At 52.0% G+C, this 229,265-nt stretch carries 216 protein-coding genes, 6 tRNA genes, 3 rRNA genes and 3 pseudogenes (1 of these 228 running past the window's edge); 137 read left to right on the top strand and 91 right to left on the bottom strand.

The features are described 5' to 3' along the window. Nucleotides 1-279 precede the first annotated feature (279 nt). Nucleotides 280-501 carry a (2Fe-2S)-binding protein gene (locus AB8Q18_13865; protein ID XDZ51242.1) on the top strand — a complete coding sequence of 74 codons (222 nt, stop codon included), beginning with the start codon at nt 280-282 and terminating at the stop codon, nt 499-501. 78 nt (nt 502-579) lie between these two features. Here the strand turns inward: AB8Q18_13865 and bfr (AB8Q18_13860) are convergent, their stop codons facing one another. From bfr (AB8Q18_13860) to metG, 7 genes are all read right to left on the bottom strand, one after another. Further along, nucleotides 580-1,053, bottom strand: a complete 474-nt coding sequence (gene bfr / locus AB8Q18_13860) for a bacterioferritin (GenBank protein XDZ51241.1) — start codon at nt 1,051-1,053, stop codon at nt 580-582. Nucleotides 1,054-1,074: 21 nt separating this feature from the next. Next, nucleotides 1,075-1,539 (bottom strand): bacterioferritin, encoded by a 465-nt coding sequence (gene bfr / locus AB8Q18_13855; protein ID XDZ51240.1) that lies wholly within the window; start codon nt 1,537-1,539, stop codon nt 1,075-1,077. 122 nt (nt 1,540-1,661) lie between these two features. Continuing rightward, nucleotides 1,662-2,864, bottom strand: a complete 1,203-nt coding sequence (locus tag AB8Q18_13850) for an aromatic amino acid transport family protein (GenBank protein ID XDZ51239.1) — start codon at nt 2,862-2,864, stop codon at nt 1,662-1,664. Between the two features lie 206 nt (nt 2,865-3,070). Then, entirely contained in the window at nt 3,071-3,832 is a 762-nt protein-coding gene (locus AB8Q18_13845; protein ID XDZ51238.1) for a M48 family metallopeptidase, read from the bottom strand. Nucleotides 3,833-3,967: 135 nt separating this feature from the next. Then, nucleotides 3,968-4,132 carry a rubredoxin gene (locus AB8Q18_13840; protein XDZ51237.1) on the bottom strand — a complete coding sequence of 55 codons (165 nt, stop codon included), beginning with the start codon at nt 4,130-4,132 and terminating at the stop codon, nt 3,968-3,970. 71 nt (nt 4,133-4,203) lie between these two features. Continuing rightward, entirely contained in the window at nt 4,204-6,138 is a 1,935-nt protein-coding gene (locus AB8Q18_13835) for a ribonuclease catalytic domain-containing protein (GenBank protein ID XDZ51236.1), read from the bottom strand. Between the two features lie 92 nt (nt 6,139-6,230). Next, on the bottom strand, nt 6,231-8,291 hold the full coding sequence (metG, locus tag AB8Q18_13830; GenBank protein ID XDZ51235.1) for a methionine--tRNA ligase: 2,061 nt from the start codon (nt 8,289-8,291) through the stop codon (nt 6,231-6,233). 178 nt (nt 8,292-8,469) lie between these two features. Here metG and AB8Q18_13825 point away from each other — a divergent pair, with 178 nt between their 5' ends. Beyond that, a complete protein-coding gene (locus AB8Q18_13825; GenBank protein ID XDZ51234.1) occupies nt 8,470-8,904 on the top strand; it encodes a hypothetical protein in 435 nt (144 codons plus the stop codon). A 69-nt stretch (nt 8,905-8,973) separates the two neighbouring features. Here the strand turns inward: AB8Q18_13825 and AB8Q18_13820 are convergent, their stop codons facing one another. The 12 genes from AB8Q18_13820 to AB8Q18_13765 all read right to left on the bottom strand — a co-directional run bounded on the left by AB8Q18_13820 (nt 8,974) and on the right by AB8Q18_13765 (nt 18,670). Beyond that, a complete protein-coding gene (locus AB8Q18_13820) occupies nt 8,974-9,474 on the bottom strand; it encodes a TlpA family protein disulfide reductase (GenBank protein ID XDZ51233.1) in 501 nt (166 codons plus the stop codon). Nucleotides 9,475-9,476: 2 nt separating this feature from the next. After that, nucleotides 9,477-9,887, bottom strand: coding sequence for an acyl-CoA thioesterase (locus AB8Q18_13815; protein XDZ51232.1), 411 nt, complete (start codon nt 9,885-9,887; stop codon nt 9,477-9,479). A gap of 2 nt (nt 9,888-9,889) precedes the next feature. Then, nucleotides 9,890-10,264 carry a VacJ gene (locus tag AB8Q18_13810; GenBank protein ID XDZ51231.1) on the bottom strand — a complete coding sequence of 125 codons (375 nt, stop codon included), beginning with the start codon at nt 10,262-10,264 and terminating at the stop codon, nt 9,890-9,892. 95 nt (nt 10,265-10,359) lie between these two features. Continuing rightward, nucleotides 10,360-11,256 carry a VacJ family lipoprotein gene (locus tag AB8Q18_13805; GenBank protein XDZ51230.1) on the bottom strand — a complete coding sequence of 299 codons (897 nt, stop codon included), beginning with the start codon at nt 11,254-11,256 and terminating at the stop codon, nt 10,360-10,362. After that, entirely contained in the window at nt 11,253-11,549 is a 297-nt protein-coding gene (locus AB8Q18_13800) for a lipid asymmetry maintenance protein MlaB (protein ID XDZ51229.1), read from the bottom strand. The genes AB8Q18_13805 and AB8Q18_13800 overlap by 4 nt, the downstream gene beginning before the upstream one ends. 2 nt (nt 11,550-11,551) lie before the next feature. Further along, nucleotides 11,552-12,151, bottom strand: a complete 600-nt coding sequence (locus tag AB8Q18_13795; GenBank protein XDZ51228.1) for a phospholipid-binding protein MlaC — start codon at nt 12,149-12,151, stop codon at nt 11,552-11,554. A 26-nt stretch (nt 12,152-12,177) separates the two neighbouring features. Continuing rightward, nucleotides 12,178-12,651, bottom strand: coding sequence for an outer membrane lipid asymmetry maintenance protein MlaD (gene mlaD, locus AB8Q18_13790; protein ID XDZ51227.1), 474 nt, complete (start codon nt 12,649-12,651; stop codon nt 12,178-12,180). Between the two features lie 7 nt (nt 12,652-12,658). Then, complete coding sequence (gene mlaE, locus AB8Q18_13785) at nt 12,659-13,438, bottom strand: lipid asymmetry maintenance ABC transporter permease subunit MlaE (GenBank protein ID XDZ51226.1); 780 nt, start codon at nt 13,436-13,438, stop codon at nt 12,659-12,661. Continuing rightward, nucleotides 13,435-14,244: an ABC transporter ATP-binding protein gene (locus AB8Q18_13780; protein ID XDZ51225.1), complete on the bottom strand. Its 810-nt coding sequence runs from the start codon at nt 14,242-14,244 to the stop codon at nt 13,435-13,437. Before AB8Q18_13780 ends, mlaE begins: the two co-directional genes overlap by 4 nt. Nucleotides 14,245-14,325: 81 nt before the next feature. Continuing rightward, on the bottom strand, nt 14,326-15,309 hold the full coding sequence (pdxA, locus tag AB8Q18_13775; GenBank protein XDZ51224.1) for a 4-hydroxythreonine-4-phosphate dehydrogenase PdxA: 984 nt from the start codon (nt 15,307-15,309) through the stop codon (nt 14,326-14,328). Nucleotides 15,310-15,377: 68 nt separating this feature from the next. Next, the gene (locus AB8Q18_13770) at nt 15,378-16,346 is read right to left on the bottom strand and encodes a peptidylprolyl isomerase (protein ID XDZ51223.1); all 969 of its coding nucleotides are present in this window, start codon (nt 16,344-16,346) and stop codon (nt 15,378-15,380) included. A gap of 2 nt (nt 16,347-16,348) precedes the next feature. Further along, nucleotides 16,349-18,670, bottom strand: coding sequence for an LPS-assembly protein LptD (locus AB8Q18_13765; GenBank protein ID XDZ51222.1), 2,322 nt, complete (start codon nt 18,668-18,670; stop codon nt 16,349-16,351). A gap of 61 nt (nt 18,671-18,731) precedes the next feature. On the opposite strand from AB8Q18_13765, the gene amgK reads away from it, so the two are divergent. The 10 genes from amgK to AB8Q18_13715 all read left to right on the top strand — a co-directional run bounded on the left by amgK (nt 18,732) and on the right by AB8Q18_13715 (nt 27,343). Next, entirely contained in the window at nt 18,732-19,736 is a 1,005-nt protein-coding gene (amgK, locus tag AB8Q18_13760; GenBank protein ID XDZ51221.1) for an N-acetylmuramate/N-acetylglucosamine kinase AmgK, read from the top strand. A 47-nt stretch (nt 19,737-19,783) separates the two neighbouring features. Then, on the top strand, nt 19,784-20,494 hold the full coding sequence (gene murU, locus AB8Q18_13755; protein XDZ52941.1) for an N-acetylmuramate alpha-1-phosphate uridylyltransferase MurU: 711 nt from the start codon (nt 19,784-19,786) through the stop codon (nt 20,492-20,494). Then, entirely contained in the window at nt 20,482-21,003 is a 522-nt protein-coding gene (gene ruvC / locus AB8Q18_13750) for a crossover junction endodeoxyribonuclease RuvC (GenBank protein ID XDZ52940.1), read from the top strand. The genes murU and ruvC overlap by 13 nt, the downstream gene beginning before the upstream one ends. 18 nt (nt 21,004-21,021) lie before the next feature. Then, nucleotides 21,022-21,609 carry a Holliday junction branch migration protein RuvA gene (ruvA, locus tag AB8Q18_13745; protein XDZ51220.1) on the top strand — a complete coding sequence of 196 codons (588 nt, stop codon included), beginning with the start codon at nt 21,022-21,024 and terminating at the stop codon, nt 21,607-21,609. Nucleotides 21,610-21,814: 205 nt separating this feature from the next. Continuing rightward, nucleotides 21,815-22,498 carry a FadR/GntR family transcriptional regulator gene (locus AB8Q18_13740; protein ID XDZ51219.1) on the top strand — a complete coding sequence of 228 codons (684 nt, stop codon included), beginning with the start codon at nt 21,815-21,817 and terminating at the stop codon, nt 22,496-22,498. Next, the gene (locus AB8Q18_13735; GenBank protein ID XDZ51218.1) at nt 22,495-23,727 is read left to right on the top strand and encodes a CynX/NimT family MFS transporter; all 1,233 of its coding nucleotides are present in this window, start codon (nt 22,495-22,497) and stop codon (nt 23,725-23,727) included. The genes AB8Q18_13740 and AB8Q18_13735 overlap by 4 nt, the downstream gene beginning before the upstream one ends. A gap of 153 nt (nt 23,728-23,880) precedes the next feature. Beyond that, nucleotides 23,881-24,555, top strand: coding sequence for a hypothetical protein (locus tag AB8Q18_13730; GenBank protein ID XDZ51217.1), 675 nt, complete (start codon nt 23,881-23,883; stop codon nt 24,553-24,555). A 143-nt stretch (nt 24,556-24,698) separates the two neighbouring features. Then, nucleotides 24,699-25,310: a TetR/AcrR family transcriptional regulator gene (locus AB8Q18_13725; protein XDZ51216.1), complete on the top strand. Its 612-nt coding sequence runs from the start codon at nt 24,699-24,701 to the stop codon at nt 25,308-25,310. A 91-nt stretch (nt 25,311-25,401) separates the two neighbouring features. Next, a complete protein-coding gene (locus tag AB8Q18_13720) occupies nt 25,402-26,553 on the top strand; it encodes an MFS transporter (protein ID XDZ51215.1) in 1,152 nt (383 codons plus the stop codon). 157 nt (nt 26,554-26,710) lie between these two features. Next, nucleotides 26,711-27,343 (top strand): hypothetical protein, encoded by a 633-nt coding sequence (locus tag AB8Q18_13715; GenBank protein XDZ51214.1) that lies wholly within the window; start codon nt 26,711-26,713, stop codon nt 27,341-27,343. Nucleotides 27,344-27,405: 62 nt separating this feature from the next. Here the strand turns inward: AB8Q18_13715 and hisD are convergent, their stop codons facing one another. The 3 genes from hisD to AB8Q18_13700 form a co-directional block, all read right to left on the bottom strand. Beyond that, nucleotides 27,406-28,698 carry a histidinol dehydrogenase gene (gene hisD, locus AB8Q18_13710; protein XDZ51213.1) on the bottom strand — a complete coding sequence of 431 codons (1,293 nt, stop codon included), beginning with the start codon at nt 28,696-28,698 and terminating at the stop codon, nt 27,406-27,408. Then, the gene (hisG, locus tag AB8Q18_13705; protein XDZ51212.1) at nt 28,695-29,363 is read right to left on the bottom strand and encodes an ATP phosphoribosyltransferase; all 669 of its coding nucleotides are present in this window, start codon (nt 29,361-29,363) and stop codon (nt 28,695-28,697) included. Before hisG ends, hisD begins: the two co-directional genes overlap by 4 nt. 72 nt (nt 29,364-29,435) lie before the next feature. Further along, the gene (locus tag AB8Q18_13700; GenBank protein XDZ51211.1) at nt 29,436-30,056 is read right to left on the bottom strand and encodes an SCO family protein; all 621 of its coding nucleotides are present in this window, start codon (nt 30,054-30,056) and stop codon (nt 29,436-29,438) included. Between the two features lie 175 nt (nt 30,057-30,231). On the opposite strand from AB8Q18_13700, the gene AB8Q18_13695 reads away from it, so the two are divergent. The 3 genes from AB8Q18_13695 (at nt 30,232) to AB8Q18_13685 (ending at nt 32,455) form a co-directional block, all read left to right on the top strand. Then, a complete protein-coding gene (locus AB8Q18_13695; protein ID XDZ51210.1) occupies nt 30,232-30,855 on the top strand; it encodes a glutathione S-transferase family protein in 624 nt (207 codons plus the stop codon). Nucleotides 30,856-31,001: 146 nt separating this feature from the next. Further along, nucleotides 31,002-32,147 carry a YbfB/YjiJ family MFS transporter gene (locus AB8Q18_13690; GenBank protein ID XDZ51209.1) on the top strand — a complete coding sequence of 382 codons (1,146 nt, stop codon included), beginning with the start codon at nt 31,002-31,004 and terminating at the stop codon, nt 32,145-32,147. Beyond that, nucleotides 32,144-32,455, top strand: a complete 312-nt coding sequence (locus AB8Q18_13685; GenBank protein XDZ51208.1) for a cupin — start codon at nt 32,144-32,146, stop codon at nt 32,453-32,455. The genes AB8Q18_13690 and AB8Q18_13685 overlap by 4 nt, the downstream gene beginning before the upstream one ends. A 10-nt stretch (nt 32,456-32,465) precedes the next feature. Here the strand turns inward: AB8Q18_13685 and AB8Q18_13680 are convergent, their stop codons facing one another. Both AB8Q18_13680 and AB8Q18_13675 read right to left on the bottom strand, forming a co-directional pair. Beyond that, the gene (locus AB8Q18_13680; GenBank protein ID XDZ51207.1) at nt 32,466-33,071 is read right to left on the bottom strand and encodes a response regulator; all 606 of its coding nucleotides are present in this window, start codon (nt 33,069-33,071) and stop codon (nt 32,466-32,468) included. Between the two features lie 34 nt (nt 33,072-33,105). Next, on the bottom strand, nt 33,106-34,851 hold the full coding sequence (locus tag AB8Q18_13675) for a PhnD/SsuA/transferrin family substrate-binding protein (GenBank protein ID XDZ51206.1): 1,746 nt from the start codon (nt 34,849-34,851) through the stop codon (nt 33,106-33,108). Nucleotides 34,852-34,974: 123 nt separating this feature from the next. Here AB8Q18_13675 and ttrB point away from each other — a divergent pair, with 123 nt between their 5' ends. From ttrB to AB8Q18_13660, 3 genes are read left to right on the top strand one after another with little or no spacing between them, the layout of a single operon-like run. After that, a complete protein-coding gene (ttrB, locus tag AB8Q18_13670) occupies nt 34,975-35,709 on the top strand; it encodes a tetrathionate reductase subunit TtrB (GenBank protein ID XDZ51205.1) in 735 nt (244 codons plus the stop codon). After that, nucleotides 35,706-36,785: a tetrathionate reductase subunit TtrC gene (gene ttrC / locus AB8Q18_13665; GenBank protein ID XDZ51204.1), complete on the top strand. Its 1,080-nt coding sequence runs from the start codon at nt 35,706-35,708 to the stop codon at nt 36,783-36,785. The genes ttrB and ttrC overlap by 4 nt, the downstream gene beginning before the upstream one ends. Then, on the top strand, nt 36,778-39,885 hold the full coding sequence (locus AB8Q18_13660) for a tetrathionate reductase subunit A (GenBank protein XDZ51203.1): 3,108 nt from the start codon (nt 36,778-36,780) through the stop codon (nt 39,883-39,885). Before ttrC ends, AB8Q18_13660 begins: the two co-directional genes overlap by 8 nt. A 53-nt stretch (nt 39,886-39,938) precedes the next feature. Here the strand turns inward: AB8Q18_13660 and AB8Q18_13655 are convergent, their stop codons facing one another. After that, entirely contained in the window at nt 39,939-40,850 is a 912-nt protein-coding gene (locus AB8Q18_13655; protein ID XDZ51202.1) for a LysR family transcriptional regulator, read from the bottom strand. Between the two features lie 106 nt (nt 40,851-40,956). Here AB8Q18_13655 and AB8Q18_13650 point away from each other — a divergent pair, with 106 nt between their 5' ends. Further along, on the top strand, nt 40,957-41,970 hold the full coding sequence (locus AB8Q18_13650; protein XDZ51201.1) for an NAD(P)-dependent alcohol dehydrogenase: 1,014 nt from the start codon (nt 40,957-40,959) through the stop codon (nt 41,968-41,970). 184 nt (nt 41,971-42,154) lie between these two features. On the opposite strand, the gene AB8Q18_13645 is transcribed toward AB8Q18_13650, so the two are convergent. Further along, entirely contained in the window at nt 42,155-43,525 is a 1,371-nt protein-coding gene (locus tag AB8Q18_13645) for a spinster family MFS transporter (protein ID XDZ51200.1), read from the bottom strand. A 616-nt stretch (nt 43,526-44,141) separates the two neighbouring features. Between AB8Q18_13645 and AB8Q18_13640 the strand changes: the two genes are divergently transcribed. The 10 genes from AB8Q18_13640 to AB8Q18_13595 all read left to right on the top strand — a co-directional run bounded on the left by AB8Q18_13640 (nt 44,142) and on the right by AB8Q18_13595 (nt 52,249). Further along, on the top strand, nt 44,142-45,296 hold the full coding sequence (locus AB8Q18_13640) for an amidase (protein ID XDZ51199.1): 1,155 nt from the start codon (nt 44,142-44,144) through the stop codon (nt 45,294-45,296). Further along, complete coding sequence (locus AB8Q18_13635) at nt 45,293-46,456, top strand: acyl-CoA dehydrogenase family protein (GenBank protein XDZ51198.1); 1,164 nt, start codon at nt 45,293-45,295, stop codon at nt 46,454-46,456. Before AB8Q18_13640 ends, AB8Q18_13635 begins: the two co-directional genes overlap by 4 nt. A gap of 17 nt (nt 46,457-46,473) precedes the next feature. Continuing rightward, nucleotides 46,474-46,833: a hypothetical protein gene (locus tag AB8Q18_13630; protein XDZ51197.1), complete on the top strand. Its 360-nt coding sequence runs from the start codon at nt 46,474-46,476 to the stop codon at nt 46,831-46,833. Nucleotides 46,834-46,849: 16 nt separating this feature from the next. Then, the gene (locus AB8Q18_13625; GenBank protein XDZ51196.1) at nt 46,850-47,395 is read left to right on the top strand and encodes a nuclear transport factor 2 family protein; all 546 of its coding nucleotides are present in this window, start codon (nt 46,850-46,852) and stop codon (nt 47,393-47,395) included. A gap of 55 nt (nt 47,396-47,450) precedes the next feature. Continuing rightward, entirely contained in the window at nt 47,451-48,728 is a 1,278-nt protein-coding gene (locus AB8Q18_13620; protein XDZ51195.1) for a Rieske 2Fe-2S domain-containing protein, read from the top strand. Nucleotides 48,729-48,739: 11 nt separating this feature from the next. Next, entirely contained in the window at nt 48,740-49,222 is a 483-nt protein-coding gene (locus AB8Q18_13615; GenBank protein XDZ51194.1) for an aromatic-ring-hydroxylating dioxygenase subunit beta, read from the top strand. 9 nt (nt 49,223-49,231) lie between these two features. Next, nucleotides 49,232-49,984: an SDR family NAD(P)-dependent oxidoreductase gene (locus AB8Q18_13610; GenBank protein ID XDZ51193.1), complete on the top strand. Its 753-nt coding sequence runs from the start codon at nt 49,232-49,234 to the stop codon at nt 49,982-49,984. A gap of 28 nt (nt 49,985-50,012) precedes the next feature. Next, nucleotides 50,013-50,972, top strand: a complete 960-nt coding sequence (locus AB8Q18_13605) for a 2Fe-2S iron-sulfur cluster-binding protein (GenBank protein ID XDZ51192.1) — start codon at nt 50,013-50,015, stop codon at nt 50,970-50,972. Nucleotides 50,973-50,988: 16 nt separating this feature from the next. Continuing rightward, the gene (locus AB8Q18_13600) at nt 50,989-51,492 is read left to right on the top strand and encodes a flavin reductase (GenBank protein XDZ51191.1); all 504 of its coding nucleotides are present in this window, start codon (nt 50,989-50,991) and stop codon (nt 51,490-51,492) included. Nucleotides 51,493-51,787: 295 nt separating this feature from the next. Beyond that, nucleotides 51,788-52,249: a MarR family winged helix-turn-helix transcriptional regulator gene (locus AB8Q18_13595; protein ID XDZ51190.1), complete on the top strand. Its 462-nt coding sequence runs from the start codon at nt 51,788-51,790 to the stop codon at nt 52,247-52,249. A gap of 60 nt (nt 52,250-52,309) precedes the next feature. On the opposite strand, the gene AB8Q18_13590 is transcribed toward AB8Q18_13595, so the two are convergent. The 3 genes from AB8Q18_13590 to AB8Q18_13580 all read right to left on the bottom strand — a co-directional run bounded on the left by AB8Q18_13590 (nt 52,310) and on the right by AB8Q18_13580 (nt 57,242). Next, on the bottom strand, nt 52,310-54,520 hold the full coding sequence (locus AB8Q18_13590) for a UvrD-helicase domain-containing protein (protein XDZ51189.1): 2,211 nt from the start codon (nt 54,518-54,520) through the stop codon (nt 52,310-52,312). A gap of 73 nt (nt 54,521-54,593) precedes the next feature. Then, nucleotides 54,594-55,895 (bottom strand): M16 family metallopeptidase, encoded by a 1,302-nt coding sequence (locus AB8Q18_13585; protein XDZ51188.1) that lies wholly within the window; start codon nt 55,893-55,895, stop codon nt 54,594-54,596. A 15-nt stretch (nt 55,896-55,910) separates the two neighbouring features. Continuing rightward, nucleotides 55,911-57,242: a M16 family metallopeptidase gene (locus tag AB8Q18_13580; GenBank protein XDZ51187.1), complete on the bottom strand. Its 1,332-nt coding sequence runs from the start codon at nt 57,240-57,242 to the stop codon at nt 55,911-55,913. A gap of 71 nt (nt 57,243-57,313) precedes the next feature. On the opposite strand from AB8Q18_13580, the gene ftsY reads away from it, so the two are divergent. Genes ftsY through ftsX form a run of 3 tightly spaced genes read left to right on the top strand, consistent with a single transcriptional unit; the run spans nt 57,314 to nt 60,333 of the window. Further along, nucleotides 57,314-58,735: a signal recognition particle-docking protein FtsY gene (gene ftsY, locus AB8Q18_13575; GenBank protein ID XDZ51186.1), complete on the top strand. Its 1,422-nt coding sequence runs from the start codon at nt 57,314-57,316 to the stop codon at nt 58,733-58,735. A gap of 39 nt (nt 58,736-58,774) precedes the next feature. Next, nucleotides 58,775-59,428: a cell division ATP-binding protein FtsE gene (locus AB8Q18_13570; GenBank protein ID XDZ51185.1), complete on the top strand. Its 654-nt coding sequence runs from the start codon at nt 58,775-58,777 to the stop codon at nt 59,426-59,428. Continuing rightward, nucleotides 59,425-60,333 (top strand): permease-like cell division protein FtsX, encoded by a 909-nt coding sequence (ftsX, locus tag AB8Q18_13565; protein XDZ51184.1) that lies wholly within the window; start codon nt 59,425-59,427, stop codon nt 60,331-60,333. The genes AB8Q18_13570 and ftsX overlap by 4 nt, the downstream gene beginning before the upstream one ends. A 67-nt stretch (nt 60,334-60,400) precedes the next feature. On the opposite strand, the gene AB8Q18_13560 is transcribed toward ftsX, so the two are convergent. Beyond that, nucleotides 60,401-61,591 carry an MFS transporter gene (locus AB8Q18_13560; GenBank protein XDZ51183.1) on the bottom strand — a complete coding sequence of 397 codons (1,191 nt, stop codon included), beginning with the start codon at nt 61,589-61,591 and terminating at the stop codon, nt 60,401-60,403. A 104-nt stretch (nt 61,592-61,695) separates the two neighbouring features. Here AB8Q18_13560 and AB8Q18_13555 point away from each other — a divergent pair, with 104 nt between their 5' ends. Then, complete coding sequence (locus AB8Q18_13555; protein XDZ51182.1) at nt 61,696-62,289, top strand: TetR/AcrR family transcriptional regulator; 594 nt, start codon at nt 61,696-61,698, stop codon at nt 62,287-62,289. Here the strand turns inward: AB8Q18_13555 and phoR are convergent. From phoR to dprA, 6 genes are all read right to left on the bottom strand, one after another. Beyond that, nucleotides 62,286-63,608, bottom strand: coding sequence for a phosphate regulon sensor histidine kinase PhoR (gene phoR, locus AB8Q18_13550; protein XDZ51181.1), 1,323 nt, complete (start codon nt 63,606-63,608; stop codon nt 62,286-62,288). The genes AB8Q18_13555 and phoR overlap by 4 nt on opposite strands. Then, the gene (gene phoB / locus AB8Q18_13545; protein XDZ51180.1) at nt 63,605-64,303 is read right to left on the bottom strand and encodes a phosphate regulon transcriptional regulator PhoB; all 699 of its coding nucleotides are present in this window, start codon (nt 64,301-64,303) and stop codon (nt 63,605-63,607) included. Before phoB ends, phoR begins: the two co-directional genes overlap by 4 nt. A 113-nt stretch (nt 64,304-64,416) precedes the next feature. Beyond that, entirely contained in the window at nt 64,417-65,562 is a 1,146-nt protein-coding gene (gene proB / locus AB8Q18_13540) for a glutamate 5-kinase (GenBank protein XDZ51179.1), read from the bottom strand. Between the two features lie 133 nt (nt 65,563-65,695). Further along, a complete protein-coding gene (topA, locus tag AB8Q18_13535; protein XDZ51178.1) occupies nt 65,696-68,002 on the bottom strand; it encodes a type I DNA topoisomerase in 2,307 nt (768 codons plus the stop codon). A 49-nt stretch (nt 68,003-68,051) separates the two neighbouring features. Then, nucleotides 68,052-68,510 (bottom strand): DUF494 family protein, encoded by a 459-nt coding sequence (locus AB8Q18_13530; protein ID XDZ51177.1) that lies wholly within the window; start codon nt 68,508-68,510, stop codon nt 68,052-68,054. A gap of 27 nt (nt 68,511-68,537) precedes the next feature. Further along, nucleotides 68,538-69,671 (bottom strand): DNA-processing protein DprA, encoded by a 1,134-nt coding sequence (dprA, locus tag AB8Q18_13525; GenBank protein XDZ51176.1) that lies wholly within the window; start codon nt 69,669-69,671, stop codon nt 68,538-68,540. Between the two features lie 186 nt (nt 69,672-69,857). Between dprA and AB8Q18_13520 the strand changes: the two genes are divergently transcribed. The 61 genes and pseudogenes from AB8Q18_13520 to AB8Q18_13220 all read left to right on the top strand — a co-directional run bounded on the left by AB8Q18_13520 (nt 69,858) and on the right by AB8Q18_13220 (nt 116,743). After that, the gene (locus AB8Q18_13520) at nt 69,858-70,610 is read left to right on the top strand and encodes an SDR family NAD(P)-dependent oxidoreductase (protein ID XDZ51175.1); all 753 of its coding nucleotides are present in this window, start codon (nt 69,858-69,860) and stop codon (nt 70,608-70,610) included. A 195-nt stretch (nt 70,611-70,805) separates the two neighbouring features. Beyond that, nucleotides 70,806-71,309 carry a peptide deformylase gene (def, locus tag AB8Q18_13515; protein XDZ51174.1) on the top strand — a complete coding sequence of 168 codons (504 nt, stop codon included), beginning with the start codon at nt 70,806-70,808 and terminating at the stop codon, nt 71,307-71,309. Between the two features lie 31 nt (nt 71,310-71,340). Further along, nucleotides 71,341-72,273: a methionyl-tRNA formyltransferase gene (gene fmt, locus AB8Q18_13510; protein ID XDZ51173.1), complete on the top strand. Its 933-nt coding sequence runs from the start codon at nt 71,341-71,343 to the stop codon at nt 72,271-72,273. After that, nucleotides 72,270-73,526: a 16S rRNA (cytosine(967)-C(5))-methyltransferase RsmB gene (rsmB, locus tag AB8Q18_13505; GenBank protein XDZ51172.1), complete on the top strand. Its 1,257-nt coding sequence runs from the start codon at nt 72,270-72,272 to the stop codon at nt 73,524-73,526. The genes fmt and rsmB overlap by 4 nt, the downstream gene beginning before the upstream one ends. Next, complete coding sequence (locus tag AB8Q18_13500) at nt 73,492-74,091, top strand: DUF4390 domain-containing protein (protein ID XDZ52939.1); 600 nt, start codon at nt 73,492-73,494, stop codon at nt 74,089-74,091. The genes rsmB and AB8Q18_13500 overlap by 35 nt, the downstream gene beginning before the upstream one ends. A 3-nt stretch (nt 74,092-74,094) precedes the next feature. Next, complete coding sequence (locus AB8Q18_13495; GenBank protein ID XDZ51171.1) at nt 74,095-76,227, top strand: ATP-binding protein; 2,133 nt, start codon at nt 74,095-74,097, stop codon at nt 76,225-76,227. Further along, nucleotides 76,227-77,507: a sigma-54-dependent transcriptional regulator gene (locus tag AB8Q18_13490; GenBank protein XDZ51170.1), complete on the top strand. Its 1,281-nt coding sequence runs from the start codon at nt 76,227-76,229 to the stop codon at nt 77,505-77,507. The genes AB8Q18_13495 and AB8Q18_13490 overlap by 1 nt, the downstream gene beginning before the upstream one ends. 68 nt (nt 77,508-77,575) lie before the next feature. Then, entirely contained in the window at nt 77,576-78,169 is a 594-nt protein-coding gene (rsmD, locus tag AB8Q18_13485; GenBank protein XDZ51169.1) for a 16S rRNA (guanine(966)-N(2))-methyltransferase RsmD, read from the top strand. 139 nt (nt 78,170-78,308) lie between these two features. Next, entirely contained in the window at nt 78,309-78,560 is a 252-nt protein-coding gene (locus AB8Q18_13480) for a YfhL family 4Fe-4S dicluster ferredoxin (GenBank protein ID XDZ51168.1), read from the top strand. 113 nt (nt 78,561-78,673) lie between these two features. Further along, nucleotides 78,674-78,757 (top strand) — tRNA-Tyr (locus AB8Q18_13475). 39 nt (nt 78,758-78,796) lie between these two features. After that, nucleotides 78,797-78,870: transfer RNA gene (locus tag AB8Q18_13470), tRNA-Gly, on the top strand. A gap of 9 nt (nt 78,871-78,879) precedes the next feature. Further along, nucleotides 78,880-78,954, top strand: a tRNA-Thr gene (locus AB8Q18_13465). A 60-nt stretch (nt 78,955-79,014) separates the two neighbouring features. Continuing rightward, complete coding sequence (gene tuf / locus AB8Q18_13460) at nt 79,015-80,205, top strand: elongation factor Tu (GenBank protein XDZ51167.1); 1,191 nt, start codon at nt 79,015-79,017, stop codon at nt 80,203-80,205. Nucleotides 80,206-80,215: 10 nt separating this feature from the next. Continuing rightward, nucleotides 80,216-80,291, top strand: a tRNA-Trp gene (locus AB8Q18_13455). A 64-nt stretch (nt 80,292-80,355) separates the two neighbouring features. Continuing rightward, complete coding sequence (gene secE, locus AB8Q18_13450; protein XDZ51166.1) at nt 80,356-80,805, top strand: preprotein translocase subunit SecE; 450 nt, start codon at nt 80,356-80,358, stop codon at nt 80,803-80,805. Between the two features lie 4 nt (nt 80,806-80,809). Then, nucleotides 80,810-81,343 carry a transcription termination/antitermination protein NusG gene (gene nusG, locus AB8Q18_13445; protein ID XDZ51165.1) on the top strand — a complete coding sequence of 178 codons (534 nt, stop codon included), beginning with the start codon at nt 80,810-80,812 and terminating at the stop codon, nt 81,341-81,343. Nucleotides 81,344-81,457: 114 nt separating this feature from the next. Continuing rightward, entirely contained in the window at nt 81,458-81,889 is a 432-nt protein-coding gene (rplK, locus tag AB8Q18_13440; GenBank protein XDZ51164.1) for a 50S ribosomal protein L11, read from the top strand. Then, complete coding sequence (gene rplA / locus AB8Q18_13435) at nt 81,890-82,585, top strand: 50S ribosomal protein L1 (GenBank protein XDZ51163.1); 696 nt, start codon at nt 81,890-81,892, stop codon at nt 82,583-82,585. Between the two features lie 236 nt (nt 82,586-82,821). Continuing rightward, on the top strand, nt 82,822-83,319 hold the full coding sequence (gene rplJ / locus AB8Q18_13430) for a 50S ribosomal protein L10 (GenBank protein ID XDZ51162.1): 498 nt from the start codon (nt 82,822-82,824) through the stop codon (nt 83,317-83,319). A gap of 53 nt (nt 83,320-83,372) precedes the next feature. Continuing rightward, nucleotides 83,373-83,747 carry a 50S ribosomal protein L7/L12 gene (gene rplL, locus AB8Q18_13425; protein ID XDZ51161.1) on the top strand — a complete coding sequence of 125 codons (375 nt, stop codon included), beginning with the start codon at nt 83,373-83,375 and terminating at the stop codon, nt 83,745-83,747. Nucleotides 83,748-83,894: 147 nt separating this feature from the next. Continuing rightward, nucleotides 83,895-88,070, top strand: a complete 4,176-nt coding sequence (gene rpoB, locus AB8Q18_13420; protein ID XDZ51160.1) for a DNA-directed RNA polymerase subunit beta — start codon at nt 83,895-83,897, stop codon at nt 88,068-88,070. Between the two features lie 60 nt (nt 88,071-88,130). Next, nucleotides 88,131-92,243, top strand: a pseudogene (gene rpoC / locus AB8Q18_13415) (DNA-directed RNA polymerase subunit beta'). A 231-nt stretch (nt 92,244-92,474) separates the two neighbouring features. Next, nucleotides 92,475-92,846 (top strand): 30S ribosomal protein S12, encoded by a 372-nt coding sequence (rpsL, locus tag AB8Q18_13410; protein XDZ51159.1) that lies wholly within the window; start codon nt 92,475-92,477, stop codon nt 92,844-92,846. A gap of 101 nt (nt 92,847-92,947) precedes the next feature. Next, the gene (gene rpsG / locus AB8Q18_13405) at nt 92,948-93,418 is read left to right on the top strand and encodes a 30S ribosomal protein S7 (protein ID XDZ51158.1); all 471 of its coding nucleotides are present in this window, start codon (nt 92,948-92,950) and stop codon (nt 93,416-93,418) included. 24 nt (nt 93,419-93,442) lie between these two features. Next, the gene (fusA, locus tag AB8Q18_13400) at nt 93,443-95,542 is read left to right on the top strand and encodes an elongation factor G (protein XDZ51157.1); all 2,100 of its coding nucleotides are present in this window, start codon (nt 93,443-93,445) and stop codon (nt 95,540-95,542) included. 73 nt (nt 95,543-95,615) lie between these two features. Continuing rightward, nucleotides 95,616-96,806: an elongation factor Tu gene (gene tuf, locus AB8Q18_13395; GenBank protein XDZ51156.1), complete on the top strand. Its 1,191-nt coding sequence runs from the start codon at nt 95,616-95,618 to the stop codon at nt 96,804-96,806. Nucleotides 96,807-96,821: 15 nt separating this feature from the next. Continuing rightward, nucleotides 96,822-97,133: a 30S ribosomal protein S10 gene (rpsJ, locus tag AB8Q18_13390; protein XDZ51155.1), complete on the top strand. Its 312-nt coding sequence runs from the start codon at nt 96,822-96,824 to the stop codon at nt 97,131-97,133. 150 nt (nt 97,134-97,283) lie between these two features. Then, nucleotides 97,284-97,928, top strand: a complete 645-nt coding sequence (gene rplC, locus AB8Q18_13385; protein ID XDZ51154.1) for a 50S ribosomal protein L3 — start codon at nt 97,284-97,286, stop codon at nt 97,926-97,928. Then, nucleotides 97,928-98,548 carry a 50S ribosomal protein L4 gene (gene rplD, locus AB8Q18_13380; GenBank protein ID XDZ51153.1) on the top strand — a complete coding sequence of 207 codons (621 nt, stop codon included), beginning with the start codon at nt 97,928-97,930 and terminating at the stop codon, nt 98,546-98,548. Before rplC ends, rplD begins: the two co-directional genes overlap by 1 nt. Beyond that, entirely contained in the window at nt 98,545-98,853 is a 309-nt protein-coding gene (gene rplW / locus AB8Q18_13375) for a 50S ribosomal protein L23 (GenBank protein ID XDZ51152.1), read from the top strand. The genes rplD and rplW overlap by 4 nt, the downstream gene beginning before the upstream one ends. 10 nt (nt 98,854-98,863) lie before the next feature. Beyond that, nucleotides 98,864-99,697 (top strand): 50S ribosomal protein L2, encoded by an 834-nt coding sequence (gene rplB, locus AB8Q18_13370; GenBank protein XDZ51151.1) that lies wholly within the window; start codon nt 98,864-98,866, stop codon nt 99,695-99,697. 5 nt (nt 99,698-99,702) lie between these two features. Next, nucleotides 99,703-99,981, top strand: a complete 279-nt coding sequence (gene rpsS, locus AB8Q18_13365; GenBank protein XDZ51150.1) for a 30S ribosomal protein S19 — start codon at nt 99,703-99,705, stop codon at nt 99,979-99,981. A gap of 9 nt (nt 99,982-99,990) precedes the next feature. Next, nucleotides 99,991-100,320 carry a 50S ribosomal protein L22 gene (gene rplV / locus AB8Q18_13360; protein XDZ51149.1) on the top strand — a complete coding sequence of 110 codons (330 nt, stop codon included), beginning with the start codon at nt 99,991-99,993 and terminating at the stop codon, nt 100,318-100,320. 9 nt (nt 100,321-100,329) lie between these two features. After that, nucleotides 100,330-101,037 carry a 30S ribosomal protein S3 gene (rpsC, locus tag AB8Q18_13355; GenBank protein ID XDZ51148.1) on the top strand — a complete coding sequence of 236 codons (708 nt, stop codon included), beginning with the start codon at nt 100,330-100,332 and terminating at the stop codon, nt 101,035-101,037. Beyond that, nucleotides 101,021-101,437 (top strand): 50S ribosomal protein L16, encoded by a 417-nt coding sequence (rplP, locus tag AB8Q18_13350; protein XDZ51147.1) that lies wholly within the window; start codon nt 101,021-101,023, stop codon nt 101,435-101,437. The genes rpsC and rplP overlap by 17 nt, the downstream gene beginning before the upstream one ends. Beyond that, nucleotides 101,438-101,638 carry a 50S ribosomal protein L29 gene (gene rpmC / locus AB8Q18_13345; GenBank protein ID XDZ51146.1) on the top strand — a complete coding sequence of 67 codons (201 nt, stop codon included), beginning with the start codon at nt 101,438-101,440 and terminating at the stop codon, nt 101,636-101,638. It abuts the gene before it with no gap. Between the two features lies 1 nt (nt 101,639). After that, a complete protein-coding gene (gene rpsQ, locus AB8Q18_13340) occupies nt 101,640-101,903 on the top strand; it encodes a 30S ribosomal protein S17 (protein XDZ51145.1) in 264 nt (87 codons plus the stop codon). A 232-nt stretch (nt 101,904-102,135) separates the two neighbouring features. Beyond that, entirely contained in the window at nt 102,136-102,504 is a 369-nt protein-coding gene (gene rplN, locus AB8Q18_13335; protein XDZ51144.1) for a 50S ribosomal protein L14, read from the top strand. A 14-nt stretch (nt 102,505-102,518) separates the two neighbouring features. After that, nucleotides 102,519-102,848: a 50S ribosomal protein L24 gene (rplX, locus tag AB8Q18_13330; protein ID XDZ51143.1), complete on the top strand. Its 330-nt coding sequence runs from the start codon at nt 102,519-102,521 to the stop codon at nt 102,846-102,848. A gap of 11 nt (nt 102,849-102,859) precedes the next feature. Then, on the top strand, nt 102,860-103,399 hold the full coding sequence (rplE, locus tag AB8Q18_13325; protein ID XDZ51142.1) for a 50S ribosomal protein L5: 540 nt from the start codon (nt 102,860-102,862) through the stop codon (nt 103,397-103,399). Nucleotides 103,400-103,401: 2 nt separating this feature from the next. Continuing rightward, nucleotides 103,402-103,707 carry a 30S ribosomal protein S14 gene (gene rpsN / locus AB8Q18_13320; GenBank protein XDZ51141.1) on the top strand — a complete coding sequence of 102 codons (306 nt, stop codon included), beginning with the start codon at nt 103,402-103,404 and terminating at the stop codon, nt 103,705-103,707. A gap of 14 nt (nt 103,708-103,721) precedes the next feature. Then, nucleotides 103,722-104,114 (top strand): 30S ribosomal protein S8, encoded by a 393-nt coding sequence (gene rpsH / locus AB8Q18_13315; protein ID XDZ51140.1) that lies wholly within the window; start codon nt 103,722-103,724, stop codon nt 104,112-104,114. 10 nt (nt 104,115-104,124) lie between these two features. Next, nucleotides 104,125-104,658: a 50S ribosomal protein L6 gene (rplF, locus tag AB8Q18_13310; GenBank protein XDZ51139.1), complete on the top strand. Its 534-nt coding sequence runs from the start codon at nt 104,125-104,127 to the stop codon at nt 104,656-104,658. A gap of 13 nt (nt 104,659-104,671) precedes the next feature. Then, nucleotides 104,672-105,025 (top strand): 50S ribosomal protein L18, encoded by a 354-nt coding sequence (gene rplR / locus AB8Q18_13305; GenBank protein XDZ51138.1) that lies wholly within the window; start codon nt 104,672-104,674, stop codon nt 105,023-105,025. Between the two features lie 17 nt (nt 105,026-105,042). Then, entirely contained in the window at nt 105,043-105,567 is a 525-nt protein-coding gene (gene rpsE, locus AB8Q18_13300; GenBank protein XDZ51137.1) for a 30S ribosomal protein S5, read from the top strand. Continuing rightward, complete coding sequence (rpmD, locus tag AB8Q18_13295; protein XDZ51136.1) at nt 105,554-105,739, top strand: 50S ribosomal protein L30; 186 nt, start codon at nt 105,554-105,556, stop codon at nt 105,737-105,739. Before rpsE ends, rpmD begins: the two co-directional genes overlap by 14 nt. 1 nt (nt 105,740) lies before the next feature. Further along, nucleotides 105,741-106,175, top strand: a complete 435-nt coding sequence (gene rplO, locus AB8Q18_13290) for a 50S ribosomal protein L15 (protein XDZ51135.1) — start codon at nt 105,741-105,743, stop codon at nt 106,173-106,175. Between the two features lie 11 nt (nt 106,176-106,186). Continuing rightward, on the top strand, nt 106,187-107,494 hold the full coding sequence (secY, locus tag AB8Q18_13285) for a preprotein translocase subunit SecY (GenBank protein ID XDZ51134.1): 1,308 nt from the start codon (nt 106,187-106,189) through the stop codon (nt 107,492-107,494). Between the two features lie 12 nt (nt 107,495-107,506). Then, complete coding sequence (infA, locus tag AB8Q18_13280; GenBank protein ID XDZ51133.1) at nt 107,507-107,725, top strand: translation initiation factor IF-1; 219 nt, start codon at nt 107,507-107,509, stop codon at nt 107,723-107,725. A gap of 19 nt (nt 107,726-107,744) precedes the next feature. After that, nucleotides 107,745-107,858, top strand: a complete 114-nt coding sequence (gene rpmJ, locus AB8Q18_13275) for a 50S ribosomal protein L36 (GenBank protein ID XDZ51132.1) — start codon at nt 107,745-107,747, stop codon at nt 107,856-107,858. 58 nt (nt 107,859-107,916) lie between these two features. Continuing rightward, nucleotides 107,917-108,279 (top strand): 30S ribosomal protein S13, encoded by a 363-nt coding sequence (rpsM, locus tag AB8Q18_13270; protein XDZ51131.1) that lies wholly within the window; start codon nt 107,917-107,919, stop codon nt 108,277-108,279. Nucleotides 108,280-108,298: 19 nt separating this feature from the next. After that, nucleotides 108,299-108,694 carry a 30S ribosomal protein S11 gene (gene rpsK / locus AB8Q18_13265; protein XDZ51130.1) on the top strand — a complete coding sequence of 132 codons (396 nt, stop codon included), beginning with the start codon at nt 108,299-108,301 and terminating at the stop codon, nt 108,692-108,694. Between the two features lie 19 nt (nt 108,695-108,713). After that, entirely contained in the window at nt 108,714-109,334 is a 621-nt protein-coding gene (gene rpsD / locus AB8Q18_13260) for a 30S ribosomal protein S4 (protein XDZ51129.1), read from the top strand. 25 nt (nt 109,335-109,359) lie between these two features. After that, nucleotides 109,360-110,343: a DNA-directed RNA polymerase subunit alpha gene (rpoA, locus tag AB8Q18_13255; GenBank protein XDZ51128.1), complete on the top strand. Its 984-nt coding sequence runs from the start codon at nt 109,360-109,362 to the stop codon at nt 110,341-110,343. A gap of 24 nt (nt 110,344-110,367) precedes the next feature. Continuing rightward, nucleotides 110,368-110,751 carry a 50S ribosomal protein L17 gene (gene rplQ / locus AB8Q18_13250; protein ID XDZ51127.1) on the top strand — a complete coding sequence of 128 codons (384 nt, stop codon included), beginning with the start codon at nt 110,368-110,370 and terminating at the stop codon, nt 110,749-110,751. A gap of 187 nt (nt 110,752-110,938) precedes the next feature. Beyond that, nucleotides 110,939-112,270 carry a tRNA (N6-isopentenyl adenosine(37)-C2)-methylthiotransferase MiaB gene (gene miaB, locus AB8Q18_13245; GenBank protein ID XDZ51126.1) on the top strand — a complete coding sequence of 444 codons (1,332 nt, stop codon included), beginning with the start codon at nt 110,939-110,941 and terminating at the stop codon, nt 112,268-112,270. 163 nt (nt 112,271-112,433) lie between these two features. After that, on the top strand, nt 112,434-113,630 hold the full coding sequence (locus AB8Q18_13240) for an aromatic amino acid transaminase (protein ID XDZ51125.1): 1,197 nt from the start codon (nt 112,434-112,436) through the stop codon (nt 113,628-113,630). Between the two features lie 302 nt (nt 113,631-113,932). Then, a complete protein-coding gene (locus AB8Q18_13235; GenBank protein ID XDZ51124.1) occupies nt 113,933-114,589 on the top strand; it encodes a CDP-alcohol phosphatidyltransferase family protein in 657 nt (218 codons plus the stop codon). Further along, the gene (locus tag AB8Q18_13230) at nt 114,573-115,238 is read left to right on the top strand and encodes a lysophospholipid acyltransferase family protein (protein ID XDZ51123.1); all 666 of its coding nucleotides are present in this window, start codon (nt 114,573-114,575) and stop codon (nt 115,236-115,238) included. Before AB8Q18_13235 ends, AB8Q18_13230 begins: the two co-directional genes overlap by 17 nt. Then, nucleotides 115,235-116,182: a phosphatidate cytidylyltransferase gene (locus AB8Q18_13225; protein XDZ51122.1), complete on the top strand. Its 948-nt coding sequence runs from the start codon at nt 115,235-115,237 to the stop codon at nt 116,180-116,182. The genes AB8Q18_13230 and AB8Q18_13225 overlap by 4 nt, the downstream gene beginning before the upstream one ends. A 3-nt stretch (nt 116,183-116,185) precedes the next feature. Then, entirely contained in the window at nt 116,186-116,743 is a 558-nt protein-coding gene (locus AB8Q18_13220; protein ID XDZ51121.1) for a DNA-3-methyladenine glycosylase I, read from the top strand. Between the two features lie 62 nt (nt 116,744-116,805). Here the strand turns inward: AB8Q18_13220 and AB8Q18_13215 are convergent, their stop codons facing one another. The 3 genes from AB8Q18_13215 to AB8Q18_13205 all read right to left on the bottom strand — a co-directional run bounded on the left by AB8Q18_13215 (nt 116,806) and on the right by AB8Q18_13205 (nt 121,890). Continuing rightward, complete coding sequence (locus AB8Q18_13215; protein XDZ51120.1) at nt 116,806-118,212, bottom strand: hypothetical protein; 1,407 nt, start codon at nt 118,210-118,212, stop codon at nt 116,806-116,808. An 8-nt stretch (nt 118,213-118,220) separates the two neighbouring features. Continuing rightward, nucleotides 118,221-119,384: an ATP-binding cassette domain-containing protein gene (locus AB8Q18_13210; protein ID XDZ51119.1), complete on the bottom strand. Its 1,164-nt coding sequence runs from the start codon at nt 119,382-119,384 to the stop codon at nt 118,221-118,223. A 127-nt stretch (nt 119,385-119,511) separates the two neighbouring features. After that, nucleotides 119,512-121,890 carry a helix-turn-helix domain-containing protein gene (locus AB8Q18_13205; protein XDZ51118.1) on the bottom strand — a complete coding sequence of 793 codons (2,379 nt, stop codon included), beginning with the start codon at nt 121,888-121,890 and terminating at the stop codon, nt 119,512-119,514. Nucleotides 121,891-122,110: 220 nt separating this feature from the next. On the opposite strand from AB8Q18_13205, the gene AB8Q18_13200 reads away from it, so the two are divergent. Then, nucleotides 122,111-123,283, top strand: coding sequence for a M20 aminoacylase family protein (locus AB8Q18_13200; protein ID XDZ51117.1), 1,173 nt, complete (start codon nt 122,111-122,113; stop codon nt 123,281-123,283). A gap of 114 nt (nt 123,284-123,397) precedes the next feature. Then, the gene (locus tag AB8Q18_13195) at nt 123,398-124,774 is read left to right on the top strand and encodes an MFS transporter (GenBank protein XDZ51116.1); all 1,377 of its coding nucleotides are present in this window, start codon (nt 123,398-123,400) and stop codon (nt 124,772-124,774) included. Nucleotides 124,775-124,827: 53 nt separating this feature from the next. On the opposite strand, the gene AB8Q18_13190 is transcribed toward AB8Q18_13195, so the two are convergent. The 6 genes from AB8Q18_13190 to AB8Q18_13165 form a co-directional block, all read right to left on the bottom strand. Continuing rightward, nucleotides 124,828-125,424: a HutD family protein gene (locus AB8Q18_13190; GenBank protein XDZ51115.1), complete on the bottom strand. Its 597-nt coding sequence runs from the start codon at nt 125,422-125,424 to the stop codon at nt 124,828-124,830. A 13-nt stretch (nt 125,425-125,437) separates the two neighbouring features. Then, a complete protein-coding gene (gene cysE, locus AB8Q18_13185; GenBank protein XDZ51114.1) occupies nt 125,438-126,220 on the bottom strand; it encodes a serine O-acetyltransferase in 783 nt (260 codons plus the stop codon). Nucleotides 126,221-126,316: 96 nt separating this feature from the next. Beyond that, the gene (locus tag AB8Q18_13180; GenBank protein XDZ51113.1) at nt 126,317-127,219 is read right to left on the bottom strand and encodes an acetamidase/formamidase family protein; all 903 of its coding nucleotides are present in this window, start codon (nt 127,217-127,219) and stop codon (nt 126,317-126,319) included. Between the two features lie 138 nt (nt 127,220-127,357). After that, complete coding sequence (gene cysE / locus AB8Q18_13175) at nt 127,358-128,167, bottom strand: serine O-acetyltransferase (protein ID XDZ51112.1); 810 nt, start codon at nt 128,165-128,167, stop codon at nt 127,358-127,360. A 35-nt stretch (nt 128,168-128,202) separates the two neighbouring features. Next, nucleotides 128,203-129,699, bottom strand: coding sequence for a ribonuclease G (gene rng / locus AB8Q18_13170; GenBank protein XDZ51111.1), 1,497 nt, complete (start codon nt 129,697-129,699; stop codon nt 128,203-128,205). A gap of 158 nt (nt 129,700-129,857) precedes the next feature. Further along, nucleotides 129,858-130,448, bottom strand: coding sequence for a nucleoside triphosphate pyrophosphatase (locus tag AB8Q18_13165; GenBank protein ID XDZ51110.1), 591 nt, complete (start codon nt 130,446-130,448; stop codon nt 129,858-129,860). Between the two features lie 132 nt (nt 130,449-130,580). On the opposite strand from AB8Q18_13165, the gene AB8Q18_13160 reads away from it, so the two are divergent. The 6 genes from AB8Q18_13160 to AB8Q18_13135 all read left to right on the top strand — a co-directional run bounded on the left by AB8Q18_13160 (nt 130,581) and on the right by AB8Q18_13135 (nt 137,290). Then, nucleotides 130,581-130,997: a YqaA family protein gene (locus AB8Q18_13160; protein ID XDZ51109.1), complete on the top strand. Its 417-nt coding sequence runs from the start codon at nt 130,581-130,583 to the stop codon at nt 130,995-130,997. A 118-nt stretch (nt 130,998-131,115) separates the two neighbouring features. Then, nucleotides 131,116-131,901, top strand: coding sequence for a 16S rRNA (adenine(1518)-N(6)/adenine(1519)-N(6))-dimethyltransferase RsmA (gene rsmA, locus AB8Q18_13155; GenBank protein XDZ51108.1), 786 nt, complete (start codon nt 131,116-131,118; stop codon nt 131,899-131,901). A gap of 32 nt (nt 131,902-131,933) precedes the next feature. Beyond that, nucleotides 131,934-132,662, top strand: coding sequence for an amino acid ABC transporter ATP-binding protein (locus AB8Q18_13150; GenBank protein ID XDZ51107.1), 729 nt, complete (start codon nt 131,934-131,936; stop codon nt 132,660-132,662). 104 nt (nt 132,663-132,766) lie between these two features. Beyond that, on the top strand, nt 132,767-134,137 hold the full coding sequence (gene glmU, locus AB8Q18_13145; protein ID XDZ51106.1) for a bifunctional UDP-N-acetylglucosamine diphosphorylase/glucosamine-1-phosphate N-acetyltransferase GlmU: 1,371 nt from the start codon (nt 132,767-132,769) through the stop codon (nt 134,135-134,137). Between the two features lie 3 nt (nt 134,138-134,140). Then, nucleotides 134,141-135,976, top strand: coding sequence for a glutamine--fructose-6-phosphate transaminase (isomerizing) (gene glmS / locus AB8Q18_13140; GenBank protein XDZ51105.1), 1,836 nt, complete (start codon nt 134,141-134,143; stop codon nt 135,974-135,976). A gap of 351 nt (nt 135,977-136,327) precedes the next feature. After that, a complete protein-coding gene (locus tag AB8Q18_13135; protein ID XDZ51104.1) occupies nt 136,328-137,290 on the top strand; it encodes a helix-turn-helix domain-containing protein in 963 nt (320 codons plus the stop codon). 135 nt (nt 137,291-137,425) lie between these two features. On the opposite strand, the gene AB8Q18_13130 is transcribed toward AB8Q18_13135, so the two are convergent. From AB8Q18_13130 to AB8Q18_13120, 3 genes are all read right to left on the bottom strand, one after another. Then, nucleotides 137,426-139,576 carry a TonB-dependent siderophore receptor gene (locus AB8Q18_13130; protein ID XDZ51103.1) on the bottom strand — a complete coding sequence of 717 codons (2,151 nt, stop codon included), beginning with the start codon at nt 139,574-139,576 and terminating at the stop codon, nt 137,426-137,428. Nucleotides 139,577-139,650: 74 nt separating this feature from the next. Further along, entirely contained in the window at nt 139,651-139,986 is a 336-nt protein-coding gene (locus AB8Q18_13125) for a cupin domain-containing protein (protein XDZ51102.1), read from the bottom strand. Nucleotides 139,987-139,998: 12 nt separating this feature from the next. Continuing rightward, nucleotides 139,999-140,949, bottom strand: coding sequence for a siderophore ABC transporter substrate-binding protein (locus tag AB8Q18_13120; protein XDZ51101.1), 951 nt, complete (start codon nt 140,947-140,949; stop codon nt 139,999-140,001). 423 nt (nt 140,950-141,372) lie between these two features. Here AB8Q18_13120 and AB8Q18_13115 point away from each other — a divergent pair, with 423 nt between their 5' ends. The 4 genes from AB8Q18_13115 (at nt 141,373) to AB8Q18_13100 (ending at nt 145,533) form a co-directional block, all read left to right on the top strand. After that, the gene (locus tag AB8Q18_13115) at nt 141,373-141,750 is read left to right on the top strand and encodes a VOC family protein (protein ID XDZ51100.1); all 378 of its coding nucleotides are present in this window, start codon (nt 141,373-141,375) and stop codon (nt 141,748-141,750) included. A 356-nt stretch (nt 141,751-142,106) separates the two neighbouring features. Next, nucleotides 142,107-143,636 (top strand): Re/Si-specific NAD(P)(+) transhydrogenase subunit alpha, encoded by a 1,530-nt coding sequence (locus tag AB8Q18_13110; GenBank protein ID XDZ51099.1) that lies wholly within the window; start codon nt 142,107-142,109, stop codon nt 143,634-143,636. Between the two features lie 11 nt (nt 143,637-143,647). Next, complete coding sequence (gene pntB, locus AB8Q18_13105; GenBank protein ID XDZ51098.1) at nt 143,648-145,033, top strand: Re/Si-specific NAD(P)(+) transhydrogenase subunit beta; 1,386 nt, start codon at nt 143,648-143,650, stop codon at nt 145,031-145,033. 176 nt (nt 145,034-145,209) lie between these two features. Beyond that, entirely contained in the window at nt 145,210-145,533 is a 324-nt protein-coding gene (locus AB8Q18_13100; GenBank protein ID XDZ51097.1) for an antibiotic biosynthesis monooxygenase, read from the top strand. A gap of 52 nt (nt 145,534-145,585) precedes the next feature. Here the strand turns inward: AB8Q18_13100 and AB8Q18_13095 are convergent, their stop codons facing one another. Further along, entirely contained in the window at nt 145,586-147,388 is a 1,803-nt protein-coding gene (locus AB8Q18_13095; protein ID XDZ51096.1) for a chorismate-binding protein, read from the bottom strand. A gap of 153 nt (nt 147,389-147,541) precedes the next feature. Between AB8Q18_13095 and ppk2 the strand changes: the two genes are divergently transcribed. After that, nucleotides 147,542-148,387: a polyphosphate kinase 2 gene (gene ppk2 / locus AB8Q18_13090; protein ID XDZ51095.1), complete on the top strand. Its 846-nt coding sequence runs from the start codon at nt 147,542-147,544 to the stop codon at nt 148,385-148,387. Between the two features lie 142 nt (nt 148,388-148,529). On the opposite strand, the gene rplS is transcribed toward ppk2, so the two are convergent. The 5 genes from rplS to AB8Q18_13065 all read right to left on the bottom strand — a co-directional run bounded on the left by rplS (nt 148,530) and on the right by AB8Q18_13065 (nt 153,256). Beyond that, nucleotides 148,530-148,907 carry a 50S ribosomal protein L19 gene (rplS, locus tag AB8Q18_13085; GenBank protein ID XDZ51094.1) on the bottom strand — a complete coding sequence of 126 codons (378 nt, stop codon included), beginning with the start codon at nt 148,905-148,907 and terminating at the stop codon, nt 148,530-148,532. 14 nt (nt 148,908-148,921) lie between these two features. Continuing rightward, nucleotides 148,922-149,671 (bottom strand): tRNA (guanosine(37)-N1)-methyltransferase TrmD, encoded by a 750-nt coding sequence (trmD, locus tag AB8Q18_13080; GenBank protein XDZ51093.1) that lies wholly within the window; start codon nt 149,669-149,671, stop codon nt 148,922-148,924. Further along, nucleotides 149,671-150,177, bottom strand: coding sequence for a ribosome maturation factor RimM (gene rimM, locus AB8Q18_13075; GenBank protein XDZ51092.1), 507 nt, complete (start codon nt 150,175-150,177; stop codon nt 149,671-149,673). The genes trmD and rimM overlap by 1 nt, the downstream gene beginning before the upstream one ends. Nucleotides 150,178-150,217: 40 nt before the next feature. Continuing rightward, entirely contained in the window at nt 150,218-150,466 is a 249-nt protein-coding gene (rpsP, locus tag AB8Q18_13070; GenBank protein XDZ51091.1) for a 30S ribosomal protein S16, read from the bottom strand. Nucleotides 150,467-150,547: 81 nt separating this feature from the next. Beyond that, the gene (locus AB8Q18_13065) at nt 150,548-153,256 is read right to left on the bottom strand and encodes a bifunctional acetate--CoA ligase family protein/GNAT family N-acetyltransferase (GenBank protein XDZ51090.1); all 2,709 of its coding nucleotides are present in this window, start codon (nt 153,254-153,256) and stop codon (nt 150,548-150,550) included. 204 nt (nt 153,257-153,460) lie between these two features. Between AB8Q18_13065 and AB8Q18_13060 the strand changes: the two genes are divergently transcribed. Next, nucleotides 153,461-154,447, top strand: a complete 987-nt coding sequence (locus AB8Q18_13060) for a bile acid:sodium symporter family protein (GenBank protein XDZ51089.1) — start codon at nt 153,461-153,463, stop codon at nt 154,445-154,447. 53 nt (nt 154,448-154,500) lie between these two features. Here AB8Q18_13060 and AB8Q18_13055 read toward each other — a convergent pair whose 3' ends face one another. The 8 genes from AB8Q18_13055 to pilM all read right to left on the bottom strand — a co-directional run bounded on the left by AB8Q18_13055 (nt 154,501) and on the right by pilM (nt 160,590). Continuing rightward, nucleotides 154,501-154,935, bottom strand: coding sequence for a DUF805 domain-containing protein (locus AB8Q18_13055; protein XDZ51088.1), 435 nt, complete (start codon nt 154,933-154,935; stop codon nt 154,501-154,503). 66 nt (nt 154,936-155,001) lie between these two features. Then, entirely contained in the window at nt 155,002-156,084 is a 1,083-nt protein-coding gene (gene aroB / locus AB8Q18_13050; protein ID XDZ51087.1) for a 3-dehydroquinate synthase, read from the bottom strand. Further along, nucleotides 156,081-156,632: a shikimate kinase gene (locus tag AB8Q18_13045; protein XDZ51086.1), complete on the bottom strand. Its 552-nt coding sequence runs from the start codon at nt 156,630-156,632 to the stop codon at nt 156,081-156,083. The genes aroB and AB8Q18_13045 overlap by 4 nt, the downstream gene beginning before the upstream one ends. A gap of 40 nt (nt 156,633-156,672) precedes the next feature. Then, nucleotides 156,673-157,992 (bottom strand): type IV pilus secretin PilQ, encoded by a 1,320-nt coding sequence (pilQ, locus tag AB8Q18_13040; protein XDZ51085.1) that lies wholly within the window; start codon nt 157,990-157,992, stop codon nt 156,673-156,675. 25 nt (nt 157,993-158,017) lie between these two features. Then, nucleotides 158,018-158,488, bottom strand: a complete 471-nt coding sequence (locus AB8Q18_13035) for a pilus assembly protein PilP (GenBank protein XDZ51084.1) — start codon at nt 158,486-158,488, stop codon at nt 158,018-158,020. After that, nucleotides 158,475-159,071 (bottom strand): hypothetical protein, encoded by a 597-nt coding sequence (locus AB8Q18_13030; protein XDZ51083.1) that lies wholly within the window; start codon nt 159,069-159,071, stop codon nt 158,475-158,477. The genes AB8Q18_13035 and AB8Q18_13030 overlap by 14 nt, the downstream gene beginning before the upstream one ends. Further along, nucleotides 159,068-159,598 carry a PilN domain-containing protein gene (locus tag AB8Q18_13025; GenBank protein XDZ51082.1) on the bottom strand — a complete coding sequence of 177 codons (531 nt, stop codon included), beginning with the start codon at nt 159,596-159,598 and terminating at the stop codon, nt 159,068-159,070. Before AB8Q18_13025 ends, AB8Q18_13030 begins: the two co-directional genes overlap by 4 nt. Then, on the bottom strand, nt 159,595-160,590 hold the full coding sequence (gene pilM / locus AB8Q18_13020) for a type IV pilus biogenesis protein PilM (GenBank protein XDZ51081.1): 996 nt from the start codon (nt 160,588-160,590) through the stop codon (nt 159,595-159,597). The genes AB8Q18_13025 and pilM overlap by 4 nt, the downstream gene beginning before the upstream one ends. Before the next feature lie 119 nt (nt 160,591-160,709). On the opposite strand from pilM, the pseudogene AB8Q18_13015 reads away from it, so the two are divergent. Then, nucleotides 160,710-162,953, top strand: a pseudogene (locus AB8Q18_13015) (penicillin-binding protein 1A). 202 nt (nt 162,954-163,155) lie between these two features. Here the strand turns inward: AB8Q18_13015 and AB8Q18_13010 are convergent. Together AB8Q18_13010 and AB8Q18_13005 are read right to left on the bottom strand one after the other, a co-directional pair. Beyond that, nucleotides 163,156-163,506, bottom strand: a complete 351-nt coding sequence (locus tag AB8Q18_13010; GenBank protein XDZ51080.1) for a 50S ribosome-binding protein YggL — start codon at nt 163,504-163,506, stop codon at nt 163,156-163,158. A 117-nt stretch (nt 163,507-163,623) separates the two neighbouring features. Next, nucleotides 163,624-165,585 (bottom strand): U32 family peptidase, encoded by a 1,962-nt coding sequence (locus AB8Q18_13005; protein ID XDZ51079.1) that lies wholly within the window; start codon nt 165,583-165,585, stop codon nt 163,624-163,626. Nucleotides 165,586-165,865: 280 nt separating this feature from the next. Between AB8Q18_13005 and AB8Q18_13000 the strand changes: the two genes are divergently transcribed. Then, nucleotides 165,866-167,212 carry a D-serine ammonia-lyase gene (locus AB8Q18_13000; GenBank protein ID XDZ51078.1) on the top strand — a complete coding sequence of 449 codons (1,347 nt, stop codon included), beginning with the start codon at nt 165,866-165,868 and terminating at the stop codon, nt 167,210-167,212. A gap of 55 nt (nt 167,213-167,267) precedes the next feature. Here the strand turns inward: AB8Q18_13000 and AB8Q18_12995 are convergent, their stop codons facing one another. The 3 genes from AB8Q18_12995 to AB8Q18_12985 all read right to left on the bottom strand — a co-directional run bounded on the left by AB8Q18_12995 (nt 167,268) and on the right by AB8Q18_12985 (nt 170,058). Then, nucleotides 167,268-168,302: an FUSC family protein gene (locus AB8Q18_12995; protein XDZ51077.1), complete on the bottom strand. Its 1,035-nt coding sequence runs from the start codon at nt 168,300-168,302 to the stop codon at nt 167,268-167,270. 101 nt (nt 168,303-168,403) lie between these two features. After that, a complete protein-coding gene (locus tag AB8Q18_12990; GenBank protein XDZ51076.1) occupies nt 168,404-169,291 on the bottom strand; it encodes a ZIP family metal transporter in 888 nt (295 codons plus the stop codon). A gap of 101 nt (nt 169,292-169,392) precedes the next feature. Then, nucleotides 169,393-170,058, bottom strand: a complete 666-nt coding sequence (locus tag AB8Q18_12985; GenBank protein ID XDZ51075.1) for a pyrimidine 5'-nucleotidase — start codon at nt 170,056-170,058, stop codon at nt 169,393-169,395. A 296-nt stretch (nt 170,059-170,354) separates the two neighbouring features. Here AB8Q18_12985 and AB8Q18_12980 point away from each other — a divergent pair, with 296 nt between their 5' ends. The 4 genes from AB8Q18_12980 to AB8Q18_12965 all read left to right on the top strand — a co-directional run bounded on the left by AB8Q18_12980 (nt 170,355) and on the right by AB8Q18_12965 (nt 174,018). Continuing rightward, nucleotides 170,355-171,311 carry an ABC transporter permease gene (locus AB8Q18_12980; protein ID XDZ51074.1) on the top strand — a complete coding sequence of 319 codons (957 nt, stop codon included), beginning with the start codon at nt 170,355-170,357 and terminating at the stop codon, nt 171,309-171,311. Next, on the top strand, nt 171,301-172,248 hold the full coding sequence (locus AB8Q18_12975) for an iron chelate uptake ABC transporter family permease subunit (protein XDZ51073.1): 948 nt from the start codon (nt 171,301-171,303) through the stop codon (nt 172,246-172,248). The genes AB8Q18_12980 and AB8Q18_12975 overlap by 11 nt, the downstream gene beginning before the upstream one ends. Next, nucleotides 172,242-173,000 carry an ABC transporter ATP-binding protein gene (locus AB8Q18_12970; GenBank protein XDZ51072.1) on the top strand — a complete coding sequence of 253 codons (759 nt, stop codon included), beginning with the start codon at nt 172,242-172,244 and terminating at the stop codon, nt 172,998-173,000. The genes AB8Q18_12975 and AB8Q18_12970 overlap by 7 nt, the downstream gene beginning before the upstream one ends. A 76-nt stretch (nt 173,001-173,076) precedes the next feature. Continuing rightward, on the top strand, nt 173,077-174,018 hold the full coding sequence (locus AB8Q18_12965) for a siderophore ABC transporter substrate-binding protein (protein ID XDZ51071.1): 942 nt from the start codon (nt 173,077-173,079) through the stop codon (nt 174,016-174,018). Between the two features lie 57 nt (nt 174,019-174,075). On the opposite strand, the gene AB8Q18_12960 is transcribed toward AB8Q18_12965, so the two are convergent. Then, complete coding sequence (locus AB8Q18_12960) at nt 174,076-174,984, bottom strand: LysR substrate-binding domain-containing protein (GenBank protein ID XDZ52938.1); 909 nt, start codon at nt 174,982-174,984, stop codon at nt 174,076-174,078. 136 nt (nt 174,985-175,120) lie between these two features. Here AB8Q18_12960 and AB8Q18_12955 point away from each other — a divergent pair, with 136 nt between their 5' ends. The 11 genes from AB8Q18_12955 (at nt 175,121) to rrf (ending at nt 188,828) form a co-directional block, all read left to right on the top strand. Next, complete coding sequence (locus AB8Q18_12955) at nt 175,121-176,251, top strand: tartrate dehydrogenase (protein XDZ51070.1); 1,131 nt, start codon at nt 175,121-175,123, stop codon at nt 176,249-176,251. 69 nt (nt 176,252-176,320) lie between these two features. Further along, entirely contained in the window at nt 176,321-177,946 is a 1,626-nt protein-coding gene (locus AB8Q18_12950; protein ID XDZ51069.1) for a BCCT family transporter, read from the top strand. A 1-nt stretch (nt 177,947) separates the two neighbouring features. After that, entirely contained in the window at nt 177,948-178,907 is a 960-nt protein-coding gene (locus AB8Q18_12945) for an alpha/beta hydrolase (protein XDZ51068.1), read from the top strand. A gap of 54 nt (nt 178,908-178,961) precedes the next feature. Beyond that, the gene (cntA, locus tag AB8Q18_12940; protein XDZ51067.1) at nt 178,962-180,080 is read left to right on the top strand and encodes a carnitine monooxygenase subunit alpha; all 1,119 of its coding nucleotides are present in this window, start codon (nt 178,962-178,964) and stop codon (nt 180,078-180,080) included. An 83-nt stretch (nt 180,081-180,163) separates the two neighbouring features. Beyond that, the gene (locus AB8Q18_12935) at nt 180,164-181,603 is read left to right on the top strand and encodes an NAD-dependent succinate-semialdehyde dehydrogenase (GenBank protein XDZ51066.1); all 1,440 of its coding nucleotides are present in this window, start codon (nt 180,164-180,166) and stop codon (nt 181,601-181,603) included. A gap of 55 nt (nt 181,604-181,658) precedes the next feature. Next, the gene (locus tag AB8Q18_12930) at nt 181,659-182,627 is read left to right on the top strand and encodes a 2Fe-2S iron-sulfur cluster-binding protein (GenBank protein XDZ51065.1); all 969 of its coding nucleotides are present in this window, start codon (nt 181,659-181,661) and stop codon (nt 182,625-182,627) included. A 795-nt stretch (nt 182,628-183,422) separates the two neighbouring features. Beyond that, nucleotides 183,423-184,966 (top strand): 16S ribosomal RNA (locus AB8Q18_12925). A 96-nt stretch (nt 184,967-185,062) separates the two neighbouring features. Next, nucleotides 185,063-185,139: transfer RNA gene (locus AB8Q18_12920), tRNA-Ile, on the top strand. Between the two features lie 34 nt (nt 185,140-185,173). Further along, nucleotides 185,174-185,249, top strand: a tRNA-Ala gene (locus AB8Q18_12915). Nucleotides 185,250-185,672: 423 nt separating this feature from the next. Next, nucleotides 185,673-188,570: ribosomal RNA gene (locus AB8Q18_12910) — 23S ribosomal RNA — on the top strand. A gap of 145 nt (nt 188,571-188,715) precedes the next feature. Further along, a 5S ribosomal RNA gene (rrf, locus tag AB8Q18_12905) occupies nt 188,716-188,828 on the top strand. Together the 16S, 23S and 5S rRNA genes with 2 tRNA genes alongside form the textbook arrangement of a ribosomal RNA operon. A gap of 455 nt (nt 188,829-189,283) precedes the next feature. On the opposite strand, the gene AB8Q18_12900 is transcribed toward rrf, so the two are convergent. Together AB8Q18_12900 and yiaY are read right to left on the bottom strand one after the other, a co-directional pair. Next, nucleotides 189,284-190,024, bottom strand: coding sequence for a MipA/OmpV family protein (locus tag AB8Q18_12900; protein ID XDZ51064.1), 741 nt, complete (start codon nt 190,022-190,024; stop codon nt 189,284-189,286). Nucleotides 190,025-190,195: 171 nt separating this feature from the next. Continuing rightward, nucleotides 190,196-191,347, bottom strand: a complete 1,152-nt coding sequence (gene yiaY, locus AB8Q18_12895) for an L-threonine dehydrogenase (protein ID XDZ51063.1) — start codon at nt 191,345-191,347, stop codon at nt 190,196-190,198. A gap of 304 nt (nt 191,348-191,651) precedes the next feature. On the opposite strand from yiaY, the gene AB8Q18_12890 reads away from it, so the two are divergent. From AB8Q18_12890 to AB8Q18_12880, 3 genes are all read left to right on the top strand, one after another. Beyond that, a complete protein-coding gene (locus tag AB8Q18_12890; GenBank protein ID XDZ51062.1) occupies nt 191,652-192,134 on the top strand; it encodes an FxsA family protein in 483 nt (160 codons plus the stop codon). Nucleotides 192,135-192,270: 136 nt separating this feature from the next. Next, a complete protein-coding gene (locus AB8Q18_12885; GenBank protein ID XDZ51061.1) occupies nt 192,271-193,653 on the top strand; it encodes a DNA recombination protein RmuC in 1,383 nt (460 codons plus the stop codon). A 36-nt stretch (nt 193,654-193,689) separates the two neighbouring features. Next, the gene (locus AB8Q18_12880; GenBank protein ID XDZ51060.1) at nt 193,690-194,988 is read left to right on the top strand and encodes an AmpG family muropeptide MFS transporter; all 1,299 of its coding nucleotides are present in this window, start codon (nt 193,690-193,692) and stop codon (nt 194,986-194,988) included. Nucleotides 194,989-195,050: 62 nt separating this feature from the next. Here AB8Q18_12880 and AB8Q18_12875 read toward each other — a convergent pair whose 3' ends face one another. From AB8Q18_12875 to ppc, 8 genes are all read right to left on the bottom strand, one after another. After that, a complete protein-coding gene (locus AB8Q18_12875; protein ID XDZ51059.1) occupies nt 195,051-195,257 on the bottom strand; it encodes a glycine zipper 2TM domain-containing protein in 207 nt (68 codons plus the stop codon). Nucleotides 195,258-195,536: 279 nt separating this feature from the next. Then, nucleotides 195,537-197,561, bottom strand: coding sequence for a ligand-gated channel protein (locus tag AB8Q18_12870; GenBank protein XDZ51058.1), 2,025 nt, complete (start codon nt 197,559-197,561; stop codon nt 195,537-195,539). Between the two features lie 249 nt (nt 197,562-197,810). Further along, the gene (locus AB8Q18_12865; GenBank protein ID XDZ51057.1) at nt 197,811-199,823 is read right to left on the bottom strand and encodes a ligand-gated channel protein; all 2,013 of its coding nucleotides are present in this window, start codon (nt 199,821-199,823) and stop codon (nt 197,811-197,813) included. 93 nt (nt 199,824-199,916) lie between these two features. Next, nucleotides 199,917-200,342, bottom strand: coding sequence for an ExbD/TolR family protein (locus AB8Q18_12860; protein ID XDZ51056.1), 426 nt, complete (start codon nt 200,340-200,342; stop codon nt 199,917-199,919). A gap of 2 nt (nt 200,343-200,344) precedes the next feature. Further along, entirely contained in the window at nt 200,345-201,016 is a 672-nt protein-coding gene (locus AB8Q18_12855) for a MotA/TolQ/ExbB proton channel family protein (GenBank protein ID XDZ51055.1), read from the bottom strand. Nucleotides 201,017-201,049: 33 nt separating this feature from the next. After that, nucleotides 201,050-201,811 carry a TonB family protein gene (locus AB8Q18_12850; protein ID XDZ51054.1) on the bottom strand — a complete coding sequence of 254 codons (762 nt, stop codon included), beginning with the start codon at nt 201,809-201,811 and terminating at the stop codon, nt 201,050-201,052. Between the two features lie 186 nt (nt 201,812-201,997). Next, nucleotides 201,998-203,215, bottom strand: coding sequence for a bifunctional glutamate N-acetyltransferase/amino-acid acetyltransferase ArgJ (gene argJ / locus AB8Q18_12845; GenBank protein XDZ51053.1), 1,218 nt, complete (start codon nt 203,213-203,215; stop codon nt 201,998-202,000). A gap of 101 nt (nt 203,216-203,316) precedes the next feature. After that, entirely contained in the window at nt 203,317-206,028 is a 2,712-nt protein-coding gene (gene ppc, locus AB8Q18_12840; protein XDZ51052.1) for a phosphoenolpyruvate carboxylase, read from the bottom strand. Nucleotides 206,029-206,318: 290 nt separating this feature from the next. Here ppc and AB8Q18_12835 point away from each other — a divergent pair, with 290 nt between their 5' ends. From AB8Q18_12835 to rpoH, 5 genes are all read left to right on the top strand, one after another. Further along, the gene (locus AB8Q18_12835; protein ID XDZ51051.1) at nt 206,319-207,281 is read left to right on the top strand and encodes a PhoH family protein; all 963 of its coding nucleotides are present in this window, start codon (nt 206,319-206,321) and stop codon (nt 207,279-207,281) included. A 52-nt stretch (nt 207,282-207,333) separates the two neighbouring features. Continuing rightward, nucleotides 207,334-207,852 carry an rRNA maturation RNase YbeY gene (gene ybeY, locus AB8Q18_12830; GenBank protein XDZ51050.1) on the top strand — a complete coding sequence of 173 codons (519 nt, stop codon included), beginning with the start codon at nt 207,334-207,336 and terminating at the stop codon, nt 207,850-207,852. Between the two features lie 7 nt (nt 207,853-207,859). Then, a complete protein-coding gene (locus AB8Q18_12825) occupies nt 207,860-208,711 on the top strand; it encodes an HlyC/CorC family transporter (GenBank protein XDZ51049.1) in 852 nt (283 codons plus the stop codon). 83 nt (nt 208,712-208,794) lie between these two features. Next, nucleotides 208,795-210,363: an apolipoprotein N-acyltransferase gene (gene lnt / locus AB8Q18_12820; protein ID XDZ51048.1), complete on the top strand. Its 1,569-nt coding sequence runs from the start codon at nt 208,795-208,797 to the stop codon at nt 210,361-210,363. Nucleotides 210,364-210,530: 167 nt separating this feature from the next. Continuing rightward, nucleotides 210,531-211,385 (top strand): RNA polymerase sigma factor RpoH, encoded by an 855-nt coding sequence (gene rpoH / locus AB8Q18_12815; protein ID XDZ51047.1) that lies wholly within the window; start codon nt 210,531-210,533, stop codon nt 211,383-211,385. A gap of 133 nt (nt 211,386-211,518) precedes the next feature. On the opposite strand, the gene AB8Q18_12810 is transcribed toward rpoH, so the two are convergent. Together AB8Q18_12810 and AB8Q18_12805 are read right to left on the bottom strand one after the other, a co-directional pair. After that, complete coding sequence (locus AB8Q18_12810; GenBank protein XDZ52937.1) at nt 211,519-212,016, bottom strand: dihydrofolate reductase; 498 nt, start codon at nt 212,014-212,016, stop codon at nt 211,519-211,521. A 2-nt stretch (nt 212,017-212,018) separates the two neighbouring features. Then, complete coding sequence (locus AB8Q18_12805) at nt 212,019-212,813, bottom strand: thymidylate synthase (protein XDZ51046.1); 795 nt, start codon at nt 212,811-212,813, stop codon at nt 212,019-212,021. A 243-nt stretch (nt 212,814-213,056) separates the two neighbouring features. Here AB8Q18_12805 and AB8Q18_12800 point away from each other — a divergent pair, with 243 nt between their 5' ends. Together AB8Q18_12800 and AB8Q18_12795 are read left to right on the top strand one after the other, a co-directional pair. Further along, nucleotides 213,057-214,028: a GNAT family N-acetyltransferase gene (locus AB8Q18_12800; GenBank protein XDZ51045.1), complete on the top strand. Its 972-nt coding sequence runs from the start codon at nt 213,057-213,059 to the stop codon at nt 214,026-214,028. A 407-nt stretch (nt 214,029-214,435) separates the two neighbouring features. Then, complete coding sequence (locus AB8Q18_12795; GenBank protein ID XDZ51044.1) at nt 214,436-215,863, top strand: aspartate ammonia-lyase; 1,428 nt, start codon at nt 214,436-214,438, stop codon at nt 215,861-215,863. A gap of 69 nt (nt 215,864-215,932) precedes the next feature. Here the strand turns inward: AB8Q18_12795 and AB8Q18_12790 are convergent, their stop codons facing one another. The 7 genes from AB8Q18_12790 to AB8Q18_12760 all read right to left on the bottom strand — a co-directional run bounded on the left by AB8Q18_12790 (nt 215,933) and on the right by AB8Q18_12760 (nt 224,077). Further along, on the bottom strand, nt 215,933-219,055 hold the full coding sequence (locus AB8Q18_12790) for an efflux RND transporter permease subunit (GenBank protein ID XDZ51043.1): 3,123 nt from the start codon (nt 219,053-219,055) through the stop codon (nt 215,933-215,935). 15 nt (nt 219,056-219,070) lie between these two features. Further along, nucleotides 219,071-220,171: an efflux RND transporter periplasmic adaptor subunit gene (locus AB8Q18_12785; GenBank protein ID XDZ51042.1), complete on the bottom strand. Its 1,101-nt coding sequence runs from the start codon at nt 220,169-220,171 to the stop codon at nt 219,071-219,073. A gap of 113 nt (nt 220,172-220,284) precedes the next feature. Continuing rightward, entirely contained in the window at nt 220,285-221,409 is a 1,125-nt protein-coding gene (locus tag AB8Q18_12780) for a phosphotransferase (protein ID XDZ51041.1), read from the bottom strand. 173 nt (nt 221,410-221,582) lie between these two features. Next, nucleotides 221,583-222,782 (bottom strand): gephyrin-like molybdotransferase Glp, encoded by a 1,200-nt coding sequence (gene glp, locus AB8Q18_12775; protein ID XDZ51040.1) that lies wholly within the window; start codon nt 222,780-222,782, stop codon nt 221,583-221,585. Between the two features lie 2 nt (nt 222,783-222,784). Then, on the bottom strand, nt 222,785-223,399 hold the full coding sequence (mobA, locus tag AB8Q18_12770) for a molybdenum cofactor guanylyltransferase MobA (GenBank protein XDZ51039.1): 615 nt from the start codon (nt 223,397-223,399) through the stop codon (nt 222,785-222,787). Then, entirely contained in the window at nt 223,380-223,829 is a 450-nt protein-coding gene (locus tag AB8Q18_12765) for a molybdenum cofactor biosynthesis protein MoaE (GenBank protein XDZ51038.1), read from the bottom strand. Before AB8Q18_12765 ends, mobA begins: the two co-directional genes overlap by 20 nt. 2 nt (nt 223,830-223,831) lie before the next feature. After that, nucleotides 223,832-224,077: a MoaD/ThiS family protein gene (locus tag AB8Q18_12760; protein ID XDZ51037.1), complete on the bottom strand. Its 246-nt coding sequence runs from the start codon at nt 224,075-224,077 to the stop codon at nt 223,832-223,834. Nucleotides 224,078-224,204: 127 nt separating this feature from the next. Between AB8Q18_12760 and moaC the strand changes: the two genes are divergently transcribed. Both moaC and AB8Q18_12750 read left to right on the top strand, forming a co-directional pair. Next, entirely contained in the window at nt 224,205-224,681 is a 477-nt protein-coding gene (moaC, locus tag AB8Q18_12755; GenBank protein ID XDZ51036.1) for a cyclic pyranopterin monophosphate synthase MoaC, read from the top strand. Between the two features lie 433 nt (nt 224,682-225,114). Next, nucleotides 225,115-225,300 (top strand): annotated as a pseudogene (locus AB8Q18_12750) (response regulator transcription factor). Nucleotides 225,301-225,438: 138 nt separating this feature from the next. Here the strand turns inward: AB8Q18_12750 and secB are convergent. From secB to AB8Q18_12730, 4 genes are all read right to left on the bottom strand, one after another. Continuing rightward, complete coding sequence (secB, locus tag AB8Q18_12745) at nt 225,439-225,936, bottom strand: protein-export chaperone SecB (protein XDZ51035.1); 498 nt, start codon at nt 225,934-225,936, stop codon at nt 225,439-225,441. 101 nt (nt 225,937-226,037) lie between these two features. Beyond that, nucleotides 226,038-226,295, bottom strand: coding sequence for a glutaredoxin 3 (gene grxC / locus AB8Q18_12740; GenBank protein XDZ51034.1), 258 nt, complete (start codon nt 226,293-226,295; stop codon nt 226,038-226,040). A 48-nt stretch (nt 226,296-226,343) separates the two neighbouring features. Then, nucleotides 226,344-227,759: a D-alanyl-D-alanine carboxypeptidase/D-alanyl-D-alanine-endopeptidase gene (gene dacB, locus AB8Q18_12735; GenBank protein ID XDZ51033.1), complete on the bottom strand. Its 1,416-nt coding sequence runs from the start codon at nt 227,757-227,759 to the stop codon at nt 226,344-226,346. Beyond that, nucleotides 227,737-229,265 carry the 3' portion of a primosomal protein N' gene (locus AB8Q18_12730; GenBank protein ID XDZ51032.1) on the bottom strand. Its footprint extends 646 nt past the window's final position, so the window shows 1,529 of its 2,175 coding nt (coding positions 647-2,175); its start codon lies beyond the right edge, outside the window; its stop codon occupies nt 227,737-227,739. The genes dacB and AB8Q18_12730 overlap by 23 nt, the downstream gene beginning before the upstream one ends.

Raw genomic sequence — 229,265 nt, 5'->3', positions numbered from 1 at the left:
TTTTGACTCCCCCGGAATCGTTGTCGGTATCCTGCTGTACGCCTTTATTATTAGGGGTCTTGCTCATAAAATAAAGCTTTCTTTAAAGAAAGTCTGATAAAAAGTAAAACTATATTGAAAAATGCGAGTGAGGGCAGTAAATGCTTGATCATATGATGAAATGAGTTAAACTGAATGGTTGTTGCTGGGTTTGTGGCGGCTGGCAAAATAGCCCTTGCCATGATTAATGATAATCAGTATTATTAACGTCATTGATTAGACGAAACAAAGGGCAGCCTCATGTACATTTGCATCTGTAATGGGATCACGGACACACAAATTAAAGCAGAAGTCAGCGCTGGTGCGACCAGCTTAGCCGACCTCCAGGCCAGCTTAGGCGTGGCGACCTGCTGTGGCTGTTGCTCTGATGCGGCCAGCGCCTATCTGCCCGGGACTCAATCAGCTGGCGCCTCTATTCCCGCATTTTCAGCCTGCGCCTGTGCCGCAGCGGCCATTGCCTAGGCCCCGATTAAGCGAATTCTGAATAAAAACAAAGCCCTGTTGCGCGATTGCAACAGGGCTTTGTGGTTAAAACGCCACTCAGTCTTCTTGAGCCGACGTCTGTAGATAGTTCATCAAGCCTACTTCGTTGATCAGCTCTTGTTGGGTTTCTAGCCAATCGAAGTATTCTTCGTTGGTGTCCAGCTGAACCGCTAAGAGGTCACGCGAAACGTAGTCTTGCTTTTCTTCACATAGGGCAATCGCCGTCACCAAGGCTTCGTGCTTATTGGTTTCTAGCTGTAGATCGCAGGCGATGATTTCAGGCACGCTTTCGCCAATCAATAGCTTGCCTAGTTCCTGTAGATTGGGTAGGCCTTCCAACAGCAGCACGCGTTCAATGATTTTGTCGGCGTCCTTCATGTCCTGAATCGATTTTTTATAAATCTGTTCGCCTAGCTCGGTAAAGCCCCAGTTTTTCAAAATGCGCGCATGTAAGAAATATTGGTTAATGGCGATTAACAGCAGGCCCAAATTTTTATTGAGCTGCTGAATCACGATGCGGTCACCTTTCATGGTCACTCCTTTTTGTGTGGATTAGAACTGGCTTTGCAAGTAGTTTTGCAGGCCCACCATGTCGATGAGGCGTAGCTGCTGTTCTAACCAGTGGGCGTGGTCTTCTTCAGTGTCTTGCAACTGGGTTACCAGCATTTCACGGGTGACGTAGTCCTGCTTGCTTTCACACAGGGCAATGCCTTTTTTCAAGGCGCCGCGGACTTCTTCTTCCAGGTTTAAATCCAAGCGCAGCATTTCGGGTACGTCTTTACCGACATTAATCGCGCTGGGCACCATTTTAGGCGTGCCTTCCAGCATTAAAATACGGGTGATGATTTGTTGCGCATGATTGGTTTCATCAGCCATTTCATGGTTGATGCGCGCAAAAAGTTTTTGATAACCCCATTCGGCATACATAGAAGAGTGAATGAAGTATTGGTCACGTGCCGCAAGCTCCCCTGCCAGCAAGACGTTTAAATAGTCAATGACTTCTGGATTACCTTTCATGTCATACCCTTTCATATTAATTTGTTCAATTGTTTCACCATTATAACCGATTTAGATTAAAGAACTCTTTAATAATAACTATAGAAAAACCCGCCAGACGGCGGGTTGCGGGTGATTCCTATTTATCCGACGGCGGGGATGACGCCGATCATCTGCAGCAGCTGTGAGCCGATGATGGCGCAGCCAATGATGAAGACCAGAACCAGGGTGGCCTTACCCCCTTTGACCACGTAGTCGCTGCCGGTGGGCATTTGTTGGCGTTTGGCCCACACCATGGCGACCGGTAAAAAAACGGCTAAAATGGTTAACGCAATGGCGGCATAGCCTAGCGCGGTGATGAAGCCTTGGGGATAGAAAAGAGCAAAGCCTAATGGTGGGACAAAGGTGATCAGGGCAACCTGAAGGCGGTGGCTGCCGCTGCGATTGCGGTTGAGCGAGTCGGCAATAAAGTCGAACAGGCCTAGGCTCACGCCTAAGAATGAGGTGGCCAGAGCCAAATCGGCGAACACGGTGACGGCTTTATTCACCATCGGCGTTTGTAATGATTGGCTGATGGCGCTCATGAACTGGCTCAGGCCAGGGCTGCCAAAGAGCTCTGCTTGGGTGAAAATGCCTTGAATGGCCACCTGCCACAGCAGATACACAATGAGCGGCAAAGCCGAGCCAAAAATCATGATTTTGCGTAAGGCCTTGATGTCTTTACCGACGTATTGCACCACGGAGGGGATGCTGCCGTGAAAGCCAAAAGACGTAAAAATCACCGGCAGCGACGAAATCAACAGGCCTTGCTGCAGCGGCATGGCCATTAGGTTCTCGGCCTGTACGTGCGGTAATAAGAGGCTGAGCATGATCACCAAGGCGATGATTTTTAAGGTGAATAGCACACGGTTGACGATGTCGACCGAGTGCGTGCCGATCGACACCACCAATGCCACCACCACGGTGAAGAATACCGTGCCCCACGTGTGTTGCTGAACGTTAAACCAGGCGTTGATTTTGTCGTTAAACTGGGAGCCGCCGCCGGCAATGTAGGCGGCGCACAGTGCGTAAAAGAGGAACAGCACGGCAAATGTGGCCAGATAGCGGCCTTTTTTACCCAGAAATTGATGCGCCAGCGTGTGTAAGGTGGCGTCAACGGGCGCGTGCTGGTGGACTTCCAGCATCAGCATAGCGGTGTAGGTCATCAATAGCCAAATGCCGCACATAATAAGGGTGGCTGGCCAAAAGCCGATGCCGGCGGAGGCCAGCGGAAGCGCCAGCATCCCTGCACCAATGGTGGTGCCGGCAATGATTAAGGTACTGCCTAATACTCTATTTGTCGTCATGATGGATCTTATTCGGAAAGAGACACGGTTGCCCCAGGGTTAGGAATAGTGAAGGCCCATAATGGGCATGGTGAGTGAGTATAGCATTCGTATAATCGGATTAACAGACGGGGTTTTTTGCGCCCAGGGCAGGGCTTAGATCTTAGACGGCATAAAAAAACCACCCTGAGGTTAGGGTGGTGTGGGCATAGACGTATGGCTTAGCGTTATTTAGGCGCGGGCGCTTTCTTGCCCTTGCTTTGTTCATACAGCGGCATCAGCGTCGGGATGAATTTTTGCAGTTCTTTTTGGCGTGCCTCGCTGGCGGGGTGGGTTGAGAACATACCACCGCTGGCGCCTAGGGCAGCCATTTTTTGCCACAGAGTGACCGCCGCCTCAGGGTTGTAGCCTGCACGCGCCATCATTTCAAGTCCAATGCGGTCGGCTTCGGTTTCCATGGTGCGTGAAAACGGTAGGGTGACGGCCAAGTTACCCACTTGGGCTGCTAGGTCGGTTTGGCTGCTGGACAAGCCTGCGAGCTTACCCACCAGGCTTAAGCCTTGGCTTTTTGCGAAGTCTTGTGACACCTGTTCACGGCTGTGCTCGCGCAAGACGTGGGCCATTTCGTGGCCGACGATGGCGGCCAGTTCGTCATCGCTGAGTTTTAGCTGGTTCACGATGCCGGTGTAGACCACCATCTTGCCGCCGGGCATGGCGAAGGCGTTGACTTCATTGCTTTTGATGACTTCAATTTGCCAATTAAACTGATCGGCGTCTGGGCGGAACACCGTAGTGTGTGGCACCAAGCGGTTGAACACGGTTTTGACGCGTTTGGCCGTAGGCGAAGACGTATCCAGCAGGCCTTTTTGACGGGCTTCGGCAGTCAGCTGCTTGAATTGCTGCGCAGATTCAGCGTTCAGCTCTTCGCTAGGAATCAGCAGCAGCTGTTTGCGATTGCTGCCGGTGAGGTCGGCGCCTGTTGTACTCATGCAGCCGCTTAAGGCGCCCCCGATAACCAGGGCCGCCACTAATGAAGTGAGGTGGTTTTTTTTCATGGTGTACTTTGTCCGTAAACGTGCCAATATCATAATCGAATCATGCCGGCTTAGGCAAATGACTGCATCTTAAATTTCAATCATTTCAAAATCATCTTTGCGTGCATCGCAGTCTGGACAAGTCCAGTTCGGCGGAACGTCTTCCCATTTAGTGCCCGGTGCGATGTTGTCGTCCGGCATGCCTTGGGCTTCGTCATAAATAAACCCACAAATCAAACACATCCACGTTTTCATATTGTTTCCTTTGTTTTCATACTTTAAGGTCGTTCAGTCAGCCGCGAGGCTAGGCGCTCGCGGCGGGTTATTTAGCTGGCGGTTGGGCCGGCGTCGGCGGCTGTTGCGTCAGCCACTTCTGGCGTTTCTGCTGCGGCGCTCACCAGAGGCTCTGGCGTACTCACCACGCTTAAAAACTGCATTTGGGCGGTTTGGTGAACCAGATCAATGTGCTGAACGCTGAGCTTCACCACTGATTTGGGTACGGTGCCTTGCGGCAGGCCAATGATACGCTGAACCATCGGCAGCCCTTGGATGCGTACTAGGTCTTCTTTCAGCACCAAGGCCGTGAGCTCGGTGATGGCTTCCTGTTTCAGATAGCGCAAACACCAATAATGTTCCATGGTTCTTTGGAAATCGTTGTAGGCGCTGTAGGTGGCTTCAAAGTCACGTAACACGGCAAACAGCATGCTGTCGCCGCTTTGGTAGCGCATCGGCTTCTGTCCGATGAGGCCCAAAATTTGGCTTTGGTTGATGTAGTCGACGGCGCGGCGTAGCGGTGAGGTACACCAAGCGTAATGTGACACGCCCATGCCTACGTGGGGCTCAGACTGCGTACTCATGCGCACCTTACCGGTGGGCTGGATACGGAAAATCCCTGGCGTTTCGTTGTCGTCCAACATTTTGGCCCAGTGGCTGTTGGCCAAAATCATGATTTCACTGACCAGCAGGTCGATGGGGGCACCGCGCTGGCGCTTAGTGATGCTGACGTGCTCATCAGCATCAATGTCGATGCCGTAGTCGAACTGTACCGGACGGCTCGGGTCGTGTTTGCCGCGGGCAGTTTCCAGGTGTACGGCCAGCTGATGCAGCCACAGCAATTCGGTTTTATAGGCAAAGTCCGGCAACGTGGCCGGTGTGGCCAGCGTCTCTTGATTAAATACAGGCTCAATTTCGTGCAGGCGAATATTGGCGTCAATCCACACGCTTTCTATTTTGCATTCTGGCGTGCTTAGGGTGTTGTCTGGCATCACGTCGATGTAGAGGCTTAATGCAGGACAATGACGGCCGGCGTCTAAGGTGAAGTGTTGCACCCATTCGTCTGGCAGCATGGTGATTTTGTCGCCAGGATAGTAGACCGTGCTGAGGCGATTAAAAATCAGGCGTTCGATGTCGCTGTCGGCGCTGATGGCTAGGCTGGGCACCGCAATGTGAATGCCTAAGCGGGTGCTGCCGTTGGCCTGTGGCGTCACGGAAATAGCGTCGTCGATTTCGGTGGTGCTGATGTCGTCAATCGAGAAGGCCTTAATGCCTACCGCTTCAGGCAGGTTTGGCAAAGTCGGAATCGGCAACTCTGGGAAGGCGGTGCCTTTGGCAAAGTGCTGGAGTAAAAAGCCTTGCAGTAAATAGTCAGGAATCGACGGTAGGCCACCTACGCTTTGGGCTAAGGCCAGCGGCGATTGTTTGCTGCGATCGGCGGCCAAGGCAAAGGCTTTGTAGGTCAGGCTTTGCTTATTGGGCAGATGCAAGATGGTCATCAAATCGGCTTTGATCGCCTCTGGCAACTCTTGTTGGCACAGGGCGTCGGCCCAGGCTTCGATTTGGGCTTCTTCTTGCTTCTTGCGCTCGATGGCGGCCAGGGCCGCTTTTAAGGTGTCTTCTGGTGCAGCTTTAAAAAAGCCTTTGGCTTTTTTGTAAAAATACATCGGCGCCGCATAGATTTTCATATAGGTGGCGGCCAATTCAATGTTGTTGGGCTTATGTCCAAAGTACTCTTCGGCAATGTCGACGGCGCTGAATTCCTCTTCGCCACACACTTCCCACAGAAAATCGACGTCGACGTCTTCGGCCGTGGCCGTGGCCTGAGCCAAGAAAGGCTCAAGGGCGCCGTCAAACTCTAAGAAGACGTTATTGGCTTTGATTTTGGCGCGTTTGCCGTGTTGGGTGTCGACCTGGTAAGAGGCGTCGTTTTTGGTCACAATGCTGGCGACCTTAAACTGGCCACTTTCTTCATAAAAAATATTCATAGGGTTGTGAAGCTTTGCTTGGTGAAGAGTAAGAAGGGATTATATAACAAAAAAAGGCTGCCTAAATCAGACAGCCTTAATTGATTCATGGGTTAGCTGATGCGCATGCCTGGTTGGGCACCGCTGTCGACGTCGAGCAAGAACAAGCCGTCTTTGCTGTCTGTACCAGAAGCGCACACAATCATGCCTTCAGAGACGCCAAAGCGCATTTTACGCGGGGCCAGATTGGCCACCACGATCACTTGACGGCCGACTAATTCAGCCGGGTCTTGGTAGGCGGCCTTGATGCCTGAGAAAATGGTGCGCTCTTCAAAGCCCAAGTCGACGGTAAACTGCAACAGCTTGTCGCTGCCTTCAACCGCCTGGCAGGCTTTAACGGTGGCCACGCGCAGGTCTACTTTGGCAAAATCATCGATGCTGATGGTGTCGGCCACAGGCTCATGGTTGGCAGCGTTCATCACGTTGGCCGTGGCCTGTAACGCCTGTTTATTGGCTTCAACCAGCTTGGTTACTAGCTCAGGCTCGATGCGCTGCATCAGGTGTTTGTAAGCGTTAATGCCTTGTGCTGGCAAAATGACCTTGCTGTCGGCCCAGGTAAGCGGGGCAATGTTTAAGAAGGCTTCCACCTCTTCGGCGACTTTGGGCAGCACGGGTTTTAAATACACCGTTAAGATTTTAAAGGCGTTGATTAATTCACTGCACACTTCGTGCAGGCGCGTCTCTTGGCCTTCTTGCTTGGCCAGCTCCCACGGTTTATTGGCATCAACGTAGGCGTTGACCTTGTCGGCCAAGGCCATGATGTCGCGCAAAGCCTTACCGTATTCACGGCCTTCGTAGTCGGCGGCGATGCCGTCAGAGGCGGCGGTTAGCTGGGCCAGTAGTGCGCTTTGGCCCATGTCTAAGATCTGGCCGTCGAAGCGCTTGGTGATGAAACCAGCGGCGCGCGCGGCGATGTTCAAGTATTTGCCTACTAGGTTGCTGTTGACGCGCGAAATGAAGTCTTCCAAGTTCAAGTCGATGTCTTCAATGTGGCTGTTGAGTTTGGCGGCGATGTAGTAGCGCATCCATTCTGGGTTCAGCTTGCAGTCTAGGTAAGACTTAGCGGTGATGAAGGTGCCGCGTGATTTAGACATTTTGGCGCCATCTACGGTCAGGAAGCCGTGGGCAAATACTGAGGTTGGCGCCCGTAAGTTGGCGAACTTCAAAGTAGCTGGCCAGAATAAGGCGTGGAAATACAGGATGTCCTTACCGATGAAATGGTACATTTCCGTGGTGGTGTCAGGCTTGAAGTATTCGTCAAAGTCGATGCCCTGCTTGTCGCAGTAGTTTTTAAACGAAGCCATGTAGCCAATCGGGGCGTCTAGCCAAACGTAGAAGTATTTACCGGGTGCATCTGGGATTTCAATGCCAAAATAGGGCGCATCGCGGGAAATGTCCCAGTCTTGCAGGCCGCCTTCTAGCCACTCTTGCATTTTATTGCGGCCTTGAGCCTGTAGGTGATCTTGCTCTTGGCCGTTGATCAAGGTGGTGCTGCCGCTGGTCCATTCTTTTAAATAGGCTTCGCAGTCGCTTAAGCGGAAGAAAATGTGTTCACTTTCTTTCAATACCGGCGCTGCGCCGGTGATGGCCGAATAGGGCTTAATCAGCTCGGTTGGACGGTAGGTGGTGCCACACACTTCGCAGTTGTCGCCATATTGATCTTGACTGTGGCATTTTGGACACTCACCTTTGACGAAGCGATCCGGCAGGAACATGTTCTGCTCAGGGTCGTACAGCTGCTCAATGGTGCGGGTGGTGATTTTGCCGTTGGCCTTTAGGGTTTTGTACACCGATTGCGACAGCGCAAAGTTTTCTTCTGAATGGGTGGTGTAATAATTGTCGTAGCCGATGTGAAAGCCGGTGAAGTCGGCCAAGTGTTCGGCACGCATTTCATCGATCAAGGCTTCTGGCGTGATGCCGCGACGCTGGGCGGCCAGCATCACTGGCGAGCCATGGGTGTCGTCGGCGCAGATATAATGACACTCGTTGCCCCACATTTTATGAAAACGGACCCAAATATCGGTTTGAATGTGCTCAACCATGTGGCCCAAGTGGATGCTGCCATTGGCATAAGGAAGGGCACTGGTGACCAAAATCTTTCGTTTTGTACTCATTTTGAATCCGTTCATCTGTAAAAATAAAAAGCAAGGTTTTCGATTATAGCAGAGGCGGGAATAGATGGGGGACTCTGCCGAGGATAGGGGGTGTTCAAGCTTCTGAGATGCGGTACACTAGGCTGAACCCATCATTTGATAGACAAAAAGGGTTTAAATAATGAGCACAGGAGGCATGATGAACAAAACGTTAGCGATGGTTTTATGCCTAGGGTTATTTGCCTGTAGCGATCAGGCAAGCACCGAGTGGCAAAAAAAGTATGACACGCTGAATGCCGAATACCAGCAGTTGAAAACCGAGCATGAGGCATTGGTGGCCAAGGTCGAACCTAAAACGGCGGCTTCAGGCGATGATTTGATGGTAGAAATTGAAGCTGAGAAACGTGCGCGTTATAGTGCCGTAGCAGCAGCTTTAAAAGCCCAGCCCGAAGCGATTCCACTGAAGGCCGAATTGGGCGGCACCATGTTCTTTACCGACATTAAAACGCTCAACGATGAGTGGGTGTACGGGGCTTATGAGGATGGCCATGTGGCTGGATCAGCCTTGTTTGCCTATCGCGTTGACGATGGCCAAAAAGTGGCCTTTAAAGTAGTCAATGAACTCACTGAGTAAAGGTGAGAAAAAGTAAAGGTGAAAAAAACGCCTGAATCATCGATTCAGGCGTTTTTTTGTGGTCGAGGCTTAGGCCTGATTGGGCAGTTCTTTTTCGATCAGCTGATGCAGGTCGGCAAAGTTAGGTTCGCCTACAATGGTGGTGATGATGTCACCGCTGCTGTTGATCAATACCGACGTGGGCGTGAGTTGGACGTTGCCATAGGCTTTGGCCACGGCACCGGTTTTGTCTTTGGTGACGGTGAACCCAGACATGTCGTATTTGGTTAGGAATTCTTTAATGTGGTCTTCAGGATCATATTCCATGGCGATGGCAATGGTTTGGTAGCCTTGATCACCGTATTTTTTCTGGGTGGCGATCAGCTCGGGCATTTCGGCCACGCAGCCGACGCAAGAGGTGGCCCAGAAGTTCACCAAGGTCACCTTACCAGCAAACTGCTGTTCGCTCACGGCCTGGCCGTTAAAGTCGATGAGGCTAAAGGCAGGAGCCTGTTGCTTGTTGCTGCTGATGGCAAACCACACTAAGGCGGCCACGATCACCAGCAGAAGAGGGAGAAGAATTTTTTTCATGCTTACGCTGCGTCAATTAAAGATTGTAAAAGGTCGGCGATGTCGCCTTGAAGCTGGACGGCTTTATTGGCCTTAGGATCAACCACCACAAAGGTAATGTCGGCATCGGCGACGACGGTGTCGGTGCCTTTTAACACGATGGTTTGGTTGATGATGGCGCTGCGGTTGCCCACGTGCTTGAAGCCGGTTTTGACCGTCAAGGCGTCGTTCATCACGGCACCGCGACGGTAGTTAATGTTGATGTTGACCACGATCAAGCTGAGTCCGCAGGCCAAAAAGCCCTCTAGTACCTTGGCATCTTCAAAATAGGCCCAGCGGGCCTCTTCTAGAAATTCTAGATAGCGCGCATTGTTCACGTGCTGGTACAGGTCTAAATGGTAGCCGCGGACTTTAATGTCGGTTTCATGCGCCATGCTTAATCCTCAGGCTGATCAAGCACGATGGCTTCAAACGGCTCACGTTCTAATTCGGTGCGGCCAAGGTCGGTGACGATGGTGGATAAGTGTAGGTCAAACCATTCCCCAAAAATATCAGGGTGTAGGTCTGGCCAGGTGTCTTGCTCTTCACACCAGTCGGCCAGCTCGGCGCTGAAGATTTCGTCTAGGCGCGCTTCAACTTTGTCCCAAGCGTCGTCAATGTCTTCGCAAGGATCCAGTAAATAAGCGTTAGGATCGGCTTGTAGGTCTTCCAGGCACAGGCCTTCAACGTCAATGCCAGGTAGGTCTTGAAGCCATGCCCAGAAGGGCGCTTGGGGGATCAGTAAAATAATACTGCGGTTAACTTCATACATGGCGTCTACCTTTTTAAAAGAAACAAAAACCTCATCTAAGCGTTAGCTTAAACAGTTGTGGCCGTGGGGGCAAGTTTATGGCCCTTTTTTTAGCCTTAGGGTGCGGTTTGGCGGCGGGCTTCGTCTTCACGCAGCCAGTCGTTGATGTCGATGACGCGCGTCTCGGTGGCGTCTGGATAGGCTGTGACCGTCGAGTGCTCTACTTCTGTGGCCGCGGCAACGGCGTCAGCCGGCAGGGCGTCTAGGCTGTGGCCTTCTTGGTCATGCTCGGGCGTCACTAAATCATCGATGTCGAAATCGTCGTTGGCACCGTAGGGTACGGCACCCACGATGGCGCGGCTACGGTAGGCCATATAGGCGTCGCGAATGTAGGCGTAATGGTCGACGGCAGCCTCTTCGGCGCTGTCGGTGAGGTCAAGCAATGCCTCACGATCACCCACGGCACCCACCACGCGGGTTGAATTGCCTAAGGTGTTGTCGCGCAAAATATAGCCATCAGCTGGCGCCACTAAAAAAACCGTGCTGCCGATAGAATCACGTACGGTAGATGGGCCGATTAATGGGTAGACAAAATAATTGCTGTTTTTCCAGCCCCACGACGCAAACGTGTCGCCCAAGGTACTTTTATGGCTGGGGATTTGTGCTTCAGTGGCGATGTCGAGCAGGCCGCCGAGGCCAAAAGTGGTGTTGATCCCAAAGCGGACGATGTCGGTGCCGGCTTTTTCAATGTCTAAACGCAATAGGTTACTGCCAAAGCTGTACAGATCGCGTAGGTTATTAAAAAAGTTATTCACACCCTTACGCACGGGTGACGGCGTCACGGCACGATAGCCTTTGGCCACGGGCGTCAGCACGGCTTTGTCGATGCTGGTGTTGATGCTGAACATCACCCGGTTATACGACTCATAGGGGTCGTTGGGATTGGTTTCGGCCAAAACAGGCTGGCTGACGAGGAGTAGGCCAAGGGTGAGGGTGCTGAGCAATTTTTTCATGAGGCGGTAATCACTGTGTCTAATTCATAAAGCGTGTTTAACGCCCGAACAGCCTCGGGCAGGTTGCGCACGTTTAAGGGGGTTAAGCCTGCTTGCTGGCGCGCTTTGAGGACGGCCAGTAGCAGGCCTACACAGGCCGAATCGGCTTGGCGCACACCGGCAAGGTTAAGGCTCTGAATGCGGCTTTGCTGACAGCCTTTGACCACTTGGGCCAAAAGGCTGGGGCTTAGAGTTTGCATCGAGACTTCGCCGCTGAGGCTGATTTCTGGGGCTTCGATTTGGACCTGTAACATGGCTATTGACCGTTTTTGCTGCGCAGCTGTTTGATCAAACCATCGATGCCGTTTTGGCGGATTTCATCGTTAAACTGGTTGCGGTAAACGGTGACCAAGCTGGCGCCTTCAACGCTGATGTTGTACACGCGGTAGCGATCGCCGCTCTTGTACATGGTGTAGTCCATTAGGGCTGGTTTACTGTCGTTTTTGGTAGCGAATACTTCGGTGCTGACCACGATTTCACGACCGTTGTTGTTAACCTTAGGATTGTCTTTTACATTCACCACGGCGTTTTTAAATTTCAACATGGTGCCAGAGTAGGTGCGAATCAACAGGGTTTGAAACTCTTTAGACAGCTGCTGCTGCTGAGCCGGGGTGGCGGTGCGCCAAGGGCGGCCAACGGCTAGGGCGGTCATGCGCTGAAAGTCAAAGAAGGGCAGCGCATAGCGCTCGGCTTCGCCGCGCACCTGAAGGTCGTTGCTGCCGTTAGATTTTTTCAAGATGCTCAAAACTTGATCGGCGTTTTGACGCACCTGTTTGACGGCCTCTTGTGGGCTGGCAAAGGCCATGGTGATGCTGAGTAAACCAATGCTGATGGCTTGTAGAAAAGCGTGTTTCATTGTCGTTCCTTTATAAGTAAAGTGTGTTAGTTTTGGTCTGCGTTTTTCTCAGCAAAGCTGGTCATAAACTTGCCAATTAATTGTTCTAATACCAAGGCGGAGCTGGTTAAGGCGATGGTGTCGCCGTTTTGTAAATCGTCTGCTTCAGCGCCCTGCATCAAGCCGATGTATTGCTCGCCCAATAGGCCGGAGGTCAAGATTTCGGCAGAGGCGTCGGTGCTGAATTGATACTGGCCATCCATGTTTAAGGTCACCACGGCCTGATAAGTGTCGTGGTCTAGGCTGATGTCTTGGACACGGCCTACCAGTACGCCAGATGCTTTCACCGGGGCTTTAGGTTTCAGGCCGCCAATGTCGGAGAAGTTGGCCTTGAGGGTATAGCTTTGGCCACTGCTGCTGCCGGGCACCAGATTGGCCACGTTAAAGGATAAGAATACCAAGGCTGCCAAACCGATGGCGACAAATAGACCCACCCATAATTCTAAAGTTTTTTGTTTCATCACAAGGTTACTCTGTAAACATAAATGCGGTTAAAATAAAATCAAGTGCCAAAATGGTCAGGGCACTGGTGACAACGGTTTTAGTGGTGGCGCGTAAGACGCCTTCTGCCGTGGGTTTAGCATGAAACCCTTGATAAACGGCAATGAGGGTCACGGCGGCGCCAAACACAATCGACTTAATCACGCCATTGACAACATCATAGGAAAAAGACACATTACTTTGCATTTGAGACCAAAAAATGCCGCTGTCTAGGCCTAGAAATTCGACCCCAATCAGGTAGGCACCAAAAATCCCCATCACGTTACAAATGCCGGCCAATAGAGGCATGGAAATCACCCCTGCCCAGAAGCGCGGTGCGACCACGCGCGCCATCGGATTAATGGCCATCACGCTCATGGCTTCGAGTTGCTCCGTGGTTTTCATCAGACCAATCTCGCTGGTCATGGCGCTGCCGGCGCTGCTGGCAAACAGCAGTGCCGCTAAAACGGGGCCCAGCTCGCGCAGCAGCGACAGAGCCACCACTGCCCCAAGGGCGTCGGCTGATTTAAACTTGGCTAAGGTGGTGTAGCCCTGTAGCCCCAACACCATGCCCACAAACAGGCCAGACACGGCGACAATGATGATGGACAACACGCCGGCAAAATAAACCTGGCGGATGGTTAGGCGCGCGCGCGTCAGGCTGGTGCCTGAATGGCGCAACAAGGCCAATAAAAATAGAAAGATTGCCCCTAGGCCCTGAATGGCATCAAGGACGTAGCGGCCGATACGGCGAAAAAAGGCATTCATGCATTGGGTCTCATTAAATCTTGCTCTAAACTGCGCTGGGTTTGAAAACGATAGTCTACTGGGCCTTCAGGCGCACCGTGAATAAACTGCTGCACCCACGTATTGTCGGTTTGGTAGGTTTCTTCAGGGGTGCCAGAAAACACCACCGAGCCATTGGCCAAGAAAATCACGTGATCGACAATTTTTAACGATTGGGTAATGTCGTGGGTCACCATGACGCTGGTGGCCTTTAAAGCCTTATTAATTCGGGCAATCAAATGGGCAATCACGCCCAGCGAAATGGGGTCAAGGCCGGTAAACGGTTCGTCGTACAGCATCAGCTCGGGGTCGAGCGCAATGGTGCGGGCCAGGGCCACGCGTCGCGCCATACCGCCTGACAGCTCGGTAGGCATCAAGGCACCGGTGCCGCGTAGGCCAACGGCGTTGAGCTTGAGGGTGACGAGGTCACGAATCAGGTCGGCGGGCAGCTGGGTGTGTTCTTTCAAGGGAAAGGCCACGTTCTCAAAGACAGACAGATCGGTAAATAGGGCGCCAAACTGGAACAGCACCCCCATTTGGCGACGATGTTCGTATAAGGCCTGTTCGCTGAACTGGCTTAAATCTTGGCCATGCACCAAAACCTGGCCGCTGACGGGCTTGATTTGGCCGGTAATGAGGCGTAACAGCGTGGTTTTGCCACTGCCTGAGCCGCCCATGATGGCGGCAAAATGGCCTTGCTCGATGCACAGATTGACGTCGGTTAAGATCGGTCGGCTGGCGTCGTAGGCAAAACAAACCTGCTTGAATTCAATGTAAGGCGTACTCATAAGGGTTTACTTTATAGGTGTGGGCTTTAGCGTTATTAAATGCTAATCATCTGCCATTTAAACAAGGGCTAAGGCCTTATGTCAACTCGGTTTTTTGCTTGCGCACAGGTGCGCTGCTTGGTCAAGGGCTGCCATGAGGCTGCCGGTTTCGGCTTTGCCGCTGGCCGCTAGGTCTAAGGCGGTGCCATGATCGACCGAAGTACGCACAAACGGCAGCCCTAGGGTGATGTTTACCCCTTGGCCAAAACTGGCGTATTTTAGCACGGGCAGGCCTTGGTCATGGTACATGGCCAGCACGGCATCGGCGTCTTGTAGCATAAATGGTTGGAATAGGGTGTCGGCGGGGTAGCTGCCGTGCACATTCATGCCGATTGCCTGACATTGCTGGATCACTGGATCGATGATGGTGACCTCTTCCGTGCCTAAATGGCCTGATTCGCCGGCGTGAGGATTGAGGCCGGCGACCAGAATTTTGGGCTGGGCAATGCCAAATTTAGTTTGTAAGTCGTGGTTCAAAATAAACAGCACTTCATGCAATAAAGTGGCGTTCAACAGGCTGCTGACCTGGTTGAGCGGGCAGTGAGTGGTGGCCAGTGCCACGCGTAGGCCGCCGCCGACTAACATCATCACCACGCGTTCGGTGTGGCTTTTTTCGGCCAAATATTCGGTATGCCCTGTAAAGGGAATGCCGGCTTCGTTGATGACGCCTTTGTGTACCGGGGCCGTCACCATGGCGTCAAACTCGCCATTTTGAATGCCCAAATAGGCTCTGTCCAATAGATTTAATACATATTGACCATTGTTTTTATTCAAGGTTCCGGGGCTGACCGGTTCGGCTACGGGGCAGTGCAAGACTTCTAAGCTGCCAGCTGGGCAGTGTGCCGCAGGATAATCGAGCAGCGTGACCTTGAGGCCTAAGGCCGCCGCACGCTCGGCCAAAACGGTTTTGTCCGCCAACACCACGCAGCGGTAAGGCAGGTTTTGGTTGGCTAGGCTCAGGCAGATGTCTGGGCCAATGCCGGCGGGTTCGCCGCTGGTGAGGGCAAGGGTGAGGGGCTGAGTCATGAGGCTTCCTATCCTGTTTGAACAAAAAAACTGCCTGACAATGCCAGGCAGCCTTTACATGCGGGGTTTTATCGGCCTAGGCGAATGTCGATGTGGGTGCTGTCGCGCATTTGGCTCATCCATGAACGATAAATTTGATCCGCTTTACGATCGCCAATGCGCTGGCGCACGATGTTGCGCAGTTCGGCTTCGGCGGCATTTTCTTGGCGGGTGTTCACCAGCTGTAAGATTTGCCAGCCGTAAGGGGTTTGGATCGGGTCGCTGAATTCGGAAGGCTTCAGTTTTTGCAGCGCTTGTTCGATTTCTGGCGACAGCGTCCCTTGATTCACCCAGCCTAGGTCACCGCCGGAGGCGGCATTGGCGTCTTGAGAATATTGGCGGGCGACGGCTTCAAAACGCTCACCTTGTTGTAGGCGTTTGTGTAAGGCGTCGATCTGTTTTTTGGTGGCTTCAGCCGTGGATTGGCCATCGATTTTTAATAAGATGCTGTTGACCTGATATTGGGTCGTGGTGGCGCCGCTGGGCAAGTTTTGCTTGGCGAAGTTGGCCACTTGAGCGCTCTTCATTTCTTGGTCTACTTCACTTTCGGTGATGTGGACGCGGCTGAAGATTTCCTGTTGAGTGATCTTCTGACGCATGAGGTTGTTGGTCAACATTTCTCTAAACTGACGCTCGTTGATGCCTTCTTTTTTTAGTTGGGCCTGTAGCTGCGGCAGGGTCAGTTTATTGCTTTGGGCCAGGTTCATCATGGCTTCGTTCAGCTCTTCATTGGTGACGCGTACGCCATTGCGCCGCGCGTGCTGCACCAAAATAGACTCGTCAACGAGTTGCTGTAGCGCCTGTTGCTCAATGGCGCCCGGCGGTGGGGTTTGGCCTTTAGGCACGGTTTGGCGAATTTCGCTGCTGATTTTTGCCAGCTCTTGGGCGGTGATGACTTCGCCATCGACGACGGCCACAATGGTGTCGACTTCACGAACGGCGGCATGGGCGCTGGCTAGGCTGGCACCCAATAATAAAGCGGATACAATTTTTTTCATAACTAACGGGCCTCGTTAACATTGCTGTAGCCAGGGATGGCCAGACGTAGGGTTTCTAGTGGGCTCTTGCCTGCTTTGCCTAAGTCTTTCAGTTGTAATTGGAAGAAAATGGCATTTTTGTAGATGTCTTTGCCGGTCTTGGCTTCGACGTTTTTAATGTAGCGTTGACCGACTACGCTGGCACTCCAGCAACCACAATCACTTAGGTATTCTACGCCAAGTAGTGATTCTAACGACTTATTGTCGCTAAGAGAATAGTTTTGTCGTGCGACAACGGCATAGTTTCGGTTGATCGGCCATTGGCCAGCTAGGTCAACCTGCTTCATTTCGCCCCAGTAGCCAGGGTAGATTTCTTCGTTACGGCCATAGCGGTAGCGCAGACTGACCACTTTACCTGGCTCCGGGTTATAGCTCAGGCTGACGTTGTAGCTCTTGGTGCTTCTGAGGCTTTGGTCGTAGTGATAATCGGTGTCAAAGCGAATGTCGCGGGTGATGTCGCCGCCGGCAAACGCCATGAAGTCTGATTTACTGTCGTTGCGCTTGTTCACCGCCCCAGCAAGGTTGACGTCGTCGTTTTTAATGTAAAAACGTTGGCCAATACCGGCACGTAAGTGCTCGATACCGGTTTCATCGGCAATTAAGCGCGTGGTCAATGCCGTTGAGACATGGTTGGCGGCGTTGATGCGGTCTTGGCCGGAATAGCGGTTTTCACGGAACAGCTGTGAGAAGTTAAATTCGTTTTCCGAAGCGTCAAAATTAGGTAAGTCGTTTTGGCTCTTGGTTGGGATGTAGGTGTAGAACAAGCGTGGTTCTAGCGTTTGGGTGTAGGCACCATCAAAGAGCGTGGTTTCGCGGTCAAAGTATAGGCCGCTGTCGACGCTGAAAATCGGCAAGGTACGTGACACGTTGCGTGATTTTTGCTGACGGAAGTCGTCTAGCTGATATTGGGTAGCGTGTAGCGACATTTTGGGTCGTACAAAGCCCCAGCTGTTGTTGAAGTCCCATTTAACTGTGGGCATCACCACCAAGCGTTTACCGGTTTGTTTGGTGTCGCTGTCAAAGCGCGTGGCCTCGGCAAACAACGACACGTTGGCGTCGCCTAGGCTACGCTGCCAGTTGAAAGACAGGCGCGGCAAGATGGCGTAAGGCTCATCGACGCGGCGGGTATCGTTTTGTAAGGTTTGGTGGTCTTGCACCATTAGCTGGGCGCTGCCGCTGCCGCCCCAAGCCTGGAAGTAATGATTTAACCAGGCTTGACGATTTAGGTTGGTGTTTTCGGCAATCGACAGACGGTTGCCGAAGTCGCGGAAGTAGTCGTCGTCAGACACTTGGTTGTAGTCTAGGCCAAATAACCAGTTCGAAGCCAAGCGCTGGTCGTGCTGCATCGACAGCGAATAACGGTTGCTTTCGTCGGCCTTACGGTCGTTATTGAGGTATTCGGCCTGGATGTTGCCCTTATAGTCGGGCTGTAGGTAGCGGAACTCACCGCCCACCATTAGGCCACGATCCTGAATGAAGTGAGGCGAAACGGTTAAGTCATAGTTGGGCGCAAGGTTAAAGTAATAGGGCGTGATCAGCTCAAAGCCGTCGGAGCCAAATTTGACCGACGGGGCCAATAGGCCGCTCTTGCGACTGCCGTCGAGCGGGAAGTCGATCCAAGGCGTGTAGAGCAGCGGCACGCCTTTAAAAATCAGCTTGGCGTTGCGCGCCACGCCAATATTGGTGTTGTAGTTGGCGTCGATGGATTCGGCTTGTAAAAACCAGCTGTGGTCGCCTGGGCGGCAGGTGTTGACCTTGGCGTCGTTGAGCTGATATTGCTTGTCGCCTTTAAAATCTAAGGTGTCGCCCACGCCTTGGAGGCGGGCGTTGCTGTCTTCGGCGTCGCTTTCAAAACGGGCATTCTTGGCCTGACCTTCCGCGCTGTCTAGGTTGTAGTCTAGGTCGTCGCCTTCAATATTGGCCGTGGGCTGTGATAGGGTAAAGCGTTGGCCTGCCTTTACATTGGTGCTGGTCTGATCGTAGTCGATCCAGTCGGCGTTTAAGACTTGATCATTGCGCTCAACGATGACGCTGCCTTTGGCGTGGGTTTTGATTTGCGACTGACCGTCAAGCTCATCTGCCGTAACACGGGTATAATCCAAAGGGAGTTGATCCCCACCGCTGGTTTGCGCGGGGGTCACAAAATGGGTTGCTTGCTCTTGAGTGGGTGAGCAGCCATCTTCGGTGCCAGACACCGAAAATGGATTCGCCAAAACGCCTTGGGCGGCACCAAAGCCTAGTGCAATAAATAGGGCCAGGGGCCTTAATTGAAATGGTTTAAACAAAAACATATCCCTTTGTTCGTTTTGGCGGTTAAAATCATTCTATTTTAACGTGAAAATCATCATGCAACGACAACAAGATTTAAAAAATTGGTTAACCGAGCTTTATCCCGATCAACCTTTCGAGCTGACATTTGCTGCGGCAGATGCAGATTTTCGCCGTTATTTCCGCGCTATTTTTGCCGACGGCCGCACCGTGATTTGTATGGATGCGCCACCGGAAAAGATGAGCATTGCGCCTTATATTAAAGTGCAGGCCATTTTTCAAATGGTGAATGTGCCCACCATTTTAGCGCATGATGAGCGTTTAGGCTTCATGGCATTACAAGACTTAGGCCAGATTACCTATTTGGCCGCTTTAGAGCACGACGGCCGCGAAGAGGTTCACAAAACTTTATTGCTTGAGGCCATTGATACCTTGATTGCTTTGCAAAAAGAAAGCAAGCCTGGGGTGTTGCCAGAGTACGACAATGATTTGTTGCAAAAAGAGCTCAGTTTGTTCCCTGACTGGTATGCGGCCAAAGAATTGGGCACGCCGTTTAACTTTAAACAGCGCCAGCTATGGCAAGAAGGCGTGGCAGCGCTGATGCCGATGTTGACTAGCCAACCGTCGGTGTTTGTGCACCGTGACTTCATCGTGCGCAACCTGATGTTGACCGATGGTGTACCAGGGGTGTTGGATTTTCAAGACGCCGTTTATGGCCCCATCACCTATGACTTAGTGTCGCTTTTGCGCGATGCGTTTATTTCTTGGCCGGAAGATTTTGTGTTGGATTTGGTGGTGCGCTATTGGGAAAAAGCCCGTGCCGCAGGCCTGCCCGTGGCGGCCGACATCGACACGTTCTACCGTCAGTTTGAATACATGGGCGTACAGCGCCATCTGAAAGTGGCGGGGATTTTTGCCCGTCTGTACCACCGTGACGGCAAAGAAAAATACCGCGCCGAAATCCCACGCTTCTTGAATTACTTAAAGCGGGCAACGCGTCGCTATGTGGAATTGGCCCCGCTGTATTTGTTGATTGTGGACCTAGTGGGTGATGATGAACTTCAAACCGGCTATACGTTTTAGGCGCTAGGGTAAGGGATATTTCAGTTGAACAGTGAGACAAAGCCATGATGAAGGCCATGATTTTAGCCGCCGGGCGCGGCGAACGGATGCGTCCTTTAACCGACGTTGACCCTAAGCCCTTGCTGAAGGTGGGTGAACACCCACTGATTGTCTGGCACATTTTGCGCCTGAAGGCCGCTGGTGTTGACCAAATCGTCATCAACCATGCGTGGTTGGGCCATCGGTTGGAAGCCTATTTGGGCAACGGCAGCGCCTTTGGCGTTGACATTGCCTATTCGCCTGAACCAGCCGGCGGTTTAGAAACGGCGGGGGGGATTGCCACAGCGCTGCCGCTACTGGGTGAACAAGCGTTCATGGTGGTGAACGGTGACGTGTTGATGGACCTTGATTTTGCTGCGCTGGCGGCGCAGTCGTGCGATGGCGTTTCGCGCTTGGCCCACGTGCTGTTGGTGGATAATCCTGAGCATCACCCAGAAGGCGATTTTGGCCTTTTGGCCAATGGCCTGGTGGCGCCAAATACAGACCGCGGCGCGGCGCTGACTTTTAGCGGCGCGGGCGTCTATCACCCTCATTTGCTGCAAGGTTTGGCACCGATGGTCAGCGCGAAGCTGGCGCCGTATTTACGTACCGCCATGGCCGCCGACTTAGTCAGTGGCGAGTATCATCAGGGCACGTGGTTTGACGTGGGCACGCCTGAGCGGCTGGAACAGGCTCAGGCTTTGGTCACGGCGCCAGCGTGGGCATCATGCGCATCTTAGGCATTGACCCTGGCAGCCGTTTTACTGGCTTTGGGGTGATCGATGTGATTGGGCGCGAGCATCATTATGTGGCTTCAGGCGTGATTAAAACCGTCCCTAAATCAGCGCTGAGTGACCGCATTCAGGTCATTGTCACCCATTTATGGGAGGTGATCGACACCTATCGGCCCGATCAGGCGGCGTTAGAGCATGTGTTTGTGAACGTGAACCCTGCTGCCACCCTTAAGTTGGGCCAGGCGCGTGGTGCCGCCATTGCGGCGGTGGTGACGCGAGACGTGCCGCTGGCTGAATACACCGCTTTGCAGGTGAAGCAGGCGGTGGTGGGGCAAGGTAAAGCCGCCAAAGAACAGGTGCAAGACATGGTGGTGCGGATGCTGTCGTTAAACGGTACGCCGCAAGAGGACGCGGCCGATGCTTTGGCCGTGGCGCTCACCCATGCCTTGCGTAATCAAGGTCTGGCGGCCAAGCTGCCTGCCGGCCTACAGATTAAGGGCGGGCGCTTTGCTTAGCCGAATAAAGGAAAGAATGTGATTAGTCGTTTAAATGGTCGTTTGATCGAGAAAATGCCGCCGCAAATCGTCATTGACGTGCAAGGCGTGGGCTATGAAGTCGACGTGTCGATGCAAACCTATTATGTATTGCCTGCTCTGAATGAAACCACTAGCTTATACACCCAGCTGGTGGTGCGTGAAGACGCCCATTTGCTGTTTGGCTTTGCCACCCGCGAAGAGCGCGCGACCTTTCGCCAGCTGGTGAAGGTCAGCGGCATCGGCGCGAAGACAGCGATGGGGATTTTGTCGGCGTTGAGCAGCGATGATTTGGCCAATGCGATTGAGCGCGAAGATTTAAAATGTCTCTCTAGCGTTCCGGGCATTGGCAAGAAAACCGCCGAACGGATGGTGTTGGAGCTGCGCGGTAAGCTCAGCAGCCTCAACCCAGTGGGCGGCCTGTTTGGTGCCAGTGGCCAGGCGGCGCAAAGCCACGACGATGTGGTCAGCACTTTGTTGGCTTTAGGGTATACCGAGAAAGAAGCGCGTGCGGCGGTGAAAAACCTCCCGCAAGGTGTGGACGTCAGCGAAGGCGTGCGTTTGGCTTTGAAAAACATCACTAAATAATCCCCGTGTCGGCGCCTAAACCGCCGCGTCAAAGCAGCCCTGAGTCAAATCAGGGCTGCTTTTTTTGTGGGCGTGCAGATGAGGAAGCGGCCATAACGGCGGTGTCGAGGCAGGCGCGACGCAATGCTCCAATTGAGAATCATTCTTGACAACGAGCGGGTATTTGATTATGATTCGAAACATCCTACCTTTGAGTCTAAATGAAATGATGATAAAACAGAAGCCCGTTCGTTCTGCCCAAATCGCGGCACAGATGGAGGCATTGATTGTAGATGGCACCTGGCCGTTGGACAGCCAAATTCCGACTGAGCCTGAGTTGATGGCTCAGTTTGACGTGGGTCGCAACACTTTACGCGAGGCCATTCGAGCCTTAGCCCACGCTGGCTTGGTGTCGATTAAGCAGGGCTGTGGCACCTATGTGAGGGCCACTAATCCTTTGGATACGGTGTTGACTAAGGCCGTGGCTCAAACCTCGTTTGAGCATGCTATGGAAGTGCGGCTGGCCTTAGAGACGAGTGCAGCCCTGTGGGCTGGCCAGCGCCGCACCGACGCTGATGTGGCGATGCTGCGTCAATGTCGTCAAGAAGTGGCTGATGCGGCGGCCGCAGGCGAGCGGCAGGCGTATTTAGCCGCCGACATGCGGCTGCATCACGCCATTGTGGCGGCGGCGCACAATCCCTTATTGAGCCATCTGTATGAATCATTGGCTGGGGTGATCCAGGCCAATGTAGCCCACATTGTGAACGTAGTCGGCGTGGACGAAGGCTATCACACCCATACCGATTTAGTGGAGGCCATCATCGCAGGCGAGGGTGAACGAGCCCAGGCCGAAGTCTTGAGCAGTACCCATCGATTCCAACAATTAATTAAAGAGCAAGCATCGTTATGAGCGTTTCAGAGCATCCACATCAATCTACTCATCCCACCACCTTAAAAAGCACTCTTGGCCTCTTGATTGGCGTGCTGCTGGTGGCTTTGTGCCTACGGGCACCGATTACCGGCGTGGGCCCGTTACTGCAAGAAATTCAGCAGGGCTTGGGCTTAAGCAATACGCTGGCTGGCGCCGTGACCACGGTGCCGTTATTGGCCTTTGGCGTGTTTTCGGTGTTTGCACCGCTGCTGGCGCGCCGCTTCGGCGTTGAGCGAGTCATTTTTGCGGCGACTTTGCTGCTGGTGATCGGCATTCCTTTACGTTCTATGGGCGGTATCACCCTATTGTTTATCGGCACCACGGTGTTAAGTCTAGGCATCGCCTTGGGCAATGTGTTGTTGCCAGGCATCGTCAAACACCATTTTGCTTTAAAAGTGGGTTTGGTGACGGCCATGTATTCTCTGGGCATGAATGTGGTGGGGGCGGTGTCGTCCGGCATCAGCGTGCCGCTGTCGCAAAATCTAGGTTGGGGCTGGCAGGGCGCACTCTTAAGTTGGCTGGTGGTGGCTGTCTTGGCCTTGATTGGTTGGCTACCGCAGCTGAAGCGGGCGCCCAAACCCACACCGACCAAGCTCAGTCCTGAAGCTGTGGCCGCCGCTAAAAATAAGCCGCGGGTGAATTTATGGCGCTCGCGCTTGGCCTGGCAAGTAACGCTGTTAATGGGCTTGCAGTCGCTGGTGTTTTATACCCTCTTGAGCTGGTTGCCGCATATTTTGGCCGAACAGGGCATTGACCCAGTACATGCTGGCCTGATGTTGACCACGATTCAGCTGGCGCTGCTGCCGGTGGCATTTATTGTGCCTTTGATTGCGGCCAAGGTTAGCGAGCAAAAGCATTTGGTTTTGGGCAGTGCCGTGTTTATGGCCTTGAGCGTTTTGGGCTTGTTAAGCGGTTTTTCTAGCCTGAATATCCTGTGGATGGTGTTCATGGGCATTGGTCTTGGCGGTTGCTTCAGCCTCAGCATGATGTTTTTTAGCCTGCGCACCCGTAATATGGATGAGGCATCAGGCCTATCGGGCATGGCGCAGTCGGTGGGTTATTTGTTGGCGGCCTTTGGCCCAGTGCTGTTTGGCTGGGTCCATGACGTCACCGGCGGCTGGGCGGCCTCTTTGTGGCTGGTGATGGTGGTGATTGCCATCATGGGCGTTGCGGGTTGGCGTGCCGGCCACGATGTCAAAGTGTCTTAAACTAATTTTGGGCTTTAACTTAAAGGCGTCTGTTTACAGGCGCTTTTTTTGCGTTTATCGGCCTTGCCGCTGGCGCCGTTCGAAACATTTAATTTAAACTGAGGGCTTGACGTGATGTGATTGGCGCCTATGGCGCCGATTTTTAAGGATGCTATGACAACCCACCCCCATGCTGCTGCATTTGAAGCGGCTTTTTTAGCTAATCTGCGCCAGTTGGCACCGTATTTACATGAAGACCTCACCGAGCAAAATGAATGGTATGAAGTGGCTCTGGCTGCTTGGCAGGCTGAGGATTTAGTCACCGAGCTTTCGACCGTAGGTCAGCCCAGCGACGATTTGATGGCGGCACTGTTATACCTTACACATGAAGCTGGCGCTGGTCTTGGTAGCCTCTGGCACCACATTGACTGGAAAGACACTGAAACGCTGGTGGCGTTTGCCGAGGCGTGCGCCGCGTCGGTTCTGCCTCAGGGTTTGCAATGGTCGGTGGCCGATCCGGCCGCCAGTCTGAATGCCGAAGACGTGTTGCGGGAGGCCAATCAGCAGCTCATCGACAGTGGCCATCAGCTCTATAATATGGACGGCCAAGGAGACGCTTATTTCCCGGTTTGGGTGAAGGATCAAGCGGGTTTTTTGGCTTTGGCTGAGCGATTGAATTTAACCGTAGAGACATTTTTGGCGCCGCCATCGGTGCTTGAGGCGCCCGTGTCGACTGGCGGTAGCCGTGCGGGTCGCATTTTGGCGTGGTTACTGTTGCCGCCAGTTTTATTGGGTTTTGCGCTGTATCGGCTCGTGTGCGGTGTGGTGTATTGGCTGAGGCGCGGTTAGTTGCGCGGCCAGAGCCTGTGCGTACTGCAGGCTAGGCCTCAATAACCGCTGTGGCAGGGGCGATTATTTTAAATTTAAAAAGTATTTGACTGGTCGTTCCAGAATTCATATCATGTGGCTCCGATTGAGTTTAAGTGCCCCTTATGAGTACCGATAAACAAGCCGCGCCAGGTCGTCCCAGACAGTTTGCCGATGAGGACATCATTGATGCCGCCGTGGCCGTGTTTGGCGCTCATGGTTACGCAGGCACGTCAGCACAGGCTTTATGCGAAGGCACGGGCCTAGGCCGGGGCAGTTTGTATAATGCGTTTGGCAGCAAGCAAGCGCTGTACGAGCAGGCACTGCTGCGCAGCCATGAGCAAACCATGGCGGCACAGTTGGCCATTTTAAATCAACCGACCCAGGTTAAAGCGCGGCTAGAAGCGCTGCTACAGTGGGGCATTGCAGAAGACCTGCATCAACCTGACCAACATCATGCGATGGTGCTGTTCGCGGGTTTAGAGCGCGGCAGTAAGGACGAGGCGGTGGCCCGTCTCAATCAAGAGTATCGACAACGTTTAGAGCAAGCCCTGATTGACGCCATCAGCGAAGGTCAAAGCAGTGGCGAGCTCCCTCAACATACGCCTGCCATACAAATGGCAAGGGCTTTTCTGGCTGGCTATTATGGGTTACGCGTGCTGGGTAAGAACAGCACTGATGCCGTTATGCTGGCGGATGTCGTCATGGGCCTTTTGGCGCCTTTATCAATTAAATAAGTAGAAATTGTCCGTCAAAGGAGACGAGGTTTTATCATTGTTGTTTATATTGTAACGTTCGTTCCAATATGGAAAGGAAGTAGGCGGATTAATGCCATTGGTTGTGTATATTTTAGGATTAACCATTTTTTCAGTCGGTACAGCAGAGCTGATGGTGGCGGGCATGATGTCCACACTGTCTGCTGCATTTGGGGTGTCGGTGGGCGAGGTAGGTCATCTGATTTCTTATTATGCTTTTGGTATGATGCTGGGTGGGCCGATCTTGACCTTCATTCTACTGCGATTGAGCATCCCTTATAAGCCAGCTTTGCTGTGGTTACTGGGCCTATATATTGTGGTGCAGGCCTTGGGCGCGCTGGTGTCAGACTACCAAACATTGGTGATGGTGCGCGTGTTGACCGGCATCATTGGATCGGGCTGTTTGAGCCTGTCTTTGGCCACCAGCATGAGCCTCGTGGCGTTGACCGATCGGGCACGCGCCGCATCGATCGTGCTGGGAGGGTTTATGGTGGCCAACGTTTTTGGTGTGCCGCTGGCCACGGTGATCAATCAGCATTGGGGCTGGCGCATCAGTTTTTTCTTAGTGGCTCTGCTGGTTTTGCTGTGTGCCCTAAGCTTGATCCGGCTATTGCCCGCGCTGGGCAGCGGCAGCGTCAGCATGGCGGTTGAGCTCAAAGCATTTAAGCAAAAAGCCTATTGGAAGGCTTGTGCGACCAGCTGTTTGATTTTGGGTGCCAGCTTTGCCGCCTTCAGCTATTTTGTGCCCGTTTTTCAAGCCATTTCTGGTTTCAGCATGACGGCGATTCCCTTTGTGTTAGGTCTGTATGGCTTGGCTAATCTAGTGGGTAATATGGTGACGGGCCGCTTGGCCCACCGCCACAGTTTGGCGATCATGCTGGTGGGCTTGAGTACGTTGAGCGTCTCATTATTGGGCATGGCGCTGTTTGCTGAATCGCAGTGGTTGACCCTTTTGTTTGTGGTGCTGATTGGCCTATCTGGGGTGCCGATGAATCCTGCCATGATGGCCAGAGTGGTGAGCGTGGCGCATCCTGGGCCGTTGGTGAATGCCGTTCATACCTCGGTGATTAATATTGGCCTGGGCGGTGGGTCTTACTTAGGTGGCTTGGCCATTACGTCGGGCTACGGTTTGCGTTCACCGCTGTGGGTGGGCATGGTGCTGGCGGCTTTAGGCCTATGTTCTATCTTGCCGTATGCGCGTCGACGTAGCCAAGGCTGGGCTTAATCTGATCCATCAGCTCAGCGCTGATGGGGCGGCTCGGTGCTGATTTAGGCTACGCAAAAAGGGCTGTCAGTGGTAGGATAACCTTGATGCATCAATTGCTTGCTATTGAATGGTCGGCAGCAGCAAACGTACGTTCTTTGGGGAAAGGCTTGGCTATGTGATGAATAATTTACCGCTGTCCGTATGTGAGCCTCATTTTGCGCCTTTATTAAAATGCTTCAGCAAGCATTTATTTGCCTCTGTCGAGGCGCAGCAATCATGGCATGAAACCTGTCAGCGGCTATGGCCACAGATGCTGGCTCCAGACGTGCAACAGCTGTTGTGGGAAACCAGAGCGTTGGCGAATGCAGACAGTCTATGGCGCGTCATGGATCGCAGTGATGGGCAGGCGGCGCTGACCTTCATTGAAGTCAGTACACGGCGCCTATTGCCTGGCGGGATGCGGTGGTCGGTGGCCAGGCCAGAAGAAGTGTTAGACGTTGAGACCCTGTTTATTGAGGCCAACCGACAGCTGCGCTCAAGCGGCCAGCAGTTTTATCAATGTCCTTTGGCCAATGGCATGCTGGTGTCTATTTTAGTCGTGGATGACGCTGACTTTACGGCGTTGGCGCAGCGCTTAGGCTTAAGCCATGGTCGTTTTGATGCAGGGGTGCCCATTCATGCCGACCATGAGGGCGGCTATGGCATCAAGCAAATTCTGTTTTGGGTGATGTATGTGTTGCTGGTGCTGTGGGGCGTTTATCATTTAGGCCATTGGCTGTTTGTGTGGCTGTGGCATTGGTTTGATTAAGCGGTTCTAAAACATAAAACCCCTCGGGCTTAGGCGCGAGGGGTTTTTATAATGGCGAGGGTTTAGTCTTCTAAACGCAGCTCGGCGGCGCGGGCGTGGGCCACAAGGCTTTCACCGCGGGCCAAAACGCTGGCGATTTTGCCCAGTTTTTGAGCGCCGGCCTGAGACACCTGAATCAGACTAGAGCGCTTTTGAAAGTCGTATACCCCTAAAGGCGAGGCAAAGCGTGCGGTACGGCTGGTGGGCAACACGTGGTTGGGACCAGCGCAGTAGTCGCCGAGGCTTTCGCTGGTGTAAGGGCCCATGAAGATGGCCCCTGCGTGTTTGATCTGGTCGACCAAGGCTTCAGGATGGGCTACCGACAGCTCTAAGTGCTCGGGCGCAATGTAGTTGGCTATGGTGCAGGCTTCGGCCAAGTCTGTGGCCAAAATCATGGCGCCGCGGTTGGCCAAAGACGCTTGGATGATGTCTTGGCGTGGCATTTCGGCCATGAGGCGATCCATGCTGGCCGCGACTTCGGCTAAATAATCTGCGTCGGGGCTGATCAAAATGGCTTGCGCAATTTCATCGTGTTCGGCTTGGCTAAAGAGGTCCATAGCCACCCAGTCGGCCGGCGTACTGCCGTCGGCGATCACCAGAATTTCGCTGGGGCCGGCCACCATGTCGATGCCGACCACGCCAAAGACGCGGCGTTTGGCCGCGGCCACGAAGGCGTTGCCTGGGCCGGTAATCTTGTCGACTTGAGGCACGGTTTCGGTGCCATAGGCTAGAGCGGCCACGGCTTGAGCACCGCCTAGGGTAAAGATTTTGGTGACGCCGGCAATATATGCCGCGCCGAGGACGATGTCGTTGCGCTCGCCTTTAGGCGTGGGCACCACCATGATGATTTCTTCGACGCCCGCTACGTGGGCAGGCATCGCATTCATCAATACCGAGCTTGGGTAGGCGGCTTTACCGCCAGGCACGTAAATGCCCACGCGGTCTAGCGGCGTGACTTTTTGGCCCAATAGGGTGCCGTCTTCATCGGTGTAGGTCCACGTGCTTTGCTTTTGGTGCTCGTGGTAGTCACGCACGCGCTTGGCGGCGGTTTCTAAGGCGTGTTGTACCTCAGGGCTGAGGCGCTGAAACGCCGCTGCCAGCTGGTCTTGCGACAGGGTGAGGTCGGCCATGCTGGTGGCGTTCATGTGGTCGAAGCGGTTGGTGTAGTCGACCAAGGCGGCATCGCCACGGCTTTGTACATCGGCGCAAATGTCGGCCACGATTTGGTCGATTTTTGGGTCTTGTGCGGTTTCAAACGCCAACAGCGCTTTCAATTCGGCGTCGAAGTTGGCGGCAGTGGTGTTCAGCTGTTTCATGCCGCGCCCTCCGCTGCTGCGGTAGCGTTCACTACGCTGGCAAAAGCGTCAATAATTGGCTGGATGGCATGGTGTTTCAGCTTCAGCGCAGCTTTATTCACCACCAAACGACTAGAAATATCGATGATGGGCTCAACGGCGGCCAAGTCATTGGCTTTGAGGGTGCCGCCGGTGGACACCAAGTCGACAATGGCGTCGGACAGACCCACCAGTGGGCCTAATTCCATTGAGCCGTATAGCTTAATGATGTCGACGTGGACGCCTTTGGCGTCAAAGTGATCGCGGGCAATATTGGGGTATTTGGTGGCCACGCTCAGGCGAGAGCCGGGCTGAGAAGCGGCTTCGTAATCAAAGCCGTTGCGCACCGCCACCATCATGCGGCATTTGGCAATGTTCAGATCAAGGGGCTGGTACAGGCCTGCACCACCGTGTTCGATCAATACGTCTTTACCGGCAATGCCTAAATCGGCGGCGCCGTATTGAACATAGGTCGGCACGTCGGAGGCGCGCACAATCACCAAGCGAATATTGTCGTGGTTGGTGTTGATGATTAATTTACGTGAGGCTTCAGGGTTTTCTAGGGGCTCAATGCCCGCAGCGGCCAAAAGCGGTAAGGTTTCTTCAAAAATTCGCCCTTTGGAGAGCGCAATGGTTAGCGGTGTCATGTCCTGATTCTTTTAGTGGATTGAGCCCGTCCGTGTGAGGAGGGCTTCTAGATAAAGAGTAAAGTTAAGCGGTCATTCTAGCAAGGTTTTGAGGTCATGGGTCAAGTCTTCTGCGCTAATGCCGTGTGGTTCATACAGCCGCGCTTGGCCTTTGGTGTCAATCAGGTAGCTGCCGGTGCTGTGGTCCATGACGTAGTCGCCGTCGTCGCGCTCGACCTTGGTGGCGGTGATTTTATAGGCGCGCATGACCTGAGCCAGTGCTTCGGGGTGGGCGCTGCTCAGACCGATAAATTGGGGGTTAAATAAGGTGACGTATTCGCCCAATACCGCTGGCGTGTCGCGCTCTGGATCAACGCTGACCATCACCACCGCAACCTTGGCCTGCTCTTCCGGCGTTAAGGCGCTGAGGCTTTGGGCGTAGGTTAAGAGGTTAGTGGGGCAAATATCGGGGCAGTGGCTGTAGCCGAAGGACAGTAACACCACCTTGCCGGCGAAGTCGCTGAGCGATACGTCTTGGCCGTTTTGGCCGGTTAAGGTAAAGGGGCCGCCAATGTTTTCCGCCCGAATGTCGCTGCCTATGGTTTTAACCACGTTTGGGGCGTTCGTTGTTGGGGTTGGCTCAGAGCCAGAACAGGCGCTGAGTAAGACCAGTGTGGCGACAGCCAAGGGCGTCAAAATTGTGTGAAAAGACATGCCATCCATCCTTAAATCCGAGTAGTATGAGAATATTGTGACACACTCGTGCCTGCTTGTGCGCCTAAATTGGCGCGGTTTTGATCAGGGCCTGTGTGTCTTGGGCTGCCGTCAGGAGGCTTGTGGCGGTATTGTGCCTTAATTGCGTCATGATCTCTTACTGAAAGGACGTTCTATGTTGACTTTGTACACCATGCCCGGCGCCTGTTCTACCGCCGATCACATTGCCTTAATTTGGGCCAATGTCCCTCATCAAATCAAAATCGTCAGCCGCGAAGACATTAAAAGCCCTGCTTATTTGGCTAAAAACAGCAGTGGGGCCGTGCCGCTCTTAGAGGAAGGCGATTGGGTGTTGACCCAAAACCTCGCGATTCTGACCTACATCGCAGCTTTGGCTCCCGCGGCGCGCTTAGGCGCCGAAGGCGACGCCCGCTCACAAGCTGAGTTCTATCGTGCGCTGGGTTATTTGAACAGCGACTTTCACGGCAGCTTCAGTACCGTTTTTGGCGCAGAACGAACCGGTGCCGATGCCGACCAAACCGACAAAATTCGCGCTCAGGGCGGCCAAAAAGTGGCGGCTCATTTAGCCAAGCTAGATGCGCAGCTGGCTGGCCAGCGCTATTTCTTTGGCGGTCGCCGTACCGTGTGCGACGCATACTTATTGGTGATGTTGGGCTGGGTAGCTCACGCTATTGAAGGCCTTTTACCGCAGTATCCCAATGTCCAGGCTTATTATGACTTATGGGCGCAAGATGAGGGCGTGCAGGCTGCGCTAAAAGCTGAGGGATTGCTCGGTTAATGAGAATCAAGGCGTCAAAACCCCTGAGCCGCTCGAACGCTGTGGCTCAGGGGTGGTTTTTGTGGTTTTAAGCATCAAGCAACAGTATAAAAAAGAAACACCATAAAAAAGAAACACCATAAAAAAGAAATCATAGAGGAGAAACCATGCCAATCAAAATAGCCTTCAGTGGCTTTGTGGCGCTGATGGTGGCCATGGGCATTGGCCGCTTTGCCTACACGCCACAGGTGCCTTTGATGATGTTAGAAGGACAGCTCACCTTAACCAGCGCCGGCGTGGTGGCCGCGTTCAATTATTTAGGCTATTTGGTCGGCGCATTTGATGCCATGCGGGCACAGCGGCGTTTGGAGTGGCGGCTGTGGTTGGGCCTATGGGGGGCGGTGTTGCTGACGCTGCTGTCGGCGTTTGCCTCAGGCCCGTGGGGGCATAGTCTATTGCGCTTTCTCATTGGCTGCGCCAGCGGCTGGGCCATGGTGCTGCTGTCGGCCTGGTGTAACGATCAGCTGGCCCAGCTGCACAGGCCGGCCTTGAGTGCGGCGGTCTTTGCCGGGCCGGGTACGGGCATCGCCTTGAGTGGGCTATTGGCCATCGGCATTCATCACTGGGGCTTGAGCGCCAGCCAAGGCTGGTGGGTGTATGGCCTTGCGGCCGTTTTTTTGGCCTTATTGGTGGTGTCGCAGCTGCCGCGGCGCGGCGCGTTTCAACGACCGAATACGCTGGCGGCGCCGCTGCAATTGACGGTGCCGCTGAAGCGCCTAGTGTGGGCGTATGGATTAGCGGGTTTTGGCTATATTTTACCGGCCACTTTTTTGTCACAAATGGCGGTACAGCGGTTTCCTGACAGTCTGTTCACTCAGTTTGTATGGCCTATTTTTGGCGCCATGTCGGTGGGCGGCGTGCTGATGGGCATTCTCACGCGGCGCTGGATGACCACGGCCAAACGTTTGACCTTGGTGCTGTGGCTACAGGCTCTGGGTATTTTAGCGGTGCTACTGATGCCTAGCATTTGGGGCCTGATTTGGGCTGCGGTGCTGGTGGGTGGCGGGTTCTTGAGCATTGTGCAATTGGCCTTGCAGTATGGGCGTGAATTAGCGCCTGACCATGGCCGCTACTTGGCCGGGCTACTAACCACGGCCTATGCCGTAGGCCAGCTGGTGGGGCCGATGCTGTCGGCGGCATCGAGCGCACTGACGGGCAGTCTTACGCCGGCATTGATAGTGGCCTTACTGGGCTTGCTGTGGGCAGGGGCATTGGTATTGCTGCCGATTAAAAACGTTAAGGAGCGAGCATGAGCCATATTAAAACCGCTGAATTTTTGCCCGATCGGGCCTGGGCGGCTTTGCCGATTGCGACCATGGACGGCGTCACCGTACGCCTACACTGGACCGATCAGCCCTATGTGTGGCACCAAAACGATGGTCAAGAAGTGTTTGCCGTACTGCAAGGCGCAGTCGACATGCATTACCGTGAGGCGGGGGAGGTACGCATCGCCCACATGGTGGCCGGCGACGTATTTTATGCCGCCGTCGGCTGTGAACATGTGGCGCATCCACAAGGGGCGGCGCATGTGTTGGTGGTGGAAAAAGAGGGCAGTATTTAAGAGGGCTGAATCAGGCTGGGTTAGGCTTTTCCTGATCCAAAATTTGCAGGCTTTGAATAAAGGCCGCCAACGTATCGGTGCCCATTTTTTCCATGGCGCTGGCGCGTTGCACTTCGACGGTGCGCACCGACACGCACAGCTCATCGGCAATCATGCGGTTGGTTTTACCCGCCGCCACCAGCTGCGCTACGCCTTGCTCTTTCGGGCTGAGTAAGGCATAGCGTTGGCCGATTCGATACGCTTCGTGGCGGTTGTGGGTGTGTTCCGCTGCGTGCTGCATGGCATTCATCAGTTGGCCCATGGCCACGGGCTTTTGTAAAAAGTCTACCGCGCCTGCTTTTAATTCATTCACGGCCATGGTGACTTCACCGTGGCCGGTCAAAATAATCACCGCTAAGGTGCTGTCGAGCGCGCGTAGCTGCTCGTGAACTTGGCTGCCGGTCAGATTGGGCATGCGCATGTCTAAAATGGCCACGCCTTGATCGTGTAAGGGCGCACCGTTTAAAAAACTTTGGCCATCGGCCCAGCAAGTGGGCTCATAGCCTAGGCTTTCTAATAAAAAATGGCAGGCTTCACGAACCGATAGGTCGTCGTCAACGATGTGTACTTTTAACATGTCAGTTCTCTTAAAATCAGCGCTAAGGATACCATTAAGACAGCTCGGGTGGGAGGGTGAGGGTGATCACTGCGCCTTGACCATCGAGGCGGTTGCCTAAAGTGAATGAACCGCCTTGCGATAAGATCAAGCGTTCACAAATGACCAGCCCTAGGCCCAGACCATCGCTTTTGGTGGTGCGAAACGGCACAAATGGAAACGCCAGCTGAGCTTCGGAAAACCCGTCACCGTTGTCGGTGAGGGTGATTTTGACCTGACCTTCCTGCCGAAAGGCGGCAATGGTGATGTGGTTGGCCTGTGCTTGAATGCTGTTGAGTAAGCAATTGCACAATACTTGTTCTAGCACGCTGGGCACCATGTGAACGGTGAGGTCGGGGTCAGCTTGAATTTTGATTTGGCAAGATTTATGCCGATTTTGCATTTGGATGAAGGTCACGGTTTGTCGGCACAGTTGGTCGACCTTGACCGCCACCGCTGGCTGTTGGCCTTCGCGTTTGGCCCAGCTGCGTAAATTGTCCATGATGTCGGTACAGCGCTGTACTTGATCGATGATTTTGTTAAAAATCGGCAGGGTTGTATTGTCTGGATCGCTGGCCTGAAGGCGATAGGCGCTGCCTTCGGCGTAGTGGCGGATGGCCGACAGCGGCTGATTGATCTCGTGGGCAAAGCCTGAGGCCATTTCGCCGAGGATGCTGATGCGGTCTTCATGGGCCAAAACCTGTTCGTATTCGCGCATGCGCTGATAGGCCTGTTCCAGCTGCTTGCTTTTGCGGTGGGCCATATAGCCAATCCAGATGTGGTTTAAGCAGACCAGCACCAAAAAGGCCACAAACAGCGCCAGCTCGGTGGAGTATTGCTGGGCCCAAAACGTCATGTTTTGCCAGAACGTCTGCTGATGGGGGTGGCGGTTGATGCTGCGTAAAATGTCTTCAGCCAGCATGGTCGACACCGGCGGCGTCCACTGGGGCAAATCGGGCGGCGATTGGCTTAAGAGTAAGCTGGTTAGCTTACTGGACAGTTCTAAGGGAAAGTTAGGCATGGCCGCCAGCGCCCAGTTGGGCAGCAGCAGCGTGCTGGAGAGGCAGCCAATGCGGTTGGGCATTGACCCTAATACTCGGAAGTCGGCGAGGTTGAGCTGGCCTTCGGCGGCCATGTTTTCCAATAGGCATACGGGGGCAATCGCCGCATCTGCTTGACGGCTGCCTAGGGCCTCGAGGGTACGATCGACGGGGAACCCAGTAAAGCGCACTTGATAGTCTTTGTGCGCGCGGAGGCCATGATCCAAGAAGACCTTGAAGCCCAATAAAAAGCCGCCAAATGCCTGCTCGTCTACCGCCACCACGCGCTGGCCGCGTAGTGATTCTATGGTGGTGTAGGGGCTGCTTTTGCGTACCAAAATCACGCTGCCGGTGCGCCCTTCGTTGGGCATGCTGCTGTGGATTTGGCGCAGGTCGCGCAGCGTCACCAGCCAATGCACGGGCTGTTCCGACGACAGCTGTAAAAACTGCGCCTGATTGCTCAATACCAAATCGACTTTACCTTCTTCTACCGCGCTTTTTAACCCCTTCAAATCCAGCGGCACCAGCTCGAAGCGCTCCCCCGGGATGGACTGGTTTAGCCAATCTAACCAAGGTTGCCAGTCGGCTTCGGTGCGCGCCAAGCCGCGCTGCGCCAAAATGCCCAGATGCCAGGTTTTGGCTTCGGCCAAGAGCGGCAGTAGGCCGGCGCCTAGGCACAGCAGGAGTTGGGCGTATAAGCCTAATTTTCTGAGAATCTTCAATTGTTTATTTGCCTTTTATCAAGACCCTACTGACTATGTGGAAAACCACAATAGTATAAACCTAGGGATAAGACAAAATAAGGTAGATTGTGACTGAACGCAAGTTTGATTGAGGAGTAAGGCATGGACGTACTGAGACGGGGATTCTTGAAAAACATGGCCACGCTGAGCGCCGGCGCAGCGCTGGTGCCCTTGGCCGAGGCTGGCATGGGCGATCAGCCAGCCCGTCGTGAAGGCGATGCCAGCAAGCGTTATGGCATGCTGGTGGATTTACGTCGCTGCATCGGCTGCCAAGCCTGTACCGTCAGCTGTTCGGTCGAAAACCAAATGCCGCCAGGACAGTTTCGCACCACGGTGCGCCAATACCAAGTGGTGGAAGCAAAAACCGGGCGCGCCACCAACGTGGTGTTGCCGCGCTTGTGTAACCATTGCGACAACCCTCCTTGCATTCCGGTGTGTCCCGTGCAGGCCACGTTTCAACGTCAAGACGGCATCGTAGTGGTGGACAATAAGCGCTGCGTGGGCTGCGCTTATTGCGTGCAAGCCTGCCCCTACGAAGCGCGCTTCATCAATCACGATACAGGGACGGCCGATAAGTGTAACTTCTGCGCCCATCGTCTAGAAGCTGGCCTCCTGCCCGGCTGCGTTGAGTCTTGCGTGGGCGGTGCCCGCATCATTGGGGACTTAAAAGACCCCACCAGCACCATCAGCAAAATGCTCAAGACGCATCAAGCGCAGATTAAGGTACTCAAGCCCGAACAGGGCACGGTGCCGCAGGTCTTTTATTTAGGTTTGGACGATGCTTTTGTGAGCAATGTAAAAGGCCAAGCCATGTTGTGGGAGGAGGTACACGTATGATCCGCGAACTCATCGCTCAACCCCAGGAAATTGCCTGGCTGCCGTGGGCCGTCCAATATTTCTTTTTCATCGGCGTGGCCGCCTGCTGTGCCTTGGTGGCGATTGCTTGCCGCTGGGTTTATCGTGGCCAACGCTTAAAAACCGAATTGATCGCGCTGGCCATTGGCGCCAGTACCGGCATTGTGGGGCCGATCGCCCTGAGCGCCGACGTGCATCAACCAGGGCGGATTTGGCATTTTTATGCCCACGTTACCCCCTGGTCGTGGATGTCGATCGGGGCCTTTTTTGTGCCGCTGTTTGTGACCTTTTTGCTGGTGTATTTTGTGCTGCTTTTACGCCACATGAGCATGGGTAAGGCGCTACCCAAATGGTTGCGTTGGCTCCAGTGGGGGCGTTTCCAAGCGAGTCGTTATTTAGGCGTGGTGTCGCTGGCACTGTTGATTAGCACGGTGTTGGTGCTGCTTTATACCGGTAAGGAGGTCAACGTGCTGAAAGCGCAGCCGCTGTGGCACAGCCCTTGGCTGCCGTGGGTGCTGTTCTTGACCGCGCTGCAAACCGTGCCCATGTTGATTAACACCTGGTTTGCCTGGGCCAAGCAAGACGTCGACACCCGCTGGCTCAGCTGGTTGCAGGTGGGCGCCTTACTGGCGCTGATGGGCTGTATTTTGGCCTGGTTGTTGGGCGATAACCCTGCTGGTGCTGCCTTCCGTAGCCTGCCGGAGCAAGGTTCGGTGTGGTGGACCATAGGCCTAAGCCTCTTCGCCTACTGGGTACTGCTTTTGGGCTATGGCGTGGGCCAGCTCAGCGGCCGCGTGTCCTCACGGCCGTGGTTGAGTAGCGTGATGGCCTTGGCGGCATTGTCGTTGTGCTGGACCGTGCGCTGGGGCATCTTGATGCAGTCGCAAACCCTGCCGAAATATAACGTGTTTATTAATCCCTACGACTTACCTTGGGGCTTTGACGGCCTATTGGGGATTATGTCGACTTTTGGCCTGTGGTTAACCCTGTTAATCATCATCTGGGCCCTAGTCCAAGATTGGTTACCTGTATTGAATCGGAGTGCGCAACATGGCTAATTTAGACAAGAAAAAACGCTTATTGCTGAAGGGCGGCCTAGCCGCCGGCGGCGCTGTAACCTTTGCCGCAGGCTATAGCAAAACCGCTAAAGACATGGTGGTGGGCCTGGTAAAGGGCACATCTGCCGAGCCAACCCTAGACCGCATCACCGGCAACGCCTTAACCCCTGAAGGGCGCATCGGCGCCGCAGGCTGGGACAAAACCCGCGACCAAGTGGTGTCGCACACCCAATGTTTTGGCTGCTGGACGCTGTGTGGCCTGAGGGTGCGCGTGGACAAGCCGAATAATAAAGTGCTGCGGGTCATGGGCAACCCCTACCATCCGCTGTCGCACGACCATCATTTTGGCTATCAAACCCCGATTGCCGACGCCTTTCAACGGCTCGGTGGCGAAACCGGCCTAGAAGAGCGCTCAACCGCCTGTGCGCGTGGCGCCGCTATTTTAGAAAGTCTAGACAGCCCTTACCGCATCACCGAGCCGCTTAAGCGCGTGGGTAAGCGCGGTGAAGGCAAATGGCAGCGCATCAGCTTTGAGCAGCTGGTAGACGAAGTCGTCAACGGCGGTGATTTATTTGGCGAAGGCCACGTCGAGGGATTGAAAGCCATTCGCGACCTAGACACCTTAATCGATCCGGCCAACCCTGAGTTTGGGCCAAAGGCCAACCAGCTCTTGGTGTCTAGCGCTGGTGAAGAAGGCCGCGAGGTGTTTTTAAAACGCTTTGTGCAAAGCGCCTACGGCAGTAAAAACTTCGCCAACCACGGCTCTTACTGTGGTTTGGCCTACCGTTCAGGTTCGGGCGCCTTGATGAACGATCAAGACAGCAATAAGCATGCCAAACCAGACTGGGATCATCTCGAGTTTGGCCTGTTCATGGGCACCTCGCCAGCACAATCGGGCAACCCGTTTAAGCGTCAAGGCCGTCAGTTGACCAATGCGCGCCGCCGCGATGATTTTAGCTATGTGGTGATTGCGCCCAATTTACCGTTGAGCAACACTTTGGCCACCCCGAATAATACGTGGATTCCCATTCAGCCCGGCACCGACGTGTCGTTGGCGATGGCGATGATCCGCTGGATTTTTGACCACAATCGCTTTAACGCTGAATACTTGAGCCTGCCTAGCCAAGCGGCCATGGCAGAGCACAACGACAAAAGCTGGAGCAATGCCACCCATCTGGTGATCAGCGCTGCCGACCACCCTAAAAATGGCCATATGCTGCGCCTACAGGACGTGACCGGCGCCGAGCCAGGTATGGACGAAGAAGGCAAGCCGCTGGACAGCCCTGCGATGGTGAAAGACGCCGTCAGCGGCGCGATCCGCTCGGCCGAAGGCAGCGGCTTAGGCACTTTGTGGGTGGACGAAGCGGTGATCCTGGCCGACGGCAGTAGTGTGGCGGTGAAGTCTAGCCTGACCTTGCTGCGCGAATCGGCTAATCGCTTTAGCCTCGCCGAATACAGCCAACAGTGTGGTGTGTCGGTGGCCACCATCGAAGCTTTGGCTAAAAAGTTTACCAGCCATGGCCGTAAGGCGGCGGTGATCTCTCACGGCGGTATGATGAGCGGCAACGGGTTTTATTCTACCTGGGCCATCTTGATGCTGAACGTCCTCATCGGCAATATGAACTATAAAGGCGGCATGGGCGTCAGCGGCGGTAAGTTTAAAGAGTGCGTTGACGGCGCCCGCTACCACCTAGCCAGCTTTGACGGCATGGTGAAACCCAAAGGCATCTTGCTGTCGCGCGCCAAAAAAGCCTATGAAACCACCAGTGAATTTAAGGCCAAGCAGGCGGCAGGCACCAACCCGTACCCAGCCAAAATGCCTTGGTATCCGTTTGCCGGTGGCCAGCTGTCAGAAATGCTGGTGTCGGCCACCGAAGGCTATCCTTACCCGCTTAAAGCGTGGGTGAGCCACATGACCAATCCGGTATATGGCATGGCTGGCTTGAAAAATGGCGTAGTGGAGAAATTAAAAGACCCTAAAGTGTTGCCGCTGTTCGTGGCCGTCGACGCCTTTATTAACGAAACCACCGCTCTAGCCGACTACATCGTGCCCGACACCCATAACTTTGAAAGCTGGGGCTGGGCGGCCCCATGGGCGGGCGTACCGGCCAAGAGCAGCACCGCTCGCTGGCCCATTGTGACCCCAAAAACCGGCGTGACCGCCAGCGGCGACACCGTGGCTATGGAAAGCTTCATTATTGCCTTGGCCAAAAAAATGAGCCTGCCTGGCTATGGCGACAACGTGATTGCCGACGTTGAGGGCCAGCTGCATCCCTTGAACAACGCCGCCGACTTCTTCTTGCGCGCAGGCGCCAACGTGGCTTTTGATGGCGAACAGCCTGTGCCCGAAACCAATGCTGAAGAGCTATATTTGACCGGTGTCGACAGGTTGCTGCCCGAGATTCAACGCTGTTTGAAACCAGAAGAGCAGCTGCGGGTGGGCTATGTTTTGACTCGCGGCGGTCGCTTTGCGCCGAACGAAAAAGGGTGGAACGGTGACGGCATGGGCCCGCAGTGGTACCGTACCTTGCAGGTGTGGAATGAAAATGTAGGTAAGCAGCGTCACGCCATCAGTGGCGAGCAATACAGCGGCTGCCCCACCTATTACCCCACCCGTTTTGCCGATGGCTCAGACATGCGCAGCCATTATCCACAGCAAGAGTGGCCGCTGAAGCTGACCTCGTTTAAATCGCACCTGATGAGTAGCGGCAGCGGATCCGTCATGCGCTTACGCATGATTAAACCGTCCAATATCGTTGGCATCAGCGCCGTCGATGCGGCTAAGTGGGGCGTCGACAATGGCGACACGGTGAACATTGTGACCCCTAGCGGTAAAAAAGCCGCCGAGGTGAACGTGTTGGATGGGGTGATGCCTGGCGTTTTGGCCATTGAGCATGGCTATGGCCACACCGAAATGGGCGCCCGTACCCATTACGTTGATGGTCAAGCCTTGCCCAGCAATGCCTACATCGGTAGCGGTCTGAACCTGAACGACTTAGGCATCGTCGACCCAACCCGCAATGAACCATCGCCGTGGCTGGATTGGATTACCGGCGCCGTGGTGCGTCAAGGCATCCCCGCCCGATTGGAAAAAGTGTAAGTGAAGTAGCATCTGTGTTCGTGGTTTGATCCCAGCCTTCGGGCTGGGTTTTTTTATGTCCGCAACAGCTGCGTAGGCAGCTGTGTCACCAGGTGATCAACAGCGGCTCTGATTTTGAGGGGCAGATGAGGGTGCGGCTGCCACAGGGCGTGCACTTGAAAGTCGGTTGGCGAGGCCTGCGGCAGGAGTAAGGGGATAGCGTGTAATTGGCCCTTGGCTAAAGCTGTTTTGACCAGCCAGTCGGGCAGATAAGCGATGCCTAAGCCGCTGATGGCGGCGTCGGCAATGGCTTGAATGTCATCAAAATAAAAACGGGCCGGCTGAGGACGGCTCAGGTCATTAAACCATGGGCTGTTTAGGCTGCCGCGGCGATACATCAAGGCTTCGTGCTGATTGAGCTGATCTAGGGTCTTGGGTTCGCCGTGTTGGCTTAAATACTGGGGCGAGGCGCACAGCACCATACTGTAGGTGACTAGGTGACGGGCGACTAAATGGCCACTGTGCTCAAAGCCGCGATGGCGGATGACGAGGTCAAAGCCATCGGCATTGAGGTCAACGAAGCGATCGTTAAACGACAGCGTCAGCGCCAGCTGTGGGTGCTGTTGGGCTAAGTCGAGCAGCAGCGGTGCCACACACAGACGCCCAAACAGGACCGGCATTGACACCCGCAGCTGGCCTTTAACCGTTTGTTGGTCTTCATCGATTAAGGCTTGTGCCGCATTGAGTTCGGCGACGGCCCGTAGACAATGTTCATAAAAGAGGCTGCCTGCCTCGGTCAACCGCAGACTTCGGGTGGTGCGGTGAAACAGGCGCGCATTCAGTTGGGCTTCGAGTCGGCTAATGGTTTTGCCCACCGCCGAGCGCGACAGATGAACGCGTTCAGCCGCTTGGGCAAAGCTGCCGGCCTCAACGGCGGCGATAAAGACGGTAATGCCGCCGAGGTTAGGCGTGATGGGCGTGCTCATTGGTTCGTTTTTGTCCTCAATCTATGGTTTTATTGTCGCCACTGGCGTGTCTAGATCAACGATACACTGTTGTTTCCTTATTGACCATTACAGTAAAGGCATGAATATGAAACAGCAGATGCAACAATGGCGGCTCGCCAACAACGGCCTCGAACATTTAGCTCAGGTCGCCGCGCCGATCCCAGAGCCTGGCCCCGGCGAAGTCAGGGTAAAAGTCACCGCGGTGGCGCTCAACCATCGTGACCTCACCGTGATCAACGACTGGACGTGGCCATCGTTTCCGCTGGTGTTGGGCTCAGACATGGCGGGCGTTGTGGATAAACTGGGCTCAGGCGACAGCCCATATCAGATTGGCGACCGGGTGATTTCTAGCTTTACACCGTCTTGGCTAGACGGCAAGTTGACCGGCCTAGCCAGCGGCGGCATTAATCTCGACCTAGGCGGCGGCCTACAGGGTGTTTTGGCTGAATACATCGTCTTACCCGTCAGTGGCCTTGTGCCTGCGCCCACCACCCTAACCGACGTCGAAGCCAGCACCTTAACCTGCGCCGGCTTAACGGCTTGGTTTGCCCTGATTGAAAAAGGGGGTCTTAAAGCCGGTGATCGGGTTTTGATTCAAGGCACCGGCGGCGTGGCGCTGTTTGCCCTGCAATTGGCCAAGGCGCATGGCGCCGAAGTGTTCATTACCTCGGGTGATGCAGAAAAAGGCGCCCGTGCGCGTGCTCTAGGGGCCGATCATGTCTTAGATCGGCACGGCGATTGGGTGGCCGAAGTGTTGGCTTTAACCCACAATCAGGGGGTCGAACAGGTGTTGAACAATGTGGGCGGCGCCAATCTGGCGCAGGCCCTGAAGGTGGTGGCGGTGGAAGGCTATATCGCCATGATTGGGGCCATGGGCGACGATGACCTACGCGGTTCAGTGAGTCAGCTGTTGATCAAATCACCCACGATTAAAGGCATCCACGTCGGCCATCGTCGCGCCTTAGCCGATTTGGTTCAGGCCGTTGATGCCACCCACCTCAAACCGGTAATTGACAGCACTTATACCTGGGCGCAGCTGCCGGCAGCGCTAGCGCATTTGGCTCGTGGACCCTTTGGCAAAATTGTCATCACGTTATAAAGCTGCGCCTTCGTACAGAGCTTTCCTTTAGGGTGTAGGGTGGGTCGAGACCCACGCGCAGGTATGGTTAGTGTGATAGAAGCTTGGGATGGCTAGGTAGCTGTGTTTGACCCATCCTATGCCATTGTGATTGATTTGAAAAACGACCCTCATAGGGTCGTTTTTTTGTCTGCCGTGGCGGCGATTAAGTCGTACCGTGTTCTTTGGCCATACTGTCGCGAAAATGCCGACAGCCTTGCATCAGTAAGCCAATGGTTAATATGGAGGCCACCAGATTGACGATGGAGATTGAATGACCGACCAGCAGCGGTGAACCAAAGACATTGTCGGTAATCAAGGCTACGACGGTGGTGCCTACGCCAAGCCCGATGAGGTTGGATACCAATAAGAATAGGGCTGACACCTGTGCGCGTAATTGATTGGGTGCCAGTACCTGCATGGATTGAGCCGATGTGGATAAGGGAAAAGAGGCGAAAAACATGGCGATGGCCAAGAGGGTGAGTGAGAGGCCGAGGCTATCGACTTGAGTAAAAAAAATGGCCGGCAGCAGTAAGCCAATGCCACCTAAGTAGCCCGCTTTCAAACCGGCATCGGTGTGGCCTTTTTTGGTAAACCAATCAATCAACCAACCGCTAAAAAATACGCCACTGGTGTTGGCCACTAAGAGGGTGATACCCAAATAATAGCCAGTTTGGCTGGGACTGAGGCCAAAGTGGCGAATGTAAAATGCGGGCGACCAGCCCAAAAGGCTATATAGTGTCATGGCATAAAATGAAAAGCCTATGAAGTGATAAAAAAATGTTTTTCGGTGGCCGTTGATGAAGGCCAATGTACGGCCAAAGCTCGGCTTTATGGCTTGGCCTTGGGCGCCTATTTTCAGCCCTTGGCGTTGTGGGTCACGAATGGTGAAATACATCAAAACAGCTAAAAAGACGCCAGGTAAACCAACCATGATGAAGGTGGCCTGCCACGGCCGCATGCTGCCTAAAAGGGGCACCATGACGTTGTCTAAATCTTTAATTAGGCTGATGACGTAGCCGCCGATGAGAAAGGCGACACCGCCCCCAATAAATGCGCCTGTGGAGTAAATCGCCACCGCCCGTCCTAACTTGGCCTTGGGGAACATATCGGCAGCCATAGAATAAAATGCGGGGGAAAGTGCGGCTTCGCCGACGCCGACGCCCATGCGGGCTAAAAAGAGGTGGAGGAAGTTTTTGCTTAAGCCACAGGCTGCGGTGGCTAGGCTCCAGAACACCACGCCAATGGCCATGATTTTAGACCGAGAATAGCGATCCGCCAAAATGGCGATGGGTGCACCCATAAATGCGTAAAAAAGTGAGAAAGCAAGGCCACTGAGTAGGCTAAATTGAGTGTCACTGAGCTGTAAGTCTTGCTTGATGGGTTCAATCATTAGGGAAATGATTTGGCGATCCACAAAGGACAAAATGTAAGCAATCATACAAATAAACACAACATACCATTCATAGACATAGCGTTGGCGATTAGGGTTTGGCACCGCTGACCTTGGAGGCGTTTGGGAAGATTGGGTATTCATGGTTAATCCTCTATTGATGGGTATAGATTATTGTTTATGGGTGATTCGATGGACGAGCGAGCCCCTGACGCTGATGTGGCGTCATTGAGGTCGTGGTCAGTAAGGGGCTGCCGCAACGCTTGGGCGCACTGCTTTCAAACAACGGCACACGAGCGTTAAAGGGAAAGGGGTATAGCTCTTAGGCTTACGGCTGGGGAAGATGGGGCATGGTGTTCTCCTTGAGTAGGGTCTTCTCTTTTGTATGGCCGCGTCTGAATAAGGTATTCAGACGCGGTTTTTTTATGATCATTTGATGGTTCATCATGGACACAGACTTTAGCACCTGTTTCACAGCACTCTAGTCAAACACACTGTGTGAGTCAATAGAAAAAATAGGCAAATAATAAATAAAAATTACATGAATAATCTAGTAAATAAAAAAAGGGGCCTTGTCTTTGGTTTAAATGTTTAAATAATTTTATCTTGTTATTACATAAAGTTAACTTCATGAAAATAAATCTCAATTATATTGATTGACTTTTATCAAAAATATAATCAAACTAAAAATAGTTGAAAATTCACATAATAAAACGGTGCTTGAAACCCGATAAGCAGGCTAAGAATCAGAGGAGAAATAATGAATATAATGTCAAAGTCATTGGATTTGGGTGGGCCGTTGTGGACGGTCATGCTGAAGGACACCATTGACGTGGCTGGCCATGTCACCATGGCCAGCTCGCCAGCCTTAGCACAGGCGCCCGCTGCCACAGTACATGCCCCCATCGTGGCTCAGCTTTTGCAATCGGGTTGCCACATCATCGGTAAGGTTAATCTGCATGAATTAGCCTTTGGCACCACGGGCGTCAACCATTGGACGGGTACCGTCATTAACCCCCGTTTCCCTAAGCTCATTCCAGGAGGCTCATCAAGCGGCTCTGCCGCCGCGGTTGCAGCGGGCTTGGCCGACATCAGCATCGGTACCGACACCGGTGGCTCTATTCGCATTCCGGCCTGCTGCTGTGGCGTATATGGACTGAAGCCCACTTTTGGCCGCATTGCGCATCAGGGCGTTATGCCTGAGCAAACCAGCCTAGACGCCATTGGGCCATTGGCCGACAGCATGCCGATGTTGGTCAATGCCATGACTGCACTTGACCCTAGTTTTCAGGGTCTGCCCATGATTCACCACTTTACCGTTGCCGTTGTCACGGTGGCGGCCAGCCCTGAAGTGGGCGATGCCGTGGCCCACGCCTTGGCACGGCTAAATGTGCCGCAAACCCCGGTGACGCTGGAACAGTTGGGTGAGGCTTACGATGCTGGTATGACCATCATTAACCATGAAGCGTGGCAGAGCTGCGGTCACCTGGTGGCTTCTGGTTTAGTGGGTATTGACGTGGCGCAACGCTTATTGAAGGCGCAGCACACTACGGTAGCCGCGGTGGCCGCAGCCGAAGCGATCAGGGTGAGCTTTAGTGCCGCCGTCGATGCCTTATTACAGCAATATGATGTCATTGCGTTGCCAACCATGCCTGATGTGCCCGTGGCGGTTGCGGATGCCGATGATTTGGCCGCGCTGTTGGGCATGACCGCTTTGGTACGGCCCTTTAATTTATCAGGACACCCAGCTATTTCACTGCCACTTTTAAGCGCCAATGGTCTACCTGTTGGATTGCAGCTGGTGGGTGTCAAAGGGCAAGACGAGCGCCTGTGCGCCATTGCCAGCAGTATCGCTGAACAACTCAACCTCAAGCCTCATCAAGCCATGGCTCAAACTCAGAGGAGCGCCTCATGAATACCTTATTAGAACAGACTGCGTTGCCAACAAAGGCCAGCCAGTTACCTGACTTATTGATTGATATTCGTCGTCGCGCGCAGAACGATGAATTTGATGCTCAGGCCTGTATTTCACCAGACGTGATTGAGCAGTTTAAGCACATTGGCGTGTACCGTGCTTTGGTGCCGAAATGTTTTGGTGGTGAAGAATGGACGCCGATGCAGTTTTGTACGCTCATCGAACAGCTTTCCTGCGCCGATGGCTCTGCGGGGTGGGTAGCCAGTTTTGGCATGAGCCCCGCCTATTTAGGCGTGTTGCCCGAAGCCACGTTAAGCCAGATTTATGCCCAAGGCCCTGATGTGGTGTTTGCCGGTGGTATTTTTCCCCCTCAGCCAGCGGTGACGGTAGCAGGAGGCTATCGGGTCAGCGGTCGCTGGCAGTATTCCAGTGGCTGTAAGAGCGCCGACATCGTGGGCGTGGGCATTAGCCCCGTTAAAGCCGACAACAGCTTAGGCCTACCGCATATGGCCGTGCTGCCACGGGCGCAAATTGAGATTGAAGAAACCTGGGACACCGTTGGTTTAAAAGGTACGGGCAGCCATGACTTGGTCGTGAACGACGTGTGGGTGGCTGAAGATTGGACCATGGTGCGCGGGTCGGCATCGACGCGCCCAGAGCCTTTTTTCCGTTATCCAGCGCTGTCGTTTGCCACCCAGGTGCTGTCGGTGGTGGCTTTAGGCATCGCCCGAGCGGCCATCGACGAGCTGGTGACGATGTCGGCCAATAGCCGCTCCATCACGGGTGGGCCCAGTATGGGTCAGCGCCCGCTGACCCAGTTTAACGTGGCGCAAGCCGAAGCCGATTGGCGCGCCGCGCGCAGTTGGTTTTATGAAGCGATGAGCCTTGCCTGGGACAGTGTTTTGGCCGGAGACGCCGTGAGCCCAGAGCAGATCAACGCCCTGCGTCTGTCTTCTACCCACGCCACCCGCGTGGCGGCCAAAGTCAGCCGAGACATTCAGCTGCTGTCAGGCATGGCGGGTATTTATCGTAACCACCCCTTAAGCCGCTACGTCAACGATACCAATGTGATTACCCAACATGCCTTTATGGGCGACTTAACCTATCAAAACGCCGGCGCCATGCTGTTTGGGCAAGTGCCTTTAGGCGGCTATTTATAACCTTGAGGAGCATAGAAATGACACCCAAAAATACCTTACGCGTGCTGTTGTGTATGGGCATTAACCAGAATTTTTTTGATGCGCCAACGGCCGAGGCCAAAGACGTGTGGGCCGCTTTTGGCGACATGTGGCAAGGCGTGCATGAGCTGCCAGGGGTCACCGTCTTGGGCAATATGGACGACGACCGTAGCATGGTTGGCCCCAGCACGGGCGCGCCTTGGACCACCTATATCTTGGCAGACTTTCCCGATTTAGACACCGTCCATCAGGCTTGTAATTTATTTCGCACCACGGCCGTAGGCGACGGGACTTATCGGCTTTGGAAATACTGCAAGGTTGAAGCCCGCGTTGGGCGCGAGCTCATCATTCAACGTTAGTGTCAAAGGAGCCATGATGGACAGCGCCTTAGCCCCTATTTTACAGCGCCTGCACCGTTTAGAAGCCGCCGCTGCCAGCCGTGCCTGCTTGACCCGCTATATGCAGCTATGTGACGAGCTCACCGACGCGACGCCCTGGTCAGAGTTGGCTAATTTATTTGCACAAGAAGCCGTTTGGGAAGGGGTGGGCGCTCGCTATTCGGCAACCTTTGGGCGTCATGAAGGCAGAGCCGCCATTATGGCCATGTTGCAAAGCTACGTGGCTGGGTCGACTCATTTTCAGATGAATGCGCATTTTTTAACCTCAGAACACATTGTGTTAAACGAGGCAGGTGATCAGGCTTTTGGCCATTGGCTGATGTTACAAACCTCGCGCTTTCACGATGGGCGCTCACACCTGACCAGCGCGCAGCTGTCGGTGCGGTTTATTCAAGAAAACGAGCGCTGGTGCATGAGCCAGTTTCAAACCAAAAATATTTTTAGTCGTCCCATCAGCGCCTGGGACAGCGACACGGCTTTAACCGTACCGGCTATGGCCGTCAGCCAGCCGTCACGATCATAACAAGCCTTTTATGGCATGAATACCATGTCTGCTAAGGGCAAGAAGGAGAGAAACCATGAGTGAATTAACCCTGAACGCCATGTCTTGTGGCACACGCTATGAATCGTTGGTGCAGTTTGATCGCGTTCATACCTCGCTTTATACCGAAGCCGAGATCTTTAAGGACGAAATGGATAAGGTGTTTGCCAACACCTGGGTGTGGGTGGGCCACGACAGCGAGATTCCCGAGTCCGGCAGCTATAAAACAGCCTTTGTTGGCCAGCAGCCAGTGATTTTGGTGCGTGACCGTAAAAAAAACGTGCACGTGCTGTTAAACCGTTGTCGCCACCGTGCCGCCACCGTGTGTGAGCATAAAAAAGGCAAAACCAACAGTTTTGTGTGTCCTTACCACGGCTGGAGCTATGCCCTAGATGGCTCTTTGCGAGGGGTGCCGCATCCAGAAAGCTATGCCGACCTACTGGACAAAGACCAGCTGCCTTTGGTGAGCCTAAAGGTTGAGTCGTATCAGGGCATGATTTTCGCCACTTTTAAAGACGACATCGAATCGCTGAGTGACTACTTGGGCCCCGCCAAAAAGTGGATGGATTTGTTCATGAAGCAGGGCGCAGGCTATCCGATTAAGGTCAGCGGCGAGCATCGCTTTCGTTTTCCAGGGAACTGGAAGATTCAGTTAGAAAACACCACCGATGCCTATCACTTCCCCCTGGTACACAAATCATTTTTGTCTTCGGTGGATGAAGAAACCATGAAGCTGTTTGATTTTGTTGAAGGGCCCGGCTACGTGGAAGACCTTGGCAATGGCCACAGTGTGATGGTGATGATTCCTGATCTGGTTGATTTAGAGGCCGATTTGGCGCGACCGATTCCCGAGCGCTTTGAAGATTTGGCCAACGAGTTACGCAGCGAAGGGCATGAGGAGGCACAGGTGCGCAGAATCGTTCGTGCCGTCGGCGGTTCAGGCTTTAACCTGAATATTTTCCCAAATATTGCCTGCTCGATGGCTTTTTTCCGAATGTTACAACCGATTAGCGTGGATGAAACCGAAATTCATCACTATGCGCTGACCATGGACGGCGGCCCAGCCGCAGCCAATCGTTATCGCTTGCGCCTGCATGAACATTTCCAAGGGCCCTTGGGCTTCGGTACCCCAGACGACTCAGAGGCCTGGGAAAGGGTGCAAAGAGGGGCATCGGCGGGTAAAGACTTATGGATTATGTTACACCGTGGCCTGCCGGGTGAAGTGAAGACAGAAGATGGGTTAAAGAGTGACGTCAGTGCCGAAACCGGCATGCGTTCAGCCTACCAGCAGTGGAAAAAATTGATGTCGGTGTAAAGGATAAAGACATGAACACACAGTTATTAAATGAAGCCAGCGCATTTATTTGGCAAGAAGCCGATATGTTAGATCATGGTGAATTTCAGCCGTGGTTAGATCTATGGACGAAAGAAGGCGTGTACATCATCCCCATCGACCCGACCGAGACCGACCATGAGAATCATTTGAATTACGCCTACGACGATCACCACATGCGTAGTCTCAGGGTACAGCGGCTCAATAGCGGTGAGTCAATCTCGGTGGCCCCGCGCGCGATTACCGTGCGCCACGTGTCCCGATTTCGGATATTGGCCGACAAAGACGGCGTGGTGACGGTACGCTGCGCGCAAAGCCTGCGCGAATACCGTAAAGAAAGGCTCAAGCATTACACCGCCGACGTGCTGTTTGAGCTGGTGCGGGATCAAGAAGGCTCAGGCTTTAAGATCCAGCGTAAGGTCATTAACCTAATTAACGCAACCGATACCCTAGCGGGCATAGGCTATATTTTATAAGGGGGCGTTATGGCTCAAATTGCATTGGTGACGGGCGCCGCTGCGGGATTGGGCGAGGTGATCGCACAGACCTTATTACAGCAAGGGTTTTATGTGGTTTTTACCGATAAAGACGTTGTGGCGGCACAGGCCAGTGCAGCGCGTGCCGCCGCCCAAGTCGGGGTGGGCCCAGCGGCCGTTTTGGCTTTGGCCTTAGACGTCACTCAAGCCGCTGACTTTGAGCGGGTTCTGGCCGAAGTGTTGGCTCAGTGGGGCGATTTACATGTGGTGGTGAACAATGCGGCCATGACGCAAACCACCAAGGTGATGGCGATTAGTGCGGCGGAATTTGATCAGGTCACTCAGGTGAACCAGCGCGGGACGTTCCTAGCCTGCCAGTGTTTTGGCCAGTATTTAGCCAGCCAAGGCTATGGGCGCATCGTCAACATGGCGTCTTTGGCCGGCCAAAATGGCGGTACCGCCACCGGCGCTCATTATGCCGCCAGTAAGGGCGCCATCATTACCCTGACCAAAGTGTTTGCCAAAGAGTGGGCCGCCAGCGGCGTCACCGTTAATGCCGTGTCGCCAGGGCCCATGGACTCTCCAGCGGTGCATCGTGCCGTACCGACCGAGCAGTTGGCCAATATTGTGCAGCATATTCCCGTACTGCGTTTGGGTGACATGGCTTTTGTTGGCCAAACGGTGGCTCTCTTGGCAAGCCCCGCCGCCGGCTTTACCACCGGCGCCACGTGGGACATTAACGGTGGCCTGTGGATGCGCTAACACCCTAAACAGAGAGAGGAGTAGGTGAGTGAGAGATGACCTATTAACCGTGGTGGTCAAAAAAAGTGAGCTGCAAGGCCATAACGTGCTGGTGTTGGAATTGGCTGATGTGGCAGGGGCGCCTTTGCCGCTGGCCGAAGCGGGTGCCCATATCGACGTTCATTTGGCCCATAATTTGGTGCGTCAATATTCGCTGTGCCACGATCCGCTAGATCAGCAGACCTATCGCTTAGGGGTGTTGAAAGACCCTCAATCACGCGGCGGCTCGGTGGCGGCACATGCCGCACTGCGAGTGGGGCACCAGATTCAAATTAGCCCACCGCGTAATTTGTTTGCGTTACACGCAGAGGCCCAGCATACGGTTTTGATTGGCGGCGGGATTGGGGTCACCCCCATGATCGCGATGGCTTACAGCCTGTGGCATCAAGGCAAATCATTTGAGTTGCACTACTGCGGCAAGGATCAAACACAGTGTGCGTTTATTGATGAGCTGGCGCAAGCACCCTTCAAAAACCATGTACAAGGCCATTTTAAAGCACAAGGAGGTGATCATCGCCAAGCCTTGCGACAGATGTTTTTGACCCCTCAAAAAGAGGCCCATGTTTATGTGTGCGGGCCGGTCGGGCTGATGCAGTGGGTTGAGGCAGAAGCCTTAGCAGCAGGTTATGAACCCGAACGTATTCATCAAGAATATTTTCAAGTAGACGCAGACCTTAGCGGCAGCGCCTTTGAAATAGAGGCCAAGCGTAGCGGCCTCATCATTCAGGTGGGCGCAGATGAAACCATTGTGGCGGCCTTGGCCAAACACCATATTGAGGTTGAAGTGTCGTGTGAGCAGGGGATTTGTGGTACCTGCCTGTGTGACGTGCTTGAGGGCGAACCCGAGCACAGAGACGTGTATTTAACCGACGAAGAAAAGCAAGACAATGATCAAATCATGTTGTGCTGTTCCCGAGCCAAATCAGCCCGATTGGTGCTCGACATTTAAAATGAAAGGAATGTCTATGGACGCGTTAAAATTTCGTGACGCCATGTCTTTTTTAAGTGGGGCGGTCAACATCATCACCACCAATGGGCCTTCTGGCCGTTATGGTTTTACCGCCTCGGCGGTGTGCAGCGTCACCGACCAGCCGCCTACGTTGCTGGTGTGTATGAACAATGGTTCAGCCTCGCATGCCCATTTTAAAAATAATGCCTTTTTAGGCGTGAATGTTTTACGTGCTGGCCATGAAGTCATTTCGCAGGCCTTTGCTAATCGTCACATCAGTATGGAAGAGCGTTTTTCTGTGGGTGACTGGGACGTTTTGCAAAGCGGTGCACCGACCTTAATCGAAGCTTTGGTGAATTTTGACTGCCGCATCGTGGCCTGCCATGAAGTGGGTACCCACACGATTTTTTACGCAGAGGTGCTGGATCTGCGCTGTGGCGGCCAAAGTGATCGTCAGCAAGGTTTGGTGTATTTCAACCGCTGCTATCACCACGTCGGTAAATTGATTCACGCCGGCTAGGCCTTTCGCCAACGGGTGGTTAGCCCAATCCGATCACTTTAAATCTTAATGCTCAATTTTTGAACCGGGAGTAGTGGTTGGGTTGATTTGTGCTGGATCGGGATATCTCAGCGAGCGCTCAATACAACGATTGATGAACGCTGAGCATGACTTTCTCCCCCTCGGTCGGTTGATGCTGGTCGAGGTTTTTTTTCGCCCATGAGGGCGCTGGATTTACGTGAATATTCAAGAAATATTGGTGGCGGTTCGACGCTTTGGCCTATAATAAAGACTATTATTTTTGCGCTAGGTCATCATGAAAAATAAAACGCCCACTTCTTTTAACGACCCTGAATATGATTTAGAAGATTTTCCATTTTATTGGATCTCACGCGTCAACGGTCGCTATGTACAAGCCATAGAAGAGTCTCTCAAGGCTCTGGATTTAGATAATTCTCGCCGCCGCGTTCTGGTGGTTTTGTCTAAGCGCGATAATGTGAGTATTTCTGACATTGTCGATCACACCATCATGAAAATTTCTACGGTCACGAAAATCGTGTACCGTTTAAAGGACGACGGTTTGGTGGATACCTATAGCTGTCCTGATGATGCACGCATCACGCGGGTGCAACTGACAGACAAAGGGGCGGCCATTGTGGCTCAGGTGAATGACGCCTGCGCGCGCGTGTTGAGCCATAGTTTTGAAGGCTTAACCAAGATTCAGCTGGCACGCTTAAATACCATGTTGATTAAGTTATTTGAGAATTTAGCCGATTAGGCCTACGCCACTGCAACGATAAAACCCCAGACTAGGTCTGGGGTTTTATTGGTTTGAAGCTTAAACGGCCTCTAGGTTGGCGTACTGGGTGTCTAGCCACTTCACCCCTTCGCGGCCGAAGTTAATGTGGAGTTTGGCGCTGTCTCCATTAGCCTCGGCATCGATGATGACACCGGTGCCGAACTTGGCGTGGCGCACGTTTTGGCCAATCTCAAAGCCGGCGTAGATTTGGGTTTGTTTGAGGTTTTTGGCCAGTGCCGTCGTTTGGGTGCGCGGTTTTTGATAGGGGTTGGTGTAGGCCACGTCGGCGTGGTCATAAGTGGCCGAGGTTTTGTGTACCAAAACAGGGGGGATCTCATCAATAAAGCGTGATAAGAGGCCGAAGTGGGTCTTGCCGTGCAGCATACGCTGCTGGGCAGCGCTTAAATACAGCCGCTTGCGCGCGCGGGTGATGGCCACATACATCAGCCGGCGCTCTTCGGCGAGGCCGCCGTGTTCGGCTAGGCTGTATTCGCTGGGAAAGAGACCCTCTTCGAGGCCGGTTAAGAACACGGCGTCAAATTCCAAGCCTTTGGCGGCGTGGATGGTCATCATCTGTAAGGCTTCTACGCCTTCAATGGCTTGATGTTCGCCCGACTCTAAGGCGGCATTGCTTAAAAAAGCCAACAGCGGCGACACCGGTTCGGTGCTTTCGGCCTCGGGCGCTTCAAACATGACGTCGTTGGGGTCAAAGGTGGTGGCCGCGCTGATTAATTCGTTTAAGTTGTCTAGGCGATCCTGGCTTTCTTTGGGATTGTTTTCGTAAAAACCGTATAAGCCTGATTGATGAATCACCTCACGCATTAAGTCTGGCAAGATGCTGCTTTGGGCGACTTGTTTGAGGGCGTCGACCAATAAAATAAACGCGCCTATTTTAGAGGCTGGCTTGTTTTGCGCCTGCATGCAGGCGGCCTGCCACAGCGACACGCCGTGGGTTTGGGCCAGCGCCTGTAGGGCCTCGACCGAGCGGGTACCGATGCCGCGTGCGGGCACGTTGATCACCCGCAGTAGGGCGTTGTCGTCGTGTTCGTTGGCCACGAGGCGCAAATAGGCCAGGGCGTGTTTGATCTCTTGGCGCTCGAAGAAGCGTAGGCCGCCATAGATTTTGTACGGAACGCCAGCGCGGAATAGGATTTGCTCAATCACTCGCGATTGGGCGTTGCTGCGGTAGAGGATGGCCATATTGCTTAAGGCCCAGCCTTCGCGCTCGAGGCTCTTGGCTTCGTCACAAACCAGCTGTGCCTCTTCAAAATCATTATTGGCAAAATGCAGGCGGATTTTCTCGCCGTCACCGGCTTCGGTGTGCAGATTTTTACCTAAACGGTCATCATTGTGCTCGATCACCGCATTGGCGGCGGCCAGAATGTTGCCGACGCTACGGTAGTTTTGCTCGAGTTTGATCGGCGCCTCAATATTGAATTCACGCATTAAGTCGTTCATATTGCCGACGTTGGCGCCGCGAAACGCGTAGATGCTTTGGTCATCATCACCCACGGCAAACAAGGCGGTATTCGGGCCAGCCAGCAGCTTCAGCCACTTATATTGTAGTTTATTGGTGTCTTGAAATTCGTCCACCAGAATGTGGCTGAAACGATTTTGGTAATGGGTGCGTAACGGTTCGTTGTTGACCAAAACTTCGTAGCTACGCAGCAGCAGTTCAGAAAAATCCACCACGCCTTCGCGTTGACACTGTTGATCGTAGACGTCAAACAGCTGAATCATCAGCTTCATATGGGCGTCGGGCGCTGACAGCATGCTGGCGCGAAAGCCAGCTTCTTTTTGGCTGCTGATGAAGCCTTGTAGGCTACGCGGCTGGACTTTGTCTTCTGACACTTGATGTTCTTTTAGCAAACGCTTAATCATCGATAGCTGATCTGAGCTGTCTAGAATTTGAAACGTGCTGGGTAGGTTAGCGTCTTTGGCGTGTAGGCGTAAAAACCGATGGCACAGGCCGTGAAACGTGCCCATCCACATGGCCCGTACGTTAAACGGCACCATCGCTCCCAGTCGGGCCTGCATTTCCTTGGCGGCCTTATTGGTAAAGGTTACGGCCAAAATGCTGTGGCTACTGGCGCGGTGGTTGTGCAGCAGCCAGGCAATGCGGGTGGTCAGCACCCGAGTTTTGCCGCTGCCGGCGCCGGCCAACACGAGGCAGGGTTCGTCTGGCCAAGTAATGGCGGCCAGCTGTTGATCATTAAGGTTGGCGAGTAGGGAGGGATTGGGCGTATTCATCAGGCTATTGTAGCGTAAAAATAGCCGTTTGCATTGTGTGCAAACGGCTAGGGTGTGCAAAAGGGTGAGTCGATTAGCCGCCCACCACCACGATGTTTAAAAAGGCAGGGTTAATGCGGCGTTGCCACACTTCTTTAATCTGCTCCGGGGTCACTTTGGCGACGGCTTTGGGGTAGTCGTCTAAGTAGGTCAAGGGCAGATTGTATTGGCCGATGAGGCTTAAATAGCTCAGCAGTTTGGCGTTGGTGTCTATGCGTAGCGGGAAGCCGCCAATCATATTGTCCTGTGCCTGTTTGACTTCAGTAGCGCTGGGGCCCTGTTTTAAATAGTCGGTCAGCACTTTTTGGCTTAAGGCCAAGGCTTCTTCGGTGGTGGCTTTCTTGGTTTTTAAGCCAATGCTGAAGGTGCCTTTTTCTAAGCTGGGGCTGAACGAGCTAGATACGCCGTAGGTCAAGCCACGGTTGTCGCGGAGCTCTTTCATCAAGCGCGACTCAAAGCCACCGCCGCCCAAAATGTAGTTACCGACCATGAAGGCGTAGTAATCAGGGTCGTCGCGGGTGATGACGGGGTAGCCCATCACAATGCTGGCTTGGCTAGAAGGGTGGGCGATGTTGCGGCGTTGTCCTTTTTTATCGGTGTCGACTTTCGGCAAAGTCCGCAGCTCTGAGGCCTTGGCCGGTAGGCCTTGCAATAGGCGTTCGGCTAGGGTGTTGGCTTGGGCTTTGCTGAGGTCGCCGACGATGGACACAATGGCGTTGTCTTGCGCGTAATAGGCTTGATGAAAGCGCACTAAGTCGTCACGGCTGATGGCGCGAATGCTGGCTTCGGTGGTTTTGGCGCCATAGCCATAAGGATGGTCGCCGTAGTTAAGCGTGGCGTAGGCGCGGGCGCTTAAAAATCCGGGGCTGGTTTCGCCTTGCTTCAGGCTTAACACTGCACGGTCTTGCTCGCGTTTTAAAATGGCGGCGTCAAAGCGTGGCTTGGTCAACACCAAATTAGTGAGGGCGACGGTTGGATTAAGGACGTCTTTTTTGCTCAGGCTGCGAAAGCCCACGCCTGCACTTTCAGTACCCGCGGCGCTGCTGATGCTGACGGCTAAATCTGCGGTGCGCTCGTTGAAGGCTTCCTCATCTAAGTCGCCGGCGCCTGCGTCCATTAGGCCACCGGTAAAGCCGGCTACACCTAGTTTGGCGGGATCGTCCTGCATGCCGCCGGCGTTAAACGACACGCTGACGTCAACAATGGGGTTTTGATGGCTCTCAATGAATAAAACTTTGGCGCCATTTTTAAGCTGCCAGCTTTGAATGTCAACGGCGTGTGCTGCCATGGAGGCGGTGGCGAAAAGGGCCACAAGGCCTAAGGTTTGGATGCGCATAGGATGATGGCCTTTCTATGGTTTAGGAGCAGGGTTGATCGGTTCAGGCTTGAGCGTGACCACGGTGAGTCGGTCGTCAATCAGCGATTGCGCTGCGGCCTGAATGTCTTTACTGGTGATTTTTTGCATGTTTTTCTTCATCGTGGCTTCGGCTTCATGCCCAAAGCCCACCATTTCTAAATAGCCCATGCTTAGGGCTTGGCCTTCCATCGAGTCTTTTTTGTACACGTCAGAAGCATCCATTTGGTTACGGATGCGTTTTAATTCCGCATCGGATACGCCTTTTTGGGCGATCTCGCTGACCACTGCTTTTAGAGCGGCTTCAATATCGGCTAGATTTTGGCCTTGAATGGGCATGGCGGTCAGGGTAAACAGGCTCGCGCCGCGGTTGAATAAGTCATAGCCGGCGCTGACGCTGAGGGCGATTTTGTCTTCACGCACCAATTTTTTACTGAGGCGGCTGGCTTCATGGCCGTCTAAAACCGCAGCCAGCATAGCCAGCGCATAGGGTTCTTTGTCGTTTAGCTTGATGAGTTTGGGGACTTTATAGGCCAAGGCCAGAATCGGCAGTTCGGAAGGCGCGCTGACCTCAACCCGTTTAATGCCTTTTTGGGCGGGCTCTAGCTGCGGTTTGCGTAGCGGCAGGGTTTGTGGCTTCAGGCCGCCAAACTCACGTTTGATGACGGCTAAGGTTTCCTCGGCGTTGACGTCACCGACGATGATGACGGTGGCGTTATTGGGGGCATACCACTGTTTGTACCAGTCCCGTAAATCGTTTGCCTGCATGTGGTCAAGGTCGTTCATCCAACCAATAACGGGTAGGCGAGATGGGCTGGCGATAAAGGCGTTGGCCAAGAGGCCTTCCCACAGTACGCCGCCAGGCGTGTCGTCGGTGCGCATGCGGCGTTCTTCTTTGATGACGTCCATCTCGTTGGTAAATGCTTCATCGCTGAAATTCAAATTGGCCATGCGGTCAGCTTCCAGCTTCAGCATTTGCGGCAAGGCACTGGCGGCCGTGGTTTCGTAATACACGGTTTGGTCTTGGCTGGTGAAGGCGTTGAATTGGCCACCGGTGGCGGCCACTAGACGACTGAATTCACCGGCGGGCACGCTGTCGGTGCCTTTAAACATCAGGTGTTCCAGCGCATGGCTGAGGCCTGTGGTGCCGTTGAGCTCGTCTACGCTGCCGACGCGATACCAGATTTGGGACACGGCTACGGGAGCACGATGATCTTCTTTAATGATGACTTTAAGGCCGTTGTCTAGGGACTGCGTTAAGGTTTTTGCCTGTATGGGCAGGGCGGTCATGCCCAATAGTGTGATTAATGTGAAACAAATCTGACGCATTTATTTATCCCCTCATGATTTACCGATACAATGGTAGGTATTTACAGCCTTATTTCAAGACAAGCAGAATTATGTTTAGTTTCTTTAGAAGAAAAAAGTCGAAGCCGGATCAAACCGAAGCGCAAAGCCCAGCCACCGAGGTGGTGGAACCCATTAGCCTGCCTGAAGAGGCCGCGCCTAGTCCAGAGTATGAAGAATCCCATGGGGATACGCAACCTTTGGTTGAAGATGCGGCTGTGGGGGACCCAGTTGATGGCTCCGTGTCACCAGAGCCAGAACCAGAACCAGAGCTAGAACCAGAGCCAGAACCAGAACCAGAACCAGAGCCAGAGCCAGAACCAGAGCCAGAACCAGAGCCAGAACCAGAGCCAGAACCAGAGCCAGAACCAGAACCAGAACCAGAGCCAGAGCCAGAGCCAGAGCCAGAACCAGAGCCAGAACCAGAACCAGAACCAGAACCAGAACCAGAGCCAGAGCCAGAGCCAGAGCCAGAGCCAGAACCAGAACCAGAACCAGAACCAGAACCAGAACCCGTGGCGGTATCGGCAATCGCCGAAGCCAAGACCAAGTTGAGCTGGGCGCAGCGCCTGAAGCAAGGCTTGAGCAAGTCGCGCAATAAGCTGGGCAAATCTTTGGCCAGCGTATTTGGCGGCGGCCAAATAGATGAAGAGCTGTATGAGGATTTGGAATCGGTGCTGTTGACCAGCGACATGGGCATCGAGGCCACCGAGCATTTATTGGCCGAGGTGCGTGACCGCGTGAGCTTACGCGGCCTTAAAAATGCGACCGAGCTACGTACCGCGCTGCAAGAAGCTTTAACTGAGCTTATTTTGCCGCTGGAGCAACCTTTGGTCTTGCCCAAGCAAGAGGGGCCTTATGTGATTATGATGGCGGGGGTGAACGGTGCGGGCAAAACCACGTCTATTGGTAAGCTGGCTAAATACTTCCAGCTACAGGGCAAGAGCGTGTTGTTGGCCGCGGGCGATACCTTCCGGGCGGCTGCGCGTGAACAGCTGATGGAGTGGGGTGAGCGCAACAACGTCACCGTGATCAGCCAAGGCGGTGGTGATTCGGCCGCAGTGTGTTACGACGCGATTCAGGCAGCTAAGGCGCGCAACATCGATGTGGTGTTGGCCGATACGGCTGGTCGATTGCCTACACAGCTGAATTTGATGGAAGAAATTAAAAAAGTAAAACGTGTGGTTCAAAAAGCCATTCCCGAAGCGCCCCATGAAATCATCTTGGTTTTGGACGCCAACATCGGCCAAAATGCCTTAAACCAAGTGGCGGCGTTTGATGATGCTTTGGGTTTAACGGGCTTGATCTTATCCAAGCTAGACGGTACAGCCAAAGGCGGTGTGATTGCGGCCTTGGCCAAAACCCGACCCATTCCGGTGCGCTTCATCGGCGTGGGTGAGGGCATTGATGATCTACGCCCCTTCGTGGCTAAAGACTATGTAGAGGCTCTTTTGGGCCAAGATGAGCAGGCCTAACCAACGGCGGTTCTTAACCCTGACAGAAAGTATGCAAAGATGATTCGTTTTGAACAAGTGAGCAAAACCTATCCGGGTGGCTTTACGGCGTTAAAGAATTTAAGCTTTGAAGTACATCATGGTGAAATGGTGTTCTTGGCCGGCCACTCTGGTGCGGGCAAGTCCACGATTTTAAAATTAATTTCAGGGATTACCAAGCCGTCTTCGGGCAAGGTGATGTTTAATAACCAAGATTTGAGCAAGCTGAATGACAATCAGCTGGGTTATATGCGTCAGCACATCGGCATCGTGTTTCAAGACCACAAAATTTTGTTTGACCGCAACGTCATCGACAATGTGTTGCTGCCTTTGCAAATTGCTGGCTATTCACGCGATCAAGCCATTGAGCGCGCCTTAGTGGCGATTGATAAAGTGGGTTTAAAAGGTAAAGAGCTGGCGCGCCCAGAAAGCCTGTCCGGTGGCGAGCAGCAGCGTTTGTGCATTGCCCGAGCGGTGGTGAATAAGCCCAGTTTGCTGATTGCCGACGAGCCCTCTGCTAACCTGGATCGTGCTTACGCCTTAGACATTATGGAATTGTTTCGCTCCTTCCATCAGGCGGGCGTGACCGTGTTGGTGTCGGCTCATGATGAAACCTTAATGGCCGATTATGGCCACCGAATTTTGCGACTCAAAGAAGGGCAGTTAAGCGCATGAGGCTATTCACTTTACACTTTATGGCGGCGAAGCGTGCCTTGGTGGCGCTGTGGCAGCAGCCGTTTGGCAGCCTGTTTACTTTTGCCATGCTGGCGGTGGCCATGACTCTGCCGCTGGCCCTTTACTTAGGCGTACAAAGCAGCTCACCGTTTATTGGTAAACTGGCCAAAACGCCACAGGTGACGGTATACATGGATCGACAGGTGTCCGAAGATGATTTACGCAACGTGGAGCAATCCCTAGCGGCCCTAAGCACGATTGCCAAGGTAGATTTCGTCAGTAAAGACGAAGCCTTGGATCAGCTTGAATTGGGCATGGGCGAAAATGATTTGGTGTCGTTGATGGATGGCAATCCGCTGCCGCATGCGTTTGTGGTGACCCCAAAGAAAATGGACACCGCCGACCTTTTGACCTTAAAAGATGAGTTGGCCACGTTGCCGATGGTGGATCAGGCCCACGTCGACGCCGAATGGGCGCAGACCATCCAAAAAATCATGCGCCTTCTGAATCAACTGACGCTATTCTTGGCCATTACTTTGAGTTTGGCCTTTGTGCTGGTGGCGCATAACACCATCCGTTTGCAAATTCTGTCGAAAAAAGAAGAGATTGAAGTCACCAAGCTTTTGGGCGCATCGTCTTCGTTTATTCGGCGGCCGTTTTTGTATCAGGCCATTTGGCAGGGCGTGTTTTCTAGTCTGCTGAGTTTGATCCTGTGTTCGTGGATTGTGGGCGGCGCTCAAAAGCTGTTTGATGAAGCGTTTAGCGCCTATGGCGTGGTGTTCCAATGGCGGTTTTTCAGCGTGCCTGAAGTACTGGTGGTATTTGTGGTGGCCAGCCTCTTGGGGGTCATTGGTGCCTATTTGGCCACGCAACAGCATTTGAGTAGTTACAAATCTAAGGCTTAAGGGGTTTATGATTGAAAAAAGCCGCGCTTAACGATGACGTTAAGCGCGGCTTTTTGGTGAGCCAGCATCAGCCGATGTGGATGCCGTCACGCAGTAGGCGTTGGCCAAAGTAGGCCACTAACAGCACCACAAAGCCCGCAAACAGAGTAATGCCAAAGGCACTGGTGGTGCCAAAATAGTCGATGACTGAGCCCGCAATGGCGGCGCCCACGGCCACACCAATGCCTAAACCTGTCACCATCCAGGTCAGGCCTTCGGTTAGCTTGGCTTCGGGCACAATTTTCTGCACCAGGCCCATGGCGATGATCATGGTGGGGGAAAAGAACACACCGGCGATTAGCACCGCGCCAGAGAGGAACCAGATGTCGCTGGCAAAAAAGAACGGAATCGCCGTGATGGCCGTGGCCAAAGAGGCCCATAGGAACAGCGTCGGCAGCGGCGTTTTGATTTTTAAGGTGCCAAAAATCAGGCCGGCGACGCAGGAGCTTAAGGCATAGGCGGACAGCACCAGGCTAGCCGCAGCCGGTATGCCTTGCTCTTTGGCGAAGGCCACGGCAATCACATCGATGGTGCCGACAATGGTGCCCAATGCGATCAGCGCCAACACCAAGATTTTTACTGAATGTAAGGTCAATACCGAACGGCCTCGCGGGCCATCGGCATGCATGACCGGCGGTTCGGTGGCCTTTTGCGACACAAATACATACACCCCAACGGCCAGCAGCACCGCCGCCATCAAAATACCGGCTTCAGGGAAGAGGGCCACGCTCAGGCCCACGGAAATGGGTGGGCCGACGATGAAGCAAATCTCATCCAGCACAGATTCAAATGAAAACGCCGTGTGCAGCTTAGAGCTGCCGCGATACAACTGCGTCCAGCGAGCACGCACCATGGCCGACATGCTGGGCATACAGCCTGCCAGTGCGGCAAACAGATACAGCGTCCATTGCGGTGCATTAAAGCGGGTGGCCCCAAAGAGGGCGACCAGGGCCAAGACGCACACCAAAGTCACCCAGGGCAATACCTTGCTCTGGCCAACGCGGTCGACGGCACGTGAAATTTGTGGCGCTAAAATGGCCATGGAAAACGCAAACGTGGCCGCCACGGCGCCAGCGAGCCAGTAAGAATCATGCGTCTGAGACAGCATGGTGATGATGCCAATGCCGGTCATCGAGAGCGGCATACGAGCAAAAAAGCCGGCGCTGGAAAAAGCTTTCGTGCCCGGCTGCTGAAATAAAATACTGTATGGATTAGCCATACTGGCTCCAGTGAAGAATGAAAACGTGAAATCGTCCGCTACTGTAATTGACATACGTCGTGTATGTCAATTAAAATATGAGTCATTCTAAAAGAGGTAAGTTGATGATTCGTAAAACCCGCGCCGAAACCATGCAAGAGACGCGCAGCAAACTTTTGGCCACTGCAAGGCAGTGGTTTACAGAAAAAGGCTATGCCGAGACGGTGATGGACGAGCTCACGGCTGCCGCCGGCTTGACGCGCGGCGCCCTTTATCATCATTTTGGCAACAAAGAAGGCCTGTTTTTAGCCGTGGCCTTGATGTTGGATGAGGAGTTGAATCAACGCTTAGACACACTGTCGGCGGCTCAGCCCACGGTATGGACTGCGCTATTGGCGCGCTGTGATGAATATTTGGCCATGAGCTTAGAGCCTGAAGTACAGCGGATTTTGCTGCGCGATGCGCCCGCCGTACTCAGCGCCGACGATTTAGAGGCCAGCCGTCGCGGCTGCGTGCTGTCGCTACAGGCGCTGCTGCAGCAGCTTCAGGCTGAAGGTACGATTGTGGCAGCGCCGGCCGAAATGTTGGCGACCATGCTCAATGGGGCGCTGATGGAGGCTTCGTTTCGCATCGGCCGCGTTACGTCGGCCGAAACGGCCTTAGTGGAGTCGCAGGCCCTCTATCGCAGCATGTTGGCCGGCTTTCGCTGCGGTGATTAATCCTGATTCGAGGAGGGCGTGGGGCAACGCTTTAAGCGCGTGCTGAAGGTGCTGCCTTTGCCGACGATGCTGACCACTTTTAATTCGGCCTGATGTAGGGCTAAAACGTGTTTGGTGATGGCCAAGCCAAGGCCAGTGCCGCCTTGTTTACGGGTGCGGCCGGTGTCGACTCGATAAAAGCGTTCCGTTAGCCGCGACAGGTGTTCTTGAGCGATGCCCATACCGGTGTCGCTGACGGCAAAATACGCTTCCTGCCCTTTTTTATTCAACAATACTTCAATGTGGCCTTCGGCCGGCGTATAGCGCACGGCGTTAAAGCTGAGGTTGCTCAGCGCGGCATACAGGTCGCTTTGGCTGCCTTCTACCCATAGATCTGGCTCTATTTTGGCGGTAATCGTGTGTTGATTTTGAGAGAGGTTCTTGGTGTTTTGGACAATTTGCTCAACCAAGGCCGACAGATTGATGATTTCCGTGTCTTGAAACTCTTGTTTGTTCTCCAGGCGCGATAGCGTCAATAAATCGCTCACTAGGCTGTGCATACGGGTCGCTTCGGACTGCATCAGGCCAATAAATTCTTGCTGTTGGGCCTGGTCTAGGTCGGGCAAGTCGGCCAAGGTTTCCAAAAAGCCGTTGATGACGGTGAGCGGGGTGCGCAGCTCGTGTGACACATTGGCGATAAAATCGGTTCGGGTCGCGTGCAGCTGTTCTAAATCGGTTAAGTCTTGGCTGATCAACAGCCGGTAGCTGCCGTCAAACGGGGTCAGGCTCAGCTGTAAGACGCGCTCAAGGTAGGGGCCTTTAGGCAAGGTGAGCTTGAGTTGATTTTCGGCTACTAAGGGCTGTTCTAAAAAGGCCAGAAATTCAGGGGCCCGGATCAAGTTTTTTAAAATGCCTTTGGTGTCGGCGCTGCGGTCTAGGTTGAAGTGGGTCAGCGCCAACTGATTAAACCATTCGATACGGCCGGCTTTGTCTAAAATGATCACGCCATTGGGCATGGCCTCGGCTGCGGCGTTAAAGCGCAATAAGGCCGTGCTGAGCTTTTGCTTGCGGCGTTTACGGCTTTTGGTTTGGCGCAATAGGGTGGCGAAAATGGGTCGCCATGTGCCGATGCCGCGCGGCACGCTGCGTACCTTGGGGCGTTTAAGCCATTTGATCAAGAGGCCAATCTGGTACAGGTGGCCCAAGAGCCAGGTGGCCAACAGGACGATGAACAGCCATAGCGCGGTTTCGCTGTTGCCGGTGTGGGCGCCCACGATGAAGGGGGGGATTAAACACAGGCCAAGGGTCAGTAGATTTTTTAAAAAAAAGCGACTGATCATGATGATTGGGCTTTGGTGGATAGGCGATAGCCCGCCCCGCGCACCGTTTGAATCAGGTGTTCAGCGTCACCTTCGGCCAGTGCTTTACGCAGGCGGCGGATGTGGACGTCGACGGTGCGTTCCTCAACAAAAACATGGTCTCCCCAAACCAAATCCAACAGCTGACGGCGCGAGTAAACGCGTTCGGTGTGGGTCATGAAAAAATGCAGTAGCTTAAATTCAGTGGGGCCAAACGGCAAAGCTTTGCCGTGGGCGGTGACCACGTGTTCGGTTGGGTCTAGGGTGAGGGCACCAATGTGGACGGAAGTGTCGGTTTTTTGTGGGGCACGGCGGCGCAGCAGCGCATTGATGCGTGCCACCAGCTCCCGCGGCGAAAAGGGCTTAGTTAGATAATCGTCGGCGCCGCCGTTTAGGCCTTGCTCCTTATCCAATTCGTCACCGCGTGCCGTCAGTAGGATAATGGGTAAATCTTTGCTGCGCGGATCTTGCCGTAGCTGTTTGGTGAACTGTACGCCGGACATGCCCGGCAGCATCCAGTCTAAGAGCACTACGTCTGGTAGGCTTTGGGCCAATAGCGGTTGGGCTTCTTCTATGCTTTCCGCGGCCAATACGGTAAACCCTGCTTGGCTGAGGGTAAACTTAATCAGCGTCATGATGGCCGCTTCATCTTCCACTACCAGTACGGTGACAGACATGGTGTTTCCTTAAAAGATCTTGGTGGGGTTAGCTTAACCACTTTATGTGACGGTATTGTGACAAACTCGTGCTCGTGTGCTCTGAGGGTGTCACAAATCCGTTTCAGCCTAGCTTAATCAGCGCGATAGGCTAGGCGCATGACTAAGTTGTCGCGGTGAACCAGCTCTTCTTCGGCTCGATACCCAAGCTTGGCTTCGATCTGATGCGACGGCGTGCGGCACAGCTTGCGTACTTCTTGGGCGCTGTAGTTGACTAAGCCTCGGGCAATTTCTTCGCCGCTGGGGTTCAAGATGGCGATGACCTCACCGCGTAAGAAATCACCGCTCACGCTCACGCTGCCGATGGGCAGCAGGCTGGAATGTTTCTGAATTAAGGCTAAGGCCGCGCCCTGATCAATGTTGATTTGGCCTGATACGTGTAGATGGCTCATGAGCCACTGCTGGCGAGCATTCAGGCGGGTTTTACTGGGGCTTAAGAAGGTGCCGATGGCTTCGCCTTGGGCCAGCCGTACCAACACATTGGCCTCGTGGCCAGACGCAATTACGGTGGCGGCGCCGCTGACGGCGGCGCGTTTGGCGGCGATGATTTTGGTATACATGCCGCCAGTGCCCACGCTAGAACCTGCCCCGCCGGCCATTTGTTCTAGTTCTGGCAGGCCCGCTTGGGCGTGGCTGATGAATTTAGCCGCTGGGTTTTTACGCGGATCTGCGTCAAAAAGCCCTACTTGGTCGGTCAAAATCACCAGTGCATCGGCTTCTAATAGATTGGTCACCAAGGCACCTAGAGTGTCGTTGTCGCCCAGCTTGATCTCGGTGGTGGTGACGGTGTCGTTTTCGTTGATGATGGGCAAGATGTTGAGGTCGAGCAGCGTTTTTAAGGTGCTTTTGGCGTTTAAATAACGGGTGCGGTCGGCCAGGTCTTCGTGGGTGAGCAAAATTTGGGCAGTCTGTATGCCCTGTTTGGAAAATACCTGCTCATAGGCCTGGGCCAAGCCCATTTGGCCGACGGCGGCGGCGGCCTGTAGTTCATTAATGGCCTTGGGGCGAACCTGCCAGTTCAGGCGTTTGAGGCCCTCGGCAATGGCACCGCTGGACACCAACACCACTTTTTTACCCATATGCTTAAGGGCGGCGATTTGGGCGGCCCAATTGTTCAGGGCCACGAGGTCTACGCCTTCACCTTCATTGGTGACTAGGCTTGAGCCCACCTTGATGATGATGGTTTGGGCGTCTTGCAAAGAAGAAATATTGTCGATCATGGTAAACGTCTATGGTGGGGGCAATGGTTAACAAAAGGCCGAATAGTGGCCGCCGACTGTATCAAGATTATGGGCCTGAATGCGTAAAAAAACCAGAGGGCTGTGGGCGCTCTGGTTTTGTGTGGAAAAAGCTTTAGGCTTCTTCTTCCTTTTTGCCTTCAGGCGGCTCGATCTGCTCGGCGTAGCCACATTCTTTTTGCGGACAAACTTTCTCAGTGCCGCGGCGCTTAGTGGTTTTGATGGTCAAAATTGGCCAAGCGCACTGTGGACAAGGTTCTTCAATCGGCGGATTCCAGGTGGCGTATTTACACGTCGGATAGGTTTCGCAGCTGTAGAACAGCTTGCCGTAGCGGCTTTTACGCTCGATTAAATGGCCTTTTTTACATTCAGGACAGTCAATGCCGGTGTCTTTGGGCTTCTCTAAAGGCTCAATGTGTTTGCATTTAGGGTAGTTGCTGCAGCCAATAAACTTACCGTAACGGCCTTTTTTGTACACCAGTTCGCTGTCACATTTCGGGCAGGTACGGCCTTCCACCACGGTGGGTTCTTCGGCTTCTTTCGCTGCTTCTTCGGCGGTGGCGTTGACGTCACGAGTGTAGTCACATTCAGGGTAGCCTGAGCAGCCAATGAAGCGGCCGCGCTTACCAAAGCGAATCATCAGTGGGTGTGCATTACATTTAGGGCACACCTCTTCCAACATTTCGGTGGTGATTTCGGCACGTGGAATGTCTTCTTTTTCTTTGACCTGCTTGTGAAAACCGTCCCAGAATTTCGCCATGACGGGGATCCACTGACGCTCACCCTTGGCAATTTCATCCAGCTGGTTTTCCAGTTTAGCGGTAAAATTATAGTCCACGTATTGACCAAAATGTTCGGTCAGGAATTTATTCACGATATCGCCCGTGTCGGTGGGCAAGAAGCGCTTTTGATCAACGGTGACGTATTCACGGTCTTTCAGGGTCGAAATAATGCTGGCGTAGGTCGACGGGCGGCCAATGCCAAATTCTTCTAAGGATTTCACTAGCGAAGCTTCAGAGAAGCGCGGTGGCGGCTGGGTAAAGTGCTGTTCGCCGTAGAGTTTGTCTACCGGTAAAACGTCGCCTTCGTTGAGTACAGGTAGTTTGGCCTGATCTTCTTTGTCCGCACTGTCGTCTACGTCTTCTTCATACACCGCCAAGAAACCGGCAAACGTCATCACTTGGCCGGTTACGCGGAACACGCCGTCGCCCATATTGATGTCGACGCTGGTGGTGTCAAATTTGGCTTTGGCCATTTGGCTGGCCACGGTGCGCTTCCAAATCATTTGATACAGGCGGAACTGGTCGGCGGTTAAGAAGGGCTTCACCGCTTCAGGCGTACGATACACAGAAGTGGGGCGAATCGCCTCGTGGGCCTCTTGTGCATTTTGCGAGCGGGTTTTATAGGTATTCGGGGTTTTGGGTAAATAATCACCGTCCATCTTGTTTTCGATGTAATGGCGAATTTCCGTTAGGGCTTCTGCCGCTAAGGTCACCGAGTCGGTACGCATATAGGTGATCAAACCAGTGGCGCCTTGGCCCACGTCAATCCCTTCGTATAGCTGTTGAGCGGTACGCATGGTGCGGTCGGTGGTCATGCCTAGTTTGCGCACGCCCTCTTGTTGCAGGGTCGAAGTGGTAAACGGTGCGGCTGGATTACGGGTGCGTTTTTTCTTTTCAATGGTGCTGACCACGGCTTCTTTGCCGGTGAGCTGGTCTAGTACGGCTTGCTGCGCGCCTTCATTGCCCATGGCAAACTGATCTAGCTTATCGCCTTTAAAGTGGGTCAGTTTGGCGGTGAATTTTTGGCGGCCTTTGTGACTGTCGAAATGCATCGACCAATATTCTTGGGTTTCAAACGCCTTGATTTCGTTTTCACGCTCGCAGATTAAACGTAGCGCTGGGCTTTGGACCCGACCCGCAGACAGGCCACGGCGTATTTTTTTCCACAGTAGTGGCGATAGGTTAAAGCCCACCAAGTAATCTAAGGCGCGGCGCGCCTGCTGGGCGTCGACTAGGTCTAGCGATAGCTCGCGTGGGTTAGCGATGGCTTCGAGCACTGCGTTTTTGGTCACTTCGTGGAACACCACGCGCAACGGTTTTAAATGCTTGAGATTCTTTTTACTGCCGATGATTTCTTGTAGGTGCCATGAAATGGCCTCACCCTCCCTATCCGGGTCAGTCGCCAGATAGAGGTTTTCAGCTTCTTTGGCGGCGCTGACGATGGCGTCAACGTGTTTGCTGTTGCGGCTGACTAATTGATATTTCATTTTGAAATCGTTGTCAGGATCCACAGCGCCCGTTTTGGGCACCAAGTCGCGGACGTGACCATATGAAGCCAAGACTTCAAAGTCACTGCCCAAGTATTTTTTTAATGTTTTGGCCTTAGAAGGCGACTCGACAATTAATAAGTTTTTAGACATATACTCTGTAACCGATATAAAAAGATTGTCCTAAAAGGACAATCAAACGTTATTGCATGGTAGGTTCGCCCTGAATGGCGGCTAATAGTTCGTCACCAATCAGGACCGGTAGTTCCGATTCTTGCGCCCACAGCACGATGAGCGTGAGCATTTTGGTATTTTTAGGGGTTACTTCATCATGCGGCAGCTGCATCAGCGCGTCGATGATGATTTCGCGCTGTAGGGCGTTGATGGCCTGTTCGGTTTCCAAGAACTGCATTAAGCCCCATACCTCGTCGGGTAGATAGGCATGTTCTTCCACGGTGTACACGCGCATGCCGTGGCTGAGGGCCAGAGCGGGGTAATCAAAGACTTGGGGCTGGCGCAGGCGATCAAGCCAATCTAATGCTTCTGCGATGTCTACTTGATCAAAACCAGCGTGCTCAAGGTAGGCACCCAAATCGTCCCGCGGCGGACAGTCGGCCAAATCCTGGAAGTTTTCGATTAAAAAAGTAAACACTTCAAACATATTATATTCTCTTAATGAGTTGTATTTTCAGGAAAGTCTTTGAAAGCGACCACCTGCTATGGGGTGGACGATACCTGATAACTCTAATTGCAGCAATTGAGCATACACATCTGCGGCAGGAATGCCAAGCTTTTGTGTCAGCGCGTCTGGATGGATGGGATCAAAACCCATGGCGTTTAAAATGAGTAGGGCGTCGCCGGCCAGTTCGGCCATGGCCGCCGTGATTGAGGGAGTGGGCTGAGCTGAGGCTATAGATGGCGATGATGGTGTAAAAAACAAGGGCAGCTCAGCTAAAAGGTCGGCGATGTTTTCAACTAAGGCCGCGCCTTGCTTGAGTAAATAGTGACAGCCGCTGGCTTCAGGGTTGTGGATGGATCCGGGGATGGCCATGACTTCTCGATTGAGTTCGGCGGCGAGCCGTGCGGTGATTAAAGAACCAGAATGGCGCCTGGCTTCAACCACTAAAGTGGCTAGGCTAAGGCTGGCGATTAAACGATTTCGGCGCGGAAAGTTGGCCGGCAGCGGTGCTGTGCCTAGAGGATATTCCGATAGCAGCAGGCCCCGTTCACAGATGGGCGCGACCAAGCGACGGTTGTGGGCGGGGTAGACGCGATCGATGCCCGTCCCCAAAACTGCAATGGTGCGGCCATTGGCTGCGAGCGCGCCTTCATGCGCGGCGGTGTCGATGCCGGCGGCAAAGCCGGACACCACGGTTAAGTCCAATTCGGCTAGGGCCAGGGCAAAGCGATGGGCATTATCGCGGCCTTGAGGCGTGGGGCGACGGCTGCCGACTAAGGCGATGGCGGGTGGCTGTAGGCTGGCTAAATCTCCTTCGGCAAACAGCGTGGGGGAGGGCATTGGGTCATGCGTCAGGGCCGGCGGGTAGCGAGGGTCGATTAAGGTGAGGATGGCGCGGCGTGGGTCGGCCGCCAGCCAGTCGAGGGCGGCCTGAACGGCACCGTCGCTGGCGCCGTGGGCCAAGCCAGCGGCGATCTGGTGCCGATGCTGGGCGCCCAGATAGGGCAGTAATGCCTGTGGCGGTGCGGCCAGAATCGCCGCCATGCTGCCAAACGCGGTTCTGAGGGCATGAAAAGCCACGGGGCCTAAAAAAGGCGTGAGGCTGACGCGCAGCCATAGTGTGAGTTCTGAGTGGGAAGGCATGGCGACACCTTATATATAGGTAAATAATAAATTATGATTATGGCATATTTGATATTGGGTTGATATAGAGGTGGCCTAGCCGGTTGTTTTTTAACTGACTTAAGCGCATTATAAAGCATGAAAAATGAATAAATGACTCGGCCTAATGAATCAGCAGGGCCAACTATTTCAGAAAAGGAGCACAGCATGACGCAGCAACAGTTTCAGGATCAGGTAGTGATTGTGACCGGGGGTTCTAGCGGCATCGGTAAGGCGACAGCCCTAGCGTTTGCCCAAGCGGGCGCTAAAGTGGTGATTGCGGATTTTGCCGCCGCCGGCGCAGCCGTGGTGGCTGATTTGGTGGCTCAAGGGCATGAAGCGCTGTTCATTCAAGTAGACGTCACCAGTGAAGCAGATACGCAAAACATGGTGGCAACGACGGTGGCTCAGTTTGGGCGCATTGATGTTTTGTTTGCCAATGCCGGCATCGGCTCGGGCGGGGCAATTACCGCCATCAGCTATGCCGATTGGCAAAGAGTCATCGACGTGAATCTTAACGGCGTGTTTTTGTCGAATAAATATGTCATTGCACAAATGGTTCAGCAGGCCAACGGCGGCGCCATCGTCAATTGCGGATCCATCCATAGCTTCGTGGGTAAGGCGGGGGTAACGGCTTACAGCGCAGCCAAAGGCGCCGTGAAGCTCTTAACCCAAACCTTGGCCATCGATTATGCCGCTCAGGGCATCCGCATCAACGCCATTTGCCCAGGCTATATTGACACGCCGCTGCTGCAGGCGATTAAGGGTGCGGATCGGCAGGCGCTGATCGACCTACACCCGCAAGGCCGCCTTGGTCGGCCTGAAGAAGTTGCCAGCGCCGTCTTATTTTTGGCCAGCGATGCGGCTTCATTCGTGAACGGCACTACCCTCTTGGTGGATGGTGGTTACACCGCTCAGTAAGCCATGATTGTGTTGGCCACCTTAGTTCATGCCTAGACTGAGGTGGTCGATCGCACGGCCTCTTCACACTAAATAGCCATTGCCTAAGTTTATAATTTATAATGGGACGTCCGTGGCCTCTGAAAACAGCGGCGCCTGAGCGTCGCCTGACCACGTACGCCCCCATAATGACTGCATAAACAGGAAAGTAAGCACATGGCACTATTAGACATTTTGCGCTACCCAGATGAGCGCCTACACACCGTGGCCAAACCCGTGGCCGAGGTAGATGCTCGCATCAAAAAACTGGTAAGTGATATGGCTGAAACCATGTATGACGCCGCCGGCATTGGCCTGGCTGCCACCCAAGTAAACGTGCATGAGCGCGTGGTGGTGATGGACCTGTCGGAAGAAAAAAACCAGCTATTGGTGTTGATTAATCCAGAAATTGTGGCCCAATCAGGCCAAACCACTTATGAAGAAGGCTGCCTCTCGGTGCCGGGCGTTTACGACACCGTGACCCGTGCCGAAGCCGTGACCGTGCGCGCCTTAGATGCTGAAGGCAAGCCGTTTGAGCTGAAGGCCGACGGCCTATTGGCGATTTGCATTCAGCACGAACTGGACCATCTGGCGGGTAAGGTGTTTGTGGAATACCTCTCTGAGATGAAGCAAAACCGTATCAAGACCAAATTGAAAAAACGCACCAAACAAATGGCGTAAGCCAATAGACTCATCAAAAGACCCAAAACACATGAAGATTATTTTTGCAGGAACCCCCGATTTCGCTGCGGCGGCGCTTCAAGCCATTGTGGCTGCTGGCCACACCGTTTCCTTGGTGTTGACTCAGCCTGATCGCCCGAAAGGACGCGGTATGAAGGCTCAAGCCAGTGCCGTCAAACAGGCAGCAGAGGCCTTAGGCCTTCCCGTGTTTCAGCCGTTGAACCTAAAAGAGGCGGCCGACCAGCAGGTGATTGCTGCCGAAGCGGCGGATGTCATGGTGGTTGCAGCCTATGGCTTGATATTGCCCCAGGCGGTGTTGGACATCCCGCGTTTGGGCTGTTTGAATATTCATGCGTCACTCTTGCCGCGCTGGCGTGGTGCAGCGCCGATACAGCGCGCGATTGAAGCGGGCGACGCCGAAACCGGCGTGTGCATCATGCAAATGGCCGCCGGCCTTGATACGGGCGATGTGCTGCACACGGTACGCACCGACATCAGCGCCACCGACACAGGCTTGAGCGTCCACGACCGGCTGACGGCTTTAGGTGCTGAGGCTATTGTGGCGACTTTGACCGATCTTGAGGCCCGCGTGGCGGTGCCGCAGCCGGAAGAAGGCATCACTTATGCGCACAAATTAAGCAAGGCTGAAGCCCAAATTGTGTGGACCGAAAGCGCCGTTATGATCGACCGTAAAATCCGCGCCTTTAATCCTGTGCCAACTGCGTGGACGGTGTTTGACGGCGTCAACGTGAAAGTGTGGGCCGCCAGCCCGCAGCCAACCGATGGCCCTGCTGGCGAGGTGTTGGCCGCTGGTCCTGAGGGACTACTGGTTGGAACGGGTGAGGGCAGTCTATTGATTACCGAATGGCAGGTGGCGGGCAGTAAACGTCTGGCCATGAGTGCCTATTTGGCCGGCAAGCCGATTGCGCTGGGCAGCGTATTGGGTCAGGAGGTGGGCGCATGAGTATGGTGACCGTACAACGCCTCGCCACCGATACCGTGATGGCCGTAGAAGCAGGACAAAACCTCACCGATGTCTTACAACGCATCATGAGCATGCATCCTGATTTGAGCGCCCAAGAGCGCGGTGCACTGCAGGACATCGCCTATGGCTGCCAACGCTATTTAGGCTCATTGAAGTTTTATCTGCGCCAATTGGTGGCCAAGCAGCTGCCGGCGCCAGAAATCGAAGCCCTGCTATTGGTGGCGCTGTATCAGCTGAATTACTCGAAGAACGCCACCCATGCTGTGGTGAATGAAGCCGTTGAAGTGGCCAGCCACTTGGCCAAAGGTAATTTCAAAGGCTTGGTGAATGGCGTATTGCGTAATTTCTTACGCGAACAAAAAAACCTCGACGCCAAAATGCAGCGCAATGAGTTGGCCAAGCACAACCATCCTTTGTGGTGGGTGAGCTATATGAAAACCCATTACCCCAAGCATTGGCACAATATTTTACAGGCCAACCAGTCGCATCCGCCGATGACGCTGCGCGTCAACAAGCATCATGCCGACGCGGCTCAGTATCAGGCCTTATTGGCTGAAGCCGGCATCGAGTCTAAGATTTTGGGCGACCACGGTTTGAAGCTGCTCAAGCCCGTGCGCGTGGATGAGCTGCCGCACTTTTTTGAAGGCTGGGTGTCCGTGCAAGACTTTGGTGCCCAACAAGCGGCCATTTTACTCAATCCACAGCATGGCGAGCGGGTACTCGACGCCTGTGCTGCCCCTGGCGGTAAAACCGGCCATTTATTAGAGTGGGCCGAGTGCGATCTGACGGCGATCGACATCGACGAGCGCCGTCTGGCGCGGGTGGCGCAAAACGTCACGCGCCTAGGCTTTGAGGCCAAACTGGTGTGTGCGGATGCACAAGACTTAGACGCATGGTATGCTGGAGAACCGTTTGATGCGATTCTGGCCGATGTGCCTTGTACCGCGTCCGGTGTCGTGCGTCGTCACCCCGATATTAAATGGTTGCGCCAAGCTAAAGATGCTCATAAAGTAGCCAAACAGCAGATTAATCTGCTGGATCAGCTGTGGTCTGTGCTCAAGCCCAATGGCCGTATGCTGATGGCGACTTGCTCGCTCTTTATCGAAGAGAATGAGCAGCAAATAGAAGCCTTTTTGGCGCGCCACAGTGACGCACGCTTAAGAAAACAGCATGTTTTTTTACCTAATGATCGACATGATGGCTTTTATTACGCACTTTTACAGAAGCATTAAAGCTTGCCTCTTAGGCCTCGTCCTATTGCTGGTTACCTTACCCGCAATGGCCGAGGATATTGGCGTTGTGCGCGCTAAAGGTACGATTGCCAAGAGTGGTCAGATGTTGGTCAGTACCCGGTTTTCTACCCAGTTGCCGCAGCCCTTAATCGAATCGCTGAATCAAGGGGTGGCGCTGAATTTTAGGCTAGAGTATCAGCTTAATGCACCAAGTTATCAGGCTTATAAGCTGAAACTCAGTAATCTATTCAGTTCCCATGCTGGCCTTAACTATAAGCTGAGCTACCACCCCCTGACCAATCGCTATAAGGTCATCATGGGTACCTTGGCAACCGACTATGCCACCTTAGACGAGGCCGTACAAAGCATTGGCGCCATCGCCAACTGGCGCGTCCTTAGTAATGGCACCTTAAATGGCTATCCGGTGCGCGATGTGTCGGCGGCGGTGAGGCTGTCGCTGAGCATTAGCGATTTGCCTAAACCGTTTCAAATCAACGCCATCACGTCATCGACGTGGAAGCTAGACAGTGGTTGGGTGACCCTGAATCTAAGTAAGGAGTCCTAACCTGTGCGTTATATTTTGATCGTGTTGGCGGCCGCTTCGGTGCTGTCGCTGTATATATTAGCGGTAGCCACAGGCAATACCAGTAAACTGTCAGAATATTTTTGGTGGATTCTGATTGCCGATGGCGTTTTGCTGCTGGCTTTAGCGGCCGTGGTGGGTAAGCAGGTGTGGACGCTGCATAAAAACCATCAAAATCGCGTGTTTGGCGCTAAGCTTGCGCGCAAGCTGTCTTTTATGTTTGCCCTAGTGGCGATCATCCCGAGTATTTTATTGTTTGCCGTCTCGGCCCAGTTTATTTCCCACAGTATTGAGTCTTGGTTTGGCGATGAAACCGAAGTGGCTTTAGATCGTAGCTTAAATCTAAGTAAAGCCGCCCTTGAGTTTGCCCTCGATGAAACGGTGAAGGATGCCGTCCATGTGCAGATTCAGCTCATCAGCAACTATGCCTTTCAACATGATTTTCAGGCCGCTTTAGACGGCCTGCCAGAGCCTTTATTAAAAAATCTCGGTCAGGTGGCCGTTTATGACTTAGGCGCTCAGCAGCGCCTCGGTGAGCGCAACGTACAGCCGCGTCAGGCCAAAAACCTTACCTATCCTGCGGTGACGATTGCCGATTTGGCCAAGCTCACCCTTGATCAGCCGCAAACCCGCACCAATAGTTTGGGTAAGCAGCTATACTCAGAAGTGTGGCTGTCCATTCCGAATGCCGAACAGAAGAGCTATGCCTTGTTGGTGAGGGCTTTGGTGCCGGAAAAAGTGGCCCAAGATGCCTTATTGATTGAGGCTGCACGCTCGAAATACGCCGAGATGACGTTTGCTAAAGAAGGCTTACAGACGTTTTACATGATTACGCTGGTGATGGCGACGCTGTTGTCCATCATGCTGGCCTTAGTGGGCGCACTGTTCTTTTCACAGCGCTTTACTGCGCCTTTATTGGCCTTGGCAGCGGCGACTAAGGCCGTGGCCCGCGGTGATTTTACCAAGCGTAGCCCGGTGTTTCGCTCCGATGAATTCGGTACTTTATCCAGCATGTTTAACCGCATGACGGAGCAGCTGCAAAACGCTAATGAAGTGGCTGAAACCAACCGTCGGCGCCAAGAAGCCGCCAAAACCTATTTAGAAACGGTATTGGCCAGCCTCACCGCCGGGGTGCTGGCCTTCAGCACCAATGGCTATCTGCGAGCCTTTAACCGCAGTGCCGAAGAAATTTTAGGCTTGTCGTTTACCCCCTTATTGGATAAACCTTGGCATGAGTGGCCGCAGCAAGACGAGCTGACTTTGCAGTTGACGTCGATGGTGCATGAAATATTAGCCAATGAACAACCCCGAAATGCGGTACAGTTAGACTATGTACAGGGCGATCGCGCCCAAATCGTGTTGGCCAAGCTCACGCCCTTGGCACCAGAAGACGGTGGCGGTATGGTATTGGTGTTCGACGATGTGACTGAGCTGGTTAAAGCCCAAAAAGACGCCGCCTGGGGCGAAGTGGCCAAACGTCTGGCGCACGAGATTCGTAACCCGCTGACGCCGATTCAGCTCTCAGCCGAGCGTTTAGCCATGAAGTTAAGCGATAAGCTAGATGAAAAAGACGCCGGCATGCTGAAGCGTTCGACCGACACCATTGTGAAGCAGGTCAGCGCCCTAAAAAGCATGGTTGAGGCGTTCAGAAACTATGCCAAAGCCCCGTCGATTAAGCTGCATAAGCTTGATATGAATGAAATGATTCGCGAAGTTTTGACGCTTTATGAAGGTGCTGCTTGTACAATTACACCAGAACTGAGTAATATACCCATAATAATTAATGCAGACAGCGGCATGCTGCGGCAGGTTTTACACAACTTACTGAAGAATGCCATCGAAGCTGCAGAGGATGAAGCAGTCCCTGTAATACAAATTAAAAGCAGTATTCAAGAAAAATTTGCTATTCTAGAGATTGAGAACAACGGGAAACGTTTTAGTCAGGATGTGTTAAGGCGAGCATTTGAACCTTACATCACCGATAAGCCCAGCGGAACGGGCTTAGGGCTTTCAGTGGTGAAAAAAATCATCGATGAACACCAAGGAACGATTACTTTGACTAATCAAGAGCCAACAGGTGCGCTCGTTAAAATAACCCTGCCACTAGTGGAGGCATAATGCGTAGTAGTGATATTTTAATTGTGGATGATGAAGTAGGCATTCGTGACCTATTGTCTGAAATATTACAAGACGAAGGGTATACCGTCACACTTGCAGAAAATGCAGAAGTGGCCCGTAATTTGCGCAATCAAACACGACCTGCTTTGGTCTTATTAGACATTTGGATGCCCGACTGTGATGGCGTCACTCTGTTAAAAGAGTGGGGCAAGTCTGGCCAACTTAACATGCCTGTGGTGATGATGAGCGGTCACGCCAGCATCGACACTGCCGTAGAGGCAACGCGCATCGGCGCTTTTGATTTCCTAGAAAAACCCATTGCCCTGCAAAAGCTGTTAAGCACCGTACAACGAGCGCTTAAATATGGCGAAATGCAGGCGGCCACGACCTTGTCTCTGGATAAGTTAGGCAAGAGCGAGCCGATTCAAGAACTGAATCGCCAGCTCGAGCGCGTGGCTAAGGTTAAATCACCGGTATTGATCTCGGGTGAGCCAGGTTCTGGCTTTGAACTGGTGGCGCGCTATTTCCATCAGCCCAATACGCCTTGGGTGACCCCAACCAAACCAGAGCAAATCCTAGATGCACCGCTAGAGCTATTGCAACAGGCCAATAGTGGCGTGCTCTATCTGGGCGACATCGGCCAGTTTAGCCGCCGCATTCAGCAAGGCTTAATGTTCTTGTTGTCTAAGCTGGATCGCTTTAACGTGCGCTTAATCTGCGCCTGTAGCCGCCCCTTGCAAGACCTATTGGTCGACCCAGAGTGCGATAACCGGCTGTTAACGGCCTTGTCGAGCGTGATTGTGCCGGTGCCACCGCTACGGGAGCATTCTGAAGACATCGTCTTTTTGACCGAGCAAATCATCACCGAGCTGGTGGAGAGTAAGCAGATTCCGCAAATTAAATTCACCACGTCGGCAATCAACGCCCTGCGTCAATACGATTGGCCCGGTAACTTAGAGCAGCTCAAAGGCGTGATTAAGAGCCTGGCCTTGACCGCTGAGAGCGATACGGTGGATACGCCAGAAATCAATACGGTGTTGCAGCAGTTCCGTCAGGGCAAGCCCAGTGAAGCCACCGGCTTTGACTTTGACTTGCCGCTACGTGAGCTACGCGAACAGCTAGAGCGCCGTTATTTTGAGTACCATATTGGTCAAGAAAAGGGCAATATGAGTAAGGTTGCGCTGCGAGTAGGCCTAGAGCGCACGCATTTATACCGCAAGCTCAAGCAGCTAGGCATTCAATTCTCCAGACGGCAACTGGATAAAACCGCCAAGCCGTAATCGTTGATACCCCCACAAACCCGCATGCACCCTCCGCAGCGGGTTTCTTCATGCCTCAGTAGGACCTTATGAGTAAACAGAGCCACAAGCAAAGAAACAATCAAGTACGCATCATCGGCGGCAGCCACAAGCGCCGCATCATAGAATTCCCCAGCAGTGAGGGCTTAAGGCCCACGCCAGACAGAGTCAGAGAAACATTGTTTAACTGGTTAGGCCAGACCTTAAACGGGGATGCCGTGTTGGACCTCTACGCCGGCAGCGGCGCACTGGGGCTAGAGGCTAAGTCGCGCGGTGCTGACCCCGTCGTCTTGGTTGAGAAGAGCCGCCAGGTGGCTGGCGTGCTTCGCCAGAACATTGATAAGCTAGGCTGGACCTCGGCTGATGTACAGGTTTACATTGGCGAGGCCTATGGTTTTTTACGCAGTAACCGTCAGCCGTTTAATGTGGTGCTGCTGGATCCGCCGTTTGAATTTGATGATTGGGCTAGTCTGTGGCCGCTGTTGCAAGCTAGCCTCGCCCCTGATGCCTATGTCTATATTGAGGCGGCACGATTGCCAGCGCTGCCAGACTATTTGAGCGAAGTGCGGCAGGCCAGCGCAGGGCAAAGCAAGCAAGTGCTGAGTGTTTACTCTGTTTCAGAAAGCACAGAAGCTGAATGTTGATGGCATGAATGCTTTGATTTTGAACAAAAAAACAAGCCGTTGGCCGCTTGCTGTGGGATATTAATACTTGATTAAGTGCCGATAAGGTGCCAAAATTGCGGGTTATATTAACAACAAGATGTACCGCTAAGGAAACACTATGTCCTTATTCATTACCGACGAATGCATTAACTGCGACGTATGTGAGCCAGAGTGCCCCAACGAAGCCATTTACCAAGGCGATGAGATTTATGAAATCCATCCTCACCTATGTACCCAGTGTGTTGGCCACTATGATGAGCCACAATGTCAGCAAGTTTGCCCAGTAGATTGCATTTTAATCGACCCTGAGCACGATGAAACCGAAGCTGAGCTACAGGCCAAGTACGAGCAGATCACGGCCGACAAGTAAGACGAGTCAAATAAATTAACAGGTGAATCAGTTAATTAGAAAGTATTTGTAAAAAAGTGTAGATTTTTACTTGACGAAATTCAGGATATTGCTTAATATCTCGCACTCTTAACGGAGGGATTCCCGAGCGGCCAAAGGGGGCAGACTGTAAATCTGCTGCGTGAGCTTCGAAGGTTCGAATCCTTCTCCCTCCACCAAATACTGTCTTGGGGCAGTTTTAAGAATAGAATCGAATCGCGGGTGTAGCTCAATGGTAGAGCAGAAGCCTTCCAAGCTTACGACGAGGGTTCGATTCCCTTCACCCGCTCCAAGATACCCCGCCCATGTAGCTCAGGGGTAGAGCACTCCCTTGGTAAGGGAGAGGCCGACAGTTCAATTCTGTCCATGGGCACCATAAATACCTAGTTTCACTTTTGTTTTTAATATTCTCAACAGATAAGCTTAGGAAATTGCCATGGCTAAAGAAAAATTCGAGCGGAATAAACCGCACGTAAACGTTGGCACCATCGGTCACGTTGACCATGGTAAAACCACTCTAACTGCTGCATTGACCACAATTTTGTCTAAAAAATTCGGTGGTGCTGCACGCGCTTACGATCAAATTGACAACGCTCCTGAAGAAAAAGCCCGTGGTATTACCATTAGCACTTCACACGTTGAATACGAAACTGATACTCGCCACTACGCTCACGTAGACTGTCCAGGTCACGCCGACTATGTTAAAAACATGATTACCGGTGCAGCTCAAATGGACGGCGCGATCTTGGTATGTTCAGCAGCTGACGGCCCTATGCCACAAACTCGTGAACACATCTTGTTGGCTCGTCAAGTTGGCGTTCCTTACATCATCGTATTCATGAACAAATGCGACATGGTTGACGACGAAGAGTTGTTGGAATTGGTTGAAATGGAAATCCGTGAGCTATTGTCTAGCTACGACTTCCCTGGCGACGACATTCCTGTTGTTAAAGGTTCTGCACTTAAAGCTTTGGAAGGTGACCAATCTGACATCGGCGAGCCAGCAATTTTTGCTTTGGCTGACCAATTAGATGCTTACATTCCTACTCCAGAACGTGCTGTAGACAAGCCATTCCTATTGCCAATTGAAGACGTGTTCTCAATTTCTGGCCGTGGTACTGTAGTGACTGGTCGTATCGAACGTGGTATTGTAAACGTGGGTGACGAGCTAGAAATCGTTGGCTTGAAAGACACTGCTAAAACCACTTGTACTGGCGTTGAAATGTTCCGTAAGTTGTTGGATCAAGGTCAAGCCGGCGACAACGTAGGTGTATTGCTACGTGGTACCAAACGTGAAGACGTGGATCGCGGTCAAGTTTTGGCCAAGCCAGGTACTATTACGCCTCACACCAAGTTTGCTGCTGAAGTGTACGTGTTGTCTAAAGAAGAGGGCGGTCGTCACACCCCATTCTTTGCTAACTACCGTCCACAGTTCTACTTCCGTACTACTGACGTAACCGGCGCGGTTACTTTAGGTGAAGGCGTTGAAATGGTTATGCCAGGCGAAAACGTTGGCGTGACTGTAGAATTGATTGCCCCTATTGCGATGGAAGACGGTCTACGTTTTGCCATTCGTGAAGGTGGTCGTACCGTTGGTGCAGGTGTTGTTGCCAGCATCATTGCATAATTAAAAGTTTAGGCCAGTAGCTCAATTGGTAGAGTATCGGTCTCCAAAACCGAGGGTTGGGGGTTCGAAGCCCTCCTGGCCTGCCAAAAACAAAGACTAATCGGCCATGTGCTGGTTAGTCTTTTTTCTGTATCATCATAAGGGTGATGTATGTCTAATAAGTCAGCAAATGATTTGGTAGCAAAAAGCAAATCACAATCAAAAGAAGCATTGAAACTGAAAGCCGCTGAAGAAGCGAAAAAAAGCCAACGCGCCGATAAGGTGAAATTGCTGTTGGCCGCGGTTTTGGTGATTTTAGGTGTGGTTGGTTTTTATGCCTTACCGACCTTGCCGATATTCGTTCGCGCCTTGATGCCCGTTGTTGGGGTGGTGTTGGCAGTGGTCATTGTGTTCTTCTGGTGTTCAGTAGGTCGTCGTTTGACGCAGTACGTGCGCGACTCGATTACCGAGGTGAAGAAAGTAGTGTGGCCTGAACGAAATGAAGCCATCAAACTCACGATGTTCGTGATCGCCTTTGTGATGGTCTTAGCCATGTTTATTTGGGTCGCCGACTGGGCCATTTCGTGGTTGTTTTACGATGTTATTTTAGGTAGGAGATAAAGCCATGGCTAAGCGCTGGTATGTTGTGCACGCGTATTCGGGTTTCGAAAAGAACGTGCAAAAAACATTATTGGAACGGATTGCCCGTGAAGAAATGGGTGACTTGTTCGGCAAGATCTTGGTGCCTGTTGAAGAAGTCGTTGACATGAAAAATGGTCGTCGCACCATTAGTGAGCGCAAGTTTTTCCCCGGTTATGTATTGGTTGAGATGGAAATGACTGATGAGTCATGGCATTTGGTGAAGTCTACGCCACGCGTGAGCGGCTTCATTGGCGGTACGGGTAATCGTCCGTTGCCAATCTCTCAACGTGAAGTTGATGCAATTATGCAACAAATTCAAACCGGCGTGGAAAAACCCAAGCCTAAGGTTGAATTTGAAGTGGGTGAAAAAGTTCGCGTGAACGAAGGCCCCTTTGCTGACTTCAATGGCACGGTTGATGAAGTGAATTACGAGCGAAATAAATTGCGCGTATCGGTGCAAATTTTCGGTCGTGAAACGCCGGTTGAATTAGATTTTGTTCAGGTCGAAAAGATCTAAACGCTTGATTTAAGTCATCAGACTATCAACGAAACACTTTTGTTGATATAATGATTGACTTTCTTTTTGGGGAGCAGTGAATACTGCGTTTGACCCGTTTATTGGAGTATTATTGTGGCTAAAAAAATTGTAGGTTACATCAAACTACAGATTCCAGCTGGTAAAGCGAATCCTTCTCCACCCGTAGGCCCTGCTTTGGGTCAACGTGGTTTGAACATTATGGAATTTTGTAAAGCATTTAATGCACAAACTCAAGGCATGGAACCTGGTCTACCAGTACCTGTTGTGATTACTGCATTTGCTGACAAATCATTCACCTTCGTGATGAAAACCCCTCCTGCTGCCGTGTTGCTTAAAAAAGCTGCCGGCGTGGCCAAAGGCAGTGCACGTCCTTTGACCGACAAAGTAGGTAAAGTAAGCCGCGCTCAATTGGAAGAAATTGCAAAAGCAAAACAACCTGATTTGACTGCTGCTGATATGGACGCTGCCGTACGCATTATTGCCGGTACTGCTCGTTCAATGGGTTTGAAAGTGGAGGGCGTGTAAATGGCTAAGATTTCTAAACGTTTAAAAGCGCTTCGCGAAACCGTTGATGCAAACAAATTTTACGCTGTTGACGAAGCTTTGACCTTGGTTAAAGCGGCTGCAACCGCTAAGTTCGACGAATCAATCGACGTGTCTGTTAACTTGGGCGTTGACCCACGTAAATCTGACCAAGTGATTCGTGGTTCTGTTGTATTGCCTAAAGGCACTGGTAAAACCACTCGCGTAGCCGTGTTCACTCAAGGCGCAAACGTTGAGTTGGCTAAAGCTGCTGGTGCTGACGTTGTTGGTTTTGAAGACCTAGCTGCCGACATTAAAGCCGGTAACATGGACTTCGACATCGTGATTGCTTCTCCAGACGCGATGCGTATCGTTGGTCAATTGGGTACCATCTTGGGCCCACGTGGCTTGATGCCTAACCCTAAAGTGGGCACCGTAACGCCTAACGTTGCTGAAGCGGTTAAAAACGCTAAAGCCGGTCAAGTTCAATACCGTACTGATAAAGCCGGTATTATTCACGCCACTTTGGGCCGCGCTTCTTTCTCTGAAGCCGACCTACGTGAAAACTTCAACGCCTTGCTAGACGCGTTGATCAAAGCCAAACCAGCTGCTGCTAAAGGCCAATACTTGAAAAAAGTTGCCGTTTCTAGCACCATGGGTTTAGGCGTGCGTGTTGACACTGGTAGCATCAACAACTAAAGAATATGGGCGGCTTCTTTTATAAGAGGCTGCCTATTGGGCTATCTGGCCAGTCCAGGTAGTTGTCCAAGACCGTAGGGGCCGTCAGGTTTAATTTCGCAAGAGCCCTACGCAGACGGTAGTTCCCGAGAGAATAATGAACAAGCCAAGCTTGTAAGTGTCTTTTCTTAGGTTACCGCTCTGAAGTGAAGTGAAGCTCTGATAGAGTTTCTTTCGATAACAGTAGGAGGTAGACCTTGAGTCTCAATATTGAAGCCAAAAAGGCAGCCGTAGTAGAAATTGGTGAACATTTAACCAATGCTCAAACTATGGTGATTGCCGAGTACCGTGGTATCAGTGTTGGCAGCATGACTGTTCTACGCGCTAAAGCTCGTGAAGAAGGCGTATTTTTACGCGTTCTGAAAAACACTTTGGTACGTCGCGCAGTTGAAGGCACTTCTTTTGCTGCACTAGCAGACCAAATGACCGGTCCGTTGGTATACGCAGTATCAGAAGATCCAGTTGCTGCTGCAAAGGTATTACATCAGTTCTCAAAAACAGACGATAAAATTGTAATTAAAGCCGGTTCTTACAATGGTGATTTGCTAGATCTAGCTCAGGTAACTGAGTTGGCCTCTATCCCAAGCCAAGAAGAATTGTTGTCGAAATTGCTTTGGGTTATGCAAGCGCCTGTATCAGGCTTTGCACGTGGCTTGGCCGCTTTGGCAGCCAAAAACGAAGCAGAAGCTGCTTAAACCAACATCGTTTGAACAAATATTTTATATTAGTATATTAGGAGTTTGATAGCATGGCTATTACTAAAGAAGACATCTTAGAAGCAGTTGGTACCCTAACTGTAATGGAATTGAACGACTTGGTTAAAGCGTTCGAAGAAAAATTTGGCGTTTCTGCTGCCGCTATGGCTGTTGCTGGTGGCGCTGCTGCTGGTGGCGCTGCTGCCGCTGAAGAGCAAACCGAGTTCGACGTGATCTTGGCTGCTGCTGGCGACAACAAAGTAAGCGTGATTAAAGTGGTTCGTGCTATTACCGGTTTGGGTCTAAAAGACGCTAAAGACTTGGTAGACGGCGCACCTAAAGCAGTTAAAGAAGCTGTGTCTAAAGCTGAAGCTGACGACGTTGCAAAACAATTGACTGAAGCTGGTGCTAAAGTTGAAGTAAAATAAGCATAATTAATGCTTGATAGGCTGGCAGTTTTTACTGCCGGCCTTCTTTCGCTTCTGTAATGGTTATTACCTATAAGCATTTAATTTTTAATGAATCAAGTGTTTATTGTTAATTGCTAGCAAAAACATCACCTTAATGGAGACTCTATGAGTTATTCTTTCACCGAGAAAAAGCGTATCCGTAAAAGCTTCGCAAAACGGGCCAATGTTCTAGATGTTCCTTTTCTATTGGCAACCCAGTTAGATTCATACTCTGACTTTTTGCAGCTTGGTACTCCATTCGATCAGCGTGAAGACCGCGGTCTTCAAGCAGCCTTTTCATCGATTTTTCCCATTACCAGCCACAATGGTTACGCTCGTCTAGAGTTTGTCCATTATGTACTGGGTGACGTGGCGTTTGACATCCAAGAATGTCAGATGCGCGGCATCACTTACGCAGCGCCGCTTCGCGCCCGCATTCGTTTGGTGATTCTTGATAAAGATTCATCTAAGCCTGTGGTTAAAGAAGTGCGTGAAAACGAAGTGTACATGGGTGAAATTCCGTTGATGACCCCTAATGGCTCGTTTGTGATTAATGGTACTGAGCGCGTCATCGTGTCTCAGCTACACCGTTCGCCTGGCGTGTTCTTTGAACACGACCGTGGTAAATCACATTCGTCAGGCAAACTATTGTTCTCTGCCCGCGTGATTCCTTACCGTGGTTCATGGTTGGACTTTGAGTTTGACGCCAAAGACTTGTTGTACTTCCGTATTGACCGTCGTCGTAAGATGCCGGTGAGCATTCTGTTGAAAGCGTTGGGCTATACTGCCGAACAAATTTTGACCATGTTCTACGACACTGAAGTTTTCCACTTGTCGAAAAAAGGCGTTCAAGTAGAGTTGGTGGCGGATCGCATTAAAGGTGATGTGGCTAAAGAAGACATCGTCGCCAAAGACGGCACCTTGGTGATTGCCAAAGGCAAACGCATTACCGCCAAGCACGTGCGTGACATTCAAAATGCTGAAATCACGCGTCTAGACGTGGACCCAGAAAACCTATTGGGCAAAATCTTGGCCAAAGACGTGATCTTGAAAGACACTGGCGAAGTACTGGCCAGCGCCAACCAAGAAATCACCGAAGAATTATTGGCGAAGTTAGACATTCATGGCGTGAAACGTATTGATACCCTCTACGTGAACGAATTGGATCACGGTGGCTACATCGCGCACACCTTGCGTACCGATGAAACCTCTGACCAATTAAGTGCACGTGTGGCCATTTACCGCATGATGCGCCCTGGTGAGCCGCCTACTGAAGATGCCGTTGAACAATTGTTTAACCGCCTGTTCTTCAGTGAAGACTCATACGACCTGTCACGCGTAGGCCGCATGAAGTTCAACACCCGCACCTATGAGCAAAAGCTGGATCCTAAAACCGCCGACTGGTTTAAGAATATGCTGAGCATTACCTTTGCTGACTACGAAAGCAAAGCCATTGGCGTGTTGACCGTTGAAGACATCGTGGTGACGATCGCCACCTTGGTTGAATTGCGTAACGGCCGTGGCGACATTGATGACATTGACCACTTAGGTAACCGTCGCGTGCGTTCAGTGGGTGAGTTGGCCGAAAACCAATTCCGTGCCGGTTTGGCTCGCGTGGAACGTGCGGTGAAAGAGCGCTTGAATCAAGCCGACTCTGAAAACCTGATGCCTCACGACTTGATCAACGCCAAGCCTGTGAGCGCTGCGATTAAAGAATTCTTTGGTTCTAGCCAACTGTCACAGTTTATGGACCAAACCAACCCATTGTCTGAAATCACCCACAAACGCCGTGTATCGGCGCTTGGCCCTGGTGGTTTGACGCGTGAGCGTGCAGGCTTTGAGGTACGTGACGTACACCCAACGCATTACGGCCGCGTGTGTCCGATTGAAACGCCAGAGGGTCCAAACATTGGTTTGATCAACTCTTTGTCTGTGTATGCCCGTACCAACGAATACGGTTTCCTAGAAACCCCATACCGTCGCGTGGTGGATCAAAAAGTCACCATGGAAATCGACTATTTGTCTGCGATTGAAGAAGGCCGCTATGTGATTGCACAGGCGAACGCAGGCTTAGACGACAGCGGTAAATTGATCGACGAATTGGTGACCTGTCGCGAAAAAGGCGAGACCATCTTGTCTACCCCTGATCGCGTTCAGTACATGGACGTGGCCACCGGCCAAGTGGTGTCGGTAGCGGCTTCCTTGATTCCGTTCCTAGAACACGACGACGCCAACCGTGCCTTGATGGGCGCCAACATGCAACGTCAAGCCGTGCCTTGCTTGCGTCCTGAAAAACCAATGGTGGGTACCGGTATCGAACGCTCTGTAGCGATTGACTCGGGTACAGCAGTGATCGCAGACCGCGGTGGTGTGGTTGAGCAAGTAGACGCCAGCCGAGTGGTGATTCGCGTTCATGATGATGAAGCGACTGCTGGTGAAGTGGGTGTAGACATCTACAACTTGATCAAATTTACCCGCTCTAACCAAAGCACCAACATTAACCAACGTCCCGTGGTGAAAACCGGTGACATCGTTCAACGCGGCGACGTGTTGGCCGACGGTGCCTCAACCGACCTAGGTGAATTGGCATTGGGTCAAAACATGACCATCGCCTTTATGCCTTGGAACGGTTACAACTTCGAGGACTCGATCTTGATCAACGAGCGCGTGGTGGCAGAAGACCGCTACACCTCGATCCACATCGAAGAATTGAACGTGGTGGCGCGTGACACCAAGCTGGGTGCTGAAGAGATTACCCGCGACATTCCGAACCTGTCTGAGCGCATGCAAGGTCGTTTGGATGAAGCCGGTATTGTTCACATTGGCGCTGAAGTAGAAGCCGGTGACGTTCTGGTGGGTAAAGTAACGCCTAAAGGCGAAACTCAGCTGACGCCTGAAGAAAAGCTATTGCGGGCGATTTTCGGTGAAAAAGCCTCTGACGTGAAAGACACCTCATTGCGCATGCCTACCGGCATGAGCGGTACCGTGATCGACGTTCAGGTCTTCACCCGCGAAGGCATTGATCGTGACGAGCGCGCTCAGTCCATCATCGATGCAGAGCTAAAACGCTACCGCAAAGACTTGAGCGACCAGCTGCGTATTTTCTCTAACGACGCCTTTAGCCGTATCGAGCGCATGATCGTGGGTAAAGTTGCCAACGGTGGGCCTAAACGCTTAGCCAAAGGCACTGAAATCACCAAGGACTACTTGGAAGGTTTGCCAACGCAACACGATTGGTTCGACATTCGCATGGCCGATGAAGACCTAGCCCGTCAATTAGAATTGATGAAGTCTAGCCTGTCATTGAAACATGAAGAATTCGATGCCAAATACGAATTGAAGAAGAAAAAACTGACCCAGGGTGACGAATTGCAGCCTGGCGTTCAGAAAATGGTTAAAGTGTTCATCGCCATTAAACGTCGCTTGCAGTCTGGTGACAAGATGGCCGGTCGACACGGTAACAAAGGTGTGGTTTCTCGCATCTTGCCAGTGGAAGACATGCCGTATATGGCCGATGGCCGCACCGTCGACATCGTCTTGAACCCGCTGGGCGTACCGAGCCGGATGAACATTGGTCAGATTCTAGAAGTGCATTTGGGTTGGGCCGCGAAGGGTATTGGTCGCCGCATTGACGAGATGTTGATTCGTCAAGAGCAGGCCAAAGACATGCGCGCCTTCCTAGAGCAGTTGTACAACAGCACCGGTCATAAAGAGCAGCTAGATGGCTTTACCGACGCTGAAATCATGCACTTGGCCGAAAACCTACGCAAGGGTGCGACGTTTGCGTCTCCTGTGTTTGACGGTGCCGATGAGCCTGAAATCAAGCAAATGCTGAAACTGGCTTACCCTGATGCCGATCCAGAAGTGGAAAAATTGGGCTTTAACCCAACCAACACCCAAGTGACCCTATACGATGGTCGTTCAGGCGAAGCGTTTGACCGTCCTGTGACCGTGGGCGTGATGCATTACTTGAAACTGCATCACTTGGTAGACGAGAAGATGCATGCTCGTTCAACCGGTCCTTACAGCTTGGTGACGCAGCAGCCGTTGGGTGGTAAAGCACAGTTCGGTGGTCAGCGTTTTGGTGAGATGGAGGTGTGGGCACTAGAGGCATACGGTGCGTCTTACACCCTACAAGAAATGTTAACGGTGAAATCGGATGACGTCACTGGTCGTACCAAAATGTACGAAAACATTGTGAAAGGTGAGCACAAAATTGATGCCGGCATGCCTGAATCATTCAACGTGTTGGTGAAAGAGATTCGCTCACTTGGTTTGGACATCGACCTAGAACGTTATTAATAGACAATGACCCCTGCTGGCTGAATCAGCGAGCAGGGGACACGCACCCCGGAGCAAAACATGAAAGCATTGTTAGATTTGTTTAACCCGACGCAACTAGCGGGCGCGGACGACGAATTTGATGCCATCAAGATCGGCATCGCGTCACCAGAGACCATTCGTTCATGGTCTTACGGTGAGGTCAAAAAACCTGAAACCATTAACTACCGTACGTTCAAGCCTGAGCGTGACGGCCTTTTCTGTGCCAAAATTTTCGGCCCAGTAAAAGACTACGAATGTTTGTGCGGTAAGTACAAACGTTTGAAATTTAAAGGCGTGACCTGTGAGAAATGTGGCGTTGAAGTCACCTTGTCTAAGGTTCGCCGTGAGCGCATGGGCCACATCGACCTAGCGTCTCCCGTTGCCCACATTTGGTTCTTGAAATCACTACCGTCTCGTTTGGGCATGGTGTTGGACATGACCTTGCGTGACATCGAGCGCGTTCTGTACTTTGAAGCGTTTGTGGTGACCGAGCCTGGCATGACCACGCTACAGCGTCGTCAGTTGCTGACTGAAGAAGATTACTACAATAAATTAGATGAGTTTGGTGAAGAATTCGAAGCCTTTATGGGCGCCGAAGGCATTCGCGACTTGTTGCGTACCCTAGACATTCCTGGCGAAATCGAAACCTTGCGCCAAGAGTTGGAATCAACCAACTCTGATGCCAAGATCAAAAAAATCGCCAAACGTCTTAAAGTATTGGAAGCCTTCCAACGTTCAGGCATGAAGCCTGATTGGATGATTCTAGACGTGTTGCCAGTATTGCCGCCTGATCTACGCCCATTGGTGCCGCTAGACGGTGGTCGTTTCGCCACGTCTGACTTGAACGATCTATACCGTCGTGTGATCAACCGTAACAACCGTCTAAAACGTTTGTTAGAGTTGCATGCACCAGACATCATCGTGCGTAACGAAAAACGCATGTTGCAAGAAGCTGTGGATTCACTATTGGACAACGGCCGTCGCGGTAAAGCCATGACCGGCGCCAATAAGCGTCCATTGAAATCATTGGCTGACATGATTAAAGGTAAGGGCGGTCGTTTCCGTCAGAACTTGCTGGGTAAACGTGTGGACTACTCTGGTCGTTCCGTGATTACCGTGGGTCCTTACCTGCGTCTGCATCAATGTGGTCTACCTAAAAAAATGGCGCTAGAGCTGTTTAAACCTTTCATTTTCCATAAATTGGAAGTGTTGGGCTTGGCAACGACTATTAAGGCTGCTAAAAAATTAGTTGAACAAGAAGTGCCAGAAGTATGGGACATCTTGGAAGACGTGATTCGCGAACACCCAATCCTATTGAACCGTGCACCAACCTTGCACCGTTTGGGTATTCAGGCGTTTGAACCGATTCTGATTGAAGGTAAAGCGATTCAGCTGCATCCTTTGGTTTGTGCCGCATTTAACGCCGACTTTGACGGTGACCAAATGGCGGTACACGTGCCTCTATCATTAGAAGCGCAAATGGAAGCACGCACCTTGATGTTGGCCTCTAACAACGTATTGTCTCCTGCCAACGGCGAGCCAATCATTGTGCCTTCTCAAGACATCGTGTTGGGCCTGTACTACATGACGCGTGAGCGCATCAACGCGCCAGGCGAAGGCTCTTTATTCGCCGACGTGAAAGAAGTACACCGCGCCTACGAAACCCGCCAAGTAGAATTGGCCACCAAGATCACCGTGCGGATTAAAGAATACCGTAAAGACGATCAAGGCGAATTCGTGCCAGTGGTGAATCGCTACGAAACCACCGTTGGCCGTGCTTTGCTATCAGACATCTTGCCTAAAGGCTTGCCGTTTGAACTGGTGAACCGTGCGCTGAAGAAAAAAGAAATTTCACGCTTGATCAATGCGTCGTTCCGCCTATGTGGCATCCGCGACACCGTGATCTTTGCTGACCACTTGATGTACACCGGTTTTGCCTACTCTACCCGCGGTGGTATCTCTATTTGCGTGGACGACATGCAAGTGCCAGAGAAAAAATACACCTTGTTGGATGAAGCTAAGACCGAAGTTAAAGAAATTGAAGAGCAGTACCGTCAAGGCCTGGTGACTCAGGGTGAGCGCTACAATAAAGTGGTGGACATCTGGGGTCGTACCGGCGACAAGATCGCTAAGGCGATGATGGATGAACTATCGGTGCAAAAAACCATCGACCGCGACGGTAACGAAGTGGATCAAGAGTCATTTAACTCGATTTACATGATGGCCGACTCTGGCGCCCGTGGTTCTGTGGCCCAGATTAAACAGCTAGCCGGTATGCGTGGCTTGATGGCGAAACCAGACGGTTCGATTATTGAAACCCCAATTACCTCGAACTTCCGTGAAGGCCTAACGGTTCTACAATACTTTATTTCCACTCACGGTGCGCGTAAAGGTTTGGCGGATACGGCATTGAAAACGGCTAACTCAGGTTACTTGACGCGTCGTCTAGTAGACGTGACCCAAGACTTGGTGGTAATCGAAGACGATTGCGGTACCTCTGACGGCTTCATCATGAAGGCTGTGGTTCAAGGTGGTGACGTGATTGAGCCGCTGCGTGACCGTATTTTAGGTCGTGTATTGGCCGTTGACGTGGTTGAGCCAAGCACGGGTGAAACCATTGTTGAGGCAGGCACTTTGATGGACGAAGCGTCTGTAGACATCATTGACCGCGCCGGTTTGGACGAAGTGAAAATTCGTACCCCAATTACCTGTAAAACACGCTACGGCTTGTGTGCCCAATGTTACGGTCGTGACTTGGCCCGCGGTAAGCGCGTGAACTCAGGTGAGGCCGTGGGCGTGATTGCCGCCCAGTCAATTGGTGAGCCAGGTACTCAGCTGACCATGCGTACGTTCCATATTGGTGGTGCGGCGTCTCGTTCTGCTGCTGCGAGCCAAGTGGAAGTGAAATCGAACGGTACCGTTCGTTTCTCTAGCCAAATGCGCTATGTAGCCAACAATAAAGGTGGCCTGGTGGTGATTGGTCGTTCTTCAGAAATCGTGATTCACGACGACATTGGTCGTGAGCGTGAGCGTCATAAAGTGCCTTACGGCGCGATGTTGATGGTTCAAGACGGTACTGAAGTGAAAGCGGGCCAAGTATTGGCCACGTGGGATCCACACACCCGTCCAATGATTACCGAGCACGAAGGTAAGATTCGCTTTGAAAACGTCGAAGAAGGCGTGACCGTAGCGAAACAAACCGACGATGTGACTGGTCTGTCTACCCTGGTGGTGATTGACACCAAACGTCGCTCTGCTGCGCAATCTAAGCTATTGCGCCCAACCGTGAAACTGTTGGATGCTGATGGCAACGAAGTGCGTAATGCTGGCTCTGACACCGCCGTGTCTATGGCCTTCCCATTGGGTGCGGTGATTACCGTACGTGATGGCCAAGACATTGGTAAAGGCGACGTATTGGCGCGTATCCCGCAAGAGAGCACCAAGACCCGTGACATTACCGGTGGTCTACCACGCGTGGCTGAATTGTTCGAAGCCCGTGTACCGAAAGACGCCGGTATGTTGGCCGAAGTCACCGGTACCGTATCGTTCGGTAAAGACACCAAAGGCAAGCAGCGTTTGATCATCACTGATCTAGACGGCAGCGCCCATGAATCATTGGTGCCAAAAGAGAAAAACATTTTGGTGCATGATGGCCAAGTGGTGAACCAAGGTGAAATGATCGTTGACGGTGCAGTAGACCCACACGACATTCTGCGTTTGCAAGGCATTGAGTCATTGACTCGTTACATCGTGCAAGAAGTACAAGAAGTGTACCGTTTGCAAGGCGTGAAGATTAGTGACAAGCACATTGAAGTGATCATTCGCCAAATGTTGCGTCGTGTCCATATTGCTGATTCAGGTGACACTGAGTTTATTACCGGTGAACAGGTAGAGCGCGCTGAAGTAGTGATGGCGAACGAGAAGATGGAAGCTGAAGACAAGCAGCCAGCACGTTATGAAAATATCTTATTGGGTATTACCAAAGCGTCATTGTCTACCGACTCCTTCATTTCTGCTGCATCGTTCCAAGAGACCACGCGTGTCTTGACCGAAGCCGCCATCATGGGCAAACGCGATGATTTACGTGGTCTGAAAGAGAACGTAATCGTGGGTCGTTTGATTCCTGCTGGTACTGGCTTAAGCTACCACCGCAAACGCCAAGGTTTGGCAGCGCAAGTGGCCACAGCACAAGAGCAGCCAGAACAGCTAGGGTAATTCGAGACGGGCCCGCAGTACGCAGCGGGCGTTGTCTAAAAGGTGCAGTATCAAGGGTAGTTTCTTGATATTGCACCTTTTTGTATTGACTGTATCTTGAATAGAAACTACAATATCGGGCTTACTGGCATGGTGTCAGTAAGTTATTCTCAATAGGAACGAAAATAAATGCCTACAATTAACCAATTAGTGCGTAAAGGTCGCAAAGTTCCGGTTTACCCGAACAAAGTGCCTGCACTAGAGGCTTGCCCTCAAAAACGTGGCGTGTGCACTCGCGTATACACCACTACCCCTAAAAAACCTAACTCTGCACTACGTAAAGTATGTAAAGTTCGCTTGACCAACGGTTTTGAAGTGATTTCATACATCGGTGGTGAAGGCCATAACCTACAAGAGCACAGCGTGGTATTGATCCGCGGTGGTCGTGTAAAAGACTTACCTGGTGTACGTTACCATACCGTTCGCGGTTCTTTGGACACTGCCGGTGTTAAAGATCGTAAACAATCTCGCTCTAAATACGGTGCTAAGCGTCCTAAGTAAGGATTGGCAGTGTAGGCAGCGCTTCGCTGTCGAGTAAGTGAATGTCTTTTTAGACGTTTTTGAGCAACAGTGCTCAACTGAATAGAATTAAGGAAAATATCATGCCAAGACGCAGAGAAGTCCCCAAACGTGACGTCCTACCAGATCCAAAATTTGGTAGCCAAGAGTTGTCAAAATTCATGAACGTTGTGATGATTGACGGCAAAAAATCTGTTGCTGAACGCATCATCTACGGTGCTTTAGAACAGATCGCTAAAAAAGCTGGCAAAGAGCCAATCGAAGTATTTAACGCTGCTATTGCTAACGCTAAGCCTATCGTTGAAGTTAAAAGCCGTCGTGTCGGTGGTGCCAACTATCAAGTTCCTGTTGAGGTTCGTCCTGCACGTCGTCTTGCTTTGTCTATGCGCTGGTTGCGTGATGCAGCCCGTAAGCGTGGTGAGAAATCAATGGATTTACGTTTAGCTGGTGAGTTGCTAGATGCGGCTGAAGGTCGCGGCGGCGCCATCAAAAAACGTGAAGAAGTGCACCGTATGGCTGAAGCCAACAAAGCCTTCTCTCACTTCCGCTTCTAAACTAACAAAGAAAAGGCAATTATTGTGGCTCGTAAAACCCCCATTAATTTGTACCGTAACATCGGTATTAGTGCCCATATTGACGCTGGTAAAACAACGACTTCAGAACGTATTTTGTTCTACACCGGTATGAACCATAAGCTGGGTGAAACCCACGAAGGTTCTGCAACGACCGACTGGATGGAACAAGAGCAAGAGCGCGGTATTACCATTACTTCTGCTGCTGTGACCACCTTCTGGAGCGGTATGTCGCACCAGTTCCCGTCTCACCGTATGAACATCATTGACACCCCAGGCCACGTTGACTTTACGATTGAAGTAGAGCGTTCTATGCGTGTATTGGACGGCGCCGTGATGGTTTACTGTGCTGTGGGTGGTGTGCAACCTCAGTCTGAAACCGTATGGCGTCAGGCTAACAAATACAAAGTGCCTCGCTTGGCCTTCGTGAACAAGATGGACCGTCAAGGCGCCAACTTCTTCCGTGCCGTTGAGCAAATGAAAACCCGTCTACGCGCAAATCCAGTACCTGTAGTGGTGCCGATTGGTGCTGAAGATGGTTTCCAAGGCGTGGTTGATTTGTTGAACATGAAAGCCATTATTTGGGATGAAGCGTCTCAAGGCATGAAGTTCGAATATGGTGAAATCCCTGCTGACCTAGTAGACACTGCCAACGAATGGCGTGAAAACATGGTTGAAGCTGCGGCTGAAGCCAGCGAAGAGCTGATGGAAAAATATTTGGGCGGCGAAGCCTTGACCGAAGAAGAAATCGTTGACGCATTGCGTAAACGTACTTTGGCTTGCGAAATCCAACCTGTATTGTGCGGTTCTGCATTTAAAAACAAAGGTGTTCAACGTATGTTGGATGCAGTTGTTGAATACTTGCCTAGCCCACTAGACATTCCACCTGTAGCTGGTGAAAACCCTAAAGGTGAAAAAGTTAGCCGTAAAGCCGACGATGCTGAGAAATTCTCTGCATTGGCGTTTAAATTGATGAACGACAAGTTCGTGGGTCAATTGACGTTTATTCGTGTTTACTCAGGCATGGTTAAATCAGGCGACACCGTAACCAACTCTGTAAAAGGTACGCGCGAGCGTATTGGCCGTTTGGTGCAAATGAAAGCCAACGACCGTGAAGAGATTGAAGAAGTGCGCGCTGGTGACATCGCTGCCGTGATCGGTTTGAAAGACGTGACCACTGGTGAGACTTTGTGTGCAGAAGATGCACCGATCATCTTGGAGCGTATGGAATTCCCTGAGCCAGTAATTCACGTGGCCGTTGAACCTAAAACCAAAGCCGACCAAGAAAAAATGGGCGTGGCCTTGAATCGTCTTGCTAAAGAAGACCCTTCATTCCGCGTGCGTTCAGATGAAGAATCTGGCGAAACCATTATTTCAGGCATGGGTGAATTGCACTTAGAGATCTTGATTGATCGTATGCGTCGTGAATTCGGCGTTGAGTGTGGTGTGGGTGCGCCTCAAGTGGCTTACCGCGAAACCATTCGTAAAGAAGTTGAGTCTGAAGCGAAACACGCCAAACAATCTGGTGGTAAAGGTCAGTACGGTCACGTTGTGATCAAACTTGAGCCTATGGAGCCAGGTGGTGCAGGTTACGAGTTTATCGATGAAATTAAAGGTGGTGTGATTCCTCGCGAATTCATCCCTTCTGTTGATAAAGGTATTCGTGACACCTTGTCAAACGGTGTGGTTGCTGGTTACCCAGTAGTAGACGTACGCATTCGCTTGATCTTTGGTTCTTACCATGACGTTGACTCTTCGCAATTGGCGTTTGAGTTGGCCGGTTCTATGGCCTTTAAAGACGGTATGCGTAAAGCCAGCCCAGCCCTTCTAGAGCCTATGATGGCCGTAGAAGTAGAAACCCCTGAAGATTACATGGGTGACGTAATGGGTGACTTGTCTAGCCGTCGCGGTATCATTCAAGGTATGGATGATGACGGTATTGGCGGTAAGATTGTTCGTGCGGAAGTGCTTTTGTCTGAAATGTTTGGCTACGCCACTGCACTTCGTTCATTGACTCAAGGTCGTGCGATCTACACCATGGTATTCAAACGTTATGCTGAAGCACCTTCACATATCGTTGAAAAAGTCATGGAAAAGAAAAAGTAATATCCCTATAGCTGCCTGACTGAGGTCGGGCAGCATCGTTCTTTTATCGATCTTTATTTAAGGAATTAGCATAATGGCTAAAGAAAAATTCGAGCGGAATAAACCGCACGTAAACGTTGGTACAATTGGTCACGTTGACCATGGTAAAACCACTCTAACTGCTGCATTGACCACAATTTTGTCTAAAAAATTCGGTGGTGCTGCACGCGCTTACGATCAAATTGACAACGCTCCTGAAGAAAAAGCCCGTGGTATTACCATTAGCACTTCACACGTTGAATACGAAACTGATACTCGCCACTACGCTCACGTAGACTGTCCAGGTCACGCCGACTATGTTAAAAACATGATTACCGGTGCGGCTCAAATGGACGGCGCGATCTTGGTATGTTCAGCAGCTGATGGCCCTATGCCACAAACTCGTGAACACATCTTGTTGGCTCGTCAAGTTGGCGTTCCTTACATCATCGTATTCATGAACAAATGCGACATGGTTGACGACGAAGAGTTGTTGGAATTGGTTGAAATGGAAATCCGTGAGCTATTGTCTAGCTACGACTTCCCTGGCGACGACATTCCTGTTGTTAAAGGTTCTGCACTTAAAGCTTTGGAAGGTGACCAATCTGACATCGGCGAGCCAGCAATTTTTGCTTTGGCTGACCAATTAGATGCTTACATTCCTACTCCAGAACGTGCTGTAGACAAGCCATTCCTATTGCCAATTGAAGACGTGTTCTCAATTTCTGGCCGTGGTACCGTGGTAACTGGTCGTATCGAACGTGGTATTGTAAACGTGGGTGACGAGCTAGAAATCGTTGGCTTGAAAGACACTGCTAAAACCACTTGTACTGGCGTTGAAATGTTCCGTAAGTTGTTGGATCAAGGTCAAGCCGGCGACAACGTAGGTGTATTGCTACGTGGTACCAAACGTGAAGACGTAGACCGCGGTCAAGTTTTGGCTAAGCCAGGTACTATTACGCCTCACACCAAGTTTGCTGCTGAAGTGTACGTGTTGTCTAAAGAAGAGGGCGGTCGTCACACCCCATTCTTTGCTAACTACCGTCCACAGTTCTACTTCCGTACTACTGACGTAACCGGCGCGGTTACTTTAGGTGAAGGCGTTGAAATGGTTATGCCAGGTGAAAACGTTGGCGTGACTGTAGAATTGATCGCTCCGATCGCTATGGAAGATGGTCTACGTTTCGCGATTCGCGAAGGTGGTCGTACCGTTGGCGCCGGCGTTGTTGCCAGCATTATTGCTTAATTTTAGGACGAATAGATGAAAACCCAAAAAATTCGCATTCGCCTAAAAGCTTATGACTACAACTTGATCGACCGCTCTGCTGAAGAGATCGTTGAAACTGCTAAACGTACCGGTGCTGTGGTTAAGGGCCCAATCCCTTTGCCTACTAAAATCGAACGTTTCGACATTTTGCGTTCACCACACGTGAACAAAAAATCACGCGAACAGTTGGAAATCCGCACTCACTTACGCTTGATGGACATTGTTGATTGGACTGACAAGACCACCGACGCGTTGATGAAATTGGATCTGCCAGCAGGCGTGGATGTTGAAATTAAGGTACAGTAATTGAGAATGTTGGGTTAAGAAGCATTATATTCTTGATTCAACATTTGAAATTGTGTTATCCTCGCGAACTCAGTACATATTTTGTGTGCTGAGTTCGTTTTGTTTTAAAAGCCGATCAATCGTAATTGGCGCCTCACTAAGGAAATAAACATGACATTAGGTCTAGTCGGACGCAAAGTCGGCATGACTCGAATTTTCACTGAGGATGGTGTTTCTATCCCTGTGACTGTTCTAGACATGTCTGCGAATCGCGTTACGCAGTTAAAATCCAAAGATACTGACGGCTATCAAGCCGTACAAGTTACCTTTGGTGCTAAGAAAGCAAATCGTGTGACCAAAGCTGAAGCTGGTCACTTTGCTAAAGCCGGTGTTGAAGCTGGCCGTGGCTCAATCGAATTTGTGATTACTGAAGCTCAATTGGCAGAATTAAAAGTGGGTGACGAATTAACCGTTGCTGCTTTTGCTGAAGGCCAACTAGTAGACATTACCGGCACCACTAAAGGTAAAGGCTTCTCTGGTACCATTAAACGCCATAACTTCCATGGCCAACGCAACTCACACGGTAACTCTTTGTCTCACCGTGTGCCTGGTTCTATTGGTCAAGCCCAAGACCCAGGTCGCGTATTCAAGGGTAAACGCATGGCTGGTCAATATGGTAACACTCAGTCAACCGTACAGTGCCTTGAAGTGGTTCGTGTAGACGCAGAACGTCATTTGCTATTAGTTAAAGGCGCTGTGCCTGGTGCTAAAAACAGTGATGTTGTTGTTCGTCAAAGTGTGAAAGCAGGTGCGTAATGGAATTACAAGTTATTAATGCTCAAGGTCAAGTATCTGGCAGCATGGTTGCTTCTGACGCCCTATTTTCTCGCGATTACAACGAAGCTTTGGTTCACCAACTAGTACAAGCCTTCTTGGCTAATGCTCGTTCTGGTAACCGTGCTCAGTTGACTCGTGCGGAAGTTAAGCATTCAACCAAAAAACCTTGGCGTCAAAAAGGTACCGGCCGTGCGCGTGCTGGTATGACTTCGTCTCCAGTATGGCGTGGCGGTGGTCGTGCATTCCCTAACAAACCAACCGAAAACTTTTCACACAAAGTGAATCGTAAAATGTACCGTGCTGGTATTGCGGCAATCTTGTCTCAATTGGTACGTGACGAACGTTTGTTTGTGATTGATGAATTGACTGCACAAACTCCTAAAACTAAAGAGTTTGCTGCTCAAGTGAAAAATCTAGGTATGGAACAGGTATTGTTTGTGACCAAACAGCTTGATGAGAACCTATATTTGTCTTCACGCAACTTGCCTAACGTAATGGTTTTGGAAGCGCATCAAGCGGATCCTTACAGCCTATTGCGTTACAAAAAAGTCATCTTGACTAAAGAGGCAGTTGCTCAGTTAGAGGAGCAATGGGTATGAATCAAGAACGTTTAATGCAGGTGATTCTGGCTCCTGTAGTCTCTGAAAAGAGCAATTTGTTGGCTGAAAAACGCAATCAAGTGACTTTCAAAGTATTGCCAAACGCGACTAAGCCTGAAATCAAAGCCGCTGTTGAGCTATTGTTCGGTGTTGAAGTGTCTAACGTGACCACAACATTGACCAAAGGTAAAGCAAAACGCTTTGGTAAGTACATGGGTAAGCGTAATGACGTTAAAAAAGCTTATGTAAGCTTAGTTGACGGCCAAGAGCTTGATTTAGAATCAGCTGCAGCTAGCGCGGAATAAGGAGTAGAAAATGGCTATTGTAAAAATGAAGCCCACTTCCGCAGGTCGCCGCGGCATGGTTCGTGTCGTAAACCCCGACTTGCATAAGGGCGCCCCTTACGCACCACTATTGGAAAAACAAAAATCCAATGCTGGTCGTAACAATAAAGGTCGCATCACCGTTCGCCATAAAGGCGGCGGTCACAAGCACCACTATCGTATCGTTGACTTCCGTCGTAACAAAGATGGCATTCCAGCAACCGTAGAACGCATTGAATACGATCCTAACCGTACCGCATTCATCGCTTTGCTTTGCTATGCTGACGGCGAACGTCGCTACATCATTGCTCCTCGTGGCATTAAAGCCGGCGCTAAAGTGATTTCTGGTGCTGAGTCTGCGATTAAAGTAGGTAACACTTTGCCTATCCGTAACATCCCAGTGGGTACCACCATTCACTGTATCGAGATGCGTCCTGGTAAGGGTGCGCAAATTGCTCGTTCAGCCGGTACTTCTGCGATGCTATTGGCTCGCGAAGGTGCTTACGCTCAATTACGTTTGCGTTCTGGTGAGATCCGTAAGATCCACGTTGATTGCCGCGCCACTATTGGTGAAGTAAGCAACGAAGAACAAAGCCTACGTAAAATTGGTAAAGCAGGCGCAAATCGTTGGAAGGGTATTCGTCCAACAGTTCGTGGTGTGGTAATGAACCCTGTCGATCACCCACACGGTGGTGGTGAAGGTAAAACTGGCGAAGGTCGTGAGCCAGTTAGCCCATGGGGTACGCCAGCTAAAGGCTTCCGCACTCGTCGCAACAAACGCACAAACAACATGATTGTTCGTCGTCGCTTTTCTAATAAAGGGTAATTGAGATGGCTCGTTCTCTGAAAAAAGGTCCATACGTGGACTTGCACTTGCTAAAGAAAGTTGATACAGCACGTGCTAACAACGACAAACGCCCAATTAAGACTTGGTCACGTCGTTCTACCATTTTGCCTGACTTTATTGGCTTAACCATCGCTGTACACAATGGCCGTACTCACGTGCCTGTGTTTGTAAGCGACAACATGGTTGGTCATAAATTGGGTGAGTTCTCATTGACACGTACTTTCAAAGGCCACTTGGCTGACAAGAAAGCTAAAAAGAAATAAGGTGAAAAGATGAGAGTTTCTGCTAAACACAATAACGCCCGTATCTCTGCTCAAAAAGCACGATTAGTGGCTGATTTGATTCGTGGTAAAGATGTTGACCAAGCGTTGCAAATTTTGACCTTTAGCCCTAAAAAAGCGGCTCAATTGGTTAAAAAAGTATTGGAATCTGCGATTTCTAATGCTGAGCATAACGAAGGCGCTGACATTGATACCCTTAAAGTTGCTACCATTTTTGTTGACAAAGGCCCGAGCTTAAAACGCTTCCAGGCTCGTGCAAAAGGTCGTGGTAACAAAATTGAAAAACAAACTTGTCACATCAGTGTGACAGTTGGCAATTAAGGAAAAACAATGGGACAAAAAGTAAATCCTACTGGTTTTCGTTTAGCCGTAAATAAAAACTGGACCTCAAAATGGTTTGCAAAGAGCTCTGAATTCCCAGTGATCTTAAAGCAAGACATCGACGTTCGTGATTATTTGAAAAAACGCTTGGCGAATGCTTCTGTTGGTCGTGTGGTCATTGAGCGTCCTGCTAAATCAGCTCGTATTACTATTTTCAGTGCACGCCCTGGTGTCGTTATCGGCAAAAAAGGCGAGGACATTGAAGTATTGAAACGTGATTTGCAAAAATTATTAGGCGTGCCTGTGCACGTAAACATCGAAGAAATTCGTAAGCCTGAAATTGATGCACAAATCATCGCTGACAATATTGCTTCACAACTTGAAAAACGTGTGATGTTCCGTCGCGCCATGAAACGCTCTATGCAAAACGCCATGCGCGTTGGTGCAAAAGGCATTAAAATCATGAGCTCAGGTCGTTTGAACGGCATCGAAATCGCCCGTAGCGAATGGTACCGTGAAGGCCGCGTGCCTTTGCATACCCTACGTGCTGACGTAGATTACGCCACAAGCGAAGCATTGACTACATACGGCATTATCGGCATTAAAGTTTGGGTATACAAAGGCGATTGGAATCCTAATCAAGCCCAAGTAGCTCAACCAGCTGCGCCACAGAAGAGACAAAGAAAGGCAGGTGGTAGAAATGCTGCAGCCAACTAGACTAAAATATCGTAAGCAACATAAGGGTCGCAATACTGGTATTGCTACTCGCGGTAATAAAGTGAGCTTTGGTGACTTTGGCTTGAAATCAACTGGCCGTGGTCGTTTGACCGCTCGCCAAATTGAGGCAGCTCGTCGTGCCATGACTCGTCACATTAAACGTGGTGGTCGTATTTGGATTCGCGTATTCCCAGACAAACCAATTACTGAAAAACCTGCTGAAGTACGTATGGGTGGCGGTAAAGGTTCTCCTGAGTACTACGTGGCTGAAATTCAACCAGGTAAAATGTTGTATGAGATGGATGGCGTGTCTGAAGATTTGGCGCGTGAAGCGTTCAAATTGGCAGCTGCTAAATTGCCATTGCCAACCGTATTTGTAACAAGACAGGTGGGTCAATAAATGAAAACTAAACAGTTTAAAACCGACTTGCGAGCCAAATCTATCGATGAGCTTAACGTTGAGTTAATGAGCTTGTTGAAGGCCCAGTTCGGACTGCGTATGCAAAACGCGACTAATCAGCTTGCTAAAACCAGTGAACTGAAAAAAGTTCGTCGTGACATTGCGCGCGTAAGAACGATCTTAACTGAAAAGGCTGCGTAATATGAGCGATACTAAAACAGTCCGCACTTTAACCGGTAAAGTAGTTAGCGACAAAATGGACAAAACCGTAGTGGTACTAGTTGAACGTACTGTGAAACACCCACTATATGGCAAAATCATCCGTCGTTCTAGCAAACACCATGCACATGACGAAAACAATGAATACGCCGCTGGCGACATCGTTGTTATCGCTGAAACCCGTCCAGTGTCAAAAACCAAAACTTGGGTTGTGACAAACTTGGTGGAAAAAGCACGTCAGGTGTAATAGTTAGAAGCTTGCATTGAAAGAAATTTTACTGTAAACTTCGCGTTTCTATGCCCTCGGTCTCTTTGACGAGGGTATTTTCTCCCATCGGGATCCAAGACTGATTTACTAGAACCGCAAGGTTTCGAATGGCTTGACTGACGTCACGTTTATGTCCTTATTTATAGGGGCTTAAGACGTTAAGCAGCTGATTTGAAAAGGGTAAATTAAGTTGGATGAAAGGTAATCACAAATGATTCAAATGCAGACCATGTTAGATGTGGCTGATAACTCTGGTGCGCGCCGTGTGATGTGCATCAAAGTTCTTGGCGGCTCTAAACGTCGATATGCCTCAGTTGGCGATATCATCAAGGTGACTGTGAAAGATGCAGCTCCTCGAGGCCGTGTTAAAAAAGGTGATGTGCTGAACGCTGTTGTTGTTCGCACCGCTAAGGGCGTACGTCGTCCTGATGGCGCTCTGATCAAGTTTGACAACAATGCTGCGGTAATGTTGAACACCAAACTAGAGCCTATCGGTACCCGTATTTTTGGACCTGTAACTCGCGAGTTGCGTAATGAACGATTCATGAAAATCGTTTCATTAGCACCCGAAGTGCTTTAAGTGAGGAACTAAGAATGCGTAAACTTCTTAAAGGCGATCACGTTATCGTCATCACTGGCAAAGACAAGGGCAAAACCGGCAACGTCACCAAAGTATTGGATGGTAAAGTTGTGGTTGAAGGTGTTAATGTTGTAAAAAAACATCAAAAACCAAACCCTATGAATAATGTTGCTGGTGGTATTGTAAGCAAAACCATGCCAGTAGCCATTTCAAATGTTGCTATTTTTAACCCTGAAACTAAAAAAGCTGACCGTGTAGGCATCGAAGAAATTAGAAATGAAGAAGGTAAAGTCGTAGAACGTGTACGCATCTTCAAATCTAACGGTGCGCGAGTTAGTGCTTAAAGGAGCAAAAAATGGCACGTTTAAATGAATTCTACAAAGCGACTGTCGTTCCTGAAATGATTAAGCAATTTGGCTACAAATCAATCATGGAAGTACCTCGCATTGACAAAATCACCCTAAACATGGGTGTGGGCGAAGCTGTAGCCGATAAAAAAGTAATGGACCACGCTGTTGGCGACTTGCAAGCGATTGCTGGTCAAAAACCTGTTGTGACTGTTGCTCGTAAATCGATCGCTGGCTTTAAAATTCGTGACTTCTACCCAATCGGCTGCAAAGTAACTTTGCGTCGTGAGCGTATGTACGAATTTTTGGACCGCTTGATCACCATCGCTTTGCCACGCGTACGCGACTTCCGCGGCGTGAACGGTAAATCTTTTGATGGCCGTGGCAACTTCAACATGGGTGTGCGTGAGCAAATCATTTTCCCAGAGATCGAATACGATAAAATCGATGCTTTGCGTGGTTTGAACATCACTATTACGACAACTGCTAAAACTGATGCAGAAGCTAAAGCTTTATTGGCTCTGTTCAAGTTTCCATTTAAGGGTTAATCATGGCTAAGCTTGCATTAATTAACCGTGAAAAGAAGCGCGCTACTTTGGCTGTGAAATACGCAGCAAAACGCGAAGCAATTTTTGCTGTCATCAATGACGCATCTGCGACGCCTGAAGAGCACTTCCAAGCACGTTTGAAATTACAATCTATTCCTCGTAACGCTATGCCAGTTCGCCAACGTCGTCGTTGCGCATTGACAGGTCGTCCACGTGGTACGTTCCGTAAATTTGGCCTAGGCCGCACCAAGATCCGCGAAATTTCTATGCGCGGTGAAATTCCTGGTGTGGTTAAAGCTAGCTGGTAATAGGAGAAGAAAATATGAGTATGCATGATCCTATTTCCGATATGTTGACCCGTATTCGTAACGCACAACGTGCGAACAAAGCTACCGTGTCTATGCCTGCTTCTAAATTGAAGAAAGCCATTGCACAAGTTTTGAAAGAAGAAGGCTACATTGAAGATTTTGCTGTAAGCGCTGACGCAAAACCATCTTTGGATTTGCAATTGAAATACTACATGGGTCGCCCAGTGATTGAGCGCATCCAACGTGTATCTCGCCCAGGCTTACGTGTTTATAAAGGTTCTACCCAAATCCCTAACGTGATGAACGGCTTAGGTATTGCGATCGTGACCACCTCTAAAGGTGTGATGACCGACCGTAAAGCACGTGCTAACGGCGTGGGTGGCGAACTTTTGTGTATCGTTGCTTAAGGAGGAATAAATGTCACGCATAGCAAAAAACCCAGTGTCTATTCCTTCTGGTGTTGAAGTTAAATTCACACCTACAGACGTGGTTGTTAAAGGTGCAAAAGGCGAGATGACTCAAACCTTGTGTGCTGATGTCACCATCGCTTTGGAAAACAACGAATTGACCTTTGTACCCGCTAACGACAGCAAGCACGCGCTTGCTATGTCTGGTACTTTACGTGCCTTGTTGCACAACATGGTTACTGGCGTTTCTCAAGGCTTTGAGAAAAAATTACAATTGATTGGTGTGGGTTACCGCGCTAAGGCAGAAGGTCAAAACCTAAACCTGTCTTTGGGCTTCTCTCATCCGCTTGTATACGCCATGCCTGAAGGCGTGACTGCTGAGACTCCGTCTCAAACAGAAATCGTCATCAAAGGTGCTGACAAACAACAAGTTGGTCAAGTTGCAGCCAAGATCCGCGCTTACCGTCCACCAGAGCCTTACAAAGGCAAGGGTGTTCGCTACGCTGGTGAAGTGGTTGTAATGAAAGAAACCAAGAAAAAATAATTGAGGCCTTAAAATGGATAAAAATACTGCTAGGATCCGCCGCGCACGTAAAACCCGTGCCAAGATTGCGGAACTCAATATGGTCCGTTTGTGTGTATTCCGCACTAATGCTCATATTTATGCTCAGATTATCAGTGCTGAGGGTGACAAGGTTTTGGCTCAAGCATCAACTCAAGAAGCTGATGTTAAGGGTGAAATCAAGTCTGGTAGCAACGTTGCTGCTGCTCAGTTTGTGGGCCAACGCATTGCTGAAAAAGCCAAAGCGGTTGGTGTTGAAAAAGTTGCGTTTGATCGCTCTGGTTTCAAATACCATGGTCGTGTAAAAGCACTTGCTGAAGCCGCGCGTGAGCACGGTCTAAGCTTCTAATTCGGAGTGATCATATAATGGCAAAACATGAAATTGATGATCGCGGTGATGGTTTAATTGAGAAGATGGTTGCTGTCAACCGTGTTACCAAAGTAGTTAAAGGTGGCCGGATCATGGCGTTCTCAGCATTGACCGTGGTAGGTGATGGCGATGGCCGCATCGGTATGGGTAAAGGCAAATCTAAAGAAGTGCCTGTAGCCGTACAAAAAGCGATGGACCAAGCTCGTCGCGAAATGGTAAAAGTTCCTTTGAAAAACGGCACGATTCATCACGCAGTTATTGGTCGCCACGGCGCCACTAAAGTGTTGATGCAACCAGCCCGCGAAGGTAGTGGCGTTAAAGCCGGTGGTCCTATGCGTCTAGTATTTGACGCCATGGGCGTGCGTAACATTTCTGCTAAGGTTCATGGTTCTACCAACCCTTACAACATTGTTCGCGCCACCTTAGATGGTTTGAGCCGCTTGTACACTCCTTCTGACATCGCAGCCAAACGTGGTTTGACTGTTGAAGACATTATGGGAGCTGATCATGACGCAAACTAAAACCATTAAAGTAACTTTGGCAAAAAGCGTGATTGGTTGCATTCAATCTCACCGCGCTTGTGCTCGTGGCTTGGGTTTACGTCACCGTGAGCAAACTGTTGAAGTATTGGACACTCCAGAAAATCGTGGCATGATCAACAAGATCAGCTACCTTTTGAAAGTAGAGGACTAATATGTTTTTGAATACCATTCAGCCAGCTGATGGTGCGAAACATGCGGCTCGCCGCGTGGGTCGTGGTATCGGCAGTGGCTTAGGTAAAACCTGTGGTCGTGGCCATAAAGGTCAAAAAAGCCGCTCTGGTGGTTTCCACAAAGTAGGTTTTGAAGGCGGTCAAATGCCTTTGCAACGTCGTTTGCCTAAGCGTGGTTTTAGATCAATGACTGCTCGTTTTAACGCTGAAGTGCGTTTGAGCGAAATCAACTTACTGCCTTTGGATGAAATCGATCTGTTGGCCCTTAAGCAAGCCGGTATCGTGGCTGCTCAAGTGACTTCAGTTAAAGTGATTGCTTCTGGCAGCATTGAAAAAGCAGTTAAATTGGTTGGTTTAAAAGCAACCAAAGGCGCGCTAGCAGCTATCGAAGCAGCTGGTGGCAGCTTGGTTGAGTAAAGGCTTATACTGTGGCTAACAATACTTCTACTTCGGGATTGGCAAAGTTTGCTGATTTAAAGAAACGCATTATTTTCCTTATTGGTGCATTAATCGTTTTTCGCATCGGCGCACATATTCCTGTCCCTGGTGTTGATGCTATTGCGTTAGCCAAGCTTTTTGAAAGCGTTGATAATGGACTGCTTGGCATGTTAAACATGTTCTCAGGCGGTTCGTTGTCACGCTTTACCGTATTTGCAATCGGCATTATGCCTTATATTTCTGCGTCGATTATTATTCAGTTGGCGTCTGAAATCATGCCTTCTTTAAAAGCCTTAAAGAAGGAGGGTGAGGCAGGTCGAAGAAAAATCACCAAGTATACTCGTTTTGCAACCGTCATCTTGGCCACCGTACAAGGCTTCAGCTCTGCTGTGTTCTTGTATCAACAGCCAGGTTTGGTGATTGCGCCACAGTTTGAATTTTATCTTTCAACCGTGGTGTGTTTGGTTACCGGTACCATGTTCTTAATGTGGTTGGGTGAGCAAATTACCGAGCGAGGCATCGGCAATGGTATTTCTTTGATCATTTGTGCTGGTATTGCAGCGGGTGTGCCAGGCGGCATTGCTCAGTTGTTAACCCTAACCAGTAATGGTTCTATGTCACTGATTGTGGCGTTGCTGATCATTGTTGGCGCGTTGTTAATTACTTTTGCGGTCGTGTACATTGAAAGCGGTCAACGAAAAGTTTTAGTGCAATACGCAAAGCGTCAAGTTGGTAATAAAGTGATGCAAGGTCAAAGCACGCACATGCCTTATAAATTAAATATGGCCGGTGTGATCCCAGCGATTTTTGCTTCGAGCATTATTTTGTTCCCTACTACTATTCTGGAATGGTTTGGGTCGTCTGATTCACTTCCATGGCTTCAAACAGCTGCCGGTTATTTACAGCATGGTCAACCGCTGTACATTTTGTTGTTTGCATCGGCCATCATTTTCTTCTGTTTCTTCTACACTGCGTTGGTGTTCAACCCACGTGAAGTAGCGGATAACCTGAAAAAAAGCGGTGCCTTTATTCCTGGGATTCGTCCTGGTGAGCAAACCTCAAAATACATCGAGAAGGTCATTCTGCGTTTGACGGGTGCTGGTGCTTTGTATATCACTATTGTTTGTTTGATTCCTGAGTTCTTAACTCAAGGCTTGAACGTGCCATTCTATTTTGGTGGTACCTCACTCTTGATTATGGTTGTTGTGACCATGGACTTCAGAACGCAAATCGCTTCATACATGATGAGTCATCAGTATGAACATTTGATGAAAAAATCATCATTAAAACGCAAATAATAAGAGAGTAAAATGGCTAAGGAAGATACCATTCAGATGCAAGGCGAAATTTTAGAGATGTTGCCTAACGCAACCTTTAAAGTTCGCTTGGAAAATGGCCACGAGGTTTTGGGTCATATTTCGGGTAAGATGCGCATGCATTACATTAGAATTTCTCCTGGTGACAAAGTTACCGTGGAGATGACCCCTTATGACTTAACTCGTGCACGTATTGTTTTCCGTGCAAAATAAGGAATGAAAGGAATTTATTATGCGAGTTCAACCTTCTGTTAAGAAGATTTGCCGTCACTGTAAAGTGATTCGTCGTAATCGTGTTGTACGCGTGATCTGTACTGATCCACGCCACAAGCAAAGACAAGGTTAATTTGAATTAAACCTTGAATTTATGTTATAGTTCGTATTTTTCGCTCTAAGGAAAAATTATGGCCCGTATTGCAGGGGTAAATATCCCTAATAACGCTCATGCCGTAATTGGTTTACAGGCCATTTATGGTATTGGCAGCACCCGTGCTAAATTGATTTGCCAAAGCGCAGGCATTAACACTGCGACTAAGGTTAAAGATCTAACTGATGCTGAGTTGGAAACGTTACGTAATGAAGTTGCCAAATTCGAAGTTGAAGGTGACTTACGTCGTGAAGTAACCATGAGCATTAAACGTTTGATGGACATGGGTAGTTACCGTGGTCTTCGTCACCGCCGTGGTTTACCATGTCGCGGTCAACGCACTCGCACTAACGCGCGTACCCGTAAAGGTCCTCGTAAAGCGATTGCAGGCAAGAAGTAATCATTAAAGGAAATTAGAAATGGCAAAAGCAAACACAGCTTCTCGTGTGCGCAAGAAAGTACGCAAAACCGTCAGTGAGGGCATTGTTCACGTTCACGCGTCGTTCAATAACACCATCATTACTATCACCGACCGCCAAGGCAATGCATTATCTTGGGCTACCTCAGGCGGCGCTGGTTTTAAAGGTTCTCGTAAAAGCACACCTTTTGCTGCTCAAGTAGCAGCTGAAGCAGCTGGTAAAGTTGCCCAAGAGTATGGCGTTAAGAATTTAGAAGTTCGCATTAAGGGCCCAGGTCCTGGTCGTGAGTCATCTGTTCGTGCGCTAAATGCTCTTGGCTTCAAAATCACCAGCATTTCAGACGTGACGCCCGTTCCTCATAACGGTTGTCGTCCACCGAAAAAACGTCGTATCTAAGATTTGGAGTTAAAGAGTTATGGCACGTTACATAGGCCCCAAGTGTAAACTAGCACGTCGTGAAGGTACTGATCTATTTTTGAAAAGTGCCCGTCGTTCGCTAGAGTCAAAATGTAAGCTGGATACCCCTCCAGGCCAACACGGTGCTCGTCGCACCCGTTTGTCTGACTACGGCGTACAGCTACGCGAAAAACAAAAAATCCGCCGTATCTACGGTGTGTTGGAACGTCAATTCCGTCGTTACTTTGCTGAAGCTGATCGTCGCAAAGGCTCTACCGGCGAATTGTTGTTGCAATTGTTGGAATCTCGTTTAGATAACGTTGTTTATCGTATGGGTTTTGGTTCTACTCGTGCGGAAGCACGTCAAATGGTTAGTCACAAAGCCTTTATGGTGAATGGCCAAGTAGTAAACATTCCATCTTACCAAGTTAAAGCTGGCGATGTGGTTGTTGTGCGTGAGAAATCTCGCAAACAAGTACGTATCCAAGAAGCCTTGGCATTGGCAGGTCAAATTGGCTTCCCAAGCTGGGTGTCTGTGGATCCACAAAAAATGGAAGGTACCTTTAAAAATGTACCTGATCGTTCTGAGCTAACTGGTGATATTAACGAACAACTAGTCGTTGAATTCTACTCTAAATAATCGCTAGTCAGTTGAGGAAATGAATATGCAAAATAGCGCTTCGGAATTTTTGAAACCCCGCGTAATTGATGTGGAGCCAATTTCGGCAACGCGTGCTAAAGTATCTATGGAGCCATTTGAACGTGGTTTCGGCCATACTTTAGGTAATGCCTTGCGTCGGATTTTGTTGTCTTCCATGAATGGTTTTGCGCCTACCGAAGTGACCATCTCTGGCGTATTACATGAGTACTCGACCCTTGAAGGGGTTCAAGAGGACGTTGTTGACATCCTTTTGAACCTCAAAGGTGTGGTGTTCAAACTTGAGGGTCGTGACACGGTTATCCTACGCTTGAAAAAATCAGGTGAAGGTGCTGTGTGCGCTAGCGATATTGAACTGCCTCATGATGTTGAGTTGATTAATCCAGAACACGTTATCTGCCATTTATCTGGTAACGGTAGCGTCGATATGGAAATCAAGGTAGAAAAAGGTCGTGGTTATCAGCCAGTTGCTAGCCGTAAAGGCAAGGACGACAATCGGGAAATCGGCGCCATCTTGATGGATGCCAGCTTCTCTCCTGTTAGCCGTGTAAGCTTTTCTGTTGAATCTGCTCGTGTAGAGCAACGCACAGACTTGGACCGTTTGGTTTTAGATATTGAAACCAACGGTGTGGTAGAGCCAGAAGAAGCAGTACGTGCCTCGGCGCGTATCTTAATTGACCAAATGTCAATTTTTGCTGACTTGCAAGGGACTCCTGTTGAAGAAGTGGTTGAAAAAACACCACCAATCGATCCGATTTTGTTGCGTCCTGTTGACGATCTTGAGCTTACTGTTCGTTCTGCAAACTGCTTGAAAGCCGAAGATATTTATTACATTGGTGATTTGATTCAACGTACCGAAACTGAGTTGTTGAAAACGCCTAATCTTGGCCGTAAATCACTAAATGAAATTAAAGAAGTTTTGGCTTCTAAAGGCTTGACCTTGGGTTCTAAGTTAGAAACTTGGCCACCTGCAGGTTTAGAAAAGCCGTAAGTTAAAGATTAAAGGACTAATGACATGCGTCATCGTAATAGTAATCGTAAATTAAATCGCACGAGCAGCCATCGTATGGCTATGCTTCGTAACATGGCAAACTCTTTGTTGACCCATGAAACCATCGTGACCACTTTGCCTAAAGCCAAAGAGCTTCGCCGTATCGCTGAGCCTTTGATCACTCTAGGTAAAAAACCTTCATTGGCTAACCGCCGCTTGGCTTTCGACCGCACCCGCGATCGTGACGTAGTGGTTAAGTTATTCGGTGATTTGGGTCCTCGCTTTGCTGCACGCAATGGCGGTTATGTTCGTATTCTTAAATACGGCTTCCGTCCTGGCGACAATGCACCTATGGCCTTGGTTGAATTGGTAGACCGCGCAGCAGAAGTTACTTCTGCTGAAGAGTAAGCCAATATGCTTAAAAAGCCAGCCCTTCGGGGTTGGCTTTTCTTATTTGTAAAGGCTCCTTACCATAGGCTTACTGAATAGAGGGTTATGGTAATCGGCTGAGTAAACCTGCTCATCTTTTGAATTTGTAACCGTTGTTTTTGAATTGCGTTCACGCGTTGTTCAGACCATTTGGACACAGCACATCATGAAAAAAGTATACATCCGGACCTTCGGCTGTCAGATGAATGAATATGACTCCGATAAAATGCTCGACGTTCTGGCTCAGGGCGAGGCATTGACGCGTACCGATCTGCCCGAAGAGGCAGACATCATCTTGTTTAACACCTGTAGCATTCGCGAAAAGGCGCAGGAGAAAGTGTTCTCGGATTTGGGCCGTGTGCGTAAATTTAAAGAGAAGAATCCTAACCTAGTAATTGGCGTCGGCGGCTGCGTGGCGTCGCAAGAGGGTGAGACCATCATCAAGCGCGCGCCCTATGTGGACGTGGTATTCGGTCCACAAACCTTACATCGCTTGCCACAGTTGATTGACGACAAAAAAGCCAGCGGCGTGCCGCAAGTCGACATTTCTTTCCCCGAAATTGAAAAATTCGACCATCTGCCGCCCGCACGTGTCGAAGGCGGCTCAGCGTTCGTGTCGATCATGGAAGGCTGTTCTAAGTATTGCAGCTTCTGCGTGGTGCCTTACACCCGTGGTGAAGAAGTGTCGCGCCCGTTTGAAGACGTATTGGTTGAAGTGGCCGGCCTAGCGGCGCAAGGGGTGAAAGAAATTAATCTCTTGGGCCAAAACGTGAATGCCTATTACGGCAAGATGGCCGACGGTGAAATCTGTGACTTTGCCATGCTGCTGGAGTTTGTGCATGAGATTCCTGGCATTGAACGCATTCGCTTCACCACCAGCCATCCGCGTGAGTTTAACGACCGCATCATCGAGTGCTACCGCAAGCTGCCTAAATTGGTGTCTCACCTACACTTGCCGGTTCAAAGCGGCTCAGATCGCGTTTTAGCGGCCATGAAACGCGGCTATACCGCCCTAGAGTATAAATCCATCATTCGTAAGCTGCGCGCCATTCGCCCTGACCTATGCTTAAGCTCAGATTTCATCGTGGGTTTCCCGGGTGAGACCGAAGCCGAGTTCGAGGCAACGCTTAAATTGGTAAAAGATGTCGCCTTTGATTTGAGCTATGTATTTATTTACAGCGCACGCCCCGGCACGCCGGCCGCGAACCTGCCGGACGAAACGCCGCACAGTGAGAAAGTACGCCGTTTAGAAGCCTTGAATGAAGTGATTGAGGCCGAAACCAAGCGCATTAACCTGAGCATGGTCGATTCGGTACAGCCCTGTTTGGTGGTGGGCATTTCTAAGAAAGACCCAAATCAGCTACAGGCGCGGACCGAGAATAATCGGGTGGTGAATTTCGTGGGCAATCCGCGTCTGATCAACCAAATGGTGGATTTAAAGATTACCGCAGCAGGGACGTTCTCGCTTAAGGGTGAGATGGTGATCGCCGAAGATTAAAGCGTCACAGGCCTAATGCGCCACACCCAACGCCATAAAGTGCCCGTTTTTTGACTTTTTTTTCAAAAAACGGGCTTTTCTTTTGGGGCGATTGGGTTAGAATGAAAGGCTGTGCCCGTGTGATGCGGTCACATTAATCGTTGACTTTTATAGGACAGTAACCATGTTTCAGCACGTTGATTTTTACCCTGGTGACCCGATTTTTGGTTTAGTTGATGCGTACAATAAAGATACCCGTTCGCCTAAGGTTAACCTTAGCATTGGCCTGTATCAAGACGGCGCTGGTCTGTTGCCTTTATTAGACACGGTTAAAAAAGCCGAAACCGCTCGTGCTGAGCATCTAAGCCCACGCTCTTATTTGCCGATGGAAGGCTTGGCAGCTTACCGTAGCGCCGTGCAAAACCTATTGTTTGGCACCGACGCGGCAGCAGTCAAAGAAGGCCGTATCGCAACGGTGCAAACCTTGGGAGGCTCAGGTGCCTTGAAAATTGGCGCCGATTTCCTGCACACCTACTTCCCGAACAGCGAATGCTATGTGAGCGACCCAACTTGGGCCAACCACATCGCCATTTTTGAAGGCGCGGGCATTAAAGTTAAAAAATACCCTTACTACGATGCTGAAACCGGCGGCGTGTGTTTCGAAGACATGCTGTCTTTGTTTAAAACCTTGCCAAAACAAACCATCGTCTTGCTTCACCCTTGCTGCCACAACCCAACCGGCGTGGATTTGAGCCCAGAACAGTGGAACCAAGTGATTGCCGTGGTGCAAGAGCGTGAATTGATTCCGTTTATGGACATTGCCTACCAAGGCTTTGGCGATGGCTTAGAAGAAGACGTGTTCGCCATCCGTGCGATGATGAATGCAGGCGTGTCGTTCTTCGTGAGCAATTCGTTCTCCAAAAACCTGTCTTACTACGGCGAGCGCTGTGGTGGCTTATCAGTGGTGAGCCCAAGCAAAGAAGAAGCCGACCTAGTAATGGGCCAGCTAAAGCTGGTGATCCGCCGTACTTATTCTAATCCGCCTGCACACGGTGCCTACATTACTGCTGAAGTGATGAACAATCCTGAGCTACACGCTGAATGGGCTGAGGAAGTGGCGCAAATGCGCGTACGCATTAAAGAAATGCGTCAAAAGCTGTACGACGTATTGAGCGCGAAAGTACCAGGTAAAGATTTTTCTTACTTCTTGAACCAGCGCGGCATGTTCAGCTTTACCGGCTTGACTGAAGCCCAGGTTAACCGTTTAAAAGACGAGTTTGCCATTTATCTAGTGGGTTCTGGCCGTATGTGTGTGGCTGGTTTAAACAACGACAACGTGGATTATGTGGCTTCTGCGTTCGCGACTGTATTGCAAGACTAATCCGAGCTGTACTATCATGCTGATACTAAAAAGGTTGCCTAGGCCTTAGGCAACCTTTTATTTTTCAGTCTAAGAGAGCATTTCATGAATTTAATCACTAAATTATTATTGATCGCCGTGATCGGCATCATCGTCAGCGTGGCCGCCAATCGCTATTTTGGCGGTTAAAAACCATGCGACCGGAACAGCAAGTACTGCCTATGATGCTTTTGAAGATCATGGGCTTTTTTATGTCTAGTAAAGGTTTGCTGGCTTGATGGTCGATAAAGGACGGCAGGGTACTGCCAAGAAAAGAGGTTGAAATGAGCGTAGAAAACAGACGGCCAATTAAGGCGCGCGGCAATCGCGTGGTCGCGGCGACGGCCACGATGCTGACGCAAAAAGGCGTGTTGCCGAATCAGATTTCAGTGGCCAGCATGGGCTTTGCGCTGCTGGCAGGGTTTTGTTTTTGGGTGGGCTTAGGCTATGCCGCCGATGTAGGCCAGCGCGTGCTGCTGGTGCTGGCGGCGCTGTTTATTCAAGGACGGCTATTGTGTAATCTGTTTGATGGCATGGTCGCGGTTGAGGGCGGTCTGAAAACCCCTGGTGGGGAAGTTTATAATGAATTGCCTGATCGCGTGGCAGACAGCTTGATTTTGCTCGGCGTGGGCTATGGCTTGAGCGCTTGGCCGTGGGCGGCGCATTTGGGCTGGGCGGCGGCGCTCTTTGCGATGGCGACGGCCTATGTGCGCGTGTTGGGCGGCAGCTGTGGCCTCACGCAAAAATTCAGCGGGCCCATGGCCAAGCAGCAACGCATGGCGCTGCTGACCGTGGCGGCGCTTGTCGGCGCTTTCGTGCCTGCTGAATGGGCAGCTAAGCTTATGTTGGCAGCGTTGGTGCTGATTGTAATCGGCAGCGCGTGGACGGCTTGGCGTCGTACCGTCGGGGTATTGGAGGACTTACATGAACGAGCAAAATGATGCGTTTTACATGCGTTGGCGCTGGGGACAGGCCTTTACCGGCTATGTTTTGGTGCTGTTGAGTCGTTTGATTACCGGTGTGCAGGTGCGCTGGCAAGGCTGTGCCCCGAAAGCGGGCGCCCGAGTGTATTACGCCAACCACTCTAGCCATTTGGATGGTTTGGTGATTTGGGCAGGTATGCCTAAGGAGCTGCGCCCGACGGTGCACCCCGTGGCGGCACGAGACTATTGGGACGCCACGCCGTTGAAACGGTATATTGCCCAGTATGTGTTTAAGGCTTTATTGATTAATCGTCAGAAACCCAGCGCTGAAGGCGAGGTGGCAGAAAACCCGATTGCCGCCATGGGGACTTTACTGGCACAAAACGAGGCCATCATCATCTTTCCTGAAGGCACGCGCAACAGCGGTGACGGCGTAGGGGCGTTTAAAAGCGGGCTTTATCATTTAATTAAGCAATACCCCGAGGCAGAATTCATTCCCGTTTATTTAGAAAACCTCAATCGCGTCTTGCCTAAGGGCTCGAAGCTGATCGTACCGATCATTTGTTCGGCGACCTTTGGCGCGCCGATTGCGCCCTTAGGTGCCGAAGAAGATCGTCACCAATTTTTGGCCCGTGCCCAACAGGCCCTAGAGGAGCTGGCCCCATGACTCATGTCGATGCCAATTTAAGAGTGTTATTGCAAGGCTTGTTTGCGCTGTTGCTGGTGGCCAGCGTGATCGGCTTTGTGTTGGCCAAGCTGTATGGTCAAGGTTCGGCCAAGGCGACGATTGAAAACCTCAATGCCCGCATTCGGGCGTGGTGGTTGATGTGTATTGTGGTCACCATTGCGCTATTGGTAGGCACCACCGGCTCGGTGATTTTATTTGTGCTGATTTCGTTTTTTGCCCTACGCGAATGCTTGACGCTGACGCCGACTAAGCCCAGCGATCACCACACGCTGTTCGTGTGCTTCTTCGTCATCTTGCCGCTGCAATATGTGCTGGTGGCCACCGGTTGGTATGGCCTGTTTTCGATTTTAATCCCGGTGTATGTCTTCTTGTTTGTGCCCACGCTGATCGCCATGGGCGGCGACACGACCGACTATATGGGGCGGATGGCCAAAATCCAGTGGAGCTTGATGATTGCGATTTACTGCATCAGCCACGTGCCGGCCTTATTGATGTTGGACATCGATGGTTTCAGCGGTGAAAACATCAAGCTGATTTTATTCTTGATGATTGTGGTGCAAGGTTCAGACGTCTTGCAGTATATTTTTGGCAAGCTGTGGGGCAAGCGCCCGATCGCGCCTAATGTTAGCCCGAACAAAACCCGTGAAGGTTTTTTTGGCGGGATTGGGGCGGCCGTGCTGCTAGGGACTTCACTGTGGTGGATTACCCCCTTTGCGCCTTGGCAGGCGGCGTTGATTTCTCTGGCCATTACGCTGGCAGGCTTTGCCGGCGGCCTATGTATGTCGGCGATTAAACGCGACGTGGGCATTAAAGACTTTGGCGCCATGATTCAGGGCCACGGCGGCATGATGGACCGTATTGATTCACTTTGTTTTTCGGCGCCGGTGTTCTTCCACATCATTCGTTTTTTCTTTACGGACTAGCCCATGACGACATCACGTTGCGCTTGGGTGTCGGACGACCCCTTATATCAGGCCTACCATGATGAAGAATGGGGCCGGCCGGTACACGATGCTGAGGCGTTGTTTGGGCTGCTGTGCTTGGAGGGTCAGCAAGCTGGCCTGTCGTGGATTACGGTATTGCGTAAGCGGGCCCATTATATGGCCTGTTTTTATGACTTTATGCCTGAAAAGGTAGCTGCCATGACTGAGGCAGATGTCGAACGGCTGGTGTTGGATGCGGGCTTGATTCGGCATCGCGGCAAGATTCAGGCCATCATCGGTAATGCGCGCGCTTATTTGGCCATGCAGGCCGCGGGTGAAGACTTTGCCGATTTTGTGTGGGGTTTTGCGGCCCCTGAGGGCGCGCCCGTGCGTCGGACCATGGCGGAGGTGCCCGCCAGTACGGAGGCTTCTGATGCGCTGGCTAAGGCGCTTAAAAAGCGTGGCTTTAAATTTGTGGGTTCGACCATTTGCTATGCTTTTATGCAGGCGGCGGGCTTGGTCAACGATCACCACCAGCCGTGCTATTTAGCTGGCAGCTAGCCTATTGTACAGGCATGAAAAAACCGCTGTCGGTCATCCGGCAGCGGTTTTTTGTGGTCTGCTTAGGCTTCGGGTAAGGCTTTCCAGCGTCGCACCAAAGCGATTAAAAGCGGCATCAGCAACAGCATGGCCAGCCAGGTGGTGACCAGATAGGTTAGGCCAAACGGTTCGAACAGCTCGTCGTCACGCATCCGACTGAAGTGATCAAACAGCACCAGCAGCAGCCACGGTGGTAGCCAGAACAGAAAGTGCATGGCGATGGTGGTGCGGCCTTTAGCGTGTCCGTGGCGGCAGCGATACAGCATCAGCGCCAGCGTGCCTGTCCAGATGATGATCCAAAAGAGGCTGAAGACGCCGTTGCCAGCATGAGAAATGCCTAAAAAGCCCGACAGCAGTAATAAAACGCCTGCGCTGAGGGCGGCTTTGAGCCAGGTTTTGCCGCTGCTGAGGCGGAATGAGAACACCGCTAGCGACAGCATTAAGCCCCACATGAGGGCGAAGCTCAACGGCAGCCACAGCCAATTGAAGCGGAAATGGTGTTGATCCAGCACCATCTCTTGTCGTTCGCTTAGGGCTTCCCAATCGCGGTAGTCCGCATAATCCAGAGGGCGAATGGTGGTGAATGGATTGCTCAGGGCCTCATCTTCAAGGCCGTATTCGGGCGCCAGAATGAAAAACGGCGGCTGGTTGAGGCGCGCCCACCACGCGTCGGGGCTGAAGCTCATTTGGCGGCCATGGTGTTGTAATAAGGCTTGATACTCCTGCATTAAGGCCAAGATGGGCTCCGCTTGCCCTGTTTTTAGCCAGCCCAGTACGCGTAGCTGCGATTCGCTTAAGGGTTTGTTGGCGTCTAGGGCGTGAAAGAACAGCAGCGAAGTGCCCTTATAGCCCGTGATGGTTAACCGCTCAGCGGCGTCGGCGCGCACGGCGTAGTCATCCATAGGCAGCTGGTCGGGCTGTAGGGTTAAGTTAGCCGGAATGGGCAGCGGTTGATGCTGGCCGGCGACGTAGCGATATGGCTCGGTGTCGTAGGGCATGAGGATTTGAATGGCTTCGAGCAAGGTGCGGTTCTTCTGCGCCTCGACCACGCTGTTGCTGGCGTAAATTCGGCTCACGGCGCCGGCGGTGAAGGCCAGCGGTAGCGCACAAAGGCTAGAGGTGAGGCACAGAATCAACAGCCATTCGCCCCATAGCTGGGCGACGCTGCGCGGGGCGAAAAAGCGAAAACCGTTGTTGCGGCTGTACACCATTAGCCAGCCGATGAAGACCAGTAGGCTGGCGATGAACGAGAGAAAGTAAATGCCAGCGCTGCCGGCGTCGACGTATTCTAGGCTTTTACCTTGAAACAAGAAGCCTAGGGCGAATAAAAAGGCGTATAGCGCCGCGATGATGAGGCTCATGGGCACCAGACGGATGTTCCACAGCATGGGAAAGCGCTGGCGCAATTGGGTGGTCAAGTGGGCAATCATAGTCGTCTTCAGGCGTTTAAAAAGAAACGGCGGGTTGAATGGGAAATGTCGCGGTAGCTGGTCACGGGAATGCGCTCTTGAATGACGAGCTGCAAAAAGGCGTAGGCTTCGACGTCGGCAGGGAATTGACACACATAGGTGCCGCCATTTTTTTGAATTTGGGTGAGGCCCAAGGGGCCGAGCGCTTGTTGAAGCTGATCTTGCGACCAAGCACTGTCTAATTCGATGATGAAGGGCTGTGGCTCATCTGGATTGGCGTGCTGGGTGTTGTGGTCCATCTGCCCTTGCTTGAGGAACAGCACAAAGTCGGCCGTACGCTCTACTTCATACAGCTGCTGCGAGCTGAGCATTAAGGCCATGGGGCGAAACGGCGAATGGGTCATGTCTTTAAAGTCATCCAGCACGGTTTGCTGGGCCAGGATATCGAGGTTGGCCAAGGGTTCGTCGATGAATAAAAGCTGCGGCTGGGACAATAAGGCCCGCGCCAGCTCGAAGCGCATCTTGTAGCCGGAGGACAGATCGGCCCAACGGTGTTGGCGATAGTGGCGTAAGCCCATGCGGGCGATGACCAGATCGACAAAGAGGGCATTTTTAGGGCCGCGGCAGCCATACAGGCTGGCCATATAGGACAGATTGTCAACGAGGGAGCCCTTCCATGTGGGCGTGCGCTGGGCGATGTAGATTAGCTTGCTGCGGCGCTCATAGGCATTGGTGGGCGCAATGTGGTGGGTGAGCTCGCCAGAGCTTAGCCGCAGTTCGCCGCATAGGACACGCAACAGCGTGGTCTTGCCGTTGCCATTTTCGCCCACTAGGCCAGCTACTTGGCTAGCCTGGAGCTGGAAGCTGATCGGGCCGAGCCGAAAAGGCCTTTGTTGGCTGCCATAAATATGGGTTAAAGCATGGGCGCTGATCAGAACGGGTGCTGTGGCTGGTGTAGGCCGTGCCGACAAGACGTCGATGAGCTGAGTCAGGCGTGCGCTGAGGCGGGTTTTGACGTCGGGATGCTGGGCATCGACGGTGTCTAGCCAATCGAGCAGGGCGACGGTCTGTTGGTATTGAGCGGCGTCATCGGTGTCTAAGGTGAGGTCGATGAGGCGTTTGCTAAGCTTGGGCCAGTCTGCAAATTCAAGCAGGCTGAGAATGGGAGCAAAATAAGCTGGGCGTGGGTCCATAGGGTCTCAAATGGGGCAACAAGGATAAATAACGACAGCATAGCATGCGCTGGCGGTGTGCATGGCGCTTTATGCTGGTGTGTGATCATAGAGGCGCTTAGCGCCAAAATGTTCCGCAGCCGTGGGGTTAAGACACCCGCCTTAATTCATAAAAATGCACGGCGTTGATGTCTAAGGCGCTGATGATGCGCCAATCGGTTTCGATGTGTTCATCATAGACGCTTAGGGAGGGCATGGCTTGGCTAAGGTGGGTCATGATTTCTTCATCTTTACCGTATTGGGTTGGGAAACGCTCAAATTGGCGATACAGGGCACCGTGCTGTTGGTCAAAAATAAACTGTTTGATTTGATAAGTGCCGGGCTGCATGCCTTGGAACACAAAGGTTTTTTCTTTTCTGAAGTTATTCATCAAATGTTCTTTAACCGAAATATAGGGGTTAAAGGCGGTGGCGTTGGTTAAGACAACTTGATAGCCTTGTTGGGTTTGGGTCACAAAATAATCGGGCCCAGCAGCCACCACGTGGCCGTGCAAGCGAGACCGAAAAGAGAGGGCATGAAAGGCGGGGCGCTTAGTATTGTAGATGTGAAACAGGGCCAGACTGCTGATGTTGATGCGTTCGGGCAGTGCCTCTTGTTGATATTCGGTGTTGAGCCAAAAGCCGATGCTGCTGACGTGGCGTGACAGGTCGATCAGGGTTTTGAGAATTAAGGCACCCCTGAAAAAACGGCCGTTGGTGTAACGCGTGTCGCCGGTTAAGGTGTTCCAAGTGAGCAGGCATAAGGGCAGGCTCAAGTCATGATATTTCAAACTGTTTCGTATATTTTGGGTTTTCTCTTGGACGTAGCGTTCGCTATGGGCCAAGGACTGGCTGCCGACCTGGGCCAAATTGATCTGTTCGTTGGGATTGGCACAATAGCCTAAAAAATCGGCGGCCTGGATTAAGGCGCTGGTGAAAAAGGGGTCTTTGCGCGGCGACGATGGTTCTGGGAAATGGCCTAATACCCCTAATTGGGCGTGTGTCAGCCAGGCGTTTAGGCGTTGCTTGAGGTGTAAAAAGCAACGTTCAAACTCAGGGCTATGGGTGGTGTCTTGGTCGGATGCGGTGTAGATGAAACGCCAGCTCTGGAGATAGTCCAAGCCAAAAACGTTGATGTTGTGGGCAATGAATTGGGCTAGCTTGTGTTCATAAGCCTCTGGGTCGGCGCAAAGGGTGTGGTGACTCAAGTGGATGAATAAAGCCATGCGATTGCGTTTTAAAAAGGCAATGGCCTGATCGCTTAGGGTGTAAGGAGACAAGGAGGGGATCGGTTCGTCGGAGGGGTAGTCGGGCAAGATGGTGCTGCCGGAGATTAAATGGTGGATCGCGACGTAGTCGACCCGTGCCGACTGTTGCAGCAGTAAGAGCTGCTGCTGCGTGGTTTGTTTCAACACCTCATGCAGTTCACCAACATTGATGAGGCAGTCTGGCTGAGGCAGCGACGTGTTTTTTTTATCGTGGTTGAGGGCAATGGTTTGTGCGTCTACGGGGTAGTAATGCTCGCTGCGCGTTGTGGGGACGTCATGACGCTGCGGCGTGTCGTGTATCAGCGCCAGCAGGTGTTGCGCATCAATGGGGTCGATGAGCGTGGGCGTCTCGGCGGCATGGGTAGGGGGCTTTAAGGCTGGCAGAAGTGAATGAGCAGATTCCGGCGCATGGTTTTTATAGTGGGCTCGGAATTGATTCGGCGTTTGCTGATAAGTCTGTTTGAAGCGTTGGATGAATGGCTTGGTGCTGTGAAAGCCATGCTCTTGGGCGATTTGATAGAGGGGCTTGGCGGTATCAACCAGATCACGCACGGCGTGTTCAAACTTGAGGTTCAGCACGTATTGCCTAAAGCTCAGCCCGACTTCTTTTTTGAATAATCGCGACAGATAGGCTAGGGAAATGTGTTCGGCCTGGGCAATTTCGGTTAAGGAAAGATTGAGAGGATAGCGACTGTCTAAGATGGCCATGACTTTGTTGATGCGTTTGCTGAAGGCGCTGTTGCGGCGCTGAGCGGAAGGATTTTCGGTTTTAAAGTACAGCACCAGTATCAGCAAAATCTCGGACAGGCATTGATTGGCGGCCAAGAGAGCAAAGTCATCGTGGCCATGGCTATGGGTCAGCAACAGCTTGGTCAGCAGGTTCTTGAGGGTGTGTAGGTGTTTGCTTTGGGGCGAGGTAGCAGAAGGGCTGGGGAGGCAGAAGCTGTGTTGAAAATAGCGTTTGTAATAGCGCGAAAAATAATGGTTGGACACCGTTAAGCGAATCACCACGTTGTCGGTCAAGCTGTTGAGTCGATAGGGGTGGTTCTTATTGATCAAGACAACGTCGCCCGTTTGTAGCGTTGCATTGAGCAGGTCGCTGTTGACGGTGAGCTGACCTTGGCAAACGTAGAGTAAGGTGACGCCAGGATAGCCGCCGTGAGAGAGGGATTTAATGCTGTGGGCGTCCACGCCATATTCGGCGCGATGTGGTTCTGCCATGCTATTTTCCTTGTTTTGACTCTTAAATGGTCTTGAATTCAGTTTAGGGCGTTTAGGGAAGAAATGTCAAAAATAGACCCTTTATTTTTGATGTAAATGTATTTTGTCGAACGGTGATGACGAAAATCGGCCTGTTTTGGGCAAATATAGTCCTTATTTGGTGGGTTTAATTGACCTAGAATGAATTTGTTCTTAAACCAAAAAACGAGGAGAAACCATCATGACACACCCCATTATCGAAGCGATTAAGGCCAACGAACAGCAGTTCATCGACATTCGCCGTGAGATTCACCGCCATCCAGAGCTGGGTTTTGAAGAGGTTAAAACCAGTGATCTAGTGGCTGAAAAACTAGCCTCTTGGGGCTATGAGGTTCATCGAGGCTTAGCCAAAACCGGTGTGGTGGGCACTTTGAAAGTTGGCAACGGCCCTAAGCGTTTGGGCATTCGCGCCGACATGGATGCCCTGCCCATTGTGGAAGACAGCGGCAAACCTTGGCACAGCACCATCCCGAAAAAGTTTCATGGCTGTGGCCACGATGGCCACACCACCATTTTATTAGCCGCCGCCGAATATCTGGCCAAAACACGCCAGTTTGATGGCACGCTGCACGTGATTTTCCAGCCGGCAGAAGAATTGCTGTATGGCGGTAAAGTCATGCTGGAAGACGGCCTGTTTGATTTATTCCCTTGCGACATGATTTATGGCTTACACAATATGCCAGGATTGAAAGCTGGTGAGTTCCATTTTAAAACCGGTGCCCTGATGGCGTCTTCAGACACCATTCACGTTGAGATCAGCGGCGTTGGTGGTCATGGCGCCATTCCGCAGGGAACCGTGGACGCCACGCTGGTGGGGGCCCACATCGTGGTGGCCTTACAAAGCTTGGTGGCGCGTAATGTGAGCCCGTTTGAGCAGGCCGTGGTTACCGTGGGGGCCTTTCACGCAGGCGATGCCCCTAATGTGATCAACGGTAAGGCTCTGTTGAAATTGAGCGTGCGGGCGCTGAATCCTGACGTGAGCGCCCTGCTGACCCAGCGCATCCACGACATCATCACGGCTCAGGCGCAAAGCTTTGGTGCCACGGTAGACATTACCTACATTAATCGCTGCCCGGTGTTGATGAATGGCCCTGAAGCCACCGATTTTGGTATTGCCGTGGCGCAGGCGCTGGTGGGGGAAGACAAGGTTCATGCCAATGCAGCCCCGATCATGGCCAGTGAAGATTTTGCCTTCATGCTGGAGGCCAATCCCAATGGCGGCTATTTATTCCTAGGAAATGGCGATGGGCCTGGCACGTGCATGATTCACAATCCTGGCTATGATTTTAACGATGAGGTCATTGTGCCCGCTGCGGCCTATTGGGCCTCTTTGACCGAGACGTTCTTGAAATAATCATGCCGCCACCCACGGCGTCAGTGTAGCGTCGGCGTGTGGGTGGCTCCCAGTTTAGGCGGTTGGTTTGACCAACCGCCTTTCGTTCACTCAGAGAGTGAAAAAGGATGGATGATGCAAACGAATCATTATCAGGGCGGCGATCGGCTGCTGTTTGGGATGGTGTTGGGGGTGTTGACCTTTTGGTTGTTCGCCCAGTCTTTGGTGAACGTGGCGCCCGATGTACAGCACGACCTCAGTATTCCCATGGGTTCTTTAAATTTGGCGATTAGCTTAACCGCCTTATTTTCAGGGTGTTTCATTGTGATGGCCGGCGGTTTGGCGGATAAGTTTGGTCGGGTTCGGCTCACTTATATTGGCTTTGGTTTAAGCATTACAGGCTCTTTGCTCTTGATCGTGGCGAACGGTGCGGTGCTGTTTACCGTGGGCCGCATCGTGCAGGGCCTGTCTGGCGCCTGCGTGATGCCGGCCACCTTGGCTTTGATCAAAAATTATTATGTCGGCGCGCAGCGGCAGCGGGCGCTGAGCTTTTGGGTCATTGGCTCTTGGGGCGGTTCTGGTATTTGCTCTTTGGCCGGTGGCGTCATTGCGACCTATCTGGGCTGGCGCTGGATTTTTATTTTCTCCATTATGTGTGCCTTACTGGGCATGCTGCTGATTCGTGGGACGCCGGAAAGTAAGGTGAACGAAGAGACGCCGAGCCCGTTCGACTATGCAGGCTTAATGATGTTTGTGCTGTCTTTGGTGTCGTTAAACTTAATCATCACCAAGGGATCGGCTCTAGGCTGGACGAGCATGGCGACGCTGGGACTAGGGCTGGTTTGTGTGCTGGCGTTGATTGCGTTTGTGCGGATTGAGTTAAAGAAAAAGCGTGCGGGCTTCATTGATTTTTCTTTATTTAACAATAAGCCTTATAGCGGAGCCGTTTTTTCTAATTTCATGCTGAATGCCGTATTAGGCACGCTCTTAGTGGCCAATCTGTACATGCAAAATGGCCGCGGTTTGACGCCGTTTCAATCAGGATTGATGTCGATTGGCTATGTGGTGGCGGTGTTGTCCATGATCCGCGTCGGTGAAAAGCTATTGCAGCGCGTGGGGGCGAAGAAGCCCATGCTGTGTGGGCCTTTAATCACGGGCAGCGGGGTGGCCTTGATGACGCTGACGTTCTTGCCAGATCGCGCTTATTTGGCGGCGGTGGTGGTGGGCTTTGTATTATTTGGTTTGGGTCTAGGGTTTTACGCTACGCCCTCGACCGATACCGCCATCGCGAATGCGCCTTTAGACAAAATTGGCGTGGCCTCGGGCATTTATAAAATGGCGAGTTCTTTAGGCGGTGCTTTTGGTGTGGCCATTTCTGCCACGGTGTACACGGCTTTTTTACCTGCGGGCGTGGACGTGGCGGCTACCGCTGGGTTATTGGTGAATGTGGGCTTTAGCCTGCTGGCTTTTTTAGTGATTTGCTTGATGGTGCCCGCGAACGCCGGCAGATAAGTCGACGGCGGTACGGTGACGACCCTTAAGGCCGATAGACGGGCCTTAAGGGTTTATTTTTGGCCGACGGGTTCAAAATGGGCGACGAAGAAGGGTAGGTTGGCCGTTGCTGCGTCACCGTCAAGATGAAAGGGGGCGCTGTGGTCGAAGTAGAAGGCGTCAAAGGGCGCCAAAACCCAGTGTTGCCCGCCACAGTGGAGGGTGAGGGGCTGGTCGTGTAGAGAAAACAGCAGGCTGTGAGCGCCCTGTGCTTGCTGTACTTGGCCAGGCGCATAGTTTTGATAGACAAAGCTATGGCGATAGGCCTCGCTTCGGCTCATCACGCCAATGTCGAGAATGGGTTCTTGATAGGCGCGGGTATGGGGCGGCTGGCCGCCGTCAAAGTCTACCACCGTGTGCTTGGGCGTGAAGCGGGCGGTGTTGCCGTCGGCCATGGTTAAGGTGAGGCCTTGGCCGTTTAAAACGGCGAGGCTGCGGTTGATGCCAGGATAGTGTGAAAATGGGCCTAGGGCATTGATGTCGGCTGCGCTGATGCGAAAGGCAAAGTTGTCTAAGGTGGCGTCAGCAGGGTGGATCAGGATTTGGCGGGTGGTGCCGGCGCCGTTTTTCCACGGCGTCACGGCTAGGTCTTGAAAAGTAATTTTATGCATGGTGTTTTTGGGGTTAAACGCTTTGGTCCATATTTAAGGCGGGCACGCCATTGGGCTCGCTGGTGTGGGTGAGCTTGGCCGGTACGCCCACCACGGTGCTGTGGGCGGGCACGTCTTTGACCACCACGCTGCCGGCACCGACTTTGGCGCATTCACCAATATTGAGGTTGCCCAGAATAGAGGCATTGGCACCGATCATGACGCCATCGCTGACTTTAGGATGGCGATCGCCACTGTCTTTGCCTGAGCCGCCGAGGGTGACGCCTTGGAGGATGGAAATATTGTTGCCCAAAACGGCGGTTTCGCCAATCACAATGCCGGTGCCGTGGTCGAGCATGATGCCGTGGCCCATGCGGGCGGCGGGGTGAATGTCGACGGCAAATACTTCAGACACGCGGTTTTGTAAAAAATAGGCCAGCGGCTTGCGGTCTTGGCGCCAGAGCCAGTGGTTGATGCGGTGGGCCTGAGTGGCGTGGAAGCCTTTAAACGATAAGAGCGGCAGGGTGTATTGCTCGCAGGCTGGGTCGCGCTGGTAATAGGCCTGAATATCGGCCTGCATGTCGAGGCTGATCTGCGGGTCTTTGGCCATGGCCTCTTGAAAGACTTCATACAGTGCGCGCGCATCCATGACCGGGCTGGCCAGTTTGCTGGACAGATGGAACGCCACTACCTGTTCCAGGCTTTGATGGCGCAGCACGGTGAGGTGCAAAAAACTAGCCAATAGTGGCTCGGCCTGGGCGGCGGCTTCGGCTTCTTGGCAAATGGTGTGCCAAAGGTCGGTGGCGTTTAGGTTCATCGTGGGCTTCCTTACTTCTGAATGTACTGCATCCGGCGCAGCGAGGGCTTAGGGTTCATCATAGCACTGCTTGATGCGTGCTGCACAGTGAGGCGCTTAGCCAAAATGCTGGATGCCATAGGCGGCCAGTAAGTATTTGGGCACGCAAAAACGAGCCGTCATTAAGGGGTCGACGATTTGGCTGATTTCGGCATTGCCTGCGGCGCTCATCAACATGGTGGCTTCGGCGAGGCTGAGGCCGGTGGCTTCATGGACGTATTGCACGGCGGTTTCGGTCGCGGTTTTAATGGCTTCGTCGAGGGTGATTTTTGAAGCAATAAAGGCCAGCTGATCGGCAGTCTCTACTACGGGATGAAGGAGGGGGCGTTGCTTGATGACGTCGATGTGGACTACGGTATGCCCCGCGATTTCTACGCCCGAAACGCCGATCTCACCATCGCCCATGGCGGCGTGGAAGTCGCCTAAGGCCAAAAGGGCACCAGGCTGATAAACCGGTAGGTAAACCGTGGCACCGATGCCGATGAGTTTGGTGTCCATATTGCCGCCGTGGGTGTCGGGTACGCCGCAGGCAATGGCGTCGCCTGCGGGGGCGACGCCGATGACGCCGATCATTTTGTTCAAGGGCAGGCGCAGGCGGTCATTGAACACCAGGTGATCGTCTTGGATGGCGACGATTTTTTGGGTCATGCCGTCAAGGCGATGGCCCATGATGCCGAGGCCAGCGCCGACGACCATCACGCCGCTGTCGGCAACCTCAATAGATTCAATGTGTACTTTCAGAACATCGCCCGGCTGGGCGCCGTTAACGTAAATCGGGCCGGTGGCGGGATTGATGCGCGCCCAGTCCACGCCGGTGGCGGGATGGTGGGCATCTATTTGATTTTCGAAACAGTCATAGGTTTCGATGCGTACGCGTTCACCGGCTTCTATGGTCAAGGCGGGCTGAGCGTGTTGATCAAAAGCGTAAATCACAGCATTGTGACGGTGAAGCGTGTGCATGGCAGACCTGCTGGCAAGATTTAAACAGACTAAAAGTATCGCAGCGATGCGCTCGGAAAGCAACCGCCCGCCATCGGCAGGCAAGCGCATGAAAAAAGCACGCCCAGATTTGGCGTGCTTGATGGGCGGGCGATTGGCCTAAATGCTTTGATCCATGCTTAAAGACGGCATGCCTTTGGCGTGGTTTTGACCCACCGGCCGCGCCGGTACGCCGACCACGGTGGTGCAGGGCGCGACGGCCTCGGTGACCACGCTGCCAGCGCCAATTTTGGCACAATGGCCAATGTGAATGTGGCCCAAAATGGCCGCGTTGGCGCCAATCATCACGCCGTTGCCGATATTGGGATGGCGAATGCCGGATTCTTTGCCGGAACCACCGAGGGTGACGCCGTGCAAAATAGAAATGTCGTCGCCCAAAACCGCGGTTTCGCCGATGACGATGCCGGTGCCGTGGTCGAACATCAGACCTTTGCCGATTTGGGCGCCTGGGTGAATGTCGATGCCGAAGACTTCAGAGGCGCGATTCTGTAAGGAATAAGCCAGAGTATGGCGGCCTTGCTGCCACAGCCAGTGGTTGATGCGGTGGGCTTGCGTGGCGTGAAAACCTTTGAAATACAAGAGCGGCAGCGTGTATTGCTCACAGGCAGGGTCGCGGTCGTAATAGGCGTGGATGTCGGTGCGCATGCTCAAGCTGATGTCTGGATCTTGCTCGAAGGCCTCGCAAAACACTTCGTACAGCGCGCGCGCGTCCATGACTGGGCTGGCCAGCTTGCTGGATAGGTGAAACGCCACCACATGCTCGAGGCTGGGGTGGCGTAAGACGGTTAAATGTAAAAAGCTAGCCAATAGGGGTTCATTTTGGGCCGCTTCTTCAGCCTCTTGGCAAATGGTGAGCCAAAGGTCTGGCGTGGCCGCTGAGGCGGCCGCGGTGGGGGCAGAGCAACTCATTGAAACAGACTTTCCGTGCAGTGGTTAGGCGTGGTTTACAGCAGCACCACGTCGAATTGTTCTTGGGTATAGGTTGATTCTACCGCCAATGAGATGGGCTTGCCAATAAAGTCGATCAGCATCGCTAAGGATTGTGATTCTTCGTCGACCAGCATTTCGATGACGGTGGGCGAGGCCAGAATGCGGAAGCTCTTGGCGTCGTAACGGCGCGCTTCGCGCACGATTTCGCGCTGAATTTCGTAGCACACGGTTTGCGCGGTTTTGATGTGGCCGCGGCCAGAGCAGGTGGGGCAGGTCTCACACAAAATATGGTTGAGGTTTTCACGCGTGCGTTTGCGGGTGATTTCAATCAGCCCTAAGCTGGTGAAGCCGTTGAGGGTGACGCGGGTGCGGTCAAAGCTCAGTGCCTTGGCCAATTCATTGAGCACCGAGGCGCGGTGGTTTTCTTGCTCCATGTCGATGAAGTCGACGATGATGATGCCGCCCAAATTGCGTAGGCGCAGCTGGCGCGCAATCGCGTGGGTGGCTTCTAGGTTGGTTTTGTAGATGGTTTCATCAAAGTTGCGGGTGCCGACAAAGCCGCCGGTGTTGACGTCGATAGTGGTCATGGCCTCGGTTTGGTCGATGATTAAATAGCCGCCAAACTTGAGGTTAACGCGACGTTGCAAAGACTTGTCGATTTCGACTTCGACGCCGTGGTATTCAAACAACGGTTTCTCACCGCTGAAACGGCTGATTTTTTCCACTGCATTGTTCACATAGGCTTGGGCAAAGCCGATCATGCGGTGATAGTTTTCGGTCGAGTCGACCAAAATGTGTTGGGTGCTTTCGCCCACCATGTCACGCAAGACGCGTAGGCTCAATGGTAAGTCTTGGTAGAGCAGGCTTTCAGGCGGGCACAGCTTGGCCTGTTGCTGAATGTGGGCCCACACCTTGGTTAAATAATGGATGTCGGCCTGTAGCTCTTGGTCGCTGGCGGTTTCGGCACTGGTACGGATGATGTAGCCGTGGCAATAGTCGGCTGGCAACAGCGCTTCGAGGCGGCCTTTTAAGTGGGCGCGCTCGGTTTCGTTTTCAATGCGTTGCGAGATGCCGATGTGTTCGTCTTGAGGCAGATGTACCAAAAATCGGCCCGCCAGTGAAATTTGCGTCGACAGGCGTGCGCCTTTGGTGCCGATCGGGTCTTTAATCACTTGCACCAACACCGTTTGGCCTTCGAACAGCATGTGTTCGATGCGCTGGGTTTCGGTGGGGTGCTGGCGCTGCTCTAATAAGTCGACGATGTGTAAGAACGCGGCGCGCTCTAAGCCAATGTCGATAAAGGCACTTTGCATACCCGGTAAGACGCGTTTGACCACCCCCAGATAAATATTGCCCACCAGACCGCGGCCAACGGTACGCTCAATGTGTAATTCCTGCACCGAGCCTTCTTCAATCATGGCGACGCGGGTTTCTTGCGGAGTGATGTTGACCAGAATGGTCTCGTCTGGGCGAACTAAGTCTTTCGCCAAAGGAATGCCGGGTTGAAACATAAAGACTCTCTATAAAATTGACTTTGCTAAGCACACGAAACAGAGCGTGCCCATGCATTTAGCAAAGTTCTTTATTGAATTGGTCACCTGGGTGAACGTTGGCTTAGTATAAGCCAAGCCGTTGGAGGCGTCACCCACAAACTCAATCAGGATTAGGCTTAAAGTAGGTCTAAGCCACAGCGCTTAAGGAGTTGCGCGGTTTCAAATAAGGGTAGGCCCATGACGCCGGTAAAGCTGCCGGAAAGATGGCTGACCAGCACGCCGCCAATGCCCTGGATGCCGTAGGCGCCGGCCTTATCCATTGGCTCGCCGGTGGCGATGTAGCGCTCAATCTGGCTGGCGCTTAAGGGCGCAAACGTCACCTCGCTGATTTGGGTGACGTGCTGATACTGACCTTGATGAAACACGCCCACTACGGTGATGACTTGGTGGGTTTGACCGGCTAAGGCGCTGAGCATGGCTGAGGCATGAGCAGCATCGGTGGGCTTACCAAAAATTTGTCCGTTCAAAGCCACCGAAGTGTCGGCGGTGAGAATGGGCGCGCTGGCCAAATTTTGGGCGTTGAGGCAGGCCTGTGCATGCAGCGATTTTTCATACGCCATGCGTTCGGTATAGGCCTGCGCTGCTTCGAGTGGCAGGGGCGTTTCGTCGATGTCAGACGGCAGTTTTTGAGTGGCTAGGCCAAGCTGTTGTATCAGTTCATGCCGTCTGGGGCTGCCAGACGCCAAATAAATAAAGGGGGTGCTCATGGGGCGTGCAGTCAAATAAAAACGAATAGGTGTTTATAAAGCAATTTGCCTGCTTTGCCAATGTGCTGTGCAGCATGTATCGGCACGCGACGAGTGTGTTAAAGTGCGTTTTTATGTTGACGAGAGCCAGCGATGATGTGGGCCTTATGGGGTTTGTTGGCGTCTGGCCTAGTGTCGGCGACGATTTTGCCTGGAAATTCAGAAGTGGCTTTTGTGTGGTTTTTAACCCAATCGCCGCAGGCATGGGGCTGGGCTTGGCTGTTTGTCAGCATCGGCAACGTGCTGGGCAGCATGATTGGCTACGGCATGGGCCGGCTGCTGCCGAAAAAACCACAGCAAGAAAATGCCAAAACCGCCCGCGCCCTTCACTGGCTGTCGCGCTATGGTGCCGTGGTGCTGTGGTTTTCGTGGGTGCCGCTGGTAGGCGATGCTTTGCCGATTGCGGCTGGCTGGCTGCGTCTAAACGTATTGAGCTGCTTATTTTTTATCGCGCTGGGCAAGGTCATGCGCTATGGTTTTTTGCTGCTGGGCTTTTTTGCCTGGTGGTAGGTAAGGTGGATTTAGGGCCTTAGGGCAGTTGATTCGGCCAGAGGGGCAATAAAAACAAGAAAAACAAGGGCAGCTAGGGTAAAATGGCCCAAAACCTAAAGAATAAAGAAAGTAGATTATGAGTCAGCACGTTGCCCGTAAACGTTTTGGGCAAAACTTTTTACAAGACAGTCGGGTGATTTTTGACATCGTCAGCGCCGTTCGCCCGCAGCCAGACGACGTGGTGATTGAGATCGGTCCTGGTTTGGCCGCCATCACCGAGCCTTTGGCCGCCGCTTTAAACCATCTACACGTGGTGGAAATCGACAAAGACATCATTAAGCGTTTGAAAAAGCTGTCGTTTGCCGACAAGCTCACCATTCACGACGGCGACGTTTTGAACTTTGATTTTCGCTTGGTTGTGGGCAAAAAGAAAATTGTGGGCAACCTGCCCTATAATATTTCGACGCCGCTGTTGTTTAAGCTGGCCGAAGTGGCCGATGAAGTGGTCGACATGCACTTTATGCTGCAAAAAGAGGTGGTCGAGCGCATGGTGGCGGAACCGAACAACACCGACTATGGTCGTTTAACCGTGGTGTTGCAGTATTTCTTCTATATGGAGTACTTGTTTACCGTGCCGCCTGAAGCGTTTTCACCCGCACCTAAAGTAGAGTCTGCCGTGGTGAGAATGATCCCGCAGCTGGGCCGCTTTGGCGTGGCGACGGACTTCGCTCACTTTAGCCACTTGGTGCAGCTGGCGTTTTCACAGCGCCGTAAAACCATCCGCAATAACCTTAAAGGTGTGGCCACCGATGAGGATTTATTGGCGGTCGAGATCGAGCCTTCGCTGCGGGCGGAAAACATTTCCGTGGCGCACTATGTGGCTCTGAGTAATTTTTTGCATGCGCGGGTTAATCCCAGTTAAAATGCCCCTAACGAAAAATAGAAAGACGCATTATGATTCGCTTTGAAAACGTGCATAAATGGTTTAAAGATTTACATGTGATTAACGGTGTGAATCTGGAAATCAAACCGGGTGAAGTGGTGGTGATTTGTGGGCCTTCAGGCAGCGGAAAATCCACGCTGATTCGTTCGGTAAACCAGTTGGAAAGCATCCAAGAGGGTGCTATTTGGGTGGATGGCGTGAACGTGGCCGCCAAAGAAACCGATTTAAACCAGGTGCGTACCGAAGTAGGGTTTGTGTTCCAACACTTTAACCTCTACCCACACCTGTCGGTGATTGAAAACATCACTTTGTCACCGATTAAAGTGAAAAAAATGAACAAGGCCGCGGCGGAAAAGCTGGCTTTGGAGTTGCTGGAGCGGGTGGGTCTATCACATAAGAAAGACGCCTTCCCAACTGAGTTGTCGGGTGGTCAACAGCAGCGTGTGGCGATTGCTCGTGGCTTAGCCATGAACCCTCGCGTGATGCTGTTTGATGAGCCTACTAGTGCGCTGGACCCAGAGATGATTGGTGAAGTGTTGAAGGTGATGAAAGACTTGGCGCTCAGTGGGATGACCATGATGGTGGTGACGCATGAAATGGGCTTTGCCCGTGAAGTGGCCGACCGCGTGGTGTTCATCGACCAAGGCCAAATCTTGGAAGAGGCTCCACCAGAAGCGTTCTTCGCCAATCCTAAGCATGAACGCACCAAGCAGTTCTTAAAACAGCTGTTAACCCACTAAGCGCGGTTAACCAGTATGAGTCAAAGCAGCTTTGTGCCCATTCGCGCAGCTGCTTTTTCTCCCTTTAAATAGCCTCATGTAGAAGGCATAAGCAAGGATAAACAATGTTTGCAGATTTAGATGTGGTGATTCTGGCCGCAGGCAAAGGCACCCGTATGTATTCCGCGCTGCCGAAGGTGTTACACACCATCGGCGGTATGACCATGTTGAACCGCATCATCAAAGCCGTACAGGCTTTAAACCCCAAACAGATCACCGTTGTGGTCGGCCATGGTAAAGAAGCCGTCATCGCTAGCTTGCCCGAAGGCGTGCAGTGGGTAGAGCAGGCCGAGCAGCTAGGCACCGGCCACGCATTAAAAATGGCTTTACCTAACTTAGCTGAAAATGGCAAAACGCTGGTGCTCACCGGCGACACGCCGCTGATCGGCACCGAGACGCTAAAAGCTTTAGTTGAAGCGGCGGGTACGGGCGTGGGCTTATTGACCGACGTCATTGACGATGCCACTGGCTACGGCCGCATCATTCGCAGTGCCGATGGTCAAGTGTTGGCGATTGTGGAAGAAAAAGACTGTAACGCTGAGCAAAAAGCCATCACCGAATTCAACACCGGCATGATGGTATTGCCCAATGCCCACGTGGCGAACTGGTTGGGCGCCTTGCAAACCAGCAATGCGCAAGGCGAATATTACTTAACCGACGTCATTGCCCTAGCGGCCACGGCCAAAGTGCCGGTACACGGCGTGGTGGTGGCACACAGCTACGAAACCGCGGGCGTAAACAATAAGGTGCAGCTGGTTGAGCTGGAGCGCATCTTGCAACGCAATCAAGCGCATGAGCTTCTGTTGGCAGGCGTGACCTTAAGAGACCCTGCACGCTTAGACATTCGCGGCAGCTTACAGCACGGCAAAGACGTGGTGATCGACGTGAACGTGGTGTTTGAAGGCCATTGCGTGCTGGGCGACAACGTCGACATCGGCCCAAACTGCGTGCTCAAAGATGTGGTGGTGGCCGATGGCGCTCAGATTCGTGCTTTCAGCCATTTGGCCGACTGCCAGGTAGGGCCAAACAGCGAAGTCGGCCCATATGCTCGATTGCGCCCAGGCGCGAAACTATTGGGTCAAAACAAAGTCGGAAACTTTGTTGAAATTAAAAAAAGCCAGGTCGGCGTGGGCAGTAAGGTGAATCATTTAACCTATATTGGCGACACCACCATTGGCGAGCGCACCAACGTGGGTGCAGGCGCTGTGACCTGCAACTACGACGGCGTAAACAAGTATCAAACTCAGATTGGCGATGACGTGTTTGTGGGCTCAGGCAGCCTTTTAGTAGCCCCTGTGGTGGTGAATAATGGTGCCACCATTGGCGCCGGCAGCGTGATCACCAAGGCCTGCCCAGCCGACCAGTTAACGCTGGCTCGCGTGAAACAGGTGTCTATTCCAAGCTGGGCGCGACCCACTAAACAGAAAAAGGATTAACCGATGTGCGGTATTGTTGGGGCAGTGAGTCAAACACAAAACGTGGTGCCATTTTTAGTTGATGGCCTAAAAAGATTAGAATACCGCGGCTACGATTCATCCGGTATTGCGGTGTTGGACGGCGATAAAATCACCCGTGTGCGCCGCGTTGGCCGCGTGGGCGAAATGGAAGCCGCCGTTCAGGCACAAGGCTTGGTCAGCCATGTCGGCATTGGCCACACCCGTTGGGCCACCCACGGCGGCGTGACCGAGCCCAATGCTCATCCGCACATTTCTAACGCATTGATTTCTGTGGTGCACAACGGCATCATCGAAAACTTTGAAGCCGAGCGTGAGCGTTTGGCGGCCCTAGGCTATGTGTTTGAATCCCAAACCGACACCGAAGTCATTGCCCACGCCGTACACCATGAATATCAAGCCCATCGCGACCTGCTTAAAGCCGTACAGCAGGCCAGCAAACGCTTTCATGGTGCTTACGCCATTGGCGTGATTGCCCAAGATCAGCCCAATAAATTGATTGTGGCGCGCATGGGTTGCCCTTTATTGATCGCTTTTGGCGAAGACGCCACGTTTGTGGCCTCCGACGTGTCTGCCGTGATCGCCCAAACTCGCCGCGTGTTGTTCATGGAAGACGGCGACGTGGCGCAGCTGTCGGCCAGCGGCATTGATGTGTTTGTTAACGCCCAAGGTGAAGCGGTTGAACGCCCGGTGCACGTGTCTGAGCTGTCTTTGGCTTCGCTAGACCTTGGTCCTTACAATCATTACATGCAAAAAGAAATCGCCGAGCAGCCTAAGGCCATCGCCGACACCATTGAGCAGGTTTTGGACGAAGGTTTTGTACCCGAGCTATTCGGCGCCAAAGGTGCTGAAGTGTTAAACGACATCACCAGCGTGAAAATCTTGGCCTGCGGCACGTCTTATTACGCCGGCCTCACCGCTAAATACTGGTTAGAAAGCATTGCCCGCATCGCCACCGACGTGGAAATCGCCAGCGAGTATCGCTACCGCGACGTGTTGGCCGATCCGAAGCAATTGGTGATCACCATCTCTCAGTCGGGCGAAACCCTAGACACCATGGAAGCGCTAAAATACGCCAAGTCTTTGGGCCATGAGCACACCTTGGCGATTTGTAACGTGATGGAAAGCGCCTTGCCGCGTGAGAGTGAGCTGGTGTTTTATACCCGTGCTGGTGCCGAAATTGGCGTGGCCTCAACCAAGGCATTCAGCACCCAGCTGACGGCTTTATTTACCTTGGCGGTGACCGTTGGCCAATTAAAAGGCGTGGTGAATCCAGAGCAGGCCAGCGCCTATTTGGAAGAGTTGCGTCATCTACCGGGCAGCGTCCAACACGCGTTAAACCTCGAACCACAAATTGCCGCTTGGGCCAGCGTGTTCGCCACCCGCAACAACGCCTTATTCTTGGGCCGCGGCATTCATTATCCGATTGCCCTAGAAGGCGCGCTGAAGCTGAAAGAGATCACCTATATTCACGCCGAAGCCTATCCATCTGGCGAGTTAAAACACGGGCCTTTGGCCTTGGTGGACAACACCATGCCGGTGGTGGTGATTGCACCTAACGACAGCCTGTTGGAAAAAGTGAAGGGCAATATGCAAGAAGTGTCGGCGCGCGAAGGCGAGCTGTTTGTGTTTGCCGACCTCGACAGCCACTTCCAAGAATCAGAGCGCGTACACGTGATCCGCACCCCACGCCACGTCGGTGTTTTGTCGCCCATCGTGCACGTGGTGCCGGTACAGCTGCTGTCTTACCACACGGCTTTAGCCCGCGGTACCGATGTAGACAAACCGCGTAACTTGGCGAAGTCGGTGACGGTGGAATAAGCACTGAATGATTTAAGGCTTGTGCATCAAACAGCCCCTATCGGCCGTATCGGTCCATAGGGGCTTTTTATGATCTATACGCTATATGGCCGCCCAAGCAGACGCTATCTGCGCTTATCAGAAACACGCCGAAGGTGTCGGTTTGTTGACGCGCGTTTGTGACGGCGTGTCAGCAGCGCAAGAGCAGGGATGCTTCTGGTGGACTAGGTTTATTGAAATGATGCACAAAAGATGATAATGATAATCTTTATCTTTAGTGGGAATCCGTTTATACTGAAAGAGTTGCAGCTTAGGGGCAAGGACCAAACCACACTGTATCGGCCCCTTCTACTGAGTAAATGATTTGACGCCATGAACATCACCCACATCTATCAGCAGTATCAATCTTATCTAGAAAACAGCCTGTCCGGCTGCGACTTAGTCGCTTCGGACCCGCGACATTGCCTGGCGCATTTTAAACAGCCACAGCTGGAAACCACGCTACAGGTCAATCAGTTTGATTCGGAAATCCTGCTGGCGCGTAACCTCAGCCGAGGGCAGGGGACGTATCACAGCGTCACCGAATCGTTTAGCCATAATTTTTCCCTGTTTTTAATCATGAATGGCCGCACTCAGATCACCTTGTCGAATGGCTCTGAGCTGTTGGCCGATCCTGGCCACGTGTGGCTGGTGTACGGTGATTTGCAAAATGCGCGCGAGATCAAGCAGCCGTTGAATGGCCATATGGCGTCGCTGCATCTGGATTTTTCTTTAGAGCGGCTGCGCCGTTGGCACGATGAAGGGCTGTTGACCGAAAAGCTGTTTGCGCCTGCCACCAGTGGCGCGGCGCAGATGCGGCTGTTGGCCACCCACTCCACTTCGACCATGCCGTTGGCGCGGGCAATGTTGCAGCGCCCGTATGCGGTGGACAGCCTGTCGCAGCTAGATCTTGAGTCGGCGACGCTGGATTTAACCGCCCAGCTTCTGCGGTTTGTGTTGACCGACAAGCAAAGCCGGGCTCAGCGCAGCCAAATTGATGAAGCCGTAGACATCATTCGCGCAGGCTTTCAACAAGACATCACCATTACCTCGCTGGCTCGGCGCGTGGGTTTGAACGAATGCTATTTGAAGCGTTATTTTAAGGAACAAACGGGCGACACGGTGGCGGGCTACATTCGCCGCCTGCGCCTGGACTGCGCCATGGACATGCTGGCACATGAAGGCAAAAGCGTGCAGGAGACCATGCATTTCGTTGGCTATCGCCACGCCGGCCATTTCAATACCGTGTTTAAGCAGCGCTTTGGCTGCTTGCCCAGCGCCGTGCGCAGCGCTTAAATAGTGAACATCAAAATGCCGTCTAAACTGGGTTTAGACGGCGTTTTTTGTGGCTAAAGGAGGGCTGCCGCTGCAAGGCCGCCACGGCTAGCCCTTAGGTTTGGCCTCACTAGGCGGTCAAGCGAGGCCTACTCATTAGAAGCGATAGCGTACCGTGCCGCTGACGCTGCGCAAGGCACCGTAGCTCATGCGGTCGGGCTGGGTACGGTATTTTTCGTTAAACAGATTGTCCACGTTGAGGGTCAGCTCTGCGTGGGGATTGATCTGATAGCGAGCCATTAAATCCACCACGGCATATGATTTTTGGCGGGCGTTGGCCAAGGCGCGTTTACCTGCTTCAGGGCTGTTCACACGGCTCAACAGCGTGGTGCTATAAGTTTCACTTTGCCAACGCACGCCGCCGCCAATGGTCCAGGCCGAAGCGCTGCGGGGCAGCTGATAGCTGGTGAACAGCTTGACGGTGTGGCGCGGGATGGCCTCGGTGTTCAAGCGATTGTCGTTGCCGTCGCGGCTCAGCGTTTGGCTATAGCCGGCCTGAATCTGCCAGTTTGGGGTTAGGTTGCCGCCGATGTCGACTTCCCAGCCGTGGGTCTTGGCTTCGTCTACGGCCTTGTAATAGGTGTCGCCAAAGTCATTGCGCCCGGCGACTACGGCCATGTTTTCCTTGCGGGTTTGGTAGATGGCCGCAGAGGCATTTAGGGCACCGTCAAACAGTTCTGCTTTTAAACCCGCTTCAACGTTGCTGCCAATGATGGGTTTTAAATAATCATCGTTGACGTCTTTTTGGCTTTGCGGCACAAACAGGCTGCTGTATGAGGTATAGGCCGATAGGCTGTCGTTGAAGTCATACACAATGCCAGCGTAAGGCGTGAAGCGGCTCTTTTTGTAGTAGTGAACATTATTGCTTTTGCTGTCTAGGCTACCGTATTCCGTGCTGCTGTAGCGTCCGCCTAAGATCACCGACAGGCCATCAAGCGGGTAAATGCGCGTGGCTGCGTAGCCGCCAAACTGGTTTTGCCTATCGTTGCGTGGGAATTTTTGCATCAGGTCGGCAGGCTGAGGGTAGTGGCCGTCTTTGATGAAGTCGTAGACATTATCCAACATGCCTAAGCTGCGGCCGCCTAAACCTTCGTTGCGGTGGCGATAGCTGTTCATGCCCATGATCACGTCGTGCTTACGGCCGAATAGATCGTATTTACCGGTAAGCGAGAGGTTGAAACTGTGGGTGCGCGGTGAGCGATCCCATTGGCCATTGATGATGTCGGCGGCGCCGGTGTTGTAGTCGATGCTGATGATGCCGGCCACGCCATAGGGCTGGAACCAATGGCTGCGTGAATAGCTGTATTCAACGTTGGCCTTCCAATCGTTGTTGAACTTATGCTTCAAGCCCACAAATACGTTTTGCGACTGGCTGCGGCTGTATGACCAGTCGGCGAATGGATTGTCGCGCGGCCCAAAATGAGTGGCGTAGCCTTCGTTGTCGTAGGCCGAAGCGCTGTGGGAGCCGCTGGGTTTTTCCTTGGCGTACTGCAGGTGTAGGCCAGCGCTTACTTGGGTGTCGGGCGTGACGTCGTATTCAACGATGCCGTATAGAGAGGCGGCCCGTTCGTGCTCGCGATCGCGCCAAGTGTCGCCGTCTTCAATGGCCACCACCGTCCGTCCGCGTAGGGTGCCGCTTTCGTTTAGCTTATTGGATAGGTCGGCGCTGAAGCCATAGCGAGAATGGCTGCCGCCGTTAAAGGCGATTTCGGCTAAAGGCTCGGCGGTTGGGCGTTTACGCACCAGATTCACGGTGGCGCCTGGTTCGCCCGAGCCGTCCATGAGGCCGGAAACGCCGCGGATGACTTCGACGCGGTCATAGATGGACGCCGTGCTGTTGCCTACGTCTTGGAAGGCGCTGCCTAAGGGCAGGCCATCAAGCCAAAAGTTATTGATTTGGCTGCCGCGGGCGAATAAATAGTTGTAACCGCCGCGGCTAGAGCCCCAGATTTGCTGGCTCACGCCAGTTGCCTGCAATAAGGCTCGATCTAGGGTTTTGATGTTTTGGTCTTTCAGCTGCTGCTCGGTGATCACGCTGATGCTTTGGGGAATCTCGCGCAGCGTCATCGGCAGGCCAATCGGAGTGTGGGTGCCGGCCGTGGTGTAGCCACGGGTTAAGGTGTGGTGGCGCTGGCCCTCGACCACAATGGCGTCTAGCTCGGCACTGTCTGCCGCGGTTTCGGCGTGCAGATAGAGCGGTAGGAGCGCCAGCATGAGGGGTAGACGGCGTAAAGAAGTGGGGCGCATAAAAGTCTCGTGTGTGCGTGGTTAAATGAGCGGGCTGAGCCTAAAAAGGCGTGCCCGCCGCAATGGGCTGGGCTTTAGGCCGCAGGCTCAATCAAAATAATGCTGCATTCAGCCGTAGACGATGGTTTTTGTTCACAGCCTTGTGGCACCACATACATTTCGCCGGCGCGAACGATGACGGGGTCACGACCATCGCGAAACTCGAGGGTCATCTCGCCTTCGAGCACGAACATGACTTTGTCGCTGCCTTCGTGGGTGTGCCATTCAAATTCGCCCACAAATTTAACGATGCGAAATTGAAAGCCGTAGTTATTGATGATTTTGGGCTGCCAGTGGGCGGTTAAGGCTTTTAGTTCGGCGTTGATGTCGATGACTTGGCCGTCGGCCTGGGTTTCTGGATATTGAATCATGAGGAGTCCTTTTTATTTGGCTGCGTCAAACGCATCTTTAAGTTGTTTACTGGCCTGTAATAGCTGCTGTACGCCGCCAGCGACGATGTAGTTGGCTGAGGGCATGACAATGACTTGGTTTTTGGTCCAAGCACTGGTTTTGGCCACGATGGGGTTGTCTAACACATTCTTGGCGGGCGGACCTTCTTCGCCAATGGCGGCGGTGCGGTCCAACACGAAGATCCAGTCAGGGTTTTGCTGGCGAATGTATTCAAACGAAACCAGCATGCCGTGACCGCTTTTTTCATCAATGTGGGCATCGGCGATCGGCATGCCTAGGTCTTTATGGATCCAGCTGCCCATGCGTGATTCAGGGCCGAAGGCATAGACTTTGTGGCCGGTGATCGACACCACCATGGCCGTGCCCTTACCTTTGGCCGCGGCGCGGGTTTGATCAAACGAGGCGTTGATTTCTGTTTTGAGGCGAGTGGCCACGTCTTGCTTATCGAAAATGGTGGCCAGCGCGTCAATGCGCTCTAGGGCACTTTCCCGAATGCGATGGTTGTCGATGGTGAGGTCAATCGTGGGCGCGAGCTCGGCCAGCTGCTCGTATTCGGTGGCGCCAGGGCCGCCGGTGATGATGAGCTCAGGCTTGTAGTCGTGCAGGGTTTCGTAGTCGGGCTCGAATAAGGTGCCCACCCGCAGCGTGTCTTGGAACACGGGGGTGAGGTAATCCACCAGAACTTTTTCGGTGGTGGCGCCGACTTTCACGCCCATTTGGTTGAGGGTGTCCAGAGCGGCCCAGTCAAACACGGCCACGCGTTCAGGGTTTTTGGCCACGGTGGCGGGGCCACGAGCAGTGTCGATGGTGACGGTTTGGCTGGCGGCCTGTTCGTTGGCGTCGGTATCAGCGGGTGGCGTTGACTGCGGTGAGCAGGCGGCCAGCGCCGTGGCGCAGAGCAGGCTGAGGAGGTATCGGTTCATACAATAGTCCTTATGGGCGATCATGCTGTGTACTAAAACATGTAAATGGGAATTAATCTTATTTAGTTTAACGGATGGGCGAGGGGGCTGACTATGGCTGGCGGCGCAAAATGAACAGTATTTCCCGATAGCGTAAGAACTTTTCCCGAATGGGTGAGCTGGGGTGAGGCTGGCCTGCGACCCACGCGGTTTTATAGGCATGAGCTGCCGCTTGGTCATGTTGGTCATGGTGGGTAGGCGGCGCTTTACCCACCCTACATGGGGTGGTTCAAATGGCAGGCATGTGCCGCTTATGGGCCTATTACTGGCCGTTAAGCTGTGGTGGGTCGCGGCCCACAGTTTTATTTTTTAGGCACGGCTGTTTACACACAAAGATTACGCTATGCTGTTGTAACGTTTTGATTATTGATTTAAGGACTGCTCATGCACATCACCCGTTTAGACCATCTCGTGCTCACCGTGGCCGACATCGACGCCAGCATTCGTTTTTATACGCAATTAGGCATGGAGGCCATCACCTTTGGCGCTGGCCGTCAGGCGCTGACGTTTGGTCAGCAAAAAATCAATCTGCATCAGGTCGATAAGACGTTTGAGCCTAAGGCGAAATGCCCGACGGCTGGGTCGGCCGATCTGTGTTTGATTGTCGAAGAGGCTTTGAGCGAGGTCATCGCCCAGTTAAGGAATATGGGCATCGCCATCGAAGAAGGGCCGATTGAGCGTACTGGGGCGACGGGGCCTATTTTGTCGGTGTACGTGCGCGACCCGGATTTAAACTTGATTGAGCTGTCGCAGCCGCTGTAGATGCTGAGGGTGGACCAAAGCAGCGGCAGATTTGTGCTTTTTGTTCGCTGCAGCAATGCCGTTGGGTTGATGCTTGTTAGATGGGTTAGGCCCTATAGCACACGGCTGGACGGCTTTCTAGAATAAATCGGCCCATGCTGTTGGCACAATAGAGTATATTACCTAATTGGCATGCTAAAAATATTGGTTTTTTATGGTCAGAAATGCCGTTGGGCCGAGGTTTTGCTGCTTTTTAAATTGGGGCATTGATAAAAACTATTCGAAAAATGTCGGTTTTCGATTAAACTGGAATGACAAAATATTTTTAACCCATCTAGACCAATCTATCAATAAACTTTTTAAGAGGAGCAATACCCATGCAAATAGGGATTCCTAAGGAGCTGCTTGCGGGCGAAGCCCGCGTGGCGGCGACCCCTGCGACCGTCATCCAGCTGATGAAGCTGGGCTTTGACGTCGTGGTTGAAGCCAGCGCCGGCGCTAAGGCTGATTTTAGCGATGCGGCGTTTACCGAGGCGGGCGCGACCATCGTTGCCAGCGACGCAGTGTGGCAGTCGGATCTGATTTATAAAGTCAATGAGCCGACCGATGCCGAGATCGCACAAATTAAAGAAGGTGCCACCTTGGTGAGCTTTATCTGGCCGCGCCAGAATGAAGCCTTGGTGCAAAAGCTGGCCGAACACAAGATCAACGTGTTGGCGATGGACATGGTGCCGCGTATTTCACGCGCCCAGTCTCTAGACGCTTTGTCGTCTATGGCCAATATTGCTGGCTATCGTGCCGTGGTTGAGGCCGCGCATGAGTTTGGCCGTTTCTTTACCGGCCAAATCACCGCTGCGGGTAAAATTCCACCGGCTAAGGTATTGGTGATCGGCGCCGGCGTGGCCGGCTTGGCCGCCATCGGCGCTGCTGGTTCTTTAGGCGCCATTGTGCGTGCGTTTGATACTCGCCTAGAAGTGGCAGAGCAAATCGAATCCATGGGCGGTAGCTTCTTGAAGCTTGAGTTCCCGACCGAAGCCGGCGGCTCTGGCGACGGTTACGCGACCACCATGTCGGATGAATTTATTGCGGCCGAGATGGCGCTGTTTGCCGAGCAGGCTAAAGAGGTCGACATCATCATCACCACGGCTTTGATTCCGGGTAAGCCCGCACCGAAGCTGATCACCAAGGCCATGGTCGACAGTATGAAGCCTGGCTCGGTGATTGTGGATTTGGCCGCGGCTACCGGCGGCAACTGTGAATACACCGTCGCGGATGAGCTGTACGTGACCGACAACGGCGTCAAGGTGATTGGCTATACCGATCTGCCTAGCCGCTTGCCGGCGCAGTCGTCGCAGCTATACGGTACCAACTTGGTGAACTTGACCAAGCTCTTGAGTAAAGAGAAAGACGGCAACATTGCTTTAGACATGGAAGACGTGGTGATTCGCAATATGAGCGTGATCAGCCAAGGTACGGTGACCTTCCCACCTCCGGCTATTCAAGTGTCGGCCGCGCCCAAACAGGCCGCTGCCGCCCCGCAGCCTAAAGTGGTGAAACAGGCCAATCCGCGCAATAAATGGATAGGCGCTGGCATTGCCCTGGTGCTGTTTATTTGGCTAGGTTCGGTGGCGCCGGTTGAGTTCTTGTCGCACCTGATGGTGTTTGCGCTGTCGTGCGTGGTTGGCTATTACGTGGTGTGGAATGTGACCCATTCTTTACACACGCCGCTGATGTCGGTGACCAACGCCATTTCAGGCATCATCGTGGTCGGGGCCTTGCTGCAAATCGGGCAGGGGTATGGGTTTGCGTCTCTGCTGGCGTTTATTGCCATCTTGATCGCAACCATCAACATTGTGGGTGGCTTTACCGTTACTCAACGTATGCTCAAAATGTTCCGTAAAGGTTAAGGAGAACACTCATGTCTTTAGGATTGATTGCTGCAGCTTATATTCTGGCTGCTTTGTTATTCATCATGTCTTTGGCGGGCTTGTCTAAGCAAGAAACCGCTAAGTATGGTAATTATGCGGGTATGGCCGGTATGGCCATTGCCCTGATCGCCACCATTGGCAACGGCAACGTATTGGGCGTGGGATACATCATCGTTGCCATGCTGATTGGCGCCGCCATTGGCCTGTATTTGGCGCGTAAGGTCGAAATGACCCAAATGCCAGAACTGATTGCCATGCTGCACAGCTTTGTGGGCTTGGCCGCGGTATTGGTGGGCTATAACACCTATATTCAGATGGACAGCCATGTGTTCTCTGAGCCTGCCATGCACACCATTTTGTTGGTGGAAGTGTTCTTGGGCGTGTTCATCGGTGCTGTGACCTTAACCGGTTCCATCGTGGCCTTCGGTAAACTCAACGGTAAAATCAGCTCTAAAGCGTTGATGTTGCCTAATCGCCATAAGCTGAATCTGTTGGCTTTAGTGGTGTCGTTTTTGCTGATGATTTACTTTGTGAAAGTGGAAGGTTCAGCCTTTGCTTTGATTCTGATGACGGCCATTGCGCTGGTGTTTGGTTGGCATTTGGTGGCGTCTATCGGCGGCGCCGACATGCCGGTGGTGGTGTCGATGCTGAACTCTTATTCAGGTTGGGCGGCAGCGGCGGCAGGCTTTATGTTGTCAAACGACTTATTGATCGTGACCGGTGCCTTAGTGGGCTCTTCGGGTGCGATTCTGTCTTACATTATGTGTAAAGCCATGAACCGTTCGTTCCTGTCGGTGATTGCCGGTGGGTTTGGTAATGCCGAGGTGGCCTCTAGCGGCTCAGAAGAAGTGGGCGAATACCGTGAAATGTCGGCAGAAGACGTGGCCGACCTATTGAAAAACTCGAGCTCGGTGGTGATTACCCCAGGCTACGGCATGGCGGTGGCGCAGGCGCAATACCCTGTGGCCGACATCACGGAGAAGCTGCGTGCCGCGGGCGTCAACGTGCGCTTTGGTATTCACCCTGTTGCCGGTCGCTTACCTGGCCACATGAACGTGCTGCTGGCTGAGGCCAAGGTGCCTTACGACATCGTGTTGGAAATGGATGAGATCAACGACGATTTGGCCGACACCGAAACCGTGTTGGTGATCGGTGCCAACGACACCGTTAACCCAGCCGCGATGGAAGACCCAAATAGCCCGATTGCCGGCATGCCAGTATTAGAGGTGTGGCACGCTAAAAACGTGGTGGTGTTTAAACGTTCAATGAGCACTGGCTACGCTGGGGTGCAAAATCCGCTGTTCTTTAAAGACAACACGTCGATGTGCTTTGGCGACGCCAAAGAAACCGTGGAAGCGATTTTACGCGCCATGTAAGCATGTGATGGTGTGATCTAAACGGATCCTGCTGCGGCAGGGTCCGTTTTTTTATGGGCGCGTTGATTGAGGCTAGAAAAAGGCGCGCGGGATGCTGTGGTTTTAATGTAAAGTGGAAGAACCATCGTCTGCGGTTCAGCAGAACGAGGAACATCATGAGTTGATTGGAGGGCAATATGATTGCCAAAACACCCCCACCCCCATATTACGCTGTGATCTTTACGTCTTTATTGAGTGAGGATGACGCTGGCTATGGCCAAATGGCTGAGCGCATGGTTGAGCTGGCTTTAGAACAGCCCGGCTTTTTAGGCGTTGAGTCGGCCCGAGACGGCCTCGGTATCACGGTTTCTTATTGGCAAGATGAGGCATCGATTCGGCAGTGGAAACGCCATGCCGAACACCTGGTGGCTCAAGAAAAAGGGCGCACGCAATGGTATCAAGCGTTTCAAACCCGTATTTGCAAGGTTGAGCGGGATTATGGCCTGGATCAATCGGCTTAAAGGTGGCTGATCCAGGCGGCGACGGTTTACCAAAGGCCTAGGGCGCTTGTGCCTAGGCCTTTTTTGTCACCATCACGCCTCTGAGGGCGTTGACCAAGCGCACGTCGCTTGCTTGGGCCAACATGTCGGTGCTGATGTGGCTTTCCTGCACTGGGCCATCTAAGTAGGCCAATGGATTGGCTAAGATGGCGGCGCGCATGGTGCTGGGCAGGATGTCTAAATCTAGGCTGGGCGTGTGCCACTGGCCGTTGTGTTTGATGAAGACGCAGCTGCGTGCGCCCTCGAGCAAATAGCCGTCTTGGTTGAAAAACAGCATGTCGAAAGCGCCTTCTGCTTCGGCGCGGTGCCAAGCGTCGTCAAAGATGGCGCGGGCGGTGATCTTATGGCGGCGCAGGCCATCGCGGTTAGGCAGGCGTTTGCTGGCCACTAAATAGCGTACCGGTTCGGTCAATGGCAAGAGCGGGCTGTGGCCAAAGCTGAGGCTGCCGTTGGTGTTCAACACCACTTTGAGCCTAAAGGCACCGCTGGGCATGCTGTGTAGATGCGCTTGGATGAGTGCGGCAACGTCATCGGGGCAGCTGAGCCCTACTGCTGCGGCAGAGGCGCATAGGCGTGCCGTGTGATGGCTCAATAGGGCGCACTGATGGTCTTCAACGCGCAGGGTTTCAAAGAGGGCAAAGTCTAGCGGCAGCTGGCGTAAGAAGCGGCTTTTCCAGCCGCACTCTTCGTATTCTAAGGCCGCATCGCTATCTTGGACGATGCCGGAGCCGACGCCCATGATGCCTTGGTAGCTGTGAGGAGCGTCGGTGGGGCTCAGCACTAGGGTACGGATGGCCACCGACAATGTGGCTTTATAGCCTAAGGCATTGCTGGCAGGCTCAATAAAGCCGAGTGAACCGGTATAAATGCCACGGGGTCGCTGTTCTAGCGCCTGAATGATTTTCATGCTTTGGTGCTTAGGCGCGCCAGTAATCGAGCCGCAGGGGAAGGTGGCCTGTAAGATTTGGGCAAAAGACGTATGGGCCGGTAGCTGCGCCTCAACTTTTGACGTCATCTGCCACACTTGGCCAAAGCGGCTAACCTTAAACTGTTCTGGCACGCTGACGCCGCCGACGCTGGCGATGCGGCCTAAGTCATTGCGCAATAGGTCGACAATCATGACGTTCTCGGCGCGGTTTTTAGGGTCTTGCTGTAGGGTCAGCGCGCGCGCCTCATCCTGGCCATCGTCCAAAATGGGGGCGGTGCCTTTCATGGGCTCGGTGCTGATCACGCCATCGTCGTCTACTTTAAGGAACAGCTCCGGTGATAGGGACAGCAGCCATTCGCTCTGTTGGGCGGTGGTGGGCAGATGCGCCACCACGCCATAGGGCACGGGCTGCTTTTGGCGCAGCTTATGGTAGAGCGTGAGCGGGCAGCCGTAAGCGTCGAACAACAGGCGGGTGGTGTAGTTGATCTGATAGGTTTCGCCGCGGCGAATGGCGGCGTGAACGGCGTCAATGTCGGCCAAATAGCGTTCACGCGAGGTGTCGTTGCGCAGATTGAGTAAGCCCGAGGGATGGGCCGATTGGTTGGCGCTGAGCCAGTCTTGGATGGCCGCTTCGGTGTTGAAGTGGGTGCATTTGTCGAACCAATGAATGCGCATCGGTACGGGCGTTTGCGCCAGCTGCATGAGGTCTTGGCCAAACTCGTAGGGCAGCGCTAAAAAAGCGTGCCAGCCCTTCGCCCAGCCTTGGCGCAGGTGTGCGTCTAGCGAGGTTAAATCAGCGGCCTCCAGCACGGTCTGGCTTTGCCAGTGGCTGTATAGGCGAGCGCTGGGCTTATGGGCATCATCGAGAAAGGCAAAAAAAGGCGTCATGACGGCTTAACTCTTCATAAAAAAGGGCCAATAATAGGCTGATTGGGTATTTTCGTTGGCCTAGGGGCTAGGCGTGGCATTTTAGCATGTGTATGATTGATTTAATAATAAGTGGGCACATTTAAAATACTGGTTTCAGCAAGGGAGCGACGCATGCAGGTCAAACAAATTTATAAAAAAACAACAGAGCGCCGCCAAGACCCATCTATGGCTCAATATCCCTATCGTACCCGTATTCGTAAAAAAGATTATGAAAAAGAAATGTCTATTTTACAAATGGAGCTATTAAAGCTGCAAAACTGGGTTAAAGATACGGGCCAGCGGGTAGTGGTTTTGTTTGAGGGCCGCGATGCAGCAGGTAAGGGCGGGACGATTAAACGTTTTATGGAGCATTTAAATCCGCGCGGTGCGCGCGTGGTGGCTCTGGAAAAGCCCAGCGAAAAAGAGCGCCAGCAGTGGTATTTTCAGCGCTACATCGCCCAGCTGCCGACGGCGGGCGAAATGGTATTTTTTGACCGTTCTTGGTATAACCGCGCTGGCGTTGAGCGGGTGATGGGTTTTTGTACGGAAGAAGAGCATCGGCTGTTTTTAAAACAGGCGCCGGTGTTTGAAGAGATGCTGGTTGAAAGCGGCATTTACGTATTCAAGTTTTGGTTCTCGGTGAGCCAAGAAGAGCAAAAAAAGCGCTTTCAGGCGCGTAAAGATGATCCGCTCAAGTATTGGAAGCTGTCGGCCATCGACATTCAGTCTTTGGATTTATGGGATGACTATACGTCGGCTAAATACGTGATGTTTGCCCACACCCACACCCATGTGGCGCCGTGGCTGGTGATTAAGTCGGATGACAAGAAACGCGCCCGCCTAAACTGCATCCGCTATTTCCTCAACGCTTTGCCGTATCCAGACAAGCATTGGCTGGTGAGTGCAGGGCTAGAAGAAGAGATTGTGGCGATGCCAGAATTGTTGGATGGCCATGGCTTTTTACGGGCCGTAGGCTAGTGATGATTGATGGCCTCCGTAGGGTGGCGCAAAGCGAAGCGTGCCCACCTAGGCGATGAGCGCATGAGGGCCAGGCTTAAAGCCAAGCGCCCATAGAAAAACCACCGCAAGCGGTGGTTTCTTTTTATCTGTTGTATCGAACTTAAGCTTTTTTAGCCACGCGACGTGCAGGCAATTTTTCTTTAATACGTGCAGCTTTACCAGTACGGCCACGCAAGTAGTACAATTTAGCGCGACGAACGGCACCGCGACGTTTTACTTCAACGTTGGCAACGGTAGGTGCGTATAGTTGGAACGTACGCTCAACGCCTTCGCCGTTAGAAATTTTACGCACGATGAATGAGCTGTTCAAGCCACGGTTACGGCGTGCAATCACAACACCTTCGTAAGCTTGTAGACGTTCACGGGTACCCTCTTTAACTTTAACCTGTACCACTACGGTATCACCAGGGGCAAAGTCAGGGATGTTTTTGTTCAAGCGAGCGATTTCTTCTTGCTCTAATAGTTGGATCAAATCCATGGATACTACTCCTATTATTGGCTATCTTGTTCCTCTAGGCATTGAGCCAAGAGACCAGATTCCTGTTTTGTTAAGTGTCGATCGCTGAGTAGTTCAGGTCGACGGTTTAAAGTGCGCGACAACGACTGCTTGAGTCGCCATTGGGCAATTAGGGCGTGGTTACCAGAACGTAAAACTTCTGGGACAGCTACCCCTTTAAAAACGTTGGGTCTGGTGTAATGTGGGCAATCGAGTAAGCCGTTAGCAAAAGAATCTTGCTGGGCCGATTGCTCATCGCCTAAAACACCCTCTTTTAAGCGCAGCACTGCATCCATCAGCATCATGGCGGGTAATTCGCCGCCAGACACCACGAAGTCGCCTACGGTAATTTCTTCGTCGACGTAGTGTTCAATCACACGTTCGTCTACGCCTTCATACCGACCACACAGTAAAATCAGGCCATCTTCTTGCGCTAGGCTTTCGGCCTTGGCGTGGGTTAATGGCTCGCCCTGTGGGCTTAAATAGATGACTTTCGCTTCTTTTGCACCGTGCTGTTGCGACTTTGCGTGTTCAATGGCTTTGCCTAGTGGCTCTGCCATCATCACCATACCTGGGCCGCCCCCAAAAGGGCGATCGTCAATATAGCCTTGCGCGTTGTCGGCAAACTGCCGCGGGTTAATGGCGTGAAACTGCCATATGCCTTCTTTGAGTGCACGAGAAGTGACGCCGTACTCAGTTACACTGCAAAACATTTCTGGAAAAATGCTGATGGCTTGAATGTGCATCAGTAATCCAGATCCCAATCCACAAGGATGGTTTGTTCTGCCAATTTTACTTCCAGAACATAGGCTGAAACGAATGGAATCAACACTTGGCCCTGTTCACCTTTGAGCACCAATACATCATTGGCACCGGTTTGCATTAGGTTGGTGACCTTGCCTAAGGCAACTTGTTCTTGGTTGACGACGTTCAGGCCGATCAGATCGGTCCAGTAGTATTCGTCTTCTTCCGTCGGGGCAAATTCGCTACGAGGGACATAAATGGTAAAGCCTTTTAGGGCTTCAGCCTGATCTCTGTCCTCAATGCCGACCAATTTAACTTGGAGTTCGGTACCGGCGACTTTGCCTGCTTCAACCGTGACGTTTTTAGTCACACCGTCTTTTTCCAGCTGCCATTCTTCATAGTCTAGCAAGCTGTCTGAATACTCGGTGCTGGTCGAAATTTTTAACCAACCTCGGACACCAAAAACACCGCGGACAAAGCCCATGCTAACGAGTTTTTCGTTTGACATCGTTGTATTTGCCTTTGGTTAATGCATTAACGCAGAAAAATTAAGCAGCAATTTTTTCTGTTTTAACTAGTTTTGCTACGGTGTCGCTCATTTGTGCGCCTTGTTTGATCCAGTGGTTCAAACGGTCAGCAGCCAAACGTACACGTTCTTGTTTTTCATTGGCAACTGGGTTGTAAAAACCTAGGCGTTCAATGAAACGACCATCGCGAGAGCTGCGAGAATCGGTAACGATGATGTTGTAAAATGGACGGTGTTTAGAACCGCCGCGTGATAAACGAATCACAACCATTAGTCATATCCTTATTGTTCGATAACAGAAAACCGTTGATTTTAGGTCGAATAGACCCCTTAGTGCAAGTCTTTCTTGTGTTTACTTTGATTTTTTTGTGCTTTTTGTGTCTATTAGCGATTTCTCTACCAGACAAATGCTGCCGTCCTCCGGGTCTTTGCTGACGCTAAATCCCAGATTGCGCGTGAGTTTTTGCATGCCGGTGTTGGCGGTCAATATTTCGCCGCGCATCACGCTGAGGCCTTGATCTTTAGCGGCATTAAATAAGAGGTTCATCAGCAAGGTGCCAATGCCTTTGTTTTGCCATTCATCAGCCACCGACATGCCAAATTCACACACTTCAAAGTCAGGATCGGTGACGTAGCGGACAATGCCGAGCATTTCTGGACCGTTTTCGGTGTCGCGTAACATCACCAACGCCATCTCACGGTCGTAGTCGAGCTGGGTAAAGCGCACCAGTACGTTTTGCGACAGCTGCTTAATGCTGGACATGAAGCGGTTGTAGCGGCTTTCGTCGGATAGATTGCGTACAAAGGCCTGTAAGGCTTCGGCGTCTTCTGGACGAGAGGGGCGCACCACCACTTCCGTGCCGTCTTTGAGGGTGGCTTGAGTTTCCAGATTGCTCGGGTAGGGCATGATGGCCATGTGGCTATAGCGCTGGATGGTGGGCAAGGTTTTTTGCAGCACCACGCGTGCGTCTAGCGCCACGGCACCTTTGTCGTCGATGAGGACGGGGTCGATCTCTAATTCCAGAATGTCCGGCAGTTCACACACCATTTCCGATACCCGAATCAGCACGTCTTTTAAGGCTTCATAGTGAATGGGCGGCATGTGTTGGAAGGCGCCCAGCATTTTGCCGATGCGGGTACGGCCGATCATGTCGTCAATCAGCACTTCGTTTAAGGGCGGCAGGGCCAAGGCCGTGTCCTGTTGGATTTCGGCGGTGACGCCGCCGGCGCCAAAGGTGATGACGGGGCCAAAAATAGGATCTTGAGTGACGCCAATCATCACTTCGCGGGCGTTGCGTTTATTCAGCATGGGCTGCACGCTGATGCCGTTGATGCGGGCCTTAGGCTTGGCCGCCAAGGCGCGGGCCATGATGGCTTGATAGGCTTCGGTGAGGTTGGCGTCGTTGGTGACGTTCAGCTCCACGCCACCGATGTCCGATTTATGGAAGAAGTCCGACGAGTCGATCTTCAATACCACGGGATAACCCATTTTATTGGCAATTTTCAGCGCCTGCTCGGCTGATTCGGCCAAGAAGGTTTCGTTAGTGGGGATGTGGAAGGCCTGCAACAGCGATTTAGACAAATGCTCGGGCATGACCTTATTCTTGGCTTTTTTGCCTTGGGTGATGATTTTTTGCGCGCCTTTTAAATCGGGCTTGGCGCGGTTTTCGGTGATGGGGCTGGGGGTTTGTTGCAGCAATAATTGGTTTTGATGGAAGGCCACCAGGTTTTTAAATACGGCAATCGCGTGCTCGGGCGCGCCAAAATGCATGCAGCGCGCTTGGGTAAATAGGGCGCGGCTGGCCTGAACCTTGGCGTCTCCTAACCATGACATCAATAGCGGCTTACTGGTTTCTTGCTGTAGGCTCACCATCATTTGGGCGGTGGTTAAGTGGTCGGTGCCCATTTGCGGGGTGAACAGCACCAGCACGCCGTCGACTTGCTCGTCGTCTAAGCACAGCTTGACCGCCGTTCTAAAACGCAAGGGGCTGGCGTCGCCTAAAATGTCGACAGGGTTATTGCGCGACCAGTTGGGCGGCAATAGGGCGTCGAGAGATTGAATCGTTTCGGGGCTGAGTTCGGCCAAGGCCACGCCGGATGCACGAGCGTTGTCGGCGGCCAGAACGCCTAGGCCAATCCCGTTACACACAATGGCCAAGCGGCGGCCTTTAGCCCTATAGTTGGCGGCCAAAACCTTCACGGCAGTGAACATTTGGGAAATGGTGTCGACCCGCAGGGCACCGGCGCGCGCCAATAGGCTGTCGAATACGTCGGCGCTTTTGATGATTTGGCTGGCGTGAGTGAGGCCTTGGACGTCGTCTTCGAAACGACCAGATTTAATCACCACCACCGGCTTGGCGCGGGTAGCGGCCTTGAGCGCGCTCCAGAAACGGCGGCCCACGCGGACGTGGTGGATGTGCAGCAAAATGGCCTGGGTAGAGCGATCATTCACCAAAAAATCGAGGATTTCACCAAAGTCGATGTCAAAGGCCACTTCGCCCATGGGGATGACGGCAGAAAAACCGACTTCTTTACTGTCGGCCCAGTCCAGCATGGCGGTACAGAGGGCGCTGGATTGGCTGACTAAGGCCAAGTTGCCTGGACGCACCTTGCCGCCGTAAGAGCTGGCGTTAAAGCCGAGTACCGGCCGCATCAAGCCTAAAAGGCTGGGGCCGAGGACGCGGATGCCTTTTTCTTTGGCTAAGGCGATGGCGGCATCGAGGTGTTTTTGGTCTTCGGCGGTGGCGTCGCTGAGGTCTTTACCTAAAAGGATAAAAGGTATGCCTTTGTTGGCACAGTCTTGAATGACTTTAACAAATGAGGGCGCTGGCGTGAGCACAATGGCCAGATCAATCTCGACCTTGAGCTTGCTGACGCTGTTGACGGTGGGTAGGCCACCGACAAAACGATGTTTGATGTTGACGGGGTATAGCTTGCCTTTGAAGTCGCTGCTGAGCAGGTTGGCAAAAACGGTTTGCCCCAGCGATTGCGGGCGGTCACTGGCGCCGATAACGGCCACATGATTGGGACAAATTAAAGAGGTTAAGTAATGGGGTTTCATTGCTTATGTTCCTAATCAAGTAAAGACGACGGCCTGCCTATACCGAATAAGCGGCCAGCTCATCGCTCATGATAAACGATTCAGGTGGACGAAGGTAAATAAAATAAGGGGTTGAGTCGGTCTTTCGTTCGTCGTTATACTGTGTTGAGGGTCGTCATGATGGCAGACGTCTGGCGGCGACACACACAAATACAAAGGATGACGATGAAACTGACCCGTTTTTTGCCCGATAAATTCACCATGGCTTTAATTGGCGCGGTGGTGCTGGCATCGGTCTTGCCCAGTCAAGGGCGTTGGGTGCCGATTATGGACGGCATCACCGTATTGGCCATTGGCCTTTTGTTTTTTTTACATGGCGCCAAGCTGTCGCGCCGCGCCGTTATTGAAGGCATGGGCCATTGGCGTTTGCACAGCGTGGTATTTACCTTTACTTATCTGATTTTCCCACTGTTGATCTGGTTGGGTAAACCCCTTTTGCTCAAGTTAGTGTCACAAGACCTTTATTGGGGACTATTGTATATGGCGCTGTTGCCTTCTACCGTCCAGTCGTCGATTGCGTTTGTGGCGGTGGCGCGCGGTAATGTGCCAGCGGCGATTTGTAGCGCCACGGCGTCAAATATCTTGGGTATCTTCTTAACACCATTGCTGGTGGGGTGGATTATTTTGGGCAGCCAAAGTGATGCAGCACACAGTGGGGCTTTAGAAGCGATTTTGGATATTGTGTATCAGCTCTTATTGCCGTTTATTGCGGGTCAGATCGCCCGCCGCTGGATTGGCGTTTGGGTCGACAAACATAAGCCCGTGCTGGCCTATGTAGATCAAAGCTCGATTTTGCTGGTGGTGTACACCGCGTTTAGTGCGGCGGTGGTGAGTGGGTTGTGGCAGGCGACGCCGTGGGTCGCCTTGGTGAATTTAGTGGTGATCAGCTGTGTGCTGTTGGCTCTGGTTTTGGGCTTGACGCGTTGGGTCAGCACGCTGATGGGCTTTAATAAGGCGGACGAAATCACCATCGTGTTTTGCGGGTCGAAAAAAAGCATGGCCACAGGTATTCCAATGGCGCAGGTATTATTTGCGGGTACTGGGGTGTCAATGGGGGCGATGGTGTTGCCGTTGATGCTGTTTCATCAGATCCAGCTGATGGTGTGTGCAGTCATCGCCGCGCGCTATCAAAAGCGGCTTGGGGACGAATAAGGCACAAAAAACCGCCGTCGAGTGACGGCGGTTTTTTTACGTCTGGCGTGTGCTTAAAGGGTGGGCGCTGGGCCGTATCGATTGCCTTTGGGCTGGCTTTTGATGACACATAAGGCACCAATAATCCCAAAGCCTACGCCATTGCTGGCGCTTTTGAGGCCGAGCAAGGCCAAGATCGGGCCAATGAAAATGATTAACAACACAAACCAGCCGCTCAGGCCTACGTCGTGCAGGCGGCGGATGGTGAGGCAGAGCGTAGCCGGTAGCGTGATGAGCGACCACAGCAGCAGGATGGCTAGGCCGACTTTTTCAACCAGTAAGGGGGTAAAGAGGCGCATCGACACGGCGGCGATGAGGATGAAGGCGATAAGGATTAAAAATTGTGACAGCACGTAAAAGCCAAATTTGCGCGCGGGTGCGCGGCCTTTGTAGTCAAAGGAGTGGTGTTTGACGGTGTCTATATAGTGTTGGGTAAAAAAATTGGCCATGACGTCGGGCTTTACTGGGGTGAAAAAACTCAGCCTTGGACGGGGCCAAGGCTGAAGGATCATGTTTTAGGGGGTGTAGGGCGCTAGGGTTTGCTGCAGCGCCTCGGTGCTGACGTCGGCGCGGATCTCGGCCTGGCCAAGCCGGCTTAGGGTCACAAAACGCAGCTGTCCTTGGCTTACTTTTTTATCGTGGCTCATGTGGGCCAGCCAGCGATCAAAGCCAAACACGGGTGGTTCTGTTGGCAGGCCGGCGCGTTGCAAGAGGGCAATGACGCGTTCGGTGTCGGCGCGGTTTAAGGTGCCTAAGGTTTCGGACAGGCGGCAGGCCAAAACCATGCCGGTGGCGACGGCTTCGCCGTGGAGCCAAGTGCCAAAGCCTAGTTCGGCTTCGATGGCGTGGCCAAAGGTATGGCCTAGGTTGAGCCAGGCGCGCACGCCCTGTTCGGTCTCGTCTTTGGCCACGATTTCGGCCTTCATGCGGCAGCTGGTTTCAACGGCGTAGGCCAGCGCTTCAGGTTTTTGCGCCATTAAGTCGTCGATATTGGCTTCTAGCCAAGCCAGAAAGTCACGGTCGCCTAATAGGCCATATTTAATCACTTCGGCTAGGCCAGCGGCAAATTCACGCGGGGGTAAGGTGTTCAAAGTGCTCATGTCGGCCAGAACCGCTTGGGGTTGATAAAACGCCCCAATCATGTTTTTGCCCAGAGGGTGATTAATGGCGGTTTTGCCGCCTACCGATGAGTCAACCTGACTGAGTAAAGTGGTGGGGATTTGAATAAACGGCGCGCCGCGTTGGTAGGTTGCGGCAGCAAAGCCGACCATGTCGCCAATCACGCCGCCCCCTAGAGCAATCAGCGTGGTTTTGCGTTCGGCGTGTTGGTTTAACAGGCCGTCAAAAATCAGGTTTAAGGTGTCCCAGGTTTTGTACGCTTCGCCATCGGGTAGGGTGATCACAAAATAGGCTTGGCCTAAGGCAGTCAAGGCAGCTTCAAGCTTAGCTAGATACAAGGGCGCCACGGTGGTGTTGGTGATGATGGCGGCCTGATGGCTAAGGTAGGGCTTGAGGGTGTGGGTCAAATCATCGAATAGGTTTTGACCAATGAATATCGGGTATTGGTGGGAAGGCGTGGCAACGTTTAAGGTAATCATGGGTTCTTAAGCTGATGATGTTCCTGAATTGAATGCATGAGTTTTTGCATCAATGCTTGGATGGTTGGGCCATTGGCGTCAACAACAATGTGGGCCACTTCTTTATATAAGTGGTCGCGTTCCGCCATTAAGGTGTTGAGCCGCTCTCTGGGGTTGCTGGTTTGCAGCAAGGGTCGAGATTTATCATACCGCGTTCGCTTCAAAATAGCATCCACGCTGGCGCGCAAATAAATGACGGTGCCACGGTTTTTCAAGGCCTGACGGTTTTCTTCATGGAGGACAGCGCCGCCACCCGTGGCCAAGACAATGTTGTCGAGCTGGGTGAGGTGGTCGATGGCTTCTTTTTCACGACAGCGAAAGCCAGCTTCGCCCTCTACCTCGAAGATGGTGGTGACGGCTACGCCGCAACGATCAACGATGACGTGATCAGAGTCATAAAAGGTTTTACCCAGTAGCAAAGCGAGCTGCTTGCCTACTGTGGTTTTGCCTGCGCCCATGGGGCCAACCAGAAAAAAATTGCCGGTCAATTGATTTACCCGTTTGTCCATGAGCAGTATTTTAACCGAACTTATGGCGGCTGTCTGTTGATTATTGAGCCTCTGTGGGTATTTTGTCGACGAGGATATTGGGGGTGAGAAAAATCACCAATTCTTGCCGATTTTGCTGCTGTTGTTTGGCTTGAAATAGGCGCCCTAAAAGGGGAAGGTCGCCTAAGATGGGGACTTTTTGGACGCCGTCGCTGCTGCTTTCTTCATAGATGCCGCCGATGACCAAGGTGCTGCCGTCTGCGATCATGACTTGGGTGTTGATGCTTTTAATCGAGAGAGCGCCATTGCCTTTGGGACTGTCTTTATTGATGGCAATGGCCATGATGACTTGATTGTCCGGCGTGATGTAGGGGGTAACCTGAAGGCTGAGTACGGCTTTTTTAAATAAGGTGGTGCTGACGTAGCTGTCGGCTTCGCGGTAGGGCAGCTCATCGCCCGATTCAATCGTCGCAGTTTGGCGGTCGGCGGTGAGAATGCGTGGGCTAGACAAGATCTGCCCTTTATTTTCTAACTGCATGGCGCTGAGTTCGAGGCCGAGTAAGAAATGAGCACCGCGCCCGAATACCGATAGGGCAGCCTGATTGCTGGGGCCGCTGAGATTGAGGTTGGGGCGCAGCTGTTGCAGTTGCCATGGCGTACTGCCGCCGTCGTCTTGGCCTTGGTCAGTCTCTGGCCAAGGGCCACCGATTTGGAGGCGATGGTTTTGAAATGCCGCACCCAGCTTGAGGCCGAGTTCTTGGGCGAAACCATCAGAGGCTTCGATGATGTGGGCTTGGATCAAAACTTGCCGTTTGGGACGGTCGAGTTGAGATATGAGGCTGGCCACATCGGCATGCACGGCGGCCGTGTCGTAGACAATGAGCATATTGTTGCCGGGGTCGACGTAAGCTTGGCCATTGGGGCTGAGGAGGTGGCGGGCGGCTCGGTCGGCGCTGTTGAGGTTGAAAATAGTTGCCAGCTCGGCCACGTCTTTATAGTTGAGCTGAAAAATTGCCGAACTGAGCGTGGGCTCGGAGGGGGTGTGGGTGGGCGAGATGGGCCGTAAGGGGACGGCTTGTGGGCCAATATACAGCGCCGAGCCTTGGCGAGTGGCGCTGAGCTGGTGTTGCTGTAACAGCTGCTTAAACCCTGTTTGCCACGGCATTTGATCGAGCGATAGGGTGACGCTGCCTCTGAGGCCTTCGGCCAGAATTAAGTCGACATCGGCTACTTGGGCCAATAAGGTCAAGGCTGACGACAGTGGCATCGCCTGAAATTGGAGGGTGATCGGGGTTTGAATATTGGGCGTTTGGGCGTGGCTCAGCGTCGACATCAGGGACAGCGTGGCGGCCAAAAAAATGGGGTGGCAGAAGAGGCGCATAGGGTGGGCATTTCTCATTAAAGGTTTAGGGCGGTGCCGCGCTAAGGGGCAGCTGTAACGGTGCTGCATCGGGCTGGCGCGGCATGAGGGTGAGCGCCGCCTGATCAATACGCTCAAGCGACCAATGTTCTAAGCCCAGTAAGCTGCCTTGGCTGGCTAAGTGTATGCCGCTAGGGGTGTAGATGATGGCCCAGCGTTGATCTGGCGTACTGATGGTGCCGACGTAACGAAGCTGGGCAATGGGATAAAACACCAAGGCCTGTTCGGCAGATTCGGGGCGGCGTGCTTCGGGGCTAAATAAGGTCAGGAGGGCCGGTGTGTCGTGGTCTAAGGCATAGGGCTGCTCAGTATTGGGCCAGGCCGGTAAGGGGGGCGCGGTCTGGGTGTTGAGGCTGTGCTGCCAAGCTTTGAGGTCAGCGGGTTCATGTGTGCAGCCGCCAAGCGCCAGCGCTAGACTCATCTGGAAGAGGCTACGCCCAGACTTAAAGCGTGGCATCAGCGGCCTCCACGTCAGTGGGGTCGGGCGGTAATCTTAAGGTGTGTAGCTGAGCCTCTAAGGTCAACTGCGGCGGTTGATGGTTAGGCGCTAAGCTCAGGTGTAGGCGGGTCAGAATCAAGCCTTCTGGATGGTGGCTAAATGCCTGAATCAATCCCAAAACGGCCGCCACCTCGCCGCTGCCGCTGAGCAGATAAGGATGGGCCTGTAGGTCTCCAAGCATGTCGATGGGCAATGGGCGGGCTTGGCTGAGCGTCACATTGTGGGTGGCCAGTAGCTGGTGTAAGGGTGGGGCAAGGTCAACTGGGACCGCCGTGGGTAGCCGCGCTTGCTGTTGGCGCAGTGCCGCTTCGGCCAGCGGCTGGCGCGCCAGCCATAGGGGTAGTTGTTGGGCCTGCTGCCAAGTGCGCTCATAAGCCTCTCGCTGTTGTGGCTCTTGCCGCTGGGCTTGCTGATAGGCCGTCCACAGCGGCCGCCATAAGGCTAAGGCGGCCAAGAGAAGGATGAAGACGGCCACCGCCAGCAGGCCGCAATACTGCTGCCAAGGGGGAGATTGCGCCCATTTTGGCCACGGCGCCTTCATGGTTGCGCCATCTGTACGCTGAGGGCAAAGGCCCAAGCGTCGGCTTGCTGTTGGCTGGACAAAAGGGTGGCGTGATTGAGCCACGGGGTTTGGTTCAGGTCGGTCATCAGTAGGGCGATGGCTTCATGGCTATGGGACAAGCCTTCTAAGGTGAGGTAGGGCGGTTGCCACGCCAGCTGGGTGAGGTGGAGGCTAGGGGGCAGTAAAGCCTGTAGCTGGGTGAGTAGAAACCACGGCAAGGCTTGCTGTGCCATGAGGTGGGCCAGTTCGGCCTGCTGCGCTTGTTGTGCGGCGATCTGGGCGCTCAGTGCTTGGCTGTGCTGAGCGTCGACGGCAAGGTTGGCGGTGAGCCGCTGTAAGTAGGCGTGACGCTGCTGCTGTTGCCACAACAGCCCCCAGGAAATGAGGGCAATGCCGAGGCTTAGGCCGACAGCGGCGGCTATGACGGTGCAGGCCTTGTGCTTGAGCACGTCCGCTGCCGCACGCTGCTGCGCCAGACGATGGGGTAAAAGATTGAGGCGAATCATGGTGGGGCACCATCTAGCGCCCTGAGGGCGAGGCCAAAAGTAATGAGGAGGTCGGGGGCGTGCTCGTTGAGGGCCTGTGCTGTGAACGGTGGGCTAGCAGCCAAGGCGGTGACGGGGTGGGCGCAGATAAGGGGCACGCTGAGGCTTTTAGCAATGGCGTGGCGAAAGTTAGGGTTTAGGCTGTGTCGCCCCGTGAGGTAGGCATGGGCTACCGGGGCGTTGTGGGTGGCGTGAAAACTTTGCCAGCACTGTAGGATAAAGTCGCGGGCTTGAACGGGCTCGGGATGTTCTGGTGTGTCGATGAGGGGCGTGTTGGCGTGGTGAATTAACCGCTGTCGCTGACTAAACAACACGCTTAAATCAGTTGGGCGGGCGTGAATCAGCAGCAATACTTGATCCATCTGCGTGGGCGCCTGGCGCTGTAGCCAAAAATACCACGCGTTCAAGGCGGCGAACGGCTCGACGTCAAGGCAACTTAGGTGCAGCTGTAGGGCTTGGGCCACTCTTTGGTAGTGGTGTACCGCATCAAGATGAGCGTAACACAATAGATATAAAGGGGAACTGTCTGGCGTGGCGACGTCTAAGCATTGGTAGTCCATGGCGACTGAATCTGGTGCAACCTCCTGCGCTAAGGCAGCGTAGGCCTGCTCGTCTAGGGTTTGATCAGGCGCGGGCAGGTGCCGGTATTGATGCTGTACCAGTGCCGAGGGCAACGCCAAAACCAGTGAAGGTGTTGGCGTGGGCAATAAAGGCGCCAAAGCACTGAGGCTGGCTTCGGTTAAGCCCCAAGGCGTGGCCGCCAGCGGTAAATGGCTGACGTGGGCGTGCAGTTGTATGGTTAAGGCGCCGTCGTGGCCACGGCGTAACTGCAACGCGTGAATTTGAGTGGCCTCATGGCTGACCCCAATCGCCATGCTGGCAGGCTCAAACGGTGGCGTAGAGCGCCAGAGACGCCATTGAGTGTGCAGGTGCTTTTTAAACTGAGCAAACATGTGGTTACTCCCAGGTAACGACTGTTGTATTTTTACTTTTAAGATTTAGATTTTGCATTCGGGTGCCTTTAAATTTATACTGCCTGCAATGCTTATATCCCTATGGTTAATAACTATTTATGCTTAAACGACTCTTCACAACGCTTATCGGCCTCATTCTTGGCTTTGCCATTTTGGGCGCCGGCATCGTGGCGATCGCGGTTTTAGTCACCTATCCAAGATTACCCAAATTGGATATTGTGACCAATTATAAACCCAAAATGCCTTTGGAAATATATACTTCTGATGGAAAATTAATTGGCCTCTATGGCGAAGAGCGTCGCTCGTTCACCAAAATCCAAGATTTTCCAGACAATCTTAAAAATGCCGTGATGGCCGCCGAAGACAAGCGCTTTTATGAGCACTGGGGCGTGGACGTGGTGGGCATTTCGCGCGCCATGGTGGGCAATATGGTTTCTGGTGGGGTGCGTTCTGGTGCCAGTACCATCACGCAGCAAGTGGCTAAAAACTTCTTTTTGACCAATGAGCGCACGTTCACGCGTAAGTTTAACGAAGCCTTATTGGCGTATAAAATTGAGCAACAGCTGAGTAAAGATGAAATTCTAGAGCTGTATTTCAACCAAATTTACTTGGGCCAGCGTGCCTATGGTTTTGCCGCCGCGGCCCATACCTATTTTGGTAAGCCTGTGTCGCAGCTGACCTTGGGCGAGGCCACCATGTTGGCCGGTTTGCCTAAAGCCCCATCGGCGTTTAACCCTATCGTGAATCCGAAGCGGGCGCAGCAACGCCAGGCTTATATTTTGAACAATATGCAAGAATTGGGCATGATTACCGAAGCCGAGCGTCAAGCGGCTTTAAGTGAACAGTTGAAATACACCAAATTCCAAAGCGGCATTGATCAAAACGCCCTGTACGTGGCCGAAATGGCGCGTCAGTCTATGGTGGATAAATACGGTGAAGAAGCCTATACCAACGGTTTTAAGGTCTACACCACGGTTAACAGCGTGAATCAAACCGCGGCCACTAAGGCTTTTCGCCAAGGCATGCTGAATTTTGATAAATCACAGCGCTATCGCGGGGCCGAAGACTTTATTGATCTGAAAAAGCTGGATTCGAAAAACCTCTACATCGAACTGGATGAGATTTTAGACGGTCATTACGACTTAGAAGGCATGCGCCCTGCTGTGGTGCTGAAAGCCACAGGTTCAGTAGTTGAGGCCTACGTTAAAGGCGGTAAGTTAGCCACGATTCAAGGCAATGGTTTGACCTTTGCCAAGGCCGCTATTGGCGCCAGCAAAATGGGCGACAAGCAAATTCAGCCGGGTGCCTTGATCCGCATTCAGGCCGCCAATAGCGAAAGCAGCAATCCGTTCTGGAAAATCGTCCAGGTGCCAGAAGCAGAGGGCGCGCTGGTGTCGGTGGATCCGAAAACCGGTGCCGTACAGGCATTGGTGGGTGGCTTTGACTTCCACAAGCGCTCCTTTAACCGTGCGGCTCAGGCATGGCGTCAACCTGGCTCGACCTTTAAGCCCTTTATTTATTCTGCCGGCCTAGAGCGTGGTTTGACGGCGGCAACGCCGATTAACGATGCACCGATTGCCATTCCGGGTATGGGGGCCAACGGCGGCGTATGGCGTCCGAAAAACTCGAATAATAAATATTCTGGCTACATCCCTATGCGTGAAGCCTTGGTGTACTCGAAAAACATGGTGACCATTCGCGTGTTGATGGCGGTGGGCATGCCGTTTGCCAAAGAGTACATTCAGCGCTTTGGCTTTAACGCCAAAGATCACCCAGCCTCTTATTCGATGGCTTTGGGGGCAGGCTCGGTGACGCCGATGCAAATGGCTCAGGCTTATTCAGTCTTTGCTAACGGTGGCTATCGTGTGGCACCTTACGTGATCGATCGTATTTATGAAGGGGATCATTTACGGGCGCAAACCCAACCGCTGGTGGCGGGTGCCACGGCGAAACTGGTGATCGACCCACGTAACGCCTTCATCATGACCAACATCATGCAGGAAATCACCAAGCGTGGTACCGCTTCACGTGCTTCGGTCTTGGGCCGTTCAGACATTGCCGGTAAAACGGGTACCACCAACGAAGGTAAAGATGCTTGGTTTACTGGCTATACGCCAGACTTGGTCAGCGTGGTGTATGTGGGCTACGACAAGCCTCGCAGCTTAGGCCGTTTAGGCTACGGTGGTTTGGCGGCCTTGCCGATTTGGATTGACTACATGCGTACCGCGCTTAAAGGTAAGCCTGTTGTGGCGCCTAAAGTGCCTGAAGGCTTGGTTCGTCATGGCAATGAATACTTCTATCAAGAGTATCAGCGCACCAATCCATCTTTGGCTTTGGACAACCGCAGTGAAGGTGGGCCAAGCGGTGGCGGCTCGGCACCTAAAGAAGGTGGCGGTAGTGAGCCTGATTCGGAAGCCCCGCCAACCGTGGCCGCACCGCCAGCCAATAGCGAAGCCATCGACAGCCTGTTCTAAAGAGGCCGTTCGCAGCGCGCACAAAAAAGCCCTTGAGTCACTCAAGGGCTTTTTTTATGCTGACGTGGGCTTAGTCGTACCAAGCGTCCACGAATTCGCTTACTTGTACGTCTTCAATGTGCGAGAAGGTGGCCAATAAGTCGATGACTTTTTGGCGAGACTCAGCGCTGATCACTTGACGGTTCAGCGGCATGACCATGCCTTCAAACAGCTGACCATTGCAGTAGCCGCCAAAGGTGGCGCCTTCATCGTCGACTAAAGACAAAACGGCGTCTAGGGTGCTGTCGATTAGCTGTGGATCGGTGTCGGCTTTAAATTGGAAAAGAATGCCAAAGCCCAGTTCTTGGTAAGCACCCACGAGTAATTTTTTTTGCTGACGTTTGTTTAAACGAGACAAACGGTTTTTGGATTGACGGTTCATGATTTCAAACAGACTTTCATTAAGGATAAAAAACTTCAGCCCTTAGTTTAGCTGAAAAAACCCCCTGTCGTGTAGTCTAATTTCACGACAGGGGGCCGTTTGGGGCCAGAAATGCGCCTAGTGAGGGGCGCGAATGGTCTTTTTAAGGTCTTCGGGCGAGATTGAACCGAGCACGCTGCCGGCCAGCGGTGTGTTCAAAATGTGGCCTTTAATCTTACCGATTACGTGCATTTCACAAGGCTTGCAGTCGAATTTAAGGGTCAGCACCTCATCGTTGTGCACCAGCTGCATAGGCGTGACCTTGGTGCGCACGCCTTGAACGCCTTTGGCCTGCTTCGGGCACAGATTAAACGCAAAGCGCAGGCAGTGTTTGGTGATCATCACCGGCACGTCGCCTTTTTCTTCATGGGCTTCATAGGCGGCATCGATAAGGGCCACGCCGTGTTGCTCATAAAACCCGCGTGCCTTGTGGTTGTATACGTTGGCCAAGAAGGTGAGATGGGTTTCAGGGTAGACCGGTGCCGGCACGGCTTCAGGCTTGCGGCTGCCGCGCGGATGGGCTGCTATGCGTTCATGGGTTAGCGCATCGATGACGTCGCGGCGCAAGGCTTTGAGCTGGGCGTTGGGTACGAAATAGGCCGTCAGTAAATCAATCTGAATGTCGTTGGCTAGGTAAGGCGTTTGGCCTAGCTTGCTGATGCCGTCGCGCAGGTTTTGCCAGGCTTTTTCGGGTTGGGTGGCCTCTGCAAACGGGCCGTTGATACTGGCGCTGACGTAGACGCCCTCTTCGCTGGTGGCGCTTAAGGTGAGTTGGTTGGCGTGGCCGCTGAGGTGTAAGTCGACGCCGATTTTACGCTCACTGGATTTCTTGGTTAAAGCCTGCTGCCAGTTGTGGTCAAGGTTGCGGTTTAATGGATGTTCAGGGCGTAGCTTGGCGAAGTCGGCCAGCATTTCATTTGGATAGACACGGTAGTGTAGCGGGCTGATTTCTTTGACTTCATTGGCCCGAAAGCCCACGATGTCGCGCTTGATCATCACGTTGAGACCATCGCCATTGGTTAACGGGTCGGTGGTTTTGACTTCTAAATGGTCTTTGTGTACGCGCACCACTTCACCAACCGGTAGGCCGATGAATTTGGGCGAATCAAAGGCCCCAATGTCAATTTTACGGTCTTGCACAAAATAGTCGGTGCTGCCGCGGTGGAAGGTCTTGTCGGTTGAGGGCACGAAAAAGTGTTCGGTTAGGCCGCTGGACGCACGGGCTAAATCGGGGCGATCCAATAAAATGCCGTCGAGGATTTGGCGATAATGGGCAGTGATGTTTTTAACGTAGTTCATGTCTTTATAACGCCCTTCAATTTTGAAGGAGCGCACGCCGGCATTGACTAAGGCCAACATGTTTTGGCTTTGATCGTTGTCTTTCATCGACAGTAAGTGTTTGTCGAAGGCCACTACGCGACCTTGGTCGTCTTTTAAAGTGTAGGGCAGGCGACAGGCTTGGGAACAGTCACCGCGGTTGGCGCTGCGGCCGGTTTGGGCGTGAGAGATATTGCACTGGCCAGAATAGGCCACGCACAGCGCACCGTGAATAAAGAATTCAATGGTGGCGTCAACCTGGCTGCTGATGGCTTGAATCTCTTGTAAATTTAATTCGCGCGCCAACACCAGTTGGGAAAACCCAACCTGGGATAAGAATTTGGCCTTATCTACGCCGCGAATGTCACACTGAGTGCTGGCGTGTAGCTCAATCGGCGGAATGTCTAGAGCCAGAATCCCCATGTCTTGCACAATTAATGCGTCTACGCCGGCTTCGTAAAGGTCGATGATGAGTTCGCGCGCAGGCTCTAGCTCATTGTCGTGCAAAATGGTGTTGAGGGTCACAAACACGCGGGCGTGAAATAAGTGCGCAAAGCTGACCAAGTCGGCAATGTCTTTGAGCTCGTTGCTGGCGTTGTGGCGTGCGCCAAAGCTGGGGCCGCCAATGTAAACGGCGTCGGCGCCGTGGAGAATGGCTTCTTTAGCGATGGTGACGTCGCGAGCGGGGCTAAGTAATTCAAGCTGGTGAGCGGGCAAAGACATGGACAAAACTCGTAAAGATAAAGAATAAGGGGGGTATTGTAGACAATATTGGCCGCCTAGGGCAAAAACCACGCGGATTTGCCTGCTAGAAGCGCGCGGAAGTGTGGGGTTTATGGTGTTTTTATGACGACAGAACAAATGCTTAGCAGGGTTTTGAACGGGCGGTTTCTACTTTTTGTTGCGGCCTGAAGCCGACTGGTTTAGGCTTGCCTTGAGGCAGACGATGCCGACACACACAGGCCAAGTGGCCAAATAAAATAATCATCAGGATGAGGATCATATGGCATTGATGGATGAAGCAACAAAACGCGCTTGGCTGGATGGCCATCCGCTGTTACAGGCGTTGGTCGATTTAACCGAAACGGAATGGTTTAACCCTAATGTAGCGCCAGCGGCAGTGGGCTTGGCCAAGGTAGGCTTGAGTGCGGCCGACGTGGCCGATGCCAGCGCGCGCTTAAAGCGGTTTGCGCCCTATTTGGCCGAAGTATTTCCCGATACCCGTGCCCAGGCAGGGGTGGTCGAATCTCCACTGCTGGCGGTTTCAGCATTGCAGCACCAGTTGGGCGAGCGCTATAGTCAAAATATGGCCGGTCAGCTATGGCTTAAGCGTGACAGCCACTTGCCGATCAGTGGCTCAATTAAGGCGCGTGGCGGTATTTATGAAGTCTTGAAACAGGCCGAAACCTTAGCCTTGGCCTCGGGCAAGCTGGATTTAACCGATGATTATCGCGTCTTAAACAGTGATGAGTGGCGTGCTTTTTTTAGTCAGTACAGCATTGCCGTAGGGTCTACCGGTAACTTAGGGCTGTCCATCGGCATCATGAGTGCCCAATTAGGCTTTAAGGTCAGCGTGCACATGTCTGCCGATGCGCGCCAATGGAAGAAAGACAAGCTACGCGCCCACGGCGTGAACGTGGTCGAATATGCGGCGGATTACTCCAAAGCCGTGGAGATGGGCCGTGCCGAAGCCGATAATAATCCTTATTGCCACTTCATCGACGACGAGCACTCAACCGATTTATTCTTGGGCTACGCCGTGGCGGCCGAGCGTCTGGCGGGGCAGCTACAGGCCATGGCCGTCAAAGTGGACGCTGAGCATCCTTTGTTTGTGTATTTACCCTGTGGTGTGGGCGGTGGCCCTGGCGGTATCGCCTTTGGTTTGAAGCTGCTATTTGGTGACCATGTTCATTGTGTTTTTGCTGAGCCAACGCACGCGCCGTGCATGATGTTGGGGGTGTACACCGATCTGCATGAGCAAATCAGCGTGCAAGATTTGGGCATCGATCAAACCACGGTGGCCGATGGTTTGGCCGTGGGCCGCGCTTCGGGCTTTGTCGGGCGGGCGATGGGGCCGTTATTGGATGGCTATTACACCATTGCCGACGACGAGCTGTTCCGCTTGATTGCCTTGGCTAATCAGACCGAAGGCGTGGAGATGGAGCCTTCAGCCGCAGCAGGGCTGGCGGGCATGGCTCGAGTATTGGGTGATGCTGATTATATAGCCCGTTTAGGCTATGGTCAGCAGCAGTTGGCTTATGCCACCCACATTGCCTGGGTGACCGGTGGCAGTATGGTGCCAGCGGCAGAAATGCAGGCTTATTTGGCTCAGGGGCGTGATCTACTCTAGCACGTGTTTGACGCTCATCGTGAACCCTTGCATGGCCATGTCCAGCAGGGGTTTTTTATGGCCGTCGCCAAGGCTGTTGTATGAGGCGAAAAAACAATTCTAGCTGCGTGGTGGAAAGGGCGGCGGCGCAGCCAATGAAGGTTGCCAGTAGACGCCCTCGTAACACCGTTAGGCTGTCGGCTTCAGCCGGTAGACTGAGGGTCGCCAGCAGCAGAATGAAGCTGGTGAGGCAGGCGGTACCTAAGGTGGGGTGTAGCTGGAGTGCGGGCCAGCGTAGTGTGGCCACCGTCAGCGCAGCCACGAGTAAGGTGAGGGGGTGTGGGTGGAAGCTAACGACGGCGACCACGCAGAAGACGCCTAATAAGGTGCCACTCACCCGTTCAGAAATGCGGGAGGCGCTGTTGCGGACGTCGTTTTGCAGTACGATGAGGATGGTGATAATGGCCCAGTAGGGGTAGTCATTACCAGTGAAGCCACAGATTAGGTAAGCCAGTGCAATGCTACAGCCTGTGGCCAGGGCAAAGTAATGGTGTTTGTATGCTTGGCGATAACTGCGCCATAACGAGCGGCGAATAGAGGGCGTGTTTAATGGTGTTGCGTGGTAAGTGAGTAAGTCCCAGCTAAGCGATACCAGCCATGCCCACGTTAGGCTGCTGAGGGTGAGGGTAATGTCAAAACCAGTAATGGGGGCAACCGCAAAGCCAAATGCTAGGCCATAGCCTAAAAAACGGGTGGCGGTGATGAGGTGGCTGTGACGTTTTTCGACTAGGCCATAAAGGTAGCCAATGACGATGGCTAAGCCAAAGAACAGCCAGGTGGATGCCCAGAGGCTAAATGTGCCCAATAGGGCGCCAAGAATGAGAAAGCCAGGGCCTACTGCCATGTAACGTAGGCGTATGAAGGCTGGGCCGCCCACGTCTCCTGAGAATCCCAGTAGGCCACCCAGGCTTAAATACAAGACCCAGCTCCCCATTTCATATTGATAGGCCAGCAACAGCGGCGTGCCCACGGTGATCAAAAAGCGTAGGGTGCGGTGTTTGAGCGTGCGCGAAGGCGGTGGGCGTAAAGGCGTGGCAATCGTAGGCAGCATGATGACCTCATCAGTAGATGAGCATCATCATACGCCGTCGGCTGGGGATTTTGAATATGCTAATGTATTTATGCAGTCGTTAGTAAATCTGTTTAATCTGCTTAGCCCAAGGCCGTATCCAACAGCATCATCACCACAAAGCCGATCATTAAGCCTGTGGTGGCAAATCGTTCGTGGCCTTTACGGTGAGATTCAGGGATGACTTCGTGGCTGATCACAAACAGCATGGCGCCTGCGGCAAAGCCTAAACTCCACGGCAGAATGGACGGAAATAAATACACCACGGTGGCGCCCAGGACGGCGCCAATGGGTTCGATTAGGCCTGATAAAATGCCGATGCCCACGCAAGTACTGCGCTTATAGCCGGCATTTAAGAGCGCCAGCGCGACCACCAAACCTTCTGGAATGTCTTGGATGGCAATACCGGTCGCTAAGGTGCTGCCAGCGACGTTGCCCACGCCGGCAAACCCAACCCCAATGGCCAGGCCTTCGGGGAAGTTGTGTAAGGTGATGGCAAACACGAATAGCCAGGTGCGCTTGAGCAGCATGGCATCGGAGGGCGTATGGTGGCTGTCGCCAATGAATAAGTGCTCATGGGGAATGGTGCATTCCATCAACATCAAGAGGCCGGCGCCGAGCAAAATGGCCGCAGCAATGACGAGGCCGGCATGCCAAGGGCCGGCACCCGCTTCGGCAAGGGCATCCATGCCAGGAAGGATGAGGGAAAACACGCTGGCGGCCAGCATCACGCCGGCGCCAAAGCCGAGCATGCTGTCGGTGAGGCGGTCGCTCAACGATTTAGAAAATAAAATGGGTAGGGTGCCCAGAGCGGTTGCAGCAGCAGCCACAAGGCCACCAATTAAAGCGTTGAAAACGCTGTGTTGATTGTTTAGTGCTTGAAACCAGAGCGCACGAGCAGAGAGGAACAGCAAGATTAATGCCACCACAGCGCACAACAACCACAGACTGTTTTTTTTATTCAGGGTCATAATAAGCCTTATCGTCATTAAATAGAGAAATCACATCCTCTTAATGATTACTGTGCGACGATTGGCCGGGTTTGTCCAGTGGTGATTGTGCGTACTTAGGTTTAGCTATGGCGTTGATTGAGCGCCGAGGCTAAGGCGCTTAGCTGGGCGATGGATTCAACCTTGGTGTCGACATAGCTGGGTAGGTGAGTGGCCGGCTGGGGCGTGTGCCATACCGTTGTGAGGCCCAAGGCTTTTGCCGCTTCTAAGTTGGGCAGGCTGTCATCGACCATGATGCAGTGTTCAGGAGCATAGCCTTGGTCGTGATAAACCTGTTGATAGGCGTGAGCGGAAGGCTTGATGGCGTAGTTGAGGCTGTCGGTGCCGAAGCGTTTGGCAAAGAGGTGGTCGATGGCCATTTTTTGGCACAGCGCATCGATGTAAAACGTGGGCGCGTTGGAAAAGATGACTTTGCGCCCAGGAATGGCCTGGAGTGATTGGGCTAAGTTGGGCTCATAGGCCAATAAGGGCAAGATTTCATCCAGAGGATGGGTATGGTCGAGAAACTCCTGCACGCTGATGTCAGGGTGGTGGTGCTGGAGGCCGTAAAGGGTTGCCCCATAGCGTTGCCAGTAGTCGGCGCGAAGCGCTGAGGCCGCAGTAGAGGACAGAGCCAGGCGTTGTGCCATATAGGCCGTCATGGCGTGATTGATGCAGTCAAAAATACCGGCGTCGGCATTGTGTAAGGTGTTGTCGAGGTCAAATAACCATAGTTTGGGCGTCATCATCATCAATCAATACGGCAAGCTGCGTTAAAACCGCCATGATACGTGCTTTGGGCCTAAAAAGGCAAAGCCTGATCTAGATCAATAGGCAAATAAATCAATTGATTGCGGCTGTTGATCACCTATGTTGTCGGCGTGAGTCAACAAGATTGTGTTGATTAATATTTAATTATTTCAGGATGTTAAGAAATTAAAGCAGGAAAAAGAGAGATAACGATGCCAAAAAGATCAAAAGAAGGTAAAATGTAATAATAATTACTCTCATTAACAAAGCATTTTATGGTAAGGAACTACAGGGCATGAGAAAAAGGTATTTTTTTCTCTTATTGTGCATTTTGTCGGTTGTATCGTTGTTTGTTGGTGTCATTGATATTTCTCTAAAAGATTTATTCAATTTAACGGAAGACCAAAAACAGATCATCTTAGTCAGTCGTCTACCACGCTTGTTGAGCATCTTGATTGCCGGTGCCAGCATGAGTATCGGCGGCCTGATCATGCAAAAGCTGAGTCAGAATAAGTTTGTATCACCCACCACCGCCGGTACCATGGAGTCTGCACGGTTGGGCATATTGATTTCTTTATTGCTGTTTGCCAATGCGACCCCCCTGCAAAAAATGGGCGTGGCGTTTGCTTTTTCTCTGGCTGGCACCTTCTTATTCATGAAGATTCTTGACCACATCAAGTACAAAGACGTGATTTTTGTGCCTTTGGTGGGGTTAATGTTTGGCGGCATCATTGGCTCGATCTCGACCTTCTTTGCCTATAAATATGATTTGATTCAAAACATGGCGTCGTGGCTGTTGGGCGATTTCTCCATGGTTTTGAAAGGGCGCTACGAACTCATGTACATCAGCGTACCGCTGATGATCTTTGCCTATCTGTACGCCAATAAATTTGCGGTGGCAGGGATGGGCGAAGACTTTGCCAAGAACCTAGGCTTGAAATACCGTCAAGTGGTCAATATCGGCTTGGCTATTGTGGCCATGATCACCGCCTCAGTGGTATTGACCGTAGGCATGATCCCGTTCTTGGGCCTGATTGTGCCAAATATTGTCGCCATGTATCAGGGCGACCACCTTAAAAATAGCCTGTCGCATACCGCTTTATTAGGCGCGGTGTTCGTGCTGGCCTGTGACATTTTAGGCCGTATCATCATCTATCCCTACGAAATCTCCATCAGCGTGACCGTGGGTGTGATCGGCAGCATCATCTTTATTTGGTTGATTTTCAGAAGGCAAAGTGCACATGGGGCCTAAGCGTAAACTAGGCCTGCTGGCCCTCCTAGCCGTGATCACCATGGCAGGTTATTTGTTTTATGAATTGACGTCGTGGGATTACGCGCTGCCGCGCCGCGCCATGGTATTGGTGGCGATGGCAATTGCCGGCACGGCGATTGCGTTCTCAACGGTGATTTTTCAAACCGTTACCCACAACCGCATCTTAACCCCCAGCGTGATGGGATTAGATTCGCTGTATTTGCTGGTGCAAACCGTGCTGGTGTTCTTTTTTGGCACCCAAACAGTGGTGAATTTAAGCAGCGAAGTACAGTTTTTTATGTCGATCGGCATTATGGTGTGCTTCTCGATTTTACTGTATCAGCTGATGTTCCGCGGTGAAGGCAAGCCGATTTATTTCTTGCTCTTGGTCGGCATTATTTTGGGAACGTTGTTCCAAAGCCTGTCTTCGTTTATGCAGGTATTGATCGACCCCAATGAGTTTTTGATCGTGCAAGACAAAATGTTTGCCAGCTTTAACAACGTTCAGGTCAGCCTAGTGTGGTGGTCGATCGCCTTGATGGTAGTGACCATGGGCGGCTATATGTATTACATCAAGTATCTTGACGTGCTGTCTTTAGGGCGGGAACAGTCGGTGAATTTAGGCGTGTCGTATGAGAAAGTGGTGCGCAATTCGCTAGTATTGGTGGCGATCCTGACCTCGTTGGCAACGGCTTTAGTCGGCCCCATTACCTTCTTGGGTTTGTTGGTGGCAAACCTGTCGTATGAAATTTTAAAAACCTATCGCCATCGCTATTTATTGCTGGGCGCCATCTTGATCAGCATGATTGCGCTGGCCGGTGGGCAAATGCTGGTTGAACGAGTATTCACCTTCTCGACCACATTGAGCGTGATTGTGAACTTTGTGGGTGGGCTGTATTTTATCTACTTGCTGTTAAGGGAGAATCGATCGTGGTAACGGTAAAAAATGTATCTAAAAAGTACGGTAATAAATACGTTTTGGACGACGTGTCGGTGACGATTCCCACACGTCAGGTCACCTCTTTGATTGGGCCAAACGGTGCCGGTAAAAGCACGCTGTTGGCGATGATGAGCCGCTTGGGTAAAAAAGACAGCGGTGAAGTGTTTATTGAAGACAAAGAAGTCAGCGATTGGCGCTTAGACGATCTGGCCCAAAAGATGTCTATCTTGAAGCAGGCCAACAACATCAACCTGCGCATTACCGTGCGGGAGCTGGTGGCCTTTGGGCGCTTCCCCTACAGTAAAGGGCGTCTCAACGCCGAAGATGAGCGCCTCATCGACGAAGCCTTAATGTATATGGACTTAACCCATATGCAGCATAAATACCTGGATCAGCTCAGCGGCGGCCAAAAGCAGTGTGCCCACATTGCCATGGTGATCGCGCAAGACACCGACTATATTTTTTTGGATGAGCCTCTGAATAACTTGGACATGAAGCACTCGGTGCAAATCATGAAAACCCTACGTCGCTTAGTTACAGACTTGGGTAAAACCATCGTGATCGTGATCCACGACATTAACTTTGCGTCTTGCTACTCAGACTATATTGTTGCGCTACGCGATGGGCGCTTAGTGCATGAAGGCAAAACCAGCGACATCATTGCCCCAGCCGTGTTGAAGGATATCTACGACATGGACATGCCGGTGCAAGAGATCAGCAACAACAAGATTTGCGTGTATTTTTCTTAAGTCGAACGTAACCGACGCGGCTGCGCATGGAAACAAGGCCGCGTATTTTTTAATAAGCTAAATAAAGGTCTACTAAATGAAACAGTTTAAACAGTTAGGTTTGATTGCCGTATTGGCGTTGGCGCTTGGCGCCTGTGGTGAAACCAAAGAAGCAGCCACTGATGGCGCGGCTGCGCCTGCCGCAACGGTATCAGTCGAGCACAAACTGGGTACGGTTGAAGTCAAACAAAACCCTGAGCGCGTAGTGGCATTTGACTTTGGCGCTTTGGATACCTTGGAAGCCTTGGGCGTAGATGTAATCGGCCTACCTAAAGCCAATATCCCAGCCTACCTAAGCAAGTATAAAGACGACAAATACGCCGATATGGGCGGTTTGAAAGAACCTAATTTCGAAGCGATCCATGCCGCTAAGCCTGATTTGATCATTATTTCTGATCGCCAAGCCAAGCTATTTGATCAGCTAAACGAAATTGCGCCAACCGTGTACACCAACGTTGACTATAACGATTACGTGCCTTCTCTAGAGAAAAACGTGAAAACCTTAGCGTCATTGTTTGGCAAAGAAGCCCAAGCTGATGAAGCCTTGGCAACATTGAAAGCCGACATTGCCAGCGTGAACGAAAAAACCAACGCCATGCCTGAAAAAGGCCTGATCGTGTTGGTGAACGACGGCAAAATCAGCGCCTACGGTTCTAAATCACGTTTTGGTTTCATTCATGACGTATTGGGCGTGAAACAAGCTGATGAAGCGATTAGCGTGTCTACCCACGGCCAAAGCGTGGCGTTTGAATACATCGTTAAAACCAACCCTGACTACATCTTTGTGATCGATCGTAGCGCTGTGGTGGGTAATAGCGAAACCGCCGCGAAGCAAGTGATTGAAAACGAACTGGTACAAAAAACCAATGCGTTTAAAAACGGCCACATCGTATACCTAGATCCAAACACCTGGTACTTGTCTGGTGGCGGCCTAGGCTCTACTAAAGAAATGGTTGAAGAAGTTAAAGCTGCACTATAAGACTATTATCGGTTTTATTTGATAAAAAGCTGCCCGAAAGGGCAGCTTTTTTTATTTTCAGGCGTCGCCTACCTTTAATAAACGGGCGGCCAATTGCTGTTCAAAGAATTCAACGCAGACTCTGAGCTTGGCTGAAGCATTGAGGCGTGAAGGGTAGACGGCCCAAATATCGGCATCCTGCCAATAGTCCGGTAATACCTGCACCAGCGTGCCGCGTTCAATTTCGGCGCCCACGTCCCAGACCGAGCGCAGCATGATGCCGTGGCCGGCCAGCGCCCATAGCCGCACCATCTCGCCATTATTAGACGCTAAGGTGCCAGACACCTTGATGTCTTGTCCGCCCTTAGTCGAGTTCAGCTCCCATAGGCCAAAGGGGTGGTCACGTTCCTTAATCACCAAACATTCATGCTGAAGCAAATCTTTCAAGGTTTTTGGCGTGCCATGGTCGGCCAAATACGCTGGTGCGGCGCATAGGATGCGCTTATTCGGATGGAGCTTTTTGGCGATGAGGTGGGGGGCAATGTCGTTGCCAATGCGAATGTCTAAATCAATGTGGTGGGCGCTTAAGTCTTGCACCTTATCGACCGCATCAAAGCGAATCTTGAGTTTCGGATAGAGGGTCACAAAGTCAGACAGTAGCGGCGCCACGTGGCGGCGGCCAAAGCCCAGGCTGCTGGTGATCGACAGCGTGCCAATGGGGTTGTTGGGATGGCTGGCCACGGTTTCCGTCATGTCCTTTAAGTCCAGCAAGATATTGCTGGCCCAGTCATACACTACTTCTCCGTCTTCAGTAAGGCTAAGCGAGCGCGTGCTGCGGTGTAATAGCTTGCAGTTTAACGTTTGTTCTAAGACTTGAATGCGTTTGCTGACGTAGGCGGGTGAGGCGCCTAGTTCATCGGCGGCCTTCACAAAGCTCTTATTCTTCACCACTAGGGTGAACACGGTTAAATCCACAACCTGCGGCATATTATTCACGAATCGTGTCCTTTGTGTTTGTATTTTACTTCATTATTCATTATTTGTTTTGACGTATGCTACCAAAAACGGGTCGACACCACCATTAAAAATCGGTGCGTGTCCAATTGCACACAAAGGAGTATGGATGTCTAAAGTATATAAAGTGGCCGCTATTGCGGGTGATGGTATTGGTCAAGAGGTTTTGCCGCAGGGGGTGCGGGTTGTGGAAGCCGCGACCAAAGCGTTGAATTTACCGGTGCAGATCGATCATTTCGATTGGGCTAGCTGTGACTATTATTTGGCCCACGGCCAGATGATGCCGGACAACTGGTTTGAGATTCTAAAGGACTATGACGCTATTTTCTTTGGTGCCGTGGGTTGGCCAGATAAGGTGCCAGATCATATTTCTTTATGGGGTTCTTTACTGAAGTTTCGCCGCCAGTTTGATCAATACGTCAATTTACGGCCAGTACGGCTATTGCCTGGGGTGCCTTGCCCGCTCGCCAATCGTCAGCCTGGCGACATTGACTATTACGTGGTGCGGGAAAACACCGAAGGGGAATATACCTCAGTGGGCGGCAAAATGTTTGAAGGCACTGAGCGTGAATTTGTGCTGCAAGAGGCCGTTTTTACCCGCCACGGTACCGACCGTATTCTGAAATACGCCTTCGACATGGCCCAAAACCGTCCTCGTAAAACCCTAACCGCCGCGACCAAGTCTAACGGCATTGCCGTCAGTATGCCTTACTGGGATGAGCGTTTGGAAGCCATGGCCGCTCGCTATCCCGACGTGAAGTGGGATAAGCAGCACATCGACATCTTAACCGCACGTTTTGTGCTGCAGCCGGATCGCTTTGACGTGGTGGTGGCGTCTAATTTGTTTGGGGATATTTTGTCTGATTTGGGCCCGGCCTGTACCGGCACCATTGGCTTGGCCGCCTCAGCCAACTTAAACCCCGAGCGAACCTTTCCTTCCTTGTTTGAGCCGGTGCATGGCTCTGCGCCAGACATTTATGGCCAGAACATCGCCAACCCGATCGCCATGATTTGGTCAGGCGCCATGTTGCTGGAATTTATTGGTAATGGCGATGCGGCCTTCCAAAAGGCGCACGATCTCATCATGAAGGCGATCGAAACCGTGTTGGTTGAAGGGCCAAGAACGCCGGACATGGGCGGGCAGGCGAGTACTCAGGAAATTGGGGCAGCGATTGCAGAGCATGTGCGCGTTTGGGCGGAAGCTCAGGTACAGGTGGCTGAGACGCAAACCGTTGCTTAATCAGTAGTGATGGAGTGGGCGCTTACTTTGAATTACATAATCGAAGAAGCGCCGTAAAGGAGATAAGAGATGAAAGAGGTCAAGTATGGCCAGCGAGATACCTTGCTCGCAGGCTTAAGCTTATTTTTTGTGTTTATATCGGTTTGGGCGCTCGCAGCTTACCCTGATCAATCTATTGTCATGGCCGATAAAATGATGTTTTGGGCTACTTCAGTGTTTACCGCCCCCGTTTTGTTGTTTGCTTTTTTGGCTATTCTATTTGTTTTGGTTTTGGCTTTTAGTAAGTATGGGAAAATTAAATTAGGTGCAGGTAAGCCCGAATACTCAACGCCTTCATGGATTTTCATGTTCATTCTGTCGGGGATTGGTTCATCGACGCTCTATTGGGGGTTTTTGGACTGGGCCTATTACTATCAAACTCCAGGGTTGAATTTAGCACCAGAATCAGCCGAGGCACTGAAATTCAGCGTCGCCTATTCTTTCTTTCATTCCGGTCTGAGCGCGTGGGCAATCTATGCCTTGGCTTCTGTGGCGATGTGCTACCACTTTCACGTGCGTAAAAACAAAGGCTTGAGCTTAGCGGCCATGATTGAAGCAGTGACCGGCTTTAAGGCTACGGGTCCTGTCGGCCGGTTGGTTGATTTGATGTTTTTATTGTGTATGTTCGGGGCACTGACCATTTCTTTGGTGCTGACGGCGGTGACCTTTTCCAATATTTTGTCTTTATTGACCGGCATCCCCAATACCTTCACCACTAAAGTCGTCATTATTTTAACAGTGTCAGTTTTGTTTGCGCTGAGTTCTTATGTGGGCGTTGACAGCGGTATGAAGCGCTTGAGCCAAATGGTCTGTATTGGCGTAGTGCTGTTTGCGATCTATGTTTTGTTCTTTGGGCCTACTCAATTTATTTTAAACAACAGCCTTAACAGCATGGGCTTGATGTTGACGAACTTTGTGGACATGAGCCTCTATACCGACCCCATGGGGGATGGGAAGTTTACGCGAGAGTGGACCGTTTTCTATTGGTTGTGGTGGATTTCTTATGCGCCAGGTGTGGCGCTATTCGTGACCCGTGTTTCGAAGGGTCGCACGATTAAAGAAGTGATTCTGGCCATGTTGATGGGCGGCTGCCTAGGCATCTGGTTTATCTTCGGAGTCTTTGAAAACTATAGTGTGCATAGCTTCATTAATGGCTTGGTTGATGTGCCCCATATTTTGTCTAGTCAAGGCGGAGAAGTGGCGATTGGGCAGCTATTGGCTATGTTGCCTTTAGGGACGGTGATGATGTGGCTATTTTTACTCATCATGGCGATTTTTCTGGCTGCGCATATGGACGCCGTTGGTTATGCCGTGTCTGCAACCTGTGTGCGTGGCTTACAAGAAGGGCAAGATCCCTCGCCTAAAGATCGGCTGTTTTGGTGTGTGATGCTGACCCTGGTGCCGATTGCGATGATTTTTTCTAATGCGCCGCTGGAAACCATGAAAACGGCTACGGTGATTACTGCGATTCCTTTTATTGTGATCATTCTGATTCAAACCTATGGCCTGATTCGATGGTTGCATCAAGATTATGCCCATGTGCCGCCACACAAAATGGATGAGCAGCCAGATGATGAGTCTGCAAGTGCTGCGGCCAGTGAGCCTATCGTGACGCCTGCTACGTTGTCAGCGGGTTCGGAAAAGGTGGGAGGTTAAAGTGGTTCGTGACTATGATTTAAGTGAAGAAATGGCTCAGCTAGTGCATTGGAGCAGTACTTTTGTCGGGGCTGACGATCATATTGATTCTGTACGTGCTGCTTATGATGCTCTAAGTCGTAATTACACGCCACCTCGAGATGACGCCGTTTTTATTGAAGAAGCCAGTTTTGAGGCCAATGGCGCTTCGATTGCACTGCGACTGTATCGCCCTAAGGGTCGTCCTCCTGCAGCGGGATGGCCAGTTGTTTTGTATCTTCATGGCGGTGGGTTCATGGTGGGTAATCTTGATAGCCATGAATTTGTGACGGCGCCTATGGCTAAGGACTTAGGTGCGGTGGTGGTGGCTGTGGATTATCGTTTGGCGCCTGAATCGGTTTATCCCGCCGCTTTTGATGATTGTCTGGCGGCTTGGCGCTATGTGCAGGCTCAGTCTCAGGTTTGGCAGCTAGATGCCGATCGGATGGCGTTAGCAGGAGATAGTGCTGGCGGTATGTTGGTGGCAGCCTTGAGCGAGGTGTTAAAGCATGATGAAGCTCGGCCGAAGGGGCAGGTCTTAATTTATCCTAGTCTCACGGCAGTGGCACACTTTGAATCACATTGTGAGCATGCACAAGCACCGTTATTGAGTTATCGCGACATGCAGTATTACTGGGACCAATATGCCCATGATGTGACACTGCGTACGCAAGCTAACCTGTCACCACTGTCGGCGTTGTCATTTGCCGCTTTGCCCCCAGCGTTTGTGGCCGTGGCGGAATATGATCCCCTGTGTGATGAAGGTCGAGCCTATGTCGAACGGCTGTTGGCTGCTGGTGTTGAGGCTTACCTACATGAAGGCGTGGGGCTGGTACATGGGGCATTGCGAATGTGGCGAGACTGTCCAGAAACCCATCGGTTATATCAATCTTGTCTCCAGGCACTCAGAAATATGCTGGGCCTGAATGACGAGGCATCATAAATAAACACGACCAGATAATCGTGTATTTATTGAACACTACTTGGAGAAGTAAACATGGAACATATTGCTAAATTACCTAAAGATTTTTGTGCCAACCATGATGTAGCGTGGACCGTGCCCAAGGCTTATTACACCTCGGACATGATTTATGAGCGGGAAAAGGAAGAAATTTTTGCTAAGAGTTGGCTGTGCATGGCGCATCAAAGTGAGTTGGCCAGTCCTAATGATTACATCACCCGTAAAGTGATTGGTGAAAACATCTTAATCGTACGAGGAAAAGATGGTGTTTTACGGGCCTTTTATAATGTCTGTCCTCACCGCGGGCATGAGTTGTTAAGTGGAAGTGGCAAAGCTAAAAACGTGATCACCTGTCCCTACCATGCTTGGACGTTTAAGCTCGATGGTTCTTTGGCCCTGGCCAGAAACTGCGACCACGTGGAAGCGTTTGATAAAGAGAATTCTAGCATGGTACCGATTAAAGTCGAAGAATATGCTGGCTTTGTATTCATTAATATGGATCCAGAAGCGACTTGCGTAGAAGACCAGTTGCCAGGCTTTGCTAAGCGTTTGAATGAGGCTTGTACGGTGATCGGTGATTTAAAATTAGCGGCTCGCTTTGTGACAGAGACGCCAGCAAACTGGAAGATTATCGTCGATAACTATCAAGAATGTTATCACTGCGGTCCTGCTCATCCCGGTTTTGCCGATTCGGTGCAGGTGGACAAGTATTGGCATACCCTTCATGGCAATTGGACGTTGCAATATGGTTTTGCACGATCATCAGAAAAGTCATTTAAATTAGACCCATCAGTGGTCGATCCAGAGTTTCATGGTTTTTGGACGTGGCCGTCGACCATGTTTAACGTGCCGCCAGGCAGTGATTTCATGACCGTGATTTATGAGTTTCCTATGGATGCAGAAACCACCTTACAACATTACGAGATTTACTTTTTGAATGAAGAGCTCACTGAGGATCAAAAAGCTTTAGTGGAATGGTATCGCACCGTGTTCCGTCCTGAAGATTTGAATTTGGTAGAAAGCGTACAGCGTGGTTTGAAATCTCGAGGTTATCGTGGGCAAGGGCGCATTATGACTGACAAACAGCGCTCAGGCATTAGTGAGCATGGCATTGCTCATTTTCAGAGCTTAGTGGCGAAATACCATCAAGCATAAGGCTGCGCCTATTGAACTTAAGCATTTTGGTACGGCTTCGGCCGTGCCAGAATTGTCGATACACAGAGAGAGGAAGATTTGTGATGAATAGCTCGTTATTTACAGAACGTGCTTATATTAATGGTCAATGGATGGTCGCTCATCATGCTGAAACTGTTAACGTGAGTAATCCTGCAACCAATGCCTTATTGGGTACTGTGCCGAATATGGGCGCAGAGGAAACTGATTTAGCCATTGAGGCTGCTCATGAGGCGTTTACCCATTGGCGAAAAAAAAGTGCGCATGATCGAAGCATAATTTTGCAAAAATGGTTCCAGTTAATGCATGAATATGCCAATGATTTGGCTAGGATTATGACTTTGGAACAGGGTAAGCCACTGTTAGAGGCATTGGGTGAGGTGAAGTATGCGGCTTCGTTTGTCAGCTGGTTTGCGGAAGAAGGTAAGCGTTTGTATGGTGATGTGATGCCTTCGCCTCATTCGGCGCAACGTCTATTGGTGGTTAAAGAGCCGATAGGGGTGTGTGCTGCGATTACGCCCTGGAATTTTCCATTGGCGATGATTACCCGTAAAGCTGCACCAGCCTTGGCTGCGGGTTGCACCATGGTCTTAAAGCCAGCGAATGAGACGCCTTATTCTGCGCTGGCTATGGCCAAACTAGCAGAAATGGCTGGCATGCCAGCAGGTGTGTTTAATGTTGTTACTGGTAAGGCACAGGAAATTGGTGGCGCACTGACTCGTCATCCTTTAGTGCGTAAATTGACCTTTACCGGCTCAACGGAAGTTGGGCGACTGTTAATGGGTCAGTGCGCCGAGACAATTAAAAAGGTGGCTTTAGAACTAGGTGGTAATGCCCCTTTTATCGTATTTGAAGATGCCGATATCGATAGTGCTGTGGCAGGTGCGATTTTGGCTAAATATCGTAATGCAGGCCAAACCTGTATTTGTGCCAACCGACTTTACGTACAACGCAGCGTGTATGAAGCGTTTTCAGCTAAGTTTGCCGCCCAAGTGCAAAACTTGGTTGTGGGTTCTGGTTTAGATGAGGGGGTTCAGGTGGGGCCGTTAATCAATGCCAAAGCCAGTGAAAAAGTACAGGCGCTATTGGCTGATGCAGTGAGCAAGGGCGCCAAGATTTTAGTAGGAGGAAACATACATGCGCACGGTGGTAATTTTTTTGAGCCTACGGTCATTACTGATGTGGTGACGGGCATGCAGGTATTAGATGAAGAGATTTTTGGGCCTGTCGCGCCGATTGTGGTGTTTGATACCGAAGAAGAAGTCATTGCCGCAGCCAATAATACCATTTTCGGTTTAGCGGCTTATCTATACAGCAATGATTTATCCCGCGTTTGGCGAGTGTCTGAAGCTTTAGAGTATGGCATGGTGGGGATTAATGCCAGTGCTATTTCTAATGAAGTAGCACCGTTTGGGGGGGTAAAGCAATCTGGGCTGGGCCGAGAAGGGTCAAAGTATGGGATCGAAGATTTTGTTGAGACCAAGTATTTGTGTATGGGCATTTAGGGCGCCAAGGTCAAGGTTCACAAAAAAGTCATCAATAGATAATAGAGGATAAAGTATGAGTAATGGCTACCAAATGCATGCGGCCACCGTCACCGCGATTGAGCAGCTGACCCCTTTAATTAAGCGCTTTACCTTTAGGCCGAATGCTGGCGAGGTATTTCCGGGCTTTACTGGAGGTAGTCACATTATTGTGAAAATGCAGGATGAGGGCACGAATTATAGCAATGCTTATTCTTTGATGAGCCATCCCCACGTCCTTCGCCACTATCAAGTTAGTGTACGTCTAGAGGCTGAAGGTAAGGGAGGTTCAAGGTATATGCATGAACGATTGAGGGTCGGGGATCAGTTGGAGCTGTCGGCGCCGAAAAATCTGTTTGAGTTAGCCCCTACGGGCCAAAAACATGTATTGATTGCCGGTGGTATTGGCATCACGCCTTTTATTCCTCAGTTGGTGGAGCTACAGGCTCGTGGTGTGGATTATGAACTACACTATGCTTTTCGGGCACCAGAGCATGGTGCTTTGTGGGCGGATTTACAAGCAAGTGAACACGCTGATCGGTGCCATTGTTACGTTGACAGCGAGGGGCAGCGTTTGGATTTAGATGCGTTGCTGTCGGCTCAGCCTAAGGGAACCCATATTTATGTTTGTGGCCCGAAGCTTTTGATTGATGCCGTCATTGATAGTGCAAATCGCCATCGTTTTCGCGATGAATACATTCATTGGGAGCAGTTTGCTGCTGAAGTGCCAACAGATGCAGTGGGTTTTACCGTTGTGTTGGCAAAAAGTGGCGTGGAAGTGGCGGTGGGTGCGGATCAAACCATACTGCAAGCCATTGAATCTTTAGCGGTTGACGTGGAGTGTTTATGCCGAGAGGGGGTTTGCGGCACTTGTGAGACCCGTATCTTGGAAGGCGAGGCTGAGCATTATGATCAATACTTGAGTGACGCAGAAAAAATCGCACAGCAAAGTATTATGCTGTGCGTGTCCCGTGCTAAAGGCCAACGTTTGGTATTGGATCTATGATTGTGCATTGGATCGACTACCAAAATAAAGGATATACTATATATAGCTTAAAAATAGCTCATTCACTTTAGTGCTGGTGTTTATTGATCAGTGAAGTGGTAGGGTGGGTCGCGACCCACCATCGTTTTTCGGTGGGCGCAAGCTCACCTAGGTTTTGGTTTGAGTGTTAGCCTTTTTGTTTGGCATGCGGTAAAGCGGTGGGTAGGCTACGCTTTACCCACCCTATGCCCAGCTGTTACGTCGTAGGGTGCGCCGAGACTGATAGGTGAATTGGTAGGGTGGGTCGCGACCCACCATCGCATTTCGGTGGGCGTAAGCCCACCTAGGGGTTTGGTTTTGCTGCTAGCCTATTCAGATTTACCGCCGTTTTCAAAGTTTTCCCCATTATTTTGCGCTTTTTTACTTTATTTTCGCCTTTTTGATTTAAATTTCAGCCACGGTTAACGCCAACAACCACAGGCTTTTCACCGTTTTCCAGCACTGCCTATAAATTCTTTTAAAAAAGATGCCCCATAAAACCCAGTTAAAACAGTCTTTTGCTTATTTTTGGTGGTTTTTTAGCAAATTAATGGCAAATAGGGGTTGACGATTATCAGGGGGTCGTCCATAATTCGCTTCCTCTGCTGATGACGGAACGAAACAAACCCAGTCAGCAACGCTCTTTAACAGAACAGATAACCGATAAGTGTGAGTGCTTCGAGCCTCACACTGCAATTTAAGATTTATGTATGAGATAGAAATATCTCGTTAATGAATTTGAGAAAGCAGACCAGAATTAGTAATAGCTTAGAGATTAAACATAAGAGTTTGATCCTGGCTCAGATTGAACGCTGGCGGCATGCTTTACACATGCAAGTCGAACGGTAGCGGGGAAGAAGCTTGCTTCTTCTGCCGACGAGTGGCGAACGGGTGAGTAATATATCGGAACGTGCCAAGTAATGGGGGATAACTATCCGAAAGGATGGCTAATACCGCATACGCTCTACGGAGGAAAGCAGGGGATCTTCGGACCTTGCGTTATTTGAGCGGCCGATATCTGATTAGCTAGTTGGTGGGGTAAAAGCCTACCAAGGCAACGATCAGTAGCGGGTCTGAGAGGATGATCCGCCACACTGGGACTGAGACACGGCCCAGACTCCTACGGGAGGCAGCAGTGGGGAATTTTGGACAATGGGCGAAAGCCTGATCCAGCCATGCCGCGTGTATGAAGAAGGCCTTAGGGTTGTAAAGTACTTTTGTTAGGGAGGAAAAGCTATAGGTTAATACCCTGTAGTCATGACAGTACCTAAAGAATAAGCACCGGCTAACTACGTGCCAGCAGCCGCGGTAATACGTAGGGTGCAAGCGTTAATCGGAATTACTGGGCGTAAAGCGAGTGCAGGCGGTTTGTTAAGCTAGATGTGAAAGCCCCGGGCTCAACCTGGGAATTGCGTTTAGAACTGGCAAGCTAGAGTGTGTCAGAGGGGGGTAGAATTCCACGTGTAGCAGTGAAATGCGTAGAGATGTGGAGGAATACCGATGGCGAAGGCAGCCCCCTGGGATAACACTGACGCTCATACTCGAAAGCGTGGGTAGCAAACAGGATTAGATACCCTGGTAGTCCACGCCCTAAACGATGACAATTAGCTGTTGGGGAATTAAAAGTCCTTGGTAGCGTAGCTAACGCGTGAAATTGTCCGCCTGGGGAGTACGGTCGCAAGATTAAAACTCAAAGGAATTGACGGGGACCCGCACAAGCGGTGGATGATGTGGATTAATTCGATGCAACGCGAAGAACCTTACCTAGCCTTGACATGTACGGAAGTCCGATGAAAGTTGGATGTGCCTTCGGGAACCGTAACACAGGTGCTGCATGGCTGTCGTCAGCTCGTGTCGTGAGATGTTGGGTTAAGTCCCGCAACGAGCGCAACCCTTGTCATTAGTTGCTACCATTTAGTTGAGCACTCTAATGAGACTGCCGGTGACAAACCGGAGGAAGGTGGGGATGACGTCAAGTCCTCATGGCCCTTATGGCTAGGGCTTCACACGTCATACAATGGTCGGTACAGAGGGTAGCCAAGCCGCGAGGTGGAGCCAATCTCTTAAAGCCGATCGTAGTCCGGATCGCACTCTGCAACTCGAGTGCGTGAAGTCGGAATCGCTAGTAATCGCGGATCAGAATGTCGCGGTGAATACGTTCCCGGGTCTTGTACACACCGCCCGTCACACCATGGGAGTGGGGGATACCAGAAGTGGGTAGGATAACCGTAAGGAATCCGCTTACCACGGTATGCTTCATGACTGGGGTGAAGTCGTAACAAGGTAGCCGTAGGGGAACCTGCGGCTGGATCACCTCCTTTCTAGAGAAATAAAAAGTGGGGCAAAGAAGTACTCACACTTATCGGGAATCTGTAAGTAAAAGATGCGTAAAGTTAAGACACTTTAACGAGACCTAAGGGTTTGTAGCTCAGCTGGTTAGAGCACACGCTTGATAAGCGTGGGGTCGGAGGTTCAAGTCCTCCCAGACCCACCAATCATTAGGAATCATAGGGTATCAACCCCAAAGAGGGGGCATAGCTCAGTTGGTAGAGCACCTGCTTTGCAAGCAGGGGGTCATCGGTTCGATCCCGTTTGCCTCCACCACTGATTGACTTAACTTTGCAAACGAACCCGACGGTTCAAATTAAATCGTGAATGCGATTGACAAGCTTTGTAAAAAGCTTATAATGCGCAACTCAATTTAATTTGCACCGTCTCTTAGTCTCCGATTCATCGGAAACTTAAGCAGACAACGCATCGATCTTTAACAAATTAGAAGCCGAAATCAATCAATGTTAGTTTTACCGATTTCGTCACGTTAGCTAGCTAGTATTTATACTGAGTTAGCGGCAACACGAAATCAAAAATATATATTGGGTGATTGTATCGAAGTAGCTCATACGAAACTAACAAAAGGCGTATGAGATACACACAACAGCAGTAAGCTTTGTCAGAGTAGAAACTTAAGCAAGTGGAGGGGCGTCAACCCCCAAAGCAAGCAAAGTCAATAGGTTCTTGAAATGATAGAGTCAAGTGAATAAGTGCATCAGGTGGATGCCTTGGCGATTACAGGCGATGAAGGACGTGTAAGCCTGCGAAAAGCGTGGGGGAGCTGGCAATAGAGCTTTGATCCCACGATGTCCGAATGGGGAAACCCACCATGAGTGATCATGGTATCCATGACTGAATACATAGGTCATGTGAAGCGAACCTGGAGAACTGAACCATCTAAGTACCCAGAGGAAAAGAAATCAACCGAGATTCCGTAAGTAGTGGCGAGCGAACGCGGATCAGCCTGTACGTGATACATAGTGTGTTAGGAGAACAACCTGGAAAGGTTGGCCATAGTGGGTGATAGCCCCGTATCCGAAAACACATCATGCTTACTAAGCGTACGACAAGTAGGGCGGGACACGAGAAATCCTGTCTGAACATGGGGGGACCATCCTCCAAGGCTAAATACTCGTAATCGACCGATAGTGAACCAGTACCGTGAGGGAAAGGCGAAAAGAACCCCGGGAGGGGAGTGAAATAGAACCTGAAACCTGATGCATACAAACAGTGGGAGCGGACTTGTTCCGTGACTGCGTACCTTTTGTATAATGGGTCAACGACTTACATTCAGTAGCGAGCTTAACCGTATAGGGGAGGCGTAGGGAAACCGAGTCTTAATAGGGCGTCTAGTTGCTGGGTGTAGACCCGAAACCGAGTGATCTATCCATGGCCAGGATGAAGGTGCGGTAACACGCACTGGAGGTCCGAACCCACTAATGTTGCAAAATTAGGGGATGAGCTGTGGATAGGGGTGAAAGGCTAAACAAACTCGGAGATAGCTGGTTCTCCTCGAAAACTATTTAGGTAGTGCCTCAAGTATTACTTCTGGGGGTAAAGCACTGTTATGGCTAGGGGGTCATTGCGACTTACCAACCCATGGCAAACTCAGAATACCAGAAAGTACGAGCTTGGGAGACAGACAGTGGGTGCTAACGTCCATTGTCGAAAGGGAAACAACCCAGACCGCCAGCTAAGGTCCCAAATGATCAATTAAGTGGTAAACGAAGTGGGAAGGCTTAGACAGCCAGGATGTTGGCTTAGAAGCAGCCATCATTTAAAGAAAGCGTAATAGCTCACTGGTCGAGTCGTCCTGCGCGGAAGATGTAACGGGGCTCAAATTGATAACCGAAGCTGCGGATATGACACAATTTATTGTGCATATGGTAGAGGAGCGTTCTGTAGGCCGTTGAAGGTGGATTGAGAAGTCTGCTGGAGGTATCAGAAGTGCGAATGTTGACATGAGTAGCGATAATGCGGGTGAAAAGCCCGCACACCGAAAGCCCAAGGTTTCCTACGCAACGTTAATCGGCGTAGGGTGAGTCGGCCCCTAAGGCGAGGCAGAGATGCGTAGTCGATGGGAAACAGGTTAATATTCCTGTACTTTATATTAGTGCGATGTGGGGACGGAGAAGGTTAGGTCAGCAAACTGTTGGAATAGTTTGTTCAAGCCGGTAGGCGTGAAGGGTAGGCAAATCCGCCCTTCTTTAACGCCGAGAAGTGATAACGAGGATCTACGGATCTGAAGTGACTCATACCACGCTTCCAGGAAAAGCCACTAAGCTTCAGCTAATATAAAACCGTACCGCAAACCGACACAGGTGGGCAGGATGAGAATTCTAAGGTGCTTGAGAGAACTCAGGAGAAGGAACTCGGCAAATTGATACCGTAACTTCGGGAGAAGGTATGCCTTTGTTGGTGATTTGCTTGCGCAATGAGCTGACAGAGGCCGCAGAGAATAGGTGGCTGCGACTGTTTATTAAAAACACAGCACTGTGCCAACACGAAAGTGGACGTATACGGTGTGACGCCTGCCCGGTGCTGGAAGGTTAAATGAAGGGGTGCAAGCTCTGGATTGAAGCCCCAGTAAACGGCGGCCGTAACTATAACGGTCCTAAGGTAGCGAAATTCCTTGTCGGGTAAGTTCCGACCCGCACGAATGGCGTAACGATGGCCACACTGTCTCCTCCTGAGACTCAGCGAAGTTGAAGTGGTTGTGAAGATGCAATCTACCCGCTGCTAGACGGAAAGACCCCGTGAACCTTTACTGTAGCTTTACATTGGACTTTGAAGTGGTTTGTGTAGGATAGGTGGGAGGCTATGAAACCAGCACGCTAGTGTTGGTGGAGCCGTCCTTGAAATACCACCCTGACCCCTTTGAGGTTCTAACCCAGGTCCGTTATCCGGATCGGGGACCGTGTATGGTAGGCAGTTTGACTGGGGCGGTCTCCTCCCAAAGAGTAACGGAGGAGTTCGAAGGTTACCTAGGTACGGTCGGAAATCGTGCTGATAGTGCAATGGCAAAAGGTAGCTTAACTGCGAGACCGACAAGTCGAGCAGGTGCGAAAGCAGGACATAGTGATCCGGTGGTTCTGTATGGAAGGGCCATCGCTCAACGGATAAAAGGTACTCCGGGGATAACAGGCTGATTCCGCCCAAGAGTTCATATCGACGGCGGAGTTTGGCACCTCGATGTCGGCTCATCACATCCTGGGGCTGTAGTCGGTCCCAAGGGTATGGCTGTTCGCCATTTAAAGTGGTACGTGAGCTGGGTTTAAAACGTCGTGAGACAGTTTGGTCCCTATCTGCAGTGGGCGTTGGAAATTTGACAGGGGCTGCTCCTAGTACGAGAGGACCGGAGTGGACGAACCTCTGGTGTACCGGTTGTGACGCCAGTCGCATCGCCGGGTAGCTAAGTTCGGACGAGATAAGTGCTGAAAGCATATAAGCACGAAACTCTCCTGAAGATGAGATTTCCCTGAGGGTTTAACCCTCCTAAAGAGTCGTTCTAGACCAGGACGTTGATAGGTCAGGTGTGGAAGCACAGTAATGTGTGGAGCTAACTGATACTAATTGCTCGTGAGGCTTGACTCTATCATTTGAAGAACTTGTGTGAGACATAAGTAAAGAATTCAGATGAAGCTTACAGGCTGTATGTGTGTATATTACCCGATACATCACCTTATATATTGATACGATCTAACGATTGATTAGGCTTTTAATTTGTTACCGTTTTTTGTTTGGCGGCCATAGCAAGTTGGTACCACTCCTTCCCATCCCGAACAGGACAGTGAAACGACTTAGCGCCGATGATAGTGTGGATGCCCATGTGAAAGTAGGTCACCGCCAAACTCCCCATACTTAAGCCCTGTTGCGATTGCAACAGGGCTTATTTTATTGGTAGTGCACACCGTAGGGTGGCGCAAAGCGTAGCGTGCCCACCGATGTAGACCAACCATATGATGGCCTTAAGCTCTGCCGAAGCGCACAGTCTTACCCCATACACCCAAAACAAAGCCCACCTGACGGTGGGCTTTGTTGTATCTGGTGGCTGGTGATTCATTGCTGTGCCGCTATAAGTCATGGTGGGTAGGCTACGCTTTACCCACCCTACGCGTGGCCATGCGCCTGGTAGGGGGGCGTGACCCACGCGTTGAGTCGTTCGCCTTGATGAATGGCGGCAAGTCTTATCCACACACTTATCTTATCCACAGGCGATTAGCCTAAGAGCTTGCCTTTTACCCGCGGAGAGCCGTTAAAAAAACCGTCACGGCAAGGCCATGACGGTTAGTGTCTGGGTCATTGGATTAGAAGCGATACATGACGCCAGTGCTCAATGCGCCGACATAGCTGCGGTCAACCATGGGGCTGTCTTTCGCTTCTGAGCCTAGGTGCTCATAGTAGGCGCTGGCGTAGGTGATCCATTGTGGGGTAATGGCGTAGCTGACGGTCACTTGGGCGTAGGGCTGAACGGAGCCGTCGGCTTTGTAGCGGCTTAGGCCGGTTTTGTTGCTTTCACCGCTAGAAACGCCGTAGTAGTAGTCATTCCATTTTTTGTCGCGATAGGTGACGCCGACGCTGGGCTTAACGGCGAATTTGCCATGGGTGAAGGTGTTGCTGTAAGACACATCAGCCACGTAGCCTTTGCTGTGGCCAGAAACGTCGCCTTGCAGCTCTGCGGTTAAATCACCCCAGTCATTCTTATAGGCGTAAGAAACGCCGGCCATGACGCTGCTGCGGCGGCGATCTAGGTCGCGAACCTGACGATCATCGCTGTCTTTGGGCTTAAAGTGATGGGCGCCCAAGCGTGCGCTGACAGATACTTCATGTTTGGGGCTGTTTAAGAGATAAACGCCACCGCCTAAACCTTTAAAGTAAACCACTTCATTCTTGTAATCAATGGCTGGAAAACCATAATATTTGGTGTCCATGCCTTTGTAGGGCATGCGATAGGCACTGGCATTGAGGCCAAGGGTTAGCTCTGCATGGGCAGCAGCACTCATGCCGCTCAGCAGCACAGCACTTAATAGAATGGGTTTTAGGTTCATGGTTTACTTTCGTTTGGAATATTGGTTTTGCGTTATTTTAACATATTTGACCTCTAGTTACGGCGTTGGAAAGCATTAAATTAATTCTTCAATGGATTAGTTAAATTTATGTATTGCAAAATGAATAAAAAAAGCCCACCTATCAGGTGGGCTGTGTGAGCTGGAATAGCCTTATAAGGCACCCTCGAAAATGGCTTCGATTTCGGCCTGAGTGGCTTCGCGTGGATTGGTCAGTGCACAGGCATCCTTCATCGCGTTGGCGGCCAAGGTGGGAATGTTTTCACGCTTGACGCCAAGTTCGGTCAAGGTAGCAGGAATGCCGATGTCTGTTGATAACACTTTGATGGCGTCGATACAGGCGGCAGCGGCTTGGTCGTCGCTGAGGCCTTTAATGTCTACGCCCATCTCAATGGCGACTTCACCTAAGCGTTTGGCCGATACTTTGGCGTTAAACGCTTCTACGTGCGGCAGCAATAGGGCATTACACACACCGTGTGGGAGGTCATAAAAACCGCCTAGCTGATGCGACATGGCGTGGACGTAGCCTAATGAGGCATTGTTAAATGCCATGCCAGCTAAGAACTGAGCGTAGGCCATTTGTTCACGGGCTTCCATATTGTGGCCATCGTTGACGGCGGTACGCAGATGTTTGGCAATGAGGGCCACGGCTTTCAGTGCACAGGCATCGGTAATCGGCGTTGCTGCGGTAGATACGTAGGCTTCGATGGCGTGGGTAAGGGCGTCCATGCCGGTGGCGGCGGTAAGGCCTTTAGGCTTGTTGATCATGAGATCTGGATCGTTGACCGATAGGATAGGGGTCACGTTGCGGTCCACGATGGCCATTTTGATGTGGCGCTTTTCGTCGGTGATGATGCAAAAGCGCGTCATTTCGCTGGCGGTGCCGGCGGTGGTATTGATGGCGACGATGGGTAGCTGTGGCTTAGGTGATTGGTCGACGCCTTCGTAGTCGCCGATTTTGCCGCCGTTGGTGGCCACTAAGGCAATGCCTTTGGCGCAGTCATGCGCCGAGCCACCGCCTAGAGACACGATCACGTCACACTGCTGCTCTTTTAAAATCGCCAAACCTGCTTCTACGTTTGCCGTGGTGGGGTTGGGTTGAGCCCCGTCAAAGATAGCGGTTTTAATGCCGACTGCGTTGAGTTTCTTGGCGATGTCGTCGGCCACGCCTAATTGACTTAAGCCTGCATCGGTGACGATCAGCGCGGTTTTAAAACCATAGTTTTTGGTGGCGTCGATGGCTTCGCTCAAGCAGCCTGAACCCATTAAGTTAACAGCAGGAATAAAAAAAGCACTGGTAGACATAGAAGGACTCCCTCTTGGTTTGGTTAGTGTTTAGGTCGGAGCCGAAGCCCAGACTGGTTATACCTTTACTGTACTGCTTTTTGCGGTTGAGCGATTTGCGTAGGCGCAAAGGATGGGCCGACAACGCTTAAAACATCATAACGTATTAGGTTAAAATGGGGTGGGAAATGATGGTCAAGACGATAGGCTTGTGGATGGCGTAGAAAAAAAGCCGTGCGCGGGTTTAAAAATCAGAAATCATCCCCATTATTGGCCTATAAAGAGACTGTGCCTGCACGATGTAGGCAAGGATAAGGATAACGGTATGCGTATTTTTGGTTTTGGTTGGCTGTTCTTGATTTTGGAAATCTTATCGATTGTGATGATGACCAGCGCCATTGGCGGCTTTAACACCATTTTGTGGATGCTGTGTACCTTTATCATTGGGGTCATGATGCTGCGCCATTTTGGCCGCATCAATATGGCGATGATGAATGCTGGCCTGCGCACCGGCGCACCAGGCTCGTTTATGGCCGCTATTTGGCCGATTCGGTTTGCGTTGGCGGCGATTTTATTGCTGTCGCCTGGTATCTTCTCTGACGTCTTAGCCGTCATCATCATGCTGCCGATTTGGTCTATTGGTGGGCGCTTTACCGCTCAATCGACGCATCAGCAAGATTCTCGCGGCGCTTATTATCGACGGGAACGTGACACCGGCGATTCGGACATCATTGAGGGCGAATACCATGAAGTGAATCCTGGTGAATCGCGCCGAGGCGACCGCCCAACTTTGCCTAAAGACGAATAAAGTCATCTTGACGCCGCTTAAGGCTTGGGCTGAAGCCCTGATCTAGATTAAAATGTCCCCTTCGGGTGGGCATTTTTTTATGTCTGGCTTTCACCGAGCACAATGGGCAATCTAAGCGAATGAAAGTAAATCAAATATGAATGATGCAGTGATAATAGGCGTATTGGCCTTGCTCGTTGGCGCACTACTGGCGTGGTTGGTCACAAAGCTGGCCTTGGCGCAAAAAGTATTGCAAGCACGGGCGGAGCAAGCCGTGGCGGTGGCCCAATATGAGGCGCAGCTGCAGCAGGCGCGCCAGTCTCTTGCTGATCACCTAGCCCAGCATCAGGCCTTACAGGCGGCGCAATATGATCTACAAGAGGCGCATCAGGAAGCTTTGGCACAGCAGGCGAGATTAGATGTGCTGCTGCTACAAGAGCGGCGGCAGTATGAAGAAAAAATTGTGCTGCTGACCGAGGCTAAGGAAGCCTTGAGTCATCAATTTAAAGTGTTGGCCGCCGAGATTCTGGCGGAACAAAGCAAACAGTTCAGCGCTCAAAATCAACAGAGCATGGCCACGATTCTCACGCCCATTCACACCAAAATGACTGATTTCAGCACCTTGGTACAAAATACTTATGAAAAAGAGTCGAAAGAGCGTTTGACCCTAGAAAATGAGTTAAAGCGCTTACAGGCGCTGAATAGCCAGCTTAATGAGGATGCCGTGGCCTTGACGCGAGCATTGACAGGGCAGAACCATAAGACTCAGGGTAATTGGGGCGAAATGGTGTTGTCGCGCATTTTAGAGAGTGCTGGCTTAACCTTGGGGCGTGAATACGAAACGCAAAGTTCGGGCATCGTTGAAGACGACAGCGGTAGCTTACGCCGTATGCAGCCCGATGTGGTGATTCACCTACCTGAAAACAAGCATATTGTGATTGATGCTAAGGTTTCGTTAAACGCTTATCTACGCTATACCCGCGCCGAAGATGAGGCCACTCGAGCTCAGGCTTTGAAAGAGCATGTGGCGGCGGTGCGCCAGCATGTCGAGAGCCTGTCGAAAAAAACCTATCAAGACATTAAAGAACTTAATAGTCTGGATTTTGTGTTTTTGTTCATGCCGATAGAGCCGGCGTATTTATTGGCTCTGCAACACGATGAGGGCCTTTTTGAAGCATGTTTTGAAAAACGCATCATGATTGTAGGGCCAAGCACGCTGCTGGCGACGCTGCGTACGGTGGCCAGCCTCTGGCGCACCGAACAGCAAAATCAAAACGCGCTTCACATCGCCGCTCAAGGGGGGAAATTGTATGATAAATTTGTGGGCTTGGTTTTAACCTTAGAAAAATTAGGCAAACAAATGGGGACGGCTCAAGACAGTTATGAGCAAGTCATGCGACAATTACAAACGGGTCGAGGCAACCTGATTGGTCAAGCCGAGAAGCTACAGGCTTTAGGCGTTGCGGCCAATAAGCGCTTGCCAGACTATTATCGTCAAGATGATGATGGCGATGAGCCAGACCTAGAAGATAAAGATTAATCAATAAGTCGTGATGGCTTAAGTTTAAGGAATATTATGACCGAACAGCCGGTTAACCCTGAAACACCTCATTCTCAGCCCTCTTTATGGGGGCAAATATTTTCGCGGCGGATGCTGATTTGTGTGTTTACTGGGTTCACGTCTGGTTTGCCCTTGTACGTGTTGATCAATTTACTGCCTGCGTGGCTGCGCACCGAAGGCGTTGACCTTAAATCAATCGGTTTGTTTGCCTTGATCGGCTTTCCTTTCACCTGGAAATTTGTGTGGGCGCCGCTGATGGACCGCTATCGTCTGCCTTTCTTAGGCCATCGGCGTGGCTGGATGCTGCTGACTCAGATCGTATTGATGCTGTTTATTGCGGGGATGGCGCTGCTGTCACCGCAGCAGAACTTAAGTGCGATTGCGGTTTTGGCGTTTGCGATTGCATTTTTTTCGGCCAGTCAAGACATTGTGCTGGATGCCTATCGGCGTGAGTTTTTGCCCGATCGGGAGCTAGGTCTGGGCAACTCTATCCATGTGAACGCCTATCGTTTGGCGGCCTTGGTGCCCGGCTCGCTCTCGCTGATCATGGCGACGACCCATCCTTGGGATCAGGTGTTCCTGATGACGGCGCTGTTTATGTTACCGGGTATTGGGATGACGCTGTTTTTGGCGCGTGAACCGAAAATCAATAAGCTAGAGCATAAAACGTTTGAAGACACATTTGTAAAACCGTTTACTGAGTTTTTAGAACGCAAGGGCGTCAAGCATGCCTTAATGGTGTTGGCGTTTATCTTCTTGTATAAATTGGGTGACAGCATGACCACGGCCTTGGCCACGCCGTTTTACATCGATATGGGCTATGGGACCGACCACATTGGTGTGGTGGCTAAGAACGCTGGCCTGTGGCCTGCCATTGTGTCGGGCATTTTGGGCGGCATCTGGATGTTGAAAATTGGCATCAATCGGGCGCTGTGGTTATTTGGCGTGATACAGGTGTTGAGTATTTTAGGCTTTGTGTGGCTGGCGAGCTTTGGACGCTTTGAGCACATTGGCTCGTTTGAGTTGTGGGCTTTGGCGGGCGTGGTTGGGTTTGAGTATGTGGGGGTAGGGCTAGGAACCGCGGCATTTGTGGCCTTTATGGCGCGTGAAACCAATCCGAGTTTTACCGCCACTCAGCTGGCCTTGTTCACCAGCCTCGCGGCCGTGCCCAGAACGTTTATTAACTCAGCATCGGGTTATTTAGTTGATGCCATGGGCTATACTCAGTTTTATTGGCTCTGCTTTGCTTTGGCCTTCCCTGGGATGATTATGTTGTGGTGGGTGGCACCTTGGCGTGGCCAATCAGCCGCCTAATCGAGAAAGGCAAAAAAACCAGCTTAACGCTGGTTTTTTATGGGTAGCTTAAGCGCTAAGGCTTAGTCAATTACGTTACCGATCACGCCACCTAGCGCTGCGCCACCTAGGGTGCCAGCAGTGCTGTTGGTCATTAGGTTACCGGCGACACCACCAACGGTTGCACCAATAGCGGTATTTTTTTGTTTGGTAGACATATTGCTACAGCCAACCAGTGTCATGGCCACTAGGGCGACAACGCCGAACTGAGCTAATTTTGTTTTAATCATGGTAACACTCCTTAGATAAAGGCATGGTTTGTTAAAAAACGACATACACTACTTTAGAGCCTGTTCAATGGTTTAAGTTCAATCTCGAAGAGGATCGACCATTAAGTTTCAGTTTAGTATCGGACGGTCATAAAATCAATGATTAATCACAACGAATAATGAAGATCGTGAATAAAGCCGTTTAGCAATTTGAAAGTAGGCGCCTAATGTTGAGTTTAGGCACCTGCGTGAGAGGGACTTAAAAAAGCCACGATTATTTAATCGTGGCTTAGTGAGGGGTTAGAATTTATAGGTGAGGCCAACGTTGTAACGGCGGCCGTCTAAAGTCGCGCCATAGTTTTCATTGGTGACTTCTTTATCAAATATATTATAGACGCCAGCCACAATATTGACGTTCTTCTGTGGTTTATAGCTTAGGCCTAAGTCAACAAAGGCATAAGAAGCGGTGCCATTCGCCATAGAAGTACGGCTTTGATATTCCGATGTTTTACCACGGAAGTTGACGCGGGACCAGAAGGATAAACGCTCTTTAGCCTGCCAGTCTAATGTTGCATTAGCCATGTGTTTCGGCATTTTGTTCAAGGGGCGCCCTTCAAACTTACCACTTTTTTGCTTGGATTTGGTGTAGGTGTAGTTAGCATCTAAGGATAGAGTCTCTGCGATCTGCCAGAATAAGGTGGCTTCTAGGCCACGGATGTTGGCTTTGTCGACGTTAATGCGCTCACTGATGAAGTCATAAGTATGGCCTTGGAAGGTACAAAGAGGGTCATCTTTACTATTGCAAATGCGGTCTTCAGTGATTTTATCTTTAAAATCATTATTAAAGATTGTGGCCCCAACTTCTAGGTTTTTCTGGTTGTCCCACATGAAGCCGATTTCGGTAGCGAGACTTTTCTCTGGTTTTAGACCAGCATTACCGATGATCATGCCGTCTGAGCTACCCCCACCGGTGGCTTGTCCCCAGTCAGGTGATACTGCTCGTAATGAAGGCGTTTTGTAACCAGCAGAAACGCCGCCCTTGATGGTCCAATTGGGCGTCGCTTGCCAGACACCATATAGTTTAGGGGTGACGTGTGAGCCAAAGTTCTCATCTTTATCTAAACGTAAGGCTCCCGTTAGGGCAAACGTTGGGACTAACTGCCATTGATCTTCCGCAAATAGTGACCAGTTGTACCGTGTTAAACGGTCGACAGGGTTTTCTACGCTTAATTTATTACCCTTATCTTTTAGTTCTTCATACTTGTATTGGCCGCCTACGCTCAGGCTGTGGTTGCCTAATTGGAACTGTGTTTGGGTGTTAAAGATGGTGTTGTTATTGATCATCTCACGACCAGGGTTGTGGTTTTCTTCTCGTTGAATGTAGCTAGTGGTATTGATTCCATCGTAACGGCCAGTATGGGTTAGTGCGTATTGAGTCCGTTCATAACGAGATTCTGAAGGCGTATTGGGCGTACACTTGCCGCCACGGCAGCTTTCTAGTGCATCGCTTTTGCCAGGGTTTGAATTCCGATCTTGTAATGAACGTGAAAAGTCAAAATCAATGTCGTTATTCTCGTCTGGCGTGAGCGTAAAGGTAATGCCACCACTGCGCATTTTTTGTTCGGAATAGCCGTTTAGAATTTTGTCTTCGTCACGTTGTGAAATCAGTGCGTTGGCACGCATGCCCAATAGGCCAGGAATGATTGGGCCAGTGGTAAATACATTAGACTGATATTGGTTACCCGAGTCGCTGTTTTCTTGGATGGTCATATCAGATCGAATGGAGGTGCGCCATTCGCCTTGGGTGGTTTTCTTGGTGATGATGTTGATCACGCCACCCATGGCATCAGAGCCGTATAGGGCCGACATGGGGCCACGAATCACCTCAATACGTTGAATGGCTTCTACGGGGGGTAGCCAGCCTTGTTCAATGCCAGAGCCGTCGCTGTTTGGGCGCGTGCCGCGAGAGTCAACTCGCTTGCCGTCAACCATGATGAGTGTGTAGCCAGAAGCCATGCCGCGGATGCTGATGTCGCTAGAGCTACCTCCGCCGGTGACCACAACGCCAGGGACGTCTTTTAGTGCGTCTGTGACATCATGATAAGCTTTATTTTCTAGCTGTTTCTGAGTAATGACCGAAATAGATGCGGCGGCATTCTTGATTTTTTGCTGGAAGCCCGTGGCAGTCACAACCACATCGTCAATTTTTGCCGTATCTTGAACGGCTGCATGGGCGCCCATGCTTAAGCTTAATAAGCTTAACGCAAGTAGGGTGTGCGCTGGGCGTGGAAAAGCGGCCCGCTTGGTTTTGGATAGATCTACCATATAAAACTTCCTTTAATTAAGTCAGTGAGTAAGTCGCCATCACAGATTGTCTTTGGGCGTGTTCATACCCAGGCCATCTGCTTCTCCAGGCTAAAGCTTATACGGTAGTAGTTGTGTGTTTGGTTGGCCCGATTGATCGGTGCTCAGTTATTCATTGCTTTTCGCTTGCTTAAGGCATTGCACTAGACGTAATGTAATGACTTAAGCAAGATTTCATGGCCGAAACCATGAAATCTTAGTCAGGCCTAATTAAAACTTGTAGGTTGCGCCAACGTGGTAACGGCGGCCATCGTAGGCGGTGTCGTACTCTTTAGCATCAATTGTTTTGTCAAACAGATTGTAGACGCCAGCGTTCACAATCCAGCTTTTGGCTGGTTTGTAGCTTAGGCCAAGATCAACAAAGGTGACGGATGGAATGCGTTTAGTGTCCATGCTGGCACGGTTCAACGCTTCCGAAGACTTGCTGCGATAGTTTACGCGGCCCCAGACGTTTAGCTTCTCTTGGGCTTGCCAGTCGACGGTGGCGTTCAGCATGTGTTTTGGCATTTTATTCAGAGGTTTACCTTTGAATTCGCCACTTTTTTGCTCAGAATCAGTATAGGTATAGCTAGTGTCTAAGCTTAAGTCTTGGGTTAAAGACCAATTAAATGTTGCTTCAATGCCGCGGATGGTGGCTTTATCAACGTTGGTGCGAGAGCTGATAAAGTTAAAGTATTGATCATCGTAACCAGGTAGTTGGCACACCTTGGTCTTGCCTGGGCTACTGCAATCACGAACCTCAGAGATTTTATCTTTGAACTCATTATTAAAGACAGTAAAGCTCACTTCTTTGTCTTTTAAGTTATTCCAGACGAAGGCTAGCTCTGTGCTCACGCTTTTTTCGGGTTTTAAGTCAGGGTTGCCGATGATGACAGAGGCTCCTTTACCTGTAATTTGCCACCAGTTCGGTGCAGTGGCACGTAAGCTAGGTGTTTTATAACCAGCGGATACGCCACCTTTGATGATCCAGTTCGGGTTTGCTTGCCACACGCCGTATAGTTTAGGTGTCCAATGAGAGCCGTAGTTTTCGTCTTTGTCTAGACGAATGGCGCCGGTAAGCGCAAAACTAGAATTCATTTGCCATTGGTCTTCTGCAAATAAGGACCAGTTATAACGAGTTAGGCGACTAGGAGCAGTGGCTACTTTGTTGCCGTTACCGGATTCATCTTTAAGTTCTTCATGTTTGTATTGGCCACCTAAAGTGAGGCTGTGGTCACCTAATAAAAACTGGGTTTGAGTGTTGAATATGGTGTTGTTGTTTTCCATGCTACGCGTTTTATTTTCGGTTTCTTCACGCTGAATGTAGCTATTGGTTTTGATGCCTTCGTAGTCACCATTATGGGTTAATGCATATTGGGTGCGATCGTAGCGATCTAGGTTGTCTTTCAGATCACTTTCGATTTCAGATTTACCTAAAGTGCGGTTACGGGTTTGTACTGAGCGTGAAAAATCTAGATCAATGGTGTTGAATTCATCGGGCGTTAGGGTAAAGGTAATGTCACCGCTGCTGTTTTTTTGTTCATTAAAGCCGTAGGCGAATTTGTCTTCGTTACGCTTAGAAAATTGAGCGTTGGCGCGCATGCCCAAGAGGCCATCAATAATGGGGCCCGTCGTGAATACATTGGTTTGAAACTGGTTGCCAGAGTCGCCGTCTTCTTGAATGGTTGCCTCGGTACGAATAGACGAGCGCCATGCGCCTTGGGTGGTTTTTTTGGTGATGATGTTGATCACGCCACCCATAGCGTCAGAGCCATATAGGGCCGACATGGGACCACGGATGACTTCAATGCGCTGAATAGCCTCTACAGGGGGTAGCCAGCCTTGTTCAATACCAGAGCCGTCGCTGTTAGGGCGGGTGCCGCGCGAATCCACGCGTTTGCCGTCGACCATGATTAGGGTGTAGCCAGAGGCCATGCCGCGAATGCTGATGTCGGCTTTGCTGCCGCCACCGGTTACAACCACGCCTGGGGCATCTTTAAGAGCGTCGGTGACGTCTTTATAAGCTTTATTCTCTAGTTGTTTTTGGGTGATCACTGAAATAGAGGCGGCTGCCTTATTGGCTTTTTGTTGAAAGCCTGAGGCGGTCACGACCACGTCGTCGATCTGAGCTGAATCTTGGTTGGCGGCTTGGGCGCTCAAGCTTGCGGCTAAAAGGCTTAAAGCCAGTAACGAAGGCTTAAGCGGATTGCGGGTCGCAGTATTTGGTAGTTTGCGGTTTGACATTCACAACGTCCTTTTAAGGGGGTTAGGCGAACAAAAAAGTGACGGATGCTTTATGGGGAGCATTTGGTCACTTTTTCGGTGGATTTCATTTCATTAATGAGGCGTGGCTTCGGCCTCGGTGACAAAGCCAATCTTGCTGAGGCCTGACTCCTGCGCGATGCCTAAGAGGTCGGCGACGTATTCGTATGGAACCTCTTTATCAGCAGAGATGGCCAAGATCGCGTCGTCATTTGTTTTGGCGGTTTCGGCTAAAAGGGCTTTGAGTTCCTCCTGGCTTTTCTCTGCATCTTTCAAAAAGTAGGCGCCCGATTTATCTACCGAAACCCGAATAGGCTCTTTGGTTTCTGAGACGGGCTGCTCGTTGCTGGCCGTGGGTAGGTTCAGCGGAATAGAGTGGGTGAGTACTGGCATGGTGACCATGAACACGATGAGCAAAACCAGCATCACGTCCACTAGGGGGGTGATGTTGATTTCAGCCATGGTGTCTGAATCTTGATGGTTAAATTCTCCGAAAGCCATGATTAGTCTTCCTTAACTTTCTCATTGTTTAAAAGCTGGGCATGTAGGTCGTAGGCAAAAGAATCTAAGTCTTGAGACATGGTTTTTTTGCCGCGGGTGAGGGCGTTGTAGGCCAATACCGCAGGGATGGCGACGAATAGACCAGCAGCGGTGGCCACCAGTGCTTCACCAATTGGGCCGGCAACGGCGGCAATGCTCATTTGGCCGGTGGTGCTGATGTTGATTAGGGCGTGGTAAATACCCCATACTGTGCCGAATAGGCCAATAAATGGTGCGGTGGCGCCAATAGAGGCTAGGGCGGTTAGGCCGTGGTCGAATTGGCTGATTTCTTTATTCAAACCGTTGCGGATGGCGCGGGTTAATAGATCGCTCATCGGCACTTGTGCACCCAAAACGGTGGCGCCACCGCTGGTGTAGCGAGCTTTGGCTTTCATGGTGTTCAGGGCGATGCGTGCAATCGGTGATTGATGATCGGCCAGTTTTTGGGTGGCTTCATCCCAGTTAGCAGCGTGCCAAAGCGCAATGGCGGAGGCTTTATTGGCTTTTTTGGCTTTTAAGAGCTTGCTGGTACGCGTGGCGATTAAGGTCCAGGTCACGATGCTCATGATCACCAAAATCAAGAAGGTTGCGATAAGGACGCCGTCGCCTTGTTTAAATACTGTTAATAAATCCATGGGTAGTCTTCTTTCTGGGTTAAGCTGAATCGGTTAGCGTCGGGGCAGTTTAAACTGTACCGAGAAGGTATAAGTGTACGGAATGGGCTCGCCACCACGGGTGGCTGGGGTAAAGCGCCAGCCGCGAACGGTTCTGAGTGCAGAGCGGTCCAAGCGGGGATAGCCACTGGTTTTCGCCAGCTGGACGTCAGAGGCGCGGCCGTTGGCTTCAACGCGCACGCGTAGGCCAACAGAGCCTTCTTCTTCAGCCTCTTCCGACTGTGGCGGGTAAGGCGGCTGCGGGTTGTTTAAGTGGCCACCAATATGGGTTGGCTGCGTCACAGAACCGGTGTTGCTGCTGCTACTGGAGGCGCTGTTGCTGCTGCCAGAGGCATTGCTGTTGTTCGATTGACTACTGGTGTTGCTGTTGTTGTCGCTTTTATTTGGCGTTTGTTCCGTTGCCGGCTTGGTTGGTTTTTCTTTGTCTACGGGCTTGGGATCAGGGGTTTTGTCGGCCGGTTTTAAATCAGGTTTGGCGTCTTTTTTTACGACAGGCTTGATTTTGGGCTCAACCTTTTTCTCAGGCTCTTTGACCTGAGGCTTAGGCTTAGGGGCCGCTTCTTGTGGGGTAGACGAAGCTTCAGCTCGTTCCGCATCCACACTGTTAGAAGACATCAGGACAAAGTTGAGGCTGTCGAGGCTAGGAGGCACGGTGATGGGCTGGTTATTCATATTGTGAACAGCCATAAACAACAGAACGTGCGCGAGGGTGACGCCTGACAGGGTTAAATAAAAGCGGTTGCGGTCATTTTTCATAGCTTTGAATTTTAATGATAATTATTCTTGTTTGCAACGATTTTGCGAGATTTGATACAAATAAAATTAAGGTGTTTGATTTGTAAGGTGATTTAGTTTTGACGGGTGTGGGTTTTACACGAAAAACCCGATGCCATCAGTCTTTGTTCGTGGCATCGGGTGAGAAAAAAACAACAAAATCGGCCGTTAAGAACGATATTCGGCGTTGATTTTGACGTAATCGTAAGAAAAATCGCAGGTGTAGACGGTGGTGCTGGCGCTGCCGCGATTGAGTTCAACCGTGACGGTGATTTCATTGGCGGCCATAACCGCAGCGCCTTGAGCTTCTTCATATGCGGGTGCCCGACCACCGTCATGGGCCACTAAAACGTCGCCTAGATAGAGGGAAACCTTATTAACGTCTAAGTCCATGATGCCCGCATAGCCAATCGCGCACAGCAGGCGGCCTAGGTTGGGGTCGCTGGCAAAGAACGCGGTTTTGATCAGCGGCGAGTGAGCGATCGTATAAGCGACCAGCTTTGCTTCTTCAAGGTTGCGGCCGCCATTGACCTTAATGGTGATGAATTTGGTGGCGCCTTCACCGTCGCGAATGATGGCCTGCGCCAGTTCGAGGGCCAAGTCTGATAACGCGGCTTTAATGGCTACATAGGCTGGGCTATTGGCCTGGTCGATGAGGGCAAGTTCGCTTTTGCCCGTCGACACGATGATGAAGCTGTCGTTGGTGCTGGTGTCGCCGTCTACGGTGATGGCGTTAAACGATTCATCGGCGACCTCTTTGACTAGCTGCTTCAATAAGGGCGTGGTGATGGCGGCGTCGGTGGCGATGAAGCCAAGCATGGTGGCCATATTGGGACAAATCATGCCCGAGCCTTTAGACATGCCGGTGAGGGTGATGGTGTGGCCATCAATGTCGATTTGGCGGCTGGCCGCTTTGGGCACGGTGTCGGTGGTCATGATGGCGCGGGCGGCATCGATCCAGCTGGCTGGGCGTAACTGGGCCAGTGATTGGGTGATTTTGCTGCTCGGTAATGGCTCTAGAATCACGCCAGTTGAGAACGGTAAGACTTGATTGGTGTCGCAGTCTAGGTGTTCGGCTACGGCTTCACAAACGGCCAGAGCGGCTTCCCGGCCTTGTTGGCCAGTGCCGGCATTGGCGTTGCCAGTGTTGATGATGAGGGCGCGTTTTTGGTTGCTTTCGCTGAGGTGTTTTTGGCTGATGACGACGGGGGCGGCACAAAAGCGATTTTGCGTAAAGACGCCTGCCATGGTGTTGCCTTTTTCCAGCACCATGAGGGTCACGTCATCGTGCTGGGCTTTTTTAATCCCGGCTTGCGCCACCCATAGGCTGACGCCGGCAACGGGCAGAATTTGATCGGTTAAGGGTTGGGTTAAGTTTACAGCCACAGGTATGTCCTTTAATGGTTTGTTGTCGCAATAAATGATCAAACGGTCCAGCCGCCACCCAGATGTGTCGGGGCGGCCGGATTGGTTACCAGGTTGGGTCGTCAACCTGTATTGCGTAAGCCCTGAGCGACACCGTTAATGGTGAGGTGAACCTGAGCCAGTGTGGTGGCGTTATTGGGGTCTTTACGCAGTCGATTTAATAGCTCTACCTGTAGCCAGTTTAGCGCATTTAAATAGGGCATGCGAATGGCCAAAGAGCGCTCTAGCGAGCGGTTGTCGGCCAATAGCTTGGGCGTGTCTAAAATTGCCAATAAATGGGCCTTGCTGAGGTTAAATTCGGCCTCGATGAGGGCAAAAATGTGCGCCGCCGCTTCTGGGTGTTCGCTCAGGCCAATATAGGCTTTGGCAATGGTTAAATCAGCCTTGGCCATCACCTGCTCCATATTGGACAGCATGGCGTGGAAGAACGGGCTGTTTTTGGCCTGGGTTTGCAGCTGGGCTAAAGCGTCGGGGCGGGCAGCCATTAACTTGCTCACGGCGGTGCCAAAGCCATACCATGCCGGCAGCATGAGGCGGGTTTGGGTCCATGAGAACACCCACGGAATGGCACGCAGGTCTTGGATCTTAGCCAAGGTTTTACGGCTGGCTGGGCGAGAGCCAATGTTCAGCGAAGCGATTTGCTGAATCGGGCTGGTCTGCAAGAAGAAATCAATAAAATCCGGATGGGTAATCAGGCTGCGATAGCCGGCAAAGGCTTCGTCAGATAGGGCCTGCATGATGTTATGGTCAGGCTCCTCACCTTGATAGGGCAAGACGCTAGAGGCCAAGGTAGCGGCCAATAGGGTTTCTAGATTACGTTGAGAGTTGCCCGGGTCGGCGTATTTAAAGGTGATGACTTCGCCTTGTTCGGTGATGCGGATTTGGCCGTTTACGCTGCCTGCTGGCTGAGCCAGAATGGCTTCGTAAGAGGGGCCGCCGCCACGGCCAACGCTGCCGCCACGGCCGTGAAAGAGGCGTAGGCGAACCGAATGCTTTTTGCTTAGCTCCACCAGCTTGGCTTCAGCTTGATACAGCACCCATTGGCTGGTGACATAGCCGCCGTCTTTATTGCTGTCGGAATAGCCCAGCATGATTTCTTGCACGCCGCCACGGCTCGCTACCAAAGCCTTATACCAAGGCAGAGCGAAGAGGGTGTCCATGACGTCGATGCACTGTTCGAGGGCTTCGATGGTTTCGAACAGGGGGACTAAGTTGAGGCGGCTTTGCGGCAGGCCATTTTTGCCTAAGGTTAATAAGCCGGTTTCTTGCAGCAATAGGGCCAGCGCCAGAAGGTCGCTGACGGCCTCGGCGTTGGAAATAATGCTTTGGTTGATGGCGGTTTCGCCATAGGTTTCTTTGATTTGGCGGGCGGCTTGGAAGATGGCCAGCTCTTTTTTGGTGACGTCGTTGTAGTCGATGTACGGTGAGTAGAGCGGTCTAGGCGTAGCCAGTTCGCGTAGCAAAACACGTTGTCGTGCCTGTTCGTCCAGCGCCAAATAGTCTTCTAGGCCAGCGTGCTTGAATAGGTCGGCCACTACTTCGGCGTGAAAATCGCCATGCTGGCGTAGGTCTAGCGGCATGAGGTAGAAGCCAAATACGGAGACGGCACGGATGAATGAGGCCAAGCGGCCGTTGGCTAAGCGTTCAGAGCCGTTGGCAATCAGGGAGTCGCGCACGAGGTTGAGGTCGGCCAAAAAGTCAGCCGCCTGATCGTAGGGCGTCAATAGACCAAAATGAGAGCCTAAAGGCGCGCCTAGCTTATTGGCGGTGGCCAGGATGCGGGCGCTGAAATAGGCGATGACGCGGCGATAAGGTTCTTCTTCTCGAGCGCGGGCGCGATCAGGCGATTGTTCTGCCAGTTTTAACACGGCCTCGCTGACGTCGACGCGGCGCACTGACAAAGACAGCTCTTCATACAGCTCGCTCAGTTCGGCACGGTAAAACTGAAACAGGGTTTTTGCGTGCTGGGTAAAGGCATAGGTTAAGGTGTCGGCGTCAACAAAGGGGTTGCCGTCGCGGTCGCCGCCCACCCAGCCACCAATGTGCAATAGGTTGGGCGTATGTAAGTCGGGCGACAGCTGCTTGAGGCCTTGCTCTAGCTTGCGATAGAGGCGAGGCACGGATTTAAAAAAGCTCAGCGGGAAGTAGGTCACGCTGTTGGTGATTTCGTCGGCGACCGTCATTTTAAAGTGGCGGGTTTCGTTGCTTTGCCACAGAGTCAGTAAGACGTTTTCAAGTGCATCTTGAATGTCCTGCTGTTGCTCTTTGCTGACATAGGGCTGATTGCGTTGATCAAGCAGGCTGCGAATTTTACGGTTGAGGTGTAAGACCGTTTGGCGTTGGACTTCGGTCGGGTGGGCGGTTAATACGGCGGCCACTTGAGTATGGTTTAACTGGTCTTGTAGGGTGCTGGTGGCCACCTTGGCCGCTTGCAGCTGCTGTAACACTTCTTCCAGGCTGCCTTTGGCGGCGCCAGAGTGGTTGGCTTCATGAGCCAAGCGGCGGCGTTCGTGGTGGGCATCTTCGGCAATGTTCAACACTTGGGCGAATAGGCCACAGGCGCGAATCAACTGCTCGGTTTGCGCTTCGTTGAGCTTGGGCAAAAAGGTTTGCACGTCTTTTTCTGGCTGCGTGGTGGTGATGAACACAGAAAAAGCCTGTAAAACATCTTGCTTCAGTTCGGCTTTGAGTACGGCCAAGAGGGCGTCGGAAAGAAAGGCCACGTCGGCCTTAAGGGCGACGTCCTTGGGGTTGGTGATCTGACTTTGCAGCATGGTGGTTCCTCAAATAGTGGGTCACAATGGGACTGATTGCCCGAGCGCATGAGGTGCCTATTATTGTGATTAGGGCACGCAAAAAAAAGCCCCTAGATGGCCATAGCCTAAGGGTGCGAGATCAGCCAATGGCTTTTTCTGTGGCGTATTCGGGCAAAACAGCATACGACGAACGGCTGACCAAGCCGATGTCGGTGAGGGCGTCACACTGAATGCGGCAAGCGCATGAAATATCCTGCCGAAAATAGTGTTAAACTTAAGGCCTCAGTCACGGAACACGGTGCGAAATCATGAGCCTTATCGTACATCATCAATTAACAGAGTTAGATAATCAGTCTTTACAGCGATTATGCGGCGCGCTTGATGAGCACATCAAGACATTAGCACAAGCTTTGCAAATTAGCATCAGTCGTCGCTTTGCTGCGTTCACCTTTTCAGGTGAACAAGCAGGGTCAGGCGTGGCTGCATTGAATGAACTGGTTGAAATTGCACAAAATAGGGAGTTGACGTTGGCAGACATCCAGATGGCGGTTATTGACGCAAAAAGCAACACCCAGGCCGATGCCAAGCAGCAGTCGGTTGGGGTTTATCATTTGAAAACCAAAAAAGGCTATTTGAATGGCCGTACCCCGCGCCAAAATCAATACATTAAGGCTTTGTTGAGCCACGACGTGGTATTCGGAGTGGGCCCCGCCGGTACCGGTAAAACCTATATTGCGGTGGCGGCAGCGGTGGACGCGATGGAGCGCCAGCTAGTCGAGCGCATCGTATTGGTGCGCCCTGCGGTAGAGGCGGGGGAAAAACTGGGCTTTTTGCCGGGCGATCTGTCGCAAAAAGTGGATCCTTATTTACGACCTTTATACGACGCTTTGTATGAGCTGATGGGGTTTGATAAGGTGATGCGCCTGTTGGAAAAAGGGCTAATCGAAATTGCGCCTCTGGCCTATATGCGTGGACGAACCTTAAACGGTGCCTATGTCATCTTGGATGAGGCCCAAAACACCACGCCTGAGCAGATGAAAATGTTTTTGACCCGAATTGGCTTTGGCGCCAAGGCGGTGATCACCGGCGACTCGAGCCAGGTGGATTTACCCAAGCACATTAAGAGCGGTTTACGCGATGCGGAGCAAAAGCTACAGGGCATTGATGGCCTCCACTTTCATTACTTTAAAAGTGATGACGTAGTGCGCCACCCGCTGGTACAAAAAATTGTTGAGGCCTACGAAGCGCATGACGACGCCCAGGCGCGTTAAGCAGCTTTGCTGGCGACCATGCCTTAGGGCAGTGAATGAAGAAGGATGACGTGTGAAAGCAGCAAAAAAACGGCCGTTTTTGGCCGAGCAAAAAAAACGTTTGGCCTTGAGCGTGAACCGTGAAACCACCGTCGCCACGCCAGAGAACGCTGAATTATTTAAATGGGTGTGGCAGGCATTAAAAAATGAATATCGCCAGGCCCAAATCGGCATCATGATTTGTGATGAGGCCGAAGCGCGCCAGTACAACCACGATTATCGCGGTAAAGACTACGCCACCAATGTGTTGAGCTTTGCTTTGAATGAGGGCGATGACTTTGCTGAAATGGTGGGCGATGACGCCCAAACCGTTCTGCGCGGCGATTTGGTGTTGTGTACTGACGTGGTGGCCAAAGAAGCCGCGGAACAAAACATCAGCGTGAACGATCATTATGCACACCTAGTGATTCATGGGGTGCTGCACTTAATGGGCTACGATCATGAAGACGATGAAGAAGCAGAAGTGATGGAAGCACTTGAAATAAAGGTGTTGCATCAGTTAGGATACCCTAATCCCTATATTAAGGAATAAATCATAAATGGACGAAAGTCTGCAGTCTAAGAACCCTGGTTTTTTTGAACGCCTTAAAAACCGATTGACCAATGATGGCCCCGATACTCAAGAAGAAGTGGTGAACACCTTGCGCGCCGCTTTTGCCCAAGAAGTGCTGGATGCGGATACGCTGAGCATGCTGGAGAGCGTGTTGGCGTTTGGTGATTTAGAGGTCAGAGACGTGATGCTCAGCCGCAGCCAAATGGACGTGGTCCGTGAGGATGAGGCGATTGAGCGCATTGTGGCCCTCACCATCGAAACCGCCCATTCACGCTTCCCGGTCATCGGTGAAGACAAAGACCACGTTTTGGGGATTTTGCACGCCAAAGATCTGCTGCGTTATTTTGCCCACCCAGAAGGCTTTAAGCTGCACGATATTTTGCGTGAAGCGGTGTTTGTGCCCGAAAGCCAATCCTTGAGCACCTTGCTGAAAGATTTTCGCAGCAACCGTAACCATATGGCCTTGGTGGTGGATGAATACGGTGGCGTGTCGGGCTTGGTGACGATTGAAGACGTGATTGAGCAAATCATTGGCGACATCGAAGATGAATTCGATGAAGACGATACCGCCGACAACATCATTAAAATTTCGCCGGTACGCTTTTTGGTGAAGGCGACGATCGAGGTGGATGACTTTAATGAATTTTTCCAAACCGACTTCAGCGATGAAGAGGTGGATACTTTGGGCGGTTTGGTGACGCAAGAATTAGGGCGGATGCCTGAGCGCGGTGAAAGCATGATGCTTGGCCACATGCGCTGCACCATTGCGCGTGCGGACGCACGTCGTTTGCATTCCATCATGATTACTCTGCCGAGCCCCTACAGCGGCCCACAATAGGCCGCTGTCCCTGAGTGCCAACACCAACGAGTTGTTGCCAGCGATTGAGGCAGCAACTCGTTTTTTATGATTAAAGGAAGATTGTGTACGCACAAAATCGCTTATTGAACATCGTTTGGGCTCGCCCGTATTTACTGTATACCTTGATCATCTTGGGTGGTGCAGCGACGCCGCTGGCGTTTGCCCCGTATCGCCTTAGCTTTATGATGGTGTTGCTATTGGGCCTGCTGTTTTTCTTTGCCTATGGCCATAGGCATGCAGTGCGCTTGGCCTATCTATGGGGGCTGAGTGCCTATGTGGCACAGTTTTACTGGATCAATACGGCTTTAAATGAAACCGCAGGACTGCCGCAGTTCTTGGCGATACCGCTGACGCTGCTGCTGCCGGCCTATTTGGCGCTGTATCCTGCTTTGGCGTTCTGGCTGGTGCGTAAGCTTAAGCTGTCTGATTTGCAAGGATTGGCGCTGGGCCTGCCGTTTGCTTGGGCTTTGGGTGAGTTTGTGCGCGAGCGCGCCTTTACGGGCTTTGGCTGGGGCGCCTTAGGCTATAGCCAAATTGGGGCACAGTCGCCACTGGCAGGGTTCGCGCCCGTAGGCGGGATTCACATGGTCACATTGGCCGTGGCGCTGATCACGGCATGGCTGGTGCTGGCGCTGCGTGCGCCTAAGGCCAGCACGCAAGCAGGCAGTGTGATTGGCATTTTGCTGGTGTTGGGTTTTGCCAGCAGCGTGAAAAACATTGCGTTTACTCAGCCAGACGGCACCAAAGCAACGGTGGCTTTAGGCCAGGGTAACATTCCACAAACGTTGAAATGGCAAGAAGATCAGGTCATGCCGACCTTCCAAACCTATTTTCAGCAAGTGGCCGACACCAAGGCCGATATTTTGATTTTGCCCGAAACGGCTTTGCCGCTGATGAAACAGAACATTCCCGTTAGCTGGCTACAAGACTTTGCCGACACGGCGCGCCATAACGGTACTGCTTTGGCCATGGGCATGAGCCAGTTTGCAGACGATGGTGAAAACTATCTGAACGTGGTGGTGAATATGTCTGACTATGACGGTACGCCAGGTAAAGCGGACCCTTATTATGCCAAAGATCATTTGGTGCCGTTTGGTGAATTCATTCCTTTAAAGAGCCTGACCAACTGGCTATACCAGTTCATGAACATTCCTTTGGCCGATACCACTCGTGGGGGCGCAGGGCAGGCGCCGCTACAGCTACACAATCAGCGCGTGGCCTTCAATATTTGTTATGAGGACGGCTTTGGCGATGAGTTGATCGCGTCTGCGAAACAGTCTAGCCTCTTGGCCAATGCCAGCAATATGGCATGGTACGGTGACTCCTACGCCATGGATCTGCATTTGCAGCAGTCGCAGGCACGGGCGCTGGAGCTGGGGCGCTACATGGTTCGCAGCACCAATACCGGCATGACGGCCATCATTCAGCCCGATGGCGACCTTCAGGCCGAGGCGGTGCGGGTAACGCGCACGGTATTGCAAGGCGAGATCGAAGGTCGTAGCGGCACCACACCTTATATGCGCATGGGCAGCAGCTGGCCGTGGTTTTGGCTGTCGACGCTGATTTTGGCCGGGCTGGCTTGGCGGGCTAGGCGCTGGGCGAAGGCGCAAAAAAATCAAAAAAGTGACTGATCCTATGGAACATTTTGGCCCTAGGTGAGTCATACATTGAGTATGCTGGCGCAGCGATTGTCGCTGCCGGAACATGAGTTGGCGGAAATAACAAATAATGTTAGACTGACTTTTGTTTTTTGTTGGCCCGTTGCGCCAACGGCAGAACGAACCTAAAAGGAAAGAACATGAGCCAAACATTTGCTTTACCCGTGCCATCAGGCCATGGCAGCTTAGAACAGTACATTCAGACTGTGAACAGCGTGCCATTGTTGACGCCTGAAGAAGAGCACGACTTGGCTATGCGTCAAAAGAATTTAGGCGACTTGGAAGCTGCAAAACAGTTAATTTTGTCGCATTTACGCGTGGTTGTGTCGATCGCTCGTGGGTACGATGGTTATGGTTTGAACCAGGCCGATTTGATTCAAGAAGGCAACATCGGCTTAATGAAGGCGGTGAAGCGCTTTGAGCCTACCCGTGGGGTGCGCTTATTTTCATTCGCCGTACATTGGATTCGGGCCGAAATCCATGAATTTATTTTACGTAACTGGCGTTTGGTGCGTGTGGCCACCACTAAGCCACAGCGCAAGCTATTCTTTAACCTACGCAGCATGCGTAAAAGCCTGTCTGCCTTAAGCGATAAAGAAGCGCAGGTGATCGCCGATGATTTAGGCGTGAAGCGTGAAGAAGTGTTGGAGATGGAACAGCGCATGACCGGCCGCGACATTGCCCTTTTGGCCGACAACGATGATGACGAACAAGCCTATGCGCCGATTGATTGGCTGGCTGATTCTGAGCATGAGCCGACCCGTCAAATTGAAAAAGCCGCCCGTGCGACGTTACAAACCGATGGTTTGCAACAGGCCTTAGCGCAGCTAGACGACCGTAGTCGCCACATTGTGTCTAGCCGTTGGCTGTCTGACGACAGCGGCCCGACCTTGCACGACCTAGCCGCTGAATATGGCGTGTCGGCCGAACGCATTCGTCAAATTGAAGTTAAGGCCATGCAAAAATTGCGCGGCTTCCTTGAGGCTGACGCATAAGTCCCAGAAATCATCATTAAAAATAAAGCCGTCCTCAATGAGGACGGCTTTTTTATGCATGGCTGGCGCGCAAGCAACTGATACTGGCCATAAAAAACCGTTCTGAGACAGAACGGTTGGCTGATGCTAGGCCTTAGGCCAGTCGTTGGTAATGGATGAAGGCGTAGGCAATGCCGTCGTCGCTGACGTGGGCTTCTCGGCTGACTTCTTGCCATAGGGCAGGGTCTATGGCGGGGAAAAACGCGTCGCCTTCGATGCTTAAATCGATTTGGGTGACGTGTAAATCCGTGGCCACGGCCATGGCTTGGGCGTAGATTTGGGCGCCGCCAATCACGCACACCTCGGCCTCATCACAGGCCGCTAAAGCGGCGCTCAGCGACGCATGGCTTTCAGTGTGGGCAGTGGCCGCGCCAATATAGTCAGGCTGACGGCTGATGACCAGATTACGGCGGCCAGGCAGCGGTTTAAACGGCAGCGATTCCCAGGTTTTACGGCCCATGATGATGGGTTTACCTAGGGTGACAGATTTAAAGTGTTTTAAATCTTCAGGAATGTGCCAAGGCAAGGTGTTATTGATGCCAATCACATTGTTGTTGGCCATGCCCACCACGAGGCTGATGCGCTGGTGCATACTCATACGGCCACCACTGCTTTAATGTGGGGATGAGGGTCGTAGCCTTCGAGGGTGAAGTCTTCAAATTTAAACGCAAACAGGTCTTTGACCTCGGGGTTAATGCGCATGGTGGGGAGGGCACGTGGCTCGCGGCTAAGCTGAAGCTCGGCTTGTTCAAAGTGGTTGCTGTACAGATGGGCGTCACCAAAGGTGTGCACAAAATCGCCCAATTCCAGATTGCACACTTGGGCGATCATCATGGTCAATAAGGCATAGCTGGCGATGTTAAACGGCACGCCCAAGAAAATGTCGGCGCTGCGTTGATACAGCTGGCACGAAAGCTTGTTGTCGGCCACATAGAACTGAAACATGGTGTGGCAAGGCGGCAAGGCCATGTCGTTGACCAAGGCGGGGTTCCAGGCCGAGACCAAGAGGCGGCGCGAGTCGGGCGTGTTTTTAATTTGTTCAATCAGCTGGCTGATTTGGTCGATGTGGCCGCCATCAGGCGTAGGCCAGCTGCGCCATTGATAGCCGTAGACAGGGCCTAGGTCGCCGTGTTCATCGGCCCATTCGTCCCAAATGCGTACGCCGTTGTCCTGTAGGTATTTGATGTTGGTGTCGCCTTGCAAAAACCACAGCAGCTCATGAATGATGGAGCGCAGGTGGCATTTTTTGGTGGTGACCAGGGGAAAGCCTTGGCTTAAATCGAAGCGCATTTGATACCCAAATACCGAGCGAGTACCGGTGCCGGTGCGGTCGGATTTATCTGTGCCAGTGGTCAGCACGTGTTGCATTAAGTCTAAATAAGCTTTCATGGGGGCACCTATATTATTTTATGGCCCTATTGTACCGAATCTTACGCCACTTGAGGACTGGCCGATGGCAGATTGTGGATAAAGAGCTTGCTGTTTAAAGTGCGTCAACGGGGTGTTGCTGTGCGCCATAGGGGGCGATGCTGGGTGTGGTATTTTTGTGGGCGAGCCGTTTTTTTAGAGTGTCATTGCCTATATTGTTGTAGCATGCAACTAATTATCAAAAATCATATTAAGGGGAACGGCATGATTCAGGTTGAAGAGGGGATTGTGGAGGGCGTTCGGGGCGCCTCACGACAAATGGTACAGGCTTTAGGGTTTTTGGCGCCGACGTTGGCGGGCACGCCTTATGGCGCGTCGGCCGTGCATTTATTATTGGCATTGGCACAGGCGGGGCCATTGAATGGCCATCAATTAGGCCAGCGGCTGGGGTTGGAAAAATCCAGCGTCAGCCGCTTGGTGCATCGGCTGCGCTTGGCTGGTGAGTTGGTCCAAAAGGTACAGGCTGTGGATGGTCGCATTAAGCTGTGGATGTTGAGCCCCCAAGGTGAGGCGACGGTGGTGGGCATTCATGCCTATGGGCGCCAGCAGGTGCAGCAGGCGTTGTCCGATTTGCCCGTGCTGGAGCAGCGTTTGATCCAGCAAGGATTGAGCCGCTATGCTCAAGCGCTTCAGGGTCAAAAGGAGGCTGCCGAGGTGGCGCCGTTCATGACGATTAAAACGGGTTATCAGCCGGGTTTGATCGGACAAGTCGTGGCGTTGCAGGCACTTTATTATGCCCAAACAGTGGGCTTTGGCGCCGTGTTTGAGCGCCAGTTGAGCACGCACATCACCGAATTTAGTGAGCGTTTGCAGCGGCCTAAAAACCAGATGTGGACGGTGCATCAGGGCCAGAAGATCGTGGGTTCTGTGGCTATTGACGGAGAAGATTTGGGTGAGCATCGGGCGCATCTGCGCTGGTTTGTCATGGCCGAGCACACGCGTGGCCTGGGTATAGGGCGGCAGTTGCTGGAGCAGGCGATTCAGTTTTGTGCCGATCAAGGATTGACCGAAATTCATCTGTGGACGTTTCAAGGCTTAGGGGCAGCGCGGCATTTGTATGAGTCATTGGGTTTTATTCTGCGTACAGAGGCACCAGGGGCGCAGTGGGGGGCAACGGTGGTCGAGCAGCATTTTGTGCGCGTGGCCGACGGTGAGGCGGCAGCGGCGGGATTTTAAAGGAGGTGTTGTCTTTCTGGCCTCAAAACTCAGAAAAAATAAATAAGAAAAAATAAGCTTTTAACGCATTAAACAGAGGCTTACTAAGAAACTTAGATGGAAAAGCGCGCTAAAATTCGCTATACTTAAAACAACTGATAAAAATAATAAAACAGCATAAAGGATTGAAGTGGACATAAGCCCATTATTGGGCTTTTTCTACGTTTGTAGGATGGTGCCGAAACACGCGAGGCTGCGGCCTTTTGCGACGTGCAGCCATCTGGACGGACGACATTGCGCCTGTCTTGCACCCCCATACACTGCATCAAAGCTTCTGTCCCCTCGTGCGTGACAGATCAAGGCCCCACCAGCAGGGCTGGCTTTGGTGCGAACAGAACATTCAACGTTTCACTTATGGAGTATTTAGCATGACCACAGTAGCATCTACTCGTCTTGAAAAAGACCTGCTGGGCACCTTAGAAGTGCCTGCCGACGCGTATTACGGCATCCAAACCCTACGCGCAGCCAATAACTTTCACTTGTCGGGCGTGACCTTGTCACACTACCCTAAATTTGTCATGGCTTTGGCCATGGTGAAGCAAGCGGCCGCCGACGCTAACCATCAGCTTGGTCATTTATCGAGCGAGAAATACCAAGCCATTGAGGCTGCTTGTCAGCGTTTGGTGAATGGCGAGTTTCACGATCAGTTCATCGTGGACATGATTCAAGGCGGTGCCGGTACGTCGACCAATATGAATGCCAATGAAGTGATTGCCAACGTGGCCTTAGAAGAAATGGGCAAGGCTAAGGGCGAGTATCAATTCGTGCATCCAAACAACGATTTGAATATGGCACAATCGACCAACGACGCTTACCCAACCGCCATTCGTTTGGGCTTGTTATTAGGCCATGACAGCCTATTGGCCAGCTTAAAAGGCTTGATTGAGTCTTTCTCTGCCAAAGCGGTTGAGTTTGAAGGCGTGTTAAAAATGGGCCGTACGCAGTTACAAGATGCGGTGCCGATGACTTTGGGCCAAGAGTTTAAAGCTTTTGCCACTAATTTGTCGGAAGACTTGACCCGCTTGACCAGCCTAGTGCCAGAGCTGTTGTACGACATTAACCTAGGCGGCACCGCCATCGGTACCGGCATCAACGCTGACGCACGCTACCAGCAATTAGCCGTAGACTGCTTGGCCAAGATCAGTGGTCATGGCTTGAAGCCTGCGCCAGACTTGATTGAAGCCACCTCAGATATGGGCGATTTTATTTTGCTGTCAGGCATGTTAAAACGCACCGCTATGAAGTTGTCTAAAATTTGTAACGATTTGCGCCTATTGTCTAGCGGTCCTCGTACCGGCATCAATGAAATCAACCTGCCTGCGCGTCAGCCAGGCAGCTCGATCATGCCAGGTAAAGTTAACCCTGTGATTCCAGAAGCCGTGAACCAAGTGGCGTTTGAAGTGATGGGTAATGATTTGGCCCTGACTATGGCTGCCGAAGCCGGTCAGCTACAGCTGAATGTGATGGAGCCTTTGATTGCGTACAAACTGTTTGATTCTGTGCGCTTGCTACAGCGCGCCATGGACATGCTGCGTGAGCTGTGCATCGACGGCATTACGGCCAATCCTGAGCATTGCTTGAAGCTGGTTGAATGTTCTATTGGTTTAGTGACCGCTTTGAATCCATACATTGGTTACGAAAACGCCACGCGCATTGCTAAAACGGCTTTGGAATCAGGCCGCGGTGTGCTGGAGCTGGTGCGTGAAGAGAAGCTATTGGATGAGGAAATGTTGGCCGACATCCTGCGCCCAGAAAACATGATTGCACCGCGCTTGGTACCGTTGAAAGACAACTAAACCGGTCTACATGAAAAAACCGCTTGAGCCCGTGAGGGCCAAGCGGTTTTTTGACGTTTAACCTTACCCTTAATGTGGCTGGTTTGGGTCTGGGGTGCGGTTAAGGCGGTGCAGCAAGCGATGAATGTGACCGCGTAAGCTATCCAATAAGGTATACACCACGGGCACCACAAATAGGGTGAGCACGGTTGAGGTAATCAGGCCGCCGATGACGGCCCAAGCCATGGGTTCGCGCGTTTCGCTGCTTTCACCGCCGCCTAAGGCCAGCGGCAGCATCCCGAAAATCATCGCCAAGCTGGTCATCAAAATGGGCCGCAGCCGGACACGGCCTGCTTCAACGATGGCGTCGGTGCGGCTCATGCCTTCATTGAGACGGGCGTGGTTGATGAAGTCCACCAGCAAAATCCCGTTTTTAGCGGCCAAACCCATCAGCATCACGATGCCGATGATGGAGAACATATTGAGGGTGTTGCCGGTTAACCACAGTGCCCCAAAAACGCCGATGAACACCAAGGGGAGCGACACCATGATGGAAATCGGCAGGGTGAAGCTGCGAAACTGGGCCGCCAAAATCATGTAGATAAAGATCACACCTAGGGCTAAGGCTTGGAGGGCGTACATGGCCGATTCAATCATGTCTTGGTTCTCACCTTCTTGAATGAACTGTACGTCGGGGGGTAGGGTGAGGCGATTTTTTAAGGCTTCTACATCGGCAAATACGGCGGAGGCATCGCGGTTGCGAATGTTGCTGGTGAGGGTGATCTCGCGCTGTAGGTCAACCCGATGAATTTCGCGTGGCGTTTGCCCTGTGGCCACTTGGGTGAAGTTACTGAGGGTGATCATGTGGGTTTGGCCGTCTTGGCCTGTCACCGGCACGGTGAGGCTACGCAGTAAGTCTTCGGTACGGGCGGCTTGGGGGATGCGTAGGCGCACGTCGTGGCTGTTGCCGTCTTCGGCTTCCCACAGCGTGGCGGTTTTACCGGCAAACATGGTTTCCAATAGTGTGCCTAAATCTTCTAGGCTGACGCCGAGGTTGGCCGCCGCATTTCTATCCATGGTGACGTCAAAGGAGGGGTCGGCGTCGGTAAACGTGGATTCGATGTCGGCGATGCCGTCGATTTGGCCCAGTTCGGCCATGATGGCGGTGGCTGTGGTTTCTAGTTCACTCAGATTGCTGCCGCGGATGCCGATGCTGATGGGTTTGCCACCGCCGTGGCTGGAGGTGCCGGAAATCGAGGTGATTTCGATGCCGGCAATGGGCTCGATGAGGCGGCGGCTTTCGGCCATCACTTCATCTAGCGTACGGCCGCGTAAGTCTTTTTTGCCGATGTCGACGTTGAGGCTGCCGTTGATCTTGCCGTTGCCAAAGCCAGCGGCGCCAATATTGGCGGAAATGGTGTCGATCTCGGGAATGCTGGCCAGCGCTTGTTCAACTTCAATGCTTTTGGCCAAAGTGTAGTCCAAGCTAGAGCCGGCAGCGGTTTTAAAGTTGATCGAAAATTCGCCCTTGTCTTCGTCGGGCATGAACTCACCACCGATTTGGCCGGTGCTCACCAAGGCAAAGCTGCCGACGGTGAGGGCGACAGCCGCCACCAAAACCAGCAGTCGGTGCGACAGCGTCCACACAATGGCACGGGCGTAGCGATCGGCCTGCTTGCCGAGCCAAACGTCGAATCGGTCCGATAATTTGCCGAAAATAGAGCGCTTGCCGCTGCGGCCAGGGTCGTACCAGATGCTGGACAGCATCGGATCTAGGGTCAGGCTGACCACCATCGAAATCATGATGGCAATGGCCACGGTGAGGGCAAACTGGTGGAAGAATTGACCAATGATGCCGTCCATATAGCCTATGGGCACAAACACCGCCACGATACATAGTGTTGTGGCCAGAACCGCTAGGCCGATTTCTTTGGTACCGTCTAAGGCGGCTTGGTAATGGCTTTTGCCAAAGCCGGCGTGACGGACAATGTTTTCTCGCACCACGATGGCGTCGTCGATCAAGAGGCCGATGGATAAGGACATCGCCATCAAGGTCATCAGATTAATGGTAAAGCCCAATAGGCTGATGGCAAACAGCGTGCCAATGAGCGAAATCGGCAGCGTCAGCCCCGTGATGACGGTGCTGCGCCAGGAGCCAAGGAATAAATAGACGATGAGAATGGTCAGCACGATGCCTTCGATCAGGGTCGAACGCACGTCGGCGACAGAGTTCTTGATGTCTTCTGACTGATCGTAGGTGTAGGTGACGCTAAAGCGGTCGGCTTCTTCGGCCTGTAGTTGGGCCAGCGCCTGCTTGATGCCATCGGCAACCTGAACCACGTTGGCGCCACGGTTGGCACGAATGTCTAAGCTTAAAGAGGGTTTGCCGTTGAGTAAGGCGATGCTGTTCTTTTCGGCTTCTCCATCGATGACGGTGGCCACGTCGCGTACGCGAATCAAATGGCCATCGCGGTTGCTGATGACCACGTCGGCAAAGGCCAGAGGGTCTTTAATCTTGCCGCTAAGACGCACCGATAGCTCTTCGCCGTTATTGCGCACGTTGCCGGCTGGGCGGTCTTGGTTAGCGGTTGCCAAGGCTTCTGCTACTTGTGTGACGCTGAGGTTTAGGCTTTTGAGCTTATCGGGCTGTAGCGCAATATTGATTTCACGGGTAGTGCCGCCGACGATCTCCACGTCGCCCACGCCGATGACGGTTTGTAAGCGTTTTTTGAGGGTGTTTTCCACCCAGTTGGTTAAGTCGCGCGGGCTCATTTCGGTGCTGCTCAGCGCCACCGACATCATGGGCTCATCTGATGGGTTCACTTGAGACACGATGGGCGTGTCAATTTCGCGCCTAAACCCACCAGAAATCATGCTGACCTTATCGCGCACGTCTTGAATGGCGAGGTTGATGTCGACCGACAGTTCAAATTCGACCACGATGGTCGAGGCGCCTTCAAATGAATAAGAGCGGATTTTCTTGATGCCGTTGATGGTGTTGAGGTTTTCTTCTAAGGGCTTAGACACATCGCTTTCCACCATTTCGGGCGAAGCGCCTTGATAGGTGGTTTGGATAACCGCCACGGGGAAGCGTACGTCAGGGAAGGCTTCGATGGGCAGCTTATTGAGGGAGAATAGGCCCAATACCACGGCCGCCAGCACCAGTACGGCGGCAAAATAGGGGTTGTTGACGCTTAGGCGGGTTAACCACATAGAATGATTGCTCTCTTAAGGGTGGGTCTTAGGCAGGGTAACGGCATCGCCGGCTTTAAGGCCCAGCACGGTTTGTTTCAATACGATGGTGTTGGGCTCAATGCCGGTTACGGCCACGCGGCGAGACTGTGGATCTTCCAGCATCACCGTGACCAGCTGCTGTTGCAGCTTGAGGTCGCGCACGGCCCAGACAAACTGCTGGCCGTTGGCATTGGTTTGCAAGGCACTGCTGGGAATCAATGGGAAGGCATCGGTGGCGTCGGTGACGATGCTGCCTTGGGCGAACTGGCCAGCCTTTAAGGCACCATTGACGTTATTGACTGCCACAAAAGCTTTAAAGTCCCGGGTGTTGGTGTCGGCCACGGCATTGATGCGCTTAACGGTGCCTTGATGCTCGGTGTCGTCACCGTCGACGCGAAACCGCACGGCCTGACCTAGGTGTACCAGTGGAATTTGTTGATTAGACAAGGTGGCGGTGATTTCTAAGGTGTCGACGTTGGCGATGGCAAACAGCTTGCTGTTGGCGGTAATGACTTCACCAGCGTTGACGGCGCGTTCATACACAATGCCGCTCATAGGCGCGTAAATAACCAGATCGCGCACTGATTTTTGTGCCTGCGCCAATTGGGCGAGCTGGGCATTGTGGCTGCCTTGGCTGACCGCAAATTGATTGTGCGCCTCGTCTAAGGCCAGCTTAGAAATAAAGCCTTGTTCAAACAGCGTTTGCTGCTGTTTTAGCTTGATTTTGGCTAGGTTAAGGTTGGCCAAGCTGTTGGCGACTTGAGCCTGCTGCTCTTGCACGATTTGATTCAAGGAAACGTTATCAATCTGGGCCAGCAACTGGCCTTTTTTTACCCACTCGCCTTCGCGTACGGCGACGTTGTTTAGCGTGCCGCCCACCTCAGAGTTGACTAAGGCTTGGTCGTAGGGGTGGAGGTTGCCGGTAAAGGCCAGGCCAGCGCTGAGGGCTTGTACCTCAGCTTTGGCGATGTCGACTTCGGAAAGCTGTTTGCTGGCATTTGCAGCAGCGTTGGCTTCAGGCTCATCGCCAGAAGCACCGCCGCCACAGGCGGCTAGGAAAGAGCAGCACAGCACAATCATCAGGGTTAAGCGCATAGGGAAAGTCATCCGGCCGAAGCCAAAAGTGATCAAGGAAGTTGATTTTAACTGGTTTCGTGCCGGCAGTGGTGGCTTAAATGGGGTGTGGATGAGTAAGAGGCGTTGATCGCTTAGTGCAAGGGTCGACCAATCGGCATTTCATGGATCAAGCCTTTGAGCTTGAGACGGCGATAGATTTTGGCCTCTAGTGACCAAAATTGATTCAAGACGTCTCGGCCGTCCTGATTGTAAGCCAACGAGATGCGTTCGATTAAATACACCAGATAGAAAATATAGGCGGCGTCCTTAGGCGGCGTGGCGTGAAAAAACGTCTGTTGCCAATCGGCGTAACGCTCAAAAAATAAGCGTAAGCCATGAGAGAATACTTTGCGTTTGCGGTAGCGGGTGTATAAATCGAAGAGGTCAAAATGCAACAGAGAGTAGGTTTGTAATTCCCAGTCTAAGATGACGTAGCCTTGGGCACTTTTAGCGAAGTTTTGGCTGTCGGCGTCGCCGTGGATAAACGAGGTCAATAAAGGCATGTCCGGATCGTAAGCAGGATCGTGGGTGACGGCCAGAATCAAGGCATTGATTTTGATTTGGGCAGGGTGTTGAGTGGCCATGAGCCGTTGCTTACGCAAATAGCCAGAAAGCGACAGCTGACCTGTGGTGGTGGTCTGGTAAATGTCGGCAAGCGCCGGTGCTAGATGGCTGAATAAATCTTGATACACGGTTTTATCTTGGCTCACAAACCGGCTGCCGTGCCGTACTTGATTCACAAAAGAAGTGATTAAATACGTGGATCCAGTGCTGGTAGAACCTATTGATAAAAGGCGAGGCGTTGCCTGTGGATTGGTGTGTTGCTTTAACTGGTACAGGATTTCGAGGTGGTTTTTGAGGTAGGGGCGGCCTTGTTCTTTCGGGAACAGCTTTAAAATTTTTTGATTGCTGCGTGAGCAGGCAGTTAAGCCGTCACGGCGCTCACGGTAAAACAGTACGGTGTCGGTGGGTAAGTCTAAGGTGATGTCGTCGAGCGCACCTTTGCCCAGCAGTCTGCGACCTAGGTGTTTGGCATAATAAAGATAAATTTTACTGCGAGATTGGCCTAAATAGCAGCCTAGCTCATGGCTACACAGGCTGGGTACATAGGCGCACAGATAGGCATGGTAGACAAACCGTGTCGGGGCGGTTGTCTGCCAAGTGTCGTGCAGCTCGTCGAGAGAGTCTAGTAACGCAGTCTGATGATGTAGGGGCATGATGGGCGCTTTGGTTTATTCTAAATAGCATATAAAGATCATAGCCGATCAAAGACCTAATTGCGGTTAAAAAATGTAAAAGCTTGTTAGCAATTAAACGCTCATTATAGCTGTGTGTATTTAAATAGAAAGGGCAGGCCCAGAGGCCTACCCGATTGACAGCGCAAGCTAACTTAAGCCGACAGTAGATACACGCGTAGGCTGTCGCCTGTGGTGACGGTGGTTTGTGGCGGTACTTCGACCAGGCAATTGGCCTGAGTGCAGGCGCTGAGCATGGCTGAGCCTTGGTGGGGCAATAGGGTGATGTGGCTATGGCCCTCTTGATTGACTAAGACCGCGCGCAGGAATTCGCGCCGCTTAATGGCCTTGGGTTTGTCAAAGGCCGCGGTGGCGTAGACTTGCGGCAGTGACCAGTAGCGCTGGTGCAAACCCATTAAGCGCTTTAAGGCGGGTTGTAATAAGAGTTGAGAAGTGGCAAAGGTGGCCACGGGGTTCCCCGGCAGCATGAAGACTTTGGCCTGACCGACCTCGCCCCAAGAGAAGGGCTTGCCAGGTTTGATTAATACTTTGTGTTCGATCAGGGTGCCTGCCTTCATGATGGCGTTTTTGAGGTGGTCTTCTTCACCTACCGACACGCCGCCACTGGTGATGATGATGTCGTGGTTTGCTGCTGCTTGAGTGAGGGCGACTTCAGTGGCCTGCTGTTGGTCAGGCAAAATGCCGCCGTCTGTGACTTGAGCGCCTAGAGCGCTGAGCCAGGCCAATAGCTGAAAGCGGTTGGCGTCGTAAATTTGGCCAGCGGCTAAGGTTTGGTCGGGGTTAATCAGCTCATTGCCGCTAGAAAAGACCACGATGCTTAGGGGTTTGAATACGGTCACGTAGGGGTAGCCTTGGCTGGCAATGAGGCCAAGATTGGCCGTGCTCAGCGGCGTGCCTGCCGGTAAGAGGCGATCGCCGACGCGGGTTTCTTCCCCGGCAAAGCGAATGTGCTGTTTGGCTTGGGCGGCCACCGTTAGGGTCAACGTAGTGTCGACGACGCTGGTGTCTTCTTGCGGCACCACGGCGGTGGTGCCGGCAGGAATAGGGGCGCCGGTAAAAATACGCACCGCTTGGTTGGTGCTTAGGCGGACGTGCTCAGCGCTGTCGCCGGCGGCGATGCGCTCAATGATTTGGAAGGGGCCAGCCTCATCATTAGGGGCGCAAATGGCGTAGCCATCCATGGCGCTGTTGTCAAACAAAGGGCTGGCAAACTTAGCCTCAATGTCGTGGGCCAAAATACGGTTGGCGGCTTGGGCCAGGGGGCAACTTTCGGTCGCAGGCGCCACGTGGGCGATGTTTTGTAATTCGGTGAGGGCGTCGTAAAAATCAATCATGATCACTCCTGCCGCGCCATGCGGTCTAGATCTTGGGCGCGGTTGCCGTTGGCAAAGGCGCTGGTTTCGGGAAAATAAAGGGTGGCGGCTTGGTGCTGGTGTAAGAAGCCTCTGAGGGTGCGTTCGCCGCGGGCGAGATAGGCCGGCAGGCTGGCGAGTAGCTCTGGGCGCAGCAGCATAATGCTCGGCTGAGGGCCTTCCTCGGTTTGCGCATACCAAGCAACCGTAGTCGGTTGTTGAGTGGTGGCTGCGAGTAGCCGCGGCAGTAAATCGATTGGCAGCTTGGGCGTGTCGCAGGGCAATACCAAGAGCCAGTCTAAGTCGGGCAGATAGGCCGGCGCAGAGGCCAAACCAGCCAATGGACCTAGTTCGGCGTAGGCTGGCGCATCGGCAAACACCACATCAGCCTTGGTATGCTGCTGATAAAGGTCGGCATTGCGGTTGGCGCTGATGCCCAACCAAGCGCAGTGAGGGCGCAAAAGCGGCAGCAGATGGCAAACCAGAGGCTGGCCCAAGAACGGCAGCAAGCCCTTGTCCTGCCCTTGCATGCGCGTGGCCAAACCGCCAGCGAGGATGATGGCGCCGACGCGCGGCGGGTTACCAGCTGTTTTTGGCATCGTCGTCACTGGCCTTGGCAGCTACCCATTGGCTGGCGCCGTTTTTGAAATGCTCTTGCTTCCAAAATGGGGCTTCGGTTTTAAGGTAGTCCATGATGTAGGACGCGGCGGCAAACGCTTCTTTACGGTGGGTCGAGGCCACCAGTACGGCGACAATTTGCTCATCGGTATAGAGATTGCCCACGCGGTGAATGACGCGGCAAGCCTGGAGCGCCCAGCGGGCTTCGGCTTGGGCCACAATACGGCCAATTTCGCTTTCGGTGAGGCCGGGGAAATGTTCCAAAAACAGATGGCTCAGCGGTTCAGCTTGATCTTGGCCGCGGACTTTACCGGTAAACGTCACCACAGCGCCGACGTTGGGCGTGTTTTGGCACAGAGCATCGTATTCGTGGGCGAGATTGAAATCTTCGGTTTGAATGCTGATGAACATGCTCAACCCCCCGTTACCGGCGGTAAGAAGGCGACTTCGGCGCCGGCGGGAATGTCGACGTTGCCTTGGGTAATCTGTTTGTTGACCACCAGTCTGAAGATGCGCTCCGGGGCCAAAGCTTCAGACCAGTCGTCACCACGAGCGCGTAACAGGCTGAGCAATTCGTCGCTGTTTCCTGTCCAGTCTAGCTGTTCTTGCGCTAGGCCCAACTGTTGCTTCAGTACGCCAAAATAAATAAGCTGGATCATGAGCGAGGTTCCTTCTGTTGCGGGTTGTTTATGTGGCTTATTTTACCAGTTAAATGCGTGCTTGGATTGAGATTAGTCACGTGCGGTGGTAAGGTTTGCTTTTTTAAAGTTGATGAATGGTTAACCCATGTCTGAATTAACCCATTTCAATGCTCAAGGCCAAGCCCACATGGTGGACGTTGGGGCCAAAAGTGAAACCACACGCGTGGCCAAAGCCACCGGCGCCATCGTGATGCTGCCCGAAACGTTTACGGCATTAATGGCCGGCACCAATAAAAAAGGGGACGTGCTTGGCATTGCCCGCATTGCCGCCATTCAGGGCACCAAGCAAACCAGTACGCTGATTCCGCTGTGCCATCCCTTAAGCCTAACCCACGTTGACGTTGATTTTGTCACCGACGAAACCACACAAACGGTACACCTACATGTTACCGCCAAAACCACCGGCAAAACAGGGGTGGAAATGGAGGCCTTAACTGGGGTGATGACAGGCTTATTGACCATTTATGACATGCTCAAAGCAATTGATAAGGGCATGCAGATTGTGAATGTGCGCCTGTTGGAAAAACAAGGGGGCAAGAGTGGGCACTTTATGGCCGACTGAGCCAGTGGACGGCGGCATCGACATTGCTTGGGTGGGTTGTGATGGCCTGTTTTGGCAAGGCGTTAAGGCTTGGTTGTCACAGCCTTTGTTGCGGCTAAGGCCAGCGCAAACAGCGGCGGCGGTGCGTGAGCCCGAGGCGCTGATCGGTGTCGACCTGCTGGTGTGGGATTTAGGTCTGGCCAGCAGCGCCGATGTGGTTGAGCTACAGCAGGCTTGGCCATTTTTGGCGGGCTTGCCGGTGTTGGTGGTGACGGCGCACATGGATGAGGCCTTGTTTAAAGGCCTATTGGCTTTAGGCGTGGATGGGGTGCTGTCTAAGCAGATTGAAGGGCATTATTTTGTCCAGTCGCTACGCCATATTGCCGCCGGGCAAAAAGTATTTGAGCCAGCCTATCGTGGCTTTGTACACGATTCGCAAGACGCGTTGTTTCAAACCTTAACCGCGCGTGAACGCGAGATATTGGCCTATTTGGCCAAAGGCGTGAGCAATAAAGTCATTGCCGAGGCCTTGGCGGTGGCGCCCAGTACGGTGAAGGTGCACGTACAGAATATTTTGCGTAAGCTGGGCTTAAGCTCGCGGGTGCAGGCGGCTGTGTATGCCATCCGTCAGCAGGGCTAAGCTTAGGAACGATGATGAGCCGCCTCGGTTTGGGGCGGTTTTTTTTGGCCTTGAGCGGCCGAAAAAAGGCCTATTGCCGACTCAAAAAAACGCCGTGCTGAGGGTCAGCACGGCGGTGGGTCTGGCGAAGCCTCAAGCTTATTGCTTGGTGGCGCTTTCGCTTTCCTGTTCGGCTAATTCATTTAGGTGTTGCAAATACATGGCTTCGAAGTTAATCGGCGCCAACAGCACTGGCGGCAAACCAGAGCGAGCCACTAGGCTAGAGATGGCTTCACGGGCATAAGGGAACAGCATATTAGGGCAGGCGATGCCAAATAAGGGCGCTAAATCTTGCTCTTCGATGTTTTTAACCGTGAAGATACCAGCTTGAGTCACTTCGGCTAGGAATAAGGTACGGCCATCTTCCATCACGGCAGACGTGGTGACTTTTAGAGAGCCTTCATAGTAGTGCTCTTCCAGCTTAGTGCTGGCGGTCACCACTTGGATGTCAATTTTAGGTTGCTCTTGCAATAGGAAAATTTCAGGGGCATGCGGTACTTCTAAAGACAAGTCTTTGGTGTACACGCGGTCAATGCTGAAAGAAGGCTGCTCGTCTGCACCGGCAGCGGCTTCGTGGTTTAAGTCTTGCTCACTCATGTGAAAACTTTCTAAATAGGGGGTTTAATTAAATACGTGACGGTGAGTGTATCATACCCACCGCCCAGATCATCTATGGGTTAAGCCAAGTTTGATGCAGCTTAACCAGCCAATAAAGCGTCTAATTTACCTTCGGTGTTTAAGGCGCTTAAATCATCAAACCCACCTACATGCGTTGTCCCGATGAAAATTTGCGGCACGGTACGGCGACCGGTCAGCTCAATCATTTGATCACGTACGGCGGGGTCTAAATCCACGCGGATTTCTTCAACCTCGGTCACGCCTTTTTGCTTTAAAAGGTTTTTGGCCATCATGCAATAAGGGCAGACTTGGGTGGTGTACATTTTTACAGGGTTCATCAGGTTCTCCAGTTAGTTCATGCTTAAATGAGGGGCATGGGCTATTTTTCAAGAGCCGTACTGGCCAATCAGTTCTTGGACCAAGGCATCCATGTCCTCTATATAACGAGTGGCGTTGGGGCTGTTGATTACCACGGTAATCCCTAAAGGCTTTTGGCTAGGATCGGTCGGCAGCCAAAAGCCGGCTAGGGCGCGTACATTGCTTAAGGTACCTGTTTTTAGGCGTAATGGCGAGCCTAATTCTTTGAAGCGGGTTTTGAGGGTGCCCTCGGCGCCCGCAGCGGGCAGGCTGTCGATAAAGTCTTGTTTAAATGAGCTGTTATAGGCTTGCTGCAATAGGTCGCCCATCAGCCTTGGGGTGAGGCGCTCTTTGCGCGACAGCCCCGAACCATTTTCCAGAATCAGAAAGTCTCGGTCGCCCACATGGTGTTGCGACAGGCTTTGGCGCACTTTATTTTCTGCCTCGGTGGCGGTGTCGGCTTGCGCTTGTGGGTGGGCGCCGAGGGTTAAGTACAGGGTGCGCGCGATGACGTTATTGGACGCCTTGTTCATGTCTTGGATCACGTTTTTTAATGGCGCTGAGGCGTGGGCCGCTAAAATACGGGCGTTTTGCGGCGTCTTGCCATTCATTAAAATAGGCGTGTTTTGGCCCCCTAATTGGGCCCAGTTGGCGAGGAAGCTTTGGTGGGCGAAGGTCATGGGCGACGCGATCACGTTCACATAGGTTTGGCTGCCAATGCAGCTAGGTGGCAGGCTACCTTTAACCAGCACTTCGGTGTCGGTGGGCGTGTCCACGCTGAGAAAATTCTTGAGCTTGAGGCAGCTGGTGGCGGTGCTGGGTTTAAGGTCGGTGCTTAGGGTCACGCTGGGCAAGGCGGGGATCATGTCGAGGGTGGGCTGGCCATTGGCGTCAGCTTTCACGTTGAGCCAGGCAACCTTATACGCCACCATTTGTGGGTCTGGTGGGGTGGTGAACGCTTCTTTGGCATCGTTGGCAAAGCCTTCGGCGCTGCCCATGGTTTGCCAGACGCTGCGGTCAAAGACTAGGTTGCCGTCGATTTGGTGGATGCCTTGCATCAGCAGTTGTGCTTGCATGGCTTGTAAATCTTTTTGATCAAATACGGCGTCACCGCTGCCTTGCCAGTACAGATCGCCTTTGAGAACGCCGTTTTCTATGGGGGCATTGCTGCGAAAAAACGTGGGCCAGACATAGTCAGGGCCGAGCTTGTCTAGGGCGGCAAAGGTTGTCACCAACTTCATCGTAGAAGCTGGGTTAAACGGCTTGTGGGCGTTGTGCTGGTACACGATTTGGTTGCTGCGTAAATCTTGAACGTAAATGCCGATTTCGGGCTGGGGAATCTGACCAAAATTCAGCGCCTGCGCCGGTAGGCTGACAGTTAAGGCAAGGAGGGTGGCAGCGCCCGCAAGGGCGCGCTGTGGTTTAGTAAGCCAATGGGTCAACATCAATAGACCACCTTAAATCTTTATAGGGTTTAGAAAGGAAGGGCAATAAGGCCTCTGCGGCTGCGGCCACCTGATGTAGGGCGCTGCGTTTAGGGCCCTCGATAAACAGCTGTGCGCGTTCGCGCCCGGCCAAGCGCACCATAAAGGCCGGGGCGGGCCCCATGATGAACACCGTGTCGGGTGTGGGCAGCTGGGCTTTTAATTCGGTTAAAAACTTAATTGCGTCGTGAATCAGCGGCGCATCGGCCTTGATGGCGATGCTGTGCTGAAACGGGCTAAAGCCGAACAGCTTGCGGTTGGCCAGCTCTTCGTCGGCAAAGCGCACATAGTCATGGGCCTTTAAGGCTTGGAAGACGGGGTGGTCGGGTACCTGAGTTTGGATCAATACTTGGCCCTTGTGTTCGGCTCGGCCAGAGCGGCCAGAAACCTGAGCCAGTTCGCTGAATAAATGCTCGCTGGCGCGAAAGTCCGGGCTATACAAACCGCCATCGGCATTCATCACCACGACCAAGTTCAGCCGACCAAAGTCATGGCCTTTAGACAGCATTTGGGTGCCAACTAAAACGTCAATTTCCTGCTGTTGAATTTGTTGATAGAGCACGTCCCAGTCATTTTTTTTGCTGGTGCTGTCGCGGTCAACGCGTTTGATGCGGGCCTTGGGTAAAGCCTGCTGCAGCGTTTCTTCCACCCGCTGCGTGCCTTGGCCAATGGCGGTTAAGTCTTGGTTGCCGCATTCTGGGCAGGCGGTGGGCACGGGCTCGACGTGGTTACAGTGATGGCAGCGTAAATGATGGGCCAGGCGGTGAAACACCATTTTGGCTGAACACATGGGGCAGCCAAAGCTGTGGCCACAGTCGGTGCACATTAAGGCCGGTGCAAAGCCGCGCCGATTTAAATACACCAGGCTCAAGCCACCTTCTTTATGGTTGTGCTGTAGCGCTGCCAAGGTTTTTTTACTGAAGCCATTGTCGAGAAACTGACGGCCGACGTCTTCAATTAATACGTCCGGCAAGGTCGCGGCGCTGTGGGCGCGCTGGCTGAGGGTCAATAGCTGATAGTGACCAGCCTTGGCGTGTTGCCACGACTCTAAGCTGGGGGTGGCACTGCCTAAAATAATGGGGCAGGCGCTTTGCTTCGCGCGCCACACGGCTAAGTCGCGCGCCTGATAGCGTAAGTCGTTGTCTTGTTTGAATGAGCCATCGTGTTCTTCATCGACCACAATGAGGCCTAGCTGGGGTAAGGGGGTGAAGACGCTGAGGCGGGTGCCGATGATGAGTTGGGCGCGTCCGTTTTGGGCCGCCAGATAGTTTTGGGTGCGCTCGCCAGCGGCAGTTTGGCTGTGCAATACCACGCAGTCAACGTGCTCAAAGCGCGCTTGAATACGCGCCAATAACTGCGGCGTGAGGTTGATTTCGGGTAATAAAAACAACACTTGCAGGCCGCGCGTCAGGGCGGCGGCGATGACTTGAAAATACACTTCGGTTTTGCCGCTGCCGGTGACGCCAA

The organism is Neisseriaceae bacterium CLB008, from assembly GCA_041228285.1.
Lineage (GTDB): Bacteria > Pseudomonadota > Gammaproteobacteria > Burkholderiales > Neisseriaceae > JAGNPU01.
This window is presented reverse-complemented; position numbering and strand designations above follow the sequence as displayed.

Bases quoted from the DNA above. Each gene is read 5' to 3' on its own strand.
- AB8Q18_13680 (XDZ51207.1), bottom strand. From the start codon at position 33,071: ATGTTAAAAGTACACATCGTTGACGACGACCTATCGGTTCGTGAAGCC.
- mobA (XDZ51039.1), bottom strand. From the start codon at position 223,399: ATGCCAAAAACAGCTGGTAACCCGCCGCGCGTCGGCGCCATCATCCTC.
- AB8Q18_13055 (XDZ51088.1), bottom strand. From the start codon at position 154,935: ATGGCCAATTTTTTTACCCAACACTATATAGACACCGTCAAACACCAC.
- AB8Q18_13795 (XDZ51228.1), bottom strand. From the start codon at position 12,151: ATGAAACACGCTTTTCTACAAGCCATCAGCATTGGTTTACTCAGCATC.
- murU (XDZ52941.1), top strand. From the start codon at position 19,784: ATGAAGGCCATGATTTTAGCCGCCGGGCGCGGCGAACGGATGCGTCCT.
- pilM (XDZ51081.1), bottom strand. From the start codon at position 160,590: ATGTTTGCTCAGTTTAAAAAGCACCTGCACACTCAATGGCGTCTCTGG.
- rimM (XDZ51092.1), bottom strand. From the start codon at position 150,177: ATGTCAAACGAAAAACTCGTTAGCATGGGCTTTGTCCGCGGTGTTTTT.
- metG (XDZ51235.1), bottom strand. From the start codon at position 8,291: ATGAGTACAAAACGAAAGATTTTGGTCACCAGTGCCCTTCCTTATGCC.
- AB8Q18_13810 (XDZ51231.1), bottom strand. From the start codon at position 10,264: ATGTATGAAGTTAACCGCAGTATTATTTTACTGATCCCCCAAGCGCCC.
- AB8Q18_13630 (XDZ51197.1), top strand. From the start codon at position 46,474: ATGACACCCAAAAATACCTTACGCGTGCTGTTGTGTATGGGCATTAAC.
- AB8Q18_12870 (XDZ51058.1), bottom strand. From the start codon at position 197,561: ATGGTAGATCTATCCAAAACCAAGCGGGCCGCTTTTCCACGCCCAGCG.
- AB8Q18_13730 (XDZ51217.1), top strand. From the start codon at position 23,881: ATGACAACCCACCCCCATGCTGCTGCATTTGAAGCGGCTTTTTTAGCT.
- AB8Q18_12850 (XDZ51054.1), bottom strand. From the start codon at position 201,811: ATGAAAAATGACCGCAACCGCTTTTATTTAACCCTGTCAGGCGTCACC.
- rpmJ (XDZ51132.1), top strand. From the start codon at position 107,745: ATGCGAGTTCAACCTTCTGTTAAGAAGATTTGCCGTCACTGTAAAGTG.
- AB8Q18_13610 (XDZ51193.1), top strand. From the start codon at position 49,232: ATGGCTCAAATTGCATTGGTGACGGGCGCCGCTGCGGGATTGGGCGAG.
- rplR (XDZ51138.1), top strand. From the start codon at position 104,672: ATGGATAAAAATACTGCTAGGATCCGCCGCGCACGTAAAACCCGTGCC.
- AB8Q18_13660 (XDZ51203.1), top strand. From the start codon at position 36,778: ATGGCTAATTTAGACAAGAAAAAACGCTTATTGCTGAAGGGCGGCCTA.
- AB8Q18_13590 (XDZ51189.1), bottom strand. From the start codon at position 54,520: ATGAATACGCCCAATCCCTCCCTACTCGCCAACCTTAATGATCAACAG.
- hisD (XDZ51213.1), bottom strand. From the start codon at position 28,698: ATGAAACAGCTGAACACCACTGCCGCCAACTTCGACGCCGAATTGAAA.
- rpoA (XDZ51128.1), top strand. From the start codon at position 109,360: ATGCAAAATAGCGCTTCGGAATTTTTGAAACCCCGCGTAATTGATGTG.
- rpsE (XDZ51137.1), top strand. From the start codon at position 105,043: ATGGCAAAACATGAAATTGATGATCGCGGTGATGGTTTAATTGAGAAG.
- proB (XDZ51179.1), bottom strand. From the start codon at position 65,562: ATGATCGACAATATTTCTTCTTTGCAAGACGCCCAAACCATCATCATC.
- rng (XDZ51111.1), bottom strand. From the start codon at position 129,699: ATGTTTCAACCCGGCATTCCTTTGGCGAAAGACTTAGTTCGCCCAGAC.
- AB8Q18_13585 (XDZ51188.1), bottom strand. From the start codon at position 55,895: ATGCGCATCCAAACCTTAGGCCTTGTGGCCCTTTTCGCCACCGCCTCC.
- AB8Q18_13120 (XDZ51101.1), bottom strand. From the start codon at position 140,949: ATGAACCGATACCTCCTCAGCCTGCTCTGCGCCACGGCGCTGGCCGCC.
- AB8Q18_13520 (XDZ51175.1), top strand. From the start codon at position 69,858: ATGACGCAGCAACAGTTTCAGGATCAGGTAGTGATTGTGACCGGGGGT.
- secE (XDZ51166.1), top strand. From the start codon at position 80,356: ATGTCTAATAAGTCAGCAAATGATTTGGTAGCAAAAAGCAAATCACAA.
- AB8Q18_13600 (XDZ51191.1), top strand. From the start codon at position 50,989: ATGGACGCGTTAAAATTTCGTGACGCCATGTCTTTTTTAAGTGGGGCG.
- AB8Q18_13025 (XDZ51082.1), bottom strand. From the start codon at position 159,598: ATGATTCGCCTCAATCTTTTACCCCATCGTCTGGCGCAGCAGCGTGCG.
- AB8Q18_13720 (XDZ51215.1), top strand. From the start codon at position 25,402: ATGCCATTGGTTGTGTATATTTTAGGATTAACCATTTTTTCAGTCGGT.
- def (XDZ51174.1), top strand. From the start codon at position 70,806: ATGGCACTATTAGACATTTTGCGCTACCCAGATGAGCGCCTACACACC.
- yiaY (XDZ51063.1), bottom strand. From the start codon at position 191,347: ATGTCTACCAGTGCTTTTTTTATTCCTGCTGTTAACTTAATGGGTTCA.
- AB8Q18_13615 (XDZ51194.1), top strand. From the start codon at position 48,740: ATGAACACACAGTTATTAAATGAAGCCAGCGCATTTATTTGGCAAGAA.
- rpsK (XDZ51130.1), top strand. From the start codon at position 108,299: ATGGCAAAAGCAAACACAGCTTCTCGTGTGCGCAAGAAAGTACGCAAA.
- glmU (XDZ51106.1), top strand. From the start codon at position 132,767: ATGTTTGCAGATTTAGATGTGGTGATTCTGGCCGCAGGCAAAGGCACC.
- AB8Q18_12900 (XDZ51064.1), bottom strand. From the start codon at position 190,024: ATGAACCTAAAACCCATTCTATTAAGTGCTGTGCTGCTGAGCGGCATG.
- rpsL (XDZ51159.1), top strand. From the start codon at position 92,475: ATGCCTACAATTAACCAATTAGTGCGTAAAGGTCGCAAAGTTCCGGTT.
- AB8Q18_13240 (XDZ51125.1), top strand. From the start codon at position 112,434: ATGTTTCAGCACGTTGATTTTTACCCTGGTGACCCGATTTTTGGTTTA.
- AB8Q18_12935 (XDZ51066.1), top strand. From the start codon at position 180,164: ATGAATAGCTCGTTATTTACAGAACGTGCTTATATTAATGGTCAATGG.
- rpsM (XDZ51131.1), top strand. From the start codon at position 107,917: ATGGCCCGTATTGCAGGGGTAAATATCCCTAATAACGCTCATGCCGTA.
- ruvC (XDZ52940.1), top strand. From the start codon at position 20,482: ATGCGCATCTTAGGCATTGACCCTGGCAGCCGTTTTACTGGCTTTGGG.
- pdxA (XDZ51224.1), bottom strand. From the start codon at position 15,309: ATGACTCAGCCCCTCACCCTTGCCCTCACCAGCGGCGAACCCGCCGGC.
- AB8Q18_13230 (XDZ51123.1), top strand. From the start codon at position 114,573: ATGAACGAGCAAAATGATGCGTTTTACATGCGTTGGCGCTGGGGACAG.
- AB8Q18_12995 (XDZ51077.1), bottom strand. From the start codon at position 168,302: ATGCTGCCTACGATTGCCACGCCTTTACGCCCACCGCCTTCGCGCACG.
- AB8Q18_13115 (XDZ51100.1), top strand. From the start codon at position 141,373: ATGCACATCACCCGTTTAGACCATCTCGTGCTCACCGTGGCCGACATC.
- pilQ (XDZ51085.1), bottom strand. From the start codon at position 157,992: ATGCGCCTCTTCTGCCACCCCATTTTTTTGGCCGCCACGCTGTCCCTG.
- AB8Q18_13780 (XDZ51225.1), bottom strand. From the start codon at position 14,244: ATGAGTACGCCTTACATTGAATTCAAGCAGGTTTGTTTTGCCTACGAC.
- AB8Q18_13530 (XDZ51177.1), bottom strand. From the start codon at position 68,510: ATGTTTGAAGTGTTTACTTTTTTAATCGAAAACTTCCAGGATTTGGCC.
- rplA (XDZ51163.1), top strand. From the start codon at position 81,890: ATGGCTAAGATTTCTAAACGTTTAAAAGCGCTTCGCGAAACCGTTGAT.
- AB8Q18_13060 (XDZ51089.1), top strand. From the start codon at position 153,461: ATGAAACTGACCCGTTTTTTGCCCGATAAATTCACCATGGCTTTAATT.
- rplS (XDZ51094.1), bottom strand. From the start codon at position 148,907: ATGGATTTGATCCAACTATTAGAGCAAGAAGAAATCGCTCGCTTGAAC.
- AB8Q18_12855 (XDZ51055.1), bottom strand. From the start codon at position 201,016: ATGGATTTATTAACAGTATTTAAACAAGGCGACGGCGTCCTTATCGCA.
- AB8Q18_13700 (XDZ51211.1), bottom strand. From the start codon at position 30,056: ATGTCTTTTCACACAATTTTGACGCCCTTGGCTGTCGCCACACTGGTC.
- rplP (XDZ51147.1), top strand. From the start codon at position 101,021: ATGCTGCAGCCAACTAGACTAAAATATCGTAAGCAACATAAGGGTCGC.
- AB8Q18_13065 (XDZ51090.1), bottom strand. From the start codon at position 153,256: ATGAAACCCCATTACTTAACCTCTTTAATTTGTCCCAATCATGTGGCC.
- secB (XDZ51035.1), bottom strand. From the start codon at position 225,936: ATGAGTGAGCAAGACTTAAACCACGAAGCCGCTGCCGGTGCAGACGAG.
- rpoH (XDZ51047.1), top strand. From the start codon at position 210,531: ATGAGCCAAACATTTGCTTTACCCGTGCCATCAGGCCATGGCAGCTTA.
- rpsQ (XDZ51145.1), top strand. From the start codon at position 101,640: ATGAGCGATACTAAAACAGTCCGCACTTTAACCGGTAAAGTAGTTAGC.
- ppc (XDZ51052.1), bottom strand. From the start codon at position 206,028: ATGCTGCAAAGTCAGATCACCAACCCCAAGGACGTCGCCCTTAAGGCC.
- AB8Q18_13580 (XDZ51187.1), bottom strand. From the start codon at position 57,242: ATGCGTCAGATTTGTTTCACATTAATCACACTATTGGGCATGACCGCC.
- fmt (XDZ51173.1), top strand. From the start codon at position 71,341: ATGAAGATTATTTTTGCAGGAACCCCCGATTTCGCTGCGGCGGCGCTT.
- AB8Q18_12990 (XDZ51076.1), bottom strand. From the start codon at position 169,291: ATGACCCTGAATAAAAAAAACAGTCTGTGGTTGTTGTGCGCTGTGGTG.
- amgK (XDZ51221.1), top strand. From the start codon at position 18,732: ATGCAACGACAACAAGATTTAAAAAATTGGTTAACCGAGCTTTATCCC.
- rplD (XDZ51153.1), top strand. From the start codon at position 97,928: ATGGAATTACAAGTTATTAATGCTCAAGGTCAAGTATCTGGCAGCATG.
- AB8Q18_12790 (XDZ51043.1), bottom strand. From the start codon at position 219,055: ATGTGGTTAACCCGCCTAAGCGTCAACAACCCCTATTTTGCCGCCGTA.
- dacB (XDZ51033.1), bottom strand. From the start codon at position 227,759: ATGTTGACCCATTGGCTTACTAAACCACAGCGCGCCCTTGCGGGCGCT.
- AB8Q18_13640 (XDZ51199.1), top strand. From the start codon at position 44,142: ATGAATATAATGTCAAAGTCATTGGATTTGGGTGGGCCGTTGTGGACG.
- AB8Q18_13210 (XDZ51119.1), bottom strand. From the start codon at position 119,384: ATGGACCCACGCCCAGCTTATTTTGCTCCCATTCTCAGCCTGCTTGAA.
- AB8Q18_13190 (XDZ51115.1), bottom strand. From the start codon at position 125,424: ATGCATAAAATTACTTTTCAAGACCTAGCCGTGACGCCGTGGAAAAAC.
- AB8Q18_13840 (XDZ51237.1), bottom strand. From the start codon at position 4,132: ATGAAAACGTGGATGTGTTTGATTTGTGGGTTTATTTATGACGAAGCC.
- rplX (XDZ51143.1), top strand. From the start codon at position 102,519: ATGCGTAAACTTCTTAAAGGCGATCACGTTATCGTCATCACTGGCAAA.
- AB8Q18_13645 (XDZ51200.1), bottom strand. From the start codon at position 43,525: ATGAATACCCAATCTTCCCAAACGCCTCCAAGGTCAGCGGTGCCAAAC.
- AB8Q18_13845 (XDZ51238.1), bottom strand. From the start codon at position 3,832: ATGAGTACAACAGGCGCCGACCTCACCGGCAGCAATCGCAAACAGCTG.
- AB8Q18_12955 (XDZ51070.1), top strand. From the start codon at position 175,121: ATGTCTAAAGTATATAAAGTGGCCGCTATTGCGGGTGATGGTATTGGT.
- ttrB (XDZ51205.1), top strand. From the start codon at position 34,975: ATGGACGTACTGAGACGGGGATTCTTGAAAAACATGGCCACGCTGAGC.
- AB8Q18_13200 (XDZ51117.1), top strand. From the start codon at position 122,111: ATGACACACCCCATTATCGAAGCGATTAAGGCCAACGAACAGCAGTTC.
- rpsS (XDZ51150.1), top strand. From the start codon at position 99,703: ATGGCTCGTTCTCTGAAAAAAGGTCCATACGTGGACTTGCACTTGCTA.
- cysE (XDZ51112.1), bottom strand. From the start codon at position 128,167: ATGAGTTGCTCTGCCCCCACCGCGGCCGCCTCAGCGGCCACGCCAGAC.
- rpmC (XDZ51146.1), top strand. From the start codon at position 101,438: ATGAAAACTAAACAGTTTAAAACCGACTTGCGAGCCAAATCTATCGAT.
- AB8Q18_13805 (XDZ51230.1), bottom strand. From the start codon at position 11,256: ATGAAAAAATTGCTCAGCACCCTCACCCTTGGCCTACTCCTCGTCAGC.
- AB8Q18_12795 (XDZ51044.1), top strand. From the start codon at position 214,436: ATGACCACAGTAGCATCTACTCGTCTTGAAAAAGACCTGCTGGGCACC.
- AB8Q18_13095 (XDZ51096.1), bottom strand. From the start codon at position 147,388: ATGACGCCTTTTTTTGCCTTTCTCGATGATGCCCATAAGCCCAGCGCT.
- trmD (XDZ51093.1), bottom strand. From the start codon at position 149,671: ATGCACATTCAAGCCATCAGCATTTTTCCAGAAATGTTTTGCAGTGTA.
- AB8Q18_13100 (XDZ51097.1), top strand. From the start codon at position 145,210: ATGATTGCCAAAACACCCCCACCCCCATATTACGCTGTGATCTTTACG.
- ttrC (XDZ51204.1), top strand. From the start codon at position 35,706: ATGATCCGCGAACTCATCGCTCAACCCCAGGAAATTGCCTGGCTGCCG.
- AB8Q18_13150 (XDZ51107.1), top strand. From the start codon at position 131,934: ATGATTCGCTTTGAAAACGTGCATAAATGGTTTAAAGATTTACATGTG.
- AB8Q18_13500 (XDZ52939.1), top strand. From the start codon at position 73,492: ATGGCTTTTATTACGCACTTTTACAGAAGCATTAAAGCTTGCCTCTTA.
- rplC (XDZ51154.1), top strand. From the start codon at position 97,284: ATGACATTAGGTCTAGTCGGACGCAAAGTCGGCATGACTCGAATTTTC.
- AB8Q18_13235 (XDZ51124.1), top strand. From the start codon at position 113,933: ATGAGCGTAGAAAACAGACGGCCAATTAAGGCGCGCGGCAATCGCGTG.
- AB8Q18_13560 (XDZ51183.1), bottom strand. From the start codon at position 61,591: ATGGCTAATCCATACAGTATTTTATTTCAGCAGCCGGGCACGAAAGCT.
- AB8Q18_13800 (XDZ51229.1), bottom strand. From the start codon at position 11,549: ATGTTACAGGTCCAAATCGAAGCCCCAGAAATCAGCCTCAGCGGCGAA.
- AB8Q18_13180 (XDZ51113.1), bottom strand. From the start codon at position 127,219: ATGCACACGCTTCACCGTCACAATGCTGTGATTTACGCTTTTGATCAA.
- bfr (XDZ51241.1), bottom strand. From the start codon at position 1,053: ATGAAAGGTGACCGCATCGTGATTCAGCAGCTCAATAAAAATTTGGGC.
- infA (XDZ51133.1), top strand. From the start codon at position 107,507: ATGGCTAAGGAAGATACCATTCAGATGCAAGGCGAAATTTTAGAGATG.
- AB8Q18_13135 (XDZ51104.1), top strand. From the start codon at position 136,328: ATGAACATCACCCACATCTATCAGCAGTATCAATCTTATCTAGAAAAC.
- AB8Q18_13010 (XDZ51080.1), bottom strand. From the start codon at position 163,506: ATGAACCGTCAATCCAAAAACCGTTTGTCTCGTTTAAACAAACGTCAG.
- AB8Q18_13490 (XDZ51170.1), top strand. From the start codon at position 76,227: ATGCGTAGTAGTGATATTTTAATTGTGGATGATGAAGTAGGCATTCGT.
- AB8Q18_12875 (XDZ51059.1), bottom strand. From the start codon at position 195,257: ATGATTAAAACAAAATTAGCTCAGTTCGGCGTTGTCGCCCTAGTGGCC.
- AB8Q18_12985 (XDZ51075.1), bottom strand. From the start codon at position 170,058: ATGATGACGCCCAAACTATGGTTATTTGACCTCGACAACACCTTACAC.
- AB8Q18_12805 (XDZ51046.1), bottom strand. From the start codon at position 212,813: ATGAAAGCTTATTTAGACTTAATGCAACACGTGCTGACCACTGGCACA.
- AB8Q18_13595 (XDZ51190.1), top strand. From the start codon at position 51,788: ATGAAAAATAAAACGCCCACTTCTTTTAACGACCCTGAATATGATTTA.
- AB8Q18_12965 (XDZ51071.1), top strand. From the start codon at position 173,077: ATGAAACAGTTTAAACAGTTAGGTTTGATTGCCGTATTGGCGTTGGCG.
- AB8Q18_13000 (XDZ51078.1), top strand. From the start codon at position 165,866: ATGGCATTGATGGATGAAGCAACAAAACGCGCTTGGCTGGATGGCCAT.
- AB8Q18_13165 (XDZ51110.1), bottom strand. From the start codon at position 130,448: ATGAGCACCCCCTTTATTTATTTGGCGTCTGGCAGCCCCAGACGGCAT.
- rpsJ (XDZ51155.1), top strand. From the start codon at position 96,822: ATGAAAACCCAAAAAATTCGCATTCGCCTAAAAGCTTATGACTACAAC.
- AB8Q18_12980 (XDZ51074.1), top strand. From the start codon at position 170,355: ATGAGAAAAAGGTATTTTTTTCTCTTATTGTGCATTTTGTCGGTTGTA.
- AB8Q18_13635 (XDZ51198.1), top strand. From the start codon at position 45,293: ATGAATACCTTATTAGAACAGACTGCGTTGCCAACAAAGGCCAGCCAG.
- AB8Q18_13555 (XDZ51182.1), top strand. From the start codon at position 61,696: ATGATTCGTAAAACCCGCGCCGAAACCATGCAAGAGACGCGCAGCAAA.
- rpmD (XDZ51136.1), top strand. From the start codon at position 105,554: ATGACGCAAACTAAAACCATTAAAGTAACTTTGGCAAAAAGCGTGATT.
- hisG (XDZ51212.1), bottom strand. From the start codon at position 29,363: ATGACACCGCTAACCATTGCGCTCTCCAAAGGGCGAATTTTTGAAGAA.
- rsmD (XDZ51169.1), top strand. From the start codon at position 77,576: ATGAGTAAACAGAGCCACAAGCAAAGAAACAATCAAGTACGCATCATC.
- AB8Q18_12760 (XDZ51037.1), bottom strand. From the start codon at position 224,077: ATGATCCAGCTTATTTATTTTGGCGTACTGAAGCAACAGTTGGGCCTA.
- glp (XDZ51040.1), bottom strand. From the start codon at position 222,782: ATGATTGATTTTTACGACGCCCTCACCGAATTACAAAACATCGCCCAC.
- pntB (XDZ51098.1), top strand. From the start codon at position 143,648: ATGTCTTTAGGATTGATTGCTGCAGCTTATATTCTGGCTGCTTTGTTA.
- AB8Q18_12765 (XDZ51038.1), bottom strand. From the start codon at position 223,829: ATGTTCATCAGCATTCAAACCGAAGATTTCAATCTCGCCCACGAATAC.
- cntA (XDZ51067.1), top strand. From the start codon at position 178,962: ATGGAACATATTGCTAAATTACCTAAAGATTTTTGTGCCAACCATGAT.
- mlaE (XDZ51226.1), bottom strand. From the start codon at position 13,438: ATGAATGCCTTTTTTCGCCGTATCGGCCGCTACGTCCTTGATGCCATT.
- rplW (XDZ51152.1), top strand. From the start codon at position 98,545: ATGAATCAAGAACGTTTAATGCAGGTGATTCTGGCTCCTGTAGTCTCT.
- AB8Q18_13820 (XDZ51233.1), bottom strand. From the start codon at position 9,474: ATGAAAAAAATTCTTCTCCCTCTTCTGCTGGTGATCGTGGCCGCCTTA.
- AB8Q18_13685 (XDZ51208.1), top strand. From the start codon at position 32,144: ATGAGCCATATTAAAACCGCTGAATTTTTGCCCGATCGGGCCTGGGCG.
- AB8Q18_12810 (XDZ52937.1), bottom strand. From the start codon at position 212,016: ATGCACCAGCGCATCAGCCTCGTGGTGGGCATGGCCAACAACAATGTG.
- miaB (XDZ51126.1), top strand. From the start codon at position 110,939: ATGAAAAAAGTATACATCCGGACCTTCGGCTGTCAGATGAATGAATAT.
- AB8Q18_13815 (XDZ51232.1), bottom strand. From the start codon at position 9,887: ATGGCGCATGAAACCGACATTAAAGTCCGCGGCTACCATTTAGACCTG.
- AB8Q18_13205 (XDZ51118.1), bottom strand. From the start codon at position 121,890: ATGGCAGAACCACATCGCGCCGAATATGGCGTGGACGCCCACAGCATT.
- rplO (XDZ51135.1), top strand. From the start codon at position 105,741: ATGTTTTTGAATACCATTCAGCCAGCTGATGGTGCGAAACATGCGGCT.
- glmS (XDZ51105.1), top strand. From the start codon at position 134,141: ATGTGCGGTATTGTTGGGGCAGTGAGTCAAACACAAAACGTGGTGCCA.
- topA (XDZ51178.1), bottom strand. From the start codon at position 68,002: ATGTCTAAAAACTTATTAATTGTCGAGTCGCCTTCTAAGGCCAAAACA.
- AB8Q18_13650 (XDZ51201.1), top strand. From the start codon at position 40,957: ATGAAACAGCAGATGCAACAATGGCGGCTCGCCAACAACGGCCTCGAA.
- grxC (XDZ51034.1), bottom strand. From the start codon at position 226,295: ATGAACCCTGTAAAAATGTACACCACCCAAGTCTGCCCTTATTGCATG.
- cysE (XDZ51114.1), bottom strand. From the start codon at position 126,220: ATGAACCTAAACGCCACCGACCTTTGGCACACCATTTGCCAAGAAGCC.
- aroB (XDZ51087.1), bottom strand. From the start codon at position 156,084: ATGATTACCTTAAACGTTGCCACGCCTTCCCACCAATACCCGATATTC.
- rplV (XDZ51149.1), top strand. From the start codon at position 99,991: ATGAGAGTTTCTGCTAAACACAATAACGCCCGTATCTCTGCTCAAAAA.
- AB8Q18_13225 (XDZ51122.1), top strand. From the start codon at position 115,235: ATGACTCATGTCGATGCCAATTTAAGAGTGTTATTGCAAGGCTTGTTT.
- AB8Q18_13690 (XDZ51209.1), top strand. From the start codon at position 31,002: ATGCCAATCAAAATAGCCTTCAGTGGCTTTGTGGCGCTGATGGTGGCC.
- phoB (XDZ51180.1), bottom strand. From the start codon at position 64,303: ATGTCTGTCACCGTACTGGTAGTGGAAGATGAAGCGGCCATCATGACG.
- moaC (XDZ51036.1), top strand. From the start codon at position 224,205: ATGTCTGAATTAACCCATTTCAATGCTCAAGGCCAAGCCCACATGGTG.
- rpsG (XDZ51158.1), top strand. From the start codon at position 92,948: ATGCCAAGACGCAGAGAAGTCCCCAAACGTGACGTCCTACCAGATCCA.
- rplL (XDZ51161.1), top strand. From the start codon at position 83,373: ATGGCTATTACTAAAGAAGACATCTTAGAAGCAGTTGGTACCCTAACT.
- rpsC (XDZ51148.1), top strand. From the start codon at position 100,330: ATGGGACAAAAAGTAAATCCTACTGGTTTTCGTTTAGCCGTAAATAAA.
- rplE (XDZ51142.1), top strand. From the start codon at position 102,860: ATGGCACGTTTAAATGAATTCTACAAAGCGACTGTCGTTCCTGAAATG.
- AB8Q18_13625 (XDZ51196.1), top strand. From the start codon at position 46,850: ATGGACAGCGCCTTAGCCCCTATTTTACAGCGCCTGCACCGTTTAGAA.
- AB8Q18_13570 (XDZ51185.1), top strand. From the start codon at position 58,775: ATGATTCGTTTTGAACAAGTGAGCAAAACCTATCCGGGTGGCTTTACG.
- nusG (XDZ51165.1), top strand. From the start codon at position 80,810: ATGGCTAAGCGCTGGTATGTTGTGCACGCGTATTCGGGTTTCGAAAAG.
- AB8Q18_12835 (XDZ51051.1), top strand. From the start codon at position 206,319: ATGAGCCTTATCGTACATCATCAATTAACAGAGTTAGATAATCAGTCT.
- AB8Q18_13740 (XDZ51219.1), top strand. From the start codon at position 21,815: ATGATGATAAAACAGAAGCCCGTTCGTTCTGCCCAAATCGCGGCACAG.
- AB8Q18_13130 (XDZ51103.1), bottom strand. From the start codon at position 139,576: ATGCGCCCCACTTCTTTACGCCGTCTACCCCTCATGCTGGCGCTCCTA.
- bfr (XDZ51240.1), bottom strand. From the start codon at position 1,539: ATGAAAGGTAATCCAGAAGTCATTGACTATTTAAACGTCTTGCTGGCA.
- AB8Q18_13215 (XDZ51120.1), bottom strand. From the start codon at position 118,212: ATGATTGCCCACTTGACCACCCAATTGCGCCAGCGCTTTCCCATGCTG.
- AB8Q18_13220 (XDZ51121.1), top strand. From the start codon at position 116,186: ATGACGACATCACGTTGCGCTTGGGTGTCGGACGACCCCTTATATCAG.
- AB8Q18_13480 (XDZ51168.1), top strand. From the start codon at position 78,309: ATGTCCTTATTCATTACCGACGAATGCATTAACTGCGACGTATGTGAG.
- AB8Q18_13125 (XDZ51102.1), bottom strand. From the start codon at position 139,986: ATGATTCAATATCCAGAAACCCAGGCCGACGGCCAAGTCATCGACATC.
- tuf (XDZ51156.1), top strand. From the start codon at position 95,616: ATGGCTAAAGAAAAATTCGAGCGGAATAAACCGCACGTAAACGTTGGT.
- rplB (XDZ51151.1), top strand. From the start codon at position 98,864: ATGGCTATTGTAAAAATGAAGCCCACTTCCGCAGGTCGCCGCGGCATG.
- AB8Q18_13160 (XDZ51109.1), top strand. From the start codon at position 130,581: ATGATGTGGGCCTTATGGGGTTTGTTGGCGTCTGGCCTAGTGTCGGCG.
- AB8Q18_13655 (XDZ51202.1), bottom strand. From the start codon at position 40,850: ATGAGCACGCCCATCACGCCTAACCTCGGCGGCATTACCGTCTTTATC.
- AB8Q18_12950 (XDZ51069.1), top strand. From the start codon at position 176,321: ATGAAAGAGGTCAAGTATGGCCAGCGAGATACCTTGCTCGCAGGCTTA.
- dprA (XDZ51176.1), bottom strand. From the start codon at position 69,671: ATGCCTTCCCACTCAGAACTCACACTATGGCTGCGCGTCAGCCTCACG.
- rpsN (XDZ51141.1), top strand. From the start codon at position 103,402: ATGGCTAAGCTTGCATTAATTAACCGTGAAAAGAAGCGCGCTACTTTG.
- rplQ (XDZ51127.1), top strand. From the start codon at position 110,368: ATGCGTCATCGTAATAGTAATCGTAAATTAAATCGCACGAGCAGCCAT.
- AB8Q18_12930 (XDZ51065.1), top strand. From the start codon at position 181,659: ATGAGTAATGGCTACCAAATGCATGCGGCCACCGTCACCGCGATTGAG.
- AB8Q18_13035 (XDZ51084.1), bottom strand. From the start codon at position 158,488: ATGCCACGCTTTAAGTCTGGGCGTAGCCTCTTCCAGATGAGTCTAGCG.
- rpsP (XDZ51091.1), bottom strand. From the start codon at position 150,466: ATGGTTGTGATTCGTTTATCACGCGGCGGTTCTAAACACCGTCCATTT.
- rpsD (XDZ51129.1), top strand. From the start codon at position 108,714: ATGGCACGTTACATAGGCCCCAAGTGTAAACTAGCACGTCGTGAAGGT.
- AB8Q18_12890 (XDZ51062.1), top strand. From the start codon at position 191,652: ATGCGTATTTTTGGTTTTGGTTGGCTGTTCTTGATTTTGGAAATCTTA.
- AB8Q18_13865 (XDZ51242.1), top strand. From the start codon at position 280: ATGTACATTTGCATCTGTAATGGGATCACGGACACACAAATTAAAGCA.
- AB8Q18_12860 (XDZ51056.1), bottom strand. From the start codon at position 200,342: ATGGCTTTCGGAGAATTTAACCATCAAGATTCAGACACCATGGCTGAA.
- AB8Q18_13735 (XDZ51218.1), top strand. From the start codon at position 22,495: ATGAGCGTTTCAGAGCATCCACATCAATCTACTCATCCCACCACCTTA.
- phoR (XDZ51181.1), bottom strand. From the start codon at position 63,608: ATGATCAGTCGCTTTTTTTTAAAAAATCTACTGACCCTTGGCCTGTGT.
- ftsY (XDZ51186.1), top strand. From the start codon at position 57,314: ATGTTTAGTTTCTTTAGAAGAAAAAAGTCGAAGCCGGATCAAACCGAA.
- AB8Q18_12825 (XDZ51049.1), top strand. From the start codon at position 207,860: ATGGACGAAAGTCTGCAGTCTAAGAACCCTGGTTTTTTTGAACGCCTT.
- AB8Q18_12975 (XDZ51073.1), top strand. From the start codon at position 171,301: ATGGGGCCTAAGCGTAAACTAGGCCTGCTGGCCCTCCTAGCCGTGATC.
- AB8Q18_12880 (XDZ51060.1), top strand. From the start codon at position 193,690: ATGACCGAACAGCCGGTTAACCCTGAAACACCTCATTCTCAGCCCTCT.
- AB8Q18_12785 (XDZ51042.1), bottom strand. From the start codon at position 220,171: ATGCGCTTAACCCTGATGATTGTGCTGTGCTGCTCTTTCCTAGCCGCC.
- AB8Q18_13030 (XDZ51083.1), bottom strand. From the start codon at position 159,071: ATGAAGGCGCCGTGGCCAAAATGGGCGCAATCTCCCCCTTGGCAGCAG.
- AB8Q18_13110 (XDZ51099.1), top strand. From the start codon at position 142,107: ATGCAAATAGGGATTCCTAAGGAGCTGCTTGCGGGCGAAGCCCGCGTG.
- AB8Q18_13725 (XDZ51216.1), top strand. From the start codon at position 24,699: ATGAGTACCGATAAACAAGCCGCGCCAGGTCGTCCCAGACAGTTTGCC.
- AB8Q18_12865 (XDZ51057.1), bottom strand. From the start codon at position 199,823: ATGTCAAACCGCAAACTACCAAATACTGCGACCCGCAATCCGCTTAAG.
- mlaD (XDZ51227.1), bottom strand. From the start codon at position 12,651: ATGAAACAAAAAACTTTAGAATTATGGGTGGGTCTATTTGTCGCCATC.
- rpsH (XDZ51140.1), top strand. From the start codon at position 103,722: ATGAGTATGCATGATCCTATTTCCGATATGTTGACCCGTATTCGTAAC.
- AB8Q18_13850 (XDZ51239.1), bottom strand. From the start codon at position 2,864: ATGACGACAAATAGAGTATTAGGCAGTACCTTAATCATTGCCGGCACC.
- rplF (XDZ51139.1), top strand. From the start codon at position 104,125: ATGTCACGCATAGCAAAAAACCCAGTGTCTATTCCTTCTGGTGTTGAA.
- AB8Q18_13770 (XDZ51223.1), bottom strand. From the start codon at position 16,346: ATGAAAAAAATTGTATCCGCTTTATTATTGGGTGCCAGCCTAGCCAGC.
- AB8Q18_12885 (XDZ51061.1), top strand. From the start codon at position 192,271: ATGAATGATGCAGTGATAATAGGCGTATTGGCCTTGCTCGTTGGCGCA.
- AB8Q18_13005 (XDZ51079.1), bottom strand. From the start codon at position 165,585: ATGTCTTTGCCCGCTCACCAGCTTGAATTACTTAGCCCCGCTCGCGAC.
- AB8Q18_13695 (XDZ51210.1), top strand. From the start codon at position 30,232: ATGTTGACTTTGTACACCATGCCCGGCGCCTGTTCTACCGCCGATCAC.
- rpoB (XDZ51160.1), top strand. From the start codon at position 83,895: ATGAGTTATTCTTTCACCGAGAAAAAGCGTATCCGTAAAAGCTTCGCA.
- ppk2 (XDZ51095.1), top strand. From the start codon at position 147,542: ATGCAGGTCAAACAAATTTATAAAAAAACAACAGAGCGCCGCCAAGAC.
- ftsX (XDZ51184.1), top strand. From the start codon at position 59,425: ATGAGGCTATTCACTTTACACTTTATGGCGGCGAAGCGTGCCTTGGTG.
- AB8Q18_13825 (XDZ51234.1), top strand. From the start codon at position 8,470: ATGAACAAAACGTTAGCGATGGTTTTATGCCTAGGGTTATTTGCCTGT.
- rsmA (XDZ51108.1), top strand. From the start codon at position 131,116: ATGAGTCAGCACGTTGCCCGTAAACGTTTTGGGCAAAACTTTTTACAA.
- AB8Q18_12960 (XDZ52938.1), bottom strand. From the start codon at position 174,984: ATGCCGCAGGTTGTGGATTTAACCGTGTTCACCCTAGTGGTGAAGAAT.
- AB8Q18_12800 (XDZ51045.1), top strand. From the start codon at position 213,057: ATGATTCAGGTTGAAGAGGGGATTGTGGAGGGCGTTCGGGGCGCCTCA.
- AB8Q18_13620 (XDZ51195.1), top strand. From the start codon at position 47,451: ATGAGTGAATTAACCCTGAACGCCATGTCTTGTGGCACACGCTATGAA.
- rplN (XDZ51144.1), top strand. From the start codon at position 102,136: ATGATTCAAATGCAGACCATGTTAGATGTGGCTGATAACTCTGGTGCG.
- AB8Q18_13835 (XDZ51236.1), bottom strand. From the start codon at position 6,138: ATGAATATTTTTTATGAAGAAAGTGGCCAGTTTAAGGTCGCCAGCATT.
- AB8Q18_13045 (XDZ51086.1), bottom strand. From the start codon at position 156,632: ATGGACAAACGGGTAAATCAATTGACCGGCAATTTTTTTCTGGTTGGC.
- rsmB (XDZ51172.1), top strand. From the start codon at position 72,270: ATGAGTATGGTGACCGTACAACGCCTCGCCACCGATACCGTGATGGCC.
- tuf (XDZ51167.1), top strand. From the start codon at position 79,015: ATGGCTAAAGAAAAATTCGAGCGGAATAAACCGCACGTAAACGTTGGC.
- AB8Q18_13195 (XDZ51116.1), top strand. From the start codon at position 123,398: ATGCAAACGAATCATTATCAGGGCGGCGATCGGCTGCTGTTTGGGATG.
- AB8Q18_12780 (XDZ51041.1), bottom strand. From the start codon at position 221,409: ATGCCCCTACATCATCAGACTGCGTTACTAGACTCTCTCGACGAGCTG.